Annotated in this window: 212 protein-coding genes (2 of these 212 running past the window's edge); 154 read left to right on the top strand and 58 right to left on the bottom strand. The window is 59.6% G+C overall.

Going from position 1 to position 230105, the window contains the following annotated elements:
* A protein-coding gene (locus tag QMK47_RS08635) for a DMT family transporter (RefSeq protein WP_320390050.1) crosses the window boundary here: on the bottom strand, positions 1-174 show its beginning. The gene continues 717 nt to the left of window position 1, outside the view; 174 of the gene's 891 nt are visible here — the first part of the coding sequence; it begins with the start codon at positions 172-174; its stop codon lies off the left edge, out of view.
* A 293-nt stretch (positions 175-467) separates the two neighbouring features.
* On the bottom strand, positions 468-1217 hold the full coding sequence (locus QMK47_RS08640; protein WP_253472370.1) for a helix-turn-helix transcriptional regulator: 750 nt from the start codon (positions 1215-1217) through the stop codon (positions 468-470).
* 135 nt (positions 1218-1352) lie between these two features.
* Here QMK47_RS08640 and QMK47_RS08645 point away from each other — a divergent pair, with 135 nt between their 5' ends.
* Positions 1353-2168 (top strand): UDP-2,3-diacylglucosamine diphosphatase, encoded by an 816-nt coding sequence (locus QMK47_RS08645; RefSeq protein ID WP_258690571.1) that lies wholly within the window; start codon positions 1353-1355, stop codon positions 2166-2168.
* Between the two features lie 104 nt (positions 2169-2272).
* Here QMK47_RS08645 and QMK47_RS08650 read toward each other — a convergent pair whose 3' ends face one another.
* A complete protein-coding gene (locus tag QMK47_RS08650; RefSeq protein WP_258690572.1) occupies positions 2273-2863 on the bottom strand; it encodes an HD domain-containing protein in 591 nt (196 codons plus the stop codon).
* 14 nt (positions 2864-2877) lie between these two features.
* A complete protein-coding gene (locus tag QMK47_RS08655) occupies positions 2878-3189 on the bottom strand; it encodes a DUF962 domain-containing protein (protein ID WP_027912759.1) in 312 nt (103 codons plus the stop codon).
* A gap of 160 nt (positions 3190-3349) precedes the next feature.
* Between QMK47_RS08655 and QMK47_RS08660 the strand changes: the two genes are divergently transcribed.
* On the top strand, positions 3350-4411 hold the full coding sequence (locus QMK47_RS08660) for an AraC family transcriptional regulator (RefSeq protein ID WP_320390051.1): 1062 nt from the start codon (positions 3350-3352) through the stop codon (positions 4409-4411).
* Here QMK47_RS08660 and QMK47_RS08665 read toward each other — a convergent pair.
* Entirely contained in the window at positions 4368-5822 is a 1455-nt protein-coding gene (locus QMK47_RS08665) for a TrkH family potassium uptake protein (protein ID WP_253472377.1), read from the bottom strand. The genes QMK47_RS08660 and QMK47_RS08665 overlap by 44 nt on opposite strands.
* Before the next feature lie 162 nt (positions 5823-5984).
* Here QMK47_RS08665 and QMK47_RS08670 point away from each other — a divergent pair, with 162 nt between their 5' ends.
* Positions 5985-6548, top strand: a complete 564-nt coding sequence (locus QMK47_RS08670) for an NAD(P)H nitroreductase (RefSeq protein ID WP_320390052.1) — start codon at positions 5985-5987, stop codon at positions 6546-6548.
* 42 nt (positions 6549-6590) lie between these two features.
* Here QMK47_RS08670 and QMK47_RS08675 read toward each other — a convergent pair whose 3' ends face one another.
* From QMK47_RS08675 to phhA, 3 genes are all read right to left on the bottom strand, one after another.
* Entirely contained in the window at positions 6591-7784 is a 1194-nt protein-coding gene (locus QMK47_RS08675) for an amino acid aminotransferase (RefSeq protein ID WP_320390053.1), read from the bottom strand.
* Positions 7784-8140, bottom strand: coding sequence for a 4a-hydroxytetrahydrobiopterin dehydratase (locus QMK47_RS08680; RefSeq protein WP_003184087.1), 357 nt, complete (start codon positions 8138-8140; stop codon positions 7784-7786). The genes QMK47_RS08675 and QMK47_RS08680 overlap by 1 nt, the downstream gene beginning before the upstream one ends.
* Before the next feature lie 98 nt (positions 8141-8238).
* The gene (gene phhA / locus QMK47_RS08685; RefSeq protein ID WP_018614446.1) at positions 8239-9024 is read right to left on the bottom strand and encodes a phenylalanine 4-monooxygenase; all 786 of its coding nucleotides are present in this window, start codon (positions 9022-9024) and stop codon (positions 8239-8241) included.
* Positions 9025-9422: 398 nt separating this feature from the next.
* On the opposite strand from phhA, the gene QMK47_RS08690 reads away from it, so the two are divergent.
* The 58 genes from QMK47_RS08690 (at position 9423) to QMK47_RS08975 (ending at position 74783) form a co-directional block, all read left to right on the top strand.
* Entirely contained in the window at positions 9423-10985 is a 1563-nt protein-coding gene (locus tag QMK47_RS08690; protein ID WP_214510718.1) for a sigma-54-dependent transcriptional regulator, read from the top strand.
* Positions 10986-11171: 186 nt separating this feature from the next.
* The gene (gene vioA / locus QMK47_RS08695) at positions 11172-12290 is read left to right on the top strand and encodes a dTDP-4-amino-4,6-dideoxy-D-glucose aminotransferase VioA (RefSeq protein WP_253472381.1); all 1119 of its coding nucleotides are present in this window, start codon (positions 11172-11174) and stop codon (positions 12288-12290) included.
* Positions 12287-13045 carry a WbqC family protein gene (locus QMK47_RS08700; RefSeq protein ID WP_253472383.1) on the top strand — a complete coding sequence of 253 codons (759 nt, stop codon included), beginning with the start codon at positions 12287-12289 and terminating at the stop codon, positions 13043-13045. The genes vioA and QMK47_RS08700 overlap by 4 nt, the downstream gene beginning before the upstream one ends.
* Positions 13038-14018, top strand: coding sequence for a hypothetical protein (locus QMK47_RS08705; RefSeq protein ID WP_320390054.1), 981 nt, complete (start codon positions 13038-13040; stop codon positions 14016-14018). The genes QMK47_RS08700 and QMK47_RS08705 overlap by 8 nt, the downstream gene beginning before the upstream one ends.
* Complete coding sequence (locus tag QMK47_RS08710) at positions 14015-14572, top strand: GNAT family N-acetyltransferase (protein WP_253472387.1); 558 nt, start codon at positions 14015-14017, stop codon at positions 14570-14572. The genes QMK47_RS08705 and QMK47_RS08710 overlap by 4 nt, the downstream gene beginning before the upstream one ends.
* Positions 14569-15348 carry a phytanoyl-CoA dioxygenase family protein gene (locus QMK47_RS08715; protein ID WP_253472389.1) on the top strand — a complete coding sequence of 260 codons (780 nt, stop codon included), beginning with the start codon at positions 14569-14571 and terminating at the stop codon, positions 15346-15348. Before QMK47_RS08710 ends, QMK47_RS08715 begins: the two co-directional genes overlap by 4 nt.
* Before the next feature lie 4 nt (positions 15349-15352).
* On the top strand, positions 15353-16105 hold the full coding sequence (locus QMK47_RS08720) for a class I SAM-dependent methyltransferase (RefSeq protein ID WP_003199040.1): 753 nt from the start codon (positions 15353-15355) through the stop codon (positions 16103-16105).
* Complete coding sequence (locus tag QMK47_RS08725) at positions 16102-19608, top strand: glycosyltransferase family 2 protein (protein ID WP_320390055.1); 3507 nt, start codon at positions 16102-16104, stop codon at positions 19606-19608. Before QMK47_RS08720 ends, QMK47_RS08725 begins: the two co-directional genes overlap by 4 nt.
* Before the next feature lie 313 nt (positions 19609-19921).
* Positions 19922-20659, top strand: coding sequence for a flagellar basal body rod protein FlgF (locus QMK47_RS08730; protein ID WP_214510725.1), 738 nt, complete (start codon positions 19922-19924; stop codon positions 20657-20659).
* A 49-nt stretch (positions 20660-20708) separates the two neighbouring features.
* Complete coding sequence (gene flgG / locus QMK47_RS08735) at positions 20709-21494, top strand: flagellar basal-body rod protein FlgG (RefSeq protein ID WP_214510726.1); 786 nt, start codon at positions 20709-20711, stop codon at positions 21492-21494.
* A 67-nt stretch (positions 21495-21561) separates the two neighbouring features.
* On the top strand, positions 21562-22257 hold the full coding sequence (gene flgH, locus QMK47_RS08740) for a flagellar basal body L-ring protein FlgH (RefSeq protein ID WP_253472395.1): 696 nt from the start codon (positions 21562-21564) through the stop codon (positions 22255-22257).
* Between the two features lie 45 nt (positions 22258-22302).
* Positions 22303-23373: a flagellar basal body P-ring protein FlgI gene (locus QMK47_RS08745; RefSeq protein WP_161796644.1), complete on the top strand. Its 1071-nt coding sequence runs from the start codon at positions 22303-22305 to the stop codon at positions 23371-23373.
* Positions 23374-23383: 10 nt separating this feature from the next.
* On the top strand, positions 23384-24688 hold the full coding sequence (flgJ, locus tag QMK47_RS08750; RefSeq protein WP_253472397.1) for a flagellar assembly peptidoglycan hydrolase FlgJ: 1305 nt from the start codon (positions 23384-23386) through the stop codon (positions 24686-24688).
* A 10-nt stretch (positions 24689-24698) separates the two neighbouring features.
* Entirely contained in the window at positions 24699-26765 is a 2067-nt protein-coding gene (gene flgK / locus QMK47_RS08755) for a flagellar hook-associated protein FlgK (protein ID WP_320390056.1), read from the top strand.
* Between the two features lie 13 nt (positions 26766-26778).
* Positions 26779-28344 (top strand): flagellar hook-associated protein 3, encoded by a 1566-nt coding sequence (locus QMK47_RS08760; RefSeq protein ID WP_253472400.1) that lies wholly within the window; start codon positions 26779-26781, stop codon positions 28342-28344.
* A 110-nt stretch (positions 28345-28454) separates the two neighbouring features.
* Positions 28455-32036: a glycosyltransferase gene (locus QMK47_RS08765; protein WP_253472403.1), complete on the top strand. Its 3582-nt coding sequence runs from the start codon at positions 28455-28457 to the stop codon at positions 32034-32036.
* A gap of 63 nt (positions 32037-32099) precedes the next feature.
* Positions 32100-34994 carry a TIGR00180 family glycosyltransferase gene (locus QMK47_RS08770; RefSeq protein WP_320390057.1) on the top strand — a complete coding sequence of 965 codons (2895 nt, stop codon included), beginning with the start codon at positions 32100-32102 and terminating at the stop codon, positions 34992-34994.
* A gap of 332 nt (positions 34995-35326) precedes the next feature.
* Positions 35327-36253: a ketoacyl-ACP synthase III gene (locus QMK47_RS08775; RefSeq protein WP_027912745.1), complete on the top strand. Its 927-nt coding sequence runs from the start codon at positions 35327-35329 to the stop codon at positions 36251-36253.
* A gap of 278 nt (positions 36254-36531) precedes the next feature.
* Positions 36532-37380 carry a flagellin domain-containing protein gene (locus QMK47_RS08780; RefSeq protein WP_003199067.1) on the top strand — a complete coding sequence of 283 codons (849 nt, stop codon included), beginning with the start codon at positions 36532-36534 and terminating at the stop codon, positions 37378-37380.
* A 72-nt stretch (positions 37381-37452) separates the two neighbouring features.
* Positions 37453-37818, top strand: a complete 366-nt coding sequence (locus QMK47_RS08785; RefSeq protein ID WP_258690581.1) for a flagellar protein FlaG — start codon at positions 37453-37455, stop codon at positions 37816-37818.
* A gap of 82 nt (positions 37819-37900) precedes the next feature.
* Positions 37901-39331: a flagellar filament capping protein FliD gene (fliD, locus tag QMK47_RS08790; protein WP_320390058.1), complete on the top strand. Its 1431-nt coding sequence runs from the start codon at positions 37901-37903 to the stop codon at positions 39329-39331.
* Between the two features lie 131 nt (positions 39332-39462).
* Positions 39463-39858: a flagellar export chaperone FliS gene (fliS, locus tag QMK47_RS08795; RefSeq protein WP_214510733.1), complete on the top strand. Its 396-nt coding sequence runs from the start codon at positions 39463-39465 to the stop codon at positions 39856-39858.
* Between the two features lie 11 nt (positions 39859-39869).
* A complete protein-coding gene (locus QMK47_RS08800; RefSeq protein ID WP_072408529.1) occupies positions 39870-40166 on the top strand; it encodes a flagellar protein FliT in 297 nt (98 codons plus the stop codon).
* Between the two features lie 169 nt (positions 40167-40335).
* Positions 40336-41811 (top strand): sigma-54 dependent transcriptional regulator, encoded by a 1476-nt coding sequence (locus tag QMK47_RS08805; RefSeq protein ID WP_003199076.1) that lies wholly within the window; start codon positions 40336-40338, stop codon positions 41809-41811.
* 110 nt (positions 41812-41921) lie between these two features.
* Positions 41922-43130 carry a sensor histidine kinase gene (locus QMK47_RS08810; protein ID WP_413817772.1) on the top strand — a complete coding sequence of 403 codons (1209 nt, stop codon included), beginning with the start codon at positions 41922-41924 and terminating at the stop codon, positions 43128-43130.
* A 5-nt stretch (positions 43131-43135) separates the two neighbouring features.
* Positions 43136-44518 carry a sigma-54-dependent response regulator transcription factor FleR gene (fleR, locus tag QMK47_RS08815; RefSeq protein WP_320390059.1) on the top strand — a complete coding sequence of 461 codons (1383 nt, stop codon included), beginning with the start codon at positions 43136-43138 and terminating at the stop codon, positions 44516-44518.
* 223 nt (positions 44519-44741) lie between these two features.
* Complete coding sequence (fliE, locus tag QMK47_RS08820; RefSeq protein WP_003199082.1) at positions 44742-45068, top strand: flagellar hook-basal body complex protein FliE; 327 nt, start codon at positions 44742-44744, stop codon at positions 45066-45068.
* A 15-nt stretch (positions 45069-45083) separates the two neighbouring features.
* On the top strand, positions 45084-46868 hold the full coding sequence (gene fliF, locus QMK47_RS08825) for a flagellar basal-body MS-ring/collar protein FliF (RefSeq protein ID WP_253472420.1): 1785 nt from the start codon (positions 45084-45086) through the stop codon (positions 46866-46868).
* Positions 46861-47880, top strand: coding sequence for a flagellar motor switch protein FliG (gene fliG, locus QMK47_RS08830; protein WP_018611787.1), 1020 nt, complete (start codon positions 46861-46863; stop codon positions 47878-47880). The genes fliF and fliG overlap by 8 nt, the downstream gene beginning before the upstream one ends.
* A 7-nt stretch (positions 47881-47887) precedes the next feature.
* The gene (gene fliH / locus QMK47_RS08835) at positions 47888-48733 is read left to right on the top strand and encodes a flagellar assembly protein FliH (protein ID WP_253472423.1); all 846 of its coding nucleotides are present in this window, start codon (positions 47888-47890) and stop codon (positions 48731-48733) included.
* Positions 48723-50081: a flagellar protein export ATPase FliI gene (gene fliI / locus QMK47_RS08840; RefSeq protein WP_063322402.1), complete on the top strand. Its 1359-nt coding sequence runs from the start codon at positions 48723-48725 to the stop codon at positions 50079-50081. The genes fliH and fliI overlap by 11 nt, the downstream gene beginning before the upstream one ends.
* A 6-nt stretch (positions 50082-50087) precedes the next feature.
* Positions 50088-50537 carry a flagellar export protein FliJ gene (gene fliJ, locus QMK47_RS08845; RefSeq protein ID WP_003199091.1) on the top strand — a complete coding sequence of 150 codons (450 nt, stop codon included), beginning with the start codon at positions 50088-50090 and terminating at the stop codon, positions 50535-50537.
* 102 nt (positions 50538-50639) lie between these two features.
* The gene (locus QMK47_RS08850) at positions 50640-50945 is read left to right on the top strand and encodes an STAS domain-containing protein (protein WP_214510738.1); all 306 of its coding nucleotides are present in this window, start codon (positions 50640-50642) and stop codon (positions 50943-50945) included.
* Between the two features lie 5 nt (positions 50946-50950).
* Positions 50951-52657, top strand: coding sequence for a SpoIIE family protein phosphatase (locus tag QMK47_RS08855; RefSeq protein ID WP_258690584.1), 1707 nt, complete (start codon positions 50951-50953; stop codon positions 52655-52657).
* A 31-nt stretch (positions 52658-52688) separates the two neighbouring features.
* Positions 52689-53033, top strand: a complete 345-nt coding sequence (locus QMK47_RS08860; protein ID WP_253472429.1) for an Hpt domain-containing protein — start codon at positions 52689-52691, stop codon at positions 53031-53033.
* Between the two features lie 88 nt (positions 53034-53121).
* Positions 53122-54495: a flagellar hook-length control protein FliK gene (locus tag QMK47_RS08865; RefSeq protein WP_258690585.1), complete on the top strand. Its 1374-nt coding sequence runs from the start codon at positions 53122-53124 to the stop codon at positions 54493-54495.
* A 231-nt stretch (positions 54496-54726) separates the two neighbouring features.
* A complete protein-coding gene (gene fliL / locus QMK47_RS08870; protein ID WP_212797040.1) occupies positions 54727-55230 on the top strand; it encodes a flagellar basal body-associated protein FliL in 504 nt (167 codons plus the stop codon).
* A 9-nt stretch (positions 55231-55239) separates the two neighbouring features.
* Positions 55240-56208 (top strand): flagellar motor switch protein FliM, encoded by a 969-nt coding sequence (fliM, locus tag QMK47_RS08875; RefSeq protein WP_018611773.1) that lies wholly within the window; start codon positions 55240-55242, stop codon positions 56206-56208.
* Positions 56209-56279: 71 nt separating this feature from the next.
* Positions 56280-56738 (top strand): flagellar motor switch protein FliN, encoded by a 459-nt coding sequence (fliN, locus tag QMK47_RS08880; RefSeq protein WP_003199107.1) that lies wholly within the window; start codon positions 56280-56282, stop codon positions 56736-56738.
* A complete protein-coding gene (gene fliO / locus QMK47_RS08885) occupies positions 56739-57176 on the top strand; it encodes a flagellar biosynthetic protein FliO (protein ID WP_253472433.1) in 438 nt (145 codons plus the stop codon).
* A complete protein-coding gene (fliP, locus tag QMK47_RS08890; RefSeq protein WP_253472435.1) occupies positions 57176-57925 on the top strand; it encodes a flagellar type III secretion system pore protein FliP in 750 nt (249 codons plus the stop codon). Before fliO ends, fliP begins: the two co-directional genes overlap by 1 nt.
* Before the next feature lie 23 nt (positions 57926-57948).
* Complete coding sequence (fliQ, locus tag QMK47_RS08895) at positions 57949-58218, top strand: flagellar biosynthesis protein FliQ (RefSeq protein ID WP_003199113.1); 270 nt, start codon at positions 57949-57951, stop codon at positions 58216-58218.
* Positions 58219-58222: 4 nt separating this feature from the next.
* The gene (fliR, locus tag QMK47_RS08900; RefSeq protein WP_214510742.1) at positions 58223-59005 is read left to right on the top strand and encodes a flagellar biosynthetic protein FliR; all 783 of its coding nucleotides are present in this window, start codon (positions 58223-58225) and stop codon (positions 59003-59005) included.
* 3 nt (positions 59006-59008) lie between these two features.
* On the top strand, positions 59009-60145 hold the full coding sequence (flhB, locus tag QMK47_RS08905) for a flagellar biosynthesis protein FlhB (protein ID WP_253472437.1): 1137 nt from the start codon (positions 59009-59011) through the stop codon (positions 60143-60145).
* A gap of 232 nt (positions 60146-60377) precedes the next feature.
* Positions 60378-62507 carry a flagellar biosynthesis protein FlhA gene (gene flhA / locus QMK47_RS08910; RefSeq protein WP_253472439.1) on the top strand — a complete coding sequence of 710 codons (2130 nt, stop codon included), beginning with the start codon at positions 60378-60380 and terminating at the stop codon, positions 62505-62507.
* 11 nt (positions 62508-62518) lie between these two features.
* Positions 62519-63868: a flagellar biosynthesis protein FlhF gene (flhF, locus tag QMK47_RS08915; protein ID WP_024618179.1), complete on the top strand. Its 1350-nt coding sequence runs from the start codon at positions 62519-62521 to the stop codon at positions 63866-63868.
* 116 nt (positions 63869-63984) lie between these two features.
* A complete protein-coding gene (gene fleN, locus QMK47_RS08920; protein WP_003184001.1) occupies positions 63985-64815 on the top strand; it encodes a flagellar synthesis regulator FleN in 831 nt (276 codons plus the stop codon).
* Positions 64812-65555, top strand: a complete 744-nt coding sequence (fliA, locus tag QMK47_RS08925; RefSeq protein ID WP_014337177.1) for an RNA polymerase sigma factor FliA — start codon at positions 64812-64814, stop codon at positions 65553-65555. The genes fleN and fliA overlap by 4 nt, the downstream gene beginning before the upstream one ends.
* A gap of 167 nt (positions 65556-65722) precedes the next feature.
* Positions 65723-66094, top strand: coding sequence for a chemotaxis response regulator CheY (locus QMK47_RS08930; protein ID WP_003199125.1), 372 nt, complete (start codon positions 65723-65725; stop codon positions 66092-66094).
* 18 nt (positions 66095-66112) lie between these two features.
* Positions 66113-66898 carry a protein phosphatase CheZ gene (locus QMK47_RS08935; protein ID WP_320390060.1) on the top strand — a complete coding sequence of 262 codons (786 nt, stop codon included), beginning with the start codon at positions 66113-66115 and terminating at the stop codon, positions 66896-66898.
* 30 nt (positions 66899-66928) lie between these two features.
* Positions 66929-69181 (top strand): chemotaxis protein CheA, encoded by a 2253-nt coding sequence (locus tag QMK47_RS08940; RefSeq protein ID WP_214510746.1) that lies wholly within the window; start codon positions 66929-66931, stop codon positions 69179-69181.
* 48 nt (positions 69182-69229) lie between these two features.
* On the top strand, positions 69230-70375 hold the full coding sequence (locus tag QMK47_RS08945) for a protein-glutamate methylesterase/protein-glutamine glutaminase (RefSeq protein ID WP_253472443.1): 1146 nt from the start codon (positions 69230-69232) through the stop codon (positions 70373-70375).
* The gene (locus tag QMK47_RS08950) at positions 70375-71115 is read left to right on the top strand and encodes a flagellar motor protein (protein WP_072408495.1); all 741 of its coding nucleotides are present in this window, start codon (positions 70375-70377) and stop codon (positions 71113-71115) included. The genes QMK47_RS08945 and QMK47_RS08950 overlap by 1 nt, the downstream gene beginning before the upstream one ends.
* Positions 71116-71130: 15 nt before the next feature.
* Positions 71131-72015: a flagellar motor protein MotD gene (motD, locus tag QMK47_RS08955; protein WP_214510748.1), complete on the top strand. Its 885-nt coding sequence runs from the start codon at positions 71131-71133 to the stop codon at positions 72013-72015.
* A 49-nt stretch (positions 72016-72064) separates the two neighbouring features.
* Complete coding sequence (locus tag QMK47_RS08960) at positions 72065-72856, top strand: ParA family protein (protein ID WP_214510749.1); 792 nt, start codon at positions 72065-72067, stop codon at positions 72854-72856.
* Between the two features lie 96 nt (positions 72857-72952).
* Positions 72953-73828, top strand: coding sequence for a CheW domain-containing protein (locus tag QMK47_RS08965; protein ID WP_253472445.1), 876 nt, complete (start codon positions 72953-72955; stop codon positions 73826-73828).
* A gap of 72 nt (positions 73829-73900) precedes the next feature.
* Positions 73901-74386 (top strand): chemotaxis protein CheW, encoded by a 486-nt coding sequence (locus QMK47_RS08970; protein WP_003199144.1) that lies wholly within the window; start codon positions 73901-73903, stop codon positions 74384-74386.
* 1 nt (position 74387) lies between these two features.
* Positions 74388-74783 (top strand): DUF2802 domain-containing protein, encoded by a 396-nt coding sequence (locus tag QMK47_RS08975; RefSeq protein ID WP_024618185.1) that lies wholly within the window; start codon positions 74388-74390, stop codon positions 74781-74783.
* Positions 74784-75209: 426 nt separating this feature from the next.
* Here the strand turns inward: QMK47_RS08975 and QMK47_RS08980 are convergent, their stop codons facing one another.
* Both QMK47_RS08980 and QMK47_RS08985 read right to left on the bottom strand, forming a co-directional pair.
* A complete protein-coding gene (locus tag QMK47_RS08980; protein ID WP_253472447.1) occupies positions 75210-75539 on the bottom strand; it encodes an EscU/YscU/HrcU family type III secretion system export apparatus switch protein in 330 nt (109 codons plus the stop codon).
* The gene (locus QMK47_RS08985) at positions 75536-77107 is read right to left on the bottom strand and encodes a flagellar hook-length control protein FliK (RefSeq protein WP_253472450.1); all 1572 of its coding nucleotides are present in this window, start codon (positions 77105-77107) and stop codon (positions 75536-75538) included. The genes QMK47_RS08980 and QMK47_RS08985 overlap by 4 nt, the downstream gene beginning before the upstream one ends.
* A 198-nt stretch (positions 77108-77305) precedes the next feature.
* Between QMK47_RS08985 and ccmA the strand changes: the two genes are divergently transcribed.
* The 11 genes from ccmA (at position 77306) to QMK47_RS09040 (ending at position 87242) form a co-directional block, all read left to right on the top strand.
* Positions 77306-77941 carry a cytochrome c biogenesis heme-transporting ATPase CcmA gene (ccmA, locus tag QMK47_RS08990; protein ID WP_253472453.1) on the top strand — a complete coding sequence of 212 codons (636 nt, stop codon included), beginning with the start codon at positions 77306-77308 and terminating at the stop codon, positions 77939-77941.
* A complete protein-coding gene (gene ccmB / locus QMK47_RS08995) occupies positions 77938-78606 on the top strand; it encodes a heme exporter protein CcmB (protein ID WP_003199151.1) in 669 nt (222 codons plus the stop codon). The genes ccmA and ccmB overlap by 4 nt, the downstream gene beginning before the upstream one ends.
* A 94-nt stretch (positions 78607-78700) precedes the next feature.
* Complete coding sequence (locus QMK47_RS09000; RefSeq protein ID WP_258690589.1) at positions 78701-79456, top strand: heme ABC transporter permease; 756 nt, start codon at positions 78701-78703, stop codon at positions 79454-79456.
* On the top strand, positions 79453-79629 hold the full coding sequence (gene ccmD, locus QMK47_RS09005; RefSeq protein WP_042729135.1) for a heme exporter protein CcmD: 177 nt from the start codon (positions 79453-79455) through the stop codon (positions 79627-79629). Before QMK47_RS09000 ends, ccmD begins: the two co-directional genes overlap by 4 nt.
* A complete protein-coding gene (ccmE, locus tag QMK47_RS09010; RefSeq protein WP_003199160.1) occupies positions 79626-80081 on the top strand; it encodes a cytochrome c maturation protein CcmE in 456 nt (151 codons plus the stop codon). Before ccmD ends, ccmE begins: the two co-directional genes overlap by 4 nt.
* A gap of 3 nt (positions 80082-80084) precedes the next feature.
* On the top strand, positions 80085-82073 hold the full coding sequence (locus QMK47_RS09015; RefSeq protein WP_258690590.1) for a heme lyase CcmF/NrfE family subunit: 1989 nt from the start codon (positions 80085-80087) through the stop codon (positions 82071-82073).
* On the top strand, positions 82070-82606 hold the full coding sequence (locus tag QMK47_RS09020) for a DsbE family thiol:disulfide interchange protein (RefSeq protein WP_214510756.1): 537 nt from the start codon (positions 82070-82072) through the stop codon (positions 82604-82606). The genes QMK47_RS09015 and QMK47_RS09020 overlap by 4 nt, the downstream gene beginning before the upstream one ends.
* Entirely contained in the window at positions 82603-83076 is a 474-nt protein-coding gene (locus QMK47_RS09025) for a cytochrome c-type biogenesis protein (protein ID WP_253472459.1), read from the top strand. Before QMK47_RS09020 ends, QMK47_RS09025 begins: the two co-directional genes overlap by 4 nt.
* The gene (gene ccmI, locus QMK47_RS09030) at positions 83069-84271 is read left to right on the top strand and encodes a c-type cytochrome biogenesis protein CcmI (RefSeq protein WP_253472462.1); all 1203 of its coding nucleotides are present in this window, start codon (positions 83069-83071) and stop codon (positions 84269-84271) included. Before QMK47_RS09025 ends, ccmI begins: the two co-directional genes overlap by 8 nt.
* 14 nt (positions 84272-84285) lie before the next feature.
* Positions 84286-84693 carry a hypothetical protein gene (locus QMK47_RS09035; RefSeq protein WP_258690591.1) on the top strand — a complete coding sequence of 136 codons (408 nt, stop codon included), beginning with the start codon at positions 84286-84288 and terminating at the stop codon, positions 84691-84693.
* A gap of 455 nt (positions 84694-85148) precedes the next feature.
* Positions 85149-87242, top strand: coding sequence for an LTA synthase family protein (locus QMK47_RS09040; RefSeq protein WP_253472468.1), 2094 nt, complete (start codon positions 85149-85151; stop codon positions 87240-87242).
* Positions 87243-87305: 63 nt separating this feature from the next.
* On the opposite strand, the gene QMK47_RS09045 is transcribed toward QMK47_RS09040, so the two are convergent.
* Entirely contained in the window at positions 87306-87458 is a 153-nt protein-coding gene (locus tag QMK47_RS09045; RefSeq protein ID WP_253472471.1) for a DUF3309 family protein, read from the bottom strand.
* Between the two features lie 312 nt (positions 87459-87770).
* Here QMK47_RS09045 and QMK47_RS09050 point away from each other — a divergent pair, with 312 nt between their 5' ends.
* From QMK47_RS09050 to csrA, 3 genes are all read left to right on the top strand, one after another.
* On the top strand, positions 87771-88586 hold the full coding sequence (locus QMK47_RS09050; protein WP_003199173.1) for an SDR family oxidoreductase: 816 nt from the start codon (positions 87771-87773) through the stop codon (positions 88584-88586).
* 57 nt (positions 88587-88643) lie between these two features.
* A complete protein-coding gene (locus QMK47_RS09055; RefSeq protein ID WP_214510871.1) occupies positions 88644-88976 on the top strand; it encodes a YnfA family protein in 333 nt (110 codons plus the stop codon).
* A gap of 151 nt (positions 88977-89127) precedes the next feature.
* Positions 89128-89328, top strand: coding sequence for a carbon storage regulator CsrA (gene csrA, locus QMK47_RS09060; RefSeq protein ID WP_003199177.1), 201 nt, complete (start codon positions 89128-89130; stop codon positions 89326-89328).
* Here the strand turns inward: csrA and QMK47_RS09065 are convergent.
* From QMK47_RS09065 to mnmC, 6 genes are all read right to left on the bottom strand, one after another.
* Positions 89317-89544, bottom strand: a complete 228-nt coding sequence (locus QMK47_RS09065) for a YheU family protein (RefSeq protein WP_003199186.1) — start codon at positions 89542-89544, stop codon at positions 89317-89319. The genes csrA and QMK47_RS09065 overlap by 12 nt on opposite strands.
* A gap of 169 nt (positions 89545-89713) precedes the next feature.
* Positions 89714-90676, bottom strand: coding sequence for an IS110 family transposase (locus tag QMK47_RS09070; RefSeq protein ID WP_018603751.1), 963 nt, complete (start codon positions 90674-90676; stop codon positions 89714-89716).
* Between the two features lie 248 nt (positions 90677-90924).
* Positions 90925-92115 carry an osmoprotectant NAGGN system M42 family peptidase gene (locus QMK47_RS09075; RefSeq protein ID WP_063322377.1) on the bottom strand — a complete coding sequence of 397 codons (1191 nt, stop codon included), beginning with the start codon at positions 92113-92115 and terminating at the stop codon, positions 90925-90927.
* Positions 92116-92302: 187 nt separating this feature from the next.
* Positions 92303-94048 (bottom strand): N-acetylglutaminylglutamine synthetase, encoded by a 1746-nt coding sequence (gene ngg / locus QMK47_RS09080; protein ID WP_320390061.1) that lies wholly within the window; start codon positions 94046-94048, stop codon positions 92303-92305.
* A gap of 3 nt (positions 94049-94051) precedes the next feature.
* On the bottom strand, positions 94052-95824 hold the full coding sequence (locus QMK47_RS09085) for an N-acetylglutaminylglutamine amidotransferase (protein ID WP_320390062.1): 1773 nt from the start codon (positions 95822-95824) through the stop codon (positions 94052-94054).
* A gap of 278 nt (positions 95825-96102) precedes the next feature.
* The gene (mnmC, locus tag QMK47_RS09090; RefSeq protein WP_320390063.1) at positions 96103-98085 is read right to left on the bottom strand and encodes a bifunctional tRNA (5-methylaminomethyl-2-thiouridine)(34)-methyltransferase MnmD/FAD-dependent 5-carboxymethylaminomethyl-2-thiouridine(34) oxidoreductase MnmC; all 1983 of its coding nucleotides are present in this window, start codon (positions 98083-98085) and stop codon (positions 96103-96105) included.
* Positions 98086-98601: 516 nt separating this feature from the next.
* On the opposite strand from mnmC, the gene pap reads away from it, so the two are divergent.
* Both pap and QMK47_RS09100 read left to right on the top strand, forming a co-directional pair.
* Complete coding sequence (pap, locus tag QMK47_RS09095; RefSeq protein WP_258690595.1) at positions 98602-100116, top strand: polyphosphate:AMP phosphotransferase; 1515 nt, start codon at positions 98602-98604, stop codon at positions 100114-100116.
* A gap of 103 nt (positions 100117-100219) precedes the next feature.
* Positions 100220-101404, top strand: a complete 1185-nt coding sequence (locus QMK47_RS09100) for a thiolase family protein (RefSeq protein ID WP_253472486.1) — start codon at positions 100220-100222, stop codon at positions 101402-101404.
* Between the two features lie 189 nt (positions 101405-101593).
* Here the strand turns inward: QMK47_RS09100 and QMK47_RS09105 are convergent, their stop codons facing one another.
* Positions 101594-101791: a DUF6316 family protein gene (locus QMK47_RS09105; RefSeq protein WP_253472489.1), complete on the bottom strand. Its 198-nt coding sequence runs from the start codon at positions 101789-101791 to the stop codon at positions 101594-101596.
* Positions 101792-101981: 190 nt separating this feature from the next.
* Here QMK47_RS09105 and QMK47_RS09110 point away from each other — a divergent pair, with 190 nt between their 5' ends.
* The gene (locus tag QMK47_RS09110; protein ID WP_320390064.1) at positions 101982-102932 is read left to right on the top strand and encodes a DMT family transporter; all 951 of its coding nucleotides are present in this window, start codon (positions 101982-101984) and stop codon (positions 102930-102932) included.
* A gap of 175 nt (positions 102933-103107) precedes the next feature.
* Here QMK47_RS09110 and QMK47_RS09115 read toward each other — a convergent pair whose 3' ends face one another.
* A complete protein-coding gene (locus QMK47_RS09115; protein ID WP_253472495.1) occupies positions 103108-104502 on the bottom strand; it encodes a class II fumarate hydratase in 1395 nt (464 codons plus the stop codon).
* Positions 104503-104704: 202 nt separating this feature from the next.
* Between QMK47_RS09115 and QMK47_RS09120 the strand changes: the two genes are divergently transcribed.
* The 7 genes from QMK47_RS09120 to QMK47_RS09150 all read left to right on the top strand — a co-directional run bounded on the left by QMK47_RS09120 (position 104705) and on the right by QMK47_RS09150 (position 112702).
* Entirely contained in the window at positions 104705-105232 is a 528-nt protein-coding gene (locus QMK47_RS09120) for a DUF2059 domain-containing protein (RefSeq protein ID WP_214510769.1), read from the top strand.
* Between the two features lie 12 nt (positions 105233-105244).
* Complete coding sequence (locus QMK47_RS09125; protein WP_014337210.1) at positions 105245-105544, top strand: BolA family protein; 300 nt, start codon at positions 105245-105247, stop codon at positions 105542-105544.
* A 260-nt stretch (positions 105545-105804) separates the two neighbouring features.
* On the top strand, positions 105805-106746 hold the full coding sequence (locus QMK47_RS09130) for a rhodanese-related sulfurtransferase (protein WP_214510770.1): 942 nt from the start codon (positions 105805-105807) through the stop codon (positions 106744-106746).
* A 36-nt stretch (positions 106747-106782) separates the two neighbouring features.
* The gene (locus QMK47_RS09135) at positions 106783-107385 is read left to right on the top strand and encodes a DsbA family protein (protein WP_170845901.1); all 603 of its coding nucleotides are present in this window, start codon (positions 106783-106785) and stop codon (positions 107383-107385) included.
* Positions 107378-109204, top strand: coding sequence for an ABC transporter ATP-binding protein (locus QMK47_RS09140; protein ID WP_320390065.1), 1827 nt, complete (start codon positions 107378-107380; stop codon positions 109202-109204). Before QMK47_RS09135 ends, QMK47_RS09140 begins: the two co-directional genes overlap by 8 nt.
* 190 nt (positions 109205-109394) lie before the next feature.
* Positions 109395-111854 (top strand): EAL domain-containing protein, encoded by a 2460-nt coding sequence (locus tag QMK47_RS09145; RefSeq protein ID WP_258690598.1) that lies wholly within the window; start codon positions 109395-109397, stop codon positions 111852-111854.
* A gap of 77 nt (positions 111855-111931) precedes the next feature.
* Complete coding sequence (locus QMK47_RS09150) at positions 111932-112702, top strand: TenA family transcriptional regulator (RefSeq protein WP_250886181.1); 771 nt, start codon at positions 111932-111934, stop codon at positions 112700-112702.
* Between the two features lie 148 nt (positions 112703-112850).
* Here QMK47_RS09150 and QMK47_RS09155 read toward each other — a convergent pair whose 3' ends face one another.
* The 5 genes from QMK47_RS09155 to QMK47_RS09175 form a co-directional block, all read right to left on the bottom strand.
* Positions 112851-113777, bottom strand: coding sequence for a GGDEF domain-containing protein (locus tag QMK47_RS09155; RefSeq protein WP_214510773.1), 927 nt, complete (start codon positions 113775-113777; stop codon positions 112851-112853).
* A gap of 354 nt (positions 113778-114131) precedes the next feature.
* The gene (locus QMK47_RS09160; protein ID WP_258690599.1) at positions 114132-114872 is read right to left on the bottom strand and encodes a YciK family oxidoreductase; all 741 of its coding nucleotides are present in this window, start codon (positions 114870-114872) and stop codon (positions 114132-114134) included.
* A 256-nt stretch (positions 114873-115128) separates the two neighbouring features.
* Positions 115129-115800, bottom strand: a complete 672-nt coding sequence (gene mupP, locus QMK47_RS09165) for an N-acetylmuramic acid 6-phosphate phosphatase MupP (RefSeq protein WP_214510775.1) — start codon at positions 115798-115800, stop codon at positions 115129-115131.
* Positions 115801-115804: 4 nt separating this feature from the next.
* Positions 115805-116503 carry a bifunctional 2-polyprenyl-6-hydroxyphenol methylase/3-demethylubiquinol 3-O-methyltransferase UbiG gene (gene ubiG / locus QMK47_RS09170; RefSeq protein ID WP_014337219.1) on the bottom strand — a complete coding sequence of 233 codons (699 nt, stop codon included), beginning with the start codon at positions 116501-116503 and terminating at the stop codon, positions 115805-115807.
* A gap of 61 nt (positions 116504-116564) precedes the next feature.
* Positions 116565-117896, bottom strand: coding sequence for a TRZ/ATZ family hydrolase (locus QMK47_RS09175; protein ID WP_214510776.1), 1332 nt, complete (start codon positions 117894-117896; stop codon positions 116565-116567).
* 106 nt (positions 117897-118002) lie between these two features.
* On the opposite strand from QMK47_RS09175, the gene mtnA reads away from it, so the two are divergent.
* From mtnA to QMK47_RS09310, 27 genes are all read left to right on the top strand, one after another.
* Positions 118003-119079 carry an S-methyl-5-thioribose-1-phosphate isomerase gene (gene mtnA, locus QMK47_RS09180; RefSeq protein ID WP_320390066.1) on the top strand — a complete coding sequence of 359 codons (1077 nt, stop codon included), beginning with the start codon at positions 118003-118005 and terminating at the stop codon, positions 119077-119079.
* A 444-nt stretch (positions 119080-119523) separates the two neighbouring features.
* A complete protein-coding gene (gyrA, locus tag QMK47_RS09185) occupies positions 119524-122193 on the top strand; it encodes a DNA gyrase subunit A (protein ID WP_253472505.1) in 2670 nt (889 codons plus the stop codon).
* A gap of 280 nt (positions 122194-122473) precedes the next feature.
* Positions 122474-123559, top strand: a complete 1086-nt coding sequence (serC, locus tag QMK47_RS09190; protein WP_320390067.1) for a 3-phosphoserine/phosphohydroxythreonine transaminase — start codon at positions 122474-122476, stop codon at positions 123557-123559.
* Entirely contained in the window at positions 123559-124653 is a 1095-nt protein-coding gene (pheA, locus tag QMK47_RS09195; protein WP_014337224.1) for a prephenate dehydratase, read from the top strand. The genes serC and pheA overlap by 1 nt, the downstream gene beginning before the upstream one ends.
* 13 nt (positions 124654-124666) lie before the next feature.
* Positions 124667-125779 (top strand): histidinol-phosphate transaminase, encoded by a 1113-nt coding sequence (gene hisC / locus QMK47_RS09200; RefSeq protein ID WP_253472508.1) that lies wholly within the window; start codon positions 124667-124669, stop codon positions 125777-125779.
* Positions 125780-125807: 28 nt separating this feature from the next.
* Complete coding sequence (locus QMK47_RS09205; protein WP_250886190.1) at positions 125808-128015, top strand: bifunctional prephenate dehydrogenase/3-phosphoshikimate 1-carboxyvinyltransferase; 2208 nt, start codon at positions 125808-125810, stop codon at positions 128013-128015.
* Positions 128012-128701 (top strand): (d)CMP kinase, encoded by a 690-nt coding sequence (gene cmk / locus QMK47_RS09210; RefSeq protein WP_014337227.1) that lies wholly within the window; start codon positions 128012-128014, stop codon positions 128699-128701. The genes QMK47_RS09205 and cmk overlap by 4 nt, the downstream gene beginning before the upstream one ends.
* Before the next feature lie 120 nt (positions 128702-128821).
* Positions 128822-130516 (top strand): 30S ribosomal protein S1, encoded by a 1695-nt coding sequence (gene rpsA, locus QMK47_RS09215; RefSeq protein WP_014337228.1) that lies wholly within the window; start codon positions 128822-128824, stop codon positions 130514-130516.
* Positions 130517-130743: 227 nt separating this feature from the next.
* Entirely contained in the window at positions 130744-131022 is a 279-nt protein-coding gene (locus QMK47_RS09220; RefSeq protein ID WP_214510781.1) for a hypothetical protein, read from the top strand.
* Positions 131023-131158: 136 nt separating this feature from the next.
* On the top strand, positions 131159-131455 hold the full coding sequence (gene ihfB / locus QMK47_RS09225) for an integration host factor subunit beta (protein WP_003199243.1): 297 nt from the start codon (positions 131159-131161) through the stop codon (positions 131453-131455).
* A 26-nt stretch (positions 131456-131481) separates the two neighbouring features.
* Positions 131482-131706, top strand: a complete 225-nt coding sequence (locus tag QMK47_RS09230; protein ID WP_253472511.1) for a LapA family protein — start codon at positions 131482-131484, stop codon at positions 131704-131706.
* Between the two features lie 190 nt (positions 131707-131896).
* The gene (locus QMK47_RS09235; RefSeq protein ID WP_253472514.1) at positions 131897-132931 is read left to right on the top strand and encodes an LPS O-antigen chain length determinant protein WzzB; all 1035 of its coding nucleotides are present in this window, start codon (positions 131897-131899) and stop codon (positions 132929-132931) included.
* 933 nt (positions 132932-133864) lie between these two features.
* The gene (gene tviB / locus QMK47_RS09240) at positions 133865-135142 is read left to right on the top strand and encodes a Vi polysaccharide biosynthesis UDP-N-acetylglucosamine C-6 dehydrogenase TviB (protein WP_253472517.1); all 1278 of its coding nucleotides are present in this window, start codon (positions 133865-133867) and stop codon (positions 135140-135142) included.
* 60 nt (positions 135143-135202) lie between these two features.
* Positions 135203-136228: an NAD-dependent epimerase/dehydratase family protein gene (locus QMK47_RS09245; protein WP_258690600.1), complete on the top strand. Its 1026-nt coding sequence runs from the start codon at positions 135203-135205 to the stop codon at positions 136226-136228.
* 17 nt (positions 136229-136245) lie between these two features.
* Positions 136246-136821: an acyltransferase gene (locus tag QMK47_RS09250; RefSeq protein WP_253472523.1), complete on the top strand. Its 576-nt coding sequence runs from the start codon at positions 136246-136248 to the stop codon at positions 136819-136821.
* Positions 136822-136920: 99 nt separating this feature from the next.
* Positions 136921-138051 carry a dTDP-4-amino-4,6-dideoxygalactose transaminase gene (gene rffA, locus QMK47_RS09255; protein WP_253472526.1) on the top strand — a complete coding sequence of 377 codons (1131 nt, stop codon included), beginning with the start codon at positions 136921-136923 and terminating at the stop codon, positions 138049-138051.
* Positions 138048-139454 carry a lipopolysaccharide biosynthesis protein gene (locus QMK47_RS09260; protein ID WP_253472529.1) on the top strand — a complete coding sequence of 469 codons (1407 nt, stop codon included), beginning with the start codon at positions 138048-138050 and terminating at the stop codon, positions 139452-139454. Before rffA ends, QMK47_RS09260 begins: the two co-directional genes overlap by 4 nt.
* Positions 139455-140735 (top strand): glycosyltransferase, encoded by a 1281-nt coding sequence (locus QMK47_RS09265; protein ID WP_320390068.1) that lies wholly within the window; start codon positions 139455-139457, stop codon positions 140733-140735.
* 61 nt (positions 140736-140796) lie between these two features.
* The gene (locus tag QMK47_RS09270; protein WP_253472535.1) at positions 140797-141756 is read left to right on the top strand and encodes an EpsG family protein; all 960 of its coding nucleotides are present in this window, start codon (positions 140797-140799) and stop codon (positions 141754-141756) included.
* Between the two features lie 118 nt (positions 141757-141874).
* On the top strand, positions 141875-143764 hold the full coding sequence (gene asnB / locus QMK47_RS09275; protein WP_253478455.1) for an asparagine synthase (glutamine-hydrolyzing): 1890 nt from the start codon (positions 141875-141877) through the stop codon (positions 143762-143764).
* Positions 143761-144894 carry a glycosyltransferase family 4 protein gene (locus tag QMK47_RS09280; RefSeq protein WP_253472538.1) on the top strand — a complete coding sequence of 378 codons (1134 nt, stop codon included), beginning with the start codon at positions 143761-143763 and terminating at the stop codon, positions 144892-144894. Before asnB ends, QMK47_RS09280 begins: the two co-directional genes overlap by 4 nt.
* A 96-nt stretch (positions 144895-144990) precedes the next feature.
* Positions 144991-146133: a glycosyltransferase family 4 protein gene (locus QMK47_RS09285; RefSeq protein WP_320390069.1), complete on the top strand. Its 1143-nt coding sequence runs from the start codon at positions 144991-144993 to the stop codon at positions 146131-146133.
* Entirely contained in the window at positions 146126-147082 is a 957-nt protein-coding gene (locus tag QMK47_RS09290) for a UDP-glucose 4-epimerase family protein (RefSeq protein ID WP_253472544.1), read from the top strand. The genes QMK47_RS09285 and QMK47_RS09290 overlap by 8 nt, the downstream gene beginning before the upstream one ends.
* 48 nt (positions 147083-147130) lie before the next feature.
* Positions 147131-148147 (top strand): MraY family glycosyltransferase, encoded by a 1017-nt coding sequence (locus QMK47_RS09295; RefSeq protein WP_253478458.1) that lies wholly within the window; start codon positions 147131-147133, stop codon positions 148145-148147.
* 115 nt (positions 148148-148262) lie between these two features.
* Complete coding sequence (locus QMK47_RS09300; RefSeq protein ID WP_253472547.1) at positions 148263-150257, top strand: polysaccharide biosynthesis protein; 1995 nt, start codon at positions 148263-148265, stop codon at positions 150255-150257.
* Positions 150258-150370: 113 nt separating this feature from the next.
* Positions 150371-150706 carry a ComEA family DNA-binding protein gene (locus tag QMK47_RS09305; RefSeq protein WP_253472550.1) on the top strand — a complete coding sequence of 112 codons (336 nt, stop codon included), beginning with the start codon at positions 150371-150373 and terminating at the stop codon, positions 150704-150706.
* Positions 150707-150972: 266 nt separating this feature from the next.
* Positions 150973-151833 carry a class I SAM-dependent methyltransferase gene (locus QMK47_RS09310; protein WP_253472553.1) on the top strand — a complete coding sequence of 287 codons (861 nt, stop codon included), beginning with the start codon at positions 150973-150975 and terminating at the stop codon, positions 151831-151833.
* A 322-nt stretch (positions 151834-152155) separates the two neighbouring features.
* Here QMK47_RS09310 and QMK47_RS09315 read toward each other — a convergent pair whose 3' ends face one another.
* Positions 152156-153175 (bottom strand): acyltransferase family protein, encoded by a 1020-nt coding sequence (locus tag QMK47_RS09315; RefSeq protein WP_253472556.1) that lies wholly within the window; start codon positions 153173-153175, stop codon positions 152156-152158.
* Between the two features lie 327 nt (positions 153176-153502).
* Between QMK47_RS09315 and QMK47_RS09320 the strand changes: the two genes are divergently transcribed.
* Together QMK47_RS09320 and QMK47_RS09325 are read left to right on the top strand one after the other, a co-directional pair.
* On the top strand, positions 153503-154156 hold the full coding sequence (locus QMK47_RS09320; RefSeq protein ID WP_253472559.1) for a GntR family transcriptional regulator: 654 nt from the start codon (positions 153503-153505) through the stop codon (positions 154154-154156).
* Between the two features lie 15 nt (positions 154157-154171).
* Positions 154172-155023, top strand: a complete 852-nt coding sequence (locus tag QMK47_RS09325) for an urea carboxylase-associated family protein (RefSeq protein ID WP_028236958.1) — start codon at positions 154172-154174, stop codon at positions 155021-155023.
* A 153-nt stretch (positions 155024-155176) separates the two neighbouring features.
* Here QMK47_RS09325 and QMK47_RS09330 read toward each other — a convergent pair whose 3' ends face one another.
* The gene (locus QMK47_RS09330; RefSeq protein WP_003183831.1) at positions 155177-155344 is read right to left on the bottom strand and encodes a DUF2897 family protein; all 168 of its coding nucleotides are present in this window, start codon (positions 155342-155344) and stop codon (positions 155177-155179) included.
* Between the two features lie 120 nt (positions 155345-155464).
* A complete protein-coding gene (gene eat / locus QMK47_RS09335) occupies positions 155465-156829 on the bottom strand; it encodes an ethanolamine permease (protein ID WP_253472563.1) in 1365 nt (454 codons plus the stop codon).
* 391 nt (positions 156830-157220) lie between these two features.
* Here eat and kdpF point away from each other — a divergent pair, with 391 nt between their 5' ends.
* From kdpF to QMK47_RS09365, 6 genes are all read left to right on the top strand, one after another.
* Positions 157221-157310 (top strand): K(+)-transporting ATPase subunit F, encoded by a 90-nt coding sequence (gene kdpF, locus QMK47_RS09340; RefSeq protein ID WP_063322338.1) that lies wholly within the window; start codon positions 157221-157223, stop codon positions 157308-157310.
* 8 nt (positions 157311-157318) lie between these two features.
* Positions 157319-159013 carry a potassium-transporting ATPase subunit KdpA gene (gene kdpA / locus QMK47_RS09345; RefSeq protein ID WP_320390070.1) on the top strand — a complete coding sequence of 565 codons (1695 nt, stop codon included), beginning with the start codon at positions 157319-157321 and terminating at the stop codon, positions 159011-159013.
* A gap of 10 nt (positions 159014-159023) precedes the next feature.
* Complete coding sequence (gene kdpB / locus QMK47_RS09350) at positions 159024-161078, top strand: potassium-transporting ATPase subunit KdpB (RefSeq protein WP_253472570.1); 2055 nt, start codon at positions 159024-159026, stop codon at positions 161076-161078.
* Positions 161079-161338: 260 nt separating this feature from the next.
* Complete coding sequence (gene kdpC, locus QMK47_RS09355) at positions 161339-161884, top strand: potassium-transporting ATPase subunit KdpC (protein WP_253472573.1); 546 nt, start codon at positions 161339-161341, stop codon at positions 161882-161884.
* A gap of 192 nt (positions 161885-162076) precedes the next feature.
* Positions 162077-164728 carry a sensor histidine kinase KdpD gene (locus tag QMK47_RS09360; protein WP_320390071.1) on the top strand — a complete coding sequence of 884 codons (2652 nt, stop codon included), beginning with the start codon at positions 162077-162079 and terminating at the stop codon, positions 164726-164728.
* Between the two features lie 47 nt (positions 164729-164775).
* Positions 164776-165474: a response regulator gene (locus QMK47_RS09365; RefSeq protein ID WP_320390072.1), complete on the top strand. Its 699-nt coding sequence runs from the start codon at positions 164776-164778 to the stop codon at positions 165472-165474.
* Positions 165475-165591: 117 nt separating this feature from the next.
* Here QMK47_RS09365 and QMK47_RS09370 read toward each other — a convergent pair whose 3' ends face one another.
* Positions 165592-166629 (bottom strand): patatin-like phospholipase family protein, encoded by a 1038-nt coding sequence (locus tag QMK47_RS09370; protein WP_253472582.1) that lies wholly within the window; start codon positions 166627-166629, stop codon positions 165592-165594.
* A 207-nt stretch (positions 166630-166836) separates the two neighbouring features.
* On the opposite strand from QMK47_RS09370, the gene QMK47_RS09375 reads away from it, so the two are divergent.
* The 3 genes from QMK47_RS09375 (at position 166837) to QMK47_RS09385 (ending at position 169032) form a co-directional block, all read left to right on the top strand.
* Positions 166837-167127, top strand: coding sequence for a hypothetical protein (locus tag QMK47_RS09375; protein WP_003199317.1), 291 nt, complete (start codon positions 166837-166839; stop codon positions 167125-167127).
* Positions 167128-167232: 105 nt separating this feature from the next.
* On the top strand, positions 167233-167994 hold the full coding sequence (locus tag QMK47_RS09380; RefSeq protein ID WP_320390073.1) for a CHAD domain-containing protein: 762 nt from the start codon (positions 167233-167235) through the stop codon (positions 167992-167994).
* A gap of 240 nt (positions 167995-168234) precedes the next feature.
* A complete protein-coding gene (locus tag QMK47_RS09385; protein ID WP_046063748.1) occupies positions 168235-169032 on the top strand; it encodes an acyl-CoA thioesterase in 798 nt (265 codons plus the stop codon).
* Positions 169033-169043: 11 nt separating this feature from the next.
* Here the strand turns inward: QMK47_RS09385 and QMK47_RS09390 are convergent, their stop codons facing one another.
* The 3 genes from QMK47_RS09390 to QMK47_RS09400 form a co-directional block, all read right to left on the bottom strand.
* Positions 169044-169418, bottom strand: a complete 375-nt coding sequence (locus QMK47_RS09390) for an Mpo1-like protein (RefSeq protein WP_253472587.1) — start codon at positions 169416-169418, stop codon at positions 169044-169046.
* Positions 169419-169647: 229 nt separating this feature from the next.
* On the bottom strand, positions 169648-171129 hold the full coding sequence (locus QMK47_RS09395; RefSeq protein ID WP_320390074.1) for a methyl-accepting chemotaxis protein: 1482 nt from the start codon (positions 171127-171129) through the stop codon (positions 169648-169650).
* Between the two features lie 246 nt (positions 171130-171375).
* Positions 171376-172182 (bottom strand): TatD family hydrolase, encoded by an 807-nt coding sequence (locus QMK47_RS09400; protein ID WP_320390075.1) that lies wholly within the window; start codon positions 172180-172182, stop codon positions 171376-171378.
* Positions 172183-172417: 235 nt separating this feature from the next.
* Between QMK47_RS09400 and QMK47_RS09405 the strand changes: the two genes are divergently transcribed.
* A complete protein-coding gene (locus tag QMK47_RS09405) occupies positions 172418-173839 on the top strand; it encodes a transglycosylase SLT domain-containing protein (protein ID WP_253472661.1) in 1422 nt (473 codons plus the stop codon).
* A 100-nt stretch (positions 173840-173939) separates the two neighbouring features.
* Positions 173940-174374, top strand: a complete 435-nt coding sequence (locus QMK47_RS09410; protein WP_253472664.1) for a DoxX family protein — start codon at positions 173940-173942, stop codon at positions 174372-174374.
* Positions 174375-175071: 697 nt separating this feature from the next.
* On the opposite strand, the gene QMK47_RS09415 is transcribed toward QMK47_RS09410, so the two are convergent.
* Positions 175072-175197, bottom strand: coding sequence for a hypothetical protein (locus QMK47_RS09415; RefSeq protein ID WP_256575060.1), 126 nt, complete (start codon positions 175195-175197; stop codon positions 175072-175074).
* A 422-nt stretch (positions 175198-175619) separates the two neighbouring features.
* Here QMK47_RS09415 and QMK47_RS09420 point away from each other — a divergent pair, with 422 nt between their 5' ends.
* Entirely contained in the window at positions 175620-175928 is a 309-nt protein-coding gene (locus QMK47_RS09420) for a class I SAM-dependent methyltransferase (RefSeq protein WP_212796954.1), read from the top strand.
* A gap of 8 nt (positions 175929-175936) precedes the next feature.
* On the opposite strand, the gene greB is transcribed toward QMK47_RS09420, so the two are convergent.
* From greB to QMK47_RS09435, 3 genes are read right to left on the bottom strand one after another with little or no spacing between them, the layout of a single operon-like run.
* Positions 175937-176434: a transcription elongation factor GreB gene (gene greB, locus QMK47_RS09425; protein ID WP_003199337.1), complete on the bottom strand. Its 498-nt coding sequence runs from the start codon at positions 176432-176434 to the stop codon at positions 175937-175939.
* 34 nt (positions 176435-176468) lie between these two features.
* Positions 176469-178973 carry an ABC transporter permease gene (locus QMK47_RS09430; RefSeq protein ID WP_320390076.1) on the bottom strand — a complete coding sequence of 835 codons (2505 nt, stop codon included), beginning with the start codon at positions 178971-178973 and terminating at the stop codon, positions 176469-176471.
* Positions 178973-179656, bottom strand: a complete 684-nt coding sequence (locus QMK47_RS09435; protein ID WP_063322323.1) for an ABC transporter ATP-binding protein — start codon at positions 179654-179656, stop codon at positions 178973-178975. The genes QMK47_RS09430 and QMK47_RS09435 overlap by 1 nt, the downstream gene beginning before the upstream one ends.
* A 10-nt stretch (positions 179657-179666) precedes the next feature.
* On the opposite strand from QMK47_RS09435, the gene QMK47_RS09440 reads away from it, so the two are divergent.
* The 3 genes from QMK47_RS09440 (at position 179667) to QMK47_RS09450 (ending at position 181823) form a co-directional block, all read left to right on the top strand.
* Complete coding sequence (locus QMK47_RS09440) at positions 179667-180272, top strand: arylesterase (protein ID WP_214510814.1); 606 nt, start codon at positions 179667-179669, stop codon at positions 180270-180272.
* A 56-nt stretch (positions 180273-180328) separates the two neighbouring features.
* Positions 180329-180622 carry a hypothetical protein gene (locus tag QMK47_RS09445; RefSeq protein WP_003199347.1) on the top strand — a complete coding sequence of 98 codons (294 nt, stop codon included), beginning with the start codon at positions 180329-180331 and terminating at the stop codon, positions 180620-180622.
* A gap of 229 nt (positions 180623-180851) precedes the next feature.
* Positions 180852-181823, top strand: a complete 972-nt coding sequence (locus QMK47_RS09450; RefSeq protein WP_003199349.1) for a L,D-transpeptidase family protein — start codon at positions 180852-180854, stop codon at positions 181821-181823.
* Positions 181824-181964: 141 nt separating this feature from the next.
* Here QMK47_RS09450 and oprI read toward each other — a convergent pair whose 3' ends face one another.
* Positions 181965-182216: an outer membrane lipoprotei OprI gene (oprI, locus tag QMK47_RS09455; protein ID WP_003183784.1), complete on the bottom strand. Its 252-nt coding sequence runs from the start codon at positions 182214-182216 to the stop codon at positions 181965-181967.
* A gap of 633 nt (positions 182217-182849) precedes the next feature.
* Between oprI and QMK47_RS09460 the strand changes: the two genes are divergently transcribed.
* On the top strand, positions 182850-183131 hold the full coding sequence (locus QMK47_RS09460) for a GNAT family N-acetyltransferase (protein ID WP_003199362.1): 282 nt from the start codon (positions 182850-182852) through the stop codon (positions 183129-183131).
* A 173-nt stretch (positions 183132-183304) separates the two neighbouring features.
* Here QMK47_RS09460 and QMK47_RS09465 read toward each other — a convergent pair whose 3' ends face one another.
* Complete coding sequence (locus tag QMK47_RS09465; RefSeq protein WP_003199364.1) at positions 183305-184381, bottom strand: 3-deoxy-7-phosphoheptulonate synthase; 1077 nt, start codon at positions 184379-184381, stop codon at positions 183305-183307.
* A 267-nt stretch (positions 184382-184648) separates the two neighbouring features.
* Between QMK47_RS09465 and QMK47_RS09470 the strand changes: the two genes are divergently transcribed.
* The 4 genes from QMK47_RS09470 (at position 184649) to cysB (ending at position 188210) form a co-directional block, all read left to right on the top strand.
* A complete protein-coding gene (locus QMK47_RS09470; protein WP_046063755.1) occupies positions 184649-185602 on the top strand; it encodes a putative 2-dehydropantoate 2-reductase in 954 nt (317 codons plus the stop codon).
* Between the two features lie 20 nt (positions 185603-185622).
* Complete coding sequence (locus QMK47_RS09475) at positions 185623-186528, top strand: 5'-nucleotidase (protein WP_003199368.1); 906 nt, start codon at positions 185623-185625, stop codon at positions 186526-186528.
* A 96-nt stretch (positions 186529-186624) separates the two neighbouring features.
* A complete protein-coding gene (locus QMK47_RS09480; protein WP_214510815.1) occupies positions 186625-187125 on the top strand; it encodes a universal stress protein in 501 nt (166 codons plus the stop codon).
* 110 nt (positions 187126-187235) lie between these two features.
* Entirely contained in the window at positions 187236-188210 is a 975-nt protein-coding gene (gene cysB, locus QMK47_RS09485) for an HTH-type transcriptional regulator CysB (RefSeq protein WP_003199376.1), read from the top strand.
* Between the two features lie 7 nt (positions 188211-188217).
* On the opposite strand, the gene QMK47_RS09490 is transcribed toward cysB, so the two are convergent.
* Positions 188218-188700, bottom strand: a complete 483-nt coding sequence (locus QMK47_RS09490; RefSeq protein ID WP_320390077.1) for a transcription elongation factor GreAB — start codon at positions 188698-188700, stop codon at positions 188218-188220.
* 2 nt (positions 188701-188702) lie between these two features.
* The gene (locus QMK47_RS09495) at positions 188703-189095 is read right to left on the bottom strand and encodes a hypothetical protein (protein ID WP_320390078.1); all 393 of its coding nucleotides are present in this window, start codon (positions 189093-189095) and stop codon (positions 188703-188705) included.
* 121 nt (positions 189096-189216) lie between these two features.
* Between QMK47_RS09495 and earP the strand changes: the two genes are divergently transcribed.
* Both earP and QMK47_RS09505 read left to right on the top strand, forming a co-directional pair.
* A complete protein-coding gene (gene earP / locus QMK47_RS09500) occupies positions 189217-190350 on the top strand; it encodes an elongation factor P maturation arginine rhamnosyltransferase EarP (RefSeq protein ID WP_320390079.1) in 1134 nt (377 codons plus the stop codon).
* Positions 190351-190398: 48 nt separating this feature from the next.
* Positions 190399-190968 carry an elongation factor P gene (locus tag QMK47_RS09505; protein WP_160388943.1) on the top strand — a complete coding sequence of 190 codons (570 nt, stop codon included), beginning with the start codon at positions 190399-190401 and terminating at the stop codon, positions 190966-190968.
* 249 nt (positions 190969-191217) lie between these two features.
* Here the strand turns inward: QMK47_RS09505 and QMK47_RS09510 are convergent, their stop codons facing one another.
* The 3 genes from QMK47_RS09510 to QMK47_RS09520 all read right to left on the bottom strand — a co-directional run bounded on the left by QMK47_RS09510 (position 191218) and on the right by QMK47_RS09520 (position 193470).
* Positions 191218-192231, bottom strand: a complete 1014-nt coding sequence (locus QMK47_RS09510; protein WP_258690614.1) for an alpha/beta hydrolase — start codon at positions 192229-192231, stop codon at positions 191218-191220.
* 35 nt (positions 192232-192266) lie between these two features.
* A complete protein-coding gene (locus QMK47_RS09515; protein WP_003199389.1) occupies positions 192267-192686 on the bottom strand; it encodes an organic hydroperoxide resistance protein in 420 nt (139 codons plus the stop codon).
* A gap of 322 nt (positions 192687-193008) precedes the next feature.
* Entirely contained in the window at positions 193009-193470 is a 462-nt protein-coding gene (locus QMK47_RS09520; protein ID WP_003199391.1) for a MarR family winged helix-turn-helix transcriptional regulator, read from the bottom strand.
* 145 nt (positions 193471-193615) lie between these two features.
* On the opposite strand from QMK47_RS09520, the gene QMK47_RS09525 reads away from it, so the two are divergent.
* The gene (locus QMK47_RS09525) at positions 193616-194365 is read left to right on the top strand and encodes a sulfite exporter TauE/SafE family protein (RefSeq protein WP_258690615.1); all 750 of its coding nucleotides are present in this window, start codon (positions 193616-193618) and stop codon (positions 194363-194365) included.
* Here QMK47_RS09525 and QMK47_RS09530 read toward each other — a convergent pair.
* Positions 194355-195209, bottom strand: a complete 855-nt coding sequence (locus tag QMK47_RS09530) for a LysR substrate-binding domain-containing protein (protein WP_027912697.1) — start codon at positions 195207-195209, stop codon at positions 194355-194357. The genes QMK47_RS09525 and QMK47_RS09530 overlap by 11 nt on opposite strands.
* A gap of 97 nt (positions 195210-195306) precedes the next feature.
* Here QMK47_RS09530 and QMK47_RS09535 point away from each other — a divergent pair, with 97 nt between their 5' ends.
* Together QMK47_RS09535 and QMK47_RS09540 are read left to right on the top strand one after the other, a co-directional pair.
* Entirely contained in the window at positions 195307-195525 is a 219-nt protein-coding gene (locus QMK47_RS09535; RefSeq protein WP_003199394.1) for a DUF1127 domain-containing protein, read from the top strand.
* A gap of 64 nt (positions 195526-195589) precedes the next feature.
* Positions 195590-196819 carry a winged helix-turn-helix domain-containing protein gene (locus QMK47_RS09540; RefSeq protein WP_253472682.1) on the top strand — a complete coding sequence of 410 codons (1230 nt, stop codon included), beginning with the start codon at positions 195590-195592 and terminating at the stop codon, positions 196817-196819.
* 126 nt (positions 196820-196945) lie between these two features.
* Here QMK47_RS09540 and QMK47_RS09545 read toward each other — a convergent pair whose 3' ends face one another.
* On the bottom strand, positions 196946-198292 hold the full coding sequence (locus tag QMK47_RS09545) for a class II 3-deoxy-7-phosphoheptulonate synthase (RefSeq protein WP_003199400.1): 1347 nt from the start codon (positions 198290-198292) through the stop codon (positions 196946-196948).
* Between the two features lie 142 nt (positions 198293-198434).
* Between QMK47_RS09545 and QMK47_RS09550 the strand changes: the two genes are divergently transcribed.
* Positions 198435-199190 (top strand): spermidine synthase, encoded by a 756-nt coding sequence (locus tag QMK47_RS09550; protein ID WP_320390080.1) that lies wholly within the window; start codon positions 198435-198437, stop codon positions 199188-199190.
* Positions 199191-199679: 489 nt separating this feature from the next.
* Positions 199680-201353 carry a DEAD/DEAH box helicase gene (locus tag QMK47_RS09555; protein ID WP_014337279.1) on the top strand — a complete coding sequence of 558 codons (1674 nt, stop codon included), beginning with the start codon at positions 199680-199682 and terminating at the stop codon, positions 201351-201353.
* A gap of 176 nt (positions 201354-201529) precedes the next feature.
* Here the strand turns inward: QMK47_RS09555 and QMK47_RS09560 are convergent, their stop codons facing one another.
* Entirely contained in the window at positions 201530-202297 is a 768-nt protein-coding gene (locus tag QMK47_RS09560; RefSeq protein WP_320390081.1) for a class III extradiol ring-cleavage dioxygenase, read from the bottom strand.
* A gap of 104 nt (positions 202298-202401) precedes the next feature.
* On the opposite strand from QMK47_RS09560, the gene QMK47_RS09565 reads away from it, so the two are divergent.
* Positions 202402-203055 carry a thiopurine S-methyltransferase gene (locus QMK47_RS09565; protein ID WP_320390082.1) on the top strand — a complete coding sequence of 218 codons (654 nt, stop codon included), beginning with the start codon at positions 202402-202404 and terminating at the stop codon, positions 203053-203055.
* Positions 203056-203364: 309 nt separating this feature from the next.
* Positions 203365-203490: a hypothetical protein gene (locus QMK47_RS09570; RefSeq protein ID WP_256572593.1), complete on the top strand. Its 126-nt coding sequence runs from the start codon at positions 203365-203367 to the stop codon at positions 203488-203490.
* Between the two features lie 724 nt (positions 203491-204214).
* Here QMK47_RS09570 and htpX read toward each other — a convergent pair.
* Entirely contained in the window at positions 204215-205102 is an 888-nt protein-coding gene (gene htpX, locus QMK47_RS09575; protein ID WP_003199411.1) for a protease HtpX, read from the bottom strand.
* Positions 205103-205403: 301 nt separating this feature from the next.
* A complete protein-coding gene (locus QMK47_RS09580) occupies positions 205404-206615 on the bottom strand; it encodes a pyridoxal phosphate-dependent aminotransferase (protein WP_003199412.1) in 1212 nt (403 codons plus the stop codon).
* Between the two features lie 220 nt (positions 206616-206835).
* On the opposite strand from QMK47_RS09580, the gene msrB reads away from it, so the two are divergent.
* The 3 genes from msrB (at position 206836) to QMK47_RS09595 (ending at position 208294) form a co-directional block, all read left to right on the top strand.
* The gene (gene msrB, locus QMK47_RS09585; RefSeq protein WP_063322309.1) at positions 206836-207228 is read left to right on the top strand and encodes a peptide-methionine (R)-S-oxide reductase MsrB; all 393 of its coding nucleotides are present in this window, start codon (positions 206836-206838) and stop codon (positions 207226-207228) included.
* A gap of 122 nt (positions 207229-207350) precedes the next feature.
* Positions 207351-207836 (top strand): glutathione peroxidase, encoded by a 486-nt coding sequence (locus tag QMK47_RS09590; RefSeq protein ID WP_320390083.1) that lies wholly within the window; start codon positions 207351-207353, stop codon positions 207834-207836.
* A complete protein-coding gene (locus QMK47_RS09595) occupies positions 207833-208294 on the top strand; it encodes a MarR family winged helix-turn-helix transcriptional regulator (protein WP_214510825.1) in 462 nt (153 codons plus the stop codon). The genes QMK47_RS09590 and QMK47_RS09595 overlap by 4 nt, the downstream gene beginning before the upstream one ends.
* Here QMK47_RS09595 and QMK47_RS09600 read toward each other — a convergent pair.
* The gene (locus QMK47_RS09600; RefSeq protein WP_320390084.1) at positions 208278-210599 is read right to left on the bottom strand and encodes a response regulator; all 2322 of its coding nucleotides are present in this window, start codon (positions 210597-210599) and stop codon (positions 208278-208280) included. The genes QMK47_RS09595 and QMK47_RS09600 overlap by 17 nt on opposite strands.
* Positions 210600-210762: 163 nt before the next feature.
* On the opposite strand from QMK47_RS09600, the gene QMK47_RS09605 reads away from it, so the two are divergent.
* Together QMK47_RS09605 and QMK47_RS09610 are read left to right on the top strand one after the other, a co-directional pair.
* A complete protein-coding gene (locus QMK47_RS09605) occupies positions 210763-211653 on the top strand; it encodes an ATP-binding protein (protein ID WP_003199422.1) in 891 nt (296 codons plus the stop codon).
* The gene (locus QMK47_RS09610; RefSeq protein WP_258690620.1) at positions 211650-212132 is read left to right on the top strand and encodes a GAF domain-containing protein; all 483 of its coding nucleotides are present in this window, start codon (positions 211650-211652) and stop codon (positions 212130-212132) included. The genes QMK47_RS09605 and QMK47_RS09610 overlap by 4 nt, the downstream gene beginning before the upstream one ends.
* Positions 212133-212257: 125 nt before the next feature.
* Here the strand turns inward: QMK47_RS09610 and QMK47_RS09615 are convergent, their stop codons facing one another.
* The 3 genes from QMK47_RS09615 to QMK47_RS09625 all read right to left on the bottom strand — a co-directional run bounded on the left by QMK47_RS09615 (position 212258) and on the right by QMK47_RS09625 (position 219580).
* The gene (locus QMK47_RS09615) at positions 212258-215206 is read right to left on the bottom strand and encodes an HD domain-containing phosphohydrolase (RefSeq protein WP_320390085.1); all 2949 of its coding nucleotides are present in this window, start codon (positions 215204-215206) and stop codon (positions 212258-212260) included.
* 116 nt (positions 215207-215322) lie between these two features.
* Positions 215323-218943, bottom strand: coding sequence for a transporter substrate-binding domain-containing protein (locus QMK47_RS09620; RefSeq protein ID WP_320390086.1), 3621 nt, complete (start codon positions 218941-218943; stop codon positions 215323-215325).
* 10 nt (positions 218944-218953) lie between these two features.
* Positions 218954-219580 carry a response regulator transcription factor gene (locus tag QMK47_RS09625; RefSeq protein WP_003199430.1) on the bottom strand — a complete coding sequence of 209 codons (627 nt, stop codon included), beginning with the start codon at positions 219578-219580 and terminating at the stop codon, positions 218954-218956.
* Positions 219581-219657: 77 nt separating this feature from the next.
* On the opposite strand from QMK47_RS09625, the gene QMK47_RS09630 reads away from it, so the two are divergent.
* Complete coding sequence (locus QMK47_RS09630; RefSeq protein WP_258690633.1) at positions 219658-219786, top strand: hypothetical protein; 129 nt, start codon at positions 219658-219660, stop codon at positions 219784-219786.
* 178 nt (positions 219787-219964) lie between these two features.
* Here the strand turns inward: QMK47_RS09630 and QMK47_RS09635 are convergent, their stop codons facing one another.
* From QMK47_RS09635 to QMK47_RS09650, 4 genes are all read right to left on the bottom strand, one after another.
* On the bottom strand, positions 219965-221293 hold the full coding sequence (locus QMK47_RS09635; RefSeq protein WP_003199435.1) for a deoxyguanosinetriphosphate triphosphohydrolase: 1329 nt from the start codon (positions 221291-221293) through the stop codon (positions 219965-219967).
* 202 nt (positions 221294-221495) lie between these two features.
* Positions 221496-221831, bottom strand: a complete 336-nt coding sequence (locus QMK47_RS09640) for a hypothetical protein (protein ID WP_253472708.1) — start codon at positions 221829-221831, stop codon at positions 221496-221498.
* On the bottom strand, positions 221828-222217 hold the full coding sequence (locus QMK47_RS09645; RefSeq protein WP_003199439.1) for a phage holin family protein: 390 nt from the start codon (positions 222215-222217) through the stop codon (positions 221828-221830). The genes QMK47_RS09640 and QMK47_RS09645 overlap by 4 nt, the downstream gene beginning before the upstream one ends.
* Positions 222218-222219: 2 nt before the next feature.
* Positions 222220-222534 carry a DUF883 family protein gene (locus QMK47_RS09650; RefSeq protein ID WP_003199441.1) on the bottom strand — a complete coding sequence of 105 codons (315 nt, stop codon included), beginning with the start codon at positions 222532-222534 and terminating at the stop codon, positions 222220-222222.
* Between the two features lie 339 nt (positions 222535-222873).
* Between QMK47_RS09650 and QMK47_RS09655 the strand changes: the two genes are divergently transcribed.
* The gene (locus QMK47_RS09655) at positions 222874-224082 is read left to right on the top strand and encodes an ammonium transporter (protein WP_320390087.1); all 1209 of its coding nucleotides are present in this window, start codon (positions 222874-222876) and stop codon (positions 224080-224082) included.
* An 8-nt stretch (positions 224083-224090) separates the two neighbouring features.
* Here the strand turns inward: QMK47_RS09655 and QMK47_RS09660 are convergent, their stop codons facing one another.
* Positions 224091-225803 carry a monovalent cation:proton antiporter-2 (CPA2) family protein gene (locus tag QMK47_RS09660; protein WP_320390088.1) on the bottom strand — a complete coding sequence of 571 codons (1713 nt, stop codon included), beginning with the start codon at positions 225801-225803 and terminating at the stop codon, positions 224091-224093.
* Between the two features lie 189 nt (positions 225804-225992).
* On the opposite strand from QMK47_RS09660, the gene QMK47_RS09665 reads away from it, so the two are divergent.
* From QMK47_RS09665 to QMK47_RS09675, 3 genes are all read left to right on the top strand, one after another.
* Positions 225993-226244 (top strand): glutaredoxin family protein, encoded by a 252-nt coding sequence (locus QMK47_RS09665; RefSeq protein ID WP_253472716.1) that lies wholly within the window; start codon positions 225993-225995, stop codon positions 226242-226244.
* A 69-nt stretch (positions 226245-226313) separates the two neighbouring features.
* A complete protein-coding gene (locus QMK47_RS09670; protein ID WP_003199451.1) occupies positions 226314-226634 on the top strand; it encodes a hypothetical protein in 321 nt (106 codons plus the stop codon).
* A gap of 71 nt (positions 226635-226705) precedes the next feature.
* Positions 226706-227596, top strand: coding sequence for a pseudouridine synthase (locus QMK47_RS09675; RefSeq protein ID WP_214510835.1), 891 nt, complete (start codon positions 226706-226708; stop codon positions 227594-227596).
* Between the two features lie 1460 nt (positions 227597-229056).
* On the opposite strand, the gene QMK47_RS09680 is transcribed toward QMK47_RS09675, so the two are convergent.
* On the bottom strand, positions 229057-229278 hold the full coding sequence (locus QMK47_RS09680; protein ID WP_003199454.1) for a YgdI/YgdR family lipoprotein: 222 nt from the start codon (positions 229276-229278) through the stop codon (positions 229057-229059).
* A gap of 75 nt (positions 229279-229353) precedes the next feature.
* Positions 229354-229956, bottom strand: a complete 603-nt coding sequence (mobA, locus tag QMK47_RS09685; RefSeq protein WP_320390089.1) for a molybdenum cofactor guanylyltransferase MobA — start codon at positions 229954-229956, stop codon at positions 229354-229356.
* A 78-nt stretch (positions 229957-230034) separates the two neighbouring features.
* Between mobA and moaB the strand changes: the two genes are divergently transcribed.
* A protein-coding gene (gene moaB, locus QMK47_RS09690; RefSeq protein WP_053120541.1) for a molybdenum cofactor biosynthesis protein B crosses the window boundary here: on the top strand, positions 230035-230105 show its 5' end (the start). Its footprint extends 469 nt past the window's final position; 71 of the gene's 540 nt are visible here — the first part of the coding sequence; its start codon is at positions 230035-230037; its stop codon lies beyond the right edge, outside the window.

Consider the following 230105-nt stretch of genomic DNA (forward strand, 5'->3'; position numbering starts at 1 on the left):
CCAGCGACTGTTGCTGGCGAACCGGGCAAACATGGCCAGGGCGAGCACGGCGAAGACGGCGCGACCAAACACAATGACCGTTGGCGAGGCTGTGGCGAGTTTGCCGAATACACCGGTCAGGCCAAACATGAGGGCGCCGATGTGCAGGGCGCCGAGGGCGGTACGAGGTGTCATTTCAATCCTTTTAACAGATAAGCCAAAACCGACGGACAAACATCAATCCCCTGTAGGAGCTGACTGTAGGAGTTGACTGTAGGAGCTGACGAGTGCAACGAGGCTGCGATCTTTCCCCAGACACTTGAATCGCAAGCGAAAGATCAAAAGATCAAAAGATCAAAAGATCGCAGCCTCGTTTCACTCGTCAGCTCCTACACAGCTCCTACACAGCTCCTACTGCTCCTACAGGGCATTTAAGCGTTGGGGAGGGGCTGGCGTCTGTCGCAATCCTAGCGATTTTTAGCGCGAATCTAGCGTTGACGCCGCAGCGTGCCCGGAGAGACGCCGAATTCGCGCAGCACCGCTGCGGCGAAGGCACTTTGGGAGCTGTAGCCGACGCGGTGGGCGATCTCACCGATGGGCAGCTGCGACTCACGCAACAACGCCACGGCCTTGTGCAGGCGGCGGCTGCGGATGTAATCCATCGGGGTTTGCCCGCACTCGGCGACGAAGCGCGCGTGCAGGCGGGCGCTGGAGAGGCCGGCGACTCGCGCCAGGTCCGCCACTTGCAGCGGATAGGCGGCGTTCTGGTCGATGTGGGCGTTGAGTGCGGCGTAGGGCAGGCGCCGGCCGCCGAGGGTTGCCTGGCGAGCGTTATTGAGACTCGCCAGCAGCAGCACCGCGCCTTGCTGGGCGATCACCGGATCGTCCACCGGGCTGCCCGCCAGCCAACTGACCAACTGGCTTTGCCCCGCATCCAGGGGCAGGCGAGCGGTATCGTCGAGCAAGCGGCGGCTGGCGTCGGCGTGATCCCCCAGGCATTGCCCGAGCCAGTCATCACTGGGCACATCCAACACCAGGCAACGGCTGCCGTGGGGGCTGCCGCAGCCGTGATGCGCGCCGGCCGGTACCACCACGAAGCTTTGTTGCACCACCTGGCTGCCATGCCCTTCGACCTCGAAATCCAGCGCGCCAGACAGCCCGAACACCAGTTGGGCATGGTCATGGCTGTGGGCGATCAAGTCGTGGCTGTAGTGGCGTAGCGTGAGGATCGGTCTCATCGCGGTCTCCCGTGTCTGGCCGCCAGCATACACCGAGGGCGCAACGCCCGGCGCTGTCACGCAATGGACTTGTGTTTGTCATGGGCCATTAACCGCTGGCGTGCACAGTGGCAAAAACGATCAGAGGGTTGCCCAATGACCAGCGCCGAGCTCGCCAAACCCAGCCGCAAACAGCGTGTTCGCACCCTGTGGATTTCCGATGTGCATCTGGGGACCCGGGATTGCCAGGCCGAGCACCTGTCGCAGTTCCTCAAGGGCTACCACGCCGACAAGGTCTACCTGGTGGGGGACATCATCGACGGTTGGAAACTGCGCGGTGGCATGTATTGGCCCCAGGCCCACACCAACGTCATTCGCCGCTTGCTGACGATGAGCAAGCGCGGCACCGAAGTGATCTACGTCACCGGCAATCATGACGAATTCCTGCGGCGTTATTCGAAGCTGATCCTGGGCAATATCCAGTTGGTGGACGAAGCGGTACACGTCACGGCCGATGGGCGGCATCTGTTGGTGATTCATGGCGACCAGTTCGATGTCATCACCCGGTACCACCGTTGGCTGGCGTTCCTTGGGGATTCGGCCTACGAGTTCACCCTCACGCTGAACCGCTGGCTCAACCATTGGCGAGCCCGTTACGGCTACGGCTACTGGTCGTTGTCGGCGTACCTCAAGCACAAGGTCAAGACCGCCGTCAGCTTCATCAGCGATTTCGAAGAAGCCATCGCCCACGAGTGTGTGAAGCGCGAACTGCATGGTGTGGTCTGTGGGCATATCCACCATGCCGAGATGCGCATGGTGGGCGAGGTGGAATACCTCAATTGTGGCGATTGGGTCGAATCCTGCACGGCGCTGATCGAGCACTGGGACGGGTCGATCGAGTTGTATCGGTTGGCGGAGGCCCAGGCGCGGGAGGCGCAGTTGAAAGCACTGAAAGTCGCCGAACCTGCTTGAGCCCGTAGGAGCTGACGAGTGCAACGAGGCTGCGATCTTTCCCCTGACGCTTGAGTCTCAAGCGAAAGATCAAAAGATCGCAGCCTCGTTGCACTCGTCAGCTCCTACAAGGCCGGTGCGTCAGCCATCGCCGCCTTGTAGATCGACTGCTTCGGCGCAGCAAACACCCTTTCCAGCATCGGCTCGAAGAAACTCAACGGCAGCGTGTCGTACTCGGGGTCGAACGCCGCCGCGTCATATTTCGCACAAAAGTCGACCGTCGCCTGGTACTGCGGATGTTCGAAAAACTGCTCGCGCAGGTGCCGGTCCATGCCCAGGTGATGGAAGAAGTAATAGCCCTGGAAAATCCCGTGTTTTTCCACCATCCACAGGTTTTCGGCGCTGACGAAGGGCTTGAGGATCGCCGCGGCGATGTCCGGGTGGTTATACGAGCCGAGGGTGTCGCCGATGTCGTGGAGCAGGGCGCAGACCACGTATTCGTCGTCCCGTCCGTCACGGTAGGCGCGGGTGGCGGTTTGCAGGGAGTGGGTCAGGCGGTCCACCGGGAACCCGCCGAAGTCGCCGTCCAGCAGTTTCAAATGGGCCAGGATCCGGCCCGGCAGTTGCCGGGCATAGGCGCTGAAATCGGCTGCGATGATCGCCCAGTCTTCCTGGGTGCCGTCCCGCATGTGGGTAAAGCGTGCATGAGTGTTCATAGGCAATCCTTTGGCTAGAACGCCACCTTGCCCAGCAGCATGTCGCGGTACATGACGAAATCGCCGAGCAGGCTGTAGAACGGATGCTGGAAGGTGGCGGGACGGTTTTTTTCGAAGAAGAAGTGCCCGACCCAGGCAAAGCCGTAGCCGGCCACGGGCAGTGCGAGCCACAGCCACCCGCTACCCACGACGAGGGCCATGACGAACACCAGGATGACCAGGGAGGTGCCGATGAAATGCAATCGGCGGCAGGTGCTGTTGCTGTGCTCGCCGAGGTAATACGGGTAGAACTCGGCGAACGTATTGAATCGTTTAGCGTTTTCCACGACTGCGCTCTCTGTGGTTATTGTTCTGGCGATCAATGCGTTCAGCGGCTTACTTTGAGTCTAGAGCGATCACTTGCAACAGCCAGTGACAATGGGCGCCACTTTAGTATCCTTCGCAAATCCAGCCGTACCCTGCGGCTCGTCATGCAAGTAAAACGTCATGAGCGAACGAACGACTTCTTCAAGCTGGGCGATGGGGATTGTCAAAGCGTTGGAAATGGACGGCCTGGATTGTCGGGTGCTGTTCCAGAAACTGGGGCTGGACTTTGATGCGCTGAACGATCCGGATGCACGTTTCCCCCAGGATTCGATGACGCGGCTCTGGCAACGGGCGGTGGAGTTGTCGGGTAACCCGGCCATAGGCTTGAACATGGGCAAAGTGGTGCGTCCGGCCTCGTTCCATGTGGTTGGCTATGCCTTGATGTCCAGTCGCACCCTGGCAGAGGGCTTTCAACGACTGGTGCGATACCAGCGGATCATCGCCGAAAGCGCCGACTTGAGTTTTCGTCGGTTGGAAGAAGGCTACGGGCTGATCCTGACGGTGCATGGGGACCATCTGCCCCCCACTCGCCAAAGTGCCGAAGCGTCCCTGGCCTGTGCGTTGGCGCTATGCAGTTGGCTGACCGGGCGCGCCCTGCACCCGGTGAAAGTGCTGTGCCAAGGCGCCGAGCCCTTGGACCTGGCGCCTTATCAGCGAGCTTTCTGCGCGCCGTTGGTGTTCGGCGCACCTTATGACGCACTGATTTTTGAACGGGCCGACATGGAGGCGCCGCTGCCGACGGCCAACGAAGCCATGGCGCAGTTGCATGACCGGTTTGCCGGGGAGTATCTCGCGCGCTTTTCGGAAAGCCGCGTGACCCACAAGGCGCGACAAGTGTTGTGCCGACTGTTGCCCCAGGGCGAGCCCAAGCGAGACGTGGTGGCGCAGACGCTGCACCTGTCACAGCGCACCTTGCAGCGGCGTTTACAGGAGGAAGGCACGAGTTTCCAGAGCCTGCTCGAAGACACCCGTCGCGAACTGGCCGAGCAGTACCTGGCGCAGCCGGGCATGACGCTGCTGGAAATCGCCTATTTGCTGGGGTTTGCCGACCCGAGCAATTTTTTCCGGGCCTTCCGTCGCTGGTTCGACACCACGCCTGGCGAATACCGGGCACGGTTGGCGAGTCAGCCTGAAGCGGTCAGTGACGCCAGAACGCCGGGATACACAGCACGAACACCGTGATGATCTCCAGTCGGCCCAGCAGCATGCCTCCTGACAGAATCCACTTGGCCGCGTCCGGCAGCGGTGCGAAGTTGCCAGCCGGCCCGATGGTTTCCCCCAGCCCCGGGCCGACGCCGGACACGGTGCTGGCCGCGCCGGTCAGCGCCGTCATCCATTCCACGCCCAGCAACGACAGCAGCAGGGCGATCACGCAGATGGTGATGGCGAAGAAGAACGAGAACGTAAGGATCGAGCGGACGATTTCTTCGTCGAGGCGATGACCGTTGTATTTCTGCTTGATCACCGCGCGGGGGTGGATCAGTTGATTAAGGTTGGCCCGCAGCAGGATGTAGGCGACCTGGAAGCGGAAGATCTTGATCCCGCCGGCCGTCGAGCCTGAACAACCGCCGACGAACCCCAGGTAGAAAAACAGCATCAGCGAAAAATTGCCCCACAGGCTGTAGTCGCCGAGGGCGAAACCGGTGGTGGTGACGATGGACGTCACGTTCAGCGCCACGTGCCGCAGCGCGTCCAGCCAATGCAGGTCGGTGGTCGCCCAATACCAGGTGCCGAGCACCAGCCAGGTCACCAGCAACACGCCGATGAGCCCCTGGACCTGCTGGTCCTTGATCAGCGCCCGACGATTGCCCCGCAACATCGAGACGTACAGGGCAAATGGCAGGCTGCCGAGGATCATGATGACAATGACGACCCAGTGCACCGCCGGCTGGGTCCATTTGGCCAGGGACAGGTCCGAGGTGGAAAAACCGCCGGTGGAGATCGCCGACATTGCATGGTTGATGGCATCGAACAGGCTCATCCCGGCCCACCAGAGCGCCAGGGTGCCGAGAATGGTGATGCCCACGTAGGACGCCACGATCAGCCGCGCCACCATGTGGGAGCGGGGCATGACTTTTTCCGAGCGGTCCGACGATTCGGTCTGGAACAGCCGCATGCCACCGATGCGTAGCAAGGGCAGGATCGCCACCGCCATGCCGATGAAGCCGATACCGCCGAGCCAGTGCAGCAGCGAGCGCCACATCAGGATGCCCGGGGACATGGTGTCCAGGCCGCTCAGGACGGTGGCACCGGTGGCGGTGATGCCCGACATGCTTTCGAAAAACGAGTCGGTGTAGCTGATCTTCTGGGTCAGCAGGAACGGCAGCGCGGCAAAGATACACACCACCAGCCAACTGCTGACGGTCAGCAAGTACATGTCGCGCGGGCGCAGGTGGATGTGTTCCGGGCGCCCGGGCAGCACCAGGGCCAGGCCGGCGAGGAAGGTGATCATGCTCGACCAGAGGAACGACGGCAGGTCGCCGGTGCGCTCGAAGACCATCAGGGTGGCCATGGGCACGACCATGAAGATCGCCAGGGTGATCAGGAAGATGCCGATGATGAAACCAATGATCCGCAGGGTCGGCAACGCCATGAAGTCCGCTCAGGCTGAAAAAGGAAGGGCGCCATTCTACCCGCGACAAGCGCCCTGTAAACCGGCACCCGGCGCGGAGTGGGCAGCTGGCCGCGGAATTTGCGCTAACGAACTCGCCGCACAGCCACTAGAATAGCCGGACATTTTTTCAGGAGGTGGCCGATGCAGGCTCTCGACGCTTTGCTCAACCGTGTTTCCGTCCCGCGCCTGATGGAGCCGGCCCCCACGCCGGAACAGCGCGAACTCATGTTCGCCGCGGCCATGCGGGCACCGGATCACGGCCAGTTGCGGCCATGGCGTTTTCTGACGGTCGAAGGGCAGGCGCGCAATCGCATGGGCGAACTGCTGGCCGAAGCAGCGCGGTTCAATGACCCGCTGGTACCGGAAGCCGTCGTGGAAAAGGCCCTCAACGGCCCATTGCGCGCGCCCCTGGTCGTGGTGGTGATCGCCCGTCTGCAGGACCATTTCAAAATCCCCAAATCCGAGCAACTGTTGGCGGCCGGCTGCGCGGCCCATGGCATCTTGTTGGCGGCGTATGCCCAAGGGGTTGGCGGCGTGTGGCGCACCGGTGAACTGGCGTACTCGCCGCATGTGGCCAGGGGGCTTGGCCTTGAGGACGGGGAAGAGGTGATCGGTTTCCTCTACCTGGGCACGCCGCAGAAAGAAGCGCGCACGGCGCCGAAGGTGGAAACCGCCGAATTTGTCAGCGAGTGGACAGGCCTGTAGGAGCAAGCTCCCCCGCCACAAAATCAACGGCCGACGGTGGCGTTATTTACACGCGTCAGCAATAGCCTCGGCCAGCAGGTCCAGGCGCGTGGCGTCGATGCCGGCCACGTTGGCCCGGCCGGTGCCGACCATGTAGACACTGTGGCGCTCGCGCAGGTGCTTGACCTGTTCCGGCGTCAGGCCGGTGTAGGAAAACATCCCGCGTTGCACGCCGATATGGGCGAAGCGCTCGCGCAAGCCATGGGGTTCGAGGGCCTCCAGCAAGCCGCTGCGCAATTGCGCGATGCGCAGGCGCATGGCCTGGACTTCATCGGCCCACAGGCTCTTGAGTTCCGGGTTGCCGAGAATGGTCGCCACCACGGCCGCACCATGGTCCGGCGGTGTCGACCACAGGTTGCGGGCGATGTTTGCCAGTTGGCTGCGGATGTCCACCAGCTTCTCGGCATCCCGGGCACAGACGATCAACGCACCCGTACGATCGCGGTAGAGGCCGAAGTTCTTCGAGCAGGAACTGGTGACCAGCACTTCCGGCAGGGTCTGGGCAAACAGCCGGACCGCCCAGGCGTCCTGTTCCAACCCATCGCCGAAGCCCTGGTAGGCGAAGTCGATCAGTGGCAGCAGGTCGCGGTCGCGCACCACCTCCAACACCTGGTGCCATTGCTCATGGGACAGGTCGAACCCGGTGGGGTTGTGGCAACAGGCGTGCAGCAGCACCACATCACCTTTGGGCGCCTGGTTCAGGGCCGCCAGCATTGCTTCGAAATCCAGGCGGTTATCGGCGCCCACGTAAGGGTAGTGACTGACCTTGACCCCGGCCGCGGCGAAGATGGTCTCGTGGATCGGCCAGGTCGGGTTGCTCAGCCACACGCCACGGCCCGGCAAACATTGGGCGATGAAGTCGGCACTCAGGCGCAGCGCACCGGTGCCGCCTGGTGTCTGGGTGGCGCCGGCACGTTTGGCGCTGATCAGTGGTGAGTCGGTGCCCAGCACCAGCGCGTTGATCAATTGGCCGAACGCAGCGTCGCCATGGCCGCCGATGTAGGTCTTGGTGGTCTGGCGATCCACTAGCCGTTGTTCAGCCTGTTTCACTGACTGAAGAATCGGCGTCAGGCCCTGGGCATCCTTGTAGACGCCCACGCCCAGGTCGAACTTGCTCGGGTTGGCGTCCGCCCCGTAGGCCTCCATCAGGCCCAGGATCGGGTCGCCGGGTACCCGGCCGATGGCGTCGAAATGCATTACTTGCGGCCCTCGGCGGTCTTGGCCACGTCATCGGTGCGGGCGGCCATGATGAAATCGTTGCGGTGCAGGCCCTTGATGGAGTGGCTCCACCAGGTCACGGTGACTTTGCCCCATTCGGTGAGCAGGCCAGGGTGGTGGCCTTCGGCCTCGGAAATTTCACCGACGGCGTTGGTGAACGCCAGGGCGTGCTTGAAGTTCTTGAACAGGAAAACTTTTTCCAGTTGCATCACGCCGTCGCGCACTTCGATGTTCCAGTCGGGGATCTGCTTGATCAGCACCGGCAGTTCTTCGTCACTGACTTGTGGGGCATCGGCGCGGCAGGCTTCGCAATGGGCTTGGTTCAGAGTGTTCATGGTGTGTTCCCGGATCGAATATTTGAAAACGTCGATGCACCCACGCTAAAGCAAAGCCGCGTCGTGCAACAGACTCAATTGAGATTAAAAGACGCGGTTCACGCAGCCTTCGGTGGGAATTTCGGCGTGTGCAGGCCCAGTTCCCGACCGCGCTTGACCATGCCCATGATGTCTTCGTGGGCCAGGTCGAACAGGCGCTTGAGCTCGGGCAACACGAAATACACCGGTTGCAGGATGTCGATGCGATACGGCGTGCGCATGGCTTCCAGTGGATCGAAGGCCTGATGCTCAGGCTCGTCGGACAGGCAGTACACGGTTTCCTTGGGCGAGGACAGGATGCCGCCACCGTAGATGCGCCGGCCCTGCGGGGTCTGCACCAGGCCGAACTCAATGGTCATCCAGTACAGGCGCGCCAGGTAGACGCGTTCTTCCTTGGACGCCTGTAGGCCGAGCTTGCCGTAGGTGTGGGTGAATTCGGCAAACCAGGGGTTGGTCAGCAGCGGGCAGTGGCCGAAGATCTCGTGGAAAATGTCCGGCTCTTGCAGATAATCCAGCTCTTCGCGGGTACGAATGAAGGTCGCCACTGGAAACTGCTTGCTGGCGAGCAATTCGAAGAAGGTCTGGAAGGGGATCAGTGCCGGCACCCGGGCGACTTGCCAGCCCGTGGTCGCGCCCAGCACCTTGTTGATTTCATCCAGTTGCGGGATACGGTCGTGGGGCAGGCCAAGCTTGTCGATGCCGTCCAGGTATTCCTGGCACGCACGGCCTTCGATGACTTTCAGCTGGCGGGTGATCAGCGTGTTCCACACCGCATGTTCTTCGGCGGTGTAGTGGATAAAACCTTGCGCATCGGGCTCGCGGGCCACGTACTGCGTCTGCTTCATGCTGCTCTCCTGCTGATTTCCCTCTGGGGGAAGATGTGTTTGTTGTTATGTCCAGCGATGTATTAGAGATAACTCGAAGCAGGGGGATACGCATCGGCCTGGCTAAGAGGGCTTGGGTGAAGAAAGGGTTAATTTGTAAAGTTTTCGTTACGAATTGGTCGGTGCTGCGGTGTTGTCGGGTTTTTCAGGTGGGAATCGGCCTACATCTGTCACATAATCTTGACGACTATTTGCGTTGTCGCGCAGAAAACCTTTGTGGCGAGGGAGCTTGCTCCCGCTGGGACGCGAAGCGGCCCTGTTTTTTGGGGCTGCCGCGCAGCCCAGCGGGAGCAAGCTCCCTCGCCACAGGGGGATTTGAATGGCGCGCCTTTCTATCTCATACGCACCCGGGCCTCTTCATGCGCATCAAAGTCCATTGCCAGAACCGCATCGGCATCCTGCGGGACATCCTCAACCTGCTGGTGGAGTACGGCATCAACGTCGCCCGGGGGGAGGTGGGTGGCGAGCATGGCAATGCGATCTACCTGCACTGCCCAAACCTGATCAACATCCAGTTCCAGGCGCTGCGTCCGAAATTCGAAGGCATTGCCGGGGTATTTGGCGTCAAGCGTGTAGGGCTGATGCCCAGCGAGCGTCGGCACATGGAGCTCAACGCCTTGCTCGGCGCCTTGGAATTCCCGGTGCTGTCCATCGACATGGGCGGCTCCATCGTTGCGGCCAACCGGGCGGCGGCGCAGTTGCTCGGGGTGCGAGTGGACGAGGTGCCGGGGATTCCCCTGTCCCGCTATGCCGAGGATTTCGACTTGCCGGAACTGGTGCGGGCCAACCAGTCGCGCATCAACGGCCTGCGGGTCAAGGTCAAGGGCGATGTGTTCCTGGCCGACATCGCGCCACTGCAATCGGAGCACGACGACAGCGAAGCCATGGCCGGTGCGGTGCTGACGCTGCACCGGGCCGACCGGGTGGGCGAACGTATCTATAACGTGCGCAAACAGGAGCTGCGTGGCTTCGACAGTATTTTCCAGAGTTCGAAGGTCATGGCGGCGGTGGTCCGTGAGGCCCGGCGCATGGCACCGCTGGACGCGCCGCTATTGATAGAGGGTGAAACCGGCACTGGCAAGGAGCTGCTGGCCCGCGCCTGTCACCTGGCGAGCCCGCGCGGGCAATCGCCATTGATGGCGCTCAACTGTGCCGGGCTGCCCGAGTCCATGGCCGAGACCGAGCTGTTCGGCTACGGCCCCGGAGCCTTCGAAGGCGCCCGGGCCGAAGGCAAGCTCGGCCTGCTGGAACTGACTGCCGGGGGTACGCTGTTCCTCGACGGGGTCGGGGAAATGAGCCCGCGCCTGCAAGTGAAACTGCTGCGCTTTTTGCAGGACGGTTGCTTCCGGCGTGTCGGCAGCGATGAAGAGGTGTACCTGGACGTCAGGGTGATCTGCGCCACCCAGGTCGATTTGTCCGAACTCTGCGCCCGGGGCGAATTCCGCCAGGATCTGTACCACCGCTTGAACGTGCTTTCCTTGCACATCCCACCGCTGCGCGAATGCCTCGATGGCCTGGCGCCGCTGGTTGAGCATTTCCTCGACCAGGCCAGCCGCCAGATCGGCTGCGCCTTGCCCAAGCTGGCCCCGGCGGCGATGGACCGTCTCAGTCACTACCACTGGCCGGGCAATGTCCGGCAACTGGAAAACGTGCTGTTCCAGGCGGTTTCCCTGTGCGATGGCGGGACGGTGAAGGCCGAGCATATCCGCCTGCCGGACTACGGCGTGCGCCAACCCCTTGGCGATTTTTCCCTTGAGGGTGGCCTGGACGACATTGTCGGGCGCTTCGAGAAAGCGGTGCTGGAGCGCTTGTACTCCGAGCACCCCAGCAGCCGGCAACTGGGCAAGCGGCTGGGGGTTTCCCATACGACCATTGCCAATAAGTTGCGCGAATACGAAGTCGGCAAAGAACCCAGTGCGTGAGCTGAGGTGACGCCGATTATCGGGCTCGCAAGGAGTTGGCCGATTTTTTGCTGGAGTACCCGCACATCAAGAGTCAGCTGTCGGTTTCATGGCGTTGCAGCCCGCCGATATAGACCGTGATGCAACGCCGCGTCTGAGGGATTCCCGAGTCGTGTGCCATTTTTCAGTCACCCGAGTAGTGTACCCATGGCCGATTCCATTACCGTTACCAGCCCGCTGCTACCTCCTCTGGAAGAGTTCACGCCTTACCTGCAGCGAATCTGGGACAGTAAGCGCCTGACCAACGGCGGCCCTTTCCACGAACAACTGGAAAAGGAGTTGGCCGAGTACCTCGGCGTCCAGCATCTTTCGCTGTTTTCCAACGGTACCCTGGCATTGGTGACGGCGCTCCAGGCCCTACGCATCACGGGTGAAGTCATCACTACGCCCTATTCGTTCGTGGCTACCTCTCACTCGCTGCTGTGGAATAATCTCAAACCGGTGTTCGTGGATATCGATCCAGTCACCAAGAACCTCGATCCGCGACGTATCGCCGAAGCCATCACCCCGGCGACTTCGGCGATTCTTCCGGTCCATTGCTATGGCATTCCCTGTGATGTCGAGGGCATCCAGGACGTCGCCGACACCTATGGACTCAAGGTTATCTATGACGCCGCACATGCCTTCGGGGTCCGACACAACGGCGAAAGCATCCTCAACAACGGCGACCTGTCGATCCTCAGCTTCCACGCCACCAAGGTCTTCAATACTTTCGAAGGCGGCGCCATCATCTGCCGTGACGAAAAGATCAAGCAGCGTATCGATTACCTGAAGAATTTCGGTTTTGCCGATGAAGTCACGGTCATGGCTCCCGGCATCAACGGGAAGATGAACGAGTTGCAGGCCGCCTTTGGTGTGCTGCAGTTGCGCTATATCGATGAGGCTCTCAGCCGTCGACAAAAGGTGTTTGAGTATTATCAGAGCGCGCTGGAAGGCATACCTGGTATCAGTCTCCTGGAGCAACCGCAGGGGCTGGACTGGAATTATGCCTATTGTCCGATCCTGGTCGACGGTGAGCGCTTCGGCGTGAGCCGGGACGAGCTGTATGACCGCTACCGTGCTGAAAACATTCTCGTGCGCCGGTATTTCTACCCGCTGATATGCGAGTTTCCGATGTACCGCGGCCTGCCCAGTTCGGATCTCTCTCATTTGGGGAATGCCTACAAAGTGTCTCGCGAGGTACTGTGCCTGCCGATCTATCCGGATCTCGATCCGCAGACCCAGACGCGGATCATCGAGGTACTGCTCAAGGCTCGGGCGGCATGAGCCAGGCCCTCACCTCGAAGGTGTGCGCCCCGGCAACTGACCAGCAGCGCCGCATTGCACTCATGCAACCTTACTTGCTGCCCTATCTGGGTTATTTTCAGCTGATCGCTGCTGTCGACTGTTTTGTCATCTACGACAATGTGCAGTTCATCAAGAACGGCTGGATTGAACGCAACCGCTATCTGCTGGGACAGGAGCCGAAGTGGTTCCGGGTGTCACTGACCAAGGGTAGTCACACTGATCAGATCATGGAAAAACGTATTGCCGAGACGTTCGACCCTGGCGATATCCTTAACAAGCTGAGCTTCGCCTATCGCCGTGCGCCCCACGCGCCGCGCGTGCTTGCGTGGCTTGAGGCACTGCTGGTCGAGCCTGCTTCGAGCATCGCTGAGCTCAACGAACGGATACTGCGGGCCTGCTGTTCCCTGATCGGGTTGCAAACGCCGATCATCCGTTCCAGCGATCTGTCGATTTGCACTGACAGCCGAGCCCAGGACCGGGTACTCGATGTGGTCCAGGCTTGCGCTGGCACCCGCTACCTCAACCCCTTCAACGGCGCTCATCTTTACCAGGCCGAGGCATTCCAACAGGCCGGTATCAGCCTGGAGTTGCTCAAGGCCACCTTGCCCGACTACCGACAGGGGGATGCTGAACAGCCCTTCGTGCCCGGCCTGTCGATTCTCGACGCCTTGATGTACAACGACGCGCAGGTCGTGGGGGCGTGGGCAAAACGAGGAGAGATTGTCCGTGCCTGAAGCCATCGGCGGTTATTTCGAACTGGAGCTGCGCAAGGGGCACCATCCTTACCCGCAGGCCGTTGCCTTCAACTCGGCCCGCTCAGCCTTCAAGGCGCTGGTGTTGGCGCGCAACCTGCGCCGGGTTCATCTGCCTATCTACATCTGCGATGTCATGCAGGACGTGCTGCGCGGATCCGACATAGAAGTGTTGCGATATGCGCTGACCGAGCGGCTCGAGCTGGCGGATCTCCCAGCCCTGCAAGCCGATGAGGCTTTGCTGTTCGTCAATTATTTCGGACTCAAAGCCGACTACATCAGCGAGGTGCTTGCTGTTCGCTACGGCCAGCAATTGATCGTCGACAATTCCCAGGCGCTGTTTTCCCAGCCGCAGTCCGCGATTGCAACCCTTTACTCCCCGCGCAAGTTCGTCGGCGTTGCTGATGGTGGCTGGTTGGCCAATCCCCCTGCTGGCCTGCCGCAAGCGCAGAGCAGCCGTTCCCAGGCGCGTTTCGGCGCGCTGCTGGGGCGCCTTGAAGACTCCCCGCAACATCACTATGCGACGTTCCAGGCATTGGAGCAGGCGCTGGAGAACGATGGCGTCAAGGCGATGGCCACCAGCACTGCGCGCCTGCTCGACAGTATTGATTACCACGAAGTCGCCAGGCGCAGGATAGACAACCTGGCGCACCTGCGCCGACGCCTGGACCACCTCAACCGCTTCGCCATCTGGCCGGTGCAGCCCGTTGCCGCATTGTGTTACCCGCTGCTGGTCAAGTCCGCCGAGACGGCCACCCGATTACGCGCTCAACTGCTGGACCAACATATCTATGTGCCCAGCTACTGGCGTGAAGTGCTGGACAATCCAACTGTGCCGCCCATCGAAAGGGACTGGGCACAATGCTTGCTGCCGCTGCCGATCGACCAGCGATACAACGTCGATGACATGAATCGTCTCGCCGACGTCATCCTTCAGAACACGGGAAAATCATGAGCATTCAAGGTCAACGCATCCTGCTCAGGGCACTGGAGCTTGAGGACTTGCCGCTGCTGCATCAATGGTCCAACGATGAGGCCCTCTGGAGCCTGCTGGGCGGATGGCATTTCCCCACCTCGCGGGAAGCGCAAAGGGAGTGGCTATTGGGTCTCAAGAGCGACTCGCTCAACCAGCGATTCGGTATCGAGGTCCAAGGCCATGGCCTGATCGGTACGGCGAACCTGGTCAGCATCGACTGGAAAAACCGCACAGCCGAACACGGCATGATGATTGGCGACTCCTCCCTGCGCGGCCAGGGTCATGGCACCGACGTGATTGCCACGGTGATGCGCTATGCCTTCGACGAACTGGGCTTGAGCCGCCTCTCGACCACCATCATTGAGTACAACGCGGCGTCCCTGGCGACCTACACGCGCAAGACCCCTTGGGTCATCGAGGGTGTGCAGCGCCAGTGGTACTACCGCAAGGGCCAGCGTTGGGACCGCATCATGCTGGGCGTGAGCGCCGAAGAGTACCGCGCCTGGCAAGCCGCGCGGGGAGACAACCTATGAACCCGGTGTTGCTAGCGCTGCAAGCGAACGGCTACGTCTGCCTGCCCTCCCTGATTGCGGATCCGCTGCTCGGCCAACTGCGCGAAGACCTGGGGCGCGCCATAGACCGTTGCCGTCAGGTGCAACTGGAAAATGGTATTACCCAGCGAACCGAACAGACCGCGCACCATATCCTGACGCAGGACTCCAGTTTCGTTGAATTGCTCGATCGATTCGCCGAATGGGGGATCGTCGACATTCTGCGGCACATGCTCGGCGGTGCCGCGATTCTCAATTCGTTTGGCGGCCTGAACAACCTGAGCAGCACCGACGCCTATGTGCGTAATGTGCACCGTGACGTACGTTCCTGGTCAGCCGAGTCCATGCAGATGGCCCAGGCGCTGGTGCTGCTCGACGACTTCACTGTCGACAACGGTGCGACCCTGTTCCTGCCGGGTTCGCACGCGGCACCGGACAAACCCGAGCCTCAGGTGTTCGAGGAGCAGGCCCGCAAGGCCTTGGGCAGTGCTGGTTCTATCTACTTGTTCGATTCACGCATCTGGCATGCCGCCGGTGTCAATCGTACCGACCAACCACGACGGTGCCTGACGCTGACCTTCACACGCAGCTATTTCAAACCGCAGTTCGATTATTGCCGAGCGCTCGGCGAAGACTTCTGCCGCTCGCAAACACCGAGCATGCAACAACTGCTGGGGTGGTATGCCCGTACCCCCTCGACCCTTCACGAGTGGTACCAACCTGAAGAACAGCGTTTCTACAGGAAAAGTCAGGAATAACACCATGTCCGTACGCGATTACAACAAAGAGTTTCAGGATAACGCTCACCGCAGCTACTTCTACGATTTCGATTCGCGGCTGCGACGCTACATGCTGGACAGCTTCGGCCCCTGGCTGGCGAAGGGACCGACCCTGGAAATGGGTTGCTTCGAAGGTGCCTTTACGACGCTGTTCGCTGAGCGCTTTGCCGACCTGACGGTCATCGAAGCGGCCAGCGACCTGATCGATGTCACCCGTAAAAAGGTCGGCTCAGGCGTCAGGTTCGTCTGCAGTACCTTTGAAGAAGCCGAGCTGGAACCACGCTTCGAGAATATCTTCCTGATCCACACCCTGGAGCACCTCGACGACCGCCAGGCAGTGCTCAAGCGCGTGCGCAACTGGCTCGCGCCTGGGGGGCGTTTGTTCATTGCCGTACCAAACGCCAATGCACCTTCGCGCCAGATCGCCGTCAAGATGGGCTTGATCGAGCACAACAGTGCCGTGACCGAAGGCGAGCGTCTGCATGGCCACCGAGTGACCTACACCCTCGATACCCTCGATCACGAAGTACGCAGTGCCGGTTGGCATGTGAGCCACCGTGGAGGGGTCTTCTTCAAGCCGCTGGCCAACTTCCAGCTGGACAAGGCTCTGGAAACCCAGCTTATCGATGAGCGTTTCATGGATGCCTGCCATGCCCTGGGCATGGTCTATCCAGACTTGTGCGCCAGTGTCTTCGTCATTTGTGAGCAGCCCTCCAGCCCCAAGGCCACCGTATGACCACCCCGTCCCTGCATGGCAAACCGCGTCACCCTTACTACATCGGTGCTCCCAACTATCGGGAAACCTCCTCGGGCGTGTGCGTATTGCACTACCTGTGCCACGTCCTGAACCTGTCCGGCTACGAGGCCTACCTCACGCCCTGCCAGGTCAACCCGAAACTGCGCACCCCGATCCTTACCGACGAGGTGCGTCGGCAGCACCGGTCGCTAGGCTTGGCGCCCATTGCTGTGTATTCCGAGGTGATGGACGGTAACCCGTTAGACGCACCGATCGTAGCCCGTTATATTCTGAACCGTGAAGGCTTCCTCACTGGCCGTGCGATCAAGTCGCAAAAATCAGACCTGTTTTTCTATTTCACCCAGGATTTCGGTGGCGACAGCGATAACAGCAACCTGCTCCTGTTGCCGGTCATCGACTCGGAGTTGTTTTCACCGCCAACCGAGCCGGTGCAGCGCAGTGGCAACTACCTGTACCTGCACCGCATCGACAGGTCCAAGGTCGACTACTCGATGTTGCCGGACGGTATCGAAGTCCTGAGCATGGACAACCCGAAGACCCTTGCTGAACTGGCACAGATTTTTCGAACGGCCTCAACGCTTTACAGTTACGAAATTTCGGCAACGTGTACCGAAGCCATGCTTTGTGGTTGCCCGGTTATCTACATGCCTGGCGGTCATGTGAAGACCCAGCCGTTCATCGAGCAGTTTGGTGATGCGGGCTCGGCACTTTATGACGAACCAGGTGGGCTGGAGCGCGCCCGTGCGACGGTGATGCAAGCTCGCAGGCGCTGGCTGGACCTTGAAAAGGCCTTCTGGCCTCAACTGGAACGTTTCATCGATATCACTCAGCAGGCTGCTATACAGCATGCCATTGATGTTCGTGTGCCCTCCATCAAGGACTGGCTGCGCAACCGAGTGCTGACGCCGATCCAGCAGCAACTTGTCGATCAGCGCCGTCAGCAGCTCAGCGGACAAACCAGCCTGACGCTGCTGATACTCGATCCCCAGGGCGACTTCAATGCCTTGAGCGATACCGTGGAAAGTCTTGCGCTGTGGCGATCGCGCTCCTCGATCAGCATGCGCATGGTGGTCTTGAGCCCTGCGCCAAGTCCGGCCAACTTGCCCGGCAGCCTGCACTGGCTCACCTGCGCCCAGCCAGGCGCCGTCGAGTTGAACGAAGTTCTGCAGGCAGACGACAGCGACTGGATCATGCTGCTGACGGCCGGCGACGAGGTCTTGCCTGCGGGCACGTTGATGCTCGATCTGGAACTGCCGGGTGCCAACGGTTGCCGGATGATCTATTGCGATGGCATGTATCGCTCAGAGAATGGCCCTCAAGCGGTCTTCCGGCCTAGCATCAACCTCGACTACCTCTTGAGCCTGCCATTGACTATGGCCAACCACTGGCTGATTCGTCGCGAGTTGGCGCTGGAGGTTGGCGGTTACGATCCTCAGGTGCCTGCGGCGCTCGAGCTGGACTTGATCCTGCGACTGATCGAAACCGGGAGCATGAACGGCATCGCCCATCTGAACGAGCCGCTGGTAGCCAGCAACACGCCGACCCTTGTCGATAACCCGGACGAGCTCTATGCCCTGCAACGGCACCTGGACAATCGCGGCTACACGAACGCCAGGGTCCTGCAGGAGCCGCCTCGGCATTACCACATCAAGTACGGTCATGATCAACAGCCCCTGGTGTCGATCCTGATTCCTACCCGGGACCAGTTGCCGCTGCTGCAGCGCTGCGTGGAAAGCCTGTTGTCCAAGACCCGCTATCCGTACTTCGAGATTATTCTGATCGACAATGGCAGCGAGACCGAAGAGGCACTCACCTGGCTGAGCGAGATGGAGTCGATCGGGGGGGACAAGGTTCGTGTCATCCGCTTCCCTTATCCATTCAACTTCAGCGCCATGAACAACCTGGCGGCCAGTCAGGCGCGCGGCGAATACCTGGTGTTGTTGAACAACGATACGGCAATCATCCACGAGGATTGGCTGGATGAACTGCTCAACCACGCCTTGCGCCCCGAAGTGGGGATCGTTGGCGCCAAGCTGATTACCCCGGAAGGCACCGTCCAGCATGCAGGCCTGATCACCGGTTTGCGCGGCCCTGCCGGCAGCCCATTCACCGATCAGGCTGCCAACGGCGGCGGCTACATGCAGCGCCTGGTGGTCGACCAAAACACCAGTGCGGTCAGTGCGGCCTGTCTGATGATTCGCACGGCGATCTACCTGGAAGCCGGCGGTATGGATGACGCGCTGTTCCAGGTCACCTGCAACGATCTGGACCTGTGCCTGAAAGTGGCGAACCTTGGCTATCTGAATGTCTGGACCCCTCATGCCGTGCTCGTGCATGAGGGGGAGGGGACTTGGTCAAGCGTTGGCAAGGACCCACTCAACCAGCAACGCTTCGCCTTGGAACAAGAGCAAGCCTTGAGTAAATGGCTGAGCGTCCTGGCCAATGATCCTGCCTACAACAGCAACCTGTCGTTGCGCGGCGCCGGCTTCGAGCTGGAAGCCATCAACGAGCTGTCCTGGCGACCGCTGTCCTGGCGGCCGCTGCCTGTGGTGTTGGTGCATCCTGGGAAGTCGGCAAAAGCCGCCAGGTTGCGTATTGTCGAGCCGTTCAAGGCTTTGCGCGACTTCGGCAGAATCGAAGGCTGCATCAGCAGTAGCCTGTTACCGGCAACGACGCTTGCGCGCTACAACCCCGACGTCATCGTCTTCCAGCATCAGGCTGACCCGCTTCGTTTGGAGCAGATGCAAAGCATCAGCACTCTTTCCAGCGCGTTCAAGGTCCTTGAGCTGGATACGCTGACGCCAGAGGTTCCGGGGTGGATGACTTCGCTGCAGCAAGCGGCAAGCCTGGTTGACTGCGTCGTGGTGGCGACGCCTGCAATGGCTCACGCCTGTGCCGGGCTGCATCAGGATGTTCGTGTTCTCGAAACGCGCCTGGACAACAGATGGCGCAATCTTTCCGTCGTGCGCCAGACGTTTGGCATCCCTCGCATAGGCTGCGCTATCGATCCGGCGCAACCCTTCGTCCAGCCGTTGATCCTTGAGTTGATGCAAGCGCTGGCCGGTCAAGTGGAGTGGGTACTCTGGGGGGATGTGCCCACGTATCTGCAAGCGCTCGCCTGCGAGGTTCATGATGACGTTCACGACAATCCCGATGTCATGGCCAGCCTCAACCTGGATATTGTCCTCGCTCCACAGGGCTTCGGTAAGAACGACCAAGGGGCGAGCTTGCTTCATCATCTGCAGTATGGTGCTTGCGGCTACAGTGTGATCGGCAGCGACACCGCCGATTACCTGGGCGATCTCGCCATCACGCGGATCGCTGACAGCCGAGGGCAGTGGCTGGAGGCGATCAACGGGCACCTGGCTGATCGGCACGCCTCACGACAACAAGCTGAGCGACTGCGCGAGCAAGTGCTGGCCAACTGGGTCTTCGACGATACCTACGCGGCACATTGGGTCAAGGGATGGCTGCCCAACTGACGGAGGCCTGAGTGAGGCGGCAGGGGAAGTACCCCCTGCCGCCTCAATGGTCAATCCGACCCTCTGTGGTCTGCTCGCACAGGCTGCGCCATACCGCGCTGCAGTAGAAGCGATCAAAGGCTGACACTTGCCACTTAACGGCATGACACCGCCGGTTTTTCGACTTCGACACATTTAATCAACCCCCCTCTGAATCCCTCAAACCCTTTGTTTGCCGGGCCTGGCCCCGCCAGAAAAAAGTTGGTCTGCAAATTGCTTAAGGCTGTGCAACACAGCAGTGGGCGGCAAACGTCCGGCATGCAGAGGAACGACAGTGGACAAGTACCTTTATGTGGCAATGACCGGCGCCAGCCAGAACGCACTGGCGCAGCGGGCCCATGCCAACAACCTGGCGAACATCTCCACCAATGGTTTTCAGAAAGACCTGGAGCAGGCGCGCTCGATGCCGGTGTTCGGCGACAGCTTTCCGGCGCGGGCGTTTGCCCTGTCCGAACGACCTGCTACTGATTTCACCCCGGGTGCGCTGATTGAAACCGGTCGCGACCTCGACGTCGCGGTCAGCGGGCCGGGCTGGATGGCCGTGCAGAACCCCGACGGCGGTGAAAGCTACGTGCGCACCGGCAGCCTCAATGTTGACGCCCTGGGCGTACTGCGGGCCGGCAACGGCATGCCGGTGATGGGCAACGGCGGTCCGATCGCCGTGCCGCCGGAGCAGAAAATCGAGATCGGCCAGGACGGCACCATCAGCATCCGCGCCATGGGCGAAGGCCCGCGGGTAATGGCTGAAGTGGACCGCATCAAGCTGGTCAACCCGGACCTCAAGAACATGACCAAGGGCCTGGATGGTTCGATCCGGACCAAGGACGGCCAGCCGGCGCCCATCGATGCCAACGTGCAGTTGGTGTCGGGTTTCCAGGAAGCGAGCAACGTCAATGCCGTGGATGAGATGACCTCGGTGCTGGCCCTGGCCAAGCAGTTCGAGCTTCACGTCAAGATGATGAACACCGCCAAAGAAGGCGACGAGGCCATGGCTCGGGTCTTGCAGATCTAACCATTAACTAAAGCGTCGCGCCGAAAAACAGGCGTACGAGGAGAATCGAATGCTTCCGGCTCTATGGGTTGCCAAAACAGGTCTGTCCGCCCAGGACACCAACCTGACGACCATTTCCAACAACCTGGCGAACGTTTCGACCACGGGTTTCAAACGTGATCGTGCCGAGTTCCAGGACCTGCTGTATCAGGTGAAACGCCAGCCTGGCGCCCAGTCGACCCAGGACAGCGAACTGCCGTCGGGCCTGCAAGTGGGTACCGGTGTACGCATTGTCGGCACCCAGAAAAACTTCACCGCCGGCAGCCTGCAAACCACCGAGCAGCCGCTGGACATGGCCATCGACGGTCGCGGTTTCTTCCAGATCCTGCAGCCGGACGGCACCACGTCCTACACCCGTGACGGTACGTTCCACCTCGATTCCAACGGCCAGATCGTCAATGCCAGCGGTTTCGCCCTGGAGCCGGCGATCATCATCCCGAACGATGCCCAGACCTTTACCGTGGGCCGTGACGGCACCGTGTCCATCACGGTGGCGGGCAACCCGGCCTCCCAAGTGATCGGCAACCTGCAGACCGCCGACTTCATCAACCCGGCCGGCCTGCAAGCGGTGGGCAACAACCTGTTCCTGGAAACCGCCGCCAGTGGTGCGCCACAAATCGGCACCCCGGGCCTGAACGGTTTCGGCACCACGCTGCAGAACACCCTGGAAACGTCCAACGTGAGCACCGTGGAGGAGATGGTCAACATGATCACCACCCAGCGCGCCTACGAGATGAACTCCAAGGTGATCTCCACTGCCGACCAGATGCTCTCGTTCGTTACGCAGAATCTGTAATCACGTCGTCCGTCATTGCATAGACAGGGCGGCCCCAGGGTCGCCTGCAACACCAAGAGGTAGGGTCATGAAACGCTTCGTATCTGTTCTGGCACTGAGTGGGATCACCGCACTCGCGGGCTGTGTCGCGCCGACACCCAGGCCCAATGACCCGTATTACGCCCCGGTGTTGCCGCGCACGCCGTTGCCGGCTGCGGCCAACAATGGTTCGATCTACCAGGCCGGCTTCGAGCAGAACCTGTACAGCGACCGCAAGGCCTTCCGGGTCGGTGACATCATCACCATCACCCTGAACGAGCGGACCCAGGCCAGCAAGAACGCCAACTCGCAAATGGACAAGACCAGCAATACCAGCGTCGGCCTGACCTCGCTGTTCGGCTCCAGCTTGACCGCCAACAACCCGATCGGGGGCAACGACCTGAGCCTCAACGCCGGGTACAACTCTGACCGTGCCACCAAGGGCGACAGCAAGTCCGGCCAGAGCAACAGCCTGACCGGCTCGATTACCGTGACCGTCGCCGATGTGCTGCCCAACGGCATCATCGTCGTGCGCGGCGAGAAGTGGCTGACCCTTAACACGGGTGACGAACTGGTGCGCATCGCCGGCATGGTTCGCGCCGATGACATCGCCACCGACAACACGGTTTCCTCGACCCGTGTGGCCGATGCACGCATCACCTACTCGGGCACCGGTGCCTTTGCCGATGCGAGCCAGCCAGGTTGGTTCGACCGTTTCTTCCTCAGCCCGAAGTTCCCTTTCTAGGTGGCCCAGTTGAATCTTAAGCAGCTGTTGCTCGGTGCCCTGGTGATGTCCGCGGCCTTCACCGCTCAAGCCGAGCGTCTGAAGGACATTGCCAGCATTTCCGGCGTGCGTTCCAACCAGTTGATCGGCTATGGCCTGGTCGTGGGGCTGAACGGCACCGGTGACCAGACCACCCAGACCCCGTTCACCCTGCAGACCTTCAACAACATGTTGTCGCAGTTCGGCATCAAGGTGCCGGCCGGTTCCGGCAACGTCCAGTTGAAAAACGTCGCGGCCGTGTCGATCAGTGCTGATCTGCCGGCGTTCGCCAAGCCTGGCCAACAGGTGGATATCACCGTCTCGTCCATCGGTAACTCCAAGAGCCTGCGTGGCGGCACTCTGCTGCTGACGCCGCTCAAGGGTATCGACGGCAACGTCTACGCCATCGCCCAGGGCAACCTGGTGGTGGGCGGTTTCGATGCCGAGGGGCGCGACGGTTCGAAGATCACCGTCAACGTTCCGTCGGCCGGTCGAATCCCTGGCGGCGCGTCGGTGGAACGTGCGGTACCGAGCGGTTTCAACCAGGGCAACAGCCTGACGCTGAACCTCAACCGTTCCGACTTCACCACCGCCAAGCGTATCGTCGACAAGATCAACGACATGCTCGGCCCAGGTGTGGCCCAGGCCCTCGATGGTGGCTCGATCCGCGTCACCGCGCCTCTCGACCCAAGCCAGCGGGTCGACTACCTGTCGATCCTGGAAAACCTCGAGGTCGATCCGGGCCAGGCGGTGGCGAAAGTCATCATCAACTCGCGTACCGGCACCATCGTGATCGGTCAGAACGTCAAGGTGTCTCCGGCCGCCGTGACCCACGGCAGCCTGACCGTGACCATCACCGAAGACCCGATCGTCAGCCAGCCTGGCCCGTTGTCCAACGGCCAGACGGCGGTAGTGCCCCGTTCGCGGGTCAATGCCGAGCAAGAAGCCAAGCCGATGTTCAAGTTCGGCCCGGGCACTACCCTGGATGAAATCGTCCGGGCGGTGAACCAGGTCGGCGCGGCGCCGGGCGACTTGATGGCGATTCTCGAAGCCTTGAAGCAGGCCGGCGCGTTGCAAGCCGACCTGATCGTGATTTGAGGACCGGTCCATGGACATGCGCAAGGGCACTTTGATCAGCGGGGATTCGGGTTCCTACTCGGACCTGAACCGTCTGAACCAGCTCAAGGTCGGCGACAAGAACAGCGACGGCAACCTGCGTAAAGTGGCCCAGGAATTCGAGTCGCTGTTCCTTGGCGAAATGCTCAAGTCCATGCGTTCGGCCACCGATGCGCTGGGCAAGGACAATCCGATGAACACACCGCAAGCCAAGCAGTACCAGGAAATGTACGACCAGCAGTTGGCCGTTTCCATGTCCCGCGAAGGCGGTGGTATCGGCCTGGCCGATGTGCTGCTGCGCCAGATGTCCAAGAACAAACCGCTGGCGCCAGGCGAGGCGGCAAGCTTGTCGGCCGCCAAGCAGCAAGAGGCGCTGGACAAGGTTGCCAAGGCAGCGGTGCCAACGCCAGTGGCCGCCGGCACGCTGCCTGATGGCCCGCTTTCGCGTTCCAACGGCCAGCGTCCGCTGTGGGCTTCCCGGGCGGTGAACGTGCCGCAAGGGGCGGGCGAGGGTACTCACCGCAATGACATGGAGCTGATCAACCAGCGCCGTCTGGCCTTGCCGCCGAAACTGGCTGACCGCCTGCTTGCCGGGCTGGTGCCTTCGGCCGCCGCCAACGCCGATGCGCCTGCACAGAACGTCCTGACGGATCGCGCCATCGCCGCCGTCAAGCCGGCGACTGGCGAACTGGCCAATGGTGACTGGTTGGCTGCACTCAAGGCCGCCGAGCCGAAAGGCGACATGCAGGTCTATGGCCGCGCCGTGGCCCAGCCACCGCTGGCACCGGCACGCAAGGCCTTCCGCGATGCCGACGAATTCGTCAACGCCATGCTGCCAATGGCCAAGGAAGCCGCCGACCGCATCGGTGTCGACCCGCGTTACCTGGTGGCCCAGGCCGCCCTGGAAACCGGTTGGGGCAAATCGGTCATGCGCCAGCCCGATGGCACCAGCAGTCACAACCTGTTCGGCATCAAGGCCAGCGCCAATTGGAAGGGCGATTCGGCCCGGGCGATCACCAGCGAATTCCGCAATGGCGCGATGGTCAAGGAAACGGCCGAGTTCCGCTCCTATGCCTCGTACCGCGACAGTTTCCATGACTTGGTCAACCTGCTGCAAAGCAACAGTCGCTATCAAGATGTACTGAAGTCGGCCGATAACCCCGAACAGTTTGTACGCGAGTTGCAGAAGGCCGGTTACGCCACCGACCCGCACTACGCCAGCAAGATTTCGCACATAGCCCGGCAGATGACGAGTTACCAAAACTACGCTTCGGCTGGCGCCACCACGACTTTATAAGGTCTGAACCATGAGTTTGCTCAATATCGGGATGTCGGGTCTGTCCGCAAGCCAGACCGCACTGGTGACCACGGGTAACAACATCGCCAACGTCGATACCGCAGGGTATTCGCGTCAGCAGACCGTGCAGACCACCAAGGCGTCGAACCAGTACGGCAACGTGTTCATCGGTTCCGGCACGACCCTGGCCGATGTGCGCCGGGTGTATAACGCCTTCCTTGAAGCACAACTGAAAACCACCACGTCGCTCAACAGTGACGCAGCGGCCTATCAGGGCCAGATCACTCCGCTCGACTCCCTGTTGTCGGACAGCGGCACCGGTCTCAACGGCGCGCTGACCAAGTTTTTCGCCTCGGTGCAGAACGTCAACGCCAAGCCGGGTGACGATGCATCCCGTCAGCTGCTGCTCAGCGATGCCCAGGCCTTGAGCAACCGTTTCAATTCGGTTGCCAACCAGTTGACGGAGCAGAGCCAGAACATCAATGGCAACCTGTCGAATATGGTCGACCAGGTCAATAACCTGGCGGCCACCGTGGCGCAGTTGAACAAGAAAATCGCCGAAGTCTCCAATGCCGGCGGCGCGCCCAACGACCTGCTCGACGCCCGCGGCGAAACCATTCGCCAGCTCTCGACCTTCACCGGCACGCAGGTTGTCGAGAACGGCAGCAGCCTGGACATTTACCTGGGCTCCGGCCAACCGTTGGTGATGGGCAATATCGTCAATACCTTGCAAGCGGTGCCGGACAAGAACGATCCGGGGCGCATTGGTATCCAGCTCAACAGCGGTTCCAGTTCCATGGACCTGACCTCGGTGCTCACCGGCGGCGAGATCGGTGGCCTGATGCGCTACCGCAGCACCGTGCTCGACCCGGCCATGAACGAGCTGGGTCGCGTGGCCCTGGTGGTCGCCGACCAGATGAACAGCGTCCAGGCCTCGGGCATCGACATGAACGGGGCCTTCGGCTCCAACCTGTTCACTAACATCAACAGCGCCGCGCAGATCAGCCAGCGCAGCGTTGCGTCGTTGAACAACAGCGCCGGCTCCGGCAACTTCAACATCGCCATCAAAGACTCCGGCAAGCTGACCACCAACGACTACAAGGTGACGTTCACCACCGGCACGGACTACACCGTCCAGCGCCTGCCCGACGGCACCTCGATGGGCGCGTTCAACACTGCGACCACGCCGCCGCCGGTGATCGACGGTTTCTCGATGACCTTCGCCAACGGCACCGCTGCCGCCGGCGACACGTTCAAGCTCACGCCGACCCGCAACGAGGCGGCCAACATCAAGACCGAGATGACCGACTCCAAGCGGCTGGCGATTGCCGCGCCGTTGGGCGCCGCCATCGTGCCAGGGGGCAGCGGTACGCTGACCATTCCGGCCAACGGCCAGCCGAGCATGACCACCAAGCTGGACATCTACGACGCCGCCACCACGACCATCATCCAGAACGGCATCAAGAACTCCATGCCGGTCAAGGTGGTGTTCGGCGCGACGTCCGCCGATGGCACCAGCCAGGCTTATCAGTTGCTCGATGCCAAGGGCACTCAGATCAGCAATGGCACGATCAAACCTGGCGAAAGCAACACCCTGAGCCTGAGTGTTCCGCTCAAGGACGCCAGTGGTAACCCGATCATGGATTCTTCCGTGCCACCGGTACAGCGCACCGTCACGTTCGACATGTCCATTGCCGGTGCTCCGTCCAGCGGAGCGTCCATCAATGTCAGCCTCAGCCAGCCCGGCAGCCTGGACAACCGTAACGGTACTGTCCTGGCCGGCTTGCAGACCGCCAAGACCGTGGACACCGGTTCCTCCAGCAAGGGCATTTCCCTGAACGATGCCTACGGCAAGCTGGTGGAGGGCGTCGGCGCCAAGGCCGCCCAGGGCAAGCTCGACAGTGCCGCCACTGGCGCGATCCTGGACAACGCCAAGACCGCCCGCGATTCGTTGTCGGGCGTGGACCTGGATGAAGAAACCGGCAACCTGGTCAAGTTCCAGCAGTACTACACCGCGTCTTCGCAGATCATCAAGGCGGCGCAGCAAATTTTCAGCACTTTGATCAACAGTCTTTAAGGAGCCGTAGCCCATGCGCATTTCTACTTCTCAGTTTTACGAAAGCACGGCTGCGAACTACCAGAAAAATTTCGCCAAGGTGGTCAAGACCAGCGAAGAAGCCAGCAGCCTGGTACGTGTGAACACCGCCGCGGATGATCCGGTGGGCGCTTCGCGCCTGCTGCAACTGGGCAACCAGGCTTCGATGCTTTCCCAATATGAAGCCAACGTCACCACCATCAAGGCGACCCTGGGCACGACCGAAGCGGTCATGACCAGCATCGGCAACGTGCTCCAGCGCGCCAAGGAATTGGCCGTCAGTGCTGGCAACGCCGCCTACACCGACTCGGACCGTAAAGCCGTTGCCTCGGAATTGGGGTCGATCGAAGATCAGTTGCTGAGCCTGATGAACACCAAGGATGAAAACGGCAAGTACATTTTTTCCGGTTCCAAGGGCGATGTCGTACCGTTCACCCGCAACGACGACGGCACCTACAGCTACAACGGCGACCAGGTGACCCTGGACCTGCCGATCGGCGACACCATGTCGATGGCCACCAACAGCACTGGCTGGGAAGTGTTCCAGCAAGCCGTCAACACCAGTCGCAGCCAGGTCACCATGACCGCGCCGGCGGTGGATGATGGTCGCGTGGTGTTGACCAACGGCCAAGTGTCGTCCAGCGTGACCTACAACAGCCAGTTCCGCAGTGGCGAGCCGTACACGGTGGAGTTCACCAGCGGCACCCAGTTGAAAATCACCGATTCGGGTGGCAACGATGTGACCGCCGAAGCCAGCAAGGGCGGTGTCATCGAGCCTAATAACCAGATCGGGCAGACTGTGAGCTTTCGCGGCGTCGACTTGACCTTGAACGTCAATCTTCAAGCGGGCGACGTTGCCGGAACGGTGTTGCCAGGCCATACCTTCACCCTGGCCGCCAAGCCCGATACGTTCACTCCGGCCCGCAGCCCGGGCAACACCACCGCGACTCAGATCACCGGTAGCCAGATCACCGATCCAGTGGCCTACCACGCCAGCTTCCCGACGGGGTCGGCGGTACTGAAGTTTACCAGTGCCACGGACTTCGACCTGTACGCCGCGCCACTGACCGCTGACAGCAAGCCGGTGTCCAGCGGCACCCTGGCGGGTAACGTCGCCACCGCATCCGGTGTGAGTTTCACGCTCAATGGTGCCGTGGCCGCCAACGACCAGTTCAGCATCGCGGTCAATACCCACGAGACGCAGAACGTACTGGACACCGTGAACCAGTTGCGGACTGCCTTGAACACGCCGACCGATGGCGACAACATCGCCATCCAGAAACTCAATGCGTCACTGGCTTCGGCTATCGGTAACCTGGCCAGCGGCACTGACCAGTTGACCAGTGCATTGAGCTCGGTCGGCGGTCGCGGCCAGTCGCTCGATACCCAGAGCGATACCAATCAGAGCTTTGTCCTGGCTAACACGCAGACCCAGTCGGCGATTCGTGATTCCGACGCGGCCGAGGTGATGACGCGCCTGACCTTGCAGCAGACTATGCTTCAAGCGTCGCAGTTGGCGTTCAGCAAGATCGCTCAATTGGGCCTGTTCAACAAAGTGTGATCCAGGGCCGGGACCGTGACGTTATAAGCGGTCCCTGACCCGTTCCTTTATACGATTCAGGACGTCCTGCTCTCGCCTGAGTTGGCGCCCACCGGTTGAGAGCCAAGCGTGTGAAATCAGCTCCTCTTGTCAGCATTGCCATCCCCGCGTTCAACCCACGCTTTTTCCGCCTAGCCTTGCAAAGTGCGCTCGAGCAGACCTACGAGAACCTTGAGATTGTCATCTGCGACGATTGCCGCACCGATGAAATCGAGCAGATCGTCCAGGAACTTTGCGCGGGCTCCAAGGTTGCGATGCGCTACCTGAGCAACCCGACCCGGCTGGGCTTCCAGCAGAACCTGCTGCGCTGTCTTGAAGAGTCCCGGGGCGAGTTCATCAAGTTCCTGTGCGATGACGACCAGTTGCTGGCGTTCTGTGTCAGTCAACAGGCGGCCATCCTGCAGGAGCATGCCCAAGTATCGCTGGTGATCAACAAGCATCATTTAATCGATGCAGACAACTACGCCTTGCCGGTCCGTGTTGAAAACACGGGCATCACGCAATTCGATGCGCTGTTCAACGGCAATGACATGCTGGCGTACTTCGAAAAAACCACCCGTAATATTCTCGGTGGTTTGAGTGGTGCATTGATGCGCCGCGCAGATGTCGAGGCCTTGTTGCCAGCGTTGGCGCGGCCCGGCGAAGGCTTCGAGGCAGTCCTCGATTTTGCCTTGTTCATCTGCCTGTTGCGCCGGGGTAATCTGGTCCAGCTTTACGCCGAGGGAAGCGGCCAGCGGTTGCATCCAGAGCGCCTGGGGCTTCAGTTCAAGATGCTCGAAGCTGCCACGGTGGAACTGACATGGCTCAAGGAAATGCTGGCCCAGCGCAGCGGCGAGCCGGCGCCAGCCAGCGGCTGGGTGCGTTACCAGTCCTTGGGGCAGCCCAAGGAGCCAGGGGCGCCCGAGTGGGAAGAAATCAACGTCTACTCGGTCATTGCGACTCGCCAGGGCGTCATCGGCTCGCAAGTCGGCACTGATATCGAAAGCTACGCAGACCTCTATGCGCAGTGGTTGACGTGTCGACGTTTCAGTCCATTGCGCAAACAAGTCTTGTCCCGGCAGATTGCCCGCTGGGCCTATCGTCCGATGATCATCCCCATCATCGTCGATGAGCAGGACGATCCTTATGCGTTGGGCATTACCCTGCAGAGTATCGCTGCCCAAGCCTATGCCTGCGAATCAGTGCTGCTGCTCTCCAATGGTCGCCAGGCTGTGGACAACCATGTCCTGCGCCTTGGCCTGCAAGCGGACTGGGCGCAGCAGCTCAACGGGCTGTTGCCTCAACTGGACGGCGCCGATTGGTTCTACCTGCTGCGTGCCGGCGATCGCTTGACGGAGTCGGCTCTGCTGATCATGGCCGATCGGATTGTCAGCTCGCCAGCTGCTGCCTGTCTCTACAGCGATGAAGGTGCGCTGGTGGATGACAAGTCGGTGGAGCCGATCTTCAAGCCCGACTTCAATCTCGACCTGATGCGCGGTTATCCCTATGTCGGTCGGACACTGGCTTTCGAGCGTGCGCGATTCCTGGCTTCGGGTGGATTCGATTCGAGCCTGGGCGAATTGGCGCCCCATGACTTGATCTGGCGACTGGTGGAAACGGATGGGCCGCAGGTCATTGGTCATATTCCGGAAGTCCAGGTCGAGTCGACGTTTTCGTTTGCCAAATGGCTGTCGTTGTCGGAAGTCATCGAGCAAAACGCCCGGCTGATCGAAGCTCATCTACAGCGTATCGGCGTGCCGCACCGGCTTCACCCAGGGCCGCTCCTGGCGTTGATCCCGCGCATCGAATACCTGTTCGCCGAGCGACCACTGGTGTCGATCATCATCAGCGTCAAGGATGACCTGAGCGCGCTGGAGCGTTGCGTCAACAGCCTGATCAGTACGACCGCGTATCCGCACTACGAAATCATCATTGTCGATAACGCCAGTGAAAGCGCCGAGCTGCAGCATTGGCTGCGAGCCATGGCCGAGCTGGGCAGCGAAACGTTGCGAATATTCTTGCACCCGGGAAGCGGCAGCGAAGCGGTGATCCGCAATTTCGCCGCACAGCATGCCCGCGGCGAATACCTGTTGTTGCTCGACCCCAATTGCATTGTGCTGGAAGCTGCCTGGCTGGATGAGTTGCTCAATCAAGGACAACGTCCCGAGGTCGGTATCGTGGGGCCTCGTACACTCAACCAGCAAGGCCGGGTCATCGACTCCGGCATGATCATGGGGCTGGGAGGGTTGGCGGGCAGGGCCTTCGTCAACGAATCGGTCACGTCTGGCGGCTATATGCAACGCTTGCAGACGGTGCAGAACTGGAGCGCTGTCGGCGATCACTGCCTGTTGGTGCGCAAGCAGGTGCTGGAGGAGGTCGGTGGGTTCGATGAGTCGATCACAACGCAGCGCATCAACTCTCTGGAGTTATGCCAGCAGGTGGGGAAAAACGGTTACCTGATCGTCACCACACCTTACAGTGATGTCGTGCTGGCGTCCGGCATGGAAGCGAGTCGTGATCCTTCGTGGAAAGAGCGGCTGGAGCATGAGCAAGAGGCGTTCTATCAGCGCTGGTTGCCCAGGATCGCCAACGATCCTGCCTACAACCGTAACCTGACCCTGACCGGGAAAAGCTTCAGTCTCGAGCCCGGACCACGCACCGGCTGGAATCCGTTGATCACCCGCAACGTACCTTCGATCCTGGGGTTGGCGGTCAATACCTCGGCGGTGGGGCATTACCGGGTCAGCCAACCGTTGTTCGAACTGGAAGCGGCTGGGCGAATCGTGGGGCGTGTTGCCTACGATACGCCTTCGATCATCGACATCGAGCGCCAGTCACCGGATGTGATCGTGCTTCAAGGTCGCTATAACGTGGGTAAATTCAAGGACATCGCTCAAGTCAAGACTTACTCCAACGCCATGCGCATCTACGAATTGGATGACTACATCGCCAGGGTCCCGGAGAAAAACGAACACCGCCGCAATATGCCGGACAACCTTGAGGACTTGCTGCGACAGGGGATCGGCCTGTGTGATCGGGTGGTGGTGTCCACCCATCCATTGGCAGACGCTTTGTCGAGCATGCACCACGATATCCGCGTGGTGCCCAACATGCTGGCTGCCGGCCTGTGGAATCAGCTTAGAAGCCAGCGTGCAACCTCCAGCAAGCCGCGTATCGGTTGGGGGGGCGGCACCAGCCACCGTGGCGACCTGGAGCTCATTGCCGATGTGGTTCGGGAGCTGGCCGACGAAGTTGAATGGGTTTTCTTTGGCATGTGCCCCGATTTGCTCAAGCCCTATATCCATGAGTTCCATCCTGGCGTGAGCCTGGCGCTTTATCCGGCAAAACTTGCCAGCCTGAATCTCGACTTGGCCTTGGCGCCGTTGGAATTCCATATTTTCAACGACTGCAAAAGCAACCTTCGCCTGTTGGAATACGGTGCGTGCGGCTATCCGGTCATTTGTTCGGATACCGAAGCCTATCGGGGACACCTGCCTTGCACCCGGATCCTCACCAACAGCGCCGAAGAATGGCTGGAGGCAATCCGTATGCACCTGGCGGATCCGATTGCCAGCTACCGGATGGGCGACGAATTACGTGAAGTGGTGCTGCGCGACTTTATCTTGCGCGGCGATAACTTGCAGTACTGGGCCAATGGTTGGCTACCGGATTGATGAGTTTCAACCGCGAAACTCCCGGTGTCGCTGATGCGACCACCCACTTGTTAAGGAATGAATATGCAAAGCAATGTCCCAACAGGATCGACTGCGCCGTTGAATGAACGGTTTACCCTGGTGCTGCTCGCTCACGACCAGTCGACTGCCCTGCGGCGGGCGTTGCGCTACTACCGCGACAGTTCGTTTGCGGTGCTGGTGATCGACTCATCGAGCATGATCGATGCCGATATCACGGTAGAGTTCCCCAGCGTGCAATACCTGCACGCACCCACGGCCATTGGTTTCGGCGACAAGGTTCGCCAGGCCGTCGAGCGAGTTGCCACGCCTTACCTGGCGATTGCCGATACCGAAAGTTTCCTGCTGCCCCAAGCGCTCGAGCAATCGTTGAGTTTCCTCGACGCACACGCTGAATACGGCGCTTGCCAAGGCTACAGCCTGGCGTTCGAGGCCCATGCCGACCGTGTCGACTATTACCTGCTCGATCGCAAGGGCTGTGAAGATTATTCCGGCGCATCGGCCGAAGCCCGGCTCGCCGTGTTTACCGAGGATTGCCCGTCATTGGTCAGTGCACTCACGCGCACTGAAACGCTGCGGCGCAGTTACGCTTCGCTGCCCGTCGGTTTTGATTCGCGGTTGCAGGAGGCCGGCCATTGCTTTGGCTTGGTGACGGATGCAAAGGTTCGCTTGCTGGACATTCCTTATGGTGTGCACGAGCGCAGTCGCGTGGCGAAGCCACGGAACCCGGTTGGCATGGCGCCTGGTGCCGAGGACTTGCGAGCAGTCGCTGAACAGGAACGCATGAGCACTATGCTGGCCGACGCCTTTGGCGCGGCTGCTTCGGCGCGGGAGCATGCCCGGGCCATACTCAAGAAGCTGGTCGAGCGTTCGGTGCCGCAGGCTGGGAAACTGTTCGAGTCGACCTGGGATTCGCGGCGTGGCGAACCGGTTCGTCGTTTCGAACCGACGCAATACGTTGAGTTGCCATTTTATAACCAGGCTTTTTTCGACGTGCTTACTTCGCTGGAATTCCTGCTTCATGCGGCGCCAAGCGGGCAGGTGCAGTTGAAGGAGCTGGAAGCGGTCATGCTCAAGCAGAAAGAGCTGTCTCGCCCCCAGCGCAACACCAGCGCCGAGCCGCTTGATGAACAACTGGCAAGGGCTTTCCTGAGCTATGCCTTCAACCAGGATCTGGTGAAGCAACTGCTCGAGGTCATGCGAGCCAAGGGTGACACGCGCTACGTGCAGATGCTCCAGGCCTGGGAGCAACGACTCAAGGCAGCGGCATATGAAAATACCGCAAGGTTGTTCGACGCCACGCGCTCCGGTCAATTGCTGCGCTGGCTCGAAGCGCGTGAACCGAGCGCCAGTGAGGCGCAGAAAGTGTCCAAATACCTGGCCGCTCGCAACGGTGGTCCTACGTTCGGTATTTTGATCCTGGATCTGGAGGCCGATGTCTTCAAGATGCAGGCAACCTTCGACAGCGTGATCAATGGCTATTGCCGGGCGTTCAAGATTGTCGTGTTCACCACTGGCGACCTGCCGGCGGAGACCACACCGCAGAACGTCCTGCATTTCGTCAAAGTCAACGAAAGCAATTACGTCGACAAAATCAATCAGGTTGTCAGCCAAAGCGATTGCGATTGGATGGTCATGGCCGAGGCCGGCGATGAATTGACGCCGGGTGGCCTGTTCCGCGCGGGTGTGGAATTGCTGGCCGCGCCACAGTGCCAGGCCGTGGCGATGGATGAGTTCCAGCGCCAGCCTGACGGGACGCTGGCCGACGTCTTCCGGCCGGGGTTCAACCTTGACTTGCTGCAAAGCGCCCCGGCCTTGATGGCCCGTCATTGGTTGGTACGCCGCGAGACATTGGTAAAACTCGGCGGTTATTCGCGCGAGTTCAAGAACGCATTGGAGTTCGACCTGCTGTTGCGCTTGATCGAGCAGGATGGCCTGGAGGGGCTTGCCCACCTGGATGAGCCTCTGCTGATTTGCCAGGCCCCTGCGGTGGAAGATAACGCCGATGAGCGCAAGACATTGCTGCGTCACCTGGCGGTTCGGGGTTATCAGGCTGACGTGAGCGCGGTCGTGCCGGGCACGCACAAAATCGACTACCGCTTTGCCGATCGCCCCATGGTGTCGATCATCGTCCATGGAATTGGCGATCTGACAGCGCTACAACGTTGCCTGCTCAGCGTACTGCAGCGCACTCGATATCAGCGCTACGAAGTATTGGTTCCCACCGGGGCGGCAAACCATTCCGTGCTGCGCACCTGGCTCAACGGCCAGGGGCAGCAGGCCAGTCGCGTTCGGTTGTTGGATATCGAGTCGGGTGCCGCGACGGGGGCCTTGATCAACGCTGCCAGCCAGGAGACCAAGGGCGACTATCTGGTGACACTGGCGGCCGACAGCGAAGTGATCAACGTCAACTGGATCGAATCGCTGCTCAATCAGGCCTTGCGGCCGGAGGTGGGCGTGGTCGGCGCCAAGCTGGTCGAGCGCGATGGGCGTATCACCCAGGCCGGCCTGATTCTGGGCCTGAATGACGAAGTGGGCTCGGCCTTCATCGGCGAGCCGAAGACCGCCAGAGGCTACATGAACAGGTTGGTCGTGGAGCAGAACTGTTCGGCGGTGTCTTTTGCCTGCTTGATGATTTCCAAGCAGTTGTTCAACGCTGCTGACGGCATAGACAGCGAGCTGTTCGACGATGCCTTGGGTGACGTGGATCTGTGCCTCAGAGTCGGCCAGGCCGGGTACCTGACGGTATGGACGCCCCATGTGCAGGTGATCCAGTCCGGCGTGCTGGCGAGTACGCCAGAGGCGCGTGCGGCGCTGCGTGAGAAGTGGTCCGAAGCGCTCGCCCAGGATCGCTTCTACAACGGCAACCTGGCATTGCAAGGTGCTGGTTTTACCCTGGGACCGGTGCGCAACGTACCCTGGACCGACTTGCTGGTATAACCCCCCGCCTTGCGAGGCATTTCATCGACGCCGGCAGCTAAAACCTGCTGGCGTTCTTGCCCAATTACCCCGCCATTCTCAAGACTCCTGTCCAGTGTCCGATGCCGTCGCGGGAAATGACGCGGCTTCGTTTGTCATGAAAAAATGCCCCTCCAGGACAAAACGGCGTGACGCATAGGTCATAAAGTGCATCTTCACTGTATTGTATTCCCCGGAGTGGAGGCCCGTTCGTTTGCCGGATAAGGCGTCCGCCCTTGGAAATCAACCATTTTTGAAGCGCCCCTGAGCTTTTGGGGGTGAACCTAGTCGCAGTACATGATCGGGAAGCCATGATGATTGGCATAAAAAGCATAGCGAGTTATGTGCCGACCGCTGGTGTGGATAACTACGCTCAGGGTGCCAAATTCGAGAAGGATGAAGAATTCATCCTTGGCAAGATTGGTTCGGCGTTCCTGCCGCGCAAAGACGCTGACCAGGAAACCTCGGACCTGTGTGTCGAAGCAGTGAATGCATTGTTCGCCAACAACCCGCAGCTTTCGCGCGAATCCATCGACGCATTGATCGTTGTCACCCAGAACGGTGATGAAGAAGGGCTGCCGCACACGGCCGCCATCGTGCAGGACAAACTCGGGCTGCCGACCCATGTGGCGGCGTTCGACATATCGCTGGGCTGCTCGGGCTACGTGTACGGCATCTACGCCCTGAAAGGCTTCATGGAGGCCGCAGGGCTGAAAAACGGGCTGCTGGTGACCGCCGACCCGTATTCGAAAATCGTCGACCCTGAAGACCGCAACACCACCATGTTGTTTGGCGATGCCGCCACCGCCACGTGGATGGCCGAGGGCGCCAGCTGGCAGTTGGGCAAGGCCAAGTTCGGCACCGATGGTTCCGGCGCGCCGCACCTGAAGGTCAGTGACGGGGTGTTTTTCATGAACGGCCGCCAGGTCTTCAACTTCGCCCTGTTGAAAGTGCCCGCTCATTTGCACGAACTGCTGGACGAATCGTCACTGCAAGCCAGTGACATCGATGCGTTCTGCATTCACCAGGGCAGCGCGGCGATTGTCGATGCCGTGGCGCGGCGTTTCGAGGGTGAGCCTGAGAAGTTCATCAAGGACATGGTCGAGACCGGCAATACCGTGTCGTCGAGCATTCCGCTGCTGCTGGAAAAGCACGTCCTGGATGCTGACTGGAAGCGCGTGGCGATCAGCGGTTTCGGTGTGGGCCTGTCGTGGGGCTCGGCGATTCTTTATCGCGATTGATCGAATCACGTTTTTCCAATAGCGCTTCAGGTTGGCCTGGGGCGCTTTTTTTTTGGCCCGCGATTTTGTCCTGCGGTTTCTTGGCGCCATTTTTCGGGCTTTATCGCGCGACTAAAGCCTTGTTTTTCAAGGGGTGGCAGTCTGCTAGCAAATATTTTGAAAAAAGCCCTCAAGCAAGTTCCTAATCCGACGATAACTATTACGAAGGTTCTCTAGGCCACACCCCGGCGGTTGCCAAGGGCCGGAAGCCGCAGTACCCAACCAACGAGGAATTCGTCATGGCTTTAACAGTAAACACCAACACCACTTCGCTGAACGTTCAGAAGAACCTCAACCGTGCTTCCGACGCTCTCTCCACTTCGATGACTCGCCTGTCTTCCGGCCTGAAAATCAACAGCGCCAAAGACGACGCCGCCGGCCTGCAGATCGCTACCCGCATGACCTCGCAAATCCGCGGTCAGACCATGGCGATCAAAAACGCCAACGACGGTATCTCCATGGCGCAGACCGCTGAAGGCGCGATGCAGGAGCAGACCAACATTCTGCAACGTATGCGTGAACTGGCCATCCAGTCCCGTAACGATAGCAACAGCGCAACCGACCGTGTCGCTCTGAACAAAGAGTTCTCGCAGATGAGCGACGAACTGACCCGTATCGCCAACAGCACCAACCTGAACGGCAAGAACCTGCTCGACGGTACTGCTAGCACCATGACCTTCCAGGTTGGTTCGAACACTGGTACTGACAACCAGATCTCCCTGACCTTGAGCGCCAGTTTCGACGCTGCAAGCCTGGGTGTTGACTCGGCAATCACCATCATTGGTTCCGACAGCGCTACCGCTGAAACCAACTTCTCGGCCGCCATGGACGCAATCACCAGCGCGATCGACACCATCAACAGTGCTCGTGCTGACCTCGGTGCTGCACAAAACCGTTTCGCCAGCACCATCTCCAACCTGCAGAACATCAACGAAAACGCCAGTGCTGCACTGGGTCGCGTACAAGATACCGACTTCGCTGCTGAAACTGCACAACTGACCAAGCAGCAGACTCTGCAGCAAGCGTCTACTTCGGTTCTGGCCCAGGCCAACCAACTGCCATCCGCTGTACTGAAGCTGCTTCAGTAATAGCCGGATGAGTTTTAGCGGGGGAGTGCGCTTGCGTGCTCTCTCGCTTTTTCCGTTCAAGAGGTGATGGACATGGATATGAGCGTGAAGCTGAACTTGTCTTATCCAGCGGCGAAGCCGGCACCGACAGTGGTCGGCAAGCCAGTGGAGAAGCCTCAAGCCGAGGTTGCTACCGTGACACCGGTCAAGGAAGCGCCTAAAGACGCTGCCGCCGAGCAGGACAAACTCAAGAAGGCCGTTCAGGAAATCGAGAAGTTCGTTCAGTCGGTCAAGCGCAACCTGGAGTTCTCTATTGATGAGCCTTCAGGCAAAGTAGTGGTCAAAGTGATTGCCAGTGGTTCCGGTGAAGTGATTCGCCAGATCCCGAACGAAGAAGTTCTGAAGCTGGCCAACAGTTTGAATGATGCAAACAGCTTGTTGTTCAGCGCCGAAGCCTGACAACTGGCACGAATTTTGTTGCTATGTCCTTTTGGGCGTTGTAAGGGTCAAAAGGCCGGCGACACACTGAAGGGAGTCCCACATGGCAAGTCCAATTCTACCTGGCTTGGGTTTAGGCTCTGGCCTTGATACCACTGCGATCGTCAAGGCGCTGGTCGATTCCGACAAGGCCGCCAAGCAAGGTCAGATCACCCGAGCGACGACGACGACTTCCAACAGTATCTCCGGGGTGGGCACCCTGAAGTCGTTGTTGGCGGCTTTCAATACCGCGATGAAGGACTTGTCCAGCACAACGACTCCGCAATTCTCGGGTTTTGCTGCGACATCCTCTGCCCCCACAGTGCTCACGGCCACCGCCAGCAACTCGGCGGTGGGCGGGACCTATGCGATCAAGGTCAACAATATCGCGACGGCTTCCAAGGTCACCTCGGCGGCCTTTGCTGGCGGTACTAGCAGTGCCATCCCGAGCGGCACGCTGACCATCGCGCAGAACGGCGTCAACTACAACCTCAATGTGGGGGCCGGTGCGACCCTGCAATCGGTTCGCGACTCGATCAATGCCGACACTTCACTCAAGGCTGCGGGTTTCAGTGCCAACATCATCACCGACTCTTTCGGTTCGCGCCTGGTGCTGGGTTCAAGCACGACCGGCGCCGGTTCCGACATCTCGGTAAGCGGCATCGCGGGGCTGGAGATCGATGGGACGAACGTCGTGGGTGCTGGCGGTGCTGCGCTGACGGCCACTTCGGCGGGCGCCATCGGTGCCCTGGCCCAGGATGCCAGCTTCACCGTCGATGGCATGCTGCTGACCAGCAAGAGCAATACGGTCAGCACGGCGATTTCCGGGTTGACCTTGAACTTGCTCAGTGACGGACCGAGCGCCAGTTCAACCGTCACCGTGGCGCCGAACAACGATGGCCTGAAAGCCTCGATCCAGAAATTCGTCGATGCCTATAACGCGATCGCCAATAGCATCACCGCACTGACCAAGCCGTCGCTCGACGATGATGGGAAGCTGACGGTGCCGGCAAAATTGACCGGTGACGCGTTGCCTCGCTCGCTGCTGGCGGCGATTCGAACGCCCTTGTCTGAAACCGGCGCTGGCGACAAGCTGACGTCGCTGGCCCAGTTGGGTATTACCACCGATCAGAAGACGGGTGCGCTGAACTTCAATAGCGTCAAGTTCACCGAAGCGATGAACGATAAAAAGCTCAGCGGTGAAGTCCAGACGTTGTTCACGGGTACCAACGGCCTGCTGGAGCGCATGGGCAAGGCGATCGAACCCTTCACCCAGACCGGTGGCGTCCTCGATCAGCGGACCACGGCGCTGACCAAGACCCAGACCCGCCTGAAGAACGATCAGGAGGCTCTGGATCGTCGGGTCGAGACCCTGACCGCTGTGCTGACTAAAAAGTACAACGATATGGATACCCTGGTCGGCAAGCTGAAGGCCACTGCGAGCAATATCACCTCGATGTTCGAGGCGATGGCGGCACAACAGAAAAACAGCTGATTTCGACTGACGAAAAAAAGCCCGGCAACGTTTTGACAACGTTCCGGGCTTTCGGCTTTTCGACCTAAAGTTTTTTGACGCAGCGTCGATACGCTGTTTATACGAACCGAAGATTTTTGATGAGGTAGAACATGAATCCGATGTTGGCCCTTCGCCAATACCAGAAGATTGGCGCCCAAGCGCAAACCTCCGAAGCAAGTCCCCATCGTCTTGTGCAGATGCTCATGGAAGGCGGGCTGGACCGCATCGCCCAGGCCAAGGGCGCGTTGGAGCGCAAGGATATTGCAAACAGAGGCATCCTGATCAGCAAGGCCATCGGCATCGTCGGTGGTTTGCGTGAAGGCCTGGACCTGGAAAACCAGGCCGAGTCGGTCGCTGAGCTGGATACTCTTTACGCTTACATGATGAAACGCCTGGCTGAAGCCAACGTCAAGGCCGATCCGAAGATCCTCGACGAAGTCGCCGGTCTGCTTCGCACGGTCAAGGAAGGCTGGGATGCCATTGCCACACCTGGTCCGCAATTCTAAGGAGTGCTCTCATGAGTCTTGTCCTGCAGCGAATCGAACACACCCGTGATGCCTTGGTTGATGCCCTGGCCGAGCGAAACTGGGAGGCCATCGGTCAGTTGGACCTGGCTTGTCGTTCCTGCATGGAAGATGTCCTGAGCGAGTCTGAGGTGGACGAGGCGGCGTTGCGCAATAATCTTGAGGAGTTGCTGGGGGTGTATCGGCAATTGCTGGAGGCGGCGACGGGAGAGCGTCAGGCGATCGTCGACGAGATGCAACAGATCCATCAAGCACAGAACGCGGCAAAGGTTTACCATCTGTTCGGTTAATACTCAGTTAATCCGAGCTTGTTGCGCCATAAATTTGACTGTGCACGGTTTTTTGACTTAACTAGTAACTGTTTACAGATTTAAGGCGTCTACAGGCATGACAAGTCTGCAAGCGTCTAGCTTGCCCCCTAATTTCGGGCATTGGGTTGACTAGGGAAGTTGCTATTGCATGTGGCGTGAAACCAAAATTCTCTTGATCGATGACGATAGCGTCCGCCGCCGCGACTTGGCGGTGATCTTAAATTTTCTTGGCGAAGAAAATTTACCTTGCGGAAGCCATGACTGGCAGCAGGCCGTCGGCTCCTTGTCGTCCAGTCGCGAGGTCATTTGCGTCCTTATCGGGACCGTGAATGCCCCCGCAACGCTATTGGGCTTGCTAAAGACACTCTCAACCTGGGATGAGTTCCTTCCGGTTTTGTTAATGGGCGAAAATTCTTCCCTTGACTTGCCTGAAGACCAGCGTCGCCGAGTACTTTCCACGCTCGAAATGCCGCCCAGCTACAGCAAGCTGCTTGATTCGCTGCATCGCGCGCAGGTTTATCGCGAGATGTACGACCAGGCTCGTGAGCGCGGCAGGCATCGCGAACCCAACCTTTTCCGCAGCCTCGTCGGCACCAGCCGGGCGATCCAGCACGTGCGCCAGATGATGCAGCAGGTCGCCGATACTGACGCCAGCGTGCTGATCCTGGGCGAGTCGGGCACCGGCAAGGAAGTGGTTGCGCGCAATCTGCATTACCACTCCAAGCGCCGCGAAGCGCCGTTTGTGCCAGTCAACTGTGGCGCGATCCCGGCCGAGTTGCTGGAGAGCGAGCTGTTTGGCCATGAGAAGGGCGCCTTTACCGGCGCGATCACCAGCCGCGCCGGGCGTTTCGAACTGGCCAATGGCGGCACGCTGTTTCTCGACGAAATCGGCGACATGCCGCTGCCGATGCAGGTCAAGCTGCTGCGGGTCCTGCAGGAGCGCACCTTCGAGCGCGTGGGCAGCAACAAGACCCAGAGCGTCGATGTGCGAATCATTGCTGCAACGCACAAGAACCTCGAGAGCATGATCGAGGTTGGCAGTTTCCGCGAAGACCTCTATTACCGTCTCAACGTTTTCCCGATCGAAATGGCGCCGCTGCGTGAGCGGGTCGAAGACATCCCGTTGCTGATGAACGAACTGATCTCGCGCATGGAGCACGAAAAACGCGGTTCGATCCGCTTCAACTCGGCGGCGATCATGTCCCTGTGCCGCCATGGCTGGCCGGGCAACGTCCGTGAGCTGGCCAACCTGGTGGAGCGCATGGCGATCATGCACCCGTACGGGGTGATCGGCGTGAATGAATTGCCGAAGAAATTCCGCTACGTCGACGACGAAGACGAGCAAATGGTCGACAGCCTGCGCAGCGATCTGGAGGAGCGGGTGGCAATCAACGGCCACACGCCGGACTTCACCGCCAATGCCTTGCTGCCACCGGAAGGCCTCGATCTCAAGGATTACCTGGGCGGCCTGGAACAAGGACTGATCCAGCAGGCGCTGGACGATGCCAACGGCATCGTGGCCCGCGCCGCAGAACGCTTGCGCATCCGTCGTACCACCCTGGTGGAGAAGATGCGCAAGTACGGCATGAGCCGTCGCGAAGGAGATGAACAGGCGGATGATTGACGCCTGTTTTCCAACCGCCTGATTTTCAGGCGGTTTTTTTTCGGCACGGGTATTGCTATAGCCCTCGCAACGTTCCGTTTAACTGACGGTCAGCCAAGCGAGAGAGCACGATGACCCAAGCCGCCCAGATGTCGCCTGTCCCCGAACCGGGACACATGCCGTCCGCCGAGCAGGCGAGCCGGCTTGGACTTGAGCAGGCATTTTCGCTGTTCAACCAGATGTCCAGCCAACTGACTGATTCCTACAGCCTGCTCGAAGCTCGGGTCACCGAGCTCAAGGGTGAGCTGGCCGTGGTCAGCGCCCAGCGCATGCAGGAGCTGGCGGAAAAGGAACGCCTGGCTAATCGTCTGCAAAATCTCCTCGACCTGTTGCCCGGTGGCGTTATCGTCATCGACGCCCACGGCCGTGTGCGCGAAGCCAACCCCGCGGCTTGCGAGTTGCTCGGCCTGCCGTTGGAAGGCGAGCTGTGGCGGCATGTCATTGCCCGCTGCTTTGCGCCCCGGGAAGACGACGGTCATGAAGTGTCCCTCAAGGACGGTCGGCGCCTGTCCATCTCGACGCGCTCGCTGGATGCCGAGCCGGGGCAGTTGGTGCTGCTCAATGACTTGACTGAAACCCGGCACCTGCAAGACCAGTTGGCCCGCCATGAGCGCCTGTCTTCCCTGGGGCGGATGGTAGCGTCGCTGGCCCATCAGATTCGCACGCCGCTTTCTGCCGCGCTGCTCTATGCCAGTCATTTGACTGAACAGCAATTGCCGATGGAAACCCAGCAACGGTTCGCCGGACGCTTGAAAGAGCGCCTGCACGAGCTGGAGCATCAGGTGCGCGACATGCTGGTATTCGCGCGCGGCGAGTTGCCGTTGACCGACCGTGTCACCCCCAAGGCCCTGCTGCAATCGCTGCAGGCAGCGGCGTTGACCCATGTGCAGGAGCTGCCGATCCGCTGGCAGTGCGACAGCCACCTCGGCGAAGTGTTGTGTAACCGCGACACGTTGGTGGGCGCGGTGTTGAACCTCATCGAAAACGCGATCCAGGCCAGCGACGGCGACGTCCGGCTGAAAGTGCACTTATATACACGCGACAACACCTTGCGCCTGTGTGTCAGCGACAACGGCAGTGGTATCGAGCCGGTCGTCCTGGCGCGCTTGGGCGAGCCATTCTTCACCACCAAGACCACTGGCACCGGCTTGGGCCTGACCGTGGTCAAGGCTGTGGCGCGGGCCCATCAGGGAGAATTGCGACTGCGCTCGCGCCTGGGCCGTGGCACCTGTGCGACGGTGTGCTTGCCGCTGTTTTCCAATGCGCCAGGGGTGGAGTGAAAGCAATGGCGATCAAGGTGTTGCTGGTTGAGGATGACCGGGCCCTGCGCGAAGCGCTGGCCGACACGCTGGTGCTGGCCGGGCACGACTACGTCGCCGTCGGTTCGGCGGAAGAAGCGCTGCTGGCGGTGGGGCGCGTAGCATTCAGCCTGGTGGTCAGTGACGTCAATATGCCGGGCATGGACGGCCATCAATTGCTCGGCCTGTTGCGCGCCCGTCAGCCGCAACTGCCGGTCCTGCTGATGACCGCTCACGGCGCCGTCGAGCGCGCGGTGGACGCCATGCGCCAGGGCGCTGCGGATTATCTGGTCAAGCCGTTCGAGCCAAAAGCCCTGCTGGACCTGGTCGCACGTCATGCCTTGGGCAGTCTCGCGGTCGAGGGCGAAGGTCCGGTGGCCATCGAGCCGGCCAGTGCGCAACTGCTGGAATTGGCCGCGCGGGTGGCGCGCAGCGATTCAACCGTGTTGATTTCCGGCGAGTCCGGTACGGGCAAGGAAGTGCTGGCGCGCTATATCCATCAACAGTCCCGGCGCGCCAGCGAACCGTTCATTGCCATCAATTGCGCGGCGATTCCCGACAACATGCTCGAGGCGACACTATTCGGGCACGAAAAGGGTTCGTTCACGGGGGCCATCGCGGCCCAGGCCGGTAAATTCGAACAAGCCGACGGCGGCACGATCCTGCTCGATGAAATTTCCGAAATGCCGATGGGCTTGCAGGCCAAGTTGCTGCGGGTATTGCAGGAGCGGGAAGTGGAGCGGGTCGGTGCGCGCAAGCCCATCAGCCTGGACATTCGCGTGGTGGCGACTACCAACCGCGACCTGGCCGGCGAAGTGGCGGCGGGGCGGTTTCGTGAGGACCTCTATTACCGCCTGTCGGTATTCCCGTTGGCTTGGCGTCCGTTGCGCGAGCGCACCGCCGATATCCTGCCGCTGGCCGAGCGTTTGCTGAACAAACACGTCAATAAAATGAAGCATGCGGCTGCGCGGTTTTCAGCGCAGGCTCAGGCTTGTCTGGTTGCCTACCCGTGGCCGGGCAACGTTCGGGAGCTCGATAACGCCATCCAGCGGGCCTTGATCTTGCAGCAGGGCGGCTTGATCCAGCCGGAGGATTTCTGCCTGGCGGGCCCGGTGGCCTGCGCGCCATTGCCTGCCTTGACGCCGGCACCGGCAGCAGCGCCGGATGTCGAGAGCGATTCGGTCGGCGCCTTGGAGGACGATCTGCGGCGTCGCGAGTTCCAGATGATCATCGACACCCTGCGCGCCGAACGCGGTCGGCGCAAGGAAGCGGCCGAACGCCTGGGGATCAGCCCGCGCACCCTGCGCTACAAGCTGGCGCAAATGCGCGACGCCGGCATGGACGTGGAGGCTTACCTGTTCGCCAGTTGAATAAGCACCAAAAATCCCTGTGGGAGCGAGCTTGCTCGCGATAGCGGTACATCAGTCGCATTGATGCCGGATGTGCCTGGGTCATCGCGAGCAAGCTCGCTCCCACATGGGTTCGTGCGCGTATTTGTTTTCCATCGCCATGGAGCTGGCACCCTTGTTGCTAATACCTGAATACCCGCTGAGTAAGTGTCAAAAAAATGCGGGCCGCCAGAGAGAGTAGACCATGAGCCAAGGTATTGAATTTAATCGGTTGATGTTGGACATGCGGGCCATGCAAATGGACGCCATGGCCCAGCCTAAATCGGTCGCGGTCCCCCAGGTGGGTGGCAGCAGCTTTTCCGACATGCTCGGTCAGGCCGTCAATAAAGTGAACGATACCCAGCAGGCATCGAACCAGTTGGCCAGTGCTTTCGAGATTGGCAAAAGTGGCGTCGACCTGACGGACGTAATGATCTCCTCGCAGAAAGCCAGTGTCTCGTTTCAGGCGTTGACCCAGGTTCGTAACAAACTGGTTCAAGCCTACCAAGACATCATGCAGATGCCGGTTTAAGGAAATTATTGAGTCATGGCAGAAGCAGCCGTTGATAACGTTCCGGCCAAGGCCACTCCGGTAGACGGCAAACCGCCGCTGTTCGGTCTGTCCTTCCTGGAAAATCTCTCCGAGATGACCATGCTGCGTCAGGTGGGCCTGTTGGTCGGCCTGGCTGCCAGCGTGGCGATTGGTTTTGCCGTGGTGCTGTGGTCCCAGCAGCCGGACTACCGGCCGCTGTATGGCAGCTTGGCGGGCATGGACGCCAAGCAAGTCATGGAAACCCTGGCTTCCGCCGACATTCCTTACACTGTCGAACCCAATTCCGGCGCGTTGCTGGTCAAGGCCGATGACGTTGCCCGTGCGCGCCTCAAGCTCGCAGCGGCTGGCGTGACGCCTACCGATGGCAACATCGGTTTCGAGATCCTCGACAAGGACCAGGGCCTGGGCACCAGCCAATTCATGGAAGCGACCCGTTATCGTCGCGGCCTGGAAGGTGAGCTGGCGCGGACCATTTCCAGCCTGAACAACGTCAAGGGCGCCCGTGTGCACCTGGCCATCCCGAAAAGCTCGGTGTTCGTGCGCGATGAGCGCAAGCCCAGCGCTTCGATATTGGTCGAGCTGTATTCGGGCCGCTCCCTGGAGCCAGGCCAAGTGCTTGCCATCATCAACCTGGTGGCGACCAGCGTGCCTGAGCTGAGCAAATCGCAGATCACTGTGGTCGACCAGAAAGGCAATCTGCTGTCCGATCAGGCGGAAAACTCCGAACTGACCATGGCCGGCAAGCAATTCGATTACAGCCGTCGCATGGAAGGCATGCTGACCCAGCGGGTGCACAACATCCTGCAACCGATCCTGGGTAATGATCGCTACAAAGCCGAAGTGTCGGCCGATGTCGACTTCAGTGCCGTCGAGTCCACTTCCGAGCAGTTCAACCCGGACCAACCGGCGTTGCGCAGCGAACAGTCGGTGAATGAACAGCGTACCGCCAGCAATGGTCCGCAAGGCGTGCCGGGTGCCCTGAGCAACCAGCCGCCATCGCCGGCCAGCGCGCCGCAGACCACCGGTGGCGCCACGGCCGCCGCCGGCATGGTGCAGCCAGGCCAGCCACTGATCGATGCCAATGGCCAGCAGATCATGGACCCGGCCACCGGCCAGCCGATGCTGGCGCCGTATCCGGCCGACAAGCGTCAGCAGTCGACCAAGAACTTCGAGCTTGACCGCTCCATCAGCCACACCAAGCAGCAGCAGGGCCGTTTGACTCGCCTGTCGGTCGCCGTGGTGGTGGACGACCAGGTCAAGGTCAACGCGGCCAACGGCGAAACCAGTCGTGCGCCATGGAGCGCCGACGAATTGGCGCGCTTTACTCGCCTGGTGCAGGACGCCGTCGGTTTCGACGCCAGCCGCGGCGACAGCGTCAGCGTGATCAACGTGCCGTTCTCCCTGGAGCGCGGTGAAGTGGTCGCCGATATTCCGTTTTATTCGCAACCCTGGTTCTGGGATGTGGTCAAGCAAGTACTGGGTGTGCTGTTTATCCTGGTGCTGGTGTTTGGCGTGCTGCGCCCGGTGCTCAACAACATCACCGGTGGCGGCAAGAACAAGCAGTTGGCAGGTTTTGGTGATGTCGAGCTGGGAGGCATGGGCGGCCTGGATGGCGAATTGGCCAACGATCGCGTCAGCCTCGGCGGGCCGCAGAGCATTCTGCTGCCAAGCCCGAGCGAAGGCTATGACGCTCAGTTGAACGCCATCAAGAGTCTGGTGGCAGAAGATCCGGGTCGTGTGGCCCAGGTCGTGAAAGAGTGGATTAACGCAGATGAGTGATAATCGAGCCGCTGTTGCCAAATTGTCCCGGGTCGACAAAGCCGCGATCCTGCTGCTGTCCCTGGGTTCGACCGACGCTGCCCAGGTGCTGCGTCACATGGGGCCCAAGGAGGTCCAGCGTGTGGGCGTAGCCATGGCACAAATGGGCAACGTACACCGTGAGCAGGTCGAGCAGGTGATGAGTGAGTTCGTCGACATCGTCGGCGATCAGACCAGCCTGGGCGTCGGTTCCGACGACTACGTGCGCAAGATGCTCACCCAGGCACTGGGCGAGGACAAGGCCAACGGCCTGATCGACCGGATTCTGCTGGGCGGCAACACCAGCGGCCTGGACAGCCTCAAGTGGATGGAGCCGCGGGCGGTTGCCGACGTGATCCGTTACGAGCACCCGCAGATCCAGGCGATCGTGGTGGCTTACCTCGACCCGGACCAGGCCGGTGAAGTGCTGGGCAACTTCGACCACAAGGTGCGCCTGGATATCATCCTGCGGGTGTCTTCGCTCAACACCGTGCAGCCGGCGGCCCTGAAAGAATTGAACCAGATTCTCGAGAAGCAGTTCTCGGGCAACTCCAATGCCGCGCGCACCACCCTGGGCGGCATCAAGCGTGCGGCGGACATCATGAACTTCCTCGACAGTTCGATCGAAGGTCAGTTGATGGACTCGATCCGCGAGTTCGACGAAGACCTGTCCGGTCAGATCGAAGACCTCATGTTCGTGTTCAACAACCTGTCCGATGTCGACGATCGTGGCATCCAGGCGCTGTTGCGCGAAGTGTCGTCCGACGTGCTGGTACTGGCCCTCAAGGGGTCGGACGAAGGCGTCAAGGAAAAGATCTTCAAGAACATGTCCAAACGGGCGGCCGAACTGTTGCGCGACGATCTCGAGGCCAAGGGCCCGGTACGCGTCAGCGATGTGGAAACCGCACAGAAGGAAATCCTCACCATCGCCCGCCGCATGGCCGAAGCCGGAGAGATTGTTCTCGGTGGCAAGGGCGGCGAAGAGATGATCTAAGGTCGTTATGTCTGCCAAGAGTGATGAAGCACCCAGCGACCTGATCCGCGCCCGTGACGTCGGTGGTTTCGACGTCTGGTCGCTGCCCAGCTTCGACCCCCATGTTCCCGAGCCTGAGCCGGAACCGGTGGAAGAACTGCCGGAGCCGGAGGAAGTGCCGCTGGAAGAAGTCCAGCCACTGACCCTCGAGGAAGTCGAGGGCATTCGCCAGGAAGCCTACAACGAAGGCTTTGCCGTGGGTGAAAAGGAAGGCTTCCACAGCACCACGCTCAAGGTCCGCCAGGAAGCCGATGTGGCGTTGACGGCCAAGCTCCGTGCCTTGGAATCGCTGATGCTCAACCTGTTCGACCCTATTGCCGAGCAGGACACCCAGATCGAGAAATCTCTGGTGGGGCTGGTGCAGCACATCGCCCGGCAAGTGATCCAGCGCGAACTGGCCATCGATTCGACCCAGATCGAACATGTCATGCGCGAAGCGCTCAAGTTGTTGCCATTGGGCGTGGGCAACGTGCGGCTGTACATCAATCCCCAGGATTTCGAGCTGGTCAAGGCCCTGCGCGAGCGCCATGAAGAAACCTGGCGCATCGTCGAGGATGCTTCGCTGCTGCCCGGCGGTTGCCGTGTGGAAACCGAACACAGCCGCATCGACGCCACCGTTGAAACCCGCATCAGCCAGATCATGGCCAAATTGTTCGACCAGTTGCACGAACAGGCCCTGCATCCGGCCGCTCCCGACCTGAGCCTGGAGTTGCCGGACGAACCCCTGATCAGCGCTGATGCCGCGCCGGCCGATGCTGGCTTGGATGTACCTGAATTGGATGCTTCTGCATTGGACAGCCGCGATGCGCCTTGAGCGAACCAGTTTCGGCAAGCGCCTGGGCAGCTACGCCGAGGCCAGCGAGCTGGCCGGCCAACCGATCCTGGAAGGCCGCCTGCTGCGCATGGTCGGCCTGACCCTCGAAGCCGAAGGTCTTCGTGCCGCCATGGGCAGCCGTTGCATGGTGATCAACGACGACAGCTATCACCCGGTGCAAGTCGAAGCCGAAGTCATGGGTTTCTCCGGCAGCAAGGTCTTCTTGATGCCAGTGGGCAGCGTCGCTGGCATCGCCCCGGGTGCGCGCGTGGTGCCCCTGGCCGACAACGGTCGCCTGCCCATGGGCATGAGCATGCTCGGGCGCGTGCTGGACGGGGCCGGACGAGCCCTGGACGGCAAGGGCGGCATGAAGGCTGAAGACTGGGTGCCGATGGACGGCCCGACGATCAACCCCCTCAAGCGCGACCCCATCAGCGTACCGCTGGACGTGGGCATTCGCTGCATCAACGGTTTATTGACGGTCGGACGCGGCCAGCGCCTGGGCCTGTTTGCCGGTACCGGGGTGGGCAAGAGTGTGCTGCTGGGCATGATGACCCGCTTCACCGAGGCCGACATCATCGTGGTGGGGCTGATCGGCGAGCGGGGTCGTGAGGTGAAGGAATTCATCGAGCATATTCTCGGCGAGGAGGGGCTCAAGCGTTCGGTGGTGGTGGCTTCGCCTGCGGACGATGCGCCATTGATGCGCCTGCGGGCAGCCATGTACTGCACGCGCATTGCCGAGTACTTCCGCGACAAGGGCAAGAATGTCCTGTTGCTGATGGATTCGCTGACCCGTTTCGCCCAGGCCCAGCGGGAAATCGCCCTGGCCATCGGCGAGCCGCCGGCCACCAAGGGCTATCCGCCTTCGGTATTCGCCAAGCTGCCGAAGCTGGTGGAGCGCGCAGGCAATGCGGAAAAGGGCGGCGGTTCCATCACCGCGTTCTATACCGTGCTGTCCGAAGGCGACGACCAGCAGGACCCCATTGCCGACTCGGCCCGGGGCGTACTTGACGGGCACATCGTGCTGTCCAGGCGCCTGGCCGAAGAAGGGCATTACCCAGCCATCGACATCGAGGCGTCCATCAGCCGGGTCATGCCGTCGGTGATCAGTGCCGAACACATGAAGCGGGCCCAGCAGTTCAAGCAGTACTGGTCGCGCTACCAGCAAAGCCGCGACCTGATCAGCGTCGGCGCCTATGTCCCCGGCGGTGATCGCGAGACCGACACCGCCATCAGTCTTTACCCGTCCATGGCCGTTTACCTGCGCCAGAGCCTGAACGACAATATCGGCATGGGCGCCAGCGAAGCACACTTGCAGACTATTTTCGCCCCGGTCTCAGGCACGTAACCGGCCATGGCCACGAGTCGTGCGGCACGCCTGGCACCGGTGGTGGATATGGCGGAAAAGGCCGAGAAGACCGCCGTCCAGCGCCTGGCGTATTTCCAGGGCCAGGTCAAAGTCGCCGAAAGCAAGCTGGCAGACCTCGAAAACTTTCGACTCGAATACCAGGAGCAGTGGATCGCCCGGGGCGCCCATGGGGTTTCCGGCCAGTGGTTGTTGGGTTACCAGGGATTCCTCGCGCAGTTGGGTACCGCTATCGACCAGCAGCGCCAGAGCCTGGTCTGGCACCAGAACAACCTGGAGAAGGCCCGCCAGAGCTGGCAAGAGGCGTTTGCCCGGGTCGAAGGGTTGCGTAAACTGGTGCAGCGCTATATTGATGAGGCGCGGCAACTGGAAGACAAGCGCGAACAGAAACTGCTGGATGAATTGTCCCAGCGCCTGCCGCGCCAGAATCCCTATTGATGAGAAGCCAGGAGTTTGTCGGATGATCGAGGCAAAACCTTGCTCAGACCTCTACCTGATGCTACACCTTGTACACGTATGTCCATGACAGGGAAGCTGAACATGTCAGTCGTTACAGAAGTATCCCAAGATGGGAAGAAGTTGACGATTTCGATCGAAGGTCGATTCGATTTCGGACGGCACCAGGAGTTTCGCGAGTCTTACGAGAGACTCAATAGCAAGCCCGAGTCCATTGTGGTGGATTTGAAGAAGGCCACCTATCTCGACAGTTCCGCCTTGGGCATGCTCTTGCTGTTACGCGATCATGCCGGTGGCGACGAGTCGGACATCCGGGTCGTCAACAGCAGCAGCGACGTCAAGAAAATCCTTGCGATCTCCAATTTCGACAAGCTGTTCGACATCAGTTGATCGCCATGCAATCGTCGTCGGAACCATTGACGGTCCTGATTGCCGAAGACAGTGCCGCTGATCGACTGCTGTTGTCGACCATCGTCCGTCGCCAGGGGCATCATGTGCTCACTGCGGCCGATGGCGCCGAAGCGGTCGACGTCTATCTGCAAAAGCGTCCGCACCTGGTGCTGATGGACGCAATGATGCCGGTGATGGACGGCTTCGAAGCCGCGCAGAAAATCAAGCAGTTGGCCGGGGACCAGTTGGTCCCGATCATTTTTCTCACCTCGTTGACTGAGAGCGAAGCCCTGGCCCGTTGCCTGGAGGCGGGCGGCGACGATTTCCTGGCCAAACCCTACAATCAAGTGATCCTGGCGGCCAAGATCAAGGCCATGGACCGTTTGCGTCGGTTGCAGGCCACGGTGGTGGAGCAGCGCGACCAGATTGCCCGGCACCATGACTACTTGCTCAACGAGCAACGGGTCGCCAAGGCCGTGTTCGACAAGATCGCCCACTCCGGCTGCCTGAGCGCGCCGAACATCCGTTACTTGCAATCGCCTTATGCCTTGTTCAACGGTGACCTGCTGCTGGCAGCGTTCAATCCGGCCGGCGACATGCACGTCCTGCTGGGGGATTTCACCGGCCACGGTTTGCCGGCGGCGGTCGGCGCGATGCCGCTGGCGGAAGTGTTCTACGGGATGACCGCCAAAGGCTACGGCCTGGCGCAGATCCTGCGAGAGATGAATGCCAAGCTCAAGCGCATCCTGCCCGTGGACATGTTCTGTTGCGCGACGTTGTTATGCCTGAGCTTCCAGCGTTGCACGGTAGAGATCTGGAACGGCGGCATGCCTGATGGATACCTGCATGACAGCCTCAGTGGCGTGCGTACGCCATTGCCGGCGCGTCACCTGCCGTTGGGCGTGCTCACCCCTCAATTATTCGATGACCGCACCGAAGTGCATACCATGTCGCTGGGTGACCGGGTGTTCCTGTTGTCCGATGGCGTGATCGAGACCAGTGACCGCGACGACCAGCCATTTGGCGTGGAACGGTTGCAGCAGGTATTTTCAGCCAACCGTGAACCTGACCGTCTTTTTGAGGATATCCAGCAGGCCTTGCAGGATTTTCGCGGTGAGGCCCGTGACGATTTCAGCATGGTCGAGGTGCGACTGGTCGCGCCGACGCAACTCAATCCGCCGCCACCGGTCTATTCCGATAGCGGCCAGTCCAGCCCGCTGGATTGGTCGGTGAGCTTCGAGTTCCGGGCGCAGACGCTCAAACGCTTCAATCCGATGCCCTATTTGCTGCAGTTGTTACTTGAGGTCCATGGGCTCAGGGTACAGAGTGGCGCCCTTTACAGCGTCATGTCGGAGCTGTATTCCAATGCCCTGGATCATGGGGTGCTGGGGCTCGACTCCAGCCTCAAGCGTGACGCGGTGGGTTTTGCCCGCTATTACAGAGAGCGCAATACGCGCCTGGATGAGCTGAGCGACGGCTATGTGCGGGTGCACTTGCATGTCTCGCCAAACGGCGAGGGTGGGTGCCTGGCCATAGAGGTCGAGGACAGTGGCGAGGGTTTTGATGTCGCCAGGGTGCTGACGCGTCCTGTGGACACTGATCGGTTGTCGGGGCGCGGCGTGAGCCTGGTACGCCAGTTGAGCCACCAAGCCAGCTGGTCAGACGATGGTCGTAGTGCGCGCGTGGAGTTTTTCTGGGAGGCTCCGGCCTAATCGGCGCCATTCTTGATCAGGGAGCGAACAAGTGAACGAAATTCATCTGGACCGCGACGTACTCAGCACGCTGAAGGAAGTCATGGAGGAGGGGTATCCGGAGTTGCTGGATACGTTTCTCAATGACTCGGAGGCTCGCTTGCGCGTGCTGCATGAGGCACGGGACGCTGAAAAACTGAGCGCCACGGCCCACAGCTTCAAGGGCAGCAGCAGCAACATGGGCGCTATCCGCCTGGCCGAGCTGTGTGGCGAACTGGAACAGCGTGCCAAACAGCCGTCATTGGGCGGTATCGAGAAACTGGTCAACGAAATCGACAGCGAATTTGCTTATGTTCGCAAGCTTTGCAGGGAAGAGCGCGCAGGCTTTCACTGCTGAGATTTGACGGTCGGGCAGACATTGGCCCGTGCCTTGCATTGCCTAGTCTCGACTGTACCTATGATTCCAGTGCAGCGGAGACCTTTTTATGCCCGTTACCCCCAATACACTGCTTCAGGCCTCTGTCCAGGCCAAGCCCAAGGCCGCCGTCAATTCACCGGCAGCGGCCCCGGATCTCGGGGATAGAGCCTCCAGCTTCGCTCAAGTCTTCGCCAAGCAGGCGCCTGTCAAGACCGCTGCGGCCCCAGAGCCACCAGTGAAATCGGCGCGCGACAACGCCTCCAGCAACACCGTCAAAAAAGACACCGGCAACCAAACCCCTGCCGCCTCGGAACCGACGGTTGCCGATAGCGGCAAACCCTTGCCCGCGGACAAACCGGCCAGCGCCGACGATGAGACCGCCAGTGACGACAACGCCGACTCGGCTGAAACGCCAGTGGCGGATGCTGCCTCCGTCGATCCGAGCCTTGATCCAGGATTGCTGCCCGACATGACGGTGCCGGTGGCGACAATCGCACCGGAACCTGCGCCTGTGGCCACGACCGAGGTTCAGGTCACCACGGTCGTCGAGGCACCGGTTACCCCGCTGGTCGCGCCAGCCCAGGCTGCGGTGGTCCCGGAGGTCGACCCAGCCTTTGACCCTGAAGCCGACCCGCTCGACGCATTGCCCGCCTTGCGGTTGGCCATGGAGCAGGGCGGTCATGTTTCCGCCACCAGCCAGGCGCAATCCAAGACTGCCGCCCCGGCGTCGCTCGACGGTGAGCCGACTTCGGCGCAGACCTTCGCCGCAGGCATGGCGAGCATGCTCACCGTGCAGGCCGACCAGAACAGTACCGAGTCCGGCAGCCAGGGCGGTGACAAGGCATTCGGCGGCTTGATCAGCGAGGGTCTCAAGGACCTTAACGCCGCGTCCAGTGATACTCGCGTGGACGATTTCGCCAACCGCCTGGCCGCACTGACCCAGGCTGCTACGCCCAAGACCGCCAACGCGGTGCCGGTCAACCAGCCTATCGCGATGAATCAGAGCGGTTGGACCGAAGAGGTGGTCAACCGGGTGATGTACCTGTCCAGCGTCAATCTCAAGGCGGCCGACATCCAGCTGCAACCCGCCGAACTCGGACGCCTGGATATCCGGGTGAACATGGTTCCGGACCAGCAGACCCAGGTCACGTTCATGAGCGCCCACTCCGGCGTTCGCGAAGCCCTCGAAGGCCAGTTGCATCGCCTGCGGGACAGTTTTGCCCAGCAGGGCATGGGCCAGGTCGATGTCAGCGTGTCCGATCAATCCCGTGGCTCGCAGAACCAGGGGCAGCAGGCCCAGCAGCAAGCCCAGGCCGGGCGCACGACGTCGTCCGGTGGGCGAGTGGACTCGGTGGATGAGCACCTGCCGGCCAGCGTCGCGGAAGTGGCGACCAGTACCACCAGCGTCATCGGCAGCAGCGCGGTCGACTACTACGCCTAATGTCACACCTCCCCCTCTGTGGGAGCGAGCTTGCTCGCGATAGCGGCTTGTCAGTCACCTTGCAGGTAACTGATCCTTCGCTATCGCGAGCAAGCTCGCTCCCACATTGGTTTTAGGGCGATCAAAGATTGCATCCGGCTCGCCATCTCCTCTCTTGCCACTTCTGGCATAACACTTGCTCCTGCCTTGCCGTGCAACAGTGAAAACCCCGATTAGTGACGGATTATTGGCATGGCGAAGAGTGAAGCAGCAGCTGTAAAAGACCCTGCAACCAAAGGCAAACTCAAGCTGATCATCGTGATCGTAGTGGGGTTGCTCCTGGCGATCGGTGTGTCCGTGGGCGCGACCTGGTATTTCATGCACAGTGCCCAAAGCAAGCCGGCAGTCGCGGCCGAAGCTGCGCCAGTGGGCAAGCAGCCGGCGATTTTCGAACCGATGGCGCCAGCCTTCGTGGCCAACTACACCCAGAACGGTCGTCAGCGCTACATGCAGGTGAGCATTACCCTGTTGGGTCGCAACCAGGCTGACCTGGAGGCGCTGCGGGTGCATATGCCACTGATCCGCAATAACCTGGTGATGCTGTTTTCCGGACAGAATTTCGACACCCTGGCCACTCCGGTCGGCCAGGAAATGTTGCGTCAGAAAGCCACGGCCAGCGTGCAGGAAGTCGCTCAGAAAGAGCTTGGCAAAGTGGTGATCGAACAGTTGCTCTTCACTAACTTCGTATTGCAGTAGGAACACGACATGGCCGTGCAGGACCTGCTGTCCCAGGACGAAATCGATGCGCTGTTGCATGGTGTCGACGACGGTCTGGTACAGACCGAAAACGCTGCTGAACCGGGCAGCGTCAAAAGCTACGACCTGACCAGCCAGGATCGCATCGTTCGCGGACGCATGCCGACCCTGGAAATGATCAACGAACGTTTCGCCCGCTACACCCGCATCAGCATGTTCAACATGCTGCGCCGTTCGGCCGACGTGGCCGTCGGTGGCGTGCAGGTGATGAAGTTCGGTGAGTACGTGCACTCGCTGTACGTGCCCACCAGCCTCAACCTGGTGAAGATCAAGCCGTTGCGTGGCACCGCGTTGTTCATCCTTGACGCCAAATTGGTGTTCAAGCTGGTGGATAACTTCTTCGGGGGTGACGGTCGTCACGCCAAGATCGAAGGTCGTGAATTCACCCCGACCGAGCTGCGGGTGGTGCGCATGGTACTGGAGCAGGCCTTCGTCGACTTGAAGGAGGCCTGGCAGGCGATCATGGAAGTGAACTTCGAGTACATCAACTCGGAAGTGAACCCGGCCATGGCCAACATCGTCGGCCCGAGCGAGGCCATTGTGGTCTCGACCTTCCACATCGAACTCGATGGCGGTGGCGGCGATCTGCACGTGACCATGCCGTACTCGATGATTGAGCCAGTGCGTGAAATGCTCGACGCCGGTTTCCAGTCGGACCTCGACGATCAGGACGAGCGCTGGATCAACGCTTTGCGCCAGGACGTGCTGGATGTCGACGTGCCGGTCGGCGCTACCGTCGCTCGGCGCCAACTGCGTCTGCGGGACATCCTGCACATGCAGCCGGGGGACATCATCCCCGTCGAGATGCCGGAAGAGATGATCATGCGCGCCAATGGCGTGCCGGCCTTCAAGGTCAAGATGGGCTCTCACAAAGGCAACCTGGCGTTGCAGGTGATCGAGCCGATCGAACGCCGCTGAGCGGTGTCGAACGCCTTAAGTTTGTAACGGTTTTTGCTTCTAACTGAATTTTTGCCCGCCGAGGACACATGATGGCTGACGATATGAATACCCAGGATGACCAGGCGCTGGCCGACGAATGGGCTGCGGCCCTGGAAGAAACCGGCGATGCCGGGCAAGCCGATATCGACGCCTTGCTGGCGGCCGACACTGGCGCCCATGCGTCCAGCCGCCTGCAGATGGAAGAGTTTGGCAGCGTGCCGAAGAGTCATGAACCGGTGACGCTCGATGGCCCGAACCTGGATGTGATTCTCGATATCCCGGTGTCGATCTCCATGGAAGTGGGCAGCACCGACATCAACATCCGCAACCTGCTGCAGCTCAACCAGGGCTCGGTGATCGAACTGGACCGCCTGGCCGGTGAGCCGCTCGATGTACTGGTCAATGGCACCTTGATCGCCCATGGCGAAGTGGTGGTGGTCAACGAGAAGTTCGGCATTCGCCTGACGGACGTGATCAGCCCGAGCGAACGCATCAAGAAGTTGCGCTGAGTGAAAGCTTTCTTCGCAGCAGCCGCGATGCTGCCATTGAGTGTGCTGGCGGCCGAACCGGTCGCCACGGCCGTCGCTGCGCCGGCAGCAGGCAGTGGTGTCGCCGGGCAATTGGCGCAATTGGTGCTCGGCTTGCTGCTGGTGCTGGGCTTGATCTTCTTTCTCGCCTGGCTGTTGCGGCGTGTGCAGCAGGCGGGGCCGGCTGGCAAGGGGCAGGTCATCGACATTGTCGGTACCCGCGCGCTCGGGCCGCGCGACCGGCTGGTGCTGGTGCAGGTCGGTAACGAGCAGATCCTGCTGGGCTTGAGCCCCGGCACCATCACCGCCTTGCACGTCCTCAAGGAGCCGGTGCAGGTGCCCTCCGCCGAGCAGGCCAGCCCCGAATTTGCCCAGCGCCTCATGGAACTGTTAGGTAAAGACCAGAAGGATAAAAAGTAATGCCGTTGCGCATTCTGTTGGCATTGGCCTTGATGCTGGCCGCACCGTTGGCATTCGCCGCCGATCCGCTGTCGATCCCGGCGATCACTCTCGGAACCAACGCCGAAGGGGCCCAGGAATACTCGGTCAGCCTGCAGATCCTGCTGATCATGACCGCGCTGAGTTTCATCCCGGCGTTCGTCATGCTGATGACCAGCTTCACCCGGATCATCATTGTCTTTTCGATCCTGCGCCAGGCCCTGGGCCTGCAACAGACCCCCTCGAACCAGATCCTCACCGGCATGGCGCTGTTCCTGACCATGTTCATCATGGCGCCGGTGTTCGACCGGGTGAACCAGGATGCGTTGCAACCTTACCTGGCAGAAAAAATCACCGCCCAGGATGCCGTGGTCAAGGCTGAAGTGCCGATCAAGGACTTCATGCTGGCCCAGACTCGCAGCAGCGACCTGGAGCTGTTCATGCGCCTGTCCAAGCGTACCGACATTCCCAGTGCCGATCAGGCGCCGCTGACCATCCTGGTGCCAGCGTTCGTGACCTCCGAGCTCAAGACCGCGTTCCAGATCGGCTTCATGATTTTCATCCCGTTCCTGATCATTGACCTGGTGGTCGCCAGTATCCTGATGGCCATGGGCATGATGATGCTTTCTCCGCTGATCATTTCCCTGCCGTTCAAGATCATGCTGTTTGTGCTGGTGGATGGCTGGGCGCTGATCATCGGTACCCTGGCGGGCAGTTTCGGTGGTGTTTAGGCCTTTTGTGCGGGGAGGGCGATATGACGCCTGAAGTAGCGGTAGACCTGTTCCGTGAAGCGCTCTGGCTGACGACCACGATGGTCGCCATCCTGGTGATCCCCAGCCTGCTGGTGGGGTTGCTGGTGGCGATGTTCCAGGCCGCGACCCAGATCAACGAACAGACCTTGAGCTTCCTGCCGCGCCTGCTGGTGATGTTGGTGACGCTGATCGTCGCCGGGCCCTGGCTGGTGCAAACCTTCATGGAATACATCCTGCAGTTGTACGGCAGTATTCCGCAGTTGATCGGCTGACCTCATGTCGATGCTCGCGCTGACGGACACCCAGATCAGTTCCTGGGTGGCATCGTTCGTCCTGCCACTGTTTCGCGTCACCGCGGTGCTCATGAGCATGCCGGTCTTCGGCACGACCCTGGTGCCCCGGCGCGTGCGCCTGTATTTCGCCCTGGCGATCACGGTGGTCATCGCGCCCGGGCTGCCGCCGATGCCATCGGTTCATGCGCTGGACCTCAGCGCACTGATGCTGGTGGCCGAGCAGATCCTTATCGGTACCTTGATGGGGTTCTCGCTGCAGCTGTTCTTCCAGGCGTTCGTGGTGGCCGGGCAAATCATTTCGATCCAGATGGGCATGGCCTTCGCGTCCATGGTCGACCCCACCAATGGCGTGACGACGGCGGTGATCGGTCAGTTCCTGACGATGCTGGTGACCCTGTTGTTCCTCGCCATGAACGGGCATCTGGTGGTGTTCGAGGTCTTGACCGAGAGTTTTACCACCATGCCGGTGGGCAGTGCGTTGCTGGTCAATCATTTCTGGGAAATCGCCGGCAAGCTCGGTTGGGTCCTCGGTGCGGCGATGGTGCTGGTATTACCCGCGATCACCGCGTTGCTGGTGGTCAACATCGCCTTTGGCGTGATGACCCGGGCGGCGCCGCAACTGAACATTTTCTCCATTGGTTTCCCGCTGATCCTCACGCTGGGCATGGTGATTTTCTGGATCAGCCTGGGGGATATCCTCAACCAGTATCGGCCGCTGGCCACCGAGGCCTTGCAGCTGCTACGCGACATGGCACAGGCACGCTGAACCATGGCCGAGAGCGAGAGTGGCCAGGACAAGACAGAAGACCCCACGGAGAAGCGCCTGCGCGAATCCCGGGAAAAGGGTGAGACCGCCCGCTCCAAGGAACTCAATACGCTGGCGGTGATGCTGGCCGGGGCGGGTGGGTTGCTGATCTATGGTGGCGGGTTGGCCCTGGACCTGCTGGAAATCATGCGGCTGAATTTCTCGCTGCCCCGTGAGGTGCTGCTCACGCCGGGGTCCATGACTCAGTATCTGCTGCACTCAGGCAAAATCGCGATTCTGGCGATACAGCCGGTTCTGATCTTCCTGTTGCTGGCCGCTGTTATCGGCCCGATTTCCCTGGGCGGCTGGTTGTTCGCCGCCGGTAGCCTGGCCCCCAAATTCAGTCGGATGAACCCCGCCGCTGGTCTTAAGCGCATGTTTTCGACCTCGGCGCTGATGGAACTGCTCAAGGCTTTCGGGAAATTCCTGCTGGTTCTGTTTGTCGCGCTGACGGTGTTGCAGTCCGACATCGACGATCTGTTGCGCATCGCTCACGAGCCGCTGGAGCAGGCCATCATCCACAGTGTGCAGTTGGTGGGGTGGAGCACGTTGTGGATAGCCTGCGGCCTGATCCTGATCGCTGCCATCGACGTGCCGATCCAGCTGTATCAGAGCAAGCAGAAGCTGATGATGACCAAGCAGGAAGTGCGCGACGAGCACAAGGACTCGGAGGGCAAGCCGGAGGTCAAGCAGCGGATTCGCCAGTTGCAGCGCGAAGTGTCCCAGCGGCGGATGATGGCTGCGATCCCGGACGCCGATGTGGTCATCACCAACCCGACCCACTATGCCGTGGCGCTCAAGTACGACCCCGAGAAAGGCAACGCTCCCGTGCTGCTGGCCAAGGGCAGTGACTTCCTGGCGCTGAAGATCCGTGAGATCGCCGTGGCCAATGAGGTGATGCTGCTCGAGTCCCCGGCACTGGCACGGTCGATTTACTACTCCACCGAACTCGACCAGGAAATCCCCGGCGGCCTGTACCTGGCCGTGGCACAGGTGCTGGCCTACGTCTACCAGATCCGCCAGCACCGTGCCGGCAAGGGCAAGCGCCCCGAACCGCTCAAGGACCTGCCGATCCCGCCGGATTTGCGGCGTGATTCCTGAGTCGGGCTGGCACAAAAAACTGTGGGAGCGAGCTTGCTCGCGATTGCGCTGGTTCAGTCGACTAAGGGGGTGACTGACAAGTCGCTATCGCGAGCAAGCTCGCTCCCACAGGTTCGCGTCCCTTCAACCCCTCTATTTCAGCCGCCTACAAAAGTTGGAAGGCTTCTTGCAATACCCCGTCTGCGCCCCTTCCGGGCGTCAAAAGTTTGCTTCACAGGAACGGGGAATATTGGTGGATCGCTCTCAGTTATTCAGCGCCGCGCGCAGCAATGTCGTAGACCTCAGCCGGGGTAATCTGGGCGTGCCGCTGTTGCTGCTGGTCATGCTCGCCATGATGATGCTGCCGGTGCCGCCGTTCCTGCTGGACGTGTTCTTCACGTTCAACATCGCCCTGTCGATCGTTGTGCTGCTGGTGTGCGTATACGCCCTGCGGCCGCTGGATTTCGCTGTATTCCCAACCATCCTGCTGGTGGCCACGCTGTTGCGCCTGGCGCTGAACGTGGCATCCACCCGGGTGGTCATGCTCCATGGCCAGGACGGGCATGCCGCCGCCGGCAAGGTGATCCAGGCCTTCGGTGAGGTGGTGATCGGCGGTAACTACGTGGTCGGTATCGTGGTCTTCGCCATCTTGATGATCATCAACTTCGTCGTGGTGACCAAGGGTGCCGGGCGGATTTCCGAGGTGAGCGCGCGTTTTACCCTCGATGCGATGCCCGGCAAGCAAATGGCGATCGACGCCGACCTCAACGCCGGCCTGATCGACCAGAGCCAGGCCAAGCTGCGCCGTCTGGAAGTGGCCCAGGAAGCCGAGTTCTACGGTTCCATGGACGGTGCCAGCAAATTCGTACGCGGTGACGCCATCGCCGGTTTGCTGATTCTGTTCATCAACCTGATCGGCGGCATGGCCGTCGGTATCTTCCAGCACAACATGACGTTTGGCGACGCCGGCAAGGTCTACGCCTTGTTGACCATTGGTGACGGTTTGGTGGCGCAATTGCCATCACTGTTGTTATCTACAGCGGCTGCGATCATGGTAACCCGTGCTTCGGGCTCCGAAGACATGGGCAAGCAGATCGGCCGGCAAATGTTCGCCTCGCCCAAGGCCCTGGCGGTTGCCGCTGGGCTGATGGCGGTGATGGGCCTGGTGCCGGGGATGCCCCATGTTTCCTTCCTGAGCATGGCGGCCATGGCGGCAGGCGGTGCCTACCTGTTCTGGAAGAAGCAGAACGTGCAGAAAGTCCAGGCCCTGCAAGAGGTCAAGCGTCAGCAGGAACTGCTGCCGTCGCCGGCACGCGCCATGGAAACCAAGGAACTGGGCTGGGATGACGTGACGCCAATCGACATGATCGGCCTGGAAGTCGGTTACCGCCTGATTCCATTGGTCGACCGCAACCAGGGTGGTCAGTTGCTGGCACGGATCAAGGGGGTGCGCAAGAAGCTGTCCCAGGACCTGGGCTTCCTGATGCCGACCGTGCATATCCGCGACAACCTCGACCTGGCGCCGAGTGCCTACCGCCTGACGCTGATGGGGGTGATCCTGGCCGAAGCCGAGATCTACCCCGACCGCGAGCTGGCGATCAACCCGGGGCAGGTCTACGGCAGCCTCAACGGCATCACCGCCAAGGATCCGGCTTTTGGCCTGGAGGCGGTGTGGATCGAAATCAGCCAGCGGGCCCAGGCGCAGTCCCTCGGCTATACCGTGGTGGACGCCAGTACGGTGGTGGCGACCCACTTGAACCAGATTCTGTACAAGCACTCCAGCGAGCTGATTGGTCACGAAGAAGTCCAGCAACTCCTGCAAGTACTGGCCAAAGGCTCGCCGAAGCTGGCCGAAGAGCTGGTGCCGGGTGTGGTTTCGTTGTCGCATTTGCTCAAGGTGCTGCAGGCGCTGTTGGCCGAACAGGTGCCTGTGCGCGACATACGCAGTATTGCCGAGGCTATCGCCAACAACGCTTCCAAGAGTCAAGATACCGCCGCCCTGGTGGCTGCGGTTCGGGTCGGCGTGTCCCGCGCAATCGTCCAAAGCATTGTAGGCACTGAGTCTGAGCTGCCTGTGATCACCTTGGAGCCAAGGTTGGAACAGATATTGCTCAATAGTCTGCAGAAGGCAGGACAAGGCTCGGAAGAGGGTGTTCTGCTGGAGCCAAGCATGGCCGAGAAGCTGCAGCGTTCGCTGATCGAAGCAGCCCAGCGGCAAGAGATGCAAGGCCAACCGGTGATCCTGCTGGTGGCCGGTCCGATTCGCGCGATGCTCTCGCGATTCGGGCGCCTCGCGGTCCCGGGGCTGCATGTGCTGGCGTACCAGGAAATACCGGACAACAAGCAAGTGACCATCGTTGCGACAGTAGGGCCCAACGGCTGAGGTAGTGGTTTATGCAAGTGAAGCGTTTTTTCGCCGCCGACATGCGTCAGGCCATGAAACTGGTTCGTGACGAGCTGGGCGCTGAAGCAGCCATCATTGGCAACCGTCGTATTGCCGGCGGTGTCGAGCTGACGGCGGCCCTGGATTACAAACTGTCTGCGCTGGCCCCACGGGTTCCGAACATGGAACTCGAAGATGAGCTGCGCAAGACCCAATCGCGCATCGCCAGCGCCCAGGCCGAACTGAGCCTGCGTAGCAGCGAAGGCGAGGGCGCGGCAGGCACCAATCGTCAATTGTTCGCCGGTCAGCCGCTGACCGCCGGCCTGCCGTTGACCGCTGCCGAACCGCTGATCGAGCAGGCCCACGCCGAACCGCGTCGTCCTGAGCCGGCGCCCGCAGCGCCTGCCCGGGGTGTCGATCCGCGTGCCCTGGATTCGATGCGCTTTGAACTCAACAGCCTGCGCGAGCTGATGGAAGTCCAGCTCGGCTCCCTGGCCTGGAACCAGCTGCAAGGCAGCCGTCCAGCCCAGGCCAACCTGTGGCGTCGCCTGCAACGCATCGGCCTGTCCGGCCCGTTGTCCCGGGACCTGCTGGCGCTGATCAATGGTATCGAGGAGCCTCGCCAGGCCTGGCGCATGTTGCTGGCGCACCTGGCGCGGATGATCGCGACCCCGGAAGTCGAGCCGCTGGAAGAGGGCGGGGTAATTGCCATGGTCGGTCCTGCCGGCATGGGCAAGACCACCACCCTGGCCAAGCTCGCCGCCCGTTATGTACTCAAGTACGGCGCCCAGAGCATTGCCCTGGTGAGCATGGACAGTTTCCGCATCGGTGCCCAGGAGCAGCTCAAGACCCTCGGCCGGATCCTCAATGTGTCGGTGACCCATGTGGATCCGGGTCAGTCCCTGGCCCAGGCGCTGGAGCCGCTGCTGCGCAAACGCGTCGTGCTGATCGATACCGCAGGCCTGCAAGCCAGCGATCCAGCCCTGCGCATGCAGCTCGAAAGCCTGGCCGGACGTGGTATCAAGTCAAAAAATTATCTCGTGTTGGCAACCACCAGCCAGAAACAGGTTCTAACCGCCGCATACCACAGCTACAAACGCTGCGGGCTGGCCGGCTGCATCCTGACTAAGCTGGACGAAACGGCAAGCCTGGGCGAGGTGTTGAGCCTGGCGATCGGTCATGAACTACCGGTGGCCTACCTGACCGACGGGCCGCGGATCCCGGATGATTTGCATCTGCCGCGCCGTCATCAACTGGTCAGTCGTGCCGTGAGTGTGCAAATGCAGGAAGAACCCAGCGAAGAAGCCATGGCTGATATGTTCGCTGATATCTACCACAGTCCGACCAAGCAGGTCGGCTGAGGTTATCATGAATATTTTTTGTACCTACATCGATGGTCTGCCATGCATTGTTCCGTATGCGAACGCGCAGCCAGTAATGTGGCCTCCGTCTAAGTAAGACAAGGTAAAGAACGAACATGGGCAGCATGCATCCCGTACAGGTGATCGCGGTGACCGGCGGCAAAGGTGGCGTCGGGAAGACTAACGTGTCAGTGAACTTGTCCCTGGCTCTGGCAGAGCTTGGCCGACGGGTCATGCTGCTGGACGCCGACCTGGGCCTGGCGAACGTCGACGTGTTGTTGGGGCTTACACCCAAACGCACGCTGGCGGACGTGATTGAAGGGCGCTGTGAGCTGCGTGACGTGTTGTTGCAGGGGCCGGGCGGGATTCGCATCGTGCCGGCTGCCTCAGGCACCCAGAGCATGGTTCACCTGACCCCGGCCCAGCACGCGGGCCTGATCCAGGCTTTCAGCGACATCGGCGACAACCTTGATGTGCTGGTGATCGACACTGCTGCCGGTATCGGTGACTCGGTCGTCAGTTTCGTCCGCGCGGCCCAGGAAGTGCTGCTGGTGGTCTGCGACGAACCGACGTCCATCACCGACGCCTATGCCCTGATCAAGTTGCTTAACCGCGACTATGGCATGAACCGCTTCCGCGTCCTGGCCAACATGGCCCAGAGCCCGCAGGAAGGACGCAACCTGTTCGCCAAGTTGACAAAGGTCACGGATCGTTTCCTGGATGTCGCCCTGCAATATGTCGGCGCAGTGCCTTACGACGAAAGCGTACGCAAGGCCGTCCAGAAGCAACGTGCCGTTTATGAAGCCTTTCCACGTTCCAAATGCGCGCTGGCGTTCAAGGCAATCGCCCAGAAGGTCGATACCTGGCCACTGCCGGCCAACCCTCGCGGGCATCTGGAGTTTTTCGTCGAGCGTCTTGTGCAACAAACAGCAGGGCCCGTGCTATGACAGCCAGCGGTTACAACCATCTCTACAAAAAATCGGCACGGGACGCCCAATACGAATTGATCGAGCGTTACGCGCCACTGGTCAAGCGTATCGCCTATCACTTGCTGGCGCGGTTGCCGGCCAGTGTCCAGGTCGAAGACTTGATCCAGGCGGGCATGATCGGCCTGCTCGAAGTGTCGAACAAATACGACGCGAGCAAGGGCGCGAGTTTCGAGACGTATGCCGGTATTCGCATTCGCGGGGCCATGCTCGATGAAGTCCGCAAGGGCGATTGGGCTCCGCGTTCGGTACACCGCAATACCCGCATGGTCAGTGATGCAATTCGGGCAATTGAAGCTAAAACCGGGCGTGACGCTAAAGATCACGAGGTTGCGGCCGAACTCCAGTTGAGTCTCGACGATTATTACGGGATTTTGAACGATACCTTGGGCAGCCGCCTGTTCAGTTTCGACGACCTGTTGCAGGACGGCGAACATGAAGGGCTGCACGAGGATAACGCGAGTGCTCACATGGAGCCGTCGCGTGACCTGGAAGATGAACGTTTCCAGAGCGCGCTGGCGGATGCGATTGCCAATTTGCCGGAGCGTGAGCGGCTGGTCTTGGCGCTGTACTACGACGAAGAGCTGAACCTCAAGGAAATCGGTGAGGTCCTGGGGGTCAGCGAATCGCGGGTCAGCCAGTTACACAGCCAGTGCGCGGCCCGTTTGCGGGGGCGTTTGGGGGAGTGGCGAGCGCGCTGACAGGCAGTGTGGGGAGACTGCGAACGAGGCTGGCCTGGCAGGTGCTGTACCAGTCTCCATCCGTTGTGCTCCAGACCGTTGTCGAGTGTTGTGCCGGATTGATTGAAATGGCGCGTCCAGGTGCTGGGCGCGTTTAAGACTGCTTGGAGGTCGAATTGGACAAGAACATGAAAATCCTCATCGTTGATGACTTCTCAACGATGCGGCGGATCATAAAAAACCTGTTGCGTGACCTTGGGTTCACCAACACGGCCGAAGCAGATGACGGGACCACTGCGCTTCCGATGTTGCACAGTGGCAACTTCGATTTTCTGGTCACCGACTGGAACATGCCGGGCATGACCGGTATCGACCTGTTGCGCCAGGTGCGTGCCGACGAAAAACTCAAGCATCTTCCGGTGCTGATGGTCACTGCCGAAGCCAAGCGCGAGCAGATCATCGAAGCGGCCCAGGCCGGTGTAAACGGCTATGTGGTCAAACCCTTCACGGCCCAGGCGTTGAAAGAGAAGATCGAAAAAATCTTCGAACGCATCGGTTAACGGCGCCACGGGGGAGCTATGGATAACGAATCTTCAATGGGTGATTTCGAATCGACCCTGAAAAAACATGCCCGCGAACTGGTCGACAGCCTTGAAAAAGGTCGCTTTAGCGATGCGGTTCAAATGATCCATGAGCTCAACCAGACCCGTGACCGCGGTCTGTATCAGGAGGTGGGCAAGCTCACGCGTGAATTGCACAGCGCGATTGTCAATTTCCAGATCGACCCGAATATGCCGCAGGCCGAGGAAGTCTCGCAGATCACCGACGCCACCGAGCGTCTGGGTTATGTGGTCAAGCTGACCGAGGCTGCGGCCAACCGCACCATGGACCTGGTGGAAAGCGCAACGCCCCTGGTCAACGGCCTGGGCGACGAAGCCCAGGCCTTGAGCACCGACTGGGGTCGGTTCATGCGGCGCGAAGTCGGCGCCGAAGAGTTTCGGGAGCTGGCCCGTCGGGTCGACGGTTTCCTGACGCGCAGCAGCACCGAGAACCGCGCGGTGGCCAGTAACCTCAACGATATTCTGCTGGCTCAGGACTATCAGGACCTGACCGGCCAAGTGATCAAGCGTGTGACCCAACTGGTCACCGAAGTGGAGAGCAACCTGCTCAAACTGGTGTTGATGGCCAGCCAGGTCGACCGCTTTGCAGGCATCGAACACGACCGTGAAGCGATGCTTGCTGAAAAAGATCCACAAAAACATCTCTCTCAGGGTGAAGGTCCGCAGATTCATGCCGATAAAAGAGAAGACGTTATGTCCGGTCAGGACGATGTGGACGATTTGCTGTCCAGCCTTGGATTCTGAGTTTTAGCCCTGTTTTAGGAGCAGCCATTAATGAGCTTCGGCGCCGATGAAGAGATCCTTCAGGATTTCCTGGTTGAGGCCGGCGAGATTCTAGAGCAACTGTCCGAACAGCTGGTCGAGCTGGAAAGCCGACCAGATGATGCGGATCTGCTCAATGCAATTTTTCGCGGTTTCCACACTGTAAAAGGAGGCGCCGGCTTCCTCCAGCTCAACGAGCTGGTGGAGTGCTGTCACATTGCCGAAAACGTGTTCGACATCCTGCGCAAGGGTGAGCGTCGCGTTGATTCGGAACTGATGGACGTGGTGCTTGAAGCGCTGGATGCGGTCAATAGCATGTTCAGCGAAGTGCGTGAGCGCTCGCCGATCACCGCTGCCACCCCCGAGCTGCTCGCTGCGCTGGCGCGTCTGGCCGAGCCACAGTCGGCTGACGAAGCGGCTCCGGTTGCCGAGGCTGCGGTTGAAGAACCGGTCGCCGAGGCATCGGGGGACATCACCGATAACGAATTCGAACAACTGCTGGACTCCCTGAATACCGTCAAGGCTCAGGCCGAGGCGCCGGTCGCTCAGGTTGCACCTGCTGCGCCAGCCGCCGGTGGGGCTGCCAGCGATGAAATCACCGATGCCGAGTTCGAGTCACTGCTCGACCAGCTCCATGGCAAGGGCCAGTTCGCAGCTGATGCCGTGGTCCCGGCGGCGGCCCCCGCCGCGCCGAAAGCCGCGGGCGACAGCTCGGACATCACCGACGACGAATTCGAAGCCTTGCTCGATCAGTTGCATGGCAAGGGTACCTTTGCCGTTGAGGCACTGGATTCGGCCATCGCTTCGGCGCCGACACCGGCCAAGCCTGCCGCTGCTGCCGCGGGTAGCGACCTGATCAGCGACAACGAATTCGAATCACTGCTCGATGAGCTTCATGGCAAGGGCAAGTTCAGCGAAGTGGGTACTGCTTCTGCTGCGCCTGCTGCCACTGCGGCTGCACCGGTGGCCAAGGCTGCGCCCAAACCCGTTGCCAAGGCACCGGAACCGAAGGCCGAGCCAGCCAAGCCTGCCGCTGCCGCCCCGGCGCCAGCCCGTGCTCCGGCGGCGCCGCCGCCCGAGAAACCGGCCAGCGAAGCCGAGACCACCGTTCGGGTCGATACCGCACGCCTGGACGAGATCATGAACATGGTCGGCGAACTGGTGCTGGTGCGTAACCGTCTGGTGCGCCTGGGCCTCAACAGCCAGGACGAAGCCATGTCCAAGGCCGTGTCGAACCTCGACGTGGTCACGGCGGACCTGCAGACCGCGGTCATGAAGACCCGGATGCAGCCGATCAAGAAAGTCTTCGGACGCTTCCCGCGCCTGGTTCGCGACCTGGCTCGCCAGCTCAAGAAAGAAATCAACCTGGAACTGGTGGGTGAAGAAACCGACCTCGACAAGAACCTTGTCGAGGCCCTGGCCGACCCGCTGGTCCACTTGGTGCGCAACGCGGTCGACCATGGCATCGAGTCGCCGGAAGAACGCGAAGCCTCGGGCAAGGTCCGCAGCGGCAAGGTGATCCTGGCCGCTGAGCAGGAAGGCGACCACATCCTGCTGTCGATCTCCGACGACGGCAAAGGCATGGATCCGAACGTGTTGCGTTCCATCGCGGTGAAACGCGGTGTGATGGACAAGGATGCCGCCGACCGCCTGAGCGACACCGAGTGCTACAACCTGATCTTCGCCCCGGGTTTCTCGACCAAGACCGAGATTTCCGACGTGTCGGGCCGTGGCGTGGGCATGGACGTGGTGAAAACCAAGATTTCCCAGCTCAACGGTTCGATCAATATCTACTCGACCAAGGGCCAAGGCTCGAAGATCGTCATCAAGGTCCCGCTGACCCTGGCGATCATGCCGACCCTGATGGTGATGCTGGGCAACCAGGCCTTCGCCTTCCCGCTGGTCAACGTCAACGAAATCTTCCACCTCGACCTGTCGCGCACCAACGTGGTGGACGGCCAGGAAGTGGTGATCGTACGGGACAAGGCACTGCCACTGTTCTACCTCAAGCGCTGGTTGGTCAGCTCCGCCGCTCATGTGGAGCAGGGCGAGGGCCATGTGGTGATCCTTTCGGTGGGCACCCAGCGGATCGGCTTCGTCGTCGACCAGTTGGTGGGCCAGGAAGAAGTGGTCATCAAGCCGTTGGGCAAGATGCTCCAGGGCACCCCGGGCATGTCCGGCGCCACCATCACCGGCGACGGCCGCATCGCGTTGATTCTCGATGTGCCAAGCATGCTCAAGCGTTACGCCGCCCGGCGTATTTGATTCTGGAGGGGCGTGGCCAAGGGCCGCGCCTCGTCTAACGGAGTGTTTATGGTAGTTAAAGTCCTGGTGGTGGACGATTCGGGGTTTTTCCGCCGCCGCGTCTCGGAAATTCTTTCGGCGGACACGAGTATTCAGGTCGTCGGTACCGCGACCAATGGCAAAGAGGCGATTGATCAGGCCCTGGCGCTCAAGCCGGACGTGATCACCATGGACTACGAGATGCCGATGATGGATGGCATCACGGCCGTGCGGCATATCATGCAGCGCTGCCCGACGCCGGTATTGATGTTCTCGTCCCTGACCCATGAAGGCGCCCGGGTGACCCTCGATGCGCTGGACGCCGGGGCGGTGGATTTCCTGCCGAAAAATTTCGAAGACATTTCGCGTAACCCAGACAAGGTTCGGCAGTTGCTGTGCGAAAAGGTCCACAGCATCTCCCGCAGCAATCGCCGTGTCGGTGCCTACAGCGCACCGGCGCCAGCCCCTGTTGCGGCGCCAAGCCCGGCTCCATCGCCGACGCCGACTGCATCGAGCAGCTTCAATCCGGCACCGGTACGCAGTGCTCCGGCACCAGCACCTGCGCCGGCTCGCCCGGCGCCCGCCAGTACGTCATCGCCGGCGCCCAAGCGCAAAGCCTACAAGCTGGTCGCTATCGGTACGTCCACGGGTGGCCCGGTGGCACTGCAGCGGGTCCTGACCCAGTTGCCGGCCAACTTCCCGGCCCCCATCGTGCTGATCCAGCACATGCCGGCGGCGTTCACCAAGGCTTTCGCGGAGCGTTTGGACAAGCTGTGCAACATCAGCGTCAAGGAAGCCGAGGATGGCGACATCCTGCGTCCAGGCCTGGCGTTGTTGGCTCCGGGTGGCAAGCAGATGATGATCGATGGCCGTGGCGCGGTGAAAATCCTGCCGGGCGACGAGCGTCTGAACTACAAGCCTTGCGTGGACATTACCTTCGGTTCCGCGGCCAAGTCCTACGGTGACAAAGTTCTGGCGGTGGTGCTCACCGGCATGGGCGCCGACGGTCGCGAAGGCGCGCGCCTGCTCAAGCAGGGCGGCAGCGCAATCTGGGCCCAGGACGAAGCCAGCTGCGTGATCTACGGCATGCCAATGGCCATCGTAAAGGCCGATCTTGCCGACGCGGTGTATGGATTGGACGACATCGGTAGACACCTGGTCGAGGCCTGCCTGTAATGGATGTGCTCAGCCTGATCGGCATCATCATGGCGTTCGTTGCCATCATTGGCGGCAATTACCTGGAAGGCGGTCATCTGGGCGCGCTGGCCAACGGCCCGGCGGCGTTGATTGTGCTCGGTGGCACCATTGGTGCGGCGCTGTTGCAGTCGCCCATGAGCGCTTTCAAACGCGCCATGCAAGTGCTGATCTGGATTCTGTTCCCGCCCCGTGTCGACCTGGCCGGTGGTATCGATCGGGTGGTGAACTGGAGCCTGACCGCTCGCAAGGAAGGCTTGCTGGGCCTGGAAGGTGTGGCCGATGCCGAGCCCGACAGCTACTCACGCAAAGGCCTGCAATTGCTGGTGGACGGCGCCGAGCCGGAAGCCATCCGCAGCATTCTGGAAGTGGATTTCTACACCCAGGAAAGCCGCGATATCGAGGCGGCCAAGGTATTCGAAAGCATGGGCGGCTACGCGCCGACCATCGGCATCATCGGTGCGGTGATGGGCTTGATCCATGTGATGGGCAACCTGGCCGATCCATCGCAACTGGGCAGCGGCATCGCCGTGGCGTTCGTTGCCACGATCTATGGTGTGGCGAGTGCCAACCTGGTGCTGCTGCCGATCGCGGCCAAGCTCAAGGCCATCGCGTTGCGCCAGTCGCGCTATCGCGAAATGCTGCTGGAAGGGATCCTGTCGATCGCCGAAGGTGAAAACCCGCGCTCCATTGAGTTGAAGCTCCAGGGCTTCATGGACTGATGGGAGGCAAGGAACATGGCTCGTCGCAGGCACACAGAAGAACACGTCAACCATGAACGCTGGCTCGTTTCCTACGCCGACTTCATCACGCTGCTGTTCGCCTTTTTCGTGGTCATGTATTCGATCTCGTCGGTCAACGAAGGCAAGTACAAAGTCATTTCCGAGGCATTGATCGGTGTCTTTACCGACTCCGACCGTGCCCTCAAGCCTATCCCCATCGGTGAGGAGCGGCCCAAGACCACGACCCCGGCCAAGCCATTGGTCAAGGACAGCGAGCAGGTCGATGCCGGTATTGCCGGCGGTCGTGATCCATTGAAAAGCATCGCCGACGATATCAGCGCGGCGTTCGGCGACCTGATCAGTTCCAACCAGATGACCGTGCGCGGCAACGAGTTGTGGGTCGAGATCGAGCTCAACTCCAGCCTGTTGTTCGGCAGCGGCGACGCCATGCCCAGCGACATGGCGTTCAACATCATCGATAAGGTCGCGACGATCCTCAAACCCTTCGACAACCCGATCCATGTCGAAGGCTTCACGGACGACCAGCCGATCCGTACCGCGCAATACCCGACCAACTGGGAACTGTCCTCCGCCCGTTCGGCGAGCATCGTGCGCATGCTGGCGATGCAGGGTGTGAATCCCGGTCGCCTGGCCTCGGTGGGCTACGGCGAGTTCCAGCCAGTCGCCAACAACGCCACTGCCGAGGGGCGTGCGCGCAATCGGCGGGTGGTGCTGGTGGTGTCGCGCAACCTCGATGTGCGTCGCAGCCTGACCGGTACCGGTACGGCCAATGCAACTCCGGATGCGGCATTGAAGCGGGCTGGCACACAAACTGCACCGGCTCCGGTCAAGTCGCCGGGAAGACAGAGTGCCGTCAATTCTCCGTCACCCGCTTTATAACCGAGCTATTTCTCGGTCGAGCCTGTTTCGGCCGGGAGGAACGATCCGAATGAGAGTCTGGGCAGTCGCCAATCAAAAAGGTGGTGTGGGCAAGACCACATCTTCCATCGCTTTAGCCGGGTTGCTGGCCGAGGCGGGCAAGCGCGTGGTCATCGTCGATCTGGATCCCCATGGCTCGATGACCAGCTATTTCGGCTACGATCCCGATAGCCTGGAGCACAGCAACTACGACCTGTTCCTGCACAAGGGCGTTGTGCCCGAGGGCCTGCCGGGGCAGTTGCTGTTGTCCACCAGCGACGAGCGGATTTCCCTGCTGCCATCGAGCACCGCTCTCGCCACCCTGGAGCGACAGTCGCCCGGGCAGGGCGGGCTGGGCTTGGTGATCGCCAAGAGTCTGGCGCAGCTGTGGCAGGATTTCGATTACGCGATCATCGACAGCCCGCCGTTGCTGGGTTTGCTGATGGTCAATGCCTTGGCTGCCAGCCAGCAGTTGGTGATCCCGGTGCAGACCGAGCACTTGGCGGTCAAGGGTCTGGAGCGCATGGTCAATACACTGGCGATGGTCAACCGCTCGCGCAAGCAGACGCTGGCCTTCAACATCGTGCCGACCTTGTTCGATCGTCGCACCCAGGCGTCCCTGGGCACCCTGCGGGTGTTGCGGGACATGTACCCCGAGGACATCTGGCAAGGCTATATCCCCGTCGATACCCGCTTGCGGGACGCCAGCCGCGCAGGTGTGACCCCCTCGCAATTCGATGGCAAGAGCCGTGGCGTGCTGGCCTACCGGGCGCTGCTCAAGCACCTGTTGGCCCAGCAGCTTGTTCCACAGCAGGTGGCCTAAGGTGACGAGGCTTTCCACTGGCATTGCGTTCGCTTGTGAACGCTCAAGTCCTACCGCATTCATGCCGATAACCTCTTCAAGTGGCGCACTGTTCCTATGAGCCGCCCGATAAAGACAACCTCGCGTCCGCAAATGGCCCTGCAATCCTATCTGGATGGGCTGCTGCAGGAAGCGACCGAAGAATTGCCACCACTGCCAAGCGTGATCGAGGCGTTGCCCGAGAATGTCGAAGCCAAGGGTGTGTTGGATGAGTTTCAGGCGGCCGTGCTCGAAGAGCAGGCCCGTGATGCACAGAAATCAGTAATGGCTGCGGCGGTCGAGGCACCGTTCATCAAGCCTCAGGTGGCGGTCATGGACGCGCCTGCGCCGATCCTGGCGTCGGTCTCGACCGTTGCCCCGCTGCTGCAAGGCCTGGTGACGCCGGTGGTGGAAATTCACCTGCCGCCGAGCAGCCCGCCACCACCGGTGCCGGGCGACGATCGTCCGGCCTGGGCTGCCGAGCCGTTCGAGTGTTTGTTGTTCGATGTGGCCGGGTTGACCCTGGCGGTGCCGCTGGTATGCCTGGGATCGATTTATTCCCTGGCCGGGCAGGAATTGACGCCGTTGTTTGGCCAGCCGGAATGGTTTCTCGGAATCCTGCCGAGCCAGGCCGGCAACCTGAAGGTACTGGATACGGCGCGCTGGGTCATGCCGGACCGTTATCGCGATGACTTTCGCCAAGGCTTGCAGTACGTGATTTCAGTGCAGGGTTACGAGTGGGGTTTGGCGGTGCATCAGGTCAGCCGTTCGCTGCGCCTGGACCCGAACGAGATCAAGTGGCGTAGCCATCGAGGGCAACGGCCATGGCTGGCCGGTACGGTGATCGAGCATATGTGCGCCTTGCTGGACGTTTCCGAGCTGGCGGAGCTGATCGCCAGCGGCGGGGCAAAACACCTGGGCGGCAGCAAGAAGCCGGTCCAGAAACCGAAATAAGACAACCGGCGGCGCACAGCGTCGCCGGACAGAATACACGCCGCCACAGGCGGTTTTTCGAGGGGTCAGGGTATGAATGATAAGGCGTCGTCTCAAAAGGGTTCTGAAGATCCGATTCTGCAATGGGTAACCTTCAAGCTCGATAACGAAACCTACGGCATCAACGTGATGCGCGTTCAGGAAGTGCTGCGCTATACCGAGATCGCCCCGGTACCGGGTGCTCCGAGCTATGTGCTGGGCATCATCAACCTGCGTGGCAACGTGGTTACGGTGATCGATACCCGTCAGCGCTTCGGCCTGATGAATGCCGAGATCAGCGACAACACCCGGATCGTTATCATCGAAGCCGACAAGCAAGTGGTTGGCATCATGGTCGACAGCGTCGCCGAAGTGGTTTACCTGCGTCAGTCGGAAATCGAGACTGCGCCGAACGTGGGTAACGAAGAATCCGCCAAGTTCATTCAGGGCGTGTGCAACAAGAACAACGAGTTGCTGATTCTGGTTGAACTGGACAAGATGATGAGCGAAGAAGAGTGGTCGGAACTGGAGAGTATCTGATTTGATTCTTGAGGTAGCAGTCATTGTCCTGTTCCTTTTCTGGGCAGGCACGCTGGCGATGTTCTTGGCGTACATACGTGGCCAGCGGCAGATCGCCGCTCAGCAGGCCCAGGGCGATGCGCTGCGCGACCAGCGCATCAGGGACCTGGCCAAGCGCGTCGACGATTACCAGAACGGCACTGTGCGCATGGGCGAAGCGCTCCATGAGCTGCGTGCCGTGGTCGCGCCGTTGCCGGATAAACTCGCCCAGTTGGAACAGCGCGACCCCTCCAGCCTGTCCTTCGCCCAGGCCGCCCGCCTGGTGGGTATGGGCGCCAGTGTCGACGAACTGACCCAAGCCTGCGGCCTGACCCAGGCCGAGGCGGAGTTGATGAGCAAGCTGCACAAGGGCGGCTGATCGCCTTCACCCCAATCCAATGTGGGAGCGAGCTTGCTCGCGATAGCGGTGTGACAATCAACAGAGATGTTGAATGTGAATCCGTCATCGCGAGCAAGCTCGCTCCCACAGGTTTTTCTGGTGCTCACACACAGATCCTTCCAACCCAAGCGCAATCCCTGTGGCGAGGGAGCTTGCTCCCGCTGGGCAGCGCAGCGGCCCCCGGCTTTTTTGCGGCTACTGCGCACCCTCGCCCCAGGTGTAGCCGCGGTCCGTTACATCTTTCTCGACACTCGGCACATTTGTGGGAGCGAGCTTGCTCGCGATAGCGGTGTGACAATCAACAGAGATGTTGAATGCGAATCCGTCATCGCGAGCAAGCTCGCTCCCACAGGTTTTTCTGGTGCTCACAGACTGGTCGTTCCAGCCCGGACACCGCTGCGTTGATCAGTAATCGTCGCCGCGGTCGGTCACATCCTTCTCGATACTCGGCGCATTCGGGTCGTAGCCCTGGGGAAACTTGCCCTTGAGGTTCCAGGCGAACGCAATGATCTCGGCAATCGTGCGGTACAGCTCTTCGGGGATGCTGTCCCCCAACTCCATCCGCGCCAACAGCTTCACCAGCTCGGCATTTTCATAGATCGGTACTTCGCTTTCGCGGGCGATGCGCAGGATTTCCTCGGCCAGGGCTTCGTCGCCCTTGGCGGTGAGGGTCGGGGCGTGGTGGCCGTCGTACTTGAGGGCAATGGCCTGGCGGGGTGCGGTATGGGTTGTCATGCGGTTTCGTCCACCCAGCGTTGTTCCAGGCGAGTCTTGGGGCCTTGGGGCGGGGTGCCGAGGTGGCAGTCCAGGTCGCCGACGTTCAGGCCACAAGTCACCAGGCGCTCACGCAAGGCTGTCAGGTTGCTTTCGATCAGGCTCGCTGTATACGGCCGTTCGGCCCACAACTGGCTGGACAGGCTGCCGCTGAGCAACTGGGCCTGAACCTGCAGTGGGCCGAGCGGTTCCATGTCGAACGCCAATTCCACCCGCCAGAGCTGCTGTTTTGGCTCGCGTTCTTCCCTGCGCTCGTTTGGTTGCTCCCGGGGCGGGGTTTCCTCGCGCTGGAACTTGACCTGCAACGGCACGATGTCCTGCAGGTTGCGCATCGGGATTTCCAATTGCCAGGTGCTCATCAGTCGACCGTCGTCGGTCAGGCCGGTCTGCTCCAGGCTCGACAATTGATGGCTTTGCAGGCGTGACACGGCGGCAGCGGCCAGGCGCAGCAGGTGTTCGAGGTCGCCGTCTTCGTCCTGGCCTTGCATCTGGCGCGAGGGCAGGGGGAAGCTGGTGGGTTGCGGCTTGGCGCTGACCTGGCCGAGCATCCCCAGGGCGCTGCGTACGAAGCTAGGCAGGACTTGGGCCAACGTATTGGCGGCAATGATGGCGCTGAGGTTGGTGGAGGCGGGCAGGGCCGGTGTCAGTTGGGCGATCAGTTTCAGCAGGTCGCCTTTCATGTCCGGCGCCAGGCTCGGTGGTTGCCCGGCGAGCAATTTGCTTTCCAGGAATACGCCGCTGGCGACCATGGCTTGGGCCAAACCCTTGGGTGTGCTCAGTTGCTGGACGTCCGGCAGGCCAGCCAGCAAGCGAGTTACAGCGGCGCGCAGCTCGGCGCCGGTGTCGTCGGTGGCCGGAAGGTTTTGCAGGACGGTGATCAGGCTGTCCAGCGAGCCCTGCTGGCTCATTTGCGTGACCAACTGCTGACTCACCGCCAATTGCTCCTGGCGGTTGCTCAGCGGAACGAACTTCAGCGTCTGGGTATCTTGCACCTGGGCACTCAACAGCGTGCCGATACGCAGCGGTCGCGGGCTGTCGATGTCCAGGGTGCTGCCCGCCTGGGCGGTGTTGAGCAAGCTTACCAACGATCGATACACCGCCGGTTGCCCTGGTAACTGCGGCAACGCCTGGCTGGTCAGCACTTTGCCTTGCAGCAGGGTGCCGACCGGCAACTGCGCGGTGTCGATTCGGGTGAGGGTGGCGACGCTGGAGGACACGGCCTGTTGCACGGCAATCGCCAGATTGCTGGCGGACGGCTGGGTCACGGCCAGGCTGGTGCCCTGGGGCAACGGCTGGGTGCTGGTGGCCTGGACAGTGGTCTGGCGGCCGCTCTCCAGGGTGACCTTGAGCAGCAGCTGGAAAGTCTGGTCGGCCTGCTTGAGCGACAGCACTTCGGCCTGGGCAGTCTGGCCCGAGCTGATCAGGCCTTCGGTCGGCACCAGCAGTTTGAGCAGCTCGCCATTGACCGCTGGCATACGCGTGGTTGCCGTGGCCTGGGGCAGCGGCAGGATGTTCATGTCGCCTGTCATCTGCGGTCTTACCTTGGGAAAATAAGCCCTCTTTAGCGTAGGGCATCACATGTATAATGCCGCCCGTCTTTCAGGGAGTGGCGAAAACCTTGCAATTGTTTGACGCAGCTCTGTGGAACAGGCCGTCAATGCATCTATGCTGCATCTCTTTAACGGCCGCTGCACCGCCGACTTGAACCGTATAAGGCCCGCGATCCCTTGACCAGTCCTCTCCTGCAAACCGTCGGCCTCGCCTGTGAGCGAGACTTGCGACTGCTTTTCGAAAATCTCGAATTGAGACTCTCGCATGGCGATATGGTGCAAATCAGTGGTCCCAACGGCAGCGGCAAGACCAGCCTGCTGCGCCTGCTGGCCGGTTTGATGCAACCGACCGCAGGCCAGGTGTTGCTCAACGGCCAGCCCTTGCACAGCCAGCGTAGCGAACTGGCCCGCAACCTGCTCTGGATCGGCCATGCCGCCGGTATCAAGGATTTGCTGACCCCCGAAGAGAACCTCAGTTGGCTCTGCGCATTGCATACGCCGGTTGGCCGCGAAGCGATCTGGCAGGCGTTGGCGGCGGTAGGGCTGCGCGGCTTCGAAGACGTGCCGAGCCATACCCTGTCTGCCGGCCAGCAACGCCGTGTGGCCCTGGCCCGGCTGTACCTGGACAGCCCGCCGCTGTGGATTCTCGACGAGCCATTCACCGCCCTGGACAAGCAGGGTGTCGCGCAACTCGAGGAACACCTGGCCCAGCACTGTGAAAACGGTGGCATGGTGCTCTTGACCACCCACCACACGCTGGCGCGGATGCCGGCCGGTTATCGCAACATTGATCTGGGGAACTGGGCCGTATGAGTGTGTTTGGCCTGTTGCTTGCCCGCGAGGCGCGCCTGCTGTTCCGGCGTCCGGCCGAATTGGCCAATCCGCTGGTTTTCTTCGCGATCGTGATTGCGTTGTTCCCGTTGGCGGTCGGGCCAGAGACTCAATTGTTGCAAACCTTGTCTCCGGGACTGGTCTGGGTCGCGGCGCTTTTATCGGTCCTGCTCTCGCTGGACGGGCTTTTCCGCAGTGATTTCGAAGACGGTTCACTGGAACAGTGGGTCCTTTCGTCGCACCCCCTGGCCCTTCTGGTTTTGGCCAAGGTACTGGCACACTGGGTTTTTTCCGGGCTGGCACTGGTATTGCTCTCGCCGCTGCTGGCAATGATGCTGGGGCTGCCCGGCGCGTGCATGCCGGTGCTGCTGGTGTCGCTGCTGCTGGGTACGCCGGTGCTGAGCCTGCTCGGCGCGGTGGGCGCGGCATTGACGGTGGGTTTGAAGCGCGGCGGCCTGTTGCTGGCGCTGCTGATCCTGCCGTTGTATATCCCGGTCCTGATCCTGGGCAGTGGTGCCTTGCAAGCGGCGTTGCAAGGCATGCCCGCGACCGGTTATCTGCTGTGGCTTGGGAGCCTGACCGCCCTGGCGATAACCCTGACACCCTTTGCAATAGCCGCTGGCCTGAAGATCAGCGTCGGCGAATAATAACGAGGCCTGGTCAAAAATTGACCACTTCTTTGGAAGTAAAGGCTGCCCCGGCGGTTCGTGACGGCGAGCCGCAACCGTGATGGAAACAGCAATGAACTGGACCTGGTTTCACAAGCTCGGCTCACCCAAGTGGTTCTACGGCATCAGCGGCAAACTGCTCCCATGGTTGAGCATCGCTGCATTGTTGTTGATTGGTTCTGGCGTGGTCTGGGGCCTGGCCTTCTCACCGCCGGACTACCAGCAGGGCAACAGCTTCCGCATCATCTACATTCACGTGCCCACGGCGATGCTGGCCCAGTCCGTCTATGTGATGCTGGCGGTGTGCGGTGTGGTCGGGCTGGTGTGGAAGATGAAGCTGGCCGACGTTGCCCTGCAATGCGCCGCGCCCATCGGTGCCTGGATGACCGCCGTGGCGCTGGTCACCGGGGCCATCTGGGGCAAGCCGACCTGGGGTTCGTGGTGGGTCTGGGATGCGCGACTGACGTCGATGCTGATCCTGCTGTTCCTGTACTTCGGTCTTATTGCGCTGGGCAACGCCATCAGCAATCGTGACAGCGCCGCCAAGGCCTGCGCGGTACTGGCGATTGTCGGCGTGATCAACATCCCGATCATCAAGTATTCGGTGGAGTGGTGGAACACCCTGCACCAGGGCGCGACCTTCACCCTTACCGAAAAACCGGCAATGCCCGTCGAAATGTGGCTGCCGCTGTTGCTGACCGTGCTGGGTTTCTACTGTTTCTTCGGCGCGGTGCTATTGCTGCGCATGCGCCTGGAAGTGCTCAAGCGCGAGTCCCGGGCCAGTTGGGTGAAGGCCGAAGTACAGAACAGCCTGGAGGCCGCTCGATGAGTTTCGCTTCATTCGGCGATTTCCTCGCCATGGGCCATCATGGCCTGTATGTCTGGTCAGCCTATGGCATCTGCCTCGCGGTTCTGGCCCTCAACGTGGCGGTGCCGATCCTGGCCCGCAAGCGGTATCTGCAACAAGAGGCGCGTCGTCTGCGCCGGGAGAACGGTCAGTGAATCCGCTGCGCAAAAAACGTCTTGTCATCATTCTTGCGATCCTGGTGGGTGTCGGCGCCGCGGTCGCCCTGGCCCTGAGCGCCCTGCAGCAGAACATCAACCTGTTCTACACCCCGACCCAGATCGCCAACGGCGAAGCGCCCAAGGATACCCGCATCCGCGCTGGCGGCATGGTGGAAAAAGGCTCGCTGGAGCGCTCCGGGGATTCCCTGGACGTGAAATTCAATGTCACCGACTTCAACAAGACCGTGACCATCACCTATCGCGGCATCCTCCCGGACCTGTTCCGCGAAGGGCAGGGCATCGTCGCCCTGGGCAAGCTCAACGCCGACGGAGTGGTGGTGGCCGATGAAGTGCTGGCCAAGCACGACGAAAAATACATGCCGCCGGAAGTGACCAAGGCGCTGAAAGACAGCGGTCAGTCGGCGCCTGCTCCCGTGAAGGAGGGCTGATCGATGACTGCTGGCATCTTTATTCCCGAGTTGGGCCACCTGGCGATGATCCTGGCCCTGTGTTTCTCACTGGTACAGGCCGTGGTGCCCTTGCTCGGTGCCTGGCGCGGCGACCGCTTGTGGATGAGCCTGGCCCAACCGGCGGCGTGGGGGCAGTTTGCCTTCATGTTGTTTGCCTTCGGTTGCCTGACCTATGCGTTCATGGCCGACGATTTTTCCGTGGAGTACGTCGCCAGCAACTCCAACAGCGCCTTGCCCTGGTACTACAAGTTCAGCGCGGTATGGGGCGCCCACGAGGGGTCGCTGTTGCTCTGGGCGTTGATCCTTGCCGGCTGGACCTTCGCCGTCTCGGTGTTTTCCCGGCAGTTGCCCCAGGTGATGCTGGCCCGGGTGCTGGCGGTGATGGGCATGATCAGCACCGGTTTCCTGCTGTTTTTGATCGTCACCTCCAACCCGTTCGAGCGCATCCTGCCGCAGATGCCGACGGATGGCCGCGACCTCAACCCATTGCTGCAAGACATCGGCCTGATCGTTCACCCGCCGATGCTCTACATGGGCTACGTCGGCTTCTCCGTGGCCTTCGCCTTCGCCATCGCCGCGTTGCTCGGTGGGCGCCTCGATGCCGCGTGGGCACGTTGGTCGCGTCCGTGGACCATCGTCGCCTGGGCCTTCCTCGGCATTGGCATCACCCTTGGCTCGTGGTGGGCCTACTACGAGCTCGGCTGGGGCGGCTGGTGGTTCTGGGACCCGGTGGAAAACGCCTCGTTCATGCCCTGGTTGGTGGGCACGGCGCTGATCCATTCCCTGGCGGTCACGGAAAAACGCGGTGTGTTCAAGAGCTGGACCGTGCTGCTGGCCATCGCGGCGTTCTCGCTGAGCCTGCTGGGGACGTTCCTGGTGCGCTCGGGCGTGTTGACGTCGGTGCACGCCTTCGCCTCGGACCCTGAGCGCGGGGTGTTCATCCTGATGTTCCTGCTGTTCGTGGTCGGCGGCTCGCTGACGCTGTTCGCCCTGCGTGCGCCGGTGGTCAAGAGCCAGGTCGGCTTCAACCTCTGGTCACGGGAAACCCTGTTGCTGGGCAATAACCTGGTGTTGGTGGTGGCTGCGTCGATGATCCTGCTGGGGACGTTGTACCCGCTGGTGCTCGATGCGTTGTCCGGCGCCAAGCTGTCGGTGGGGCCGCCGTACTTCAATGCACTGTTCATCCCGCTGATGGCGATCCTGATGGTGGTGATGGCCATCGGCATGCTGGTGCGCTGGAAAGACACCCCGGTCAAGTGGCTGCTGGGCATGTTGACCCCGGTGCTGCTGGGCACGGTCGCTCTGGCCGTGGTGGCCGGCGTGGCGTATGGCGACTTCAACTGGGCGGTGCTGGCGACGTTCGTGCTGGCGGCCTGGGTATTGCTGGCGGGTGTACGGGACATCTTCGACAAGACCCGGCACAAAGGCCTGATCAAGGGCCTGCCGACCCTGACCCGCAGTTACTGGGGCATGCAGGTCGCCCACCTGGGCATCGCCGTCTGCGCCCTGGGCGTGGTGCTGTCCAGTCAGAACAGCGCCGAGCGCGACCTGCGCCTGGCGCCGGGTGAGTCCATGGACCTGGCCGGCTATCAGTTCGTTTTCGAGGGCGCCAAACATTTCGAGGGCCCGAACTTCACATCCGACAAAGGCACTGTGCGGGTCATTCGCAACGGCCAGGAAATCACCGTGCTGCACCCGGAAAAACGTCTCTACACCGTGCAGAACTCGGTCATGACCGAAGCCGGCATCGATGCCGGTTTCACCCGCGATCTCTACGTGGCGCTGGGCGAGTCCCTGGGTGACGGCGCGTGGGCGGTACGGGTCCACGTCAAGCCGTTCGTACGCTGGATCTGGTTCGGTGGCTTGCTCACCGGCCTGGGTGGGGTGTTGGCGGCGCTGGATCGGCGTTATCGAGTCAAGGTGAAAACCCGGGTGCGTGAAGCCCTGGGCGTGACGGGAGCCACTGCATGAAACGTTGGTTGATGTTGGTGCCGCTGGCGCTGTTCCTGTTGATGGCGGTGTTTTTGTACCGGGGGTTGTACCTGAATCCGACCGAGTTGCCCTCGGCGATGATCGGCAAGCCGTTCCCGGATTTCTCCCTGCCATCGGTGCAGGGCGATAAGACCTTGACCCGCGCCGACCTGCTGGGCAAGCCGGCGCTGGTCAACGTGTGGGGCACCTGGTGCATCTCCTGCCGGGTCGAGCACCCGGTGTTGAACAAGCTGGCCCAGAACGGCGTGGTGATCTACGGCGTCAATTACAAGGACGTCAATGCCGACGCTCTGAAATGGCTCGCCGAGTTCCACAATCCGTATCAACTGGACATTCGCGATGAAGACGGCTCCCTGGGCCTGAACCTGGGTGTCTACGGCGCGCCGGAAACGTTCTTCATCGACGCCAAGGGTGTCATCCGCGACAAGTTCGTCGGCGTGATCGACGAGCAGGTCTGGCGCGAGAAACTGGCCGCCAAGTATCAGGCACTGGTGGACGAGGCCAAGCCATGAAGCGCTGGTTAGCCGCCGCCGTCCTCGGCCTGAGCCTTGCCGGCGTGGCCCACGCCGCCATTGATACCTACGAATTCGCCAACGACGGCGAGCGCGAGCGGTTTCGCGAACTGACCAAGGAGCTGCGCTGCCCCAAGTGCCAGAACCAGGACATCGCCGACTCCAACGCGCCAATTGCCGCCGACCTGCGCAAGGAAATCTTCCGCATGCTCGGCGAGGGCAAGGACAACCAGCAGATCATCGATTTCATGGTCGATCGCTACGGTGAGTTCGTGCGCTACAACCCCGCCCTGTCCTCCAAGACGGCGCTGCTCTGGTTCGGCCCCGCCGGGCTGTTGTTCGGTGGTTTCGTGGTCATTGCAATGATCGTGCGCCGCCGCCGGGTCCAGCGCACCGCCGCCCCGGACACGCTTTCTGTCGAAGAGCGCCAGCGCCTCGACCAACTGTTGGATAAAACCAAGCATGATTGATTTCTGGCTCGCCGCAGGTCTGCTTCTTCTGGTTGCCCTGAGTTTTCTGTTGATCCCTGTACTGCGTGGTCGCCGCGCCCAGTTGGAGGAGGACCGTACCGCGCTCAACGTGGCGTTGTATCAGGAACGCGTCGCCGAATTGCAGATCGAGCGGGAGGAGGGCGTGCTCAACGCCGCGCAACTGGACACCGGTCGCGCCGAGGCCGCCCGTGAATTGCTCGCTGACACCGAGGGTGCCGATGCGCCGCGCGAATCCCGGCTGGGCAAGCCGTTGCCGTTGCTCGCCGCTGTGCTGGTGCCGGTGTTGGGCCTGGCGCTGTACCTGCATTTCGGTGCCAGCGACAAGGTCGAGCTGACCCGTGAATTCGCCCAGGCGCCGCAGTCGATGGAAGAGATGACCCTGCGACTGGAACGTGCGGTGGCGGCGCAACCGGATAACGCCGAGGGCCTGTATTTCCTCGGGCGTACCTACATGGCGCAGGATCGGCCCGCAGACGCGGCGAAGGTCTTCGAACGCACCGTGGCGGTGGCCGGTCGACAACCCGAATTGCTGGGCCAATGGGCCCAGGCGCAGTATTTTGCCGATGGCAAGAAATGGTCGGATAAGCTCCAGGCGCTGACCGACGAAGCGCTGAAGCTCGATCCGAAGGAAGTCACCAGCCTCGGCCTGTTGGGCATCGCCGCTTTTGAGGGCGAGCGCTATCAGGACGCAATCGATTACTGGGGGCGCCTGTTGGTGGAACTGCCGGAGGGCGACAAGTCCCGTGAAGCGCTGCAGGGCGGCATTACCCGTGCCACCGAGAAGCTGCAAGCCAGCGGCGGCAAGGTTGCCCAGGCGCCGGTGGCCAAGGCTGCGGCACTGCTCAAGGTGCGCGTCGACCTGGCGCCGGCACTCAAGGCCAAGGTGCAGCCGGGCGACAGTGTGTTCATCTTCGCCCGCGCCGTTTCCGGCCCGCCCGCGCCGCTGGCCGCCAAGCGCCTGACGGTCGCCGATTTGCCGGTCACGGTAGAGCTGGGTGACGCGGACGCAATGATGCCGCAGTTGAAACTGTCGAACTTCCCCGAAGTCCAACTGGTGGCGCGCATCTCCCGGGCCGGCCAGCCGACCGCGGGTGAGTGGATCGGCCGCAGCCAGCCCCTGGCGAGCAGCACCACGGCGCCGCAACAACTGACCATCGACAGCCCGGACAAATAACAGGAATTCGCACCATGACCGCCATCGCTCGTATCACCCTGCTCACGCTCGTCATGGGCCTGAGCGCTTGTGCGGTCCAGCGTCCGTCGGAGCCCTCGGCACCGCTGCCACCGATCCCGCCGTCGACCCCGACCAGCAAACCGGTCCCGTCCACACCGCCGGGCAAACCTGTCATCCCGAACAAACCGGCCAAACCGCTGCCGCGTACTTCCGCCAGCTTCGCCCCACCGCCGGGTGGCAACAGCCATTGGGACGCCAAGCTTGGGGTCTATGTGCTGGACAACCAGACGAACACGTTCTATCGCCAGCGTACCTATTACCGCTGGAACAACGGCTGGAGCCGTTCCGTGAGCCCGAATGGTCCGTGGGAAGACACCTCCATCGAAGGCGTGCCAGCGGGTCTTGGACGCCAGTTTCATTGACAATGATCGTTTTCACACTGGACTGGAAGTGATCGGCAACCCAGTGGCGAGGGCGCTTGCTCCCGCTGGGCTGCGTGTAGGAGCTGCCGAAGGCTGCGATCTTTTGATCTTTCGCTTGGGACTCAAGTGTCTAGGGAAAGGTCGCAGCCTCGTCGCACTCGACAGCTCCTACAGAGCCGAGCGGGAGCAAGCTCCCTCGCCACAATAGCGTTCGGCTCAACTTCAGCAGCAGGCCGGGCTTTTTGTGTTTCTGAATATTCTTTGAACGAAATTTTCACAAAATCTTGCGGACAATCCCCCGCGCTCATATCGCCGCCGGTTATTTAATGGCAATGCCATAGCCGTTCGTGCAACATTTGCGCTCTCGCGCAAGCCCCGAGGCCAGGCTTTGGTCAACAGAGGGCGCGCCGTTGTTTCTTTTTGTCACTCCAATTCCGATAGGGTCCTTAAACGACATGGCAATCCCGGACGCCCTGAATCAGCAGCGTACTACGCATCGCCTGCTGCAACCGACCGTCAAATCGCACCTGGCCTACACGTTGCTTTGTGCCTTTGTGATGATGGTCATGTTCAGCCTGCTGCGCGTGGCGCTGCTGGTCTATAACCGCGAGATGATCCTCGACACGCCGGCTTCGACCTTTGTTGAAGCCTTCGTCAACGGCCTGCGTTTCGACTTGCGCCTGGTGGTCTACCTCTGCATCCCGTTGCTGCTGGCGTTGTTCAGCGCAAGGGCCATGGCGGCCCGTGGGTTCTTTCGTTTCTGGCTGACCGTCACTTCCAGCATCGCGCTGTTCCTGGGCTTGATGGAGATGGATTTCTACCGTGAATTCCACCAGCGCCTCAACGGCCTGGTCTTCCAGTATGTAAAGGAAGACCCGAAAACCGTGATGAGCATGCTCTGGTACGGTTTCCCGGTGGTGCGCTACCTGCTGGCGTGGGCCGGCGGCACCATCATCCTCAGCCTGGCATTCAAGGGCGCCGACCGCGCCACGCGTCCCCGTGGGCCGTTCAGTGGCGGCACCATTGGTACCCGGCAGATCGCCCCGTGGTATGGGCGTGTCGCGGTGTTTGTCGTTTGCCTGCTGGTCGCCGTGACCGCCGCGCGCGGCACCTTGCGCCAAGGGCCGCCCCTGCGCTGGGGCGACGTCTACACCACCGATTCGAACTTCGCCAACCAGTTGGGCCTCAACGGCACCTTGTCGCTGGTGGCCGCGGCCAAGAGCCGGATGTCCGAAGACCGCGACAACATCTGGAAAGCCACCCTTGAGCAACCGCTGGCACAGCAGACCGTGCGCGATATGCTGGTGATGCCTGACGATAAACTGGTGGACACCGCGACAGCCGCCGTGCGCCGCGACTACACGCCGCCGGCGGACAAGACCCTGCCGATCAAGAACGTGGTCGTGATTCTCATGGAGAGCATGGCCGGTCACTCGGTGGGTGCCCTGGGCGCGCCGGGCAACATCACGCCTTACCTGGACAAACTGTCCAAGGAAGGCCTGCTGTTCGACCGTTTCTTCTCCAACGGTACCCACACCCACCAAGGCATGTTCGCCACCATGGCGTGCTTCCCGAACCTGCCGGGTTTCGAATACCTGATGCAGACGCCGGAGGGCAGCCACAAGCTGTCGGGCCTGCCGCAACTGCTCAGCGCCCGTGACTACGACGACGTGTACGTCTACAACGGCGATTTTGCCTGGGACAACCAGTCGGGTTTCTTCAGCAGCCAGGGCATGACCACATTCATCGGGCGTAACGACTTCGTGAACCCGGTGTTCTCCGATCCGACCTGGGGCGTGTCCGACCAGGACATGTTCGACCGAGGCCTGATCGAGCTCAAGGCGCGGGAAAACGGCAAGCCGTTCTATGCCTTGCTGCAAACCCTGTCCAACCACACCCCTTATGCGTTGCCGACGCCGTTGCCGGTCGAGCGGGTCACCGACCGTGGCAGCCTGAACGAACACCTGACCGCCATGCGCTACGCCGACTGGGCCCTGGGCCAGTTCTTCGAGAAGGCCCGCAAGGAGCCTTACTTCAAGGAAACCCTGTTCGTCGTGGTCGGCGACCATGGCTTTGGCAACGAACGCCAGATCACCGAGATGGACCTGGGCCGTTTCAACGTGCCGATGCTGTTGATCGGCCCGGGCATCCAGGAAAAATTCGGCCAGCGTAACCACACCGTGGGTACCCAGGTCGACATCGTGCCGACCATCATGGGCCGGATCGGTGGGCAAGTACGGAACCAGTGCTGGGGCCGTGACCTGTTGAACCTGCCGCAAGGCGATCCCGGTTTTGGTGTGATCAAGCCGTCGGGCAGCGAGCAGACCACGGCGATCATCCGCGATGACCACATCCTGGTCCTGCCGAAGGAAAAGGAAATGGAGCCGAAGATGTATCGCTATGAACTGGGCGCCAACCCTGGTGCGGAAATCATCCCGAATGCACCGGACACCGCGCCGATGAAACTCAAGCTCGAATCTTTCCTGCAAACCGCGACCAAGAGCCTGCTGGATAACACCGCCGGCGTCGTTGACGGCAAGCCGGACTGATAAACGGCGTACATAAAAAAGAGGCCTGCCAAGGCCTCTTTTTTTTTGCGCTTACTTAGTGGTTTATATCTTGCCCAGGAGTAGCAGGACCAACAGCACCACCAACACCACACCGATGATACCGGACGGGCCGTAACCCCAACTTCTGGAGTGCGGGAAGACTGGGAGACCACCGATCAGCAGGAGGATCAGGATAACGATAAGTATTGTGCCCATTGTAGATTTCCTTATTGGTCAGTTCTGGAGTGATACAACTTCCAACTACCAGCGCGCATGCGTTAAATCCGGGCGGCTTAATAAGTCCGACCGTCGCGGCTTGTAGAAAATTCAAAGTTTTTGTAGGAGCTGTCGAGTGAAACGAGGCTGCGATCTTTTTCAGCCTGGAGGAAGACTAAGGATCGCAGCCTCGTTCCACTCGGCAACTCCTACAGTTTGCCCTCGCCATTCAGCAATCTGATGGAGCGTGGGTCCGTTGAACGCCTTCGCTACACTCGGCCTATCTCTCCCGGAACAACAAGGCTGTCTGCTATGCAAAATCGCATGATGATCACTGGTGCCGGCTCTGGCCTGGGTCGCGAAATCGCGCTGCGCTGGGCCCGCGAAGGATGGCGCCTGGCCTTATCGGATGTCAGCGAGCCGGGCCTCGTGGAAACCCTCAAGCTAGTGCGGGGTGCCGGTGGCGACGGCTTCATCCAGCGCTGCGATGTGCGCGACTACAGCCAATTGACTGCGTTTGCCCAGGCCTGCGAAGAGAAGTTCGGCGGTATCGATATCATCGTCAACAATGCCGGCGTGGCCTCGGGCGGCTTCTTCAGTGAACTCTCCCTGGAGGATTGGGACTGGCAGATCGCGATCAACCTGATGGGTGTGGTCAAGGGCTGTAAGGCGTTCCTGCCGCTGCTGGAAAAAAGCCGTGGCAAGATCATCAACATCGCCTCCATGGCAGCCCTGATGCAGGGCCCGGCCATGAGCAACTACAACGTGGCGAAGGCGGGTGTCGTGGCGCTGTCGGAAAGCCTGCTGGTGGAACTGGCGCAGCAGGAAGTTGGCGTACACGTGGTGTGCCCGTCGTTCTTCCAGACCAATCTGCTGGATTCCTTCCGTGGCCCGACCCCGGCCATGAAAGCCCAGGTTGGCAAGTTGCTGGAAAGCTCACCGATCAGCGCCACGGATATTGCCGACTACATCTATCAGCAGGTCGCCCAGGGCCAGTTCATGATCCTGCCCCACGAACAGGGACGCATGGCTTGGGCCCTCAAGCAGAAGAACCCACAGTTGCTGTACGACGAAATGACCGTCATGGCCGACAAGATGCGCGCCAAGGCCCGGCAAAACCTCAATTGACCTGGATGCCCGATGTCCTCAGGATGGCGCCATTCGGCCTTCCTGATGGACATCTGCATGCTCAATTACCTGTGGTTTTTTCTCGCTGCGCTGTTTGAGATCGCGGGCTGCTACGCCTTCTGGATGTGGTTGCGCCAGGGCAAGAGCGCCTGGTGGATCGCCCCGGCGTTGCTCAGCCTCACATTGTTCGCCCTATTGCTGACCCGCGTCGAAGCGACGTACGCCGGGCGCGCCTACGCCGCCTATGGCGGCCTCTATATCATTGCCTCGATCGGCTGGCTGGCGATGGTCGAGCGAGTGCGACCACTGGGGTCCGACTGGATTGGAGTGGCGCTCTGCGTGTTGGGGGCGAGTGTGATTCTATTCGGCCCGCGGTTCTCGGCGCCCTGAAATAACCGGCGGTCCGACAGGGTTTTGCAGGAAATTTCCGTCAGTCACAAGAACTTTGCTTGTAGGGCCTTACTGAATTCTCGCGGGTGTCTTGAGAACGGGAAACAGGCCGGGCATGGTCAGGGTCCAGACATTCTTAAGGACAAGAACCATGCTTGTATTAAGCCGCGCTGTAGGTGAGTTGATTTCCATCGGTGACGATATTTCCGTCCGTGTGCTGTCGGTCAGCGGCGGCACGGTGCGTTTTGGCGTGGAAGCGCCACGGCACGTCGATGTCCATCGCTCCGAAATCTACGACAAGATCCAGAAGAAAAAGGCCCATGCCACCCGCAAGGCCTGTTCAGTCGAATAGGTGTTTGGGCACGTCGTGCTTGAGCATCAGTTGGCACTGTTCACTTTCGGGGTCGAACACGATCAACGCCTGGCCTTTGGTCAAGGCTTGCCTGACCCGCAGAACCCGCGTTTCCAGGGGGGTGTCGTCACCATTGTCGGTGCCGTCGCGGGTCACGAAATCCTCGATCAGGCGGGTGAGCGTGTCGACTTCGAGTTGGTCGTGGGGGATGAGCATGGGGTACCTCGGCTAGACAATAGGGCGATGCTACGGCCAATGGGCTTTTGCGGCTAGCCTTGGGTTTTGTGGGGCCTGTTCTGGCCTCATCGCGAGCAAGCTCGCTCCCACATTGGTTCTGCGTCGAGCACAAAGTTCAAGTCCAATGAAGATCAACCTGTGGGAGATTCTATGTTGCAGGGCAACCCTGCAACATAGGCTTCGGCTGGTATTCGCTCTGATTTTTCATCAAGGCAAATGCCACCCGGCAGAGCTTGCGAGCAAGCACCACCAATGCCTGGGTTTTTGAGAAACCTCTGACCAGGTACGACTCATAAAACGGTTTCCATCTAGGCGAGCGACATGCCGTCATTGCAGCGATATGAGCTAAGCGGCGTATTTCTGGATCCCCCTTTTTGCTCAGGTACCGGGGACCGTTCTTTTTTCCAGAATCATCGACCCGCAGGTCCATCCCTAAAAACGCGATAAATGCATCGCTGTCCGCAAAATCACCTCGCATAAAACTCGTCGCCAACCCAGTTGCGACCAGTTCACCAACGCCTTCGATGGCTTTGCAGCGGTCGATATTCGCCTCAATTCCCGACTCTTTGCTGACTTTTTGTAGCAACTTCTGGATGGCCTGAATCGCCTCTTTAAACGCTTTTTGCTGAGCAATCAGCGCTTTTTTTAACAAGGGTTCGTCGGCCCAGCTCAACATAAGACCCGCGTGATTCTTGACCAGCGTCGCGCGCCGATGAAGCAGGCTTTTTAATGTCGTGTAGGCCTTCGGTGGCGGGTTCCAGAGCCGCAGCTCGTGCTGTTCATTGGTCAAATACCGCGCCAGCAGACGGGCATCACAAGGATCGTTCTTAGCTCTTTGGCCGATGCCGCGACGATAGTTGCTCACCCGGTAAGCATCCACGACATAGACCTGATGACCCATCGCGTGAGCCAGCTCGACGGTATCCAGGTGATAGATATTGGTGGCTTCAACGGCAAGAGCGCTTTGGGCGGGCAACGTTTTTAGCCAGCGTTTGAGGGCTGTTCGATCATTCTTGATAGTGTCGATGGTTTGCAGATCAGAGCGATAAACAACAATTTCGGCCTTGGCTATATCGATACCAACAACCGTCTGCGAGGTAAGGATTGTCATGACGAATCCTCGGAGCTAGGGTTTAGGTGCTTGTTGGGGTCTACCTTTGCGCTGGCTTGTCTCTATCGTCGGTTTTACCGATGAATTCCTTATTGGCGCTTTGGGTAGAAAGGGCGGGACGAGAAGTCTCCCACGGTCCGTACTGGCTAGAGTCGGAATCGAGCTTTTAGTCCCGCCCACCCCTTCAAGTCTAAACATACAAGCGAGCTTGCTCGCGATGGCAATAGCCCAGACAGTGAAATGTTGGATCAGCTATCGGAACGCTGCCCCACCAGGCTATCCACCGATGGCACCCGGGTATCACTTTCCATCTGGGTATCGTGTTCGATCTGATGACTGAAGCGGTCCAGTGAGCCTTGGGCTGGTTGCGCGTCGCTGGCGAACACCGGCGGGCTGAGGATGTAGGCGCCGAGCAGGCGACTGAGGGCGGCCAGGCTGTCGATGTGGGTGCGTTCGTAGCCATGGGTGGCGTCGCAGCCGAAGGCGAGCAGGGCGGTACGGATATCGTGGCCGGCGGTGATGGCTGAATGAGCGTCGCTGAAGTAGTAGCGGAACAGGTCGCGGCGTGCCGGTACCTCGTTCTCCTTGGCCAGTTTCAGCAAGTGCCGCGACAGATGGTAGTCGTAGGGGCCTCCGGAGTCCTGCATCGCCACGCTGACCGAATGTTCGCTTGAGTGCTGGCCAGGGGCGACGGGCGCGATGTCGATGCCGACGAACTCGCTGACATCCCAGGGCAGTGCGGCCGCCGCACCGCTGCCGGTTTCCTCGGTGATGGTGAACAGCGGGTGACAATCGATCAGCAGTTCTTCGCCGCTGTCGACAATCGCCTTGAGCGCCGCCAGCAGCGCCGCGACCCCGGCCTTGTCGTCCAGGTGCCGGGCGCTGATGTGGCCGCTTTCGGTGAATTCCGGCAGGGGATCGAAGGCGACGTAATCGCCGATGCCCACCCCCAGGGTTTCGCAATCGGCGCGGGTGGCGCAGTAGGCGTCCAGGCGCAGCTCGATGTGGTCCCAACTGATGGGCAGTTCATCCACGGCGGTATTGAACGCGTGCCCGGACGCCATCAACGGCAGCACGCTGCCACGGATCACGCCGGTGTCGGTAAACAGGCTGACCCGGCTGCCTTCGGCAAATCGGCTGGACCAGCAACCCACCGGGGCCAGGGTCAGGCGGCCGTTGTCCTTGATGGCCCGCACCGAGGCACCGATGGTATCCAGGTGCGCCGACACGGCCCGGTCGGGGCTGCTCTTGCGCCCCTTGAGCGTGGCGCGGATCGTGCCACGGCGAGTCATTTCAAAAGCGATACCCAGCTCTTCGAGCCGCTCGGCGACATAACGCACGATGGTGTCGGTAAAGCCGGTAGGGCTGGGAATGGCGAGCATCTCCAGCAGGACCTTTTGCAGGTATTCGAGATCCGGTTCGGGAATTTTACTGATCATGGAAACTCCTGATGGGTTGAGCGCATCGATGGTTTCGATGAGTGTGTCCGACTGTTGAATGGCGGTGCCTGAACCAGCTCATCGCGAGCAAGCTCGCTCCCACAGAACACAGAATGTGTAAACACCAGAAATCCCATGTGGGAGCGAGCTTGCTCGCGATGGCGTCTGTTCAGGCACTACACCTCTGCTAGGCCACCGTCTGGCTATGGGGAAACAACAAATCCACAAAGCGCTCGGCGGTGGGTTGTGGTTCGTGGTTGGCCAGGCCTGCGCGTTCGTTGGCTTCGATGAACACGTACTCGGGTTGATCGGCCGCCGGCACCAGCAGGTCGAGGCCGACCATGGGGATGTCCAGCGCCCGTGCGGCGCGCACCGCTGCATCGACCAGGGTCGGATGCAGGATCCCGGTGACATCCTCCAGCACGCCGCCGGTATGCAGGTTCGCCGTACGCCGTACGAACAGGTGCTCCCCGGCGGGCAGCACGCTGTCGTAGTCAAACCCTGCCGCGCTGAGCGTGCGCAGGGTCTCGGCGTCCATCGGAATTTTGCTTTCGCCGCCCGTGGCCGCTTGGCGTCGGCGGCTCTGGGCTTCGATTAGCTCGCCGATGGTGTGCCGGCCATCGCCGATCACCTCCGCCGGGCGCCGGATCGCCGCCGCCACGACTTCAAAGCCAATCACCAGGATGCGCAGGTCCATCCCCTCGTGGAAACTTTCCAGCAAGACCTGGCTGTCGAACTGCCGGGCCGCTTCGATGGCGCTCTGCACCTCCTCGATGGTGCGCAAATCCACCGCCACGCCTTGGCCTTGTTCACCGTCAAGCGGCTTGACCACCACCCGTTCGTGCTCGTCGAGAAACGCCAGGTTGTCATCGGCATTGCCCGCCAACTGTTGGGCTGGCAGGTTCAGGCCGGCGTTTTTCAGCACCTTGTGGGTCAGGCTTTTGTTCTGGCACAGCGTCATGCTGATGGCGCTGGTCAGGTCGCTCAAGGATTCGCGGCATCGGACCCGGCGGCTGCCATGGACCAGGGTGAACAAGCCGGCCTCGGCATCGTCCACCTGCACGTCGATGCCTCGGCGGTGAGCTTCTTCGACAATGATTCGCGCATAAGGATTGAACTGCGCTTCGGGGCCTGGCCCCAGGAACAACGGCTGGTTGATGCCGTTCTTGCGTTTGATGGCGAAGGTCGAAAGATTGCGAAAACCGAGTTTGGCGTAGAGGTTTTTCGCCAGGCGATTGTCGTGCAACACCGACAGGTCGAGGTAACTCAAGCCACGGCTCATGAAATGCTCGATGAGGTGACGCACCAGTACTTCGCCAACGCCGGGCCGCGGACATTGCGGGTCGACGGCCAGGCACCAGAGGCTGCTGCCGTTTTCCGGGTCGTTGAAAGCCTTCTGGTGATTCAGGCCCATGACGCTGCCGATCACCGCACCGGTGTCGTTATCTTCGGCCAGCCAGTAGACCGGGCCGCCCTCATGGCGCGGGGTCAGGCGCAGTGGGTCGATAGGCAACATGCCCCGGGCCTGGTAGAGCTGGTTGATGGCCTGCCAGTCGGTCTCGCTCTGGGCCCGGCGAATCCGGAAACCGCGAAACACCCGGGTGGACTGGCGATAGTCGCTGAACCACAAGCGCAAGGTGTCGGACGGATCGAGGAACAGTTGTGCCGGTTCCAGCCCCAGCACTTGCTGGGGTGCGGCCACGTACAAGGCAATGTCCCTTTCGCCGGGTTGTTCGTTGAGCAGTTCCCGGGCCAGGCTCGCCGGGTCCGGGAAGGTATGGCCGATCAACAGTCGGCCCCAGCCGCAATGCACCGCGATCGGGTCGGCGCCCAATTCGCTGCCGTCTTCGGCCAGGCGTGCCTGCAGGCGTTCGTAGGAGGGCGCCTGGCCGCGCAAGAGGCGTTGGTTGTGAACGGTTGCGTGAGGTTTCATCGATCAGATTCCTTGCTCGCTGAGCCACAGGTTCAGCGCCGCCAGTTGCCACAGTCGCGAGCCGCGCAATGGCGTGAGCTGGCCGTTGGGGTCGGTGAGCAGGTGGTCGAGCATGGCCGGGTTGAACAGGCCGCGATCCTGGCTCGGATCCAGCAGCAGTTCGCGAACCCAGGCCAGGGTGTCGCCTTCCAGGTGCTTGAGGCCTGGCACCGGGAAATAGCCTTTCTTGCGGTCGATCACCTCGCCGGGGATCACCCGCCGGGCGGCTTCCTTGAGCACCTGTTTGCCGCCATCGGGCAGCTTGAACTTCGCCGGGACCCTGGCCGAAAGTTCCACCAGGCGGTAGTCCAGGAAGGGCGTGCGGGCTTCCAGGCCCCAGGCCATGGTCATGTTGTCGACGCGCTTGACCGGGTCGTCCACCAGCATCACGGTGCTGTCCAGGCGCAGGGCCTTGTCTACCGCCGCATCGGCCCCGGGCTGGGCGAAATGTTCTTTGACGAAGTCACCGGCCGCGTCGTTGGTCGTCAGCCATTTGGGCTGCACGGTGGCGGCATATTCTTCGTAGCTGCGGTCGAAGAACGCGGCGCGATAGGCCGCGTACGGATCGCTGGCGCCATCGACCTGCGGGTACCAGTGGTAACCGGCGAACAGCTCGTCGGCGCCCTGGCCGCTTTGCACCACTTTGCAGTGCTTGGCCACTTCCCGCGACAGCAGGTAGAAGGCGATGCAGTCGTGGCTGACCATCGGTTCGCTCATGGCACGGAACGCTGCCGGCAGTTGCTCGATGATCTCTTTTTCGTCGATACGCAGTTGGTGGTGGCGGGTGCCGTAGTGCTTGGCGATCAGGTCCGAATACTGGAACTCGTCACCGCGCTCGCCGCCAGCATCCTGGAAACCGATAGAGAAGGTCGACAGGTCTTCTACGCCGACTTCCCGCAGCAGGCCCACGAGCATGCTCGAATCCACGCCACCGGAAAGCAGTACGCCGACATCCACGGCGGCGCGTTGGCGAATGGCGACCGCTTCACGGGTGCTGTCGAGCACGCGGTCGATCCAGTCTTCCAGGTTCAGGTGCTGTTCGTCGGCCCGTGGTCCGTAGGGCAGGGTCCACCAGGTTTTCTGCTCGGTGCTGCCGTCGGCTTCGATGCGCATCCAGGTGGCGGGCGGCAGTTTTTCAACACCGGCCAGCAAGGTGCGGGGTGCCGGGACCACCGCGTGGAAATTCAGGTAATGATTGAGAGCCACCGGGTCGAGCATCGGGTTGATGTCGCCGCCCTTGAGCAGCGCCGGCAATGCCGAGGCGAAACGTAGCCGTTGGCTGGTGCGCGACAGGTACAGCGGCTTCACGCCGAGGCGATCGCGGGCGATGAATAGCCGCTTGGCATCGCGTTCCCAGATGGCGAAGGCGAACATGCCGTTGAGCTTGGGCAGCAGCGCTTCGCCCCAGGCGTGATAGCCCTTGAGCAGCACTTCGGTGTCGCCACCGGAATAGAAGCTGTAGCCCAGGGCTTCGAGCTCGCTGCGCAGTTCCGGGTAGTTGTAGATCGCGCCGTTGAAGGCCAGGGACAGGCCCAGCTGATTGTCGATCATCGGCTGGGCCGAGCCGTCCGACAGGTCCATGATTTTCAGGCGCCGATGGCCCAGGGCAATCGGCCCCTGGCTATGAAAACCCCAGGCGTCGGGGCCGCGAGGGGCCAGGTGATGGGTGATTCGCTCTACGGCCGCAAGGTCCGCAGGTTGTTGATCGAAACGTAACTCTCCAGCTAATCCGCACATAAGTCCTTACCGGTTTTTCCGTTGGGGAGGGGTCAAGCCGCACCCGCCAAAAGGGCGGGTACCCTGAAACTGACCGGAGGGATTGCTGTGAGTTTTAGATCGATGCGTTATAAGCCGGCGGGTAGGGGGTGCCCCATGCCTCACGGGATAAGAGGAACCTGTGGGAGCGAGCTTGCTCGCGATAGCAGTGGGGCAGTCAACTCAGATGCCAACTGATCCACCGCCATCGCGAGCAAGCTCGCTCCCACAAGGGATTGGGGCACACCATTAAATGGGTGTTAGACCTTGCCCCGAATCAATGCCCGCAACGCGAACCGGTTCGGATGGCAGGCCTCGGCCACGCTGCGGGGCAGTGGCAGGGGTTCGTTGTCCAGCCAGGCGGCGATCAGTTCGCCCGACAGCGGGGCGGTGATCAGGCCTCGGGAACCGTGGCCGCTGTTGATGTACAGGCCATCGAGCCACGGGCAGGGAGTGTCTGGCACCTGTCGGGCGTCCTTGCCGAGGGCCGCATAGGCCTCGGTAAAGGCCGGGCGGTCGGCTAATGGGCCGACAATCGGCAGGTAATCCGGGCTGGTGCAACGGAATGCCGCACGGCCTTTGAGGCGTTCCGGGTCCAGGCTGCCGGCGTTCAGGCGGTCCACCAGGTCCAGGGAGATTTCTTCGAGCATCTGCAGGTTGCCGGCGTGCTCGGCAGCGGTGGGCGTCAGGTCGTCGCTGTTGAAATCGAAACTGGCGCCCAGGGTGTGCTCGCCCAGCCGCGGCGGGGCCACATAGCCTTCGGCGCACACCACGGTCGCCAGGCTCTGGCTGCGGCTGGTTTGCGGCAGTCGGGTGATTTGCCCGCGAATACGCTTGAGCGGCAAGTCGGCGGCCGGTTCGAAACGTTTGATTTCGGCGGCGCTGGCGAGGATCGCCACCGGCGCGCTGGCCAGGCATCGTTCGCCGTCCCATGCCTGCCACTGGCCGTCCACGCGGCGCAGTGACAACACTTCATGATGGGGCTGCACGTCAATCGTCGTGCCCGAGGCTTGCCAACGACACAACGCCGGTGGATGCACCCAGCCGCCCTCGGGATAAAACAGACCACCACAGGCCAGGCCGATGCCGGACCGCACCTGCGCCTCGGACTGATCGAGGGTGTGCAGCAAATCCCTTGGGAACGCCTCGGCCAGTTGCGCCTGACGCTCGGCCTCCTTGCTGTTGAAGGCCAGTTGCAAGACGCCGCAGGCGTCCCAGTCAGTGCCGCGTTGCAGTTGCTCCAGCACGCGCCGGGTGTAACCGAAGCCGCTGAGGATCATCTGCGACAACGCCGTGCCGTGGGCCGACAGCTTGAGGTACAGCACACCCTGGGGGTTGCCGGAAGCTTCTTCGGCCAACCCGGCATGACGCTCCAGCAGCGTCACCTGCCAGCCACGCGCGGCGAGGCTGGCGGCGCTGGCACAACCGGCCAGGCCGCCGCCGATCACCAGTGCCCGGCGTTCGCCGGTCAGCGCGGCGGGGCGGGCGTACCAGGGTTTTGCCGAGGACGGCGCCGGTGTCTGCTCCGGCCAGCCGAGAAACACACCGCGCAGGATTTCCCACTTATGACCAATGCCCGGCGTGCGCTTCATCTTGAAGCCTGCCGCGTTCAGCAACCGCCGGACCCAACCGGTGCTGGTGAAGGTGCTGAGGGTAGCGTCGGGGGCGGCCAGCCGGGCCAGTTCGGCGAACAGCTCGGCGGTCCACATCTCGGGGTTCCTGGCCGGCGCGAAGCCGTCGAGGAACCAGGCGTCGATCTGTCCGTCCAGCTGCGGCAACTGCTCCAGGGCATCGCCGATCAACAGGGTCAGCGTCACCCGTCCGCCTGCCAGGACCAGGCGCTGGAAACCCTGGTGGATGGCCACGTACTGCTCAAGCAATTGCTCAGCCTGAAGGCTCAGTTGGGGCCACAAGGCCAGGGCCCGGCGCAGGTCCTCGGGGCTCAAGGGATACTTCTCGACACTGACGAAATGCAGTCGGGCGCCTGCCGGTGCGCACTGTTCGAACAGCTGCCAGGCGCAGAGGAAATTCAAGCCGGTGCCAAATCCGGTTTCGCCGATCACCAGCCGCCCGTCATCGGCCAGGGCCGCGAAACGCTCGGCCAGGTTGTTCTGCTCAAGGAATACATAACGGGTTTCTTCCAGCCCCGACTGGTCGGAAAAATACACATCGTCGAACACCCGCGAACGCGGGCGACCCTGATCATCCCAGTCGAGTTGGGCGTGTTGCTGGATGGGCGTCATGGCTGGCTCGGTCAAAACTGAGCGGCCATTCTAGCCGATCGATTGCCGATTGCTCCGGTGCATACGCATCTGTAGGAGCTGTCGAGTGCAACGAGGCTGCGATCTTGTTCCGAACAATTGAGTCGAAAGCGAACGATCAAGATCAAAAGATCGCAGCCTCGCTTCGCTCGGCAGCTCCTACACAAAGCACACGGGCCGCATCCAATCTGTAGGAGCTGTCGAGTGCAACGAGGCTGCGATCTTGCCCCAGTCAATTGAGTCGAAAGCGAACGATCAAGATCAAAAGATCGCAGCCTCGCTTCGCTCGGCAGCTCCTACACAAAGCACACGGGCCGCGTCCAATCTGTAGGAGCTGTCGAGTGCAACGAGGCTGCGATCTTGTTCCGAACAATTGAGTCGAAAGCGAACGATCAAGATCAAAAGATCGCAGCCTCGCTTCGCTCGGCAGCTCCTACACAAAGCACACGGGCCGCATCCAATCCGCTAGTCTTGGCCCATCCCCGGAAGGAGCTGCCCATGTTTGAATCCGCTGAAATCGGTCATGTCATTGATAAAGACACCTTCGAGGCCGAAGTGCCGGCCCTGCGTGAAGCGTTGCTGGAGGCGCAGTTCGAGTTGCAGCAGCAGGGCCGGTTCCCGGTCATCGTGCTGATCAATGGCATCGAAGGCGCGGGCAAGGGCGAGACGGTGAAGTTGCTCAACGAGTGGATGGATCCGCGGCTGATCGAAGTGCGCACCTTTGACCAACAGACCGACGAGGAATTGGCGCGGCCTCCGGCGTGGCGCTATTGGCGAATGCTGCCGGCCAAGGGGCGCATGGGAATTTTCTTCGGCAACTGGTACAGCCAGATGCTGCAGGGCCGGGTCCATGGCGAGTTCAAGGACCCACGGCTCGACCAGGCGATTGCCGGTGCCGAGCGCCTGGAAAAAATGCTTTGCGACGAAGGCGCACTGATCTTCAAGTTCTGGTTCCACCTGTCCAAGAAGCAGATGAAGGCCCGGCTCAAGGGGCTCAAGGATGACCCACTGCACAGCTGGCGCATCAGCCCGCTGGACTGGCAGCAGTCCCAGACCTACGACAAGTTCGTCAAATACGGCGAGCGTGTGCTGCGCCGCACCAGTCGCGATTACGCCCCGTGGCATGTGATCGAAGGCGTGGACAGTTATTACCGCAGCCTCACCGTCGGGCGGATCCTGCTCGACGGCTTGCGCCAGGCCCTGGACCGTCCGAAGGTCAAACCGCAAAAGGTCGGCGTGGCGCCGCTGCCCGCGCTGGACGGCCAGGTCACGCTGCTCGACAGCTTGGACATGACCCGTCGCCTGGACAAGGCCGATTACGAAGAACAGCTGATCACCGAGCAGGCGCGGTTCGCCGGCCTGCTGCGGGACAAGCGCATGCGCCAGCATTCCTTGGTGGCGGTGTTCGAGGGCAATGATGCGGCAGGCAAGGGCGGGGCGATCCGGCGGGTCGCGGCAGCCCTGGACCCGCGTCAATACAGCATCGTGCCGATTGCCGCGCCCACTGAAGAAGAGCGCGCCCACCCCTACATGTGGCGGTTCTGGCGGCATATTCCCGCGCGGGGCAAGTTCACCATGTTCGACCGCTCCTGGTACGGCCGGGTGCTGGTGGAGCGGGTCGAAGGGTTTTGCAGCCAGGCCGACTGGCTGCGGGCCTACGGAGAAATCAACGACTTCGAGGAGCAGGTTGCCGATGCCGGCGTGGTGGTGGTCAAGTTCTGGCTGGCCATCGACAAGGAGACCCAACTGGAGCGTTTCCAGGAACGCGAGGACATCCCGTTCAAGCGCTTCAAGATCACCGAGGATGACTGGCGCAACCGCGACAAGTGGGACGCTTACCGGGCCGCCGTGTGCGACATGGTCGACCGCACCAGCACCGAGATTTCCCCTTGGACATTGGTGGAAGCCAACGACAAGCGCTGGGCGCGGGTCAAGGTGTTGCGCACCCTCAACCAGGCGCTGGAGGCGGCTTTCGAGCGAAGTGCAAAGCAGGCTCGCAAGAAGAAGGGCTAGGGCGATGGGTGCGCATACGCGGGGTGAATGATTGTCGCAGTCGGTTATGCAGTGGATTTATGCTCGATTCACTCTCAACCGACTCCAACAATGAGGTACAGCCATGCGTGAAGTGGTGATCGTCGACAGCGTACGGACCGGCCTGGCCAAGTCCTTTCGCGGCAAGTTCAACATGACCCGTCCAGACGACATGGCGGCCCATTGTGTCGATGCCTTGCTGGCGCGCAACGACATCAACCCGGCCAGTGTCGAGGACTGCATCGTCGGGGCCGGGTCCAATGAAGGCGCCCAGGGCTACAACCTCGGGCGCAACGTGGCGGTGCTCTCGCGATTGGGCACCGGCACCGCCGGCATGACCCTCAACCGCTTCTGTTCCTCGGGCCTGCAAGCCATTGCCATCGCCGCCAACCAGATCGCTTCAGGTTGCAGCGACATCATCGTGGCGGGCGGCGTGGAATCCATCAGCCTGACGATGAAAAGCGTCAACACCGACCACCTGATCAACCCGCTGCTCAAGGAGCAGGTGCCCGGGATCTATTTCCCCATGGGCCAGACGGCCGAGATCGTTGCCCGTCGTTACCAGGTCAGCCGCGAGGAACAGGACCGCTACGCCTTGCAGAGCCAGCAGCGCACCGCCAAGGCCCAGGCGGCCGGGTTGTTCGATGACGAAATCATCTCGATGGCGGTCAAGTACCGGGTCGAGGACAAGAACACTGGCGCTGTGCAGATCCTCGACGGCGTGGTCGATCGCGACGATTGCAATCGCCCGGACACCACCTACGAAAGCCTGGCAGGCCTGAAGCCGGTGTTCGCCGAAGACGGTTCGGTGACGGCGGGCAACTCGTCGCAGTTGTCCGACGGGGCTTCGATGACCTTGGTGATGAGCCTGGAAAAGGCCCTGGCGCTGGGGCTCAAGCCCAAGGCGTTTTTCCGTGGCTTCACCGTGGCCGGTTGCGAGCCGGACGAGATGGGCATCGGCCCGGTGTTTTCAGTGCCCAAGCTGCTCAAGGCCAAGGGCTTGCAGATCGCCGATATCGATCTGTGGGAACTCAACGAGGCCTTTGCTTCCCAGTGCCTGTACAGCCGCAACCGACTGGAAATCGATCCCGAGAAATACAACGTCAACGGCGGCTCGATCTCCATCGGCCATCCATTCGGCATGACCGGCTCGCGGCAAGTGGGGCATCTGGTGCGCGAGCTGCAACGACGCAACCTGCGCTACGGCATCGTGACCATGTGCGTGGGTGGCGGGATGGGGGCTACGGGGTTGTTTGAGGCGGTGAGATAGCCACGGGCTTATGGCGCCAGAGGCTTTTGTGGCCATGGAGCTTTGGTGGCGAGGGAGCTTGCTCCCGCTCGGCTGCGAAGCAGGCGCCAAGCGGCCGATGCGGTTTATTGATGGGGCAGGGGCCGCTTCGCGACCCAGCGGGAGCAAGCTCCCTCGCCACAAGAGCGCGGCGCCAGCCATGGGTTTGACTTAGCTGGCAACCTGAGTCAACTGCTGCATCCGCTGGATATACGCTGCTATCTCCATTTCTGCCGCCTCGCGGGTGGCGAACGGACCCTCCTGGGTGCCCTCACGTGTATTGAAATAAAACTCGCCGTTAACCCGGCAGATCCGGTCACTGCGAAAAATAGTCGTAGGGGCGGGATCCAAGGCGCGTTTTCCAAGCATGTCGGGTCTCCAGAGCGCAGCGAGGTCTGTTTCAAATGAGCATATGTGTTGTCCCTGATTCCCGCCTGTCCAGCCGATCGACGGCTACGACCCCTACAATCCCATGGGCGGCCTTTGCCCAACTGTCCCTGTGTCATGACGCAATAGACGCCTAGAATGGACGTCCTTTGTCTTGGGCTTCGAGGGTTGCATGCACATATCGTCCGGTCGCTGGGTCTACGGTCTGTTCCTCGCCCTGCTGACTGCCCTGCTCTGGGGAATCCTGCCGATCAAGCTCAAGCAAGTGCTGCAAGTGATGGACCCGGTCACCGTGACCTGGTTTCGCTTGCTGGTGTCCGGCGGTTTGCTGTTCATCTATTTGGCCACCACCCGGCGCCTGCCCAGTCACAAGGTCCTTGGCCCACGCGGCGGCTGGCTGGTGGCGATGGCGGTGCTCGGGCTGGTGGGCAACTACGTGTTGTACCTGATGGGCCTGAACCGCTTGAGCCCCGGCACCGCACAACTGGTGGTGCAGATGGGGCCGATCATGTTGCTGGTCGCCAGCCTGTTCGTGTTCAAGGAGCGTTTCAGCGTGGGGCAGGGCATCGGCCTGCTGGTGTTGCTGATCGGTTTTACGCTGTTTTTCAACCAGCGCCTGGGCGAGTTGCTGACGTCCCTGAGCGACTACACCGCCGGAGTGCTGATGGTGTTGCTGGCGTCGACGGTCTGGACGTTTTATGCCCTGGGCCAGAAGCAACTGTTGACGGTGTGGAATTCGTTGCAGGTGATGATGGTGATCTACCTGTTCTGTGCGTTGCTGCTCACGCCCTGGGTGCATCCGTTGGAGGCGCTGCAATTGAGCCCGTTGCAAGGCTGGCTGTTGCTCGCATGTTGCCTCAACACCCTGATTGCCTATGGCGCGTTTGCCGAAGCCTTGGCCCATTGGGAGGCGTCGCGGGTTAGTGCGACCCTGGCGATCACGCCGCTGGTGACGTTCGCCGCAGTGGCGATGGCGGCTTGGTGGTGGCCTGATTATGTCCATGCCGAGCAGATCAATCTGTTGGGGTATGGCGGGGCGGTACTGGTGGTGCTGGGGTCGGCGCTGGTTGCCCTGGGCCCGTCGCTGATCGCCGGGCTCAGGGCCAGGCGCGTGGGGCGTTAGCCCCCTGTGGGAGCGAGCCTGCTCGCGATGGCGGTTTGTCAGGCAACAGTGATGTCGAGCCTGCCGGCCTCATCGCGAGCAAGCTCGCTCCCACAGTGATCTTCAGTGGACGCAATAGGCCCCCCTTGTGGGAGCGAGCTTGCTCGCGATAGCGGCCTATCGCTCAACGCAACACTCAGCCCTGGCTACCCGCCTCCAGCATATTCTCCGGCCGCACCCAGGCATCGAACTCTTCATCGGTCAGGTACCCCAGTTGCAGCGCCGCCTCACGCAGGGTCAAGCCTTCGCCATAGGCTTTCTTGGCGATTTCTGCAGACTTGTCGTAGCCGATGTGCGGGTTCAGTGCAGTCACCAGCATCAACCCACGCTCCAGGTGCGCGGCCATCTGCTCGGCATCCGGTTCGAGCCCGGCGATGCAGTGCTGCTGGAAGTTGCTGCAGCCATCGGCCAGCAGGCGAATCGATTGCAACAGGTTGTGGATGATCACCGGTTTGAACACGTTCAACTGCAAATGCCCCTGGCTGGCGGCAAAGCCGACGGTCACGTCGTTGCCCATGACCTGGCAGGCCAGCATCGACAAGGCTTCGCACTGGGTCGGGTTGACCTTGCCGGGCATGATGGAACTGCCCGGTTCGTTGGCCGGCAGTTTCACCTCGGCGAACCCGGCCCGGGGTCCGGAGCCCAGCAGGCGCAGGTCGTTGGCAATCTTCATCAAGGTCACAGCGAGGGTTTTCAGTGCGCCGGACAGGGACGTCAGGGGTTCATGGCCGGCCAGCGCGGCAAACTTGTTCGGCGCGGTGACGAACGGCAGGCCCGACAGCGCCGCCAGTTCAGCGGCAATCGCTTCGCCGAAACCATGGGGTGAATTGAGCCCGGTGCCGACCGCCGTGCCGCCCTGGGCGAGTTCGCAGACCGCCGGTAGCGCGGCGCGGATCGCTCGTTCGGCGTAATCGAGTTGGGCAATGAACGCCGACAGTTCCTGGCCAAAGGTGATTGGCGTGGCATCCATCATGTGGGTACGGCCAGTCTTGACCAGCTTCATGTAGCGCGCCGCCAGTTCCGCCAGGCCGCCGGACAGCTCGCTGATGGCCGGGAGCAATTGCTGGTGGACGGCCTGGGCGGCGGCAATGTGCATCGCGGTGGGGAAGCAGTCGTTGGAACTCTGCGAGCGGTTGACGTGGTCGTTGGGGTGCACGGGGCTCTTGCCGCCGCGGGGGTTGCCGGCCAGTTCGTTGGCGCGCCCGGCAATCACCTCGTTGACGTTCATGTTGCTCTGGGTTCCGCTGCCGGTCTGCCAGACCACCAGTGGAAACTGGTCGTCATGCTGGCCGTCGAGCACTTCGTCGGCGGCCTGTTCGATCAGGCGGGCGATGTCGGCGGGGAGGTCGCCATTGCGATCATTGACCCGTGCGGCGGCTTTCTTGATCAGTGCCAAGGCGTGCAATACCGACAGCGGCATGCGTTCGTTGCCAATGGCGAAGTTGATCATGGAACGCTGCGTCTGGGCGCCCCAGTAGGCGTCGTCCGGGACTTCAACCTGGCCAAGGCTGTCGGTTTCGATACGGCTCATCGGGTCAAACTCCTTAAGGGCTGAATGCGCAGTTTAGGCCCAGATGGGCGGCACCGGTTCCCTCAATCATCCCTCAATCTAGGGGCGGTGGGTTCGGCCCGTCAATCGGACCCGGCAAGCATCGGGGTTGAGGCCCAGCGTTTTTTAGGCGCAGAATGGTCGCCCTTGGGGTTTTACCTCGCCTGTAATGAAAGGAAACTCGATGACCCGTCTTCGTGCCATCTGTACCGCAGTTGCTCTGGTGTGTGCCAGCGGCCCTGTTTTCGCCGATACCGCCAGCCACAACGCCAGCGCCGAAGCGTTCCTGACCCTGGCGCACGCCGACAAACTGGGCACTCCGGTATATATGCAAGTGCAGCAGATGTTTGCCCAGCGCTTTGAACAGACCAAGGCCCCTGAGTCGAAAAAAGCCACCCTGGAAACCTACCAGGCCAAGGCCAATGCCGCGTTGGACCAAGCTATCGGCTGGAACAAGCTCAAGCCGGACATGGTCAAGCTCTACACCAGCAACTTCAGCGAATCGGAGCTCAAGGACCTGGTTGCTTTCTATCAATCGCCACTGGGCAAGAAAGTCCTGGAAAAAATGCCGCAGCTGACCCAGCAGTCGGCCCAACTGACCCAGGCCAAGCTTGAAAGCGCGGTACCGGTGGTCAACAAGCTGCTGGCGGACATGACGGCCGAGCTCGAGCCAAAAGCCGCCGCCCCTGCCCCTGCCAAGAAAAAGCCGTAAGCGGAGCCTGGTATGAGCATGCAACAACGCATCGAATCGACACTCGGGCTCTTGCAGCCCGAGCACTTGCAAGTGCTGGATGAAAGCCACATGCACAGTCGTGGCCTGCAGACCCACTTCAAGGCCGTGGTGGTCAGCCAGCAGTTCGAAGGGCTCAATCGCGTCAAGCGCCATCAGAAGGTCTACGGCACGCTGGGCGAGCTGATGGGCGAATTCCATGCGTTGGCGCTGCACACCTACACCCCCGAAGAATGGGCCCAGATCGACGCAGCCCCGGCTTCGCCGACGTGTGCCGGTGGCAGCAAGCACTGAGCTGGTAACCTGTTCTTAATGGCGAGGAGGCTTTTGTGGCGAGGGAGCTTGCTCCCGCTGGGCTGCGAAGCGGCCCCCTGAGCGACGGCTTCGCCGTCGAACGGGAGCAAGCTCCCTCGCCACAATTGATCCGACCCCACGGAGCGTGCAGCTCCTAAAGCCACATTGTTTTTGTTAGAATCCGCAACGCGCCTTCCCGGGCGCGTTTTTTTTCGCATCCGGTTCACCCTTTACGAGGGTAGCCACCTGGAGAAACACCCATGGCACAACCCATTGTCGTGGCGGCACTGTATAAGTTCGTCACCCTTGAAGATTACGTCGAGCTGCGTGAGCCCTTGCTCAAGGCCATGCTCGACAACGGCATCAAAGGCACGTTGCTGATCGCCGACGAAGGCATCAACGGCACGGTCTCCGGCACTCGCGAAGGCATCGACGGCCTGCTGGCCTGGCTCAAGAACGATCCGCGCATGATCGACATCGACCATAAAGAGTCGTACTGCGATGAACAGCCGTTCTACCGCACCAAGGTCAAGCTCAAAAAAGAAATCGTCACCCTCGGCGTCGAAGGCGTGGATCCTAACAAGCAGGTCGGCACCTATGTCGAACCACAGGACTGGAACGCGCTGATCAGCGATCCGGAAGTGTTGTTGATCGACACCCGTAACGATTACGAAGTGTCCATTGGCACCTTCGAGGGCGCCATCGACCCCAAGACCACCAGCTTTCGTGAATTCCCTGAATACATCAAGGCCAACTTCGACCCGGCCAGGCACAAGAAAGTCGCGATGTTCTGCACCGGCGGCATTCGTTGTGAAAAAGCCTCCAGCTACATGCTCGGCCAGGGGTTCGACGAGGTCTATCACCTCAAGGGCGGCATCCTGAAATACCTCGAAGAGGTCCCTCGGGAAGAAACCAAGTGGCGCGGCGACTGCTTCGTGTTCGACAACCGCGTAACCGTCCGCCACGACCTCAGCGAAGGGGACTACGATCAATGTCACGCTTGTCGTACTCCGGTAAGCGTAGAAGACCGCGCCTCGGAGCACTATGTGCCTGGCATCAGTTGCCCGCACTGCTGGGATAAACTGAGCGAGAAGACCCGTCGCAGCGCCATCGACCGGCAGAAGCAGATCGAGTTGGCCAAGGCTCGCAACATGCCGCACCCGATCGGCTACAACTACAAGCAAACATCTTCCGAGGCTTGAACCATGGCGTCACGCCTGCTCTATGTGATGGACCCGATGTGTTCCTGGTGCTGGGGCTTTGCGCCGGTGGCCGAGGCGTTGGTAGAGCAGGCGCAGGCCGCGGGGGTGGAGTTGCACCTGGTGGTGGGTGGTTTGCGCACCGGCAGCGGTTCGGCGCTGGAGCCGACTACCCGGCGCTACATTCTTGAACACTGGCAGGCGGTCACCCAGGCCACCGGCCAGCCCTTCAAGCTTGAAGGCGCGTTGCCGGACGGTTTCGTCTACGACACCGAGCCTGCCTGCCGGGCACTGGTCACGGCCCGCAGCCTGGCCCCGGACCTGGCCTGGAAGTTGGTGAAGCTGATCCAGCAGGCTTTTTATGTGCAAGGTCGCGATGTGACCCACGCCAGCGTGCTGGTGGAGCTGGCCGAACAGGCCGGGCTGCCCCGCATCGAATTCGCCGCGGCCTTCGATCGCGCCGATCAACATGCGGCCACCGCTGCGGATTTCACCTGGGTACAGGACCTGGGCATTGCCGGGTTCCCGACACTGTTGGCCGAGCGTGATGGCCAGTTGGCCTTGCTGACCAACGGTTACCAGCCCCTGAGCCAACTGTCGCCTTTGCTTGGCCGCTGGCTGGAGCGCGCGACCTGTGCCTGATCGGCCGCCAGATACATCGGCCTCGCAGCGCATCGACCGGTTGAGTTGGGCGGAAATCCGTCGCCTGGCCCTCAAGCATAAAAAAGCCCTGTGGATCGCCAACGGCGTGGCCGTGCTGGCGACGCTGTGCAGCGTACCGATCCCGTTGCTACTGCCGTTGCTGGTGGATGAAGTCCTGCTGGGGCATGGCGATGCGGCCCTGAAAGTCATGAACCAGGCGTTGCCCATGGGCTGGCAGCGCGCGGCCGGCTACATCGGGCTGATGTTGCTGGCGACCCTGGCCCTGCGCTGTGGCGCATTGCTGTTCAACGTGGTGCAGGCGCGCTTGTTCGCCCGCTTGGCCAAGGACATCGTCTATCGCATTCGCATCCGCTTGATCGAACGTCTCAAGCGAATTTCCCTGGGTGAATACGAAAGCCTGGGCAGCGGCACCGTGGCGGCCCATCTGGTCACCGACCTGGATACCCTGGACAAATTCATCGGCGAAACCCTCAGTCGTTTCCTGGTGGCGATGCTGACCCTGGTGGGCACCGCCGGGATCCTGGTGTGGATGCACTGGGAGCTGGCGTTGCTGATCCTGCTGTTCAATCCGCTGGTGATCTACGCCACGGTGCAGCTGGGCAAGCGGGTCAAGCATCTCAAGAGGCTGGAGAACGACAGCACCTCGCGCTTCACCCAAGCCTTGACCGAAACCCTGGATGCCATCCAGGAAGTGCGCGCCGGTAACCGCCAGGGGTATTTCCTTGGCCGCTTGGGGATGCGCGCCAAGGAGGTCCGCGATTACGCCGTGAGTTCGCAGTGGAAAACCGATGCCTCGAACCGCGCCAGTGGTCTGCTGTTCCAGTTCGGCATCGATATTTTTCGCGCAGCGGCCATGCTCACCGTGGTGTTTTCCGACCTGTCCATCGGCCAGATGCTGGCGGTGTTCAGCTATCTCTGGTTCATGATCGGTCCGGTCGAGCAGCTGTTGAACTTGCAGTACGCCTATTACGCCGCCGGCGGTGCCTTGAACCGGATCAATGAACTGCTGGCCCGGGCCGACGAGCCCCAGTACACGGGCGTCGTCGACCCATTCAAGGGCCGTGACACGGTGGGCATCGAGATCCAGGGGTTGAGTTTCGGCTACGGCGAGGAGCTGGTGCTCAACCAGTTGAACCTGTCCATCTCGCCGGGCGAGAAAGTCGCCATCGTCGGGGCCAGCGGCGGCGGCAAGAGCACCCTGGTACAGCTGTTACTGGGACTGTACACGCCACAATCGGGCAGCATTCGTTTTGGTGGCGCCACGCAACAGGAGATTGGCCTGGAGACCATCCGGGAGAATGTTGCAGTGGTGTTGCAACATCCGGCGCTGTTCAACGACACGGTGCGGGCCAACCTCGCCATGGGGCGTGAGTGCAGTGACGACGACTGCTGGCGCGCTCTGGAAATCGCCCAGCTCGATGCCACCGTACGGGCGCTGCCCCAGGGCCTGGCGAGCGTCGTTGGGCGTTCCGGGGTGCGGCTGTCGGGCGGACAGCGTCAACGGCTGGCCATCGCTCGCATGGTATTGGCCGACCCACGGGTGGTGATTCTCGACGAAGCCACCTCGGCACTGGACGCTGCGACCGAGTACAACCTTCACCAGGCATTGGCGCGTTTTTTGAGCGCACGCACCACGCTGATCATCGCCCACCGGCTCTCGGCGGTGAAGCAGGCCGATCGGGTATTGGTGTTCGACGGTGGGCAAATCGCCGAGGACGGCGACCATTTGCAACTGATTGCCGAAGGTGGCCTGTACGCCCGACTCTATGGTCATTTGCAACAGATTCAGCAGCCTTGAGTTTCTAGCGCTTTTCTGCGCTTAGTATCGGAAAAAAAGCAGGCAAACACGCCGATTTTTCTGAATTCCACGCAAAGTCTGTCGATCTGTTCATCCATTCATTCGATGGGTTGAAAACTAGCCTAGGCTATTGAGTCTGGAGCGGAATTCTGGCGGGTGTTTGTCCGGCGATACCTGTGCAAGGGACCTCATGAAGCAAAAGCAGACTCTCGGAACACCACGGCTGCTGGGCATCGTCTGGCCCTTTATCGCCGTCGTGCTATTTCAGGCATTGCTTGGCGGCGTCAGCCTTTACGTGCTGTCCGCCGTTCGCGGCTATGTGGCGGGAGAGAGTCTCTGGTCCAAGGGGCAGAAAGACGCCATCTATTACCTCAACCTCTACGCTGACAGCCGCGACGAGGCGATTTTCCGCAAATACCAACAAGCCATTGCCGTCCCCGAGGGCGGTCATGACCTACGGGTGGCGCTGGACCGCGAACCGCCGGATCTGGAAGCTGCACGGGCCGGAATTCTCCAAGGTGGCAACCATCCTGATGACGTGTCCAGCGTGATCTGGTTGTACCTCAATTTTCGCCACTTCAGTTACCTGGAAGAAGCCATCGATCTCTGGACGGTGGGCGACGGCTACCTGATCGAGCTGGATAGCGTCGCCCGGCAGATGCACAGCAGCATTACCGCAGGCCAGGCGTCGGAGGCGGATATCCGCGGCTGGAAGGCCCGGATATTTGCGATCAACGATTCCGTTACCCCGGCTGCCAAGGCATTCAGCGACGCACTGGGCGAGGGCTCGCGTTTCATCCTGCGGCTCTTGTTGGTGACCAATTTCGCCACGGCCCTGGGGTTGATCGTCCTGGCGTTGTTGCGGACCCATAAATTGCTCGCCCAGCGGCAGGTGTTTGCCAATGCGCTGCAGATGGAGAAAGAGCGGGCGCAGATCACCCTGCAATCCATTGGCGACGGGGTCATCACCACCGACGTCGAGGGTGCCATCGCCTACATGAACCCCGCTGCCGAAGCGATGACCCATTGGAAAACCGAACACGCCACGGGCTTGCCCCTGGGGGCGTTGTTCAATTTGCTCGATGACAATGCCCAGACCGAGGGGCTGACCCTGATCGAGCACATCCTCAGCGGCCGGCTCAGCGGTGCCAGCGAACATTCCAAACTGATCCAGCGCCTGGATGGCAGCACCGTATCGGTCACCCTGGTGGGCGCGCCAATCCGTCATGCGGGCAAGGTCAGCGGCGCCGTGCTGGTGTTGCATGACATGACCCAGGAACGCCAATACATCGCCAACCTGTCGTGGCAGGCCACCCATGACGCCCTGACTGGCCTGGCGAACCGCCGGGAATTCGAGTATCGCCTCGAGCAGGCCTTGCACAACCTCACTCGCCAGGTCGGGCGCCATGCCTTGATGTTTCTCGACCTGGATCAGTTCAAGCTGGTCAACGACACCTGCGGCCATGCAGCGGGTGACGAATTGTTGCGGCATATCTGCGCCTTGCTGCAATCAGGGTTGCGGGAAAGCGACACCCTGGCCCGGCTGGGCGGGGATGAGTTCGGGATCTTGCTGGAGAACTGTTCGCCGGAATCGGCGGAAAAAATTGCCGAAGGGCTGCGCCAGACCGTGCAGAACCTGCACTTTGTCTGGAAGGGCCGGCCGTTCGTGACCACCGTGAGCATCGGCCTGGTGCATATCGCCCAGACACCGACGACCCTCGAGGCGTCCCTGCGGGCTGCCGACATGGCCTGCTACATGGCCAAGGAAAAGGGCCGCAACCGGGTCCAGGTCTACCATGCCGACGACTCGGAGCTGTCCCTGCGTTTTGGCGAAATGGCCTGGGTCCAGCGCTTGCACATGGCCCTGGAGGAAAATCGCTTCTGCCTCTACGCCCAGGAAATCGCCGCGTTGGGCCCGGGCGAGCATGGCGGCGGGCACATTGAGATCCTGTTGCGCCTGCATGACGAAGCCGGGCGGATGATCCTGCCGGACAGCTTCATTCCCGCGGCGGAACGCTACGGCTTGATGACGTCCCTGGACCGTTGGGTGGTGGAGAATGTCTTCAAGATCATCCGCCAGTGCCTGAATGAATCGCGACAAGGGCCCATGGCGATGTGTGCGATCAATCTGTCAGGCACAACTATAGGAGATCAGGCGTTCCTCGACTTCCTGCGTAAACAGTTCGCGGCCTACTCGATTCCGCCGGAAATGATTTGTTTTGAAATTACAGAGACCAGCGCTATTTCGAATCTGGGCAGTGCGATCCGCTTTATCAATGAACTCAAGAGCTTGGGATGTTACTTCTCGCTGGATGACTTTTGCGCCGGAATGTCTTCATTCGCTTACCTGAAACATTTACCTGTAGACTTCCTGAAGATCGACGGGAGTTTCGTAAAGGATATGCTGGACGACCCGATTAACCGTGCAATGGTCGAAGTGATCAATCACATCGGCCACGTCATGGGTAAGCGCACGATTGCCGAGTTTGTTGAAACCGCCCAGATCGAGCAGGCATTGCTGGAAATAGGGGTGGATTACGCTCAGGGGTATGTGATCGAACGCCCGCAATTGTTTACCTGCGACACGTTGCAATGTCGGCCGGCCCGGCCCCAGCCGTTGTTATTCAAGGCCCCCGGCACGTTCCGCTGAACCTCTTGTTGATCCGGAAAATCACAATCAAAAGGAGCCCGACAGTGATCGACATATTCAACCGAACAGGCCCGCTCATGGACGCCACGAGCTATCCGAAATGGGCACAGCAGCTCATTACCGATTGCAGCGAGAGCAAGCGCCGGGTTGTCGAACACGAACTGTATCAGCGCATGCGCGACAACAAGCTCAGCGCCAGGACCATGCGCCACTACCTCATTGGTGGTTGGCCGGTCGTCGAACAGTTCGCTTTATACATGGCACAGAACCTCACCAAGACCCGCTTTGCCCGCCACCCCGGCGAGGACATGGCGCGTCGCTGGCTGATGCGCAACATTCGTGTCGAACTCAACCATGCCGACTACTGGGTCAACTGGAGCGCCGCCCATGGCGTGACCCTGGAAGACCTGCAAGCCCAGCATGTGCCGCCTGAGCTGCATGCCTTGAGCCACTGGTGCTGGCACACCAGTTCCTCGGATTCGCTGATCGTGGCCATCGCCGCGACCAACTATGCGATTGAGGGGGCCACGGGAGAGTGGTCGGCGCTGGTGTGTTCCAGTGGTGTCTACGCGGCCGCGTTCGCCGAGGAAGACCGCAAGCGGGCGATGAAATGGCTGAAGATGCATGCCCAGTACGACGATGCCCATCCTTGGGAAGCGCTGGAAATCATCTGTACGCTGGCGGGAATGAACCCAAGCAAAGCCCTGCAAACGGAGCTGCGCCAGGCCGTGTGCAAGAGCTATGACTACATGTACCTGTTCCTGGAGCGTTGCATGCAACTGGAGCAGTCGGAGACGGTGAGCAAGTCCTCATCCACCCGTGAGCGCCTGGCACTGGCGGAAAGCTGATTTCTACCGCTACAGATAGCCACAACTTGTGGGAGCGAGCCTGCTCGCGAAGGGGGCTGACAGTCGACGGGGAGGTCGACTGCCAGGCCGCTATCGCGAGCAGGCTCGCTCCCACAAGGATGTGGTGTTCCTACATTCTTTCGTCGTTTCAGCCTGCCATTGCCAGTCGATTACGTCCTTCGCGCTTGGCCACGTACAGTGCGCTGTCAGCCCTGCGCAGCAGGCTTTCCGATGATTCCCCCGGTAGCAGGGTGGCGCAACCCAGGCTGACCGTCAGCTCGATCCTTGTGCTCGCGGCGAAATAATCCTGGGCCTGGGCGGCGTAGCGCAGTCGTTCGCCGACCATGGCCGCAGCATCCCGGCTGGTGTTGGCCAGCAGGATCAGAAACTCCTCACCACCGAACCGGAACACCATGTCCACGTTACGCAGTTGGCCCTTGATCGACTCGGCCACAGCCTTGAGCACTTCGTCACCAACGCCGTGACCATGGCTATCGTTGATGCGCTTGAAATGGTCGATGTCGAGCATCAGCACCGACAAGGGCTGCGAATGACGCTTGGCCATGTCGATTTCACGCATCAGCGTCTGGTCCATGGCAATGCGGTTGCCGGTACCGGTCAGCGGATCGCGCAGGGCGCTCTGGGTGGCGGCGCGATAGAGCAATGCGTTGCGCAGTGGATACAGCAGCGTCGACATAATGGATTCAAGGTCGCTCTGTTCCGCTTCGGTGAAGCGCTGGTTGCGACGGAATACCAATTCACCCAGGTGTTCGCCTTCATGGCTGAGGTTATAGCTGAGGGTGTGATGCCCGCGTTGCCCGAACTCCAGGCGCAAGTCACTGGCCTTGTGCTGATAGGCCAACGCATCCAGGGGCACCAGCCGCTGGATTTCCCGGAAAAACAGGCCGAGGATGCGCTGTGGCTCCAGGCTGGTCTGCAGCTGCTGGCTCAGTTGCTGGCGCATTTGCGAAAGACTGACGGAGCGTGCCGCGAGCGGCGATGGCTGGCCAAGACCCAGACGTTGCAATTTGGCGCTGTCGAAGTCGATCGCGTTGATCTGGGTGGGCGTTTTCATATGGCGTTAGCCCCTAAGCTAAATCTGTCCTGGCAGGTTGGGTGTGGCGGCTTTGGGCTGCGCGTCGTACTGGTCCTTCAGTCCCGTAGGACCATTGAGCTAAGTTTAGTCCGCTTTCCCTGTCAGGCATAAATCTCGTCTCGATGTCCGTTACCCGCCGAACATGGCGTGTTTGAGGATATTTAGAGCGAAAGTCGTGCCATTCGGTTCACTTCAATAAAAACCCTTTATAAATCAATGCATTGTCGGCAGATTGCGACATTTCCAGCGACGTGGGTTTGGCGGTTGGCCTGGTTTGGCATCGAATAGAGCCTGCATCGCGACGGTAAGTCGTCGCGATGCAGGCCGAGGCCATTATTGCGCGTTGAGCGCCTGGCCGTTGACGCCGGAGCTGTCCGGGCCCATCAGGTACAGGTAGACCGGCATGATCTCCTCGGGCGTCGGATTGTTGAGCGGGTTTTCCCCCGGGTAGGCCTGGGCGCGCATGCTGGTGCGGGTGGCGCCGGGGTTGATGCTGTTGGCGCGCACGGCGGCGACGGTGTCGACTTCGTCGGCCAGGGTCTGCATCAGCCCCTCGGTGGCGAACTTGGACACGCCATAGGCGCCCCAGTACGCCCGGCCCTTGCGTCCGACGCTGCTGGAGGTGAACACCACGGACGCATCCTGGGACAGCTTGAGCAGGGGCAGCAAGGTGCTGGTGAGCATGAACATCGCGTTGACGTTGACGTGCATCACCCGCATGAAGTTCTCACCGGACAACTGTTCCAGCGGCGTACGCGGGCCGATGATCGAGGCGTTGTGCAGCAGGCCGTCCAGATGACCGAACTCGGTTTCGATCATCGCCGCCAGTTCATCGTACTGATGAGGCAGCGCGGTTTCGAGGTTGAACGGGATCACCGCTGGCTGCGGATGACCGGCCGCTTCGATTTCATCGTAGACCTGGGTCAGGTTGGCTTCGGTCTTGCCCAGTAGCAGCACGGTGGCGCCATGGGCGGCGTAGGCTTTCGCCGCAGCGGCACCGATACCGCGACCGGCGCCGGTGACCAGAATCACCCGGCCATTGAGCAGGTCGGGTCGGGCGGAATAATCAAACATAAAAGAACCTCAACAAATAAAGCGGCACGGTACTGTGGGTGCAGAGCAATCATGGCCAGTGAGCTTAGTGAGCTTAGTGAGCTTAGTGAGCTTAGTGAGCTTAGTGAGCTTAGTGAGCTAGGTGGGCTCTTGTGGCGAGGGAGCTTGCTCCCGCTGGACCGCGAAGCGGTCCCCAGGCGACGGCTTCGCCGCCGGACGGGAGCAAGCTCCCTCGCCACAAAAGCGACATCACCAAAGCGACATCGGCAGAATCAGCTCAGCAACCGCACAACGCGTTATCCAGCACCTCGCGCAGCGCCGATGGGTGATCGATCACCACATCCGCGCCCCAGTGCCTGGGGTTGTCGTCCGGGTGGATGTAGCCGTAGGTCACCGCGCAGGTCTTGGTGCCAGCGCTGCGACCGGACTCGATGTCCCGCAGGTCATCGCCCACGAACAGCACGCTGGCCGGGTCCAGGTCGAGCATCTTGCACGCCAGGGTCAGCGGTTCCGGGTCTGGCTTGCTGTTTTTCACGTGGTCAGGGCAGATCAGCACTTTCGAGCGTTCGGCCAGGCCCAGTTGCTGCATGATCGGTTCGGCGAAACGCACCGGCTTGTTGGTGACCACGCCCCAGATCAGGTTGGCCGCTTCGATATCGGCCAGCACCTCGGCCATGCCGTCGAACAAGTGGCTGTGGACCGCGCAATCCTTGAGGTAGCGGTCGAGGAACTCCTGGCGCAGTTCCTCGAACCCCGGTGATTCCGGGTCCATGGAAAAGGTCACCGCGACCATCGCCCGGGCACCGCCGGAAATCTCGTCGCGAATGTGCTGGGTGTTCATCGGTGGCAAGCCACGGTCGGCGCGCATGGCCTGGCAGATGGCGATGAAGTCCGGCGCGGTGTCGAGCAGCGTGCCGTCCATGTCGAAGAGAACCGCTTTGAGACGCATCGACTTACTCCTCGCGCAGGGTCTGGATCATGTAGTTGACGTCAACGTCGGCGGCCAGCTTGTAGTGCTTGGTCAGCGGGTTGTAGGTCAGGCCAATGATGTCCTTGACGGTCAGCCCGGCCGCACGGCTCCAGGCGCCCAGTTCGGAAGGGCGGATGAATTTCTTGAAGTCGTGAGTGCCGCGAGGCAGCAGCTTCATGATGTATTCGGCGCCGACGATGGCGAACAGGTAGGCCTTCGGATTGCGGTTGATGGTGGAGAAAAACACCTGGCCGCCCGGCTTGACCATGCGAAAGCACGCGCGGATGACCGAGGACGGGTCCGGCACGTGCTCGAGCATTTCCAGGCAGGTGACCACGTCGAATTGGCCGGGCATTTCTTCGGCCAGGCCCTCGGCGGTGATCTGCCGGTATTCCACGCTGACGCCCGACTCCAGTTGATGCAGTTGTGCAACCGCCAGTGGCGCTTCGCCCATGTCGATGCCCATCACCGTCGCCCCGCGCTGGGCCATGGCTTCGCTGAGGATGCCGCCGCCACAACCGACGTCGAGCACCTTCTTGCCAGCCAGGTTGACCCGTTCGTCAATCCAGTTGACCCGCAGCGGGTTGATATCGTGCAGCGGCTTGAATTCACTTTCACGGTCCCACCAGCGATGAGCCAGGGCTTCGAATTTGGCGATTTCGGCGTGGTCGACGTTGCTCATGTGCAGATCCTCGAAAAGCTTGAAAAATCAGGTGCCCCGAGCCGTGGCTCAAGGGGCGTGGTTATTCGTTGTGGCCGCTGATGCGGCGACCCCAGGCCTGGGCCGTGGCGATCAGTCTTGATTCGTCCATGCGGGTCAGTCGGCCATCTTCCAATAGCGGCTTGCCGCCCACCCACAGGTGTTTTACGCAATCGCGACCGGTGGCATAGATCAACTGCGACACCGGGTCATAGATCGGCTGCTGGGCCAGGCCCGACAGATCGAAGGCCACCAGGTCGGCGGCCTTGCCGACTTCCAGCGAGCCGACTGTCGCTTCGATGCCCAGCGCCCGGGCACCATTGAGCGTGGCCATGCGCAGTGCCCGATGAGCATCCAGGGCCGTGGCGGAACCGGCGACGGCCTTGGCCAGCAGGGCGGCGGTGCGGGTTTCGCCCAGCAAGTCCAGGTCGTTGTTGCTCGCCGCACCGTCGGTGCCGAGGGCGACATTGACGCCGGCCTGCCACAGGCGCTCCACTGGGCAGAAACCGCTGGCCAGCTTCAGGTTCGATTCCGGGCAGTGGATCACGCTGCAATTGCTTTCTACCAGCAAGGCCTGGTCTTCGTCGCTGATTTGAGTCATGTGCACGGCCTGAAAGCGTGGCCCCAGCAGCCCAAGTCGTCCCAGGCGTGCCAGCGGTCGCTCCGCGGTGTTATCCACAGCCTGCTGCACTTCGAAGGCGGTTTCGTGAACATGCATATGAATGGCCGCGTCCAGTTCCTCGGCGATCACGCGGATTTTCTCCAGGTTTTCGTCGCCCACGGTGTAGGGCGCGTGCGGGCCGAATGCGACTTTGATTCTTGGGTGGTGCTTGAGGTCGCCAAACAACTCGATGCCCTGACGAATGGCTTCGTCGGCGCTGGCGGCACCGGGGATAGGGAAATCGAGGATTGGAATCGCGATTTGCGCACGAATACCGCTGTCGTGGACACACTCGCTGGCGATCTTGGGGTAGAAATACATGTCGGAGAAGCAGGTGATGCCGCCCTTGATCTGCTCGGCGATGGCCAGGTCGGTGCCGTCGCGTACGAAATCCTCATCGACCCATTTGGCTTCCGCCGGCCAGATGTGCTGTTCGAGCCAGGTCATCAAGGGCAGGTCGTCGGCCAGGCCGCGGAACAGGGTCATGGCCGCGTGGCCGTGGGCGTTGATCAGGCCGGGGCTGAGCAGCATGCCGGGCAGCTCACGGACCTGGGCGGCGTCACACTTGAGTGCTTCTGCCCGTGGGCCGATGAACACGATGCAGCCGTCCCGGATGCCCAGGCCATGATCCTTGAGCACTACACCGGCGGGTTCGACAGGCACCAACCAGGTCGGCAGCAATAATAAGTCGAGCGCAACGGCAGGCTTGGGCATCGTGGAACGGTTCCATGGGGTATAAAGGATGGCGAAGTATACCCGAGCGTCTTCGCGGAGGGATCGCTATAATCGGCGGCTTTTGTTCTTGAGTACGGGGTGAAGGATGCGCGATCGACTATTGGCTGCGGAGAAGGTGAAGGCCATCGATTGGCGTGATGGCGTCCTGTACCTGTTGGACCTGCGTGTCTTGCCGTTCGAGGAAAACTGGGTCGCCTGCACCTGTGCCGCCGATGTGGCCGAGGCCATTGGCTCGCTGGTGGTGCGCGGCGCGCCGGCCATCGGTATCAGCGCGGCTTATGGTGTCGTGCTGGCGGCGCGGGCCAGGAAGGCCGAGGGCGGTGATTGGCAAGCGGCCCTGGAGGCTGATTTTGCCTTGCTGGCCGAGGCCCGGCCGACAGCGGCGAGCCTCTTCTGGGCGCTGGATCGGATGCGCGACCGGTTAGGGCGCTTGAAAGAGCACGCTGAGCCGCTGGCGGTACTTGAGGCCGAAGCCATCGCGATCCACGAAAGTGACCGCGAAGCCAACCTGACCATGGCCCAGCTCGGTGTCGACCTGATCCGCAAGCACCAGGGCAACGCCCAGGCCATCCTCACCCATGGCAGCACCGGCGCCCTGGCGACCGGCGGCTTCGGCACGGCCTTGGGAGTCATCCGTGGCGCGTATACCGAAGGCATGGTGGAGCGCGTCTATGTCGACGAAACCCGTCCATCGCTGCAAGGCTCGCGCCTGACGGCGTGGGAGCTGGCCCGTGAGAGCATCCCGGTGACTCTCAACGCCGATTCCGCCGCTGCCCACATCATGAAGACGAAAGGTGTGACCTGGGTGATCGTCGGTGCCGACTGCATCACCGCCAATGGTGACGTGGCGAACAAGATCGGTACCTATCAACTGGCGGTCTGTGCCATGCACCATGGCGTGCGTTTCATGGTGGTGGCGCCGAGTTCGACCATCGACATGAGCCTGGCCAGCGGTGAAGACATTCCGGTCGAGGAGCGCGATGGGCGTGAACTGCTGGAAATCGGTGGCAAGAGGCTCGGTGCGGAGGTGGACGCCTTCAACCCGACGTTTGATGTCACTCCGGCGGATTTGATCGATGTCATCGTCACGGAGAAGGGCATCATCGAGCGCCCGGACACCGCCAAGCTGGCGCAGTTGATGTGCCGCAAGCGGTTGCACTGAAGATTTTCAGAGGGTGATCTGCCGCCATCGCGAGCAAGCTCGCTCCCACGCTGGATGAAGGTGTGTCTGAAATTTCGGACATAAGAAATCCCTGTGGGAGCGAGCTTGCTCGCGATAAGGTCCTCAAAAGCAACAAATCCCTTGCATTTTCGCCCTGATTCTCCATCCGCAGCGCTTCTAAGCCCCTCTGGTCCCATATCAGCCTGTCACCGGTCAACTAACTACGCACCATGCGCATCTGGGGGATAGGTGCGTGGCGGCTCTTGTGATAACATCCGGCGGTTTCCAAGGCTGCCTCGCGAGGTGGCCTTTACTGCGCAGATCCATGGCATAACTCGTTGATTTGTCGTAAGTCGCTGCACGGCACTTGTTCTGCAGCGGCGAGCTTCGTTCGTCCCATCTGGATGTGACGAGGTTTCACCAGAAAAAGGAATCAGGCTTCTCATGGGCGAACTGGCCAAAGAAATCCTCCCGGTCAATATCGAAGACGAGCTGAAACAGTCCTACCTCGACTACGCAATGAGCGTAATCGTCGGGCGGGCGCTGCCGGATGCGCGCGATGGCTTGAAGCCCGTGCACCGGCGTGTGCTGTTCGCGATGAGCGAGCTGGGCAACGACTTCAACAAGCCGTACAAGAAATCTGCCCGTGTCGTCGGCGACGTGATCGGTAAGTATCACCCCCACGGCGACACTGCCGTGTACGACACCATCGTTCGTATGGCGCAGCCATTCTCCTTGCGCTACCTGCTGGTAGACGGCCAGGGCAACTTCGGTTCCGTGGACGGCGACAACGCCGCGGCCATGCGATACACCGAAGTGCGCATGACCAAGCTGGCCCACGAACTGCTGGCCGACCTGCACAAGGAAACCGTGGACTGGGTGCCGAACTACGACGGCACCGAAATGATCCCTGCGGTCATGCCGACCCGTATTCCGAACCTGCTCGTCAACGGCTCCAGCGGTATCGCCGTGGGCATGGCGACCAACATCCCGCCGCACAACCTCGGTGAAGTCATCGACGGTTGCCTGGCCCTCATCGACAATCCCGAGCTGACCGTCGATGAGCTGATGCAATACATCCCGGGTCCGGACTTCCCGACCGCTGCGATCATCAACGGTCGCGCCGGCATCATCGAAGCCTACCGCACCGGCCGTGGCCGCATTTACATGCGCGCCCGTTCCACCGTCGAGGACATCGACAAGGTTGGCGGCCGCCAGCAGATCGTCATCACCGAGCTGCCGTACCAGCTGAACAAGGCTCGCCTGATCGAGAAGATCGCTGAGCTGGTGAAAGAGAAGAAACTCGAAGGCATCACCGAGCTGCGTGACGAGTCCGACAAGGACGGCATGCGCGTCGTGATCGAGTTGCGTCGTGGCGAAGTGCCTGAGGTGATCCTCAACAACCTCTACGCCCAGACCCAGCTGCAAAGCGTGTTCGGCATCAACATCGTTGCGCTGATCGACGGTCGTCCGCGGATCCTGAACCTCAAGGACCTGCTGGAAGCTTTCGTACGTCACCGTCGCGAAGTGGTCACTCGCCGCACCGTGTTCGAACTGCGCAAGGCTCGCGAGCGTGGTCACATCCTTGAAGGTCAGGCCGTTGCCCTGTCGAACATCGACCCGGTGATCGCCTTGATCAAGGCCTCGCCAACGCCGTCGGAAGCCAAGGAAGCGCTGATCAGCACCCCTTGGGAGTCCTCCGCGGTGGTGGCGATGGTCGAGCGCGCTGGCGCCGACTCGTGCCGTCCGGAGAACCTCGACCCGCAATACGGCCTGCGCGAAGGCAAGTACTTCCTGTCCCCGGAACAGGCGCAAGCCATCCTGGAGCTGCGCCTGCACCGCCTGACCGGCCTGGAGCACGAGAAGCTGCTGGCCGAGTACCAGGAAATCCTCAACCAGATCGGCGAGCTGATCCGCATCCTCAACAGCGCCACGCGCCTGATGGAAGTGATCCGCGAAGAACTGGAAGTGATTCGCGCCGAGTACGGCGACGTGCGCCGCACCGAGATCCTCGATGCGCGCCTGGACCTGACCCTGGGTGACATGATCCCGGAAGAAGAGCGCGTGGTGACCATTTCCCACGGCGGCTACGCCAAGACCCAGCCGCTGGCCGCCTACCAGGCCCAGCGTCGCGGCGGCAAAGGCAAGTCGGCGACCGGCGTCAAGGACGAGGACTACATCGCTCACCTGCTGGTCGCCAACAGCCACACCACGCTGCTGCTGTTCTCCAGCAAAGGCAAGGTGTACTGGCTCAAGACCTACGAAATTCCGGAAGCGTCCCGTGCCGCACGTGGTCGTCCGCTGGTCAACCTGTTGCCGCTGGACGATGGTGAATACATCACCACCATGCTGCCGGTGGAGGAATACACCGAAGGTCACTACATCTTCATGGCTACCGCCAACGGCACCGTGAAGAAGACCCCGCTGGAATCCTTCAGTCGCCAGCGCAGCGTCGGCCTGATTGCCCTGGAACTGGACGAAGGCGACGTGCTGATTTCCGCCGCCATCACCGACGGCGAACGTGAGGTCATGCTGTTCTCCGACGGTGGCAAGGTCACTCGCTTCAAGGAATCCGACGTACGTGCCATGGGTCGTACCGCCCGCGGTGTGCGCGGCATGCGCCTGCCGGAAGGCCAGAAGCTGATTTCCATGCTGATCCCCGAAGAAGGCAGCCAGATCCTCACCGCTTCGGCGCGTGGTTATGGCAAGCGCACGGCCATCAGCGAGTTCCCTGAGTACAAGCGTGGCGGCCAGGGCGTGATCGCCATGGTCAGCAACGACCGTAACGGTCGTCTGGTTGGTGCTGTCCAGGTGCTCGATGGCGAGGAGATCATGTTGATCTCCGACCAGGGCACCCTGGTGCGTACGCGAGTCGCCGAAGTCTCGAGCCTGGGCCGTAACACCCAGGGCGTGACGCTGATCAAGCTGGCCAGCGACGAAACGCTGGTAGGGCTTGAGCGAGTGCAGGAGCCATCGGAAGTCGAAGGCGAGGAGCTGGAAAGCGAGGAAGGCGAAGGCACGGCATTCGACGGCACCCTGGGTGCCGATGTCGACGACGTGACCGGCGACCAGCCGCTCGACGCTGCCGCAGACGAAGAAGAACCGCAGGACTAAGCGGACACGCGGGGGGCGGATGAAGATTCGCCCCCTTGTTGTTTGTCTCGTTTGAAAATTTGCGACACTGCACATTCCCCTATGGGGTGATGCTGCTTCCCTGAGGTTTCAAGCCTTGAGTGAACGGCCCCCTGTGGGAGCGAGCTTGCTCGCGATGACGGAGTGGCATTCAACATCAATGTTGACTGTTGCGCCGCTATCGCGAGCAAGCTCGCTCCCACAGTTAGTGCGGTGCAGACCCAAAGATTTATGTGACCACCAGATCAGAGCGAGATTGGATGTGAGCAAGAGAGCCTATAACTTCTGTGCCGGCCCGGCGGCGCTTCCTGAGGCGGTCCTGAAGCGCGCCCAGGGTGAACTTCTCGACTGGCACGGCAAGGGCCTGTCGGTCATGGAAATGAGTCATCGCAGCGATGAGTTCGTATCCATTGCCACCAAGGCCGAGCAGGACCTGCGTGATCTGCTGAACATCCCGTCCAATTACAAGGTGCTGTTCCTGCAGGGCGGCGCCAGCCAGCAGTTCGCCCAGATCCCGTTGAACCTGCTGCCGGAAAGTGGCAAGGCCGACTACATCGATACCGGTATCTGGTCGCAGAAAGCCATCGAAGAAGCTTCGCGCTACGGTCACGTCAACGTGGCTGCCACCGCCAAGCCCTACGATTATTTCGCGATTCCCGGCCAGAACGAATGGAACCTGTCCAAGGACGCGGCCTACGTTCACTACGCGCCGAACGAAACCATCGGTGGCCTGGAATTCAACTGGATCCCGGAAACCGGCGACGTGCCATTGGTGGCCGACATGTCTTCGGACATTCTCTCGCGCCCTGTGGATATCTCCCGTTTCGGCATGATCTACGCCGGTGCCCAGAAAAACATCGGCCCAAGCGGCATCCTGGTCAGCATCATTCGTGAAGACCTGCTGGGGCGTGCCCGTTCCCTGTGCCCGACCATGCTCAACTACAAGGTCGCGGCCGACAACGGCTCGATGTACAACACCCCGCCGACCCTGGCCTGGTACCTCTCCGGCCTGGTGTTCGAATGGCTGAAAGAGCAGGGCGGTGTCGAAGCCATTGGCAAGCTCAACGAAGTGAAGCAGCGCACGCTGTATGACTTCATCGACGCCAGCGGCCTCTACAGCAACCCGATCAACAAGACCGACCGTTCGTGGATGAACGTGCCGTTCCGCCTGGCCGACGACCGTCTGGACAAGTCGTTCCTGGCCGGTGCCGACGAACGTGGCCTGCTGAACCTCAAGGGCCACCGTTCGGTCGGTGGCATGCGTGCCTCCATCTACAACGCCGTCGACATCAACGCCGTCAATGCGTTGATCGCCTACATGGCAGAGTTCGAGAAGGAACATGGCTGATGTCTGAGCAAGAACTCAAGGCGCTGCGCCTGCGCATCGATGCCCTGGACGAAAAGGTCCTGGAGCTGATCAGCGAGCGTGCGCGCTGCGCCCAGGAAGTCGCCCGGGTGAAGATGGCCTCCCTGGCCGAAGGCGAAGTGCCGGTGTTCTATCGTCCTGAGCGTGAAGCTCAGGTGCTCAAGCGTGTCATGGAGCGCAACAAGGGGCCGCTGGGCAACGAAGAGATGGCGCGCTTGTTCCGCGAAATCATGTCGTCGTGCCTGGCGCTCGAGCAGCCGCTGAAAATCGCCTACCTGGGCCCGGAAGGGACCTTCACCCAGGCAGCGGCCATGAAGCACTTCGGTCACGCCGTGATCAGCAAGCCGATGGCGGCCATCGACGAAGTCTTCCGTGAAGTCGCCGCCGGCGCGGTGAATTTTGGCGTGGTGCCGGTGGAAAACTCCACCGAAGGCGCGGTCAACCACACGCTGGACAGCTTCCTCGAGCATGACATGGTGATCTGCGGCGAAGTCGAGCTGCGTATCCACCATCACCTGCTGGTCGGCGAAAACACCAAGACCGACAGCATCAGCCGGATCTATTCCCACGCCCAGTCGTTGGCCCAGTGCCGCAAGTGGCTGGACGCCCATTACCCGAATGTCGAGCGCGTGGCGGTATCGAGCAACGCCGAAGCGGCCAAGCGGGTCAAGGGTGAGTGGAACTCGGCGGCGATTGCTGGCGATATGGCGGCCGGCCTCTACGGGCTGACTCGCCTGGCCGAGAAAATCGAGGATCGTCCGGACAACTCCACGCGGTTCCTGATGATCGGTAGCCAGGAAGTGCCGCCGACCGGCGACGACAAGACGTCGATCATCGTCTCCATGAGCAACAAGCCCGGTGCGCTCCATGAACTGCTGGTACCGTTCCACGACAACGGTATCGACCTGACGCGGATCGAGACCCGTCCGTCGCGCAGCGGTAAATGGACCTACGTGTTCTTCATCGATTTTGTCGGCCACCACCGCGATCCGCTGGTAAAAGGTGTGCTGGAAAAAATCAGTCAGGAAGCAGTGGCACTCAAGGTGCTGGGTTCCTACCCCAAGGCAGTTCTTTAAGGGCGGATAGCAAATGAGTGGCAACTTCCTCGCTCTGGCTCAGCCAGGCGTGCAACAACTCTCGCCTTACGTTCCGGGCAAGCCCGTGGACGAACTGGCCCGCGAGCTGGACCTGGATCCGGCCAGCATCGTCAAGTTGGCGAGCAACGAAAACCCGTTGGGTGCGAGCCCCAAGGCGCTGGCGGCGATCCGCGACGAGCTGGCCGAGCTGACCCGTTACCCCGATGGCAATGGGTTTGCACTGAAAAGCCTGCTGGCCGAGCGCTGTGGCGTCGAGCTCAACCAAGTGACGCTGGGCAATGGCTCCAACGACATTCTTGAGTTGGTGGCGCGCGCGTACCTGGCACCGGGTCTCAACGCCGTGTTCAGCGAGCACGCGTTTGCGGTCTATCCGATCGCGACCCAGGCCGTCGGCGCCGATGCCCACGTGGTTCCGGCCAAGAACTGGGGGCACGATCTGCCGGCCATGCTGGCTGCCATCGACGCCAACACCCGCGTGGTTTTCATCGCCAACCCGAACAACCCGACTGGTACCTGGTTCGACGCCCAGGCCCTGGACGACTTCCTGCAAGACGTGCCCGCGCACGTGCTCGTGGTGTTGGACGAGGCCTACATCGAATACGCCGAAGGCAGCGATTTGCCCGATGGCCTGGATTTCCTCGCGGCCTACCCGAACCTGCTGGTTTCGCGCACGTTCTCGAAAGCCTACGGCCTGGCCTCGCTGCGGGTTGGCTACGGCCTGTCCACCGCCGTGGTGGCCGATGTGCTGAACCGCGTGCGCCAGCCATTCAACGTCAACAGCTTCGCCCTGGCAGCCGCCTGCGCCGCATTGCAGGATGAGGCCTACCTGGCTGAAAGCCGTCGCCTGAACGCGGCCGGCATGCAGCAGTTGGAAGCGGGGTTTCGTGAGCTGGGCTTGAGCTGGATTCCATCCAAAGGCAACTTCATCTGCGTCGACCTGGGGTGTGTCGCCGCGCCGGTGTACCAGGGGCTGCTGCGCGAAGGCGTGATCGTGCGTCCGGTGGCCAACTACGGCATGCCGAACCACCTGCGCATCACCATCGGCCTGCCAGCGGAAAACAACCGTTTCCTTGAGGCGTTGAGCAAGGTTCTGGCTCGTGGTTGATGTCACTTCGCTGCAACCTGCTGCCCCTATGATCGGTCGCCTGGTGGTGGTCGGCCTGGGGTTGATTGGCGGTTCGTTTGCCAAGGGCTTGCGTGAAAGCGGTCTGTGCCGCGAGGTGGTCGGTGTCGACCTGGATCCGCAGTCGCGCAAGCTGGCCGTGGAGCTGGGAGTGGTTGATCGTTGCGAGGATGACCTGGCGATCGCTTGCCAGGGCGCGGACGTGATCCAGTTGGCGGTACCGATCCTGGCGATGGAAAAACTGCTGGCGCGTCTGGCGACCATGAACCTGGGGCAAGCGATCCTGACCGACGTCGGCAGCGCCAAGGGCAACGTCGTACGTGCGGCCACCGAGGCCTTCGGCGGGATGCCGGCGCGTTTCGTGCCCGGCCATCCGATTGCCGGTTCCGAGCAGAGCGGGGTGGAAGCCTCCAACGCCGAACTGTTTCGTCGCCACAAAGTGATCCTCACGCCGCTGGACCAGACGGATCCAGCCGCGCTGGCGGTGGTGGACCGTTTGTGGCGCGAACTGGGCGCCGATGTCGAGCACATGCAGGTCGAGCGTCACGATGAAGTGTTGGCGGCCACCAGCCACTTGCCGCACCTGTTGGCGTTCGGCCTGGTGGATTCATTGGCCAAACGCAATGAAAATCTTGAGATCTTCCGTTACGCTGCCGGCGGTTTCCGCGATTTCACGAGAATCGCTGGAAGCGACCCGGTTATGTGGCACGACATCTTCCTCGCCAACCGCGAAGCTGTCTTGCGCACACTCGATACATTTCGCAGCGACCTCGACGCCTTGCGCGACGCGGTCGATGCAGGGGACGGGCACCAATTGCTGGGCGTTTTCACACGCGCCAGGGTGGCCCGCGAGCATTTCAGTAAAATCCTGGCCCGTCGGGCCTATGTGGACGCTATGAACTCCAACGATCTGATTTTCCTGGCACAACCTGGTGGCTCCCTTAGCGGGCGTATTCGTGTACCGGGCGATAAATCGATTTCCCACCGTTCGATCATGCTCGGCTCCCTGGCCGACGGCGTGACCGAGGTGGAAGGCTTCCTCGAGGGCGAAGACGCCCTGGCGACGCTGCAAGCGTTTCGCGACATGGGAGTGGTCATCGAAGGTCCGCACCATGGTCGCGTGACCATCCATGGTGTCGGCCTGCACGGCCTCAAGCCTGCCCCGGGGCCAATCTACCTGGGTAACTCCGGAACCTCGATGCGCCTGTTGTCCGGCCTGCTGGCCGCGCAGGACTTCGACAGCACCCTGACCGGTGATGCCTCGCTGTCCAAGCGCCCGATGAATCGCGTCGCCAACCCGTTGCGGGAAATGGGCGCGGTCATCGAGACTGCCGCCGACGGTCGTCCGCCGATGATCATCCGCGGTGGCAACAAGCTCAAGGGCCTGACCTACACCATGCCGATGGCCAGCGCCCAGGTGAAATCTTGCCTGCTGCTGGCGGGTCTCTACGCCGAAGGCAAGACCACCGTCACCGAACCGGCCCCGACCCGCGACCATACCGAGCGCATGCTGCGCGGCTTCGGCTACCCGGTCACGGTCGATGGCGCCACGGCGTCCGTCGAGTCTGGCAGCAAGCTGACCGCGACTCACATCGAAGTGCCGGGCGACATCTCGTCGTCGGCATTTTTCCTGGTGGCCGCCTCGATCGCCGAAGGCTCCGACCTGGTGCTCGAGCACGTCGGCATCAACCCGACGCGTACCGGCGTGATCGACATCCTGCGCCTGATGGGGGCTGACATCACTCTGGAAAACCAGCGTGAAGTCGGCGGCGAGCCCGTGGCGGACCTGCGCGTACGAGCAGCTAAACTCAAGGGTATCGAGATTCCGGAGGCGCTGGTTCCGCTGGCCATCGATGAGTTCCCAGTGCTGTTCGTGGCGGCCGCCTGTGCAGAAGGGCGCACCGTATTGACGGGCGCCGAAGAGCTGCGGGTCAAGGAATCGGATCGCATCCAGGTGATGGCTGATGGCTTGCTCGCCCTTGGCGTCAAGTGCCAGCCAACGCCGGACGGCATCATCATCGACGGCGGCCAGATCGGCGGCGGCGAAGTCCATGGTCACGGTGACCATCGTATCGCCATGGCCTTCAGTGTTGCGTCTTTGCGCGCCAGCGCGCCGATTCGCATCCATGATTGCGCCAACGTCGCGACGTCGTTCCCGAACTTCCTGGCGCTGTGCGCACAGGTCGGTATCCGAGTGGCACAAGAGGCGCAGTCGTGAATATCAAGGCACCGGTCATCACCATCGATGGTCCGAGCGGTTCGGGCAAGGGTACCGTCGCCGGGATCCTGGCCAGGCAGCTGGGCTGGAACCTGCTTGATTCGGGTGCCTTGTATCGTCTATTGGCGTTCGCTGCCGCGAACCATGGCGTCGACCTGACCAACGAAGAGTTGCTCAAGGCACTGGCCGCTCATCTGGACGTGCAATTCATTGCCGCGACCGACGGTCAGCTCCAGCGCATCATTCTGGAAGGCGATGAGGTCAGTGACGTCATTCGTACCGAAAGCGTGGGCGCCGGGGCCTCCCAGGTCGCCGCGCTGCCGGCGGTGCGCGAAGCCTTGCTGCAGCGCCAGCGCGCATTCCAGGAGCCGCCGGGGTTGGTGGCGGACGGTCGCGACATGGGTACGGTGGTTTTCCCTGATGCGCCGCTGAAGATTTTCCTCACCGCCAGTGCGGAGGAGAGGGCGCGTCGCCGATATTTGCAGTTGAAGGGCAAAGGCGAGGATGTTAGTCTGTCGAGTCTGCTAGATGAGATCCGTGCACGCGATGAGCGTGACACCCAGCGCGCAGTAGCCCCGCTCAAGCCGGCGGCCGACGCGATACAGCTGGATTCCACGGAGTTGTCCATCGATCAGGTGCTGCAACGCATCATGAGCGAGATCGCCATTCGCGATATCGCCGGGTGACCAGGAAGCTTCGCAGGGGACCAGTCATAGTCCTGCGATGCTTCTTTTATATGAAACTAACCCACATCGTCTGGGATGTGGAGGCGGGCGTATTCTTCGCCCTAATCAACAGGAATTAAAATGAGCGAAAGCTTTGCGGAACTCTTTGAAGAAAGCCTGAAAACCCTGAACCTTCAGGCAGGCTCCATCATCACCGGTGTTATCGTTGATATCGATTACCAAGCTCGCTGGGTAACCGTTCACGCTGGTCTGAAGTCTGAAGCACTCATCCCGCTTGAGCAGTTCTACAACGACGCTGGCGAACTGAACATCAACGTCGGTGACGAAGTTCACGTTGCGCTGGACTCGGTTGAAGATGGCTTTGGTGAAACCAAGCTGTCCCGTGAAAAAGCCAAGCGCGCTGAATGCTGGATCGTTCTGGAAGCGGCTTTCGCAGCTGAGGAAGTGGTCAAGGGCGTTATCAACGGTAAGGTTAAAGGCGGCTTCACTGTCGACGTTAACGGCATCCGTGCGTTCCTGCCAGGTTCCCTGGTTGACGTCCGTCCAGTGCGCGATACCACGCACCTGGAAGGCAAAGAGCTGGAATTCAAGGTCATCAAGCTGGACCAGAAGCGCAACAACGTTGTCGTTTCCCGTCGCAGTGTCCTGGAAGCCGAGAACTCCGCCGAGCGTGAAGCTCTGCTGGAATCGCTGCAGGAAGGCCAACAGGTCAAAGGTATTGTCAAGAACCTCACCGATTACGGCGCATTCGTCGATCTGGGTGGCGTCGATGGCCTGCTGCACATCACCGACATGGCCTGGAAGCGTATCAAGCATCCTTCGGAAATCGTCAACGTTGGCGACGAGATCGATGTCAAGGTTCTGAAGTACGATCGCGAGCGCAATCGTGTTTCCCTGGGCCTGAAGCAACTGGGTGAAGATCCATGGGTCGCTATCAAAGCCCGTTACCCAGAAAGCACCCGCGTCACCGCTCGTGTTACCAATCTCACCGACTACGGCTGCTTCGCTGAGCTGGAAGAAGGCGTTGAAGGCCTGGTACACGTTTCCGAAATGGACTGGACCAACAAGAACATCCACCCTTCGAAAGTCGTACAAGTCGGCGACGAAGTGGAAGTCATGGTTCTGGACATCGACGAAGAGCGTCGTCGTATCTCCCTCGGCATCAAGCAGTGCAAGTCCAACCCATGGGAAGACTTCTCTGGCCAGTTCAACAAGGGCGATAAAATCTCCGGCACCATCAAGTCGATCACCGATTTCGGTATCTTCATTGGTCTGGACGGCGGCATCGACGGTCTGGTTCACCTGTCCGACATCTCTTGGAACGAAGTGGGCGAAGAAGCCGTACGTCGTTTCAAGAAGGGCGACGAGCTGGACACCGTTATCCTGTCGGTTGACCCAGAGCGCGAACGCATCTCCCTGGGCATCAAGCAACTGGAAAGCGATCCGTTCTCCGAGTACGTTCAAGAGAACGACAAAGGCGCAATCGTTAAGGGCATCGTGAAAGAAGTTGACGCCAAAGGCGCCATCATCACTCTGGCCGACGATATCGAAGCGACTCTGAAAGCCTCCGAAATCAGCCGTGACCGCGTTGAAGACGCGCGCAACGTTCTGAAAGAAGGCGAAGAAGTAGAAGCCAAGATCATCAGCGTTGACCGCAAGAGCCGCGTAATCCAGCTCTCCATCAAGTCGAAAGACGACGCTGAAGAGAAAGAAGCAATCCAGAGCCTGCGCGACAAGCCAGCTACCTCTGACATTGCTGCTGGTCCTACCACTCTGGGCGACCTGTTGCGTGCACAAATGGAAAAACAGAACTGAGTTCTGTCAGACCATAGAAAAAGGGCGACTTCGGTCGCCCTTTTTTGTGCCTGCGAAATTTCGAGATTCTCTGCCCGAGCCGTGCTGATGACGGTGTTCATTCGGGGCGCTGCGAAACCAACTCATCACCCCAGCTGTCTCTTTTATGAAGCGGATCAATAATCTATTCGGGGCGTGGCTCCGACTTGTATAAAAGATCGATCCGGATTTCTGTCTAAAGGAACTGAATGAACAAGCTCTTTCTGGTGTTGAGTGTCTTGGTGCTGGCAGCTTGCTCTACAAGCGCCAAGACCCACGCAGTGCGTGGTGTCAGTGGTATCGAGGTCGACTGCTCGGGATTGGGTTCCGGCTGGGAGAAGTGCCATAAGAGAGCTGCAAGGGAGTGTAAAGGGGCTGGCTACAAGGTGATTACCCGATCCGACGACGCGAAGGACGAAGATTGGTACCCCTTTGGTTTCAATCCGGCTGGCTACGTGACTCGAACGATGCTGGTCATCTGTCGATAGTATCTCCCTGCTTGCGCGGAAAGATGGAGTAGGGGAGTCAAGAAGAATGTCAATACTTGGGCTGTTCAAATCCCTCCGGTCATGCTAAAACCTTTTCAAGCGATTTTCCTAGCTGCTTGAAAAAGAAGGGAAAAATATGACGAAGTCGGAGTTGATCGAACGAATTGTCACCCATCAAGGGCTGCTCTCATCCAAGGATGTGGAGCTGGCCATCAAGACCATGCTTGAACAGATGTCCCAGTGCCTGGCGACTGGAGATCGCATCGAGATCCGCGGTTTCGGCAGCTTTTCCCTGCATTACCGCGCTCCGCGGGTTGGGCGCAACCCCAAAACGGGTCAGTCCGTCAGCCTTGATGGAAAGTTCGTCCCTCATTTCAAGCCAGGCAAAGAGCTTAGGGATCGTGTGAATGAGGAGGAGGGGGATGAGCTCTGACGGAGGTTTGAAAAGAAGGGGTATCTATGCGAAACTTTAAGCGCTTTGCGCTTGTCATACTAGCGCTGCTTTTGGTCTCTGCTATCGTACTGTTCGTGCTTGAAAATAATCAGCCAGTCTCACTGTCGTTTCTGGGATGGTTAGTGCCGCAGCTTCCGGTTTCGATTTGCGTGCTGCTGGCGCTTCTCGTTGGTATGGTAGTAGGCCCTTTGCTTGCATGGCTGGTGGGGACGCGTCGACGGTTGAAATAATGGATGTGTGAGCCCAGTAGTCTTGGTGTAAGGATCGCTACCGATAATTTTTCTGACTTTGGGTGTGTTTTGCTTGTAATTAATCTCTCTTTGTTTGCCGCTTTTTCCAGCGGAACACTGCTCGTCGTGCCTTTTAATGCGCTCGGTGTGCCTGTAAGTGGCGTCTTAAAAAATGGAAGAGAGGCCGTACATGCAGAATAATCGTGTTGAAGAGCGTGGCGCCGATGAAATAGATCTCATTGAACTTGTGCGTGGGCTTTGGGCTGAGAAATGGTTGATAGTAGGTATCACTCTCTTAGTTACGGTAGGCGCAGCGGCTTACGCATTTCTTAGTAAGCCGGTATATGAAGCCGAGCTTTTTATCATGCCTCCTACTCAAAACGGCATTGCCGAGTTGAATTACGGGCGAGGAAAAAGTACCGAGCTGGATACCTATTCCATCAAGCATGTTTATGATGTTTTTGCTCGAAATCTCCAGGGTGAGTCTCTTCGGCAGGCTTTCTTTAATGAAATATATCTACCTTCGCTTGAGGAGTCGCAGCGCAGGGGAGCGCTTGACCGCTTATATGAGCGCTTTTCTCGGGAACTGGTAATCAAAGGGCCTGGCAAGAGTACTCCGGATCGTTTCTCGGTGGCTGTTCAAGGCAGCGATCCCATACGCGCAACTGAATGGGCCAAAGCCTACGTCGCGCGCGCCAGCGAGGCTGCTGAGTCAGAACTAATCAAGAACGTGACGACTGAAGCGTCTGTGAAGGCGCGTAATCTCGAGCAGCGTATTATTAGTTTGCGTGAGGCTGCACAGCGGATCCGTGAGGATCGAATTCAGCAGCTGCGTGAGGCGCTGAAGATCGCTGAGTCAATTGGTCTAACGACGTCGACTATAAACTCTTCTGCTGCGGTCGATATAACGGTAGATGCCGGCAATAAGATGGATTACCAGCGAGGCAGTAAAGCGCTAGCAGCTGAGATCAAAGCGCTGGAATCAAGGACATCGGATGACGCATTTATATCAGATTTGCGATCGTTGCAGATGCGTTATAATTTTTATCGTAAATTAAATATAGACCCTGAGCGTATTTCTGTTTATCGGCAGGACGGTAATGTTGAAGTTCCCGCAAGTCCGATAAAACCACGCAAAGCTTTAATTCTGATTATTGGTTTTGCCGCTGGTCTAGTGCTTGGTGGTTTTCTTGCATTGATCCGGATGTTTTTTAAACGGCTGTAAGTAAAGCAGCTGGTTCGATTTGATTTCATCTTTTGGAAGGGTGCTTTAAATGCCTATCCTCCAAAAGGTTTTTGAAGGGTTGGTTCGAATATCGTAAGGCGGCCGTCTCCTTAGGACCTAAGGCAGTCGGAAAGGGCGAGCTTTGGGGCTTCATCGTGAGCCCTATTTTTGCAGGTGGCCGATGCCCCGCCTATGCATTGCGTAGGCTGGTTATTCGCTTCGCGAATCCCGAAATTCTGAAGGCCAAATGCTGAAATATCCCCTCTGCCAGCAGACAGGCATCCCGCCGCGTTCCCAGCGCGCAGGGCCAATTTAAATCCCAGGTGTGCGGCAGGCCAAAAGCATTCTTGATCTTTGCAATTGCGACTACGGATTTTCTTCTGATAGTCGTATAATCTGTGCGTCTAATTCGTTGTTTTTCATTTGCTGCTCTGAGTAATCCGAGAGATTTGCCTATTCTCAGGCCCCAGATGAGGGGGCTCGTGGGCGGAGCGGGAAAGAATTAATGTTTCAGGTACTGATCATGAGTATTGGTAAGACGACTATTGAATCTAATCCTTTTTGGCAGAAAGGTCGATGCCTGGTGCGATGCGGGTCCATACGAAAAAAATCGATAGGTCGGATTCTACCAGCGCAGTTCTCTTTAGGGTGGCGCGTTCTTCCCTTGTATAAAGAAAATGCGAAAGGGGAGGCTCAATCCTTCCAAGTCTTGCTATTCAAGGACCTCTCCAACAATTTTTTTGCTGATGTAGAGCGGCATTGGTTAAGTTCTGCTCTCAGGATAGATAATACAATAAGCTCTTTCGCCGGTTTTCTACTATCAGCTAGCTCCAGAGTACAAGAGGTAACTGACGCTCGTCGGACGGTATTTTCAAATGCGCGTTTGTTGCTTTTAAATAAAACTTATTAATTTATTGAACTGGGTTTTTAATTATGCATGAATTGAAGAATATCAAACTTGCCGTCATCGGTCTTGGTTATGTAGGGCTACCTTTAGCTGTTGAGTTCGCTAAGCACCGTTCGGTAGTTGGATTTGATATTAATCAGCCTCGTATAGATGCTCTAAAATCTGGGTGCGATGTTACACTTGAAGTAAGTGCTGTAGAGTTAAAAGAAGCCAAATACATCAGTTATAGCTGCTCTTTGGATGACCTTGCTCAATGTAATACCTTTATCGTTACCGTGCCAACACCTATCGATAAATACAATCAGCCAGATCTTATGCCGCTGATTAAAGCATCCGAAACTATAGGTAAAGTTCTTAAGAAGGACGATATCGTTATTTATGAGTCGACTGTCTATCCAGGCGCTACCGAGGAAGAGTGTGTTCCAGTATTGGAACGAATTTCCGGTTTGACCTATAATGTTGACTTTTTTGTGGGATACAGCCCTGAGCGTATCAATCCGGGGGACAAGGAACACCGTGTTACCACGATAAAAAAAGTGACTTCAGGTTCTACTCCCGAAACCGCGGATCTCATCGATGATTTGTATAATCAAATTATCATCGCGGGAACTCATAAAGCCAGCAGTATTAAAGTAGCCGAAGCGGCAAAGGTTATTGAGAATACTCAACGTGATCTTAATATTGCTTTGATTAATGAACTGGCGATTATTTTCAATAAAATGGGAATTGATACGGAAGCCGTATTACAGGCTGCGGGTACTAAATGGAATTTCCTGCCGTTTCGACCAGGCTTGGTAGGTGGGCATTGCATCGGTGTTGATCCATATTATTTGACTCATAAAGCCCAAGCTATTGGTTACCACCCTGAAATTATTCTTGCGGGACGGCGCCTAAATGACAGCATGGGCGCCTATGTCGTTTCTCAGCTTGTTAAAGCCATGCTAAAGCGCCGCATTCATGTTGATGGGGCCCGCGTTTTAATTATGGGGCTAGCATTCAAGGAGAACTGTCCCGATCTTCGTAACACTCGTATTGTAGATATTGTTAATGAACTGGCTGAATATAACATTGATGTCGATGTCTATGATCCATGGGTAAGCGTTGCGGAGTCTGAACATGAGTACGGCATTACGCCAATAGCTGAACCGCAAGCCGGCTTTTATGACGGGATTGTTCTTGCCGTGGCACATAATGAATTTCGAGAGCTTGGCGCTGAAAGTATTCGAGGATTTGGTCGGTCCAAGCATGTATTGTATGATTTGAAGTATTTATTGACGGCTGACGAGTCCGATATTCGATTGTAATAAAATACGACATGGACAACGTCGCTTTAGATTTATGGTAACTAAAAACCTGGAATTTTTATGACTCGCTACGAAACCCTTTTTGAAACACTCCCATTATCCCCGAAAAAATGGTTGATTAGTGGCGTGGCGGGGTTCATTGGATCAAACTTACTTGAAACTCTGCTCAAGCTTGATCAATATGTTATCGGTTTGGATAATTTCTCAACCGGACATAAGCACAATCTTGAAGAGGTCAGGAAAGAAGTAACTGCGGAACAATGGCGACGTTTCGAGTTTATTGAGGGAGATATACGCAATTTAGAAGTTTGTGAGCAGGCTTGTTCTTCTGTTGATTATGTGCTGCATCAAGCCGCTCTTGGATCCGTCCCGCGATCATTAAACGATCCGATAACAACCAACTCTACCAATATAGACGGTTTTTTGAATATGTTGGTGGCGGCCAGAAATGCAGCGGTAAAAAGTTTTACCTATGCTGCAAGTAGCTCGACTTACGGTGATCATCCTGGTTTGCCTAAAGTTGAAGATGTTATCGGTAAGCCATTATCGCCCTATGCAGTAACAAAATATGTAAATGAATTATATGCAGAAGTTTTTGCTCGCTGCTATGGATTCAATACTATTGGTTTACGCTACTTTAATGTATTTGGAAAACGTCAAGATCCAGAGGGCGCTTACGCTGCGGTGATCCCCAAATGGACTTCGTCTATGATCAAGGATGAAAGTGTATTTATTAATGGTGATGGCCAAACCAGCCGTGATTTTTGCTTTATAGAAAATACCGTGCAAGCTAATCTTCTAGCTGCTACAACCACCGACAAAAACGCTCTAAATCAAGTTTATAATGTTGCGGTAAGCGGTCGCACTGATTTAAATATGTTGTTTTCTATTTTGAAGAATGAATTGCTAAAAAACAATATTCCTTACAAAAAAGAAGTGGTCTATCGTGATTTCCGTGAAGGGGATGTAAGACACTCCCAGGCCGATATAAGTAAGATACAAAGTTTATTGGGGTACGATCCACAATTTAATATTGAGCAAGGCATCAAGCGCGCGATGCCTTGGTATGTTGATTTTCTTAACTGATTTGCGGGAGATGTAGGATGGCTTATTTGAATTCTACCGAGCTTAAGGCGCTAGGCCTCAAAAAGGTCGGCGAGGGCGTAAAAATAAGCGATAAGGCTTGCATCTATAATGCAGAAAATATCGAAATAGGAGATTACTCTCGTATAGATGATTTTTGCATAATATCCGGCAATGTTAAGATTGGGAAATATAATCACATTACTCCGATGTGCCTAGTAGCTGGAGGAATCCCTGGGATCGTATTGGAGGACTTTTGTACGCTGGCATATGGAGTGAAAGTATTTGCTCAATCAGATGATTATAGTGGTGAAACACTTACAAATTCTTTAATACCTAAGCAGTTCAAAAAGGAAAAGTTTGCTGCTGTAGTGTTAGAGAAACATGTGATTGTCGGTGCAAATTCTACAATTTTTCCCGGAGTCACTATTCAGGAGGGATGCTCGGTAGGTGCTATGACTTTGGTTACCAAGGATACCGGGTCGTGGGGCATCTATTTGGGGATCCCCGCGAGACGCATTCGGGATAGGAAAAAAGATTTATTGGCGCTGGAGAGTAAGTTTTTGGCCTACGCTTCCCAGCTAAAAAGTGAGTAGATCGATTATCAGATCGTTGGTTTTTGGCTTCTGGGCATTTTAAGTAGTTTTAACTCATGTCCTTATAGCGCTCCATAACTGAATTGATGAGAAAAAGCTATGATTCCTTTCAATAAACCACCATATACTGGCAATGAAGAAAAGCATGTCTTGTCTGCTATGCGCAGTGACAAAATATCAGGCGATGGATACTTTAGCGGTCTATGCCATCAATGGTTCGAAAGAGAGCTGCCTTGTAAAAAAGCCCTATTGACCCCCTCGTGTACGCATGCTTTGGAGATGGCTGCCATATTGGTGGATATTCAGCCAGGCGATGAAGTTATAATGCCAAGTTATACCTTTGTTAGTACAGCTAACGCTTTTGCTCTAAGGGGAGCAACCATCGTTTTTGTTGATATCAGACCTGATACAATGAATATTGATGAGAATCTTATTGAACAAGCTATAACAGAAAAAACAAAAGCTATTGTTCCTGTCCATTACGCTGGAGTTTCTTGTGAAATGGACATAATTATGGCCATTGCTGCGCGCCATAATATTTTTGTAATCGAGGATGCAGCACAAGGTCAAGGGGCGAGCTATAAAGGTCGTGCTCTAGGTAGTATTGGACATCTAGGGGCTTATAGTTTTCATGAAACGAAAAACTATACGAGCGGCGGCGAAGGAGGGCTATTAATAATCAACGATTCTCAGTTTGTTAATCGAGCTGAGATAATTCGTGAGAAAGGAACCAACCGTAGTCAGTTTTTCCGTGGAATGGTCGATAAATATAGCTGGGTAGATATTGGAAGTAGTTATTTGCCATCTGATCTTCAGGCCGCCTATCTTTGGGGGCAGCTAGAGGTTTCGGATACTATAAAGAAAGCAAGAATGGATGTATGGGTTAAATATAGCACAGGTCTCCAATCTTTGGAGAGGGATGGCTATATTACTCTCCCAACGGTGCCCTCTGAATGTGAGCATAATGCTCATATGTTTTATTTAAAGGTGGCTAATTTAGAAGTTCGAACTCAGCTGTTGAAGCATTTATCTGATGCCGGTGTTCATGCTGTTTTCCACTATGTGCCTCTTCACTCTGCGGCATGCGGGGAACGTTACAGTCGTTTCCATGGCAGGGACACTCAAACAACAAGCGGAAGTGAGCAGCTCATTCGGTTGCCCATTTGGTACGGGATATCTGAAGAAAATATTATTCAGATTATTGACGCCGTTCAGAGATTTTTTCGTTGAACGTAAGAACAGTTTTTATTTATGCCTCGGGAATCGGTTTCGGGGCAATACTTAGTCTCATCACGCTGCCTATACTCGCTTGGATGTTTTCTCCCGAAGATGTCGGGCGAGTCGCGTTATTTCAACTGTCGTTATCTCTAATAGTTGTTTTCTTCTCTTTTGGACTCGACCAGTCTTATGTTAGAAAATTCAATGAAGTGGATGATGCGACAGTTTTGGCAAGAGCGTGCATAGCGCCAGGTTTATTGTTGTTGCTATTTTCAATAATTGTTGCATGTTTTTACGCCGAAGAAATTTCCTTTCGCCTGTTTGATATTAAAGATTTTACGCTGTTCACTATTTTTTGTTTTTCGGCCATTATGTTGTATTTGGAGCGTTTTTTTTCCGTTTTTATTCGGATGAAAGAAATGTCTTTTGCCTATAGTATGACTAGGGTGCTTCCCAAACTTTTATTCTTGGTTCTTGTTGCTAGTCTATTTTTGTTTCCAGAAAAGAAAAGTTTTATCATTTTGTCTGGTATGCAAAGTATAAGCTGGTCGTTAGTTGTAATTATCATGCTTTTTTTTCTGAATGATAAATATATTTCGTTCAGATGTGAATTCTTGGAAAGCCAGAGGCTGAAGGAGCTAATCAGCTTTGGCTTTCCGTTAATGATAAGTGGAATCGCTTTTTGGGGATTGAATTTTATAGATAGAATAATGCTCAAGGAGTTTTCATCGTTGGCGCAGCTGGGTATTTATGCGGTGGCATCTACCTTGGCGGGAGCTGCAATCCTATTTCAACAAATTTTCACAACAATGTGGCATCCACTGATTTATAAATGGGTGTCAGAAGATTTAGCTGAAGGAAAGATGAAAGGAGTAGCCGACGCGGTCCAGGTATTCTCATTATTGCTAATTTGTCTAGCCGCTTTGTTTTCCTTCTTGATCAGCTATTTTCTTCCTGTTGAATACCTAACGGTTCAATTTTTACTACCTGCATGCTTGGTTCCGCCGCTCTACATGATGGTGACGGAAGTCACTGGGATCGGGATTAGTATCTCAAAAAAGACGAAATTCCTTCCTGTCATCACCATTATTTGTATGGCCGTAAATTTAAGCTTGAATTATTTTCTGATACCTTCATTTGGCGCTGGTGGCGCAGCAGCCGCTACGGCTATTTCCTTTTTTCTGTACTTAATACTTAAAACAGAAATGTCAAATTTTTTGTGGGTCTCGTTTTCAAATATAAAATTTTATGTGTGCTCGATACTAGTAATCCTGCTAAGTGCTTTTGGCGCCCTCTATGGTAATGAGTATGAGGCAGAAATACATGTCGCTTGGTTTGTGATCTTAATGATCTGTATTTTGAGCTATATCGGACAGATACAGCAATTTTATGTTTTGGCGAAAGGTCGCTTCTAAATGTTATTCGTTCATGGTTCTTTAGCAATCGGTGGAATTGAAACATTCTATGTGCGGATGGCTCAATGCAGAAAAAAGAAAGGATTGATGACTAAATTTTTAATTCTTTCACCTGAAAGTAAAAGTGATGCTGAGCTTGTGCGTCGAGCCAGAGAGTATGCGGATGTATATTTTCTGGATGAAATACTTTTGTTGCCGCTTCCGAGGCGTGCTGTTGTTTATCATTTTTCTTTGCTCTATCCGCTCCAATATTCGATGCTGAAAGAAATATTTGATGGGATTAGCAGTGCGCATGTTTCGAACGGATTTTGCGCCCATATGCTGATACGTTTAAGCGCAATCATAGGAAGGAGCTTACCTATCTCGATAGGTCTTTACCATTCCATGGAGTTTTCTTGGGGGGGGGGCTTGAAAAAATTACCTTTCTTCGAAAAAAACAATCGTCAAATATTTTTCTGTTTGCATAACGCACGTGGTTTGATTTTTTTTAACGAAAAGATGGTTGAACGTTATTCAACCATAACTGGAAAGGACTTCAGTGATGTTAGCTTGTTTCCTCTTGGAGTGGTTGACCAGTTAGCAAACCCCATCCCCAAAAAGTTCGGTGATGAACTGTCCATTTGTTCGGTGGGTCGTCTAGTGGAGTTTAAAGGGTATAATCTCTGGATGCTAGATGTAGTTAACAGTCTCCGAAAGTTGGGGGTTAAAGTTAGTTATAGTATCTACGGATATGGTCCTTTAGAAAACATAATGTCGGATAAGATAAAAGCGCTGGATCTGGAAGAGGTTGTGTCTCTTAAGGGAAGCCTTGAATATTCAGCTTTCACTGATGTGGTGTCGCAATTTGACGTTTTTGTGGGGTCAGGAACCGCTTTGGTTGAGGCTGCCGGATTGGGCGTTCCATCGCTGATCGGAATTGAGAATACCAATGAGCCTTCTACATACGGTTTTTTGAGTGAGTTGCCTGGTTTCTCTTATAATGAGGACGGGTTGTATCCTAAGAAAGATGTGGTAAAGATGTTTGTTGATTTTAATAATTACACGGAGGCTGAGAAACAGGCGTTAAGTGAGGCACACGTAGCAAAGTCGGCAATATTTTCTGTCGAGACGTGTGTGGAGAACTTTGCCAAGGTCAGTCCGGAACCCGTGTTGGATTCAAGTTTGATATCGAAGTCGCGCGTGCTTTATCGTCTGCTTTATACGGGCAGTTTTGTAGTGTACTCGTTTTTGTTAAGGCTTAAGGGACGGACGTTGAGTCAGACAGTAAGTACGGTTGAGTGACTGAGAAAATTATTGTCGGATAGTAAGAATTAGGAGAGTAGATATTTATTTCTCAATTAACATGTCTCGCTATTTATTGGCCTGTTTTATATTGGCGTTGATATTCGCTTTGGGCCTGGCTTCGCTGCCAGTTGATGCTTTTGTGGATAGAGAAAACTATCTGACATATGCTTCAAGTTCCGCGGAAATTTTTGAGCGAGGGAGCGGAGAGGGATGGCTTTATATTCTTACAAATGAGCCGGTATGGTTGTTGGTGAATGTCGCACTTTCGTTAGTGTTTGCTGATGAAACGGTGGTAAGACTTGTCGTATTTCTATCCGCATTCATAACTGCTTATCTATCCCTTAAGATTGATAGTAAGTACTTTTTGATCTTGTTGCTGTTTTTACTTTTGCCGCAAGTGATGAAAAATTATATTGTCCATCTCCGACAGGGTTTGGCCGTAGCTTTTTTTCTAATTGGATGGTTTTCAAGAGGTAAATGGGTTCGTAATCTGTTTATGCTCCTTACTCCTTTTGTTCACGCTTCGTTTTTCTTTGTGCTGGTTATTTACTACTGTAGTGTAATGTTGGCTCGGCTTAGATTTTCGTCAGGGTTGCGAATTATAACCTTTACGTTTGTTGGTTTAGGCGCCGCATCCGTTACTCTTTGGTTGGCTTCCAGTCTAGGGGCAAGGCAAGCAGAGGTTTACGGAGAAGGTAGTTTACAGATTAGCGGTTTGGGTTTTGTGTACTGGCTTACTATTGCCATACTATTTCTGCTGCAAGGGAAGAAGTTTCTTAACAGCAATAGTTTTCAGATGGGGATGCTTGTTTTTTATTTAGCTATATATTTTTTTCTACCCATATCAGCAAGGATTTTCGAGAGTTCTGTGCTTCTTGTGTTGATTTCCGGGCTTCGATTGACATCATGGCGGTTGTATCTGTATTTGTTGCTATTGTTGTTCTATTTCCTAATGCTATGGATTCCTAGACTTTCCCAACCTGGTTTTGGATGGGGAGTGGAAAATTATATAGGCTGAAATTGAGGGCGCGTGATATTTTAGTTGGTCGCGCACCGTGATTAATGCAACACTATTGCAATGTAATGGTCGAGCGCTTTATTATGCATCGCATGGTGATTTTAAGGACAAGAACCTAATGTGTGGGTTTTCCGGTTTTTTGACGTTAAAGGCGGATCTTGACGATTCTCCAGGGCTCTTGAGAAGAATGGGCGATGCTATTTATCACAGGGGACCTGATGATAACGGCGAGTGGTTCGACGGAAATGCGGGAATTGGTTTTTCTCACCGAAGATTGGCAATTATCGACGTTTCGGCTGCGGGGCATCAACCGATGGCTTCACCCTGCGACCGGTATGTCATTGCCTTTAACGGTGAAATCTATAATCACTTGGAACTTCGAAGCCGTTTGGCTAATGAAGGGCGTAGCTTTTGCTGGGCTGGGCACTCTGATACCGAAACATTGTTAGCCTGTTTTTCGGCATGGGGTATAGAAAGCACGCTTCGCGCGACGGTGGGAATGTTTGCGATCGCCTTATGGGATCGTGAAACTCGTGTCTTGACTCTGGCCCGTGATCGTATGGGTGAAAAGCCTCTTTACTGGGGGTGGCAAGATGGAGTGCTTTTGTTCGGTTCTGAGTTGAAGTGTCTTAAGGTGCATCCAGCATTCAAGGCTCAGATCAGCCGTAATGCATTGGCTCTTTTAATGCGTTATAACTATATTCCAGCGCCGTATAGTATCTATACAGGAATAGCTAAACTGTTGCCGGGTCATTATTTGCAGTTGTCAGCCGGGCCAATAAGTGAGGAAAGTCAGCCTATTCCCTTTTGGGAAATGAATGTTGCGGTCGAAGCAGGCATCGCGAATCCCTTTAATGGTACAGAGGAACAGGCCATTGATGCACTGGAGTCTGAGCTAGTTCAGGGGATTGGTAGGCAAATGTTAGCGGATGTACCGCTTGGCGCTTTTTTAAGTGGCGGTGTAGATAGCAGCACTATTGTTGCTCTGATGCAAAAGCAAAGCAGCCGTCCAGTCAAAACGTTCACAATCGGGTTTCACGAGTCAGGATATAACGAGGCTGAGCACGCGTTAGAGGTAGCTAGGCATCTGGGAACGGAACACACGGAAATATATATCCAATCCAGTGACGCCTTGGACGTAATTCCTCGCCTACCTGGGATCTACTCTGAGCCTTTTGCGGATAGCTCGCAAATTCCCACTTATCTCGTGAGCCATCTCGCCAAGCAGCAGGTGACTGTCGCCCTTAGCGGCGACGGCGGCGATGAGTTGTTTGGGGGGTATAATCCTTATCAGTTTGCTCCACGTATGTGGGGTGTGTTTGATCGTTTGCCTCTGTCGTTACGAGGCGCCGCAGCATCGGTTATGGGGCTTGCTCCTCTTCCAGGAAAAATGCAAAAGCTTTTAGAGGTTATGGGAGCGCCGGATCGCGAGGAGTTCTATCGTCGGCTACTTAGTCATTGGCAGCACCCAAACCAGCTGGTTTTGGGCGCTTTTGAGCCCCCTACATTGTTAAACTCAAAAAGTTCTTGGCCTTCAGTAGATAATTATCAAAATTGGATGATGGCCATGGATGCCAAAACCTATATGACTGATGACATTCTGGTGAAGGTGGATCGAGCCGCGATGGCAAACAGTCTGGAGACTAGAGTGCCAATGCTAGATCACCAGGTTGTAGAGCTGTCATGGCGTCTGCCGCTGAGTATGAAAATACGTGACGGGAAAGGTAAGTGGATACTCCGTGAAGTGCTATATCGTCACGTGCCTCGAGAAATGATAGAGCGTCCCAAAAAAGGATTTTCCGTACCTATTGCGTCTTGGTTGCGAGGCCCCCTCAGGGATTGGGCTGAAACACTGCTGCAGGAACAGCGTCTTAAAAAGGAGGGCTATTTTAATTCCACCATAGTTAGAAAAGCATGGAGTGACCACCTGACTGGCAAAGCGAATAATTCCACCAAGCTCTGGAGCATATTGATGTTTCAAGCATGGCTGGAGGCTCAGAGCTCATGAAAGTCATTCATGTCATCGTTGGATTAAATATTGGCGGTGCTGAACTTATGCTCTTGCGACTCTCTGAGTCGTTTAATAATGATATTGATCAAAATCATTCCATCATTTCATTAACTGATCTGGGTAGATTGGGAGCAGAACTTCGAGCGAGAGGACGAGACGTTACCACCCTGAATATGCGAGGCGCTCTTGATGTTCCAAGAGTGCTTTTTAATCTATATAAAATTTTTCGAAAAAATGCCCCCGATGTTGTTCAAACTTGGATGTATCATGCAGATTTGATTGGTGGTGTCGCTGCTAGATTAGCCGGCGTTCGTAATGTTATTTGGGGAATTCGTACCACTAATGTGAATAGCGGCGTTAGTAGAGTTACGGGATGGATTCGACAATGTTGTGCTATTTTATCTCATTTCGTTCCTAAATTGATCATCTGTGCTGCCAATGCATCTAGGGTCGAGCATGAGCGAATCGGCTACAACAGTGCGAAGATGATGGTCATTCCCAATGGATTCGATCCTGAGGTGCTAACGGCTTCGGTGCAGGAGCGGCAAGCTCTTCGCATAGCTGCTGGTTTTTCTCCAGAAGATTTGGTGGTGGGCAGTCTCGGCCGATATAATTTGGCGAAAGATCACGAAAATTTTATTTCGACAGCTTCGCTGTTGCTTGGCGATTATCCGAATGTCAAGTTTTTACTTGTTGGTCGTGATCTGACCTCTGAAAATAAACCATTAATGACATTGATTCGTTCGACCGGATACCCCGAGCGTTTCGTATTACTGGGCGAACGAAAGGATGTCCCCGTTTGCCTAAAGGCTATGGATATCTTTTGTCTGCATTCACGGACAGAGGGGTTTCCAAACGTATTGGGTGAAGCTATGACCATGGGATTGCCCTGCGTGGCGACGGATGTCGGAGATGCCGCATTCCTAGTCGGTGAGACAGGGATAGTGGTTGAGCCACAGAACCCTCGTGCCTTGGCTGAAGGATTGAAGTGTTTAATTTCGGCAGGAGACGTTTATCGTTCCGATTTGGGCCAAAAAGCACAGCTTCGGATCTATGAGCATTTCACAATGCGCTATGCCAAGTCTCGTTTCAGCGAGGCTTATAAGAAAATTTGCCCAGGGAAGTAATGCGTGTGATGTTTGGCGAGATGGTGCATCTTAAGCTATTCTTGACTTCGATTTTTTCAAAGCCACGCTGCCTCAAATCTAGCTGGATATACAGCAATGACAGATAAACTGCTGATGATTGTGAATGACCCTGCTTTTTTTATTTCGCACCGACTGGCAATTGCTGAAGCTGCAAAAGAGATGGGGTATGAGACGCACATTGCGACTATGGACGGCGAAGCTGTAAGCAGCATTACGGATAAAGGGTTTATTCATCACTTGTTGCCCCTTTCCCGAAGTGGAAGTAATCCGTTCAGTGAGTTGTTTTCTTTATTTTCTGTCTGGCGTCTGCTTTGGAAAGTAAAGCCGAAAATCCTGCATTTGGTTACGATCAAACCCGTAATTTACGGAGGAATCGCTGCACGCTTTGCGCCAGTGAAAGGGGTTGTCGCCGCAGTTTCAGGTCTCGGATTTGTATTCGTTTCCCAAGGGATTAAAGCCACTCTATTACGTAAAGTGGTGAATTTTTTCTATAAGCTAGCCTTGGGCAAAAAAAATCTACGCGTAATTTTCCAGAATCCGGATGATTGTGCTGTTCTGACAGGTTTTAGCATAGTAGATAGAAACAAGGCCGAGATGATCCGCGGGTCTGGTGTCGATCTGAATCTGTATTCGTTTATGCCAGAAAATATGTCTCAAACCCCCGTTGTCTGTTTCGCTGCCCGGCTGTTGCGGGACAAGGGAGTAATCGAATTTGTCGAAGCTGTGAAAATTCTTCAATTAAGGGGAATTGCTGCCCGGTTTCAGATTGTCGGTGATGTCGATCTTGGAAATCCGGCGACCATTACTCCTGCGGAAATTGCGACTTGGCGGGACGAAGGAATCATCGAGTTATTAGGCTATCGTAAGGACATTGGAGAGTTGTTCACCAATGCCAATATTGTAACGTTGCCCTCCTATCGCGAAGGGCTACCTAAGGTTTTAGTTGAGGCTGCTGCATGTGGCCGGGCGGTCGTTACTACAGACGTTCCTGGTTGCCGTGACGCGATCGATCCCAATGTTACGGGCTTGCTTGTCCCAGTACGAGATGCTATGGCTTTGGCCGATAGTCTTGAAGAGCTGATCCAAAACGCTGAGGTTCGACAGAGGATGGGAATTGCGGGTCGAGCGTTGGCGGAAAGAGCATTTAATATAAAAAAAATAGTACAGCAACATCTGGATATTTATTCAAAGTTAGAGCGAGCGTCTAATTGTGAGTGAGAAAGTTCTCGTCACCGGAGCAAACGGATTTGTCGGTTCTGCGCTGATTAAACTATTGTTATCTCATGACAAACAAGTGGTAGCGCTTGTCCGACAGAATACTATAGATTTTCCAGCGGACGTTCAGACTGCAATTTTACCTGAAACCGGTATGATCTCCGATTCGGTTATGAATGGTGTTCGATCGCTTGTTCATTGTGCCGCACGTGTTCATATCATGAACGATAGCTCAAGTGATCCACTGGCTGATTTTCGTAAGGTAAATGTGAGCTTTACTCTTGATTTGGCGCGTAAGGCAGCTGTAGCTGGAGTGAAGCGATTCATTTTTTTAAGCTCCATAAAAGTTAATGGGGAGGCCACTGTCCCTGGCTGCCCATACCAAGCGGATGATACTCCGGCACCGATAGATCCATATGGCATTTCAAAAATGGAGGCAGAGCAAGGATTAAAACGTATCGCCGAAGAGTCTGGAATGGAGGTTGTTATTATTCGTCCGGTTTTAGTATACGGCCCAGGAGTAAAGGCAAACTTCCGTAGCATGATGAGTTGGTTGAGTCGTGGTATTCCCTTGCCGCTAGGTGACATTCGAAACAAACGAAGCCTGGTCTCTCTGGGTAATTTGGTAGACTTGATTCTGGTCTGCCTGGATCATCCAAAAGCAGCAAATCAAATATTTATGGTTAGTGATGGTGAGGATGTTTCCACTACTGAGCTATTGGTACGGATGGGGAAGGCTTTGGAAAAAAAAGCTGTGTTAATTCCCATGCCACCAGTTGTTTTGAATATAGGCGCTGCCTTGCTCGGGCGCAGGGATATAGCCCTTAGGCTTAACGGTTCGCTTCAGGTTGACATTAGAAAAACTTGCGAGCTATTGGACTGGCGTCCTGTTGAGAGCTTGGATGAAGGCCTGCGGAAGGCTGCTAGGGATTTCAAGTCAAATGCAGTTTAGTTATTTTTTACCTCTCAGCGGAAGATGCTTGCGGATGGAGTTTTGATGATGGTCCTGCTTTTTTCCTTGCTGCTAGTTGCTCTTGGGTCGCTGTTTTTAACGTCGCTTTTAAGACGCTACGCATTAAGCCGTAGTCTAATTGATATTCCTAACGCCCGGAGTTCTCATTCAATTCCTACTCCTCGGGGGGGCGGAGTTGCTATTGTATTGTGCTTTTTGGTAGCTATGCCTCTTTGGGGAGGCGATGAGCTATCCTGGAACGCTGTCTTGGCGATGTTCGGGGCGGGAGCCGGCGTCGCTATACTTGGTTTTCTTGATGATCATGGACATATCGCCGCACGTTGGCGACTCTTGGGGCATTTCAGTGCCGCTGCCTGGGCATTGTTCTGGCTAGGAGGCGGATTGCCTGTTATGGATATCATGGGCATGACGGTGGATTTTGGCTGGGCAGCTTACCTCTGCGCCGGTCTATTTCTGGTCTGGATGCTCAACCTCTACAATTTCATGGACGGTATCGACGGCATCGCTAGCATTGAAGCGATTTGCGCTTGCTTGGGAGCTTGTCTGCTCTATTGGTTAGGCGGCTTTGAAACGTTGATCGTGGCTCCCCTGGTACTCGCGATGGCGGTGGCAGGTTTTCTGTATTGGAATTTCCCACCTGCCCGTATCTTCATGGGCGACGCAGGAAGCGGCTTTCTTGGCATCACCCTGGGAGTGCTTTCTCTGCAGGCGGCTTGGGTTTCATCCAATCTGTTATGGGTTTGGCTCATCCTGCTCGGTGTTTTTATCGTTGATGCAACCGTCACCTTGATACGGCGCTTGCTACGGGGTGACAAAGTCTACGAAGCTCATCGTAGCCATGCCTATCAGTTTGCTTCGCGTCATTATGGGCGACACCTGCCGGTGACGTTGGCAGTCGCTGCGATCAACGTATTCTGGCTGCTACCTCTGGCTGCAAGCGTCGTATTGTGGAACATTGATGGGGCGTTGGCGTTAATTGTGGCTTACGTGCCGTTAGTGGTGATTGCCATCAAGTTCCATGCCGGCGAGCTTGAGAAGGCCTGATATCAAGGCAAGGTTGGCGTTTTTCGGTTATCGATTGTCCAACGGACGATCATGTAACGGCGTTCATCAGGAATGGATTAGTTTTCAGGAGCTGGCCAAGGTGCGGGAAGGGTCCATGGGTAAATTAAGAACAGCGTTATTGGGGTTGCCAAGACGCCATAAACGCACAATTCAAGTGGCCACTGATGTCATTCTGGTCTGGATCGCCCTGTGGCTGGCGTTTGTCGTTCGGCTGGGGTTGGAGGCGCTGGCCAGTCCGGTCGAAACCCACCTCTGGCTTTTTGCATCTGCTCCCCTGATCGCTATCCCGATTTTCATACGCTTCGGTATGTATCGTGCTGTCATGCGTTATTTCGGCAACGATGCGCTGATCACTATCTGCAAGGCGGTCAGTCTTTCGGCGTTACTGTTGGCCTTGGTGGTGTATTGGTACAGTAACCATAAAACCGTGGTACCGCGCTCTATTATCTTCAATTACTGGTGGTTGAGCCTGATCATGATCGGTGGGCTTCGCCTGATGATGCGCCAGTACTTCCTGGGTGACTGGTTCACCGCAGCTCAACATGTACCATTTACCAATCGTGACGATGGTCTGCCCAAGGTTGCCATTTATGGTGCCGGGGCAGCGGGTAACCAACTCGTGGCGGCATTGCGTATGGGGAGAGTCATGCGGCCGGTCGCGTTCATAGACGATGACAACAGCATCGCTGACCGTGTGATTGCAGGATTGCAGGTCTATCAACCTAAACACATACAAAGAATGATTGATGCTACGGGGGCACAGGAAATATTGCTGGCCGTCCCGTCCTCTTCACGCGGTCGTCGTCGGGAGATTCTGACACTGCTTGAGGGTTTTCCCCTTCATGTACGTAGCGTCCCCGGTTTTATGGATCTGGCCAGTGGTCGAGTCAAGGTCGATGATATCCAGGAGGTAGACATTGCCGACCTCCTAGGGCGTGATCCCGTGCCGGCACAAGCCGATCTGCTTGAGCATTGCATCACAGGCCAGTCGGTTCTGGTTACCGGCGCCGGCGGTTCGATAGGCTCAGAACTTTGTCGGCAAATCTTGGCGCTCAAGCCAACTACATTGCTGCTTTTCGAGCATAGCGAATTCAATCTCTACAGTATTTTGTCCGAACTGGAACCGCGTATTGCCCGGGAGTCATTGTCTGTTCGGCTGTTGCCAATCCTGGGGTCGGTGCGCAATCAAGAGAAGTTGCTGGACGTGATGAAGACTTGGAATGTCGACACGGTTTATCACGCAGCAGCTTATAAGCATGTGCCTATGGTCGAGCACAATATTGCCGAAGGTGTTCTGAACAACGTAATCGGAACGCTGAATACCGCACAGGCTGCGTTGCAGTCTGGTGTGTCAAACTTCGTCCTGATCTCCACTGATAAGGCCGTGCGCCCGACAAATGTGATGGGCAGTACCAAGCGGCTTGCTGAATTGACCCTGCAGGCGCTAAGTCGGGAGCTGGCTCCGGTATTGTTCGGTGACCAAGCGAATGTCTCACGTGTCAATAAAACTCGATTTACCATGGTCCGGTTTGGCAATGTGCTGGGTTCGTCTGGCTCGGTCATTCCGTTATTTCATAAACAGATCAAATCTGGCGGGCCGCTGACTGTTACGCATCCAAAAATCACACGCTATTTCATGACTATCCCCGAGGCTGCTCAGTTGGTGATCCAGGCGGGCTCCATGGGGTTGGGAGGGGATGTGTTTGTGTTGGATATGGGCGAGCCGGTGAAGATCGTCGAATTGGCGGAAAAGATGATTCATTTGTCCGGCCTGAGCGTTCGGTCGGAAAAAAATCCCCACGGCGACATCTCGATCGAGTTTACGGGCCTGCGCCCAGGCGAGAAGCTTTATGAGGAGTTGTTGATAGGCGACAACGTGGTGGCAACCCAGCACCCGATGATCATGAGTGCCAATGAGGACCACTTGCCGTGGGATGTGCTCAAGGCCGGGCTGGCTGAATTGCTGGCTGCTATCGAACGTGATGATTACGCGAGAGTTCGTCAATTGCTTCGTGACACTGTCTGCGGCTATACCCCGGACGGGGAGATTGTCGATTGGATCTATCAGCAGCGTCGCCTGGAACCTTGATTTTTACACAAGCTGTAACGTAGCCATTTTTGACAGCCGTCAATCATCGCCTAAGTTTGAGGGGCAGCTTCGGAAAAGCTGCTTTCTCTTAACGATGTCATGGAGCGTCACTTATGCGTACAGGCTATTTCTACTCTCTGGTCTTTGCTTTTCTCACCAGCGCTTCAATAGCTGCCATCGCTGCGCCTGGGATCAAACCCGAGATGACGGCAGCGCCGCAGATTATTGAACAGCGGGGAGAACAACAAAACGCCAAGGTAGATCTCAACGAGGCGGATGCCGCTACGTTGCAACGAGAATTGATAGGAATAGGCAAGGCCAAGGCCGAGGCGATTGTTGCATATCGTTCGAATAATGGCGCTTTCGCCTCTGTGGACGAGCTGCTGGAAGTCAAGGGAATTGGTAAGGCGATCCTGGACAAAAATCGTGACAAGCTGGAAGTGAACTGAAATGTGATCATGAAGAAGGCCAGTTGAGAAGACTGGCCTTTTTGCGTTCTGGCCAATGGGAACTGCTTTGGATAATGCGGGTCACTTATAGTCACGATGCTGGGTTGCGGTTGTGGCAGGTTATGTGGAAGCGATAGTACCCAGCCTTGGAACGGCACCTGACGGCTGCGGGGACGTCGAGTGAAGCAGCTTACTGTTTTTGTTCGTTGGCAAGTCTAATGTGAGCTTGAAACCAAGCTTCAATTACTACTCCAAGGATGATTTCGATGACTGAATCTATTACAGAGAAGACTCATAGCGAAGAGATGACAAGCGGAGAACGATTTGCCTTTGGGGCAAACTGGTCAAACTTCCTAACGGTACTGAACGAGGATCGTATTCAACAGGCCATAGAGAGTCTCAAGACCATGCTTGGAGTCGAGACGCTGGATGGTAAGAGATTTCTTGATATCGGTAGCGGCAGCGGTCTATTTTCATTAGCCGCGAGGCGTCTTGGAGCAAGTGTCGTCTCGTTTGATTATGATCCCCAGTCAGTCGCTTGTACCAATGAGTTGCGTAATAGATTTTACAAAGGCGATGAGCGCTGGGAGGTCAGGACCGGCTCAGTTCTTGATACTTTATTTTTGCGCAGCTTGGGAAGTTTCGATATCGTTTATTCTTGGGGGGTTCTGCATCATACCGGCGATATGTGGACCGCCTTGCGAAATGCGGAGCGAAGCGTTTCCAGTGAGGGACGGATTTTTATAGCGATCTATAATGAACAAGGTTTTTATACTCGTTATTGGACCTTTGTTAAGCGCAATTATGCTAAGTACAATTTTATACGTCCTGTTTTCATTTTGATCCATGGTGTTTACCCAACTTTCCCAAGGTTGCTACTTAGGTTCGTGCGCCGTCGGAAGTATAATCGTGGGATGAGCATCTGGTACGATCTGCTTGACTGGCTGGGTGGATATCCCTTCGAGGTTGCCACGCCGGAAAAAATATTTGAGTTTTACAAGGAGCTAGGTTACCAATTGCTGAAGTTGAAAACTGTGGGAGGTAGACTGGGTTGCAATGAATTTGTTTTTGAACGCATCAAGCCGGTTCAAGAGAGCGGTGGAGTATCAATGGCTCGCGATGCTTGATTGTTTTGATCCAATGCTGAAAGAGATGCGTTATTTTTGTATCTCTTTCATTTTTTCTTGTTGTTTTTTTAATTTTAATATCGTCTGATTAAGAAATAATAACGGATCCAAAGTATGTGCACCTTAAACCCCACTCATGACAAGGTGGACTACGTTTATTTGGTATCTCCGGTGAGCTGTTCAACGGCAGCGCGGGTTTGTATTCTCCTACGACGAGGTAAGTGGTAATCGTCTCCAAGACAGGATGCATTTTTGGTATCTCAGGAGGGCAATCAAAAGTTGACTGTCCTCCAAGCTTGCAGAGATTATATTGCAAATTAAGCTAGGGTGTGATTGGTTTTTGAACCGTCTTTTTTGACGTTGATTTGACGAACCTTGAAATAGGCCTCTCAATAAATGTAAAGCTGGCCCACGATACCGCAAGAATGCTGACGATAATCAAGGAGAAAGTTAGCGTTTCGTCTAAATTAAAACGTATCTGAATTGCCATCCAGCAGCACATAATCAATACGTGGCATAGATAAGTTGAGTAGGACCAGTCGCCAAGTTTAGTGATCCACCCCAGCTTATCGAACAATTTCTCCTTGGAAATCGCGGCAATAACTATCAGGGCGCAGGCTATACCGAACGTCCAAGGATTATGCGTCACTGGTCCAAAATGAACTAGCATCCAGCCAGCAGTTATCGTCAATGCAACAGCGGCCAAAGAGTTTAAACGCTGTATGAGTCCGATTTTGTAGGCGAGTGCTATCGCTATGCCAATTAAAAACTCATAGATTATTTTGTTTTCATAAAATTTAAAGTTGCTGCCGAGTTTGGTTGAGAAGTTTTGTAAAACAATTATGCCAATAAAGAGCCCAGGCAGCCTGAACGATTTTGGAAGGAAGAGGCAGAGAAGGAATACTGTATAGAAAATCATTTCATAATTCAGCGTCCAGCCAACGGTTAGGAGAGGGAATAAGCCTATCCCTGAAGGGTTTTGTGCAGGTATGAAAAATAAGCTTTTAAGAAGAAATATTGGTTCGAACTGAGTAAGGGGTATAAAGGTTGGTGCTGTAAGTAATATTTCGGATGATATTAATGTAAATAACCAATAGGCGGGTACAATTCTCGAGAGGCGATGCATTGCAAATGTAGTGGGTGTTATGTTCTTTTCGAATGCCGATAGGTAGATGACAAAACCGCTAATTATGAAAAATAGATCGACGCCAATATTTCCATATAGGTGCAGGGCTGTGGGCAAAGGGCCTGTTAATTGGTTGTTCTGTACAATTTGCAAGTAGTGGTGGAATACAACTAGCCAAGCGGCGAGGGTTCTGAGTGCTTGAATTGAATTTAGCATTGTCTTGTCGCTTGAAAAAATAGTAATTATACCTAAGTTAACGTTTGTGTGGCGGGTAAATTGTGCAGGTTTAGTCGGTGCGACCTGTCCAGCTATTGACTCCAGGTAGACGGCGTTGCTTACGTCGCGACTGCGCGGAATTTCGTTTCACAGTTCAGAAAAAATACTAAGCGCCATATCGCACATAGCCCATAGCACAAGCTAACGAGCCCATCGCTGTGCAGCTATGCGCGAGCTTATCGAAGGACGCTAGGGGGCAGTATCACTTGGCATGAAACGTGATTGTTCACTACCAGTAGATTGTTGAACAATTCTGAGGCGCAGAGCATGACCGACGGACCTTCCTTAGCTGACCAAATTACCCTGGAACTGCGCGCCGACATCATCGGCGGCCGCCTGCTGCCAGGCATGGCGCTGGTGGAGAACAACCTGGTCTCGGCCTACAACGCCTCCCGCAACACCATCCGCGAAGCGTTACACCGCCTGGGCCAGGAAGGGTTGACCCGTTACGTGCGCAACAAAGGCGTGATGGTCCGCAGGTTAGGTGTCGATGATGTACGAGATCTGTTCAAGGTCCGTCGCACCTTGGAGCTTCAAGCCATCTTGGGCAGCCAGCCATTGCGCGAGTATCAGTCCGACCGGATGCTCGAAGCTCTCGAGGCTGCGGATTTGGCTCGCGAGCGTGAAGACTGGCGTTCGGTTGGTACCCATGGCCTGGCGTTCCATCAGCACATCGTCGGATTGATGCGCAGTCCATTACTTGATGAGTTTTTCACCAATGTGGTTGCACAACTGCGCCTGGTATTTAGCTCCGCGCCCGATGAGGCGCGTTTCCAAGCACCGTGGCTAGCGCGTGACCGCTATATCCACGATTGCCTGGCCGAGGGCGACAAGCTTGTGGCCTACGAAGCGATGAGTCTTTACCTCGACGATTCCGAGCAACTGCTTCTGCAACTGCTAACGCCCACCCATCACCACTGATCAAGGACCCGCGCCATGTACAAAGATTACCCAGCCGCCTACCAGGTCAGCAAAGGCTCAGCCCTGCAAGTGGACAAACCCTTCTACGACCGCATCCGCACCCAGCAGGACAAACGCACCTTGATCGAACAGTTCGAGGTACCCATCCGCACTGGCCGCGCTTGGCACGTACCTGCCGGTCATGTGTTCCGCGTCACGACCCCGGTAGGCCCGCAGGTGGGGGACTTCAACGTCTGGAATGCCCACGATCCACGGGAACGCTTGTGGGCAGCGCGCACGCGCCAGCTTCAAGGCGCCCACGTCAGCACCCATGATCGGTTGTGGTCGAACCTGCCATTCCTGCGGCCCTTGGTGACCATCACCGATGACAGCCTGGCCGGTTATGGCATTGATGAGCATGGTGGCCGACTGCACGATCTGCTGGGTACGCGCTGTGATCCCTATGTGAACAAGATGCTGACTGGCGAGGATTTTCATCATCACTGCCATTCGAACCTGACCCGTGCTGTGTTGCCCCACGGCCTGACGGAATTCGATGTGCATGACGTGCTGAATATTTTCCAGTGCACGGGGCTTAATCATGACGACATGTACTTCATGAAGGCCTGTCCGGCGCAGAAGGGCGATTACCTGGAGTTTTTTGCCGAGATCGATCTGTTGTGCGCCCTGTCCACTTGCCCGGGTGGTGACTTGTCGCTGGCGATGTGGGGGCCGGATGCGCAGGATCCCCTTAGCGTCTGTCGTCCGCTGGGGGTTGAGATCTATCGGTTGGAAGATTCATTGCTGGAGGGCTGGAGCCAGCCTGAGCGGGCGGCGTACAAGGGGCTGCATGGCTTGCATATCGCCAAGGCGGATTGGGAAAAGTGATGCAGCAGGCGCTGGCTTTGTAGGAGCTGGCGAAGCCTGCGATCTTTTGATCTTCGCTCCAGACTCAATTTATAGGAGAAAGATCGCAGCCTCGTTGCACTCGACAGCTCCTACAGACCCAGCGGGAGCAAGCTCCCTCGCCACACAAGCAGCTCAACGATCCTTGGCCTCCTTCGCATCCATTTCCGCATTGCGCTCGGCAACGCGCTTGCGTTGCTCATCGGTCAGCTCGACCTTGTTGGCGGTGTCGCGCAGCATCATCAGACCACCAACGATCGAGCCGATTGCAACAATCAGAATCAACCAGGCATACCAGGGCATAGGGTTCTCCTTGAGGGGGCGATGGACGGACGAACATTTCGCCGATCCATCGCACCTACCACTTATGAGCGAAGGTTGCTCGCAGTGGTTCAATACTACGCCCGTTCGGCCAGCTTCACCTCAAAGCCCGGTCAGCATCGCATCGGCGGGAGCGTCTGCGCGCAGTTGTGCGGTGAGGATGAAGTAGACGAAACCCACCGCCATGAAGCCGAGGAAGATCAGCCCGATCAGCGCGTTGAACCAGGCCATTGCTACCAGGCACACCACTGCCAGCACCAGGGCGATGCCCGGCACGATCGGATAGCCCGGTGCGCGGAAAGTACGTTCCAGGTTGGGTTCGGTTTTACGCAATTTGAACAGGCTGAGCATGCTCATGATGTACATGACGATGGCGCCGAACACGGCCATGGTGATCATCGCCGCAGTCAGGGTCATGCCGCCGAGGTTGATCAGGCCGTCGCTGTAGATTGCGGCAATGCCGATCACTCCACCGGCGATGATGGCCCGGTGCGGGGTCTGGAAGCGTGACAGTTTGGCCAGGGAGGCGGGCAGGTAACCGGCGCGGGCCAGGGCGAAGAACTGCCGCGAGTAGCCAAGGATGATGCCGTGGAAACTCGCCACCAGGCCGAACAGGCCGATCCACACCAGCATGTGCAGCCAGCCGGAGCTTTCGCCGACCACGGTTTTCATGGCTTGGGGCAGGGGATCGTTGATGTTCGACAGGGTGCGCCAATCGCCGACGCCGCCGGCCAGGAACATGACGCCCATCGCCAGGAACACCAAGGTCAGGATGCCGCTGATGTAGGCCTTGGGAATCGTGCGTTTCGGGTCCTTGGCTTCTTCGGCGGCCATGGCCGCGCCTTCGATGGCCAGGAAGAACCAGATGGCGAAGGGAATCGCGGCAAACATGCCGGCGATGGCCGGTGCACCGAACACATCGGAACCGGCCCAGCCGTTCAGGGCAAAGCTGCTGAAACTGAACGCCGGGGCCACGACGCCCATGAACACCAGCAGTTCGACCACCGCCAAGATGCAGACGATCAGCTCGAACGTCGCGGCCAGCTTGACCCCGAGGATGTTCAGGCCCATGAACACGATATAAGCGCCGACCGCTGCGTGTTTCGGGTCCAGGGCCGGGAACTGCACGTTCAGGTAGGCGCCGATGGCCAGGGCAATGGCCGGCGGGGCGAAGACGAATTCGATCAGCGTCGCCAGGCCGGCAATCAACCCGCCTTTCTCGCCGAAGGCGCGACGGCTGTAGGCAAACGGCCCGCCGGCATGGGGAATGGCGGTGGTCAGTTCGGTGAAGCTGAAAATGAAGCAGGTGTACATGGCCGCCACCATGAAGGACGTCACCAGAAAGCCCAGTGTCCCGGCCACGCCCCAGCCGTAGCTCCAGCCGAAATACTCGCCGGAAATCACCAGGCCGACGGCAATACCCCATAAATGCAGGGTGCCCAGGGTGGGTTTGAGTTGTGTGTTCATCGGTGGCTCCCCTCGATCAATAGCAAAAGCGCTGGGGAGGGGCAGTGCAGTGGGCGTGCCAGTGTGGCGAGGGCGGTCGTAATGGATGAAATCGTGTCGTATCGGGGATGTTCCCTGCCGGATGGCTGGGTTTTGTGCCCCAGTTCAGAGCATTGGTGCCTGGGCTGGCCTTATCGCGAGCAAGCTCGCTCCCACTAAGAGCCTTCAGTGGACATTCTTTATTCACAACAGATCCCATGTGGGAGCGAGCTTGCTCGCGATAAGGCCACCCCAGCCAACATTTTTTACGGATTCTTTACCCCCTAGCACGGCTCTCGATCTCGCTCCTTTACAGCCTCCCTGCCGACAATCACTCCACACACGGCACGACGCCGTACCACGGAGAAATCCCATGAATGTTCTGGACGGGGTGTCGCTGCTGCTGGCAGGGGCGCTGTTCATTTATCTGCTGGTTGCGCTGTTGCGCGCCGATCGGAACTAGGAGCGGCTATGCACGGTTATGACTACGGGCTGATCCTCGCCTTTTTCGCCCTGGTGCTGATTCCGGCACCGTTTCTGGGGCGTTTTTACTACCGGGTGATGGAAGGCCAGCGTACTTGGCTTTCGCCGATCCTCGGCCCGGTGGAGCGCGGTTGCTATCGCCTGGCGGGTGTCGATTCCACCGCTGAGCAGAGCTGGCAGAAATACACCCTGGCCTTGCTCGCGTTCAACCTGGCGGGTTTTGTGTTGCTGTTCGCCATTCTGCTGCTGCAGGGATATCTGCCGCTCAATACCGAGCAACTGCCCGGCATGGAGTGGACCCAGGCTTTCAACACGGCCGTGAGTTTCATGACCAACACCAACTGGCAGTCCTACAGCGGTGAAGCGTCCCTGAGCTACCTGAGCCAGATGGTCGGCCTGACCGTGCAGAACTTTGTCAGTGCCGCCACCGGCCTGGCCGTGCTCGTGGCGCTGTGTCGCGGTATCGGGCGCAAGTCCGCTGCGACGCTGGGTAATTTCTGGGTCGACATGACCCGCGCCACCCTCTACGGGCTGTTGCCGTTGTGCCTGCTGCTGGCGTTGTTCCTGGTCTGGCAGGGCGTGCCGCAGACCTTTGCGCATTATGTGCACGGGCTCACAATGCAGGGCGCCGACCAGGTCATCCCGTTGGGGCCGGCCGCCAGCCAGATCGCGATCAAGCAACTGGGCACCAACGGTGGCGGTTTCTTCGGCGTCAACTCGGCGCATCCGTTCGAAAACCCGACGGCCTGGAGCAACCTGTTCGAAGTCGCTTCGATCATCCTGATTCCCGCCGCGTTGGTGTTCACCTTCGGCCATTACGTCAAGGACCTGCGCCAGAGCCGGGCGATCATCGCCTGCATGCTTGCCTTGTTCCTGATTGGCGGTGCCACGTCGCTGTGGGCCGAATACCAGCCGAACCCGGCCCTGAACAACCCGGCCGTCGAGCAAACCGCGCCGCTGGAAGGCAAGGAAGCACGCTTCGGCACCACCGCCACGGTGCTGTGGTCAGTGACCACCACGGCGGCTTCCAACGGTTCGGTCAACGCCATGCATGACAGCCTCAACCCACTCAGTGGCATGGTTGCGCTGGTGAATATGATGGTCGGCGAGGTGATCTTCGGCGGCGTCGGGGCCGGGCTCTACGGGATGTTGTTGAACGTGCTGATCGCGGTGTTCCTGGCTGGTTTGATGATCGGTCGCACCCCGGAATACCTGGGCAAGAAGCTGGGCGCCCGGGAGGTGCAACTGTTGGTGGCAACCCTGCTGGTGATGCCTGTCAGCGTGCTGGTGCTGGGGGCCGTCGCCGCAAGCCTGCCCGGACCGGCCGCAGCGGTGAGCAATCCGGGTGCCCATGGTTTCAGCCAGTTGTTGTACGCCTACACCTCGGCGGGGGCGAACAACGGTTCGGCATTTGCCGGGTTCGGCGCCAACACACCTTTCCACAACCTGATGCTGGGCCTGGGGATGTTGATCGGCCGGTTCGGCTACATCCTGCCGGTGTTGGCGTTGGCCGGCAGCCTGGCCTTGAAGAAGACCGCGCCGATTGGCCAGAACAGCTTCCCCACCCACGGCCCGCTGTTCGTGACCTTGTTGACCGTGACCATCCTGCTGGTGGGCGGCTTGACCTTCCTGCCGACCCTGGCGCTGGGGCCGATTGCCGAACACCTGAGCATGGGCTTCTGAGGACCTGATGATGAATATGCCGATGAGCAAAACCGTCGCCGCCAAGGCGCCGGAACAACCGAAGACCCACCTGTCGGCCCTCTGGCGGCCGGCGCTGGTGCAAGCCTTCGTCAAGCTCGATCCTCGCCAGTTGCACCGCGCACCGGTGATGCTGGTGGTGGAACTGACCGCGATCCTCACCACCGTGTTGTGCTTCATCCCCGACAGTACCGTACCGACGTTCGTCGCTGCGCAAATCGCGCTGTGGCTGTGGTTCACCGTACTGTTCGCCAACTTCGCCGAAGCGTTGGCCGAAGGCCGCGGCAAGGCCCGGGCCGACAGTCTCAAGGCTGGCAGCGAAGGCCTCAACGCACGTCGCCAGACCGCCAGCGGCTTTGAAATCATCCCCGCCACCCGTCTGCGCAAAGGCGATGTGGTGCGCGTCGAGGCCGGCGACATGATCCCCGGCGACGGTGAAGTGATCGAAGGCATCGCCGCGGTCAACGAGGCGGCGATCACCGGCGAATCGGCGCCGGTCATCCGCGAGTCCGGCGGCGATCGCTCGGCCGTCACCGGCAATACGCGGCTGGTCTCCGACTGGCTGCTGATACGCATCACCAGCAATCCCGGCGAGTCCACCCTGGACCGCATGATCGCTTTGGTGGAGGGCGCCAAGCGCCAGAAAACGCCGAACGAGGTGGCGCTGGATATCCTGCTGATCGGCCTGACGCTGATCTTCCTGCTGGTGGTGGTGACGCTGCAACCGTTCGCCCATTTCGCCAACGCCAACCTGCCGCTGGTGTTTCTGGTGGCGCTGCTGGTCACATTGATTCCCACCACCATCGGCGGGCTGCTGTCGGCCATTGGCATCGCCGGGATGGACCGGTTGGTGCGCCTGAACGTGATCGCCAAATCCGGTCGCGCGGTCGAGGCGGCGGGGGACGTGCATGTGTTGATGCTGGACAAGACCGGCACCATCACCTTTGGCAATCGTCGCTGCACGGCGGTCTATGCCGCCCCCGGCGTGAGTGCCAAGGAGCTGGCAGAAGGCGCGTTGTTTGCCTCGTTGGCCGATGACACGGCCGAAGGCAAGTCCATCGTCGAGTACCTGCGAGGTTTGCATTCACTGCCCGAGCCGGGTGTCGACGCGCTGACAGCCGTGCCGTTCAGTGCCGAAACCCGTTTGTCCGGGGTCGACTATCAGGGCCGCATCTACCGCAAGGGCGCCGTGGATTCGTTGCTGGACTTCATCGGCCTTGCACGCAATGAGTTGCCGCAGGCACTGGCGCGGGAGGTCGACAAGATCGCCCAGAGTGGCGGCACGCCGCTGCTGGTGTGCGTGGACGGCAAGCTGCTCGGCGCTATCCACCTCAAGGACGTGGTCAAGCCCGGCATCCGCGAGCGCTTTGCCGAGCTGCGCAAGCTGGGGATTCGCACGGTGATGGTCACCGGCGACAACCCGCTGACCGCCGCGGCGATTGCCGCCGAGGCCGGTGTCGATGACGTGCTGGCGGAGGCCACGCCGGAGAAGAAACTGGCGCGTATCCGTCATGAGCAAAATGACGGTCGGCTGGTGGCCATGTGCGGCGACGGTGCCAACGATGCCCCGGCCCTGGCCCAGGCCGATGTCGGCATGGCGATGAACGACGGCACCCAGGCCGCGCGGGAGGCGGCCAACATGGTTGACCTCGACAGCGACCCGACCAAATTGCTCGATGTGGTGCAGATCGGCAAGGAACTGCTGGTGACCCGTGGCGCATTGACTACCTTTTCCATCGCCAACGACATCGCCAAGTATTTCGCGATCCTGCCGGCGCTGTTCGCTTCGATTTATCCACAGCTCGGCGTGTTGAATGTGATGCACCTGAGCAGCCCCCAGAGCGCGATTGTGTCGGCCATTGTCTTCAATGCCTTGATCATCGTCGTGCTGATCCCCTTGGCCCTGCGCGGTGTGCGAGTGCAAGCGGCAAGTGCGGCGGCGCTGTTGCGACGCAATCTGCTGATTTATGGCCTGGGCGGGATCGTGGTGCCGTTCGTGGGGATCAAGGCGATCGATATGTTGCTGACGGCGTTGCACCTGGTTTGAGCCTGACGTGCGGTGAACCAATTTTTGTTGCAGGACGATCGCTCCCGCCGAGCTCTGTAGGAGCTCTGCAGGAGCTGTGTAGGAGCTCTGTAGGAGCTGTCGAGTGCAACGAGGCTGCGATCTTTCCCCAGACACTTGAATCCCAAGCGAAAGATCAAGATCAAGATCAAAAGATCGCAGGCTTCGCCAGCTCCTACAGAGCCCAGCGCGAGCAAGCGCCTTGCCTGGAAGTTAGCTGTTTCTTATTCGAGGATTTTGAAATGTCCACTCTGATTCGCCCGGCCTTGAGCCTGTTATTCCTGATGACGCTGATCACCGGTGTCGCGTACCCGCTGGTGGTCACCGGCGTGGCGCAAGTCGCCTTTCCCACCCAGGCCAATGGCAGCCTGATCGTCGATGCGGCTGGCAAGGTCCGTGGCTCGACGCTGATCGCCCAGGATTTCACTGGCGATGCCTGGTTTCATCCACGGCCATCGGCCGGTGCCTTCGCCACGGTCGCCAGCGGCGCCAGCAACTTCTCCCCGAGCAATCCGGCCCTGGCCTCACGGGTGATCGATGACGCCCAAAAACTCCAGGTGCCCGGCCAGGGCCCGGTGCCGCTGGCATTGCTGACCACCTCCGCCAGTGGGCTGGATCCGCACTTGCCTCCGGCGGCGATTGCCTATCAACTGGCGCGTGTCGCCGCCGCGCGCAAGCTGCCGGCCTCGACCTTGCAGCAACTGCTCGACGACAACACTGAGCAATCCTTGGTGGGCCCGCCAGTGGTGAATGTGCTGGCGCTGAACCTGGCCCTGGAAAAACTGTAAAACCTGTGGGAGCGGCGCCTGTGGGAGCAAAGCTTGCTCGCGATGAACGATTACACGGTCCATCCGTTGAACTGTGTCGCCTTGATCGCGAGCAAGCTTTGCTCCCAAAGGTCCAGTTCCCATAAGCTTTGCTCCCACAGGTCCGGCTCCCCACAAGGTGTTTGATCAATATTTGAAAGAGACTTCCACGCCATGAGCGACTCCGGCCGCGCCGACGCACTGTTAGCCAATCTACCCCGTAACGACCGTGGCCGGCTCAAGGTCTTCCTGGGCGCGGCGCCCGGTGTCGGCAAGACCTACGCCATGCTGCAAGCGGCCCACACCCAACTGCGTCAAGGCGTGAAAGTCGTCGCCGGGGTGGTGGAGACCCATGGTCGTGCCGAAACCGAAGCACTGCTCGGTGGTCTGGCACAGCAGCCGTTGGTGCGCTCGGAATATCGCGGCGTGACGCTTGAAGAAATGGACCTCGATGGCTTACTCGCGGCCCGGCCGGCCTTGGTGCTGGTGGACGAACTGGCCCACAGCAACGCCCCCGGCAGCCGTCATGCCAAACGCTGGCAAGACATCCAGGACTTGCTTGCCGCCGGTATCGATGTCTACACCACCGTCAACGTCCAGCACCTGGAAAGCCTCAACGATCAAGTGCGCGGCATCACCGGCGTGCAGGTTCGCGAGACGTTGCCGGACTGGGTCTTGCAGGAAGCCGATGAACTGCTGCTGATCGACCTGCCATCGCGCGAACTGCTGGAGCGCCTGCGTGATGGCAAAGTCTATGTGCCGGAACAGGCTCGCGCGGCGATCGATGCGTTTTTCACCCAGACCAACCTGACCGCGTTGCGTGAACTGGCCATGCAGACCGCCGCCGCCCAGGTCGACAATGACTTGGCCCAGGGGTATCGACAACTAGGCCAGGCCGCTCCGGCGGTGCGTGGACGCTTGCTGGTGGGCGTGGACGGTGATGTTCAGGCCGAGCGTCTGGTGCGTCATGCCAGCCGCGTCGCCCAGCGTCGGCATCTGCCGTGGAGCCTGGTGCATGTGGACAATGGCGGCGCGCGGGACGAGTCGTCGCGCCAGTACCTGCAAAGTGCCCAGCAACTGGCTGAACGCCTCGGTGGGGAAGTGGTGCTGCTGCGGGCCGGTGAAGTCGCCAAGACCTTGATCCAGCATGCCAGCGAACGGCGCGCCACGCTGCTGCTTGTGGGGCAGTCCCGACCACGTTTGTGGCGGCGGCTGTTTGGCGGTGGCTTGGCTTCACGCTTGCTGCGCGATGCTCGGGGTCTGGAAATCAACGTGCTGGACAGCGATGAGCAACCGCGTCCCGCTCGCGAGCGTTCAAGCTCCCTCCAGACCGGGTTCGACTACACGCTGGCGCTGGTGGCGACTGTGGCGGCCAGCGCATTGGCCTGGGGCATTTCCGGGGTGCTGGCATTACCCAATATTTCCCTGGTGTTTCTGATGGCGGTGTTGCTGGTGGCGGTACGCAGCAGCCTTGGCCCGGCGCTGGCCTGCGCGGCGCTGTCGTTCCTGGCCTATGACTTCCTGTTCATCCCACCGAATTTTTCCTTCACCATCCAGCGCGAAGAAGACGTTCTGACGCTGGTGTTTTTCCTGCTGATGGCGGCCCTGACCGGCAACCTGGCGGCCCGCCAGCGCCGACAATTGCAAGCCTTGCGCGACACCCAGCAGGAAACCGGCGAACTGCTCGACCTGTCGCGCAAACTCACTGCCGCCACCGACCGCCAGGCGGTGATCAGCGCCGCCGCGCAGCACCTCAACGGCCTGCACGACTTGCAGCTTTGCCTGCTCAATCGCGATGGCCAGAGCGATTGGACGGTCGAGACCGGCGAGCCGTTGACATTCACCGAGGCCGAGCGTGCCGCGGCCGACTGGGCCTGGCAGCACGACCAGCCCGCCGGTGCCGGCACCGGGACGTTGCCATCCGGACGCTGGTGGTGGTGGCCGCTGTCGGCGGAAGGCGGGCCACTGGGGTTGCTGGGTGTGTGCCCGAACGAAGGCAAGCCATTGAGCGGCCAGCGTCGGCGTTTGCTGGCGGCCCTCAGTCAACCATTGGCCCAGGCATTGGCCCGGGCGCAACTGGCCCAGGACCTGGAAGCGGCGCGCCTGCACGGTGAAACCGAGCAATTGCGCAGCGCCTTGCTGGCTTCGGTGTCCCATGACTTGCGCACGCCGCTGACGTCCATGCGCGGCAGCATCGACAGCCTGTTGGCGCTGGGGGAGGCGATCCCTCTGGCCGATCGCCGTGAACTGCTCGAAGGCACCCGCGATGAGGCCGAGCGGCTGGATCGCTACATCCAGAACCTGCTGGACATGACCCGCCTTGGCCACGGCGCCCTGAAGCTGGCGCGGGACTGGGTAGCACCGGCCGATATCGTCGGCAGCGCACTGAACCGCTTGCGGGCGGTGTTGGCGCCGCTGGCGGTCGGCGTCGAGGTGCCTGCCGACCTGCCCTTGTTGTATGTCCACGCGGCGTTGATCGAACAGGCCCTGGTCAATGTGCTGGAAAACGCTGCACGTTTTTCACCGGCCCACGGGCGGCTGCTGCTGAGCGCCGGCACGACGGACAGCGAGGTGTTTTTTTCGGTCGCCGACGAAGGTCCCGGGATCCCTCAAGACGAGCGGGAGAAAATCTTCGATATGTTCTACACCGCTGCGCGCGGTGATCGAGGCGGGCAGGGCACAGGGCTGGGGCTGGCGATCTGTCAGGGCATGGTCGGTGCCCATGGTGGGCGAATCAGCGTCGATGACGGCCTCGATGGGCGCGGCACCTGCATTACTTTGCATCTGCCTTTGCAGACACAGCCGGGCATGGACGATGAAGCTTGAGCGGCTCTGCGGTACTCTCTTTCCACCGATTGCATTGAACGGATCCCATGAGCCAGACCGCGACCCTTTTGGTCATCGATGACGAACCGCAGATCCGCAAGTTCCTGCGCATCAGCCTGAGCTCCCAAGGCTACCGGGTGCTGGAAGCCGGCACCGGCGCTGAAGGGCTTGCCCAAGCGGCGCTGAACAAGCCCGATCTGCTGATACTCGACCTGGGCTTGCCGGACATGGACGGCCAGCAGGTGTTGCGCGAGTTTCGCCAATGGTCGACGGTGCCGGTGCTGGTGCTCTCGGTGCGGGCCAGCGAAGCGCAGAAGGTCGAGGCGCTGGACAACGGTGCCAACGATTACGTGACCAAGCCGTTCGGCATCCAGGAATTTCTCGCCCGCATCCGCGCCTTGTTGCGCCAGGCGCCGGCAGGCGAGCCACAGGAAGCCGCGCTGAGGTTCGGCCCGCTGACGGTGGACCTGGCCTATCGACGGGTGCTGCTGGACGGCACCGAAGTGGCCCTGACCCGCAAGGAGTACGCCGTACTGGCGCAACTGGCGCGCCACCCGGGGCGGGTCATCACCCAGCAGCAACTGCTCAAGGACATCTGGGGCCCGACCCACACCGAAGACAGTCACTACCTGCGGATCGTGGTCGGCCACCTGCGCCAGAAACTGGCCGACGACCCGACCCGACCTCGGTTCATTGTGACCGAGGCGGGGGTGGGGTATCGGTTGTTGGGGGAGGGTGGGCTTTAGTCTTGTGTTGTCTGGAAGGCTGCCATCGCGAGCAAGCTCGCTCCCACAGGGTTCACCGTCGATCAATGTGGGAGCGAGCTTGCTCGCGATGAGGCCCGAACAGCCACTCGAAATCTCTCAGCTCTGGTCACTCTCATACCGATCCAAGGTATCGCTGGCAATCTCCCGCCCCAACGCGATCAGCTCCGGCGCCTTGTAGAACTCGAAGAACCGGCACACCCGTTTTGGCACGTTGATCAGCACATCCGGCGGGTAACCGGCAATCTTGTACTGGGCCAGCGAGGTCTGCATCACTTCGAAACTCTGGTTGATCAAATCCAGCAACGAGGCCGGGCCGACGTTGTCGATGATGAACGAACCGGTGGCGGATTTCGGTGCGCCTTCGTTCTCTGGCGCGGCGGCCGGTTGTTGGCCTTCGGGCTCGGCCGAGTCGATCCACGGGTTGATGTCCGCGGCCTCGGCCTTCAAGGCTTCCTGCTCCAGCAGCAACAGCTGCTCGGCCTGCTTGCGGCGAAATGGCAGGCGCGAACCCAGGGAGTTCACCAGGGTGTCGAAGCGGCGCCGGAACGCGGCGGGGCGCGGGATCACCGGTAACCGATATTGTTTCTGATTGGTGGCGTTGAGGTTGACCGCGATGATCAGGTCGCAGTGGCTCGACACCACTGGCACGATCGGCAATGGGTTGAGCAGGCCGCCATCCACCAACATGCGGTTGCCTTGCATCACCGGCGTGAACAGGCTGGGAATCGCCGCCGAGGCGCGCATTGCCTGATGCAGGCAACCTTCCTGGAACCAGATTTCCTGCTGGTTGGTCAGGTCGGTCGCGACGGCGGTGTAGGGGATGCGCAATTGTTCAATGTTGATTTCGCCGACGATCTTGCGGATCTGCCCGAAGACCTTTTCGCCACGGATCGCCCCCAGGCGAAAACTGACGTCTACCAGGCGCAGGACGTCCAGATAATCCAGGCTTTCGATCCAGTTGCGGTACTCCTCAAGCTTGCCCGCCGCATAGATCCCCCCCACGACCGCGCCCATGGAACAACCGGCGATGCAGGCAATGTCGTAGCCACGTCGTTCGATTTCTTCGATCACCCCGATATGGGCATAGCCCCGGGCGCCACCCGAACCCAATACCAATGCGACACGTTTTGTCATGACCCGGCCTCTTGTCGAACAGATTTCAACAATGCACCCATCGACGACTTGGCTCAATCGTTGTGGCGCACGCGTCGTTTTTTGACACGCCGTGGCGGCATTTGCGTATGCTCGGCCACACTTGAATTTACGCGGTCAAGCAAGGCACTTTTCGCCGTTGCCACCGTCTTAATAGCACGACTGTTGACCTGACTTGAGGTGTTATTGATGAAAGCCCGGATCCGCCTGCCCTTGGTGGCTTCTTTGATGGTTTTGGCCCTGGCCGGTTGCGCAGGCAAAACCGCTTACCGCGACAGTTGTGGCAGCCAGCTCGACAGCGCTTGGCATGAACTGGACCTGGCCAAGGCCGAAGGTTTTGCCGGCACCGTTAGCTACTCCAAGGCCCTGTCCCTGCTGACGGGCGCCAAGACCCAGCAGCAATTCGAAGCGTTCGAAGGCTGCGCCAAGAAAGCCGAGAAGGCGCGTTTCTACATTCGCGAGTCCCGCGCCGGACGATAAAGGCAGCGACAAGCAATCAACTGCAAGCTACAAGGGAAGGACGCAGAATCGTTTTTCACTGGTAGCTTGCGGCTTGACGCTCAGCGCTGTGTACGGAGTACGTCCATGATTGATCGGCTGGTGGCCCGGATACTGGGCCTGGAAGTCCGCCTGTTGGCCTGTCAGGCCCGCTTGAATGCCCATACCGACAGCGAAGCGCTGCATGACCTGCGAACCACGGTACGCCGTTTGCGCAGCCTGCTTCGTCCATTGCGTGGTTTGCCCGGCGTCGAACAGCTGGAAACGGCTGCTTCGGCGGTCGGCACCCTGACCACGCCCTTGCGCGACCGGGAAGTGTTGGCCGCTTACCTGGAGCAGCATGGTCAGGCCGAGGCGGCGCGGCGACGCCAGGTGCAAATGGTCAAGGCTTATCCCGCCGTGGCCGCGAGCGTTGAACTGGCGCAGTTGCTGATGATCCTCGATGCCTTCCCGCGCTTCATTCGCGCCGCCCAGCGTGAGGGGCTGCTGAAGGGCTTGCGCAAACGCATTGAAAAGCGCCTGGACAAACAGTGGAAGAAACTCGGCGAAGCCCTGCGCGATCCGGCCCATGACCGCCATCGATTGCGCCTGCTGATCAAGCGCGTGCGTTATGCCATCGAAGCCTACCCTGAACTCGACCGTCTGCCCGAAGCGGCCATGCCCCGGCTCAAATCCGCCCAGGCCGCGCTGGGAGATTGGCACGATTGCTGGCAATGGCTGGCCAGGGCCAAGGAAGAAACCGATCTGCACGCTTGCGTGCCAACCTGGCACGCCGCGATGGAAAAGGCCGAGGCCAAGTCCGACAAGGTGCTCGACAAGCTGATTGTCAGTTGCTTCGAAAAATCCTGAACCCAGCACATCCCCCTGTGGGACTCTTCCCCCCTGTGGGAGCGAGCTTGCTCGCGATAGCGGCGGGTCAGCTTGTATAAGGATTGACTGATACACCGCCATCGCGAGCAAGCTCGCTCCCACAGGGGAAATTCTAGATCCTCGGCTTTTCTGTCAGTCTCTTTGGCCGGAATGAGCCCTGTGCCGCCAGCCCGGGCTGGTTAAGATTCCTTCATCCTTTTCCCTGTTTTCGAGGTCGTCATGCGCTTTTCCGATTTGATCGATGCCGTGCGCCGGCAGCCAGGTGCGGTGAGCATCGCGCCTGAATGGGGCCAGGGGCGGGCCAGTTTTGGTGGGTTGGTGGCGGCGCTGCAATATGAGGCGATGCGTGCCCAAGTGCCGGCGGATCGCCCGGTGCGCTCGCTGGCGATCACCTTTGTCGGCCCGGTCGAACCCGACGTGCCTGTCAGTTTCGAAGTCGACGTATTGCGTGAAGGCAAGGCAGTGAGCCAGGTGTTGGGGCGCGCGGTGCAGAACGGCCAGGTGGTGACCGTGGTGCAAGGCAGTTTCGGCGCATCGCGCTCATCCGTGGTGGCGGTGCAGGCCGATCCCGCGCCAGAATTCAAAAGCGTGGAGCAATGCCAGGAGCTGCCTTACGTCAAGGGCATGACCCCGGAATTCATGCGGCACCTGGCGATGCGCTGGAGTGTTGGCGGCTTGCCGTTCAGCGGCAACAAGTCCCGCAGCATGGGCGGGTGGGTACGCTTGCGCGGTGATGTGCAGGAGGAGCCGCTGAACGAAAGTCATATCCTGGCCTTGGTGGACGCCTGGCCGCCGGCCTTGTTGCCTCACCTTTCGCAAATGGCCCCGGGCAGCACGCTCACGTGGACCATCGAGTTCGTCCAGCCGCTGCTGGAGCTCACGACACTGGACTGGTGCAAGTACCTGGCCGAGATCGAACATGCCCAGGACGGCTACGGCCATGTCGCCGCGAAGTTCTGGAGCGCCGATGGCCGCTTGATCGCCCTGAGTCGGCAGACGGTCACGATCTTTGGGTAAGGCCGCTCCGGTTAAGACTTGCGGTTGTGACGGTGGCGCTCCCGCCAGGCGCGCCACCAGCCGCCGCTGAGAAAGAACCGCGGAAAAGTCAGGAACTGTTCCACCAGCAGGCGTGACACCGCATCCTTGCGATCGCTGAACGGCTCGGAGGCTTGGGCCTCCAGGCTGTGTCCGTGACGCTGCAAGCCGAGTGCCGCGAGCAGGCCGATGATGCCGATGGCGACATCGCCCAGGCTCAAGCTGAACACCCCCGACACAATCAGCAGAAACGCGATGATGAACAGCGGCACGGCAATCAGGTGCAACACCAGGTTGGTGGGGTGCTGATGATTGTCTGGGTAGGCGCGCCATTGCCAGGCCGGAAGATTGGGGTGACGTTTGCCCATGATGCTGTTCCTCGATTCGTGTGCACTCATGCTTGAAGAATAGGTGCCGCCCAAGGCGCCTGCGAATCGAGGTTGGTTATCGGGGCGATAGCGTCTCAAAAGCTGTATTTGGGTTGACTGTTCTGGCCGCTTCGCGAGCAAGCTCGCTCCCACAGGGGGCCTGCTGGGTTCACAGCATTTGTGTCTCACTCGATCCAGTGTGGGAGCGAGCTTGCTCGCGAAGGCGCCCTCAAAGTTTCAACTGCCCAATCGCCTTGCTCAACTCGCCCGCCAACGTCGCCAGTTCATGGCTGGTGGTGGCTGAGTCGACCGTTTGGCGTACGGTGTTTTCGGTCACGTCGCGAATACTCACCACCGCCCGGTTCATTTCCTCGGCGACATGGCTTTGCTGTTCGGCCGCGACAGCGATCTGGGTGTTGCTCTCGCGCATTTGCGCCACCGCTGCGGTGATCTGTGCCAAAGCATCGCCGGCCTCGCGGGCCTGTTGCACGCAATCGTCGGCCTTGAGCGAGCTCTCCTGCATGAAGTCCACCGCGTCTCGGGTCCCGGCCTGCAGGGCCGAAACCATGGTGGTGATTTCATCCGTGGAGGTCTGTACCCGCTTGGCCAGGTTGCGCACCTCGTCGGCCACCACGGCAAAGCCTCGGCCCATTTCTCCGGCCCGTGCCGCTTCGATGGCCGCGTTCAGGGCCAGCAGATTGGTTTGTTCGGCGATGCTGTGGATCACACTGACCACGCCATTGATCTTCTGGCTGTCTTCGGCCAGACGCTGGATCATTTCGGCGGTCTGCTGCACACCCGAAGACAACCCGGTGATCGACTGTTGCACCCGGGCGACCACTTCGTGACCGTTGCCGGCGAGGGTGTCGGCGGTTTTCGACAGATCGCGGGTGGCGCCGGCATGCTGGGCGATGTGATAAACCGTGGCGGACATTTCGTTGATCGCCGTGGCCGCCTGATCGGTTTCGCTTTGCTGGCCGAGCATGCCGTGGCGAACATCGTTCATGCTCGACGCCAGGCGCGCCGCACCACTGTCCAACTGCCGGGCGGTGCTGGCAACGGTGTCGACGACCCGTTGATAACCGGCCTGCATGGCGTTGAACGCCGCCGCCATCTGGCCCACTTCGTCCTTGCAGGCCAGGGGCACGCGGGCGGACAGGTCGCCGGTTTTTTCCACGTGCAGCATCACGTCTTTGAGCGTGTTGAGCTGGCTGAGCAAAAAACGGATCAACAGCTGCGAGGCGCCCAGCATCGCCAGCATCAACACGAACACGGCTGCGGCGTATTGGCTGAAGCGTTCACCGAACACTTGGCTCAGGCTCACACCTTGGGCCAGCACGGCGAGTTGTTGGCCATCACCTCGACGGATCACTTGGGCGCCCAGCAGCGGGTCATCGCCAAACAGCGGCCCGGTGTCGAGTTCGACCCAGCCGTTGGCCTGGGCCAGCGAAGGCAACGGTTGTTCGTTGAGAACGGGGACCTGGTCGCGCTGGAATGCCAGGAGATAGTCGACCTTGGGCAAGGGCGTTCCGGCAGGCCAGGCATCAAGCAAGTGTGCCTGGGCCTGGGCGTTCGCCTGGGCCGCATGGTTACGCGCCTGCTGTTCGAGGTGCACCGCGTAGAGCACCAGCAGCAAAGTAGTGACAAAGGCGACCGCATTGACCGCCCAGAATTTGTATTTCAGCGAGATATTGCTAAGCCAGGCACCCATGGAAGGTCTTCTCTGATAGCGGAAACAGCATTGGCAAGGTGCCATTATTCTGCCGCTACTCAGGTGACGGGATTTTGATATGGGTCAACAGACAACATCGACCCCAGGATTTGATGTGGGCCCACAGGCAACCAGATCCCCTTGTGGGAGCGAGCTTGCTCGCGATAGCGGTGTGTCAGTCAGCCTGTGTGCAAGCTGGTTCACCGCTATCGCGAGCGAGCTCGCTCCCACAGGGATTTGTAGAGGTCAGGAGAGTGTGGGCAAACCAAAAAACGCCCGGGCGCAGGCGGTACTGTGGGCTGCCAGGTCTTCCTGGGTTTCGCCCCGGTGCAAGGCCACTTCGCGCAGGACCTCCGTCAGGTAGGCCGGTTCGTTGCGACCATTCTTGGGTTTTGGCCGCAGCGTGCGAGGCAGCAGGTACGGCGCGTCGCTTTCGAGCATCAGCCGACCGCGGGGAATTTCGCGCACCAACGGGTGCAGGTGCGTGCCCCGGCGTTCGTCACAGATCCAGCCAGTGATGCCGATGTGCAGGTCCAGGTCGAGATAACTGAACAGCGCCTTCTTTTCACCGGTAAAGCAATGCACCACGGCGGCCGGCAACTGATCGCGAAAATCCCGGAGGATGTCCAGCAAGCGCTGGTCGGCGTCGCGTTCATGCAGGAACACCGGCAGTTGCAACTGGACCGCCAAGGCGAGGTGTTCTTCCAGGACCTTTTCCTGCTGCGGTCGGGGAGAGAAGTCCCGGTTGAAATCCAGTCCGCATTCGCCCACCGCGCGCACGCGGCTGTGCATTAGCAGCTCCTTGAGGTGCCGGGCGCTGTCGGCGGTCCACTCGCTGGCGCTGTGGGGGTGAATGCCGGCGGTGGAAAACAGCCGCTCACTGGTGTCGTCGAGGTGTTGGCACAGTTCCAGAGCCTGTTCGCTGCCCTCGATACTGGTGCCGGTCAAGACCAGTTGGCAGACCCCGGACTCATAGGCGCGCTCGAGCACCGCTTGATGTTTGTCGGCGAAACTGGGGTTGGTCAGGTTGACGCCGATATCGATGAGTTGCATGGTGCTACCTCGGCCCAAAGGCTGGAAAGCATATCAGAGCTGTAGATTTATAAGAAAAGCCAAGAACTACAACGAGTTGAGGCTGTCTGTTAAGGCCGCGAGACACATCGGGTTGGTATAAAAGCCATCACTGTGCCAGTCTTTCGCACTTTTTCAGCGCCCCAGGCGCTCTGTTTCTGTCGACTCAGCCTCGTTTTCAAGGGAGGCGGTCCGCAGTATTCCTTCCGGAGAGTGGATGACACGTCCCCAGGTATTGCTACTGTTGTGTTGTTCGCTGTTGTTGCCAATACCGGCCGAGGCGCGGCTGCCCGGGCCGGTGCAGGCGGTGGCGCCGGGCACGGTGCGCGACCTGGCGCAAATCCGCAGCAGCCGTGTGTTGAAGGTTTTGGTCAACCAGAGCCGCAACAGCTCCGGTGAAGTCCAGGGCCAACCCATTGGCGTCGAATACCATCGGCTGCGAGCCTTCGAGCAATACCTCAACGGCCACGCCCGGGATGGCCAGCAAATCACCCTCAAGATCATTCCCATGGCCAAGGACCAGCTGCTCGGCGCCTTGCAGCGCGGGGAGGGCGACCTGGTAGCGCCGGGTGAGTTGCTCGAACTGCAGGCCGGCCATGCGGTCAGCGCCAGCGATCCGATCCGTACCGACGTGCCGTTGCTGCTGGTGGGTATCAAGGGCGAGAAGCGCTACACCCGTGTGGAACAACTTTCCGGCAAGACCCTGGCCCTGCCCAACGGCAGCGCTGCGGGGGACGCGGTGAACCAGATCAACCAGAAACTGGCGCTGCTCAAACTGCCGCCGGTGAAGGTCGAATGGGTCGATCCCACCTTGGCTGTGGAGGATGTCCTGGAAATGGTCCAGGGTGGGATTTTCCATTTGACCATCGTCGAGCAGCCCATCGCCGAGCGCTGGAGCAAGATCCTGCCCAAGTTGCGCTTCGACCGTCAGGTGCTGATCGGCGAGCCGAGTGACGAGTATTGGTTCGTTCGCCGTGACGCCGCCATGCTGCGGGCGAGCATCGACCGATTCCTGGCGACCTACAAGGTGCCCGCCAACGAGGACGCGGCATTCCTGCGCATTTACCGTCGTTTGTACCAGGTCCACTATCCGCTGGCCCGGGCTGATCGCCAGCGTCTGGAAAAACTGCGCCCGGTGCTGCAAAAACATGCCGATGCCCAAGGCATGGACTGGCTCAACCTGGCGGCCCTGGCCTTCAAGGAATCAGCCCTGCAACCTAACGCCCGCAGCGGCACAGGCCCCACTGGCCTGATGCAGATCACCCCATCGGCGGCTCAGCGGGTCGGAGTCGATAACATCCAGAACCTGGACGCCAATGTGCAGGCTGGCGCCAAGTACTTGGCCCTCATCCGCCGCAAGTTCTTTGCCAGCCCCAAGCTCAACGAGCGCGAGCGCATGGCCTTCGTCCTGGCCGCCTACAACATGGGTCCTGAGCGCGTCCAAGGCATGCGAGCCGAGGCCCGACGGCGGGGACTGAACCCCAACCAGTGGTTTTTCCAGGTCGAGCGCATTGCCATGGAACAGGTGGGAATGGGCGCCGTCAGCTACGTTAATAGTGTCAACAAGTACTACTTGGCGTTTGATCGTGAGCGAGAGTCGCTGGAACTTGGAGATCAAAAGGTCGCCCAGCGGAAATAATCGATAAATTCGATTTGTATCTCGCATTTTTTGCGCTTTTTGTACAAGTTTTTTTGATTAATATAGCGACCAACAACCACATACCTAGGGATGAACCCGCATGAGCTCGTTGATCAATAAAGTCTTGTTTACCCGCGCTGGCTACGGCCTGACTGTCCTGCGCATCGCCGTTGGTGTCATATTCGCTGCCCACGGCTCGCAGAAACTCTTCGGCCTGTTCGGTGGCTACGGCCTGGCAGGCACGGCGCAGTGGATGGAGAGCATCGGCCTGACCCCGGGCTACGTGATGGCGACATTGGCGGGCGGTACCGAGTTTTTCGCCGGGCTGGCGCTGATCATCGGCCTGCTGGCGCGTCCTGCGGCACTGGGCCTGGCCTTCCTGTCGCTGGTGGCGATTTTCTCCGTGCACATCGGTAACGGCTTGTTCATGGCCAACAACGGTTATGAGTTTGCCCTGGCGTTGCTGGCGGGCAGTGTTGCCGTGCTGATCGAAGGTGCGGGCAAGCTGTCGGTCGATCGCGCCATCGCGGGTTGATTGCTCGATTTGAACCCGTCTTGTACGTGATGCTGTTCACTTCGGAAAAACGGCGCTTCTTTCAGAAATGGGAAGCGCCGTTTTTTTTTGGTTTTGTTGCTTTGGTGTGTATATCCGTTATTTAGGTAACGGCTGCTTATGGTTCCGCTCTTACAGCGGGTCACTTTTGAGAAGCCCGGGAGCCGGCCCAGTCAAAAGTAACCAAAACGCTTCTGCCCCACCACTTGGCACCTCGCCTAGGCTCGGTGTGCCCTCACTCCGGCATTGCTCCGTGGGCCCGACGCGAAGGGCCATCCATGGCCCAGCGCGGCTATCCCGGCATCCATGCCGGGATGCCCACTCCACAATGCCTGCGTTCGGCCAGCGTGGTTAACGGGGCGCCGAGATCAACGTCCACCGCGAGGCGGCCTTAGAGCCGACCTGGTTCTTGGTGGGACCGTGTTTTTCCTGTGGGAGCGGGCTTGCTCGCGGAGGCGGTGTGTCAGTTTGCGGTGATGTTGGATGTGCCGGCCTCATCGCGAGCAAGCTCGCTCCCACAGTGGTTTTGTGTCGGACATAATTTTGTGTTCACTGGAGATTCTGTGTGGGAGCGAGCTTGCTCGCGATAGCGGTGGCTCAGCCCCAAAAATGCTGGCATGTGTCCCCCGGTCTTGCTCTTGCTCTTGCTCTTGCTCTTGCTCTTGCTCTTGCTCTTGCTTTAGATCTTGATCTGGGGCGCCCCGTTAACCACGCTGGCCGAACGCAGGCATTGCGCAGTGGGCACCTCGGCATGGATGCCGAGGTAGCCGCGCTGGGCCATGGATGGCCCTTCGCGGCGGCCCACGGAGCAATGCCGGAGTGAGGGCACACCGAGCCTAGGCGAGGTGCCGAGTGGTGGGGCAAAAGCGCTTTTGGTTACTTTTGGCGCTCTTCCAAAAGTGACCCGCTGTAAGAGCGGAACCATAAGTAGCCGTTACCGCAGAAACGGATACATACACCAACCCACGCCTCTCGGAACAGATAATCAGAAAACAGCATTACCGTCTTCTACGGGCCTTTTTATGCGGAGTGATTCTTGACACTGGCCAGTCAGCTTCTCTAGGATGCCGCTCATGCGCCGATTTAAACAGCTACTTGCGGGGCGCCAGGTGACTCAATCCAGTCGCCGATAGAAGCCGAAGACAAGGCTTCGAAATACCGCTAAAGCGCTGGTTCGGTGTTGCCTCTCACCTGCCATGCAGACTTTTGAGGCAGAGACACGACACGATGAACGCACCCAGCCCCCTAGTACGTCTTGCGCCGATTACGGCGAACCTTGTGCAACGCAATCCGAAAATTCTCCTGGGCGGCACTCACCAGCCAACGCTCTTGCGCTATCTCGACGGCTGGCCACGTCGTAATCATGGGCCCGCTGCTTTCCTGATCCAGTTTGTCGAAGACGGCGAGTCACTGGCGCGGTTCGCCAATGACAGTTTCGACCTGGCCGTCATCCAGTCCCCCTGTGCGGCGGACGCTCCTGAAATGATCCGGCAGTTGACCCGTGTCGCCCGGCAGGGATTGATCACGCGCCGCTGAGGCGAGGATTACGGATACGCGATGTCCACGATGTAGACCCGTTTCTCGCCGGTAGGCGTCTGGACGCTGACCTCGGCATCCAGGGCCTTGCCGATCAGGGCTCGTGCCAACGGTGAGTCGATACTGATCAGGTTCTGTTTCAGGTCCAGCTCGTCCGGGCCGACGATGCGATAGCGTGATTCCTTGCCATCCTCATCTTCGACCGTCACCCAGGCACCGAAATACACCTTGTTCGGATCGCTGGGTTTTTCACTGACCACTTTGAGCGCTTCAAGGCGCTTGGTGAGGAAGCGCACGCGACTGTCGATTTCCCGCAGCATTTTCTTGCCGTAGGTGTATTCGGCGTTTTCCGAACGATCACCCTGGGCCGCCGCCTCGCTGACCGCCTGGGTCACCTGTGGACGGCGCACATGCCACAGCTCATGGAATTCAGCGCGCATCCGCGCTTCACCCTCGGGGGTGATCAGCGCGGTGCCGGCGGTGCGGGGTGGGCGATAACGGCTCATGGCAACTTCTTGTAATAGCGAAGCCGGGAGTCTATCAACCCTCGCGCAATACTGTCAGCGGGCTGGCATTGAGCGCTCGACGGGTGCCGAACACACCGGCCGCGCCGATCAACAAGGCCCCCAGCAGCGGCAATACCAAGAGCCAAGGATGCGGATGCCAGGGCAGGTCGAAGGCGTACCGGTAAAGCACCAGGCTCACCAGCTCCGAACCCAGGGCCGCGAGCAGGCCACTGACCGCGCCCAGCAGGCCGAACTCGATGCGCCGGGCCTTGACCAGCAGGGGCCGTTCAGCGCCCAGTGCGCGCAATAGCGCACCTTGGCGAATGCGCTCGTCGAGGGTCGCCTGCAGGCCGGAAAACAGCACCGCCATCCCCGCTGCCAGCACAAACAGCAACACATACTCCACCGCCAGGGTCACCTGGGCCAGGATGCTGCGCAGTTGCTCGAGCAGGGCCTCGACTTGTAGGATCGTCACCGCCGGAAAGGCCCGGGACAGGTCGACGATCTGTTGGTCGTGGCCCGACGCCAGGTAGAAACTGGTGAGATAGGTCGCTGGCAGATCCTTCAATGTGCCGGGCTGGAAGATCATGAAGAAGTTGGGCTGGAAATTGTCCCAGTTGATCTCCCTCAGGCTGGTGACCTTCGCTTCACGATTGACGCCGCCCACGCTGAATACCAGGCGGTCGCCCAGCTTGATCTTGAGGTTCTCGGCCACTTTGCCTTCCACCGAAACCCCCGGGATATCGTCCGGTGGCTGCTGAGCCCACCAGGTCCCTGCGGTGACAACGTTGCCCGCCGGCAGGTCCGCAGCCCAGGTCAGGCTCAGGTCACGTTGCAGCGCCCGGTCACCCGCAGAGTCCTTGGTGACGAACTCTGTGGCCGGCTCGCCATTGATGCTGATGAGGCGCCCGGGGACCACGGGGTAGAGCGGGGCCGATTGCGCCGACAGCGCCAGCAGCTTGTCGGTGAAGGCCTGTTTGTCGTTGGGCAGGATGTTCAGGGCGAAATAGTTCGGGGCATTTTTCGGCAACTGGTTTTGCCAGGTGTCCAGCAATTCACCGCGTAACAGCGCGATCAACGCCATGGACAACAGGATCAGGCCGAACGCCAGGGCCTGGCCGGCCGCCGCCAAGGGATGACGCAGCAATTGGCCGAGGCCCAGCCGCCAGGGCAGGGAAGCGCGGGCCAGCAGGCGACGCAGGCTCTGGAGCAGTAACAACAACAGGCCGCCGAGCACCAGCGCGGCGACGACGCCACCGCCCAGCAGGGCGAAGGTGAGGACCAGGTCCAGGCTCAGGCGCCACATGATCAGGCCCAGGGCGCCCAGCGCGGCACCGTAGATCACCCAGGAGCTGGAGGGGATCGGCAGCATGTCCCGGCGCAGCACGCGCAACGGTGGTACCCGGCCCAGCGCAGCCAATGGCGGCAGGGCGAACCCCGCCAGGGCCACCAGCCCGGTGCCGATCCCGGCGACTGCCGGCAGCAGGCCACCCGGCGGAACGGTGGTGGGCAGCAGGTCGTGCAGCAGGGCGAACAGGCCCAGTTGGGCGATCCAGCCGAGCAGGGCGCCACTGATGCTGGCGAGCAGGCCCAGTACCGTCAGTTGCAGGCTGAACAGCACCATGGTTTCCCGGCGTGACAGGCCCAGGCAACGCAGCAGCGCGCTGGCATCGAAACGTCGGGTGGCAAAGCGGTTGGCCGAGAGCGCGACGGCGACACCGGACAGCAACACCGCCACCAGGCTGGCCATGTTCAGGTAGCGCTCGGCCTTGCCCAAGGCGCCACCGATCTGCCGGTTGCCGTCGCGGGCATCCTGCAGGCGCTGGTTGGCTTCAAGGCCAGGCTTGACCAGGTCGCGGTAGGTTTGCAGCGCTGGCGCTGGGCCGCGCCACAGGTCGCGATAGCTGACACGGCTGCCCGGCTGGACCACGCCGGTGGCCTCCAGGTCCTTGAGGTTGATCAGCACCCGCGGGGTGAGGCTGTAGAAGTTGCCGGCGCGATCGGGCTCATAAGTCAGCACGCGGCTCAGGCGCAAGGTCTGGTTGCCAACGTCGATGCTATCGCCGATCTTCAGGTCCAGTGCCGTCAGCAGCCGTGCTTCGACCCAGGCCTCGCCAGGGTTCGGGCGTCCGCCGGTTTCTTCCGGGGCAAACGGGGTGGGGGTGCTTTTCAGCTCGCCGCGCAAGGGGTAGCTGTCATCGGCCGCCTTGACGCTGGACAGCTGGATACCATTGTCGGTGGCCACGACACTGGAGAACTCCACGACCCGGGCGTGTTCCAGCCCCAGGTCGGTGCCGCTGCGGATCTGCTCCGGGCGGGCGGGGGAACTGCCTTCGAGCAGCAGGTCGGCACCGAGGAATTCGGTGGCGCGCATCATCATCGCGCCGTTGAGGCGGGCACCGAAATAACCGATGGCGGTACTGGCCGCCACCGCCACCAGCAGGGCGAAGAACAACACCCGCAACTCACCGGCGCGGGCATCGCGAAGCAATTGACGGACAGCGAGACTGAACAGGCGTAACAGCGGCAAGCGTGCCATCAAGGCTCCAGAGGGGCGACCATCTCGCCGGCTTCAAGTCGGATCAGGCGCCGGCAGCGATGGGCCAGGCGTTCATCGTGGGTGACCAGCACCAGGGTCGTGCCGCGTTCCTTGTTCAATTCGAACAGCAGGTCGCTGATGCGCTCGCCGGTGTGGCTGTCGAGGTTGCCGGTGGGTTCGTCGGCAAACAGCACGTCGGGCTCGGCGGCAAAGGCGCGGGCAATCGCCACCCGTTGCTGTTCGCCACCGGAGAGCTGGCGCGGCGAGTGGGTCAGGCGCTGGCCCAGGCCAACGCGCTGCAACAGTTGCGTGGCGCGCTCGCGGGCGTCCTTGCGGCCGTCCAGTTCCAGCGGCAGCATGACGTTTTCCAGTGCGTTGAGGCTGTCGAGCAACTGGAACGACTGGAAGACGAAACCGACATGCTCGGCGCGAATTCGCGCACGCTGGTCTTCATCCAGTGTGCTGAGGGCCCGACCGGCGAGCGTCACCTCGCCGCTGCTGGGCAGGTCGAGGCCGGCCAGCAGGCCCAGGAGGGTGGATTTGCCGGAACCGGACGCGCCGACGATGGCCAGGCTATCGCCTTTGTTCAGTTCCAGGCTGAGTTCGTGCAGGATGGTCAGTTCACCTTCCGCGCTGGAGACCACTTTGCTAAGGTCTGTCGCGGTGAGAATGCTTGAGCCCATGGAGAGTCCGATGCGTGTGTGGTTTTTGAGTGCCGGCCTGGCCTTGATGTGCATGGCCCAGAACGCAGCGGCGGGTACAGTCCTGATCGTTGGCGATAGTATCAGCGCGGCTTTCGGCCTGGATACCCGGCAAGGGTGGGTGTCGTTGCTCGAGCAACGGCTCAAGGCCGAGGGTTTTGACGATAAAGTGGTCAATGCGTCCATCAGTGGCGACACCAGCGCTGGAGGCCAGGCGCGGCTGCCGGCGCTGCTTGCAGCCCATAAGCCGGACCTGGTGATCCTGGAACTGGGCGGCAACGATGGCTTGCGCGGACAGCCGCCAACACAATTGCAACAAAACCTTGCAGCGATGATCGACAGCGCTCGCGCCAGCGGTGCCCAGGTACTTTTGCTGGGCATGCAACTGCCTCCCAATTACGGACGGCGCTACACCGATGCCTTTACCCGGGTCTACAGCACCCTGGCCGAGGAGAAAAAAGTCCCGCTGGTGCCGTTTTTTCTCAAGGACGTCGGTGGCATCCCGACCATGATGCAAGGCGACGGATTGCACCCGTCCGTCGCGGCCCAGGGCAAGTTGCTGGAAAATGTCTGGCCGACACTGAAACCGCTGCTTTGACGCTTTTCTACCGGCGGGCTTTCGGCTAATGTGGCGCCCCCGATTTGGAGCCCCCGATGCCGCGTCCCGCCTGGTCCTTGTTTGCCTACCAACTGATCGAGCCTGACGAGCAGCTGGATCTGTTCGCCTGCCAGGAAGTACGGGTGCACCTGGTGACCCGGCAGTTGGAACTCGGTGGCTCGGCCGACCGGACTCTCTGCGGCAGCCTGCTGCCGGCCCAACCGCGCTGGTCGAGCGTCGATCGCAAGATTTTCCAGGATCATCGCCTGTGCTCGTTGTGCCGGGCGATCCTGGAGTCCCAGAAGCGCGGCACCTCGCCAATCTGGCCGGAGTTGCGGTTCGAGTTGTAGTCCCCGTTCCAGTGTGGGAGCGAGCTTGCTCGCGATAGGGCCGGCACCTCCAATACAGGGCGAGCAGGCCCACCGCTATCGCGAGCAAGCTCGCTCCCACAGGGGGCATTTCAACTTCCAGGCATGCTGCACATCGGACGCCTCTGTACCGCTCTCCCCGAAATAACAGGTGGCAGTGTACAATCGCCGTTTTCATAACCCCTTGTTCGATCTGCGAAGGATTTCCCGGATGTTGCCGCGCTTGCCTGCCGTCGCCCGCTGCCTGTCTCTTGCCGCCCTGTGTATGGCGGGCCCCGTTGCAGCCCTGGAGCTGCCTCTGCCACCGCCGGGTGAAGACATCGTTGGCCAGGTGCAGGTTATCAAGGCCAAATACGAAGACACCTTCGCCGACCTGGGTACCACCTATGACCTGGGCTACAGCGAGATGGTCGCCGCCAACCCGGGGGTCGATCCCTGGTTGCCGGGCGCAGGCACCGAGATCGTGCTGCCGACTCGTTTCATCCTGCCGCCGGGCCCGCGCGAAGGCATCGTGATCAACCTTGCCGAGTACCGTCTCTACTATTTCCCCAAGGGGCGGAACGTGGTCTACACCTTCCCGCTGGGGATCGGGCGTGAGGGCTGGGGATCGCCGATCGCCCACACCAGCATCATCGCCAAGACGCCGAACCCGACCTGGACCCCGCCGGCATCGATCAAGGCCGAACACGCCGCTGACGGTGACCCGCTGCCGAATGTCGTGCCCGCCGGCCCTGATAACCCGCTGGGTCCCTTCAAGTTCACCCTGGGCACCCCGGGTTACCTGATCCATGGTTCGAACAAGAAGTTCGGCATCGGCATGCGGACCAGCCACGGCTGCTTCCGGATGTTCAACAATAACGTGCTGGAAATGGCCGGCATGGTGCCGGTGGGTACATCGGTGCGGATCATAAACGACCCCTACAAGCTGGGCTTGAGCGGTGGCAAGGTGTACTTGGAGGCTCATACACCGCTGGACGACAAGGGCAACCCGTCGGTGGTGGACAAGCACACCTCGGTGATCAACGCGATGCTCAAGCGTGAAGACATCACCAGCAACTTGCGCATGAACTGGGACGTGGTGCGGGACGTGGTGGCGGCCGAAGATGGCATGCCGGTGGAAATCGCTGTTCCGAATACCTCGGCACCGATGGTCACGAGCGCGCCGATCGACTTGCAGCAGTAAAAGACTCGACAACAACCCGCCGACGTTTCGCGATGTCGGCGGGTTTTTTATTGCTTGGGAAAACACCGGGCAACAGCTCTCGAATCCAAAAAAAAAGCCGACCCAAAAATGGGTCGGCTCGATAACAATCCCGAGGGACTATTACTTGCGGCTAGCTTTTTCCAGCATGCGCAGAGCACGCTCGTTAGCTTCGTCAGCAGTCTGTTGTGCTTTTTGAGCAGCAGCCAGAGCTTCATCAGCTTTACGGTAAGCTTCGTCTGCACGAGCCTGGGAGCGAGCTGCTGCGTCTTCGGTAGCAGTCAGACGTGCTTCGGTTTCTTTCGATGCGCTGCTGCAACCGGTAGCCAGAACTGCGGCCAGGGCCAGAGCAGAGAATTTCAGAACGTTGTTCATCGGTTTCCCCTTCAAGGACTTTCTATTAGTGACTGTCTCCCCAGACTGAGGAGTTAGCCGGCGTACATACTACCCATTACTTGTAGTAAGTAAACTGACGTAGCGCAAGAAGCAAAAAAATTGTAGGCGGTGATTCTTTTTCGAGCAACTTTTCTTCGGGGTGTTTAAAAAATATACAGGCCAAAGCCCATGGCTGGAGCGCGCTGGCGGAAAAAAGTTCCGCGGCGGGGCGAACTCTTGCAGCCCTCGCTAACGTCGTTGTTTATTGATTCACCTACACTTTTGTACGTTTTTTGTGCAATGCCCCAGGCATCTTTATTGGTAATGGCGGTGACTTTAACTACGCGCGCTCGTCTCAAGACTCAACAACTGGCGATGTTCAGCTATTGCACCGCGACCGACTACAGCGCGACGATGGCGCTCAATCGATAAACCCGACCAGGTTACCCCTTCGATGACAGGCGTGCCTTGAGCATTTGCGTCATTGGTGCCTACTATTCACGACGTGCTCGGGTTTGAGCGGATCGGTTTTGGCGCTCGGTGACCAGGAAGGCACGGGGTGGCGTAGATGTTCCTTCGCCGGAAAAACATCGGTAAGGTAGGGGTCGGCATTCAGACCCGCGAGGAGTAGTGATGAGCGAGGCGGTTACCATCCACCATGACCAGGCTGGTCATCAGTTCGAGACCAATGTGGACGGTCATCGTGCCTATCTGACCTATATGGACCTGGGCAAGCAGACCCTGGATATCTATCGCACCTTCGTGCCCAACGCCTTGCGCGGCCGGGGCATCGCGGCGGCGTTGACCGAAAGTGCGCTGCAGTACGCCGAAGAAATGGGCTACACGGTGATCCCATCCTGCTCCTACGTGGAGCGCTACATGGAGCGTCACCAGCGGCACGCGGCGAAACTCTGAGAAAAAGCATTCCCAAAAAAAACGCCGGGCTGAAGAGCCCGGCGTTTTTTATGTCTTGAGGAAAGTAAAAGATCGCAGGCTTCGCCAGCTCCTACATCCCCGCTCCAAATATGTGCAGGAGCTGTGTAGGAGCTGCGTAGGAGCTGTCGAGTGAAACGAGGCTGCGATCTTTTTCAGCCACGCTGCCGCTTCGGCAATACATCCTTGAGCTTGGCATGCATGCTGCGCAGGGTGTTCTCGGTGGCGCTCCAGTCGATGCAGGCATCGGTGATGGAGACGCCGTACTGCAAGTCGGCGAGGTCTTTCGGGATGGCCTGGCAGCCCCAATTCAAGTGGCTTTCGACCATCAGGCCGATAATCGACTGGTTGCCTTCCAGGATCTGGTTGGCCACGTTCTCCATCACCAGCGGTTGCAGTGCCGGGTCCTTGTTGGAGTTGGCGTGGCTGCAGTCGACCATGATGTTCGGCTTGATCTTGGCTTTGTTCAGCGCCTGTTCGCACAGCGCGACGCTGACCGAATCGTAGTTCGGCTTGCCGTTGCCACCGCGCAGTACCACGTGACCGTAGGCGTTGCCCTTGGTGGTGACGATCGACACGCCACCTTCCTGGTTGATGCCCAGGAAGCGATGTGGGCTGGAGACCGACTGCAAGGCGTTGATCGCCACGGTGAGGCCACCGTCGGTGCCGTTCTTGAAGCCCACTGCCGACGACAGGCCGGAGGCCATTTCGCGGTGGGTCTGGGATTCGGTGGTGCGCGCGCCGATGGCCGACCAGCTGATCAGGTCCTGCAAGTATTGCGGCGAGATCGGGTCCAGGGCTTCGGTGGCCGTGGGCAGGCCCATTTCCGCCAGGTCCAGCAGCAATTGGCGACCGATGTGCAGGCCGTCCTGGATCTTGAAGGAGTCATCCAGGTAAGGGTCGTTGATCAGGCCTTTCCAGCCGACGGTGGTCCGAGGCTTCTCGAAATACACCCGCATGACCAGGTACAAGGTGTCGGAGACTTCCGCAGCCAGCACCTTGAGGCGCTCGGCGTATTCGTGGGCGGCCTTGATGTCATGGATCGAGCAGGGCCCGATGACCACGAACAGGCGATGATCGGTGCCGTCCAGGATGTTGCGGATGACTTCCCGGCCCTTGGTCACGGTGCGCAGGGCAGCGTCGCTCAGGGGAATATCGCGCTTGAGCTGGTCAGGCGTGATGAGGGTCTCGTTGGAGGCGACGTTAAGGTCGTTGATCGGTAAATCAGCCATCGTGTTACTCGTCAGGTCACGGGTGCCGGCCGCCAGCGATCCCCGCGCGGCGGTGCACAGCGGATTTTAAGCGCGTCGGGGAGCCGAACCTTATCGCGTTACGAGGCTGCTCGACAATGGGCTGGGACGGGTTTAATGCCCTAAAGGCTGGGGAAAAGGCCTTGGAGATGGCTCTGCAACAGATTCGTGAGCAGATGTAATGAAGATTGCATGCCATGCCGCTCGCGCTGATAGTGTGCAGGGGCTTTTACCAGGAGAGTTGCAAAGATGCAGGCAGGCGTGAAACCGCGGATCGGGATGATCGGCACCGGGGCGATCGGTGGGTTCTACGGCGTGATGCTGGCGCGTGCCGGTTTTGACGTGCACTTTTTACTGCGCAGCGAATTTGCTGCCGTGGCCGAAGCCGGTTTGCGGATCGACAGCGCGGTTCACGGTACGCTGGCCCTCAACCCCGTCCAGGCGTATCGCTCGGCAGCCGATATGCCGCCCTGCGACTGGCTGCTGGTCGGCGCCAAGACCACCAGTAATGCCGAGCTGGCCCCGGCCATTACCCAGGCTGCCGCTGACGGTGCAAAAGTCCTGTTGCTGCAGAACGGCCTGGATGTCGAAGACGATCTTCGCCCTTTGTTGCCCGATTCGTTGCACCTGTTGGGTGGCCTGTGCCTGATCTGCGTGCATCGCGTCGGCCCTGGTGTCGTCACCCACCAGGCCCTTGGTGCGGTCAACGTCGGCTATCACAGCGGTCCTTGCGCCGATCAGGCACAACGCATGGTGATCGTCGAAGAGGCGGCGACGTTGTTCCGCAGCGCCGGTATCGACGCCCAGGCCATGCCGGGCCTGCAACAGGCCCGCTGGCAGAAGCTGGTGTGGAATGTGCCGTACAACGGTCTTTCGGTTCTGTTGGGCGCCAGTACCACGCCGTTGATGGCCAACGACCATAGCCGCGAATTGATCCAGGCACTGATGGGGGAGGTGGTCCGCGGTGCGCAAGCCTGCGGGCATCATATCGCGCCGGGTTATGCCGAGTATCTGTTCACGATGACCGAGAAGATGCCCGACTACTGGCCGAGCATGTACCACGATTATTCCCACAAGCGTGCGCTGGAGCTGGACGCGATCTACGGCCGGCCATTGGCGGCAGCGAAAGCGGCAGGGTGTGAGCTGCCGAAAATCGAAGCCTTGTACCAGGCGTTGGCATTCGTGGACCGATATAACCGCTGAGCGGGCGAAAGGGGAGCGCTATGGCAAACAACATCGACGACAAACTGGTGCTGGCGATTTCGTCGCGGGCGCTGTTCGACCTGCGGGAAAGCCACAAGGTGTATTTGTCGAGTGGCGTCGAAGCCTATCGGCAATACCAGATCGAGCATGAAGACGAAGTCCTGGCACCCGGTGATGCCTTCGCCCTGGTGCAAAAGCTGCTGAACCTCAACGAGCACCTGGGGCGTGCCCGGGTCGAGGTGATCCTGGTTTCGCGCAACAGCGCCGACACCGGCCTTCGAGTGTTCAACTCGATTCATCATTATGGGCTGGCGATCTCGCGCGCGGCTTTCGTGGGCGGCCGCAGTCCTTACCCGTACCTCAAGGCGTTCGGTTGCGATCTCTTTTTGTCCACCCACGCTGAAGACGTGCGCAGCGCCCTGGACGCCGGGTTTGCCGCCGCGACCATTCTGTCGGGTGGTGCCAGTCGCGCGGCCAGCGAGGAACTGCGCATTGCCTTCGACGGCGATGCCGTGCTGTTTTCCGATGAGTCGGAGCGTGTCTATCAGGCCGATGGGCTGGAAGCCTTCCAGGCCAGCGAGCGACAGGCCGCCCGCGAGCCGCTGCGAGGCGGGCCGTTCAAGGGGTTCCTGGCGGCGCTCAATGCACTGCAGCGCGAGTTTCCCGAGGACGCCTGCCCCATTCGTACGGCGCTGGTGACGGCCCGTTCGGCACCTGCCCACGAGCGGGTCATCCGGACCTTGCGTGAGTGGGATATTCGCCTGGACGAGTCGTTGTTCCTGGGTGGCCTGACCAAATCGGCCTTCCTCGAAGCCTTCGCCGCCGATGTTTTTTTCGATGACCAGACCGGCCATTGCGAACTGGCCCGGGAGGTGGTCGCCACCGGTCACGTGCCCCACGGTATCAGTAACGAAATGAAGCCCTGACTGCCCTTGGTCCGGGACTTCAAGCCGCACGTCGCAGTCCCCGAGGCGCTGCTAAGCTGAATCAATCTCCGCCATTTTGGCACGCGAGGAGGTCACATGATTCGTTCGATGCTGTACGCCACAGACCTGGGCCTGTACGCCCCTTATGTGATGCAGCATGCCTTGGCGTTAGCACGGACGTTTGAAGCCGAGTTGTATGTGGTGCATGCGGTAGAACCGATGGGGCTGTTCGCCGAGTCGGTGTTGCAAAGCTATCTTGACGAGCAGGCGCTGAACGAATTTCACCGCCAAGGTCTGAATACGGTGATGGCCAATATCGAACAGCGAGTGCTCGACAGTTTCCGCGAGGAGTTGGGAGACGGTCAGCAGGATTTGCAACTGATCAAGTCGGTCAGGGTGTACCAGGGCGATCCTTCCCAAGTCATCCTGGAGCAGGCTGCGAAACTCTCTGTCGACTTGCTGATCGTAGGCAGTCATTGCCAAGGGGCAAGCGGTGAGACCCCCTTGGGCAGAACCGCTGCACGGGTATTGCAGTTATCCCGGGTACCGGTCTACCTGGTACCGCTGGTACAGCGCCGACGCCAAGGAGAGGGCTGAGGCTAAATGATGGCTTTTTATAAAAAGTTCTAGATTTATTGTCGAAACCTTTCATATAGTTATATACCGTCGCTGATGCCCGTGGCGTCCAACTGCTTTGAGGGATACATATGAAGCTTCAACAACTGCGCTACATCTGGGAAGTGGCGCACCACGACCTCAACGTTTCCGCTACTGCCCAAAGTCTCTACACGTCGCAACCCGGCATCAGCAAGCAGATCCGCCTGTTGGAAGATGAACTGGGCGTCGAAGTCTTCGCCCGCAGTGGCAAACACCTGACCCGCGTGACTCCGGCCGGCGAGCGCATCATCACCACCGCTGGCGAGATCCTGCGCAAGGTCGAAAGCATCAAGCAGATCGCCCAGGAGTTCTCCAACGAGAAAAAAGGCACCCTGTCGATCGCCACCACCCACACCCAGGCCCGCTATGCGCTGCCGCCGGTGATCAGTAACTTCATCAAGCAATACCCCGACGTGGCGCTGCACATGCACCAAGGCTCGCCGATGCAGATCGCCGAGATGGCCGCCGATGGCACGGTGGATTTCGCCATTGCCACCGAAGCCCTGGAGTTGTTCGGGGACCTGGTGATGATGCCGTGCTATCGCTGGAACCGCTGCGTGGTCGTGCCCCAGGGCCATCCGTTGACCAAGCTGCCGAAGCTGACCCTCGAAGCCCTGGCCGAATACCCGATCGTGACCTACGTATTCGGTTTCACCGGTCGTTCCAAGCTCGACGAAGCCTTCAGCCATCGTGGCCTGACGCCGAAAGTGGTGTTCACCGCCGCCGACGCCGACGTGATCAAGACCTACGTTCGCCTGGGCCTGGGCGTGGGCATCGTCGCGAAGATGGCTGTCGATACCAAGCTCGACAGCGACCTGGTAGTACTGGATGCCAGCGAGTTGTTCGAATCCAGCGTGACCAAGATCGGTTTCCGTCGCGGCACGTTCCTGCGGGGTTTCATGTGCGATTTCATCGAGAAATTTGCACCGCACCTGACCCGGGAAGTCATGGCCAAGGCCATCCAGTGCCACAACAAGCAAGAACTCGAAGAGTTGTTCGACGGCGTCGAACTACCGGTGCACTAAGACCCTTCTAGATCGCCTCGGTGACAGCGAACTGTTGCCGGGCGCCCGCTACCACGATCTCTACTTCATCCCCTTCGAACTTGCCCAGAAGGCCGCGGCCCAGCGGTGAGCGAGGGGTGATGACGGTGATCGGCTGGCCCACTAGCGAGACCTTAAAACCCGCTGCATCCGGCCCCAGGAAGAGCCATTGCTGACGGCCGTCCTCATCTTCCAGCCCGATCAATGTGCCGACCTGAATACCGCGCTGCTCGTCGTAAGGCCTTGGCGTCAGGTTCTGGCAGAGGGTGAGGGCCTGGCGGATTTCTTCTACGCGCCTGGCTTGTCCGGCGGCGAGGTAGGACGCCTCGAGGCCGAGGGTGTCGTACTTGTTCTCGGCGATGTTTTCTTCGTGGGTCGCGGTTTCATAGGCGGTCTGCGCAGCGCGTTCGGCGATGTCGAGATCAATCTTGAGCTTGTCGAGAATCAACTGGTGGACGGTCTGTTTGTTCATGGTCATTCGCAGAATTGCAGAACGTTGGCGCGGCTTTTTTCACTGGGCGCATTCTGGTCCTGTTGCAACCAGAACTGGCACTTGGGGTTGGACAGGTTGCGCGGATTGTTGCGGGCCTGGTCGAGCGCTTGGCGCTGCTCGTTCCTTTGCAGGTTCTGCTGATACTGCTCGAACATCGGTGTGGGCGGCTCAGGGGCCGGTTGCACCGCCGGCGCCGGTGGTTGCGCCAGTTGATGGACGGCGGCGGCCACGGGTGCCAGTTGTTCGTTGAACAGAAATCTGGACAGCAGCCAGCCCGTCAACACGATGGCGAGGAACCCCAGCCACAGGCCCAGGGCGATGCTGAAGGTCAATTGCAAAGCCGTGAGGCACGAGGGTGTCGAGTGATCGGGCATGGCTGCTTCCTGGCAGGGTCATGGGCAGGCGATGATTGTCGCATGAAGATTAATCGCCGTCGGCTCTTCTGCGTGATCGGTTTATTCGGGACAATCAGGCCTTTGCCACAGGGAGTCGGGAATGACCGTGCGTTGGGATATTTTTTGCACCGTCGTCGATAACTTTGGCGACATTGGTGTCACGTGGCGCCTGGCTCGGCAGTTGGTGGCCGAACATCGATGCGCGGTGCGGCTATGGGTCGACGACCTGCGTGCCTTCGAACGAATTTGCCCGGAAATCGACATCACCCTGTCCGAGCAATGGCAGCAGGGCGTGCAAGTGCGTCACTGGCCCGGGGAGTGGGCGGCCACCGAAGCTGCCGACGTGGTGATCGCCGCGTTTGCCTGCCAACTGCCGAGCGCCTACATGGATGCGATGGCCGCGCGCCAGACGACGCCCCTGTGGATGAACCTTGATTATTTGAGCGCCGAGGACTGGGTGATCGGTTGCCACGGCCTACCGTCGGTCAAATACAAACACGTGCAGAAATATTTCTTCTTCCCGGGCTTCCAGGAAGGAACAGGTGGCCTGCTGCGTGAGGCGGGGCTTCTGGAGCGCCGCCGGCAATTTCAGCAGGATGCCGAGGCGCAACGAATGTTCCTGCAAGGGCTGGGCGTCGAGCGGGCGCCGAATGCCTGCCTGATCTCGCTGTTTGCCTACGAGAACGCCGGGTTGGCGAGCTGGTTTGACGCAATGGCCGCCGATGCCCAGGCGTTTCATGTGCTGGTTCCCGAAGGGCGGGTACTCGGTGATGTCGAGCGTTGGCTCGGGGTCGATGACCTGGCGGTCGGTGCGGTACATCGACGCGGCGCGTTGACGGTGCAGGTGTTGCCGTTCATCCGCCAGGACCAGTACGATCAATTGTTATGGTGTTGCGATTTCAATGCCGTGCGTGGCGAAGACTCCTTCGTGCGCGCCCAGTGGGCCGGCCGGCCGTTGCTCTGGCACATCTACCAGCAGGAAGAAGACGTCCACCTGGAAAAACTCGAGGCGTTCCTCAGGCTCTACACCCAGGGGCTTTCCCCGGCGGCGCAAAAAGCGATCAGCGGTCTTTGGCGGGCCTGGAATGCCGGCCAGGACATGACCGAATATTGGAAAGCCAGCCGTGAACAGCCGCAGGAACTGGCCGAACATGCCCAGGCGTGGTGTCTGGAACAGGCCTCGCGAGCCGATCTTGCCGCAGCGCTGGTGAAGTTTTATGTAAATTGGATATGATACGCGGCCTAGATTTTTGTAAATCCCATCCAAATTCGGATATTCGCAATGAAAACTGGTAAAGAACTGAAACCCGGGACCGTGATCCGTCTCGAAAACGATCCTTGGCTGGTTCAGAAAGCTGAGTTCACCAAGTCGGGTCGTAACAGCGCGATCATGAAGACCAAGCTGAAGAACCTGCTGACCGGTTACAAGACCGAGATCGTCTACAGCGCCGACGACAAACTGGACGACGTGATCCTCGACCGCAAAGAAGCGACCCTGTCCTTCATCAGCGGCGACACCTACACGTTCATGGACACCACTGACTACACCATGTACGAGCTGAACGCCGAAGACATCGAAAGCGTTCTGCCGTTCGTTGAAGAAGGCATGACCGATGTCTGCGAAGCCATCTTCTTCGAAGAGCGCCTGGTTTCTGTAGAGCTGCCGACCACCATCGTGCGTCAGGTTGACTACACCGAAGGCTCCGCTCGCGGTGACACTTCCGGCAAGGTGATGAAGCCTGCCAAACTGAAGAACGGTACCGAGCTGTCGGTAGCTGACTTCATCGAAATCGGCGACATGATCGAGATCGATACCCGCGAAGGCGGTTCCTACAAAGGCCGCGCTAAATAAGCGAAGCCTTGTGTATGAAAAAGCCCGACCATTGAGTCGGGCTTTTTTATTTCAGGACTACACACCAAATCCCCGTGGCGAGGGAGCTTGCTCCCGCTGGGCCTGTAGGAGCTGTCGAGCGAAGCGAGGCTGCGATCTTCCCAGACACTTGAGTTTCAGCGAAAGGTTAAAAGATCGCAGCCTTCGGCAGCTCCTACAGCGCAGCCGAGCGGGAGCAAGCTCCCTCGCCACAAAAGCTTTGGCGTGCAGTCACTTCAGGTGTTGCTTGAGCTCCTGCGACGCCTGCAGCATTGCCGAACGCACCGCGGGCACCTGGCTGACCACGTTGAGCAAGCCATAGTCGTGGATCATGCCGTTGTAGCGTACGGCCGTGACGGGTACACCGGCCGCGTCCAGCTTGCGGGCATAGGCTTCACCTTCATCACGCAAGACGTCGGCCTCGGCGGTTTGTACCAGCGCGGGCGGCAGGCCCTTGAGTTGTGCGGTGCTGGCGCGCAGCGGCGAGGCATAGATCTCGCTGCGTTGCCCGGCATCGGTGGTGTAGTTGTCCCAGAACCACTTCATCAGGTTTTTACTGAGGAAGTGCCCTTCGGCGAACTGGTTGTAGGAGGCCGTCTCGAAGCTGGCATCGGTCACCGGCCACAGCAACGCCTGGAAACGGATCGCCGGCGTGCCTTTGTCCTTCGCCATCAGGGCCACGACCGCCGCCATGTTGCCGCCGACGCTGTTGCCCACCACGGCCAGGCGCTTGCCGTCGACGTTGATCTGCTTGCCGTGTTCGGCCACCCATTTCGTGGCGGCGTAGGCCTGGTTGATCGCCACCGGGTAATGCGCCTCGGGTGAGGGCGTGTAGTTGACGAACACCGCGACAGCGCCCGAGCCCGCCACCAGATCCCGAACCAGGCGTTCGTGGGTCGGGAAGTCACCCAATACCCAGCCACCGCCGTGGAAGAACATGAACACGGGCAACTCACCCTTGACCCCCTCCGGGCGAACGATGGTCAGGCTGATCGGCTGGCCATCGACCTGGATGTTTTTCTCGCTGACGTCGGCCTTGGGCAAGGTCAGCTTCACCCCCGCCTGGGCGCCCACCAGTACGGCGCGAGCGTCCTTGGGCGCCAGTTGCTCCAGGGGCTTGCCAGTGCCGGCATTCAGCACGTCGAGAAACGCCTGGGTGTTGTGCTCGACGATGCCGTCGGCGAAGGCACTGCTGACGCTGAGGGCGAGAAGGGTACCGGCAAAGGCTTTGCTGAGCGTGTTCATGTGCATCTCCTTAGGTTCGGGTCCAGGGTCGGTGGTCAGACGGTGACGTGCAGGCGCACATCAACGTTGCCGCGGGTGGCGTTGGAGTACGGGCAGACTTGGTGAGCCGCATCCACCAGGCTTTGCGCGTCGGCCTGGTCCAGCCCTGGCAGGCTGATGTGCAGGTCGATGTCGAGGCCGAAACCGCCGGGGATCTGGCCGATGCCGACATGGGCGGTAATCGAGGCGTCGTCCGGGATCTTGCGTTTGCTTTGGCTGGCAACGAATTTCAGTGCGCCGATGAAGCAGGCCGAGTAGCCGGCGGCGAACAGTTGCTCAGGGTTGGTCGCCGCACCGCCTGCACCACCGAGTTCCTTGGGCGTGGCGAGTTTGACGTCGAGGATATTGTCACTGGAGATCGCACGACCATCACGGCCGCCGGTGGAGGTTGCGATTGCGGTGTAGAGAGTTTGCATGATGAGAGCCTCGCTTCTGGGTTGGTGTTTTTGCGCTAAATGTTTGCGCGCTAAGTAGGTGTGAAGCGAATGTATAGCGCTAATATTTTGCGCGCAAGATAAATTTTCGAGGCGAGTTGAATTTGCGCCGCCGAAAGGGCGTGTAACCCTTGAGCTAGAGCGTTTCAGCGCAGAAAAAAAATTTAGATGGGCGAGTTACAGATCAGGGAGCGGCAGGACTGCCGCCATCGCGAGCAAGCTCGCTCCCACATTAGATTTGCGTCTGGGCATCCAGTGTGGGAGCGAGCTTGCTCGCGATAGCGGTGGGGCAGTTGGGGGTAAGTCAGAGGCTGTCTTGCAAATGCCCGCGCAGTGCCTGCAGGTCAAGTTGCAGCTTCTTCAACTGCTCCAGGGTCAGGCCGCTGGCAGCGAGGATGCACTGGGGGATGTCGAGGGCTTTTTCGCGCAGGGCGCGGCCCTGTTCGGTGAGTTCGACAATCACTACGCGTTCGTCTTCACGGCTGCGGGTGCGGCTCAGCAGGCCTTCGGCCTCCAGGCGCTTGAGCAGTGGCGTCAACGAGCCGGGGTCTGTCAGCAGGCGCGTGCTGATTTCACCGACGGTCAAACCATCCTTTTCCCACAACACCATCATCGCCAGGTATTGCGGATACGTCAGGCCAAGAGCCTGTAGCAGCGGCTTGTAGACTTTGGTCATCAGCAGCGAGGTGGAGTGCAGGGCGAAACAGACCTGGTTGTCGAGCAGCAGGGCTTCGCAGGCTTCGGGGGTGTCGCGCAGGGTGTTCATGGCAAAACCTTCAATCAATGATCGTTACGAATCTAGCGGGCGAATCTTTAATGCGCCAGATAATTCTGATGCCCTGAACCGATGTTACGTTTCCCCGCTGGCGCCGACTGCGTAGGATAAGGCCCCTAAGGAAAGGGGAATCGTCTTGTTCGAATTTGTGCTGTTTTTGGTGTTTGGTGCCGTGTTGGGCACGCTAGGGGGATTGTTCGGGATCGGTGGCGGCCTGATTGCCATTCCGGTGCTGGGCGTCTGGTTCGGCCTCGACCAGCAACTGGCCCAAGGTACGGCGCTGGTCATGGTGGTGCCCAACGTGATGCTCGCGTTGTGGCGCTATCACCAGCGCAATCGCATCGAATTGCGCCATGTCCTGCCGTTGGCTTGCATGGGTTTCTGCTTTGCCTGGCTGGGTTCGATCTGGGCCGTGGGGGTCGACGCGAACAGCATGCGGATCGGCTTCGTCGCGTTCCTGATCGCGCTGACACTCTACAATCTGGTCCGCATGTTCGCCGCCAACGCACCGGCTTCGGCGCAGATGCGTTATGGCTGGCCATGGCTCGCTGTGCTGGGGGCGGCGTCCGGCACCATGGGCGGTCTATTCGGTGTCGGCGGGGCTGTTGTCGCCACGCCGATCCTGACCAGTATTTTTGGCACCACCCAGGTGGTTGCCCAAGGCTTGTCCCTGGCGCTGGCCTTGCCCAGTACCGGCGTGACCCTCGCCACGTATGCGTTTCACCACGAAGTGGACTGGAGCATCGGCCTGCCGTTGGCCGTCGGAGGCTTGCTGAGCATCAGTTGGGGGGTGAAAGTCGCCCACGCCTTGCCGGAGCGGCTGTTGCGCGGGCTGTTCTGCGGTTTCCTGGTGCTCTGCGCGGTGCTACTCGCCTTTAAAGTTTGAAGCCTTCGACGATGTGCTCGGCCAGGCACTCGGTGATCGGCGATGGGTTATGCAGGTTGCGGATCAGCATGATGCTGGCCTCGGGCAGTTCCGGCAGGTCTTCAGCCTCGCCCAGTACGCGCATGTCCGGGGTCAGCAGGCTTTCCAGTTGCGCCGTGATTGCCAGGCCGGCGCCCACCACCGCCATGAGCGCCGACAGGCTCGAACTGTTGTATGCCACGCGATAATCGCGGCCCATGGCATCCAGCGCATTGCAGGCCCATTGCCGGCAGAAACAGTCACTGTTGAACATCGCCAGCGGCAGCGGTGTTTGTTCATGGACGTTGAAGCAGGCGGCTTCGGCCCAGACAAAGCGCTCCTTGCGCAGCAACTGGCCGATTTCGTCCCCGGGTTTGCGGGTGACGATGGACAGGTCCAGGTCCTGGCGCAGCAGCAACTGCTTGGACGATTCGCAGTGCACTTCAATTTCGATCAGCGGGTAGAACTGAGCGAAGCGCTGCAGGATGCCTGGCAGGAAGCGCATCACGTAATCGTCCGGCGTGCCGATGCGCACCGTGCCGACCATGTGCGGTTCGCGCAGGGTATTGAACACTTCGCTGTGCAGCTTGAGGATCCGCCGCGCATAACCCAGCAGCACCTGGCCTTCGGCGGTGAGCTTGACCTGGCGCCCATCACGCTCGAACAGCCGGCGTTGCAACACGTCTTCTTCCAGCCGCTTCATCTGCATGCTGACGGCAGACTGGGTGCGATTGACCAATTCCCCGGCCCGGGTGAAACCGCCCTGGTCGGCGATGGCGACAAAGGTACGCAGCACTTCCGTATCGATGCTCGGGTAACTCGACAATTGATCAATCTCCGAGATGTATTGCATAAGAAACATTCGTTGGATTGATCTTATCGTTAGCGCGAGACTTGATCCATCCCCAACGGAGGACATCACGATGAAAGGTCAAAAAGGTTATCTACTGATAGACAAACTCTCCCACGGCTTTTCCGTCAGCGCCCTGCTGCACAAGTTTAGTCGCTGGTACGAATTGCACCACGAACGCGAACTGCTGGCCGGAATGAGTGACGAGGCGCTCAAGGACATTGGTGTGAGTCGTGCCGACGTGGAGCAGGAAGTGGTTCGGCCATTCTGGGACGACCCAATGCACAAATGAGCCATCCTTTCCTACACAAACCCCTTATTGGTGAGGTAGGTTGCGAGCAGACAAGGAGATCTTCATGCCCGCGACTCTGTCCTTTACCCTCAAACAGGCCCGGCGTCTGGCGTTGGCCGCCCAAGGATTCGATGGGCGCTCACCGCCAGCTTCGGTGCAACCCTCACGCCTCAACCGTCTGATCGAACGCCTCGGCGTCCTGCAGATCGACTCAGTCAATGCGTTGGTGCGCTCGCATTACCTCCCGCTGTTCTCCCGCCTCGGTCACTACAATCGCGATTTGCTCGATCAAGCCGCCTGGAGCCAGGGCCGACGTCGCACGCTGTTCGAATATTGGGGGCACGAAGCGTCGCTGCTGCCGATGTCGATGTATCCGCTGATGCGCTGGCGCATGGATCGGGCTTCGGGTGGCGAAGGGATCTACCAGCAATTGGCGCGTTTCGGCCAAGAACGCCAGGATGTCATCCGCCGCGTCCTGGCCGCGGTCCAGGAACAGGGCGCCCTGGGTGCTGGCAGTTTGTCTACGCGCAAGGAAAAGGCCGGGCCGTGGTGGGACTGGAGCGCGGAGAAACATGCGCTGGAATGGCTGTTCGCCGCGGGCGAAGTCACGGTGGCTGGGCGACGCGGGTTCGAGCGGCTCTACGACTTGCCCGAACGGGTACTGCCGGCCGCGATCCTGCAGCAACCGTTGCCGGACGAGGCCCAGGCCCAACGCGGCTTGCTGGTGCATGCTGCCGACGCCTTGGGCATTGCCACCGAGAAAGACCTGCGCGACTACTTTCGCCTCGGTCCGGCCGACTGTCGCGGGCGCCTGGCTGAGTTGGAGGAGGCCGGAGAGCTGCTGCGCTGCCAGGTGCAGGGCTGGAAGCAACCGGCCTGGTGCCGACCCGCGGCGAAAGTACCTCGCAAGGTCGCCGCCAGTGCCTTGCTGTCGCCGTTCGACTCGCTGGTCTGGGAGCGCGGCCGTACCGAGCGGTTGTTCGACTTTCGCTACCGGCTGGAGATCTACACCCCCGTGCACAAGCGGGTGTATGGCTATTACGTGTTGCCGTTCCTGCACCACGAACGCATTGCCGCCCGGGTGGACCTGCGGGCAGAACGGGCCTTGGGGCAGTTGGCCGTGCATGCCGTGCACGAGGATGCGTCGGGGCTGGACGAGGAGGGGATGCAGGCCCTGGCGCTGAACTTGAGGCGCATGGCCCGGTGGCTGGGGCTGGAGCGGGTCCAGCTCAATTGTCAGCGGGTGAGTGGGGGGCGGTTGGCGGTGGCATTGGCCCAGATCGAGGGTGACTGAGCCGACGCCTTCGCGAGCAAGCTCGCTCCCGCAAGGGATCTTGGGTGACCACAAGTTTTGTGTTCACCGCCGATCCAATGTGGGAGCGAGCTTGCTCGCGAAGCGATTGAACCGGCGAAGAAGAACCTACCGCCGAACCTGCTTCAAGGTTTCGGCAATCAAAAACGCCAGCTCCAGCGACTGATCGGCATTCATCCGCGGGTCGCAGTGGGTGTGGTAGCGGTCCGATAGCCCGTCCTCGGTAATCGGGCGCGCGCCGCCGATGCATTCGGTGACGTTTTGCCCGGTCATTTCGATGTGAATCCCGCCGGCATAGGTGCCTTCGGCTTCGTGGACCTGGAAGAACTGCTTCACTTCACCGAGGATCTGCGCAAAGTCGCGGGTCTTGTAGCCGCTGCTGGCCTTGATGGTGTTGCCGTGCATCGGGTCGGAGCTCCACAGCACTTGCTTGCCTTCACGCTGCACGGCGCGCAACAGCGGCGGCAAATGTTCGCCGACCTTGTTGGCGCCCATCCGGGCGATCAGGTTCAGTCGGCCGGGGTCGTTCTGCGGGTTGAGCACGTCGATCAGGCGGATCAGGTCGTCCGGGTCCATGCTCGGGCCGACCTTGACCCCGATCGGGTTGTTCACCCCGCGCAGGAATTCGACATGGGCGCCGTCCAACTGACGGGTGCGGTCGCCGATCCACAGCATGTGGGCCGAGCAGTCGTAATAATCGTTGGTCAGGCTGTCACGGCGCACGAAGGCTTCTTCGTAATTGAGCAGCAACGCTTCGTGGGCAGTGAAAAAGCTGGTTTCGCGCAGTTGCGGCGAGCTGTCCATGCCGCAGGCGCGCATGAATGCCAGGGTTTCGTCGATGCGGTCGGCCAGGTGGCTGTATTTTTCCGCCAGGGCCGAATTGGCGATGAAGTCCAGGTTCCACTTGTGCACCTGGTGCAGGTCGGCGAACCCGCCCTGGGCGAAGGCGCGCAGCAGGTTCAAGGTGGCGGTGGACTGGTGGTAGGACTGCAGCAACCGCTCCGGGTCCGGTACGCGGCTTTTCTCGTCGAAACCGATGCCGTTGACGATATCGCCCCGGTAGGCCGGCAAGGTCACGCCGTCAATGGTTTCGTCGTTGGCTGAGCGCGGCTTGGCGAACTGCCCGGCCATGCGCCCGACCTTGACCACCGGGCAGCCGGCGGCAAAGGTCATGACGATCGCCATCTGCAAGAGCACCTTGAAGGTGTCGCGGATCTTGGCCGCCGAGAACTCGGCAAAGCTTTCGGCGCAGTCGCCGCCTTGCAGCAGGAACGCCCGGCCCTGGGTCACCTCGGCGAACTGACGGCGCAACTCCCGGGCTTCACCGGCAAACACCAGTGGCGGATAACTGGCCAGGGTCTGCTCCACCTGCAACAGGTGCGCGGCGTCGGGGTAGCGGGGTTGTTGCTGGATCGGCAGGGCGCGCCAGCTGTCAGGGCTCCAGGGTTGGCTCATCATGATCTCTAGGTGATTTACGCTCGGACGGCCATGTTATCAGCAAATTAGTGCGTGACCTGCTCCGGTTGCTTCGCGGACAATCGCGCCTTTGTCCCGTATTCGCAGGCTCAAGCCGGCACGGCCACCATCAGGAGATGAAATGACAGAGGAGCGCGTCGAGCATTTGCTCGCCGAGGTGCACGACGAGTTCGGCATGATTCGCGTATTCGAAGTGGCCGATTACCGGTTTCTCGAGTTTGGCGATGCCATCGAGCAGAGTTGCGTGTTCACAGCCGATCCGAGCTGGCTCGAATATGACTATACCCGCGCCATGCTCATCGGCGCGTTGTGTCACGAGCAGCCGGAAAGTGCGCTGTTTCTGGGGCTGGGCGCTGGTACGTTGACCCAGGCCTGCCTCAAGTTCCTGCCGTTGGAAGATGTCGAGGCCATCGAATTGCGCCCCGACGTGCCGCGCCTGGCCATCGAATACCTGGGGCTGGATGACGATCCGCGGCTGTACATCCGCGTCGGCGATGCACTGGAACTGCTTGAAAGCGCCGAGCCGGCGGACCTGATTTTCGTCGACCTCTATACCGATGTCGGTCCTGGCGTCGGGCACCTGGCCTGGGGCTTCCTGGAAAATTGCCAGAAACGCCTCAACCCGGGCGGCTGGCTGGTGATCAACCAGTGGGCCACCGATGACGGCAAGCCATTGGGGGCGGCGCTGTTGCGCGGCTTGTACCACCGGCATTATTGGGAGCTGCCGGTGAAGGAGGGCAATGTGATCCTCATCGTGCCGGCGGACCTGGATCAGGAGCTGGACATGCGAGGACTGGTCGCCAGGGCCGAAGGGCTGGCACCGCGACTGGGTTATTCGTTGCAGTCGTTGATCAAGGCCATCCGCCCGGCGACCTGATCGAGCAAAGCCATAAGTCCTTGTGGCAAGTGAATGCCCCTGTGGCGAGGGAGCTTGCTCCCGCTGGGTCGCGAAGCGGCCCTTCGATTTCAGATATCAACCCAGGCGTCTGCTTCGCAGCCGAGCGGGAGCAAGCTCCCTCGCCACAAGGGCGAAGACGTGTGGAGGTGAATCGTTTTAGCTCGCTGTCCCAAGGCCTTGTGACAGCGAGCCCCATAACGGTGTTTGGCAATAAAAAAAGCTCCCTTTTTGGGCGAATTCCGGTATAGTGCGCGCCGGCCTTTAGCCGGGCCGCGTCAAGGTAGCGCAATTCCCCGAAGTCAGCTTCGGTTGCATGTCCGCACAACGGATGCTTCCACGACGTTCTTTTTCATTCATTCGTTTTCGCAAATCCCCGCCGACAAAGCAGCCAGGGCGACTCTTGAGTCTCAACACGGCATGCGCAGCTTTGGAGCATGGGTCTTTGCGGATGCACTTAGAGGCAGACCCATGACCCAGGAAACCGGCGGCTTCGCCGCTTTTAATCTCAACCCGAACATTCTTGCTGCCGTCACTGCGACCGGCTACGAAGAACCTTCGGCGATTCAGCAGCAATCGATCCCGATCATCATGGCCGGCCACGACATGATTGGCCAGGCGCAAACCGGTACGGGTAAAACCGCTGCGTTCGCCCTGCCGATCCTGCATCGCATCGATCCTGCCAAGCGCGAACCGCAAGCCCTGATCCTGGCGCCAACTCGTGAGTTGGCGCTGCAAGTAGCAACCGCTTTCGAAACCTATTCCAAGCAGATGCCTGGCGTTACTGTTGTGGCCGTTTACGGCGGTGCCCCGATGGGCCCACAACTGAAAGCCATCCGTAATGGCGCGCAGATCGTTGTCGCCACTCCGGGTCGTCTGTGCGATCACCTGCGTCGTGACGAAAAAGTCCTGGCTACCGTGAACCACCTGGTTCTCGACGAAGCCGACGAAATGCTCAAGCTGGGTTTCATGGATGACCTGGAAGTCATCTTCAAGGCCCTGCCAGCGACCCGCCAGACTGTATTGTTCTCGGCTACCCTGCCGCAATCGATCCGTGCCATTGCCGAGCGCCACCTGCGCGATCCGCAACACGTGAAGATCCAGACCAAGACCCAGACCGTCACCGCGATCGAACAGGCTCACCTGTTGGTTCACGCTGACCAGAAGACGTCTGCCGTTCTCAGCTTGCTGGAAGTGGAAGACTTCGACGCCCTGATCATGTTCGTGCGCACCAAGCAAGCGACCCTGGACCTGGCCAGCGCCCTGGAAGCCAAAGGCTACAAAGCCGCTGCGCTGAACGGTGACATTGCCCAGAACCAGCGTGAGCGCGTGATCGACTCCCTCAAGGATGGCCGCCTGGACATCGTTGTGGCGACCGACGTTGCTGCCCGTGGCCTGGACGTTCCGCGCATCACCCACGTGTTCAACGTGGACATGCCGTACGATCCGGAATCCTACGTTCACCGTATCGGCCGTACTGGCCGTGCTGGTCGCGAAGGCCGTGCGCTGCTACTGGTCACCCCGCGTGAGCGTCGCATGCTGCAAGTGATCGAGCGTGTAACTGGCCAGAAGGTAGCTGAAGTTCGCCTGCCGGACGCCCAGGCCGTTCTCGATGCTCGCATCAAGAAACTGACCAACAGCCTGTCGCCACTGGTGGCTGACGCCGAATCGACCCACGGTGATCTGCTCGATCGCCTGACCGCCGACATCGGTTGCACCCCACGCGCCCTGGCCGCCGCACTGCTGCGCAAGGCCACCAATGGCCAAGCGCTGAACCTGGCTGCAATCGAGAAGGAACGTCCCCTGGTGCCGAACAACGCACCGCGTGGCGATCGTCCTGAGCGCACCGGTGATCGTCCGGACCGTGGTGATCGCGAGCGTCGTGCTCCGATCCCGCTGGCCGAAGGTCGTGCTCGCTGCCGTACCGCGCTGGGTGCCCGTGACGGCATCGCTGCCAAGAACCTGCTGGGTGCCATCCTTAACGAAGGCGGCCTGGCCCGCGAAGCGATCGGCCGCATCCAGGTGCGTGACAGCTTCAGCCTGGTAGAGCTGCCGGAAGATGGTCTGGAGAAGTTGCTGACCAAGCTGAAAGACACCCGTGTGGCTGGCAAGCAGCTCAAGCTGCGTCGCTATCGCGAAGATTGATCGGCTCTTGGGCTGATTGATCGAACATGAAAAATCCCCGACTGGTTCGGGGATTTTTTATGCCTGTCGTTTGGTGTTCTGTCATGGAAAGTGGTGTGGAGGCCAATCGCGAGCAAGCTCGCTCCCACAGAAAATCCAATGTGGGAGCGAGCTTGCTCGCGATTGAAGCGACCCGGTCAATCGAACCGATAGATGTCCATCCCCAGCGTCCCCATCGTGAACCCCGCATGGGCGATGCTGAACTTGCTCCCCGCACCCCGGGCAAAATACAGCGGCAGCAAGTGCTCATCGCTGGGGTGGCTGCGCACGGCGTTCGGCGCCTGGCGACGGTAATCATGCAGCGCAGCCTCGTCGTCGGCCGCCAGCTTCTCAACCATCCAATCGCGAAAGGCCTTGGCCCAGGGCTCGATGCTGTCGGGGCCGGCGTTCCAGTCCAGGTCGCGCAGGTTATGGGTGATGCTGCCGGAACCGATCAGCAAGATGCCCTGCTGACGCAGGCTCGCCAGGGCCTGGCCGACCTGTGTCTGCAGTGTCGGTCCCTGGCGGCTGGGCAGGGAAACCTGCACCACCGGGATGTCGGCCTCGGGGTACATCAAAGACAATGGCACCCAGACGCCATGGTCGGACGGCCGTTGAGGGTCGAGGCGTGCCGGCAGGTTCGCGGTGTTGAGCATGGCTGCGACTTGCGCCGCCAGTTGAGGATCGCCAGGCGCGGGGTATTGCACCTCATACAGGGCTGGTGGAAAGCCGCCGAAGTCGTGCCAGGTGCGCGGCTGCGGATTGGCGCTGACCAGCAGTTCGTTGCTTTCCCAGTGGGCGGACACGATGACGATGGCCTTGGGCTTGGGCAATTGAGCGGCCAGGCGAGCCAATGCCGGACCGCTGTCGCCGGGCTCCAGGGCGAGCATCGGTGAGCCATGGGAGATAAACAGGCTGGGCAGCATGAAGGGACTCCTGAGCGTTAAGATGGGGTCATCTTCCATCAGGTCAATGATCTAAATCTAATATAAGTTTTAGCCCGTTTTTATCGAATTTCTTGGAGTGAATCATGGAGCCCGATTTTTGGCACAAGCGCTGGTCATCGAACCAGATCGGTTTTCACTTGCCGGAGGTGAACCCTTACCTGCAACGTTTCTGGCCGCAACTGGGGTTGGAGCGGGGTAGTCGGGTGCTGGTGCCGTTGTGTGGGAAAAGCCTGGATCTGCTGTGGCTTGCCCACCAGGGGTATTCGGTGTTGGGCGTGGAATTGTCGGAAAAAGCCGCCACTGATTTTTTCCTTGAGCATCAGCTTGAGCCGGTGGTGAGTGAAGAGGGGGCTTTCAGGGTGTTCCGTGCCGGTGATATCGAGATTCGCTGCGGTGATTTCTTTGCCCTGGGCCCGCAGGATGTGGCCGATTGCACGGGACTGTACGACCGCGCTGCGTTGATCGCCTTGCCTGTGCCGATGCGGGAGCGATACGCGGCTCACCTGCAGAGGATCTTGCCCGATGGGGTCGGCTTGTTGATTACCTTGGATTACAACCAGGATGAGATGCCTGGCCCACCGTTTTCCGTTGGTGATGATGAGGTGCAGCGGCTGCTGGGAGATGCCTGGCGGCTGGAGGTTTTGCAGGAGCAGGATGTGTTGGGGGAAAGCTGGAAGTTTTTGCAGGCTGGGGTGACGAGGCTGGATGAGCGTGTTTATCGGCTGTCCAAAGGTTGAAGCGTTGTTTGTGCTGACGCCATCGCGAGCTCGCTCCCACATTTGATCTGCTGTGAACATAAGACCTGCGCTCACCCGAGTTCCCCTGTGGGAGCGGGCTTGCTCGCGAAGGCGGCCTGGCAGGTGGCCTGGATTTGTTGATCGAGTACATATCCGTTGCTGCGGTAATGGCGGCTGATCGAGTGCATATCCGTTTCTGCGGTAACGGCAGCTGGCGGTTCCGCTCTTACAGCGGGTCACTTTTGGAAGAGCGCCAAAAGTAACCAAAAACGCTTTGCCCCACCACTCGGTGCCTCGCCTAGGCTCGGCATGCCCTCACTCCGGCATTGCTCCGTGGGCCGCCGCGAAGGGCCATCCATGGCCCAGCGCGGCTATCCCGGCATCCATGCCGGGATGCCCACTACGCAATGCCTGCGTTCGGCCAGCGTGGTTTAACGGGGCGTCCAGATCAAGATCCAAAGCAAGAGCAAGAGCAAGAGCAAGAGCAAGAGCAAGAGCAAGAGCAAGAGCCAAAGCGGCGGCGGCGGGGCACATGCTGGTATCTATGTGGCTGACCCACCGCTATCGCGAGCAAGCTCGCTCCCACAGTGGGCCTGCGGTGAACACAAGACTCATGAACACCCAAGATCACCTGTGGGAGCTAGCTTGCTCGCGATGAGGCCGGCACATCCAACATCACCGCAAGCTGACCCTCCGCCTTCGCGAGCAAGCCCGCTCCCACAGGAGAAACGCGGTCTCACCAAGAACCAGGTCGGCTACCAGGCCGCCTCGCGGTGGACGTTGATCTCGGGCGCCCCGTTAACCACGATGGCTGAACGAAGGTGTTGTGGAGTGGGCAACCCGGCATGGATGCCGGGTTAGCCGCGCTGGGCCATGGATGGCCCTTCGCGGCGGGCCCACGGAGCAATGCCTTCGTTCAGGCATGCCGAGCCTAGGCGAGGCACCGAGTGGTGGGGCAAAAGCGCTTTGGTTACTTTCGCGCTCTTCGAAAGTGACCCGCCGTAAGGGCGGAACCATAAGCCGCCGTTACGCAAAAAACGGATATACACACCAAAGCAACTAGACACCGCAAAAAAACCAAAAAAAACGGCGCTTCCCATTTCTGAAAGAAGCGCCGTTTTTTCTAAGTGAACAGCATTACGCTTGATGCTCGAACCTGTCAGCCCCGACGACGCAGTGCGTCAATACGCTCTTCCAGCGGCGGGTGGCTCATGAACATGCGTGCCAGGCCCTGCTTGATGCCACCGTTGATGCCAAAGGCATTCAGGGTATCGGGCATGTGCACCGGCAGGCCTTGCTCGGCGCGCAGACGTTGCAGGGCACCGATCATGGCGCTGGTGCCGGCCAGGCGTGCGCCGGCGTCGTCGGCGCGGAACTCGCGCTTGCGCGAGAACCACATGACGATGGCGCTGGCGAGGATGCCCAGTACCAGCTCAGCGAAGATGGTCGCCACGTAGTAGGCGATGCCCTGGCCTTCTTCGTTCTTGAAGATCACCTTGTCGACGAAGTTGCCGATGATCCGGGCAAAGAACATCACGAAGGTGTTCACCACGCCTTGGATCAGTGCCAGGGTCACCATGTCGCCGTTGGCGACGTGGCCGATCTCGTGGGCCAGCACGGCCTTGACTTCATCGGGCGAGAAGCGCTCGAGCAAGCCCTGGCTGACGGCGACCAGTGCGTCGTTCTTGTTCCAGCCGGTGGCGAAGGCGTTGGCCTCGTAGGCCGGGAATATACCGACTTCGGGCATCTTGATGCCGGCTTCGCGGGACAACTGCTCGACGGTTTGCAGCAGCCATTGTTCGTGGCGAGTGCGCGGCTGGCTGATGATCTGGGTGCTGGTGCTCATCTTCGCCATCCACTTGGAGATGAACAGCGAGAACAGGGAACCGGCGAAACCGAACACCGCACAGAAAATCAGCAGCTGATTGAGGTTGAGATCAACCCCATTGGCCGCCATGAACCCGTTGAAGCCGAAGAGGCTCAGGGTGATGCTGGCAATCAGCACGACCGCCAGGTTAGTGGCCAAGAACAGCAGGATGCGCATCATGGTTGTGAAAATCTCCTCGTGCTAAAGATGTAGCGTTATGCGGGGTATATAAGGTGCCGCCGCAGGCTATTCAACTCGCCGACTATTTCAAACTGTGTCCTACAGCCGTCCTAAATGTTTGAAAGACTTTTCTGAAAGTGACTGGGGAAAAAAATATGGCGCCTGCCCCCCGTGAACATTGAGCCGGGGTGCCCGTTGGCTGCCCAACCCCTAGTGTAGAAGGCGTGGTGGAGTCGGCAGAACGGATATGTTGCTGAATCAAACAGCGTGCGAGGCGAGGGCTCCCCGCACGCTGTCTGGCTTATTGACGGTAGGACTTGAGGAAGTTGCCGATCCGGCCAATGGCCTGGTCGAGGTCATCGACCCGCGGCAGGGTCACGACGCGGAAGTGATCCGGCCATGGCCAGTTGAACGCCGTGCCCTGGACCACCAGCAGCTTCTCGGACAGCAGCAGGTCGAGGACGAATTTTTCATCGTTGTGGATCGGGCAGACCTTCGGGTCGATCCGCGGGAAGGCATACAGCGCGCCCATCGGCTTGACACAACTGACGCCGGGAATGTCGTTGAGCAGTTCCCAGGTTCGATTGCGCTGTTCCAGCAGCCGGCCCTGGGGCAGGACCAGGTCGTTGATGCTCTGGTAGCCGCCCAGCGCCGTCTGGATCGCATGCTGGCTCGGTACGTTGGCACACAGGCGCATGTTGGCCAGCATGTCGATGCCTTCGATGTAGCTCTGGGCGTGATGCTTGGGACCGGAAATAACGACCCAGCCTGAACGGAAACCCGCTACCCGATAGGATTTGGACAGGCCGTTGAAGGTCAGGCACAGCAGGTCCGGTGCCAGGGATGCAGTGCAGATGTGCACGGCGTCGTCGTAGAGGATCTTGTCGTAGATTTCGTCGGAAAACACCACCAGGTTGTGCTGGCGGGCCAGTTCCAGCATGCCCAGCAGCACTTCCCTGGAATACACGGCGCCGGTCGGGTTGTTCGGGTTGATGATCACCAGTGCCTTGGTATTGGGCGTGATCTTGGCCTTGATGTCCGCGAGGTCGGGAAACCAGTTGGCCTGTTCATCGCACAGGTAATGCACTGGGTTGCCACCGGACAGGCTCACGGCAGCGGTCCACAGCGGATAGTCCGGCGCCGGCACCAGCACCTCGTCGCCGTTGTTGAGCAGGGCCTGCATGGACATCACGATCAGCTCGGACACGCCATTACCCAGGTAGATGTCTTCGATGCCGACGCCTTCGACCTGCTTCTGCTGGTAGTACTGCATCACGGCCTTGCGGGCGCTGAACAGGCCCTTGGAGTCGCTGTAGCCCTGGGCGGTCGGCAGGTTGCGGATGACGTCCTGGAGGATTTCATCGGGCGCTTCGAAACCAAAGGGGGCCGGGTTACCGATGTTCAGCTTGAGGATGCGATGGCCTTCCTCTTCCAGGCGTTTGGCGTGCTTGAGCACCGGGCCGCGAATGTCGTAGCAGACGTTGGCGAGCTTGTTCGATTTGCTGACCTGCATGGCGATGTGTTCCCGAAAATGAACGATCCAGGCGGCGTATGAACTACCGTACTGGGAATCCTGCGTCTGTGCCCAGGCCTGACGCGGTATAGGCGCCACAATCCGTTTGAATGCGCATGACGTGACTGCCAGACTGGCGTCTGACGAGGCGCAATCATACGTGCCGCCCGATCTGCGGAAAAGCGTCGGATCGGGCTTTTTCAATTGCCGAGGTAGGACGATGGAAAAGTTGGAAAAAACCCTTGAAGAATGGCGCTCCATGCTCGACCCGGAGCAGTACAACGTCTGTCGGCTGAAGGGCACCGAACGGCCATTCTCCGGTAAATACAACGCCACCAAGACCGACGGCGTGTATCACTGCATCTGCTGCAACGAGCCGTTGTTCGATTCGCAGACCAAATTCGATTCCGGTTGTGGCTGGCCGAGTTTCTACGCGCCGATCGAGGGCAGCGCGGTGGTGGAGGTGCGGGACGTCAGCCACGGCATGATTCGCACCGAGGTGGTCTGCGCCAAATGCGACGCCCACCTGGGCCACGTCTTCCCCGACGGCCCGCCGCCCACGGGTTTGCGGTACTGCATCAACTCGGTGTGCCTGGACCTGGTGCCCCGGTAGAGACTGTTCATCCCAACTCCCCTGTGGGCTCCACAGGGCATGGGTCGGACAATTAAATTGCACACAATTGAATCGTTCGCTATCTTCGCCGCCTGTCCTATGAATTTTCCGGAGCCTTTGCCATGAGCGACAACCTGCTGAGCATCCCGTGCACCACCATCAAGGGTGAGCAAAAGACCCTCGCCGATTTCGCCGGCAAGGCTGTGCTGGTGGTCAACACGGCCAGCCAGTGCGGGTTCACTCCGCAGTACAAGGGGCTTGAGACGTTGTGGCAGACCTACAAGGACCAGGGCCTGGTGGTGTTGGGCTTTCCCTGCAATCAGTTCGGCAAGCAGGAGCCGGGCGACGAGGGGGCGATTACCGATTTCTGCGAGCTGAACTTCGGTGTGAGTTTTCCGCTGTTCAAGAAAATCGAGGTCAACGGCGCCAACGCCCATCCCCTGTTCGTCCAGCTTAAACAGCGGGCGCCCGGCGTGCTGGGGTCCAAAGGCATCAAGTGGAATTTCACCAAGTTCCTCATCGGCAAGGACGGCCAAGTGGTCAAGCGTTTTGCCCCGACCACCAAGCCCCAGGACCTGACCGGTGAGATCGAAGCGCTGCTCAAATGAATGACCTGTCAGTCGATTCGCTGAAGCTCGACAGCCAGTTGTGCTTCAAGCTGTACGCTGCTTCGCGCGCAGTGATCCGTGGCTACAAGCCGATGCTCGATCAACTCGGCCTGACCTATCCGCAATACCTGGCGATGCTGGTGCTGTGGGAATGGCAGGACACGGCCCCGCCACAGCCGACGGTCAAGGCCCTGGGTGAGCGTTTGCTGCTGGATTCCGGCACGCTGACGCCGCTGCTCAAACGCCTGGAACAGCTGGACCTGGTCCAGCGCCAGCGTTCGGCCCGGGACGAGCGGGAGGTGCACTTGAGCCTGTCGGCTGCCGGGCGAGCCTTGCGTGAACAGGTTGGCCCGCTCAAGGCCCGCCTGTTGTGCGACAGCGGTATCGACCTGGACCGCCTCGGAACATTGCGAGACGGTCTCGATCACCTGTTGGGCCAGATCAAAGCGCTGACGTAGTCGGCACCCACTGGTCCAGCATTGCGGCCAGTTCTTCGCGGCGGAACGGCTTGGACAGGTAATCGTTCATGCCGGCCGCACGGCAGCGCTCGCGTTCCTCGGGCATTGCGTTGGCCGTCAGGGCGACAATCGGCAGGTCTGACCAGCGCCCGCTTTGGCGGATCTGTCGGCTGGCTTCGTAGCCATCCATCACCGGCATGTTGCAGTCCATCAACACCAGGTCGAACACCCGCTGTTCCAGTTGATCCAGGGCTTCGACGCCGTGGGCTGCGACGGTGACTTCGCAGCCCAGTTTTACCAACATCCCCTTGGCCACCAGTTGGTTGACCGGGTTGTCCTCCACCAGCAGCACCCGTCCACGCCTGGACGGCGCCATGGCTTCGATCTGTGCTTCATTGATGACGGTCGCCTCGCTTTGCATGGCGCGCCGCAGAATCTGGTACAGCGCGTGGCGCGCCAGCGGCCGGGCCTGTTGTATCAGCGGGGCGAGGGCGGCGGCTTCTTCGCTGGGCATGAAGCTGCCATAGGCGGTCACCAGCAGGATCGGCGCGTCAAAGGTTGGCCGCAGGTTGAACAGGCATTCCGGGCAGTCGGTAATCAGTACGTCGGGCGTGAGCCCCAGCAACCCGTCGTCGATGGAGCGCTGCACATAATCCAGGCCCCATCCCGGCAACAGCATGCCCAGCAACTCGGCCAGGCCGCTGCTGCTGGCGGTGATGGCGACGACGTTGCCGCGCAACGGTTCGACCGGCGTTGCCGGGAGATGGCAGGGCAGGGGCAGGTCGGCACAGAACTGACTGCCAAAGCCGGCCTCGGAACTGATGGTCAACCGGCCCTGCATGGCTTCGCAGAGGTTGTAGGTCAGTGCCAGGCCCAGCCCGGTGCCACCGAACTGGCGGGTAATCCCGGCGCCGGCCTGGGTGAACGGCTGCAGGATTCTCGCCTGGGCTTCCTGGGGGATACCGATGCCCGTGTCGCAGACCTCGATGCGCACGCCGCCTTCGTAATGACTCAACTTCACGTCGACCCGGCCGAAGCGCGTGAACTTCAGTGCGTTGGACAGCAGGTTGCTGACGATCTGACGCACCCGGGTCGGGTCACCGAGTACCTGCGCCGGGAACTGTGGGTCGATCAGGCAGGCCAGTTCGACACTGGGTGCCGCGTTCTGGGAAAGCAGGTTGGCGGTATCCTCCACCAGGGAGCCGAGGTCGAACGGGATGCGTTCGAGTTCCAGTTGACCGGCGTCGAATTTCGACAGGTCGAGGATATCGTTGAGCAGTTCGACCAATACCTTGCCCGAGTCATGGGCAATCGATAGTTGCTGTTGTTGTTCGGCCGTCAGGGGGCCGTCCAGGGACAGGGCGATCATTCCCAGCAGGCCGTTGAGTGGTGTGCGGATCTCGTGGCTCATGTTGGCGAGGAAGGCGGAGCGGGCCTCGGCCATGTCCAGGGCCGTGCGCCGGGCCACTTCCAGTTCCTCGTTGGACTGGCTGAGGCGGGCATTGCTGGCCTTGAGTTCGGCGGTGCGTGCCGAGACGATGTTCTCCAGTTGCGCGAGGTATTCGGTGAGGCGATTTTCGGCCGTACGCCGCTGCTGGATTTCGGTGGAGATGTTTTCGAACTGTTGGTTGGCGACGGAAACCAGTACGCCGATTTCATCGGACTGGTGGCCGGCAGGGCATTCCAGGCGGTTCTGTTCAATGCTGCTCGGGTCGCGGCTGCTCAGCTCACGGATGACTCGCACCAGGGGCTTGGTCAGCATCACGTAGAACAGCGCCAGCAGCAGGCCGGTCAGGATCAGGCTGCGGGCGAAGCCGTTGAGCAAGGTGACTTCGGCACGGCGCAGGAAACGACTGCCGAACGCATAGGTGTCGACGTCCAGTCGCAGCATGCCCAGGGATTCACCGGGCAGGTGGTCCAAGTAGAGGCGGTCCTCGAACTGACGCTGGGCGCCGAACAGGAAGTCGCTGATGAACCGGTAGCTGCTTTGCAGCTCGGGCCGCTTGACGCTGGCGAGCACGGTATTGTTGTTGTCGATCAGCTCGGCCCCGATGATGGCCGGTGAGCGCAACAGGCCCATGGACAGCTCCTGGGCGAGCTCGGCGTCGATGTTGTAGGCGATGCGCGAGGCCGGGTTGTGGCTGATTTCCAGCAGCGAGAGGATTTCACGGTTGATCGACGCGTCTTCGCTGGCATAATCGATGCCGATCTGCATCAGGCTGAGCAAGGTGCCCAGCACGAAGCCCACCAGGACGGTCAGGCGGGCCTGCTTATAGGAAAGCCGTTGAGTGAATCTGATGTCCATTGAGTGCTGAACCACTTACGTTTCCCTTCGCCGCTCAAGCATAGCTGATCATCTCTGAATACCGGTGCAGCCGGTGTGTATTGTGTGAAGTAGACCCGCCAATGGATACGGCGTTTCGTAGCTCGAGCGCCATCATTGCTGTGAACTTGTCCGAGGAGAAGACGTGGACTCGCGATTGAATGCTTTTCTTGAGCGTGCCGATGCCGTGCTGGCCCGGATCGAGCCTTTGCTGCCGGCGCCCCGGCCCACCATCGATTGGACCCAGACCCTGGCCGCCCGCTGGCAGCGTGACGGCCGTAGCGGCTACCTGCTGCCGCTGCAGGTCAGCCTCGACATGCGCCTGTCGGACCTGATCGGCGTGGACCGCCAGGTCGAACAACTGGGCCGCAACACCCGGCAGTTCATCGATGGCATGCCCGCCAACCATGCCTTGCTCTGGGGCTCGCGTGGCACCGGCAAGTCGTCCCTGGTACGCGCCCTGTTGGCTGAACATGCCCCGCATGGCCTGCGCTTGATCGAGATCGAGCGCGATCACCTGGCCGATCTGCCTCGGGTGGTGGAGCAGGTTGCGAAACTGCCCCAGCGCTTCGTGTTGTTCTGCGATGACTTGTCGTTCGAATCCGGTGAAGGCGATTACCGCGTGCTCAAGAGCGTGTTGGATGGATCCCTGGAGCAGGCGCCGGACAACGTGTTGCTGTATGCCACTTCCAACCGTCGTCACCTGGTGCCGGAGAAGGAAAGCGACAACGAGAACTGGAAACGGGTCGACGGCGAACTTCACCCCAGCGAAGCGGTAGAGGACAAGATCGCCTTGTCCGACCGCTTTGGCCTGTGGCTGTCGTTTTATCCGTTTACCCAGGAGCATTTCCTCAACGTGGTGGAGCACTGGATCGGCGAACTGGCGGCCAAGGCCGGGCTGGCCTGGCAGCGCGACGAAGCGCTGGATGTACTGGCGGTGCGCTGGGCAACCGGTCGCGGCAACCGCAACGGACGTTGCGCCTATCAGTTTGCCCGTTATTGGGTAGGCCTGAAATTGTTGGAGCACAAGGCATGATCGATTTGAAGGGCACCGGAGTCGGCCTTGACGGCTACGCGTTGTTATCGGCACAGCTGGAATCCTTGCTGGCCGATGAGCGTGACTTCATCGCCAACGCCGCGCAGTTCTCGGCTTTCCTGTCCAGTCAGCTGGATGATCTGAACTGGGCCGGTTTCTACCTCAATCGCAACGAAGAGCTGGTCCTGGGGCCGTTCCAGGGCCAGATCGCCTGCGTGCGGATCCCCTTTGGCCGCGGCGTGTGCGGTACGGCGGCCGCGACCCGGCAGACCCAGCGCGTCGAAGACGTCCATGCCTTCGCCGGGCACATCGCCTGCGACAGCGCGTCGAACAGCGAACTGGTGGTGCCGCTGGTCAAGGACGGGCGCCTGATCGGCGTGCTCGACCTGGACAGTCCGAAACTGGCGCGCTTTACCGAACATGATCAAGCCGGCATCGAGCAGTTGGCCGAGATCTTCCTGCGCCTGACGGATTGCTGACTCGCTTTGCGTAGGAGCTGGCGAAGCCTGCGATCTTTTGATCTTTTGATCGTTCGCTTGAGGTTCAAGCGTCAGGGGAAAGATCGCAGCCTCGCTTCGCTCGTCAGCTCCTACAGGGATAGCTTTCATGCCTTCAACCCTGCCTTGACCAGCAGGCCGTGGGGATCGACTTCATCGATCTGGTGCGGGTCGAGGAACTGGTTGGCGTAGCTCTCGTAGATTTTTTCTTCGATGAACAGCCCGAACAGCTCTGGATCGAGATGGGCGTCACGGCACATGGTGGCCATGATGCCCAGGGCCTCGCTCAGTTTCTTCGCTTTCTTGTAGGGGCGGTCGGCCGCCGTCAGCGCTTCGAAAATGTCGGCAATGGCCATCATGCGCGCCGGCAGGCTCATCTCTTCGCGTTTGAGGCGCTTGGGATAGCCGCTGCCATCCATTTTCTCGTGATGACCGCCAGCGATCTCCGCCACGTTGTCCAGGTGACTGGGGAAGGGCAGCTGGCTGAGCATCAGGATCGTCTGCACCATGTGATGGTTGATGACGTAGCGCTCCTCGCGGGTCAGCGTGCCGCGCGTGATGCTCAGGTTGTAGAGCTCGCCGCGGTTGTATTTCCAGGCCGGTACGTCGAGCTGGAAGCCCCACGGGTTGTCCGCTGGGATCAGTTCGGCCGCGTGGCGCTCGAGCAGGTGCTCGGGCTTGTCTGCCAACAGCGGCTCGCTGACCGGCAGAGTCGGCTTGGGCGTGCGGGCCTGGCGCCGGTTCTCTTCCCAGGAACCCCCCAGGCGATCGTCGAGGGTCCGGGTCCATGGGCGTTGGGCAATCTGTTGCAAGCGTTGCAGGTCGGCCTCGGCCATGGCTTCGGCGCCCAGGTTGCAGCGGGCGACGAAGGCAAAGTCGTCATCCAGGGCCGTCAATGTCGCGTCGCGCTGTTGCGCCAGGGATGACGGCTCGCCGCCGCTTGCCACGGCCTGCCAGTAATCGACCCAGGCGTCGCGCTTGAGCACCTCGAAGCGGGTGCGTATCTCGTGGATCCGGTCGTTCAGGGTTTCCAGCTTGGTGGCCTTGTCGACCACATATTCGGGGGTGGTGACCTTGCCGCAATCGTGCAGCCAGGCGGCGATGTGCAGGGCTTCCCATTCGTCCTCCGTGGGCCGATAGGTGTCGAATGCCGGTGCCTGGCTGGCGGCGGCCGCCTGGGCGAGCATCAGGGTCAGGACCGGCACCCGCTGGCAATGGCCGCCAGTGTAGGGACTCTTGGCATCGATCGCGCCGGCCAGCAATTGGATGAAGGCGTCCAGCAACTGCTTTTGCCTGGCTTGCAGGCGCTGGCCCTCGATGCTCACGGCGGCGGCACCGGACACGGCCTGCAGGAAGGCGATGCGGTCGGGCTGAAGTTTTTCCAGGTCGGCTTCGGTGCCGCTGTCGGTGATCAGCAGTACCAGTACCCCGACGGTTTCCTGGTGCCGATTGCGCAAGCGAATACCGATCAAGTGGACCCGTGGCGAGTCCAGTGCTTGCAGGACGCTCTGCAGATCGGCCGCCTGTTCGAAGCCCAGGGAGGCCACGAGGTTGTCCGCGGTGGCCAGTTGCTGGAGCCATTGTGGGCTGTCGCCAGCCTGTAGCTCATGGCTGCGCAACTTGAAGGCGTCGAGGTCCCTGGGCGTTCCATTGATTACCAACCCGTACGGCTTGACCCGATTGTCGTCGTTCTCGCGCAAGTAGATCAGGCCGGCCTGGGCCTGGCCGATTTTTACGGTTTCAAATAACACCCGTTCCAGCAACGGGGCGAAGCGGGTTTCGGCGCGCAGGCTGGCGGTGATTTCAAAGAAACTCGCCAGGGTCTCTTTCATGCGCGCCATCGACACGCTCAACTGATCGACTTCCAGCACCGGGGAGCGACGGGACACCGGGTAGTTGAAGTCAAAGCTGCGAATGGCATCGGCCTCCTGCACCAGTTCGCGCAAAGGCTTGACCAGGATCCTGGACGTCAGCCAACCCAGGGGCAGGCACAGCAGCAGGGTGGCGAGGGTGATGAGCGCGCCTTGCCAGCGCATGCGATAGGCATTGTCCAGCAGCTCATCTTCAGGGACCAGCAACGCCAGTTCCAGGCCCTGGGGGCCGCCTTCCTGCATGTGGCTGCGAGAAACGATCCACTGGCGTCCGTCCGCTTCCAGGCGCGTGGTGTCGGTGTTGTCATCGAGCGCGGCGGCGATGGCCGGGCTGAGGTCGCGGGCCTTGATCAGGCGCGCCGACTGGACGTCGGCGAGCAGCCGGCTGCTGTCGGGATAACCCACGGCGTTGCCCTTGGGATCGAGCAAGACGACTTCGGTGCCGGTGGTCACCTTATGCTTGGCCAGGGTCTGGGACAGGGCCGCCAGGGTCAGGTCGGCGCCGATGACCGCCTGCTCGCCACTGCGCCGGGCGAGGGTGGTGCCGACGTTATGAGTGGAGAAAAATACGTAGGGCTCGGTGGTGATCTGCTCGGTGCTGCCGGCGGCGCTGCGAAACCAGCTGCGGCTGCGGGGGTCGTAGGTTTCGTCGGCAATGTCCCGGCGCCCGATGAGCGTCAGCGTCTCGTCGTAGAACAGCGACTGGGAATGAATCGGGCCTTGTTCGGTTGCCCGCTCCACGGTCCAGACTTGGTAGGCCGCCTGGGCCGGTGCCTGCAGGGCGGCTTTCAGGGCCGCGGTGCGCAATGGCCGGACCATCATGAAGTTGCCTTGATGATCGCCCAGGTACAACGACGCCAGGTTCGGGTTGTCCCGCAGTGCCTGGCTGAAGGGCACGAGCAGGGTCAGGCGTTGCGCCAGCTGGGGCGTGCGCGTCGCCGGATAGTCGGCCAGCAGGCTCAACAGATGGCGGATGGGTTCGTAGGTGTCGTACAGATCCAGGCGCACGTCCTGTTCGATACGGTTGAACAGTTTTTCACTGCTGGAGAGGATGATTTGCGTGGTTTGCCGGTAATTGAAAATCCCCAGCACCACCCCGGTCAGCAGCAAAAGCAGGGTAAACATCACGCTGATGTGGACGTGCAGGGGGAACCGGCGTTTGTCCGGACGCGGTGCGCTGGGCATTGCAGTCACTCCAAGTGTCAGGGGGCGTTCTCGATGGGTGTTCCCGCGTGCAAGGGAAACCGATCGAGAACCCCCCAGGTACGCACTGCTGAGCGAATAGCATAGTAAACGCTGGATTATTTTGCCTTGGCGATCTCCGTTTCGAGGGCCCGCTCCAGTTCGCTCATGGCGCGGTCGAGGGCGTCGATGCAATCGCTGATCCGCCCAGGTGCCTGCGCCTGGTGACAAGCGTGCTCCAATGCCTCGCACCGCTGGATCAGCGAGGTCGCCTGGACGATGCGGGCGACGCCTTTTATCTTGTGCGCTATTTCGGTCAGCGCTTGCCGGTTTGCGCCGCGGGCGACGTCCAGCAACTCCTGGCGGTCCGAGCGGCTGCTGCTGAGTAATTCAGCCAGCAGGCGCTGGTTGGACGAAGGGTTGCCGCCAGTCAATGCCTGCAGGCTTTGTATGCTGAAAACCGCTGGGCGGCCGGCGGGTTTGACCGCTTTGATCCATTGGCTCAAGGCGCTCAGGCTGATCGGCTTGAACAGGCAGTCGTCCATCCCGGCGTCTTGGCAACGTTGTTTTTCCTCCGGTTGTGCATTGGCGGTGAACCCCAGGAGGGTGCAAGGTGGCCGTTGCTGCTCGGACTCATCGCGACGAATCGAGCGGGCCAGTTCATAGCCGCTCATGATGGGCATGTTGCAATCGGCGATGACCAGATCGAAATGGTTCTTTTGCCAGACCTCGAGCCCGTGGGCACCATCATGGGCGACCTGGTAGTGATGGCCGAGGTATTCCAGTTGCTGCGACATCAGCAGGCGGTTGGCGGGATGATCGTCCACGATCAGGACGTTCAGGGTGGCCTGGGCCGCTTCGATGACCGGTTCAGGTGGGGGGCGAACCGGCGCCGTCGACAGGACGGTCAGTTGCAGGCGGACCTGGACCTGGGTGCCGACGCCGAGTTGGCTGCTCATGTGCAGGCTGCCGCCCATCATCCGGCACAGGTTGCGACTGATCACCAGCCCCAACCCCGCGCCGTTGCGGGCCATCCGGCTGGTGTTATCGACCTGGGCAAACGGCTCGAATAAACGTTGCAGGTCCGCCGGGCCAATGCCGATGCCGCTGTCGTTGACCTCCAGGTGCAGCTGTAGAGCGTCGTCCCGGTCGGTTGGAAGCAGCCGGACCTTGATCACTACCTGGCCCTGCTCGGTAAATTTGAGGGCATTGCTGATCAGGTTCGACAGCACCTGTTTGAACCGCAACGGGTCCATCAACACGTCAGGGCTGCCCTCGGCGGCGTCGAACTGCAAGGACAACGCCAGGTTTTTCTGCCGGGCCACGCCCTCGAATACCCGAATGACCGATTGCAGCAGGGCCCTGAGATTGACGCGTTCGGGGGTCAGGCTCAGGTGACCGGATTCGATACGGGCGATGTCCAGGATATCGCCTATCAGCTCGAGCATCCCTGAGGCCGATTCGTACGCGACTTCGATGGTCGAACGGTCCACACGGCCTTTTTCGGCCTGTTTCAGGGCCAGTTCAAGCATGCCGATCACCGCGTTCATGGGGGTGCGGATTTCATGGCTCATGGTTGCCAGGAACGTGCTTTTGGCGCGGTTCGCGTCATCGGCCTGTTGCTTGGACGCGCGCAGTTCCTCGAACAGCTGGCGCCGCTCACTGATGTCGATCCAGCCGCCGATGATGCCTTGCACTTCGGCGGCGGAGTTTCGGTAGGGGAGGATCCAGTGATAGATCGTCAGTTGCCTGTCCCCGATGTGCAGGGGCCGATCGACGATCAGGGCGGTGCCTTCGGCCATGACGCGTTGGTAGTCCGCCTGGTACTCCTGCGCTTCGAAGGCGTTGCTCATGGATCCTGGCATCTGGCTCTTGCCGATGACGTCTTCGCGTTTGACGTCGAACGTTTGCAGGTAACTGTCGTTGCAGCTTTGCAGGATGCCGTTGCGATCCCTCACGTAGATGGGGTGGGGGGTGCCGTTGAGCAGTGCGTGCATGAATTCGAGTTGATCATTGAGGGCCAGTTCCGCCCTTTGACGTTGCCTGATCTGGCGCTGCATGTAGGCGTTCCACGCCAGGGAAAACAGCAACAACAGGCCAACGCCCGCGACGATCTGGAGGAACAGGCGGTTGTAGGTGCGCCAGGTGTGTTCCGTGGGCGAGACGTAACCGCGCCAGCGGTTGTTGATGACGCCCAGTTCGTCAGGGTCGATGCTGGTCAGGGCCTTGTCGAGGATGGCGTTCAGCTCGGTGGCGTTTTTTGCCGTGGCCAGCGCGAACATGGCCTGTTGGGTGCTCACCGTGCTGCTGATTTGCAACCTGTCGCGCCACGCATGGGAAGAGATGAAGTAGTTGGCCATCACCTGCGAGTTCACGCTGCCGTCGACCTGGCCATGGGCGAGCATTTCCACGGCGTGCAAGGGGCCGTCCGTTTCGATGATTTGAATGTTTGGGTACTGGCTGCGTAGCCATTCAATGACCGGATTGCCTTTGGCGATTGCCAGGCTGGCGTGGCCGAACTGATCGAGTGTCGTGGGCGTGTCGGACTGTTTGCGGGTCAGCAGGACGAACGAGCTGTCGACGTAGGGGCGGCTGAACTTCAATTGGAGTTGTCGTTCACGGCTGGGCAAAAGTGCGGCGATCATGTCGGCTTGATCGTTGAGGACCGCAGCAATCATTTCGCTGTCGCTCTGGCGGCGCTGGATGTCCAGGCGCAGGCCGGTGCGCAGCCGGATCAGTTCCAGCAGGTCGGCACTGATGCCGCGAAAGTCCCCGTCCGCATCGAAGAAGGTGAAGGGCGCGGAGGTTTCGTTCACCACCACCCGGACCACCGGATGCCTCGCCAGCCAGCGTTGCTCGCGGTCGGTCAGTTGTATCCTGTGGTCCGTGAGATACAGGTCGCTGCCTGCACTCCAGCGCTTGGAGATGGTGGCTTGCTCGGCAATGGAGACCTGGCTCAGCGTAGCGTTGATGACTTCCAACAAGTGGGTGTCGCTACGTCGTACGGCGAAACCGAACCCATGGGATTCGTGTTTGCCGAAGCTGGCCATGCGGATATTGCTCAAGTAGCCCTTGTTGATCATGTAGTGGGTGGAAAGGGTATCGCCGAGAAATACATCGGCCTGGCCGAAGGCGACGGCGTTAATGGCATTCTGGTAGGACGGGTAGGTGGTGATGAGGGCCTTGGGGTAGAGTTTTTCAATTTCCCGTAGCGGCAGGTAGTGATAGACCATGCTCAGCCGCAACCCCTCGAGATCGTCAGTCAGGGATCGGCTTTCATTCGTTCGGGTGACGAGAACGGGCTGGTCCACTGCGTACGGCGTCGACAGCACAATGTCGGGGTTGCGCGCCTCGAAACCGTTGGCGGTGCCAAGCATATCGATTTGCCCGTCCTTGAGTGCGGCCATGGCCGCCTCGCGGGAGTCGAAGCGCAGGACTGTCATGGGCAGGCCGGTGGCCTTGGCGATGATGTCGGCGTAATCGGCCGTCAGGCCTTCGTAGTCGTGTCCGCTGGTGGAGAGATCGAAGGGCGGGTAATCCGGGGCGGAGGTTCCCAGGACCAGCGCTTGCCGATCCTGTAGCCAGGCGCGGTGAACATCATCCAGCTTGACCTCGGCATGGGCCATGGACGAGCGGCCCAGCAGGGTGTATTGCTCGGGCGCATGCGCTGCCGCCGCGGGCATTCCTGTATATAACGCCGCACTGATCAGCAGAAGACATTCGGTTATGCGTCTGAGCATCCTGTTTTTCTCACACCAGCGCGTTGCGCTTCGCCATTTCAATCAGATCGACCAAGGACTTGACCTTGAGCTTCTGCATCAGCCGCTTCTTATAAGTACTGACGGTCTTATTGCTTAGAAACATTCCCTTGGCTATTTCCTTGTTGGTACGGCCCTGGGCAAAAAGTTGCAGCACCATCAGTTCCCGATCATTGACACTTTTGAAAAGGTCCAGCTCGATACTGCGTGGGTCATCCGGGCGTACCGGATTCAGCGCCTGGCTGGGAAAGTAGTTGTAGCCGGACAATACCGCTTTGATTGCGCTGACAAGTTCGCTGAGGTCTTCCTGTTTACAAACGTAACCAGAGGCACCGGACTGCATGCATCGAATGCCGAAGAGCGTCGGCGACTGGGCCGTGAGCACCAGCGTCTTGAGCGGAGTGGTCATGGCGTTGAAGCGCGAGAGGATTTCCAGCCCGTCGAGTTTGGGAATGCTGATGTCCAGGATAACCAGGTCTGGCATGCATTCGCGCACCATTTGCATCGCGTCGACGCCGTTGTCAGTTTCTCCTACGACCTTATAGCCCTCATGCTCCAGAAGCATGCGTACAGCGAGGCGGATGACCGGATGATCGTCGACAATGAAAACGGAGTTCATGAATAAATTACCCTGCGAACTTGAATAAAGCGCGCACCTTAGCCCACTTACAACCAGGGCCGTACGAAGAGACGGGCATGCAACTTCAATTTCAGAAGTTTCCTACAAAAAAAGAGGCAAGATATTACGATGTAATCGGTTTTTTAGTCGGTGGACGACAACAAGAGGGGGATGTGTTGGCAGTGTGTGAAGGGATATTTCTTTGATAGTGTTGTTTGTGCAAACAAAAGAAGCGTTTAACCGCGGTTTGTGTAAACCATACAGTTATTTATCTACTTCAAACTCCTTGTGGCGCAGCGCTACAAAATTCACATTCACCGCCAATCCCTGTGGGAGCGAGCAAGCTCGCTCCCACAGGTTTTGTGCCAGGTGCAGCACACATTATTATTGGCGCGTGCGGCCGGTCATCTCCTGGGCCATTTCGCTGGCGTAGCTGTCAGTCATCCCGGCGATGAAATCGATCATTCGCAGGAAAGCGCTATGCAAAGGGCCGTTGGGATCCGGCGCATTATTCCCCAGCAGGTCGAGAATGCGGCGATTCTTGAACGAAGGCGTGCGGCCCCCATGCTGTTCAAGGGCGGCCCCGCAAAATCCGTTGAGCAGGATTTCCAGCGTGGTGTAGGCGCCGATTTCATGCAGGGTCTTGCGCTTGTCCTGGAAAATTTTCCGGCGCGCCATGTCCTTGGCATTCAACACGCAGCGTTTTGCCGGGCCGTGCATATGTTCCACGAGATCCCCTGGCAATGTGCCGGCAAGCAAGGCTTCCTGCTGTTCGACAAAAGCCCGGGCGGCGGCGTTGGTCAGGTGTTCGATGGCCTTGCCCCGCAGGATCGCCAGTTTGCGTCGCCGCGAGTCCAGCGGCCCCAGCTGCCGGTAAGTGTCCGGAAGATCATCGCCCACCAGGTCCAGGAGCAGCGATTCCACCTGGGGGTATTCCAGGAGATCCATCTCCACGCCGTCTTCCAGGTCGATCAGCGCGTAGCAGATGTCATCGGCGGCTTCCATCAGGTACACCAAGGGATGCCGTGCCCAGCGTTGATCCTCGATCTGTGGCAAACCGAGTTTGTGGGCAATCTGCTCCAACAGTGGCAGTTCGCTCTGGTAGCAACCGAACTTGTGCTTCTTGTAGCCCAGCGAGTCCGCGTGGCGGGCAGTCCAGGGGTATTTCAAATAGGTGCCGAGGGTGGCATAGGTCAGCCGCGTTCCGCCGTCGAACTGATGGTATTCAAGTTGGGTGAGGACGCGGAATCCTTGGGCGTTACCTTCGAAGTTGAGGAAGTCGTTGCGCTCGGCTTCGCTCATTGCATCGAGCCAACCACGGCCGGCGGCTTGCTGGAACCAATAGCGGATAGCATCTTCGCCGGAGTGACCGAACGGCGGGTTGCCAATGTCGTGGGCCAGGCAGGCCGATTGCACCACCATGCCCAGGTCGCTTGGCTCGCACCAGTCAGGCAGGGCATTGCGGATGGTTTCCCCCACGCGCATGCCCAGGGAGCGCCCGACGCAGCTGACTTCCAGGGAATGGGTCAGGCGCGTATGGATGTGGTCGTTGCTGGAGACCGGATGCACTTGCGTCTTGCGTCCGAGGCGGCGGAAGGCGCCGGAAAAGATGATGCGGTCGTGGTCCTTGTGGAAAGGACTGCGGCCCAGTTCTTGCGGACTGTGCAGCGGTTTTCCGAGGCGTTCGCGAGTCAGCAGGGTGTGCCAATCCAAGGCCGGTTGCTCCGTTCGATGATGTCGGTATCCTAGCTTCCCGGTTCGTGGGCTGCCCTGCAAGGCCTATAGGCCTGCACCGACTCGATACATAACCCTGTGGCGAGGGAGCTTGCTCGCGCTTGAGTGCGAAGCACCCACAAAAATGGGCCTGCTTCGTAGTCCAGCGGAAGCAAGCTCCCTCGCCACGGTGTGCAGGTCCTCAGGGTTTGCGCAGGTCTTTGGCCAGCTTGACCAACGGCAGCAATGTCGTTGCCAGGCGGATCAGGCCTGTCAAGCCACCGCCACCACCGTGGCGAGTCCGTTTGCCGGTGAGGAAACCGAGCAGGGACACTGCCGCCACGCCCCACAGTGGCGCGTGCTTGATGCCGAAGCCTTCGTGCCAGCTTTGCGTCAAGCTGCGTGCCCGTTGCAAGGGCTGCAGTAATTGGCGTGTTTCCTGACGGATTTCCTGGCGATGCATTTCCATGCGCAGACGCACCAGCGCCTTGCGCATTTCCTGTCGTGTCCGGGCTTGAGGAATATCAGGCAGGCTCATGGCAACAGGCGCTCCCGGTCGTTGGCCAGTTCTTCGAGGGTGGCGTGGAAAGGGGAGGACTCGTCATAGATCGCTGCCTTGAGCCGCAGACCGCAGAACAGCGCCGCCAGCAGATAAAACAGGCACAGGCCGATAATGCCGGCCAGACGATAGGTGTCCCACACCAGGATCAGTACCAGCGCCGAAAGCCCGACCAACAGCAGCAGGCCGAACACCAGCGCAAGGCCGGCGAACAGCAGGAGGCTGACGGTGCGTGCTTTCTGTTCCTGCAACTCCATGCCGAACAATTCGACGTGGCTATGCAGCAAGCCAAGGAACGCCGCGCCCAGGCGACGTGCAGTCGGTTGTGTGCCCGCTTCGGACGAGCCGGATTCGTCGATACCCATCATTAGCGCCGTGTCGCCAGCAGGCCAATCAGAAAGCCGACGCCCGCCGCAATGCCCACGGATTGCCAAGGGTTGGCCTGTACATATTCCTCGGTGGCGACCACCGCAGCCTGGCCGCGTTCGCGCATGGAATCTTCCGTCAGCTTGAGCGTTTCGCGGGCGCGCAGGAGGGTTTCGTGAATCTGGCTGCGCAGTGCATCGGCTTGATCGCCTGCCAGCGTCGCGGTGTGATCGAGCAACCGTTCCGTGTCGCTGACCAGCGTCTGGAAATCTTCCATCAGGGTTTCTTGAGCAGTCTTTGCCTGGGTTCTGGCCATTGGTGAATCTCCGTAAGTGACGTCTGAAACGTTCGAGTATGAGCCTTGCCGGAAGGTTCAGTACAAGTGACTGGTACAACTTTTGCTCAGGCTTTTGCCATGTACTGGTGCATCAGCCTGCGCCAGTGCGCTGAAGCTGGGCGAAAGCCCGAAAAACCTTAACCCAAATAATCAAAACCCGCGAAGCACCTCCAAGCGGGATTTCGTTTTGACCGTTCTTGCGCACCAAAGCGGTTCATCGGCCTGCGTACGGCCAATGAGCCGTTTCAACTTGGTGCGTTCGCAAGGCAGGCGAACCGGTTTGGTGCTTTTTTCAACTTTTTCAGGTCTGCCAATACCATGGAAAATATGCAAAGTGCCGTGGACGGTCTGGTCCACAGCTCCAACACGCTGTTCATCCTGCTCGGCGCAGTCATGGTCCTGGCCATGCATGCCGGCTTTGCGTTTCTTGAAGTGGGAACGGTCCGGCAAAAGAACCAGGTCAATGCGCTGTCGAAAATCCTCAGCGATTTCGCGGTCTCGACCCTGGCCTATTTCTTTATAGGCTATTGGATTGCCTACGGTGTGACCTTCCTGCAACCGGCGGCGGTGCTCAGCGCCGATCATGGCTATAGCCTGGTGAAGTTCTTCTTTCTGCTGACCTTTGCCGCTGCGATCCCGGCCATCATTTCCGGCGGTATTGCCGAACGTGCCCGGTTCGCCCCGCAGTTGTGCGCCACGGTGCTGATCGTGGCGTTTGTCTATCCGTTTTTCGAAGGCGTGGTCTGGAACGGCAATTTTGGCCTGCAGGCCTGGCTGCAAGCCCGGTTCGGCGCCAGTTTCCATGACTTCGCCGGCTCCGTGGTGGTGCATGCCATGGGCGGCTGGCTGGCGTTGGCTGCCGTGCTCTTGCTCGGCCCGCGTAACGGCCGATACCGGGACGGTCGCCTGGTGGCGTTCGCGCCTTCGAGCATTCCATTCCTGGCCTTGGGTTCGTGGATCCTGATTGTCGGCTGGTTCGGTTTCAACGTGATGAGTGCCCAGACCTTGCCCGGGGTGAGCGGGCTGGTGGCGGTCAATTCGTTGATGGCCATGGTGGGCGGTACCGTGGCGGCATTGATTGTCGGACGCAATGACCCAGGCTTCCTGCACAACGGCCCGCTGGCCGGTTTGGTGGCGGTCTGTGCCGGTTCCGACCTGATGCACCCGGTCGGTGCGTTGGTCACGGGGGCCATTGCCGGTGCCTTGTTTGTCTGGTGCTTCACCGCGGCCCAGGGCAAGTGGAAGATCGACGATGTGCTCGGCGTCTGGCCGCTGCATGGGCTGTGCGGTGTCTGGGGTGGCATCGCCTGTGGCGTCTTTGGCCAGAGCGCCCTGGGCGGCCTGGGTGGGGTCAGCCTGATCAGCCAATTGATCGGCACGGCGCTGGGAATTGTCGTCGCCCTGGCCGGCGGGTTTGCGGTCTATGGCGTGATCAAGGCCGTGCTGGGGCTGCGCCTGACACAGGAAGAAGAGTATTACGGCGCCGACCTGTCGATTCACAAGATCGGCGCGGTCAGCCAGGACTGAGCGTCGCACTATGGCTCCTTGTCCTGGTTGCCAGGATAAAAGCCATGGAGCAGGCGATAGCGGTCGTGACGAACCTGATCCACGTGATGCCGGACCTGCTGCTCGGGCAGGCCGAGCATGATCAGGGCGTGGGAGGCCAGCATCAGGCTCGACTCCAGCAGCTCCGGGACCACTTCGCTGGCCCCGGCAGCCTGCAACTCGGCCAGTTGGCTGTCGTCACGGGTGCGCACCAGGATCGGTACCTGGTGATTGACCTGGCGGGCCGCCTTGAGCACGGTGATGGCGATGTCGGTCTTGTCCACCGCGATCACCAGCAACCTGGCGCGGCTCAAGCCAACGGCCGCAAGCAGGTCACCTCGTCGTGAATCCCCGTAATGCACGCAGTTTTCTCCGACGGTGGCTTCCTGGATGATCACCGGGTCGTCATCCAGGGCGACGAACGCCTGGCCTTCGCGGCGCAGGAACCGCCCGATGGATTGACCGACGCGCCCGTAGCCGCAAATGACCACATGGCCCGACAAGCCGGCATTGAGTGCGCTGATCTGGTCCAGTTGCGCCTCTTCGTTGGGTTTGCGATGCAGGCGCGCGGCGATGCGTGGCGCCGCACGCAGCAACAGCGGGGTCAACAGCATCGAGCAGAACGTCGCGGCCAGCAGCAGGCCGCTGATGTCGGCGGGCATGAGGCGGTTCTGCTGCATCAGGGCCATCAGGGCAAAGCAGAATTCACCGCCCTGGGCCAGCGCCAGGCCACTGCGCCAGGCGGTTTCAACGTCGCTGCCGCGCCATTTCACCAGGACGGCGACCACGCAGCCCTTGATGAGCATCAGGCCGAGGGTCAACCCCAGGATCAACAAGCCGTCATCGAGGAACAGCTGCAGGTCGATCAGCATGCCGATGCTGACGAAGAACAGCCCCAGCAGGATGTCGCGGAACGGGCGTATGTCGGCTTCGATCTGATGCCGGTAGTGGCTTTCCCCCAGCAGCATGCCCGCCAGGAAAGCTCCCAGGGCCGGTGACAAACCGAGCAGGTGGGTCAGCCATGCCGTCAGCAACACGATCACCAGGGCCAGCAGGACGAACAATTCCGCGGACCGGGACGCCGCCACCTCATGGAACAGCCGGGGCAACAGCAGTCGGCTGGCCAGCAGCAGGCCACCGAACAGAACCAGGGTCTTGCCCAAGGTCAAGGGCAGCGCCCAGTACCACGGGTGGTCGCTGCTGCCGGCGAATACCGGCACCAGGGTCAACAACAGCACCGCGACAACGTCCTGGAACAACAACACGCCGATGGCGTTCTGGCCGTGGCTGCTGAAGATCTCGCCCAGGCTGGTCAACTCCTTGCTGACGATGGCCGTGGAGGACAAGGCCAGTCCTGCGCCGAGCAACAACGCGGCGATTATCGGCGCGCCACACACTGCCAGCAGTCCCGCGAGGACCGCCCCCGAGCACAGCGCCTGCAGGCTGCCGAGGCCGAACACGACCCGACGCAGTTCGAGCATTTTCGACAGGGAAAACTCCAGCCCCAACGAGAACAGCAGGAACACCACCCCGAGTTCGGCCAGGTCTGGCAGTTCTTCGCTGTCGTTGACCCAGTCCAGCGCGGTGGGCCCGACCGCCAGCCCGACGCAGAGATAACCCAGCACGGGTGGCAGGCGCAGCCGCCTGAACAAGGCGATGACCACCAGGGACGAGGCAAGGATGATCAGCAGGTTGGCAAACAAGGGGAACTCCGTTTCAAGGCTACAACGCACAGCGTAGAGGGGAAAATGCGACAAGCGTCGCTGGAAAAGCATTGGCGCTCAGTGATTTGCATCAGCGTTTTACTGAAACACGCTGAAGCGAGCCTGCGACTCGACGGTTTTCCGAGGTGGGCCTAGAATGACCGTCTATCTTTTTTGGGTCTACCCGCCATGCTTCCTGAATGCCAGTTGTTCGGCACCCTGGGGTGTCATCTTTGCGAAGTAGCCGAAGCTGAACTGATGCCTTTCGTCGAACATGGATTGTTGGTGGAGTTGGTGGACATTTCAGATCGCGAAGACGTGGTGGAGGACTATGGGTGGCGGATTCCCGTGCTGCGCAGGCTGGATACCGGTGCGGAACTGGACTGGCCCTTCGAGGCCGAACAGATCGTGACATTCCTCCGTTCGTCCGTCAGTTCCTGATACTGCGGTTGGCGAAAGTAGTGTGCTTCGGTTACTGTATGTGCATACAGCTATCTGGAGTGCGTCCCCTTGGTCAATGTCGAACAACTGAAAAGCAGCGTGAACAGGATGTCCGCGGACGTTGTGCGCGAGGCAGTCCTGGAACTGCGCCTGGATGGCTTGGTTACCGAAGGCAAGACCCCCTTCAATAAACTGCATTTCAATACCTGTTTCGCCGAGATTGAAGCGTTGTTCCAGCGTGCCGGCTATCACAAACAGTTGGATGTGGTGGGTTACCAGGGCTTGCTGTACGCGCTGTACGATCCAGGTCGCTGGGAGGCGGTGGAAGTGCTGCGCTGGTTGAAAGAGTTCACCGAAGCGGCGGCAAAATCGACGTCAGTCACCGCGTGAGCAATCATTGCTGGGCTGGCCTGTGCGACTGGCGGATAATACCGCCTCGCAAAAATGCCTAAGAGTTTTCAATGTCCGGTTCGTCGTTTTCCGCCGCTCATCATCAGGCCAGTACGCTGTACCTGCCGCCCGGTTCCTGGCAGACGGTGCTGGAGTGCCTGTGCGAGCATTTCAGCGCCATCAGTCGCGAACAGTGGCTGGACCGGATCGCTCGGGGCAGGGTATTGGACGGGGAGGGCAAGGCGATCCAGGTCGACTTGCCGTACCGCGAAGGCCTGCGCATCCACTACTTCCGCGAAGTGCCCGACGAGAAGACAATCCCGGTGGTGGAGTCGATCCTGTACGCCGACGAACACCTGGTGGTGGCAGACAAGCCGCATTTTCTGCCTGTCACCCCAGCGGGCGAATACGTCGAGCAAACTTTGTTGCGACGGCTGATCCGGCGGTTGGACAATCCTCATCTGGTGCCTCTGCACCGCATCGACCGGCATACGGCCGGGCTGGTGTTGTTTTCGGCCAACCCGAACACCCGCTCGGCGTATCAGTCGTTATTCCCGACGCGGCAGATCGAAAAACGCTACCAGGCCATTGCCCGCGCATTGCCCGGGCTGACCTTTCCACGGGTGCATAAAAGCCGGATGATCGATGGCGAACCGTTCTTCCGAATGCAGGAAGGGCCCGGCGAGCCCAATACCGAAACGGCCATCGAAGTGCTGGAAAGGAACGGCGAGTTGTGGCGCTATGGCTTGTATCCGGTTACGGGTAAGAAGCATCAGTTGCGGGTTCACATGAATGCCCTTGGGGCGGGGATCTGCAATGATCCGTTTTATCCTGATGTGCTTCGGGATGTTGAGGATGATTACTCGAATCCTTTGAAGCTGCTGGCTCAAGGGTTGCGTTTTGTTGATCCGGTTACTGGCTTGGAACGTGTGTTTGAGAGCGGTATTTCGTTGCAGTGGTAGTTTTTTGTTAAGGGGGAATGGTGTGTATATCCGTTTCTTCGGTAACGGCTACTTATGGTTTCGCCCTTACGGCGACTCACTTTTTTTCAAACGCCAAAAAAAGTAAGCAAAAAGGCTTGCCCCACCACTCGGCACCTCGCCTAGGCTCGGTGTGCCCTCACTCCGGCATTGCTCCGTGGGCCGCCGCGAAGGGCCATCCATGGCCCAGCGCGGCTATCCCGGCATCCATGCCGGGATGCCCACTACGCAATGCCTGCGTTCGGCCAGCGTGGTTTAACGGGGCGTCCAGATCAAAATCCCAAGCAAAGCAAGAGTGGGGTATGTCCAGCATCTATGTGGCTGGGCCACCACTATCGCGAGCAGGCTCGCTCCCACATGGGTTACGGGTATTCACAGCACCTGCGCACGATACAAAACCTGTGGGAGCGAGCTTGTTCGCGATGACATAGGCACATCCACCATCACTGTAAACTGAACCACCGCTATCGCGAGCAAGCTCGCTCCCACATGGGGCTGCGGGTATTCACAGCACCTGCGCACGACACAAAACCTGTGGGAGCGAGCCTGCTCGCGATGACATAGGCACATCCACCATCACTGTAAACTGAACCACCGCTATCGCGAGCAAGCTCGCTCCCACATGGGGCTGCGGGTATTCACAGCATCAGCACACGACACAAAAACCTGTGGGAGCGAGCTTGCTCGCGATGACATAGGCACATCCACCATCATCACAAACTGCACCACCGCTATCGCGAGCAAGCTCGCTCCCACATGGGGCTGCGGGTATTCACAGCATCTACGCACGACACAAAAACCTGTGGGAGCGAGCCTGCTCGCGATGACATAGGCACATCCACCATCACTGTAAACTGAACCACCGCTATCGCGAGCAAGCTCGCTCCCACATGGGGCTGCGGGTATTCACAGCATCAGCACACGACACAAAAACCTGTGGGAGCGAGCTTGCTCGCGATGACATAGGCACATCCACCATCACTGTAAACTGAACCACCGCTATCGCGAGCAAGCCCGCTCCCACAGGAGAAACGCGGTCTTACCAAGAGCCAGGTCGGCTGTTAGGCCGCCTCGCGTTGGACGTTGATCTCGGCGCCCCGTTAAACCACGCTGGCTGAACGAAGGTATTGCGCAGTGGGCAATCCGGCATGGACGCCGGGTTAGCCGCGCTGGGCCATGGATGGCCCTTCGCGGCGGCCCACGGAGCAATGCCTTCGTTCAGGCATGCCGAGCCTAGGCGAGGCACCGAGTGGTGGGGCATGTAGCGCTTTGGTTACTTTCGCGCTTTTCGAAAGTGACCCGCTGTAAGAGCGGAACCGCCAGTGGCCGTTACCGAAGAAACGGATATACACCCAAAACCCAAAACCAAGCCCAAAAAAAAGGCGCCTCCCTCTTCAGGAAGCGCCGTTTTTTCTAGCGACTTAGGGCAGCAGCGTTACAGATTACAAATCCTTAACGGTACGAACCTGATCCTTGTTCACACGAGTCTGCTTGCCATCCAGTTGCTCGAATTCGTAGAAGCCGCTTTCTTCATCGTAATGTGGGGTATCGACGGCCTGGATTTCGCGACCGTCATTCAAGGTGATCACTGTTGGCGAAGCACACCCGGCAAGGGTGGCGAGGCCCAGAGCGAGCATGAACGTGGCGAGGGTCCGTTGTGTCATGGTGTTTCTCCGAAATGGATTCTTCAAGTTACTGACCTTCAGACGTATACATCGCGCGCAAGTTCCTGGCTAGTGTCAATCTGACACGCCTTTGTGCCGGGCCAGTAACTCCGGTGTGTTCAGATTTGCCAGGCGGAGATCGTCGGCTGGGCATTGCAAGGCAACGGCGTGCAGTGCGCGCATGATACGACCGGGGCTGCGTTCGCCTTCGCGCCAGGCTTGTTCGAAGCTCGCTGCCAGGGCCAATGGGATGACACACAGCAGCGGCTCCCAGTGCTCGCCGTGGCGCACCATCAGCGGTTTGTCGGGGTGCTGGCTGGCCATCCTGCGCATGTTATCGAGCAGGTTGGCGTCGATTTGCGGCACATCACACGGCAGCACCAGCAAATACGGATGCTTCGCAGCCTTGAGGCCTGCCCGGATACCTGCCAGGGGCCCGGGAAAGTCGCCTTCCTCGTCATGCACCAACTGATCGGCATACATCGCATAATGTTGCGGGTTGCGGTTGCAGGAGATGATCAGGTCATCGCTCATGGCGCGGGTCTGGCGATGCAGATGGGCAATCAGCGGTTCGCCTTGCCACTGCACCAGGCCTTTGTCCTGGCCGCCCATGCGTTGTCCGCGACCACCCGCCAAGAGCAGGATGGAGCAGGATGGCAGCGGCGTGTTCGGGGTCATGGCGTGTCTCCGCGCGGGCGAAAAAATGAAGCGCTGTGATATAACACCGGGCTGTTTCCTTCACAACTGGACGAGCCTATGAAAGCCAAGGCTGATGTACCTTTCGTGCCGCTCAATATCGCGGTGCTGACTGTCAGTGATACCCGTAC

The organism is Pseudomonas sp. P9_35 (assembly GCF_034008205.1).
Taxonomy (GTDB): Bacteria; Pseudomonadota; Gammaproteobacteria; order Pseudomonadales; family Pseudomonadaceae; genus Aquipseudomonas; species Aquipseudomonas kilonensis.

Bases quoted from the DNA above. Each gene is read 5' to 3' on its own strand.
- QMK47_RS09120 (WP_214510769.1), top strand. From the start codon at position 104,705: ATGACCCGTCTTCGTGCCATCTGTACCGCAGTTGCTCTGGTGTGTGCC.
- QMK47_RS08850 (WP_214510738.1), top strand. From the start codon at position 50,640: ATGTCAGTCGTTACAGAAGTATCCCAAGATGGGAAGAAGTTGACGATT.
- QMK47_RS08680 (WP_003184087.1), bottom strand. From the start codon at position 8,140: ATGAACACTCTGAACCAAGCCCATTGCGAAGCCTGCCGCGCCGATGCC.
- QMK47_RS09640 (WP_253472708.1), bottom strand. From the start codon at position 221,831: ATGAGCCTGCCTGATATTCCTCAAGCCCGGACACGACAGGAAATGCGC.
- QMK47_RS09065 (WP_003199186.1), bottom strand. From the start codon at position 89,544: ATGCTCATCCCCCACGACCAACTCGAAGTCGACACGCTCACCCGCCTG.
- QMK47_RS09460 (WP_003199362.1), top strand. From the start codon at position 182,850: ATGAGCGAGGCGGTTACCATCCACCATGACCAGGCTGGTCATCAGTTC.
- mobA (WP_320390089.1), bottom strand. From the start codon at position 229,956: ATGACCCCGAACACGCCGCTGCCATCCTGCTCCATCCTGCTCTTGGCG.
- QMK47_RS08960 (WP_214510749.1), top strand. From the start codon at position 72,065: ATGAGAGTCTGGGCAGTCGCCAATCAAAAAGGTGGTGTGGGCAAGACC.
- QMK47_RS09420 (WP_212796954.1), top strand. From the start codon at position 175,620: ATGAACGCACCCAGCCCCCTAGTACGTCTTGCGCCGATTACGGCGAAC.
- QMK47_RS08645 (WP_258690571.1), top strand. From the start codon at position 1,353: ATGACCAGCGCCGAGCTCGCCAAACCCAGCCGCAAACAGCGTGTTCGC.
- fliE (WP_003199082.1), top strand. From the start codon at position 44,742: ATGAGCCAAGGTATTGAATTTAATCGGTTGATGTTGGACATGCGGGCC.
- flhB (WP_253472437.1), top strand. From the start codon at position 59,009: ATGGCCGAGAGCGAGAGTGGCCAGGACAAGACAGAAGACCCCACGGAG.
- QMK47_RS09465 (WP_003199364.1), bottom strand. From the start codon at position 184,381: ATGGCTGATTTACCGATCAACGACCTTAACGTCGCCTCCAACGAGACC.
- kdpB (WP_253472570.1), top strand. From the start codon at position 159,024: ATGAATATGCCGATGAGCAAAACCGTCGCCGCCAAGGCGCCGGAACAA.
- QMK47_RS08675 (WP_320390053.1), bottom strand. From the start codon at position 7,784: ATGCATTTCGACGCCATCGGCCGGGTACCCGGCGACCCGATCCTGGGC.
- QMK47_RS09400 (WP_320390075.1), bottom strand. From the start codon at position 172,182: ATGCAACTCATCGATATCGGCGTCAACCTGACCAACCCCAGTTTCGCC.
- QMK47_RS08935 (WP_320390060.1), top strand. From the start codon at position 66,113: ATGGATAACGAATCTTCAATGGGTGATTTCGAATCGACCCTGAAAAAA.
- ccmD (WP_042729135.1), top strand. From the start codon at position 79,453: ATGAGTTTCGCTTCATTCGGCGATTTCCTCGCCATGGGCCATCATGGC.
- QMK47_RS08785 (WP_258690581.1), top strand. From the start codon at position 37,453: ATGGATATGAGCGTGAAGCTGAACTTGTCTTATCCAGCGGCGAAGCCG.
- earP (WP_320390079.1), top strand. From the start codon at position 189,217: ATGACCGTGCGTTGGGATATTTTTTGCACCGTCGTCGATAACTTTGGC.
- QMK47_RS08930 (WP_003199125.1), top strand. From the start codon at position 65,723: ATGAAAATCCTCATCGTTGATGACTTCTCAACGATGCGGCGGATCATA.
- fliI (WP_063322402.1), top strand. From the start codon at position 48,723: ATGCGCCTTGAGCGAACCAGTTTCGGCAAGCGCCTGGGCAGCTACGCC.
- tviB (WP_253472517.1), top strand. From the start codon at position 133,865: ATGCATGAATTGAAGAATATCAAACTTGCCGTCATCGGTCTTGGTTAT.
- QMK47_RS09390 (WP_253472587.1), bottom strand. From the start codon at position 169,418: ATGGGCAAACGTCACCCCAATCTTCCGGCCTGGCAATGGCGCGCCTAC.
- fliA (WP_014337177.1), top strand. From the start codon at position 64,812: ATGACAGCCAGCGGTTACAACCATCTCTACAAAAAATCGGCACGGGAC.
- QMK47_RS09490 (WP_320390077.1), bottom strand. From the start codon at position 188,700: ATGAACAAACAGACCGTCCACCAGTTGATTCTCGACAAGCTCAAGATT.
- QMK47_RS09295 (WP_253478458.1), top strand. From the start codon at position 147,131: ATGGTCCTGCTTTTTTCCTTGCTGCTAGTTGCTCTTGGGTCGCTGTTT.
- mnmC (WP_320390063.1), bottom strand. From the start codon at position 98,085: ATGACGCCCATCCAGCAACACGCCCAACTCGACTGGGATGATCAGGGT.
- QMK47_RS08950 (WP_072408495.1), top strand. From the start codon at position 70,375: ATGGATGTGCTCAGCCTGATCGGCATCATCATGGCGTTCGTTGCCATC.
- QMK47_RS09040 (WP_253472468.1), top strand. From the start codon at position 85,149: ATGGCAATCCCGGACGCCCTGAATCAGCAGCGTACTACGCATCGCCTG.
- fleN (WP_003184001.1), top strand. From the start codon at position 63,985: ATGGGCAGCATGCATCCCGTACAGGTGATCGCGGTGACCGGCGGCAAA.
- QMK47_RS09385 (WP_046063748.1), top strand. From the start codon at position 168,235: ATGCGCTTTTCCGATTTGATCGATGCCGTGCGCCGGCAGCCAGGTGCG.
- QMK47_RS09125 (WP_014337210.1), top strand. From the start codon at position 105,245: ATGAGCATGCAACAACGCATCGAATCGACACTCGGGCTCTTGCAGCCC.
- oprI (WP_003183784.1), bottom strand. From the start codon at position 182,216: ATGAACAACGTTCTGAAATTCTCTGCTCTGGCCCTGGCCGCAGTTCTG.
- QMK47_RS09645 (WP_003199439.1), bottom strand. From the start codon at position 222,217: ATGGGTATCGACGAATCCGGCTCGTCCGAAGCGGGCACACAACCGACT.
- hisC (WP_253472508.1), top strand. From the start codon at position 124,667: ATGAGTGGCAACTTCCTCGCTCTGGCTCAGCCAGGCGTGCAACAACTC.
- QMK47_RS09250 (WP_253472523.1), top strand. From the start codon at position 136,246: ATGGCTTATTTGAATTCTACCGAGCTTAAGGCGCTAGGCCTCAAAAAG.
- QMK47_RS09375 (WP_003199317.1), top strand. From the start codon at position 166,837: ATGAAAGCCCGGATCCGCCTGCCCTTGGTGGCTTCTTTGATGGTTTTG.
- mupP (WP_214510775.1), bottom strand. From the start codon at position 115,800: ATGCGTCTCAAAGCGGTTCTCTTCGACATGGACGGCACGCTGCTCGAC.
- fliH (WP_253472423.1), top strand. From the start codon at position 47,888: ATGTCTGCCAAGAGTGATGAAGCACCCAGCGACCTGATCCGCGCCCGT.
- fliP (WP_253472435.1), top strand. From the start codon at position 57,176: ATGCCGTTGCGCATTCTGTTGGCATTGGCCTTGATGCTGGCCGCACCG.
- QMK47_RS09305 (WP_253472550.1), top strand. From the start codon at position 150,371: ATGCGTACAGGCTATTTCTACTCTCTGGTCTTTGCTTTTCTCACCAGC.
- ngg (WP_320390061.1), bottom strand. From the start codon at position 94,048: ATGAAACCTCACGCAACCGTTCACAACCAACGCCTCTTGCGCGGCCAG.
- flgH (WP_253472395.1), top strand. From the start codon at position 21,562: ATGAAACGCTTCGTATCTGTTCTGGCACTGAGTGGGATCACCGCACTC.
- QMK47_RS08650 (WP_258690572.1), bottom strand. From the start codon at position 2,863: ATGAACACTCATGCACGCTTTACCCACATGCGGGACGGCACCCAGGAA.
- QMK47_RS09600 (WP_320390084.1), bottom strand. From the start codon at position 210,599: ATGGACATCAGATTCACTCAACGGCTTTCCTATAAGCAGGCCCGCCTG.
- QMK47_RS08775 (WP_027912745.1), top strand. From the start codon at position 35,327: ATGATTGGCATAAAAAGCATAGCGAGTTATGTGCCGACCGCTGGTGTG.
- QMK47_RS09320 (WP_253472559.1), top strand. From the start codon at position 153,503: ATGACCGACGGACCTTCCTTAGCTGACCAAATTACCCTGGAACTGCGC.
- asnB (WP_253478455.1), top strand. From the start codon at position 141,875: ATGTGTGGGTTTTCCGGTTTTTTGACGTTAAAGGCGGATCTTGACGAT.
- QMK47_RS09285 (WP_320390069.1), top strand. From the start codon at position 144,991: ATGACAGATAAACTGCTGATGATTGTGAATGACCCTGCTTTTTTTATT.
- gyrA (WP_253472505.1), top strand. From the start codon at position 119,524: ATGGGCGAACTGGCCAAAGAAATCCTCCCGGTCAATATCGAAGACGAG.
- motD (WP_214510748.1), top strand. From the start codon at position 71,131: ATGGCTCGTCGCAGGCACACAGAAGAACACGTCAACCATGAACGCTGG.
- QMK47_RS09565 (WP_320390082.1), top strand. From the start codon at position 202,402: ATGGAGCCCGATTTTTGGCACAAGCGCTGGTCATCGAACCAGATCGGT.
- QMK47_RS08760 (WP_253472400.1), top strand. From the start codon at position 26,779: ATGCGCATTTCTACTTCTCAGTTTTACGAAAGCACGGCTGCGAACTAC.
- QMK47_RS08770 (WP_320390057.1), top strand. From the start codon at position 32,100: ATGCAAAGCAATGTCCCAACAGGATCGACTGCGCCGTTGAATGAACGG.
- phhA (WP_018614446.1), bottom strand. From the start codon at position 9,024: ATGAAGCAGACGCAGTACGTGGCCCGCGAGCCCGATGCGCAAGGTTTT.
- QMK47_RS08970 (WP_003199144.1), top strand. From the start codon at position 73,901: ATGAATGATAAGGCGTCGTCTCAAAAGGGTTCTGAAGATCCGATTCTG.
- ccmI (WP_253472462.1), top strand. From the start codon at position 83,069: ATGATTGATTTCTGGCTCGCCGCAGGTCTGCTTCTTCTGGTTGCCCTG.
- QMK47_RS09045 (WP_253472471.1), bottom strand. From the start codon at position 87,458: ATGGGCACAATACTTATCGTTATCCTGATCCTCCTGCTGATCGGTGGT.
- QMK47_RS08855 (WP_258690584.1), top strand. From the start codon at position 50,951: ATGCAATCGTCGTCGGAACCATTGACGGTCCTGATTGCCGAAGACAGT.
- QMK47_RS08745 (WP_161796644.1), top strand. From the start codon at position 22,303: ATGTCCGCGGCCTTCACCGCTCAAGCCGAGCGTCTGAAGGACATTGCC.
- QMK47_RS09245 (WP_258690600.1), top strand. From the start codon at position 135,203: ATGACTCGCTACGAAACCCTTTTTGAAACACTCCCATTATCCCCGAAA.
- fliD (WP_320390058.1), top strand. From the start codon at position 37,901: ATGGCAAGTCCAATTCTACCTGGCTTGGGTTTAGGCTCTGGCCTTGAT.
- QMK47_RS09655 (WP_320390087.1), top strand. From the start codon at position 222,874: ATGGAAAATATGCAAAGTGCCGTGGACGGTCTGGTCCACAGCTCCAAC.
- fleR (WP_320390059.1), top strand. From the start codon at position 43,136: ATGGCGATCAAGGTGTTGCTGGTTGAGGATGACCGGGCCCTGCGCGAA.
- fliR (WP_214510742.1), top strand. From the start codon at position 58,223: ATGTCGATGCTCGCGCTGACGGACACCCAGATCAGTTCCTGGGTGGCA.
- QMK47_RS09220 (WP_214510781.1), top strand. From the start codon at position 130,744: ATGAACAAGCTCTTTCTGGTGTTGAGTGTCTTGGTGCTGGCAGCTTGC.
- QMK47_RS09595 (WP_214510825.1), top strand. From the start codon at position 207,833: ATGAATGACCTGTCAGTCGATTCGCTGAAGCTCGACAGCCAGTTGTGC.
- QMK47_RS09150 (WP_250886181.1), top strand. From the start codon at position 111,932: ATGGACGCCACGAGCTATCCGAAATGGGCACAGCAGCTCATTACCGAT.
- QMK47_RS09590 (WP_320390083.1), top strand. From the start codon at position 207,351: ATGAGCGACAACCTGCTGAGCATCCCGTGCACCACCATCAAGGGTGAG.
- QMK47_RS09365 (WP_320390072.1), top strand. From the start codon at position 164,776: ATGAGCCAGACCGCGACCCTTTTGGTCATCGATGACGAACCGCAGATC.
- QMK47_RS08700 (WP_253472383.1), top strand. From the start codon at position 12,287: ATGAGCCAGGCCCTCACCTCGAAGGTGTGCGCCCCGGCAACTGACCAG.
- greB (WP_003199337.1), bottom strand. From the start codon at position 176,434: ATGAGCCGTTATCGCCCACCCCGCACCGCCGGCACCGCGCTGATCACC.
- QMK47_RS09435 (WP_063322323.1), bottom strand. From the start codon at position 179,656: ATGGGCTCAAGCATTCTCACCGCGACAGACCTTAGCAAAGTGGTCTCC.
- QMK47_RS09105 (WP_253472489.1), bottom strand. From the start codon at position 101,791: ATGCTTGGAAAACGCGCCTTGGATCCCGCCCCTACGACTATTTTTCGC.
- kdpF (WP_063322338.1), top strand. From the start codon at position 157,221: ATGAATGTTCTGGACGGGGTGTCGCTGCTGCTGGCAGGGGCGCTGTTC.
- ccmB (WP_003199151.1), top strand. From the start codon at position 77,938: ATGAGTGTGTTTGGCCTGTTGCTTGCCCGCGAGGCGCGCCTGCTGTTC.
- QMK47_RS09155 (WP_214510773.1), bottom strand. From the start codon at position 113,777: ATGAAAACGCCCACCCAGATCAACGCGATCGACTTCGACAGCGCCAAA.
- QMK47_RS09440 (WP_214510814.1), top strand. From the start codon at position 179,667: ATGCGTGTGTGGTTTTTGAGTGCCGGCCTGGCCTTGATGTGCATGGCC.
- QMK47_RS08945 (WP_253472443.1), top strand. From the start codon at position 69,230: ATGGTAGTTAAAGTCCTGGTGGTGGACGATTCGGGGTTTTTCCGCCGC.
- rpsA (WP_014337228.1), top strand. From the start codon at position 128,822: ATGAGCGAAAGCTTTGCGGAACTCTTTGAAGAAAGCCTGAAAACCCTG.
- QMK47_RS09650 (WP_003199441.1), bottom strand. From the start codon at position 222,534: ATGGCCAGAACCCAGGCAAAGACTGCTCAAGAAACCCTGATGGAAGAT.
- QMK47_RS09015 (WP_258690590.1), top strand. From the start codon at position 80,085: ATGACTGCTGGCATCTTTATTCCCGAGTTGGGCCACCTGGCGATGATC.
- QMK47_RS09570 (WP_256572593.1), top strand. From the start codon at position 203,365: ATGCCCTCACTCCGGCATTGCTCCGTGGGCCGCCGCGAAGGGCCATCC.
- QMK47_RS08800 (WP_072408529.1), top strand. From the start codon at position 39,870: ATGAGTCTTGTCCTGCAGCGAATCGAACACACCCGTGATGCCTTGGTT.
- pap (WP_258690595.1), top strand. From the start codon at position 98,602: ATGTTTGAATCCGCTGAAATCGGTCATGTCATTGATAAAGACACCTTC.
- QMK47_RS09325 (WP_028236958.1), top strand. From the start codon at position 154,172: ATGTACAAAGATTACCCAGCCGCCTACCAGGTCAGCAAAGGCTCAGCC.
- QMK47_RS09520 (WP_003199391.1), bottom strand. From the start codon at position 193,470: ATGAACACCCTGCGCGACACCCCCGAAGCCTGCGAAGCCCTGCTGCTC.
- QMK47_RS09665 (WP_253472716.1), top strand. From the start codon at position 225,993: ATGCTTCCTGAATGCCAGTTGTTCGGCACCCTGGGGTGTCATCTTTGC.
- QMK47_RS09265 (WP_320390068.1), top strand. From the start codon at position 139,455: ATGTTATTCGTTCATGGTTCTTTAGCAATCGGTGGAATTGAAACATTC.
- QMK47_RS09370 (WP_253472582.1), bottom strand. From the start codon at position 166,629: ATGACAAAACGTGTCGCATTGGTATTGGGTTCGGGTGGCGCCCGGGGC.
- htpX (WP_003199411.1), bottom strand. From the start codon at position 205,102: ATGATGCGCATCCTGCTGTTCTTGGCCACTAACCTGGCGGTCGTGCTG.
- QMK47_RS08670 (WP_320390052.1), top strand. From the start codon at position 5,985: ATGCAGGCTCTCGACGCTTTGCTCAACCGTGTTTCCGTCCCGCGCCTG.
- flgJ (WP_253472397.1), top strand. From the start codon at position 23,384: ATGGACATGCGCAAGGGCACTTTGATCAGCGGGGATTCGGGTTCCTAC.
- QMK47_RS09680 (WP_003199454.1), bottom strand. From the start codon at position 229,278: ATGACACAACGGACCCTCGCCACGTTCATGCTCGCTCTGGGCCTCGCC.
- QMK47_RS09580 (WP_003199412.1), bottom strand. From the start codon at position 206,615: ATGCAGGTCAGCAAATCGAACAAGCTCGCCAACGTCTGCTACGACATT.
- flgK (WP_320390056.1), top strand. From the start codon at position 24,699: ATGAGTTTGCTCAATATCGGGATGTCGGGTCTGTCCGCAAGCCAGACC.
- QMK47_RS09495 (WP_320390078.1), bottom strand. From the start codon at position 189,095: ATGCCCGATCACTCGACACCCTCGTGCCTCACGGCTTTGCAATTGACC.
- QMK47_RS09000 (WP_258690589.1), top strand. From the start codon at position 78,701: ATGAACTGGACCTGGTTTCACAAGCTCGGCTCACCCAAGTGGTTCTAC.
- QMK47_RS09505 (WP_160388943.1), top strand. From the start codon at position 190,399: ATGAAAACTGGTAAAGAACTGAAACCCGGGACCGTGATCCGTCTCGAA.
- QMK47_RS08640 (WP_253472370.1), bottom strand. From the start codon at position 1,217: ATGAGACCGATCCTCACGCTACGCCACTACAGCCACGACTTGATCGCC.
- csrA (WP_003199177.1), top strand. From the start codon at position 89,128: ATGCTTGTATTAAGCCGCGCTGTAGGTGAGTTGATTTCCATCGGTGAC.
- QMK47_RS09135 (WP_170845901.1), top strand. From the start codon at position 106,783: ATGTGTTCCTGGTGCTGGGGCTTTGCGCCGGTGGCCGAGGCGTTGGTA.
- QMK47_RS09395 (WP_320390074.1), bottom strand. From the start codon at position 171,129: ATGGGTGCCTGGCTTAGCAATATCTCGCTGAAATACAAATTCTGGGCG.
- QMK47_RS09160 (WP_258690599.1), bottom strand. From the start codon at position 114,872: ATGTTTGATTATTCCGCCCGACCCGACCTGCTCAATGGCCGGGTGATT.
- fliM (WP_018611773.1), top strand. From the start codon at position 55,240: ATGGCCGTGCAGGACCTGCTGTCCCAGGACGAAATCGATGCGCTGTTG.
- QMK47_RS09025 (WP_253472459.1), top strand. From the start codon at position 82,603: ATGAAGCGCTGGTTAGCCGCCGCCGTCCTCGGCCTGAGCCTTGCCGGC.
- QMK47_RS09360 (WP_320390071.1), top strand. From the start codon at position 162,077: ATGAGCGACTCCGGCCGCGCCGACGCACTGTTAGCCAATCTACCCCGT.
- QMK47_RS09300 (WP_253472547.1), top strand. From the start codon at position 148,263: ATGGGTAAATTAAGAACAGCGTTATTGGGGTTGCCAAGACGCCATAAA.
- kdpA (WP_320390070.1), top strand. From the start codon at position 157,319: ATGCACGGTTATGACTACGGGCTGATCCTCGCCTTTTTCGCCCTGGTG.
- QMK47_RS09280 (WP_253472538.1), top strand. From the start codon at position 143,761: ATGAAAGTCATTCATGTCATCGTTGGATTAAATATTGGCGGTGCTGAA.
- QMK47_RS09540 (WP_253472682.1), top strand. From the start codon at position 195,590: ATGCCCGCGACTCTGTCCTTTACCCTCAAACAGGCCCGGCGTCTGGCG.
- QMK47_RS08725 (WP_320390055.1), top strand. From the start codon at position 16,102: ATGACCACCCCGTCCCTGCATGGCAAACCGCGTCACCCTTACTACATC.
- QMK47_RS08865 (WP_258690585.1), top strand. From the start codon at position 53,122: ATGCCCGTTACCCCCAATACACTGCTTCAGGCCTCTGTCCAGGCCAAG.
- fliS (WP_214510733.1), top strand. From the start codon at position 39,463: ATGAATCCGATGTTGGCCCTTCGCCAATACCAGAAGATTGGCGCCCAA.
- QMK47_RS09560 (WP_320390081.1), bottom strand. From the start codon at position 202,297: ATGCTGCCCAGCCTGTTTATCTCCCATGGCTCACCGATGCTCGCCCTG.
- QMK47_RS09330 (WP_003183831.1), bottom strand. From the start codon at position 155,344: ATGCCCTGGTATGCCTGGTTGATTCTGATTGTTGCAATCGGCTCGATC.
- QMK47_RS09315 (WP_253472556.1), bottom strand. From the start codon at position 153,175: ATGCTAAATTCAATTCAAGCACTCAGAACCCTCGCCGCTTGGCTAGTT.
- QMK47_RS09555 (WP_014337279.1), top strand. From the start codon at position 199,680: ATGACCCAGGAAACCGGCGGCTTCGCCGCTTTTAATCTCAACCCGAAC.
- QMK47_RS08805 (WP_003199076.1), top strand. From the start codon at position 40,336: ATGTGGCGTGAAACCAAAATTCTCTTGATCGATGACGATAGCGTCCGC.
- QMK47_RS09535 (WP_003199394.1), top strand. From the start codon at position 195,307: ATGAAAGGTCAAAAAGGTTATCTACTGATAGACAAACTCTCCCACGGC.
- QMK47_RS09410 (WP_253472664.1), top strand. From the start codon at position 173,940: ATGAGCTCGTTGATCAATAAAGTCTTGTTTACCCGCGCTGGCTACGGC.
- QMK47_RS09630 (WP_258690633.1), top strand. From the start codon at position 219,658: ATGCAACTTCAATTTCAGAAGTTTCCTACAAAAAAAGAGGCAAGATAT.
- QMK47_RS09075 (WP_063322377.1), bottom strand. From the start codon at position 92,115: ATGATCAGTAAAATTCCCGAACCGGATCTCGAATACCTGCAAAAGGTC.
- vioA (WP_253472381.1), top strand. From the start codon at position 11,172: ATGGCCGATTCCATTACCGTTACCAGCCCGCTGCTACCTCCTCTGGAA.
- QMK47_RS09475 (WP_003199368.1), top strand. From the start codon at position 185,623: ATGGCAAACAACATCGACGACAAACTGGTGCTGGCGATTTCGTCGCGG.
- QMK47_RS09450 (WP_003199349.1), top strand. From the start codon at position 180,852: ATGTTGCCGCGCTTGCCTGCCGTCGCCCGCTGCCTGTCTCTTGCCGCC.
- QMK47_RS09445 (WP_003199347.1), top strand. From the start codon at position 180,329: ATGCCGCGTCCCGCCTGGTCCTTGTTTGCCTACCAACTGATCGAGCCT.
- fliN (WP_003199107.1), top strand. From the start codon at position 56,280: ATGGCTGACGATATGAATACCCAGGATGACCAGGCGCTGGCCGACGAA.
- QMK47_RS09100 (WP_253472486.1), top strand. From the start codon at position 100,220: ATGCGTGAAGTGGTGATCGTCGACAGCGTACGGACCGGCCTGGCCAAG.
- QMK47_RS08780 (WP_003199067.1), top strand. From the start codon at position 36,532: ATGGCTTTAACAGTAAACACCAACACCACTTCGCTGAACGTTCAGAAG.
- QMK47_RS09430 (WP_320390076.1), bottom strand. From the start codon at position 178,973: ATGGCACGCTTGCCGCTGTTACGCCTGTTCAGTCTCGCTGTCCGTCAA.
- QMK47_RS08980 (WP_253472447.1), bottom strand. From the start codon at position 75,539: ATGACAACCCATACCGCACCCCGCCAGGCCATTGCCCTCAAGTACGAC.
- QMK47_RS09405 (WP_253472661.1), top strand. From the start codon at position 172,418: ATGACACGTCCCCAGGTATTGCTACTGTTGTGTTGTTCGCTGTTGTTG.
- QMK47_RS09230 (WP_253472511.1), top strand. From the start codon at position 131,482: ATGCGAAACTTTAAGCGCTTTGCGCTTGTCATACTAGCGCTGCTTTTG.
- QMK47_RS08660 (WP_320390051.1), top strand. From the start codon at position 3,350: ATGAGCGAACGAACGACTTCTTCAAGCTGGGCGATGGGGATTGTCAAA.
- QMK47_RS08940 (WP_214510746.1), top strand. From the start codon at position 66,929: ATGAGCTTCGGCGCCGATGAAGAGATCCTTCAGGATTTCCTGGTTGAG.
- QMK47_RS09175 (WP_214510776.1), bottom strand. From the start codon at position 117,896: ATGCCCAAGCCTGCCGTTGCGCTCGACTTATTATTGCTGCCGACCTGG.
- flgG (WP_214510726.1), top strand. From the start codon at position 20,709: ATGCTTCCGGCTCTATGGGTTGCCAAAACAGGTCTGTCCGCCCAGGAC.
- QMK47_RS09625 (WP_003199430.1), bottom strand. From the start codon at position 219,580: ATGAACTCCGTTTTCATTGTCGACGATCATCCGGTCATCCGCCTCGCT.
- QMK47_RS09480 (WP_214510815.1), top strand. From the start codon at position 186,625: ATGATTCGTTCGATGCTGTACGCCACAGACCTGGGCCTGTACGCCCCT.
- QMK47_RS09020 (WP_214510756.1), top strand. From the start codon at position 82,070: ATGAAACGTTGGTTGATGTTGGTGCCGCTGGCGCTGTTCCTGTTGATG.
- eat (WP_253472563.1), bottom strand. From the start codon at position 156,829: ATGAACACACAACTCAAACCCACCCTGGGCACCCTGCATTTATGGGGT.
- fliL (WP_212797040.1), top strand. From the start codon at position 54,727: ATGGCGAAGAGTGAAGCAGCAGCTGTAAAAGACCCTGCAACCAAAGGC.
- QMK47_RS08665 (WP_253472377.1), bottom strand. From the start codon at position 5,822: ATGGCGTTGCCGACCCTGCGGATCATTGGTTTCATCATCGGCATCTTC.
- ubiG (WP_014337219.1), bottom strand. From the start codon at position 116,503: ATGAGCAACGTCGACCACGCCGAAATCGCCAAATTCGAAGCCCTGGCT.
- rffA (WP_253472526.1), top strand. From the start codon at position 136,921: ATGATTCCTTTCAATAAACCACCATATACTGGCAATGAAGAAAAGCAT.
- ihfB (WP_003199243.1), top strand. From the start codon at position 131,159: ATGACGAAGTCGGAGTTGATCGAACGAATTGTCACCCATCAAGGGCTG.
- fliG (WP_018611787.1), top strand. From the start codon at position 46,861: ATGAGTGATAATCGAGCCGCTGTTGCCAAATTGTCCCGGGTCGACAAA.
- flhF (WP_024618179.1), top strand. From the start codon at position 62,519: ATGCAAGTGAAGCGTTTTTTCGCCGCCGACATGCGTCAGGCCATGAAA.
- QMK47_RS09515 (WP_003199389.1), bottom strand. From the start codon at position 192,686: ATGCAAACTCTCTACACCGCAATCGCAACCTCCACCGGCGGCCGTGAT.
- QMK47_RS09235 (WP_253472514.1), top strand. From the start codon at position 131,897: ATGCAGAATAATCGTGTTGAAGAGCGTGGCGCCGATGAAATAGATCTC.
- QMK47_RS08985 (WP_253472450.1), bottom strand. From the start codon at position 77,107: ATGACAGGCGACATGAACATCCTGCCGCTGCCCCAGGCCACGGCAACC.
- kdpC (WP_253472573.1), top strand. From the start codon at position 161,339: ATGTCCACTCTGATTCGCCCGGCCTTGAGCCTGTTATTCCTGATGACG.
- QMK47_RS09615 (WP_320390085.1), bottom strand. From the start codon at position 215,206: ATGCCCAGCGCACCGCGTCCGGACAAACGCCGGTTCCCCCTGCACGTC.
- QMK47_RS09675 (WP_214510835.1), top strand. From the start codon at position 226,706: ATGTCCGGTTCGTCGTTTTCCGCCGCTCATCATCAGGCCAGTACGCTG.
- fliF (WP_253472420.1), top strand. From the start codon at position 45,084: ATGGCAGAAGCAGCCGTTGATAACGTTCCGGCCAAGGCCACTCCGGTA.
- QMK47_RS09205 (WP_250886190.1), top strand. From the start codon at position 125,808: ATGATCGGTCGCCTGGTGGTGGTCGGCCTGGGGTTGATTGGCGGTTCG.
- QMK47_RS09055 (WP_214510871.1), top strand. From the start codon at position 88,644: ATGCTCAATTACCTGTGGTTTTTTCTCGCTGCGCTGTTTGAGATCGCG.
- QMK47_RS09310 (WP_253472553.1), top strand. From the start codon at position 150,973: ATGACTGAATCTATTACAGAGAAGACTCATAGCGAAGAGATGACAAGC.
- QMK47_RS08720 (WP_003199040.1), top strand. From the start codon at position 15,353: ATGTCCGTACGCGATTACAACAAAGAGTTTCAGGATAACGCTCACCGC.
- cysB (WP_003199376.1), top strand. From the start codon at position 187,236: ATGAAGCTTCAACAACTGCGCTACATCTGGGAAGTGGCGCACCACGAC.
- QMK47_RS09035 (WP_258690591.1), top strand. From the start codon at position 84,286: ATGACCGCCATCGCTCGTATCACCCTGCTCACGCTCGTCATGGGCCTG.
- QMK47_RS09130 (WP_214510770.1), top strand. From the start codon at position 105,805: ATGGCACAACCCATTGTCGTGGCGGCACTGTATAAGTTCGTCACCCTT.
- QMK47_RS09610 (WP_258690620.1), top strand. From the start codon at position 211,650: ATGATCGATTTGAAGGGCACCGGAGTCGGCCTTGACGGCTACGCGTTG.
- mtnA (WP_320390066.1), top strand. From the start codon at position 118,003: ATGCGCGATCGACTATTGGCTGCGGAGAAGGTGAAGGCCATCGATTGG.
- QMK47_RS08690 (WP_214510718.1), top strand. From the start codon at position 9,423: ATGCGCATCAAAGTCCATTGCCAGAACCGCATCGGCATCCTGCGGGAC.
- QMK47_RS09620 (WP_320390086.1), bottom strand. From the start codon at position 218,943: ATGCTCAGACGCATAACCGAATGTCTTCTGCTGATCAGTGCGGCGTTA.
- QMK47_RS08965 (WP_253472445.1), top strand. From the start codon at position 72,953: ATGAGCCGCCCGATAAAGACAACCTCGCGTCCGCAAATGGCCCTGCAA.
- QMK47_RS09510 (WP_258690614.1), bottom strand. From the start codon at position 192,231: ATGAACACGCTCAGCAAAGCCTTTGCCGGTACCCTTCTCGCCCTCAGC.
- QMK47_RS09545 (WP_003199400.1), bottom strand. From the start codon at position 198,292: ATGAGCCAACCCTGGAGCCCTGACAGCTGGCGCGCCCTGCCGATCCAG.
- QMK47_RS09115 (WP_253472495.1), bottom strand. From the start codon at position 104,502: ATGAGCCGTATCGAAACCGACAGCCTTGGCCAGGTTGAAGTCCCGGAC.
- QMK47_RS09380 (WP_320390073.1), top strand. From the start codon at position 167,233: ATGATTGATCGGCTGGTGGCCCGGATACTGGGCCTGGAAGTCCGCCTG.
- pheA (WP_014337224.1), top strand. From the start codon at position 123,559: ATGTCTGAGCAAGAACTCAAGGCGCTGCGCCTGCGCATCGATGCCCTG.
- fliQ (WP_003199113.1), top strand. From the start codon at position 57,949: ATGACGCCTGAAGTAGCGGTAGACCTGTTCCGTGAAGCGCTCTGGCTG.
- QMK47_RS09110 (WP_320390064.1), top strand. From the start codon at position 101,982: ATGCACATATCGTCCGGTCGCTGGGTCTACGGTCTGTTCCTCGCCCTG.
- QMK47_RS08715 (WP_253472389.1), top strand. From the start codon at position 14,569: ATGAACCCGGTGTTGCTAGCGCTGCAAGCGAACGGCTACGTCTGCCTG.
- QMK47_RS09270 (WP_253472535.1), top strand. From the start codon at position 140,797: ATGTCTCGCTATTTATTGGCCTGTTTTATATTGGCGTTGATATTCGCT.
- QMK47_RS09070 (WP_018603751.1), bottom strand. From the start codon at position 90,676: ATGACAATCCTTACCTCGCAGACGGTTGTTGGTATCGATATAGCCAAG.
- fliJ (WP_003199091.1), top strand. From the start codon at position 50,088: ATGGCCACGAGTCGTGCGGCACGCCTGGCACCGGTGGTGGATATGGCG.
- QMK47_RS09050 (WP_003199173.1), top strand. From the start codon at position 87,771: ATGCAAAATCGCATGATGATCACTGGTGCCGGCTCTGGCCTGGGTCGC.
- QMK47_RS09550 (WP_320390080.1), top strand. From the start codon at position 198,435: ATGACAGAGGAGCGCGTCGAGCATTTGCTCGCCGAGGTGCACGACGAG.
- QMK47_RS08710 (WP_253472387.1), top strand. From the start codon at position 14,015: ATGAGCATTCAAGGTCAACGCATCCTGCTCAGGGCACTGGAGCTTGAG.
- QMK47_RS09085 (WP_320390062.1), bottom strand. From the start codon at position 95,824: ATGTGCGGATTAGCTGGAGAGTTACGTTTCGATCAACAACCTGCGGAC.
- QMK47_RS08810 (WP_413817772.1), top strand. From the start codon at position 41,922: ATGACCCAAGCCGCCCAGATGTCGCCTGTCCCCGAACCGGGACACATG.
- msrB (WP_063322309.1), top strand. From the start codon at position 206,836: ATGGAAAAGTTGGAAAAAACCCTTGAAGAATGGCGCTCCATGCTCGAC.
- QMK47_RS09470 (WP_046063755.1), top strand. From the start codon at position 184,649: ATGCAGGCAGGCGTGAAACCGCGGATCGGGATGATCGGCACCGGGGCG.
- QMK47_RS09145 (WP_258690598.1), top strand. From the start codon at position 109,395: ATGAAGCAAAAGCAGACTCTCGGAACACCACGGCTGCTGGGCATCGTC.